This window comes from Collinsella sp. LCP19S3_A7, from assembly GCF_052121995.1.
Lineage (GTDB): Bacteria > Actinomycetota > Coriobacteriia > Coriobacteriales > Coriobacteriaceae > Collinsella.
Genome location: NZ_JBQKDE010000002.1, coordinates 1 through 172,664 on the forward strand (window position 1 = coordinate 1; position 172,664 = coordinate 172,664).

General features: G+C 59.8%; 150 protein-coding genes and 3 tRNA genes. 113 read left to right on the forward strand and 40 right to left on the reverse strand.

The features are described from left to right. Positions 1-281 precede the first annotated feature (281 nt). The 4 genes from ACTQV3_RS01375 to ACTQV3_RS01390 form a co-directional block, all read right to left on the reverse strand. A tRNA-Gln gene (locus ACTQV3_RS01375) sits at positions 282-356 on the reverse strand. 38 nt (positions 357-394) lie between these two features. After that, the gene (locus ACTQV3_RS01380) at positions 395-1,300 is read right to left on the reverse strand and encodes a peptidoglycan-binding domain-containing protein (RefSeq protein WP_195838517.1); all 906 of its coding nucleotides are present in this window, start codon (positions 1,298-1,300) and stop codon (positions 395-397) included. 138 nt (positions 1,301-1,438) lie between these two features. Beyond that, positions 1,439-2,452, reverse strand: a complete 1,014-nt coding sequence (locus tag ACTQV3_RS01385) for a polyprenyl synthetase family protein (protein ID WP_427728946.1) — start codon at positions 2,450-2,452, stop codon at positions 1,439-1,441. A gap of 128 nt (positions 2,453-2,580) precedes the next feature. Next, entirely contained in the window at positions 2,581-5,034 is a 2,454-nt protein-coding gene (locus ACTQV3_RS01390; RefSeq protein WP_441535978.1) for a PTS transporter subunit EIIC, read from the reverse strand. Positions 5,035-5,258: 224 nt separating this feature from the next. Here ACTQV3_RS01390 and ACTQV3_RS01395 point away from each other — a divergent pair, with 224 nt between their 5' ends. From ACTQV3_RS01395 to ACTQV3_RS01415, 5 genes are all read left to right on the forward strand, one after another. Beyond that, on the forward strand, positions 5,259-5,978 hold the full coding sequence (locus ACTQV3_RS01395; protein WP_441535979.1) for a GntR family transcriptional regulator: 720 nt from the start codon (positions 5,259-5,261) through the stop codon (positions 5,976-5,978). Between the two features lie 276 nt (positions 5,979-6,254). Beyond that, a complete protein-coding gene (locus ACTQV3_RS01400) occupies positions 6,255-7,571 on the forward strand; it encodes an ABC transporter substrate-binding protein (RefSeq protein WP_441535980.1) in 1,317 nt (438 codons plus the stop codon). Positions 7,572-7,658: 87 nt separating this feature from the next. Then, positions 7,659-8,513 carry a carbohydrate ABC transporter permease gene (locus ACTQV3_RS01405; protein WP_441535981.1) on the forward strand — a complete coding sequence of 285 codons (855 nt, stop codon included), beginning with the start codon at positions 7,659-7,661 and terminating at the stop codon, positions 8,511-8,513. Beyond that, positions 8,513-9,352, forward strand: coding sequence for a carbohydrate ABC transporter permease (locus ACTQV3_RS01410; protein ID WP_441535982.1), 840 nt, complete (start codon positions 8,513-8,515; stop codon positions 9,350-9,352). Before ACTQV3_RS01405 ends, ACTQV3_RS01410 begins: the two co-directional genes overlap by 1 nt. Positions 9,353-9,420: 68 nt before the next feature. Beyond that, entirely contained in the window at positions 9,421-10,620 is a 1,200-nt protein-coding gene (locus ACTQV3_RS01415; RefSeq protein WP_441535983.1) for an ABC transporter ATP-binding protein, read from the forward strand. A gap of 616 nt (positions 10,621-11,236) precedes the next feature. Here ACTQV3_RS01415 and glgP read toward each other — a convergent pair. The 3 genes from glgP to galE form a co-directional block, all read right to left on the reverse strand. Further along, positions 11,237-13,504 (reverse strand): glycogen/starch/alpha-glucan family phosphorylase, encoded by a 2,268-nt coding sequence (gene glgP / locus ACTQV3_RS01420; RefSeq protein ID WP_441535984.1) that lies wholly within the window; start codon positions 13,502-13,504, stop codon positions 11,237-11,239. A gap of 128 nt (positions 13,505-13,632) precedes the next feature. After that, on the reverse strand, positions 13,633-15,150 hold the full coding sequence (malQ, locus tag ACTQV3_RS01425; protein WP_441548102.1) for a 4-alpha-glucanotransferase: 1,518 nt from the start codon (positions 15,148-15,150) through the stop codon (positions 13,633-13,635). A gap of 207 nt (positions 15,151-15,357) precedes the next feature. After that, positions 15,358-16,419 carry a UDP-glucose 4-epimerase GalE gene (gene galE, locus ACTQV3_RS01430; protein ID WP_427728932.1) on the reverse strand — a complete coding sequence of 354 codons (1,062 nt, stop codon included), beginning with the start codon at positions 16,417-16,419 and terminating at the stop codon, positions 15,358-15,360. A gap of 266 nt (positions 16,420-16,685) precedes the next feature. On the opposite strand from galE, the gene ACTQV3_RS01435 reads away from it, so the two are divergent. Continuing rightward, the gene (locus tag ACTQV3_RS01435) at positions 16,686-17,891 is read left to right on the forward strand and encodes a PcsB-like coiled-coil domain-containing protein (protein ID WP_441535986.1); all 1,206 of its coding nucleotides are present in this window, start codon (positions 16,686-16,688) and stop codon (positions 17,889-17,891) included. 218 nt (positions 17,892-18,109) lie between these two features. Here ACTQV3_RS01435 and murB read toward each other — a convergent pair whose 3' ends face one another. Further along, positions 18,110-19,072 carry a UDP-N-acetylmuramate dehydrogenase gene (gene murB, locus ACTQV3_RS01440; RefSeq protein WP_441536004.1) on the reverse strand — a complete coding sequence of 321 codons (963 nt, stop codon included), beginning with the start codon at positions 19,070-19,072 and terminating at the stop codon, positions 18,110-18,112. A gap of 183 nt (positions 19,073-19,255) precedes the next feature. Here murB and ACTQV3_RS01445 point away from each other — a divergent pair, with 183 nt between their 5' ends. From ACTQV3_RS01445 to hisE, 26 genes are all read left to right on the forward strand, one after another. Then, complete coding sequence (locus tag ACTQV3_RS01445) at positions 19,256-20,284, forward strand: LacI family DNA-binding transcriptional regulator (RefSeq protein WP_118388843.1); 1,029 nt, start codon at positions 19,256-19,258, stop codon at positions 20,282-20,284. Between the two features lie 204 nt (positions 20,285-20,488). Continuing rightward, a complete protein-coding gene (locus ACTQV3_RS01450; protein ID WP_441535987.1) occupies positions 20,489-23,017 on the forward strand; it encodes a phosphoketolase family protein in 2,529 nt (842 codons plus the stop codon). Between the two features lie 436 nt (positions 23,018-23,453). Next, entirely contained in the window at positions 23,454-23,942 is a 489-nt protein-coding gene (locus ACTQV3_RS01455) for a hypothetical protein (RefSeq protein WP_138374554.1), read from the forward strand. Positions 23,943-23,980: 38 nt separating this feature from the next. Continuing rightward, a complete protein-coding gene (locus ACTQV3_RS01460; protein WP_427719866.1) occupies positions 23,981-24,748 on the forward strand; it encodes a GntR family transcriptional regulator in 768 nt (255 codons plus the stop codon). Beyond that, complete coding sequence (locus tag ACTQV3_RS01465) at positions 24,733-25,446, forward strand: GntR family transcriptional regulator (protein ID WP_441069058.1); 714 nt, start codon at positions 24,733-24,735, stop codon at positions 25,444-25,446. The genes ACTQV3_RS01460 and ACTQV3_RS01465 overlap by 16 nt, the downstream gene beginning before the upstream one ends. A 193-nt stretch (positions 25,447-25,639) precedes the next feature. Next, on the forward strand, positions 25,640-26,755 hold the full coding sequence (locus ACTQV3_RS01470) for an SIS domain-containing protein (RefSeq protein ID WP_441069060.1): 1,116 nt from the start codon (positions 25,640-25,642) through the stop codon (positions 26,753-26,755). Between the two features lie 60 nt (positions 26,756-26,815). Then, the gene (locus ACTQV3_RS01475) at positions 26,816-27,877 is read left to right on the forward strand and encodes an SIS domain-containing protein (RefSeq protein ID WP_441069062.1); all 1,062 of its coding nucleotides are present in this window, start codon (positions 26,816-26,818) and stop codon (positions 27,875-27,877) included. Between the two features lie 46 nt (positions 27,878-27,923). Next, entirely contained in the window at positions 27,924-28,343 is a 420-nt protein-coding gene (locus ACTQV3_RS01480) for a PTS sugar transporter subunit IIA (protein ID WP_441069064.1), read from the forward strand. A gap of 57 nt (positions 28,344-28,400) precedes the next feature. Further along, positions 28,401-28,883 (forward strand): PTS sugar transporter subunit IIB, encoded by a 483-nt coding sequence (locus ACTQV3_RS01485; RefSeq protein ID WP_427719850.1) that lies wholly within the window; start codon positions 28,401-28,403, stop codon positions 28,881-28,883. Between the two features lie 60 nt (positions 28,884-28,943). After that, positions 28,944-29,717: a PTS mannose/fructose/sorbose/N-acetylgalactosamine transporter subunit IIC gene (locus tag ACTQV3_RS01490; protein WP_427794525.1), complete on the forward strand. Its 774-nt coding sequence runs from the start codon at positions 28,944-28,946 to the stop codon at positions 29,715-29,717. Beyond that, positions 29,698-30,531, forward strand: a complete 834-nt coding sequence (locus ACTQV3_RS01495; RefSeq protein ID WP_195622533.1) for a PTS system mannose/fructose/sorbose family transporter subunit IID — start codon at positions 29,698-29,700, stop codon at positions 30,529-30,531. Before ACTQV3_RS01490 ends, ACTQV3_RS01495 begins: the two co-directional genes overlap by 20 nt. An 88-nt stretch (positions 30,532-30,619) precedes the next feature. After that, positions 30,620-31,510 carry a DMT family transporter gene (locus ACTQV3_RS01500; RefSeq protein WP_441069066.1) on the forward strand — a complete coding sequence of 297 codons (891 nt, stop codon included), beginning with the start codon at positions 30,620-30,622 and terminating at the stop codon, positions 31,508-31,510. 225 nt (positions 31,511-31,735) lie between these two features. After that, positions 31,736-32,509, forward strand: a complete 774-nt coding sequence (locus ACTQV3_RS01505) for a PTS mannose/fructose/sorbose/N-acetylgalactosamine transporter subunit IIC (protein ID WP_441069068.1) — start codon at positions 31,736-31,738, stop codon at positions 32,507-32,509. Beyond that, on the forward strand, positions 32,490-33,323 hold the full coding sequence (locus ACTQV3_RS01510) for a PTS system mannose/fructose/sorbose family transporter subunit IID (RefSeq protein WP_195622533.1): 834 nt from the start codon (positions 32,490-32,492) through the stop codon (positions 33,321-33,323). Before ACTQV3_RS01505 ends, ACTQV3_RS01510 begins: the two co-directional genes overlap by 20 nt. A 91-nt stretch (positions 33,324-33,414) precedes the next feature. Next, positions 33,415-34,629, forward strand: coding sequence for an MFS transporter (locus tag ACTQV3_RS01515; RefSeq protein ID WP_441535988.1), 1,215 nt, complete (start codon positions 33,415-33,417; stop codon positions 34,627-34,629). A 170-nt stretch (positions 34,630-34,799) separates the two neighbouring features. Further along, entirely contained in the window at positions 34,800-35,861 is a 1,062-nt protein-coding gene (locus ACTQV3_RS01520; RefSeq protein ID WP_441535989.1) for an SIS domain-containing protein, read from the forward strand. Between the two features lie 73 nt (positions 35,862-35,934). Then, the gene (locus tag ACTQV3_RS01525; protein WP_441062947.1) at positions 35,935-36,771 is read left to right on the forward strand and encodes a sugar phosphate isomerase/epimerase family protein; all 837 of its coding nucleotides are present in this window, start codon (positions 35,935-35,937) and stop codon (positions 36,769-36,771) included. 464 nt (positions 36,772-37,235) lie between these two features. Continuing rightward, the gene (hisG, locus tag ACTQV3_RS01530; protein WP_441535990.1) at positions 37,236-38,951 is read left to right on the forward strand and encodes an ATP phosphoribosyltransferase; all 1,716 of its coding nucleotides are present in this window, start codon (positions 37,236-37,238) and stop codon (positions 38,949-38,951) included. Between the two features lie 105 nt (positions 38,952-39,056). Beyond that, complete coding sequence (gene hisD / locus ACTQV3_RS01535) at positions 39,057-40,493, forward strand: histidinol dehydrogenase (RefSeq protein ID WP_441535991.1); 1,437 nt, start codon at positions 39,057-39,059, stop codon at positions 40,491-40,493. 1 nt (position 40,494) lies between these two features. Beyond that, the gene (gene hisC, locus ACTQV3_RS01540; protein WP_441535992.1) at positions 40,495-41,610 is read left to right on the forward strand and encodes a histidinol-phosphate transaminase; all 1,116 of its coding nucleotides are present in this window, start codon (positions 40,495-40,497) and stop codon (positions 41,608-41,610) included. Further along, entirely contained in the window at positions 41,611-42,198 is a 588-nt protein-coding gene (gene hisB / locus ACTQV3_RS01545) for an imidazoleglycerol-phosphate dehydratase HisB (protein ID WP_441535993.1), read from the forward strand. A 137-nt stretch (positions 42,199-42,335) separates the two neighbouring features. Beyond that, positions 42,336-43,037, forward strand: a complete 702-nt coding sequence (gene hisH, locus ACTQV3_RS01550) for an imidazole glycerol phosphate synthase subunit HisH (RefSeq protein WP_370450549.1) — start codon at positions 42,336-42,338, stop codon at positions 43,035-43,037. Beyond that, entirely contained in the window at positions 43,034-43,777 is a 744-nt protein-coding gene (locus ACTQV3_RS01555; protein ID WP_441535994.1) for a HisA/HisF-related TIM barrel protein, read from the forward strand. Before hisH ends, ACTQV3_RS01555 begins: the two co-directional genes overlap by 4 nt. A 3-nt stretch (positions 43,778-43,780) precedes the next feature. Continuing rightward, positions 43,781-44,563 (forward strand): imidazole glycerol phosphate synthase subunit HisF, encoded by a 783-nt coding sequence (hisF, locus tag ACTQV3_RS01560; RefSeq protein WP_117769949.1) that lies wholly within the window; start codon positions 43,781-43,783, stop codon positions 44,561-44,563. 142 nt (positions 44,564-44,705) lie between these two features. Further along, on the forward strand, positions 44,706-45,035 hold the full coding sequence (gene hisI, locus ACTQV3_RS01565) for a phosphoribosyl-AMP cyclohydrolase (protein ID WP_154515095.1): 330 nt from the start codon (positions 44,706-44,708) through the stop codon (positions 45,033-45,035). Positions 45,036-45,081: 46 nt separating this feature from the next. Then, positions 45,082-45,399, forward strand: coding sequence for a phosphoribosyl-ATP diphosphatase (hisE, locus tag ACTQV3_RS01570; RefSeq protein ID WP_006235893.1), 318 nt, complete (start codon positions 45,082-45,084; stop codon positions 45,397-45,399). Positions 45,400-45,509: 110 nt separating this feature from the next. On the opposite strand, the gene ACTQV3_RS01575 is transcribed toward hisE, so the two are convergent. After that, positions 45,510-46,421 (reverse strand): hypothetical protein, encoded by a 912-nt coding sequence (locus tag ACTQV3_RS01575; RefSeq protein WP_427795452.1) that lies wholly within the window; start codon positions 46,419-46,421, stop codon positions 45,510-45,512. A gap of 338 nt (positions 46,422-46,759) precedes the next feature. Here ACTQV3_RS01575 and larC point away from each other — a divergent pair, with 338 nt between their 5' ends. From larC to ACTQV3_RS01600, 5 genes are all read left to right on the forward strand, one after another. Next, the gene (gene larC, locus ACTQV3_RS01580) at positions 46,760-47,245 is read left to right on the forward strand and encodes a nickel insertion protein (RefSeq protein WP_441054196.1); all 486 of its coding nucleotides are present in this window, start codon (positions 46,760-46,762) and stop codon (positions 47,243-47,245) included. Between the two features lie 59 nt (positions 47,246-47,304). Then, positions 47,305-47,853 (forward strand): phosphodiesterase, encoded by a 549-nt coding sequence (gene yfcE / locus ACTQV3_RS01585; RefSeq protein ID WP_427728491.1) that lies wholly within the window; start codon positions 47,305-47,307, stop codon positions 47,851-47,853. A gap of 2 nt (positions 47,854-47,855) precedes the next feature. Then, positions 47,856-48,716, forward strand: coding sequence for a nucleoside triphosphate pyrophosphohydrolase (gene mazG, locus ACTQV3_RS01590; protein WP_427795453.1), 861 nt, complete (start codon positions 47,856-47,858; stop codon positions 48,714-48,716). A gap of 168 nt (positions 48,717-48,884) precedes the next feature. Continuing rightward, positions 48,885-49,646 carry a hypothetical protein gene (locus ACTQV3_RS01595; protein ID WP_441040906.1) on the forward strand — a complete coding sequence of 254 codons (762 nt, stop codon included), beginning with the start codon at positions 48,885-48,887 and terminating at the stop codon, positions 49,644-49,646. A gap of 19 nt (positions 49,647-49,665) precedes the next feature. Next, the gene (locus ACTQV3_RS01600; protein ID WP_441535995.1) at positions 49,666-50,667 is read left to right on the forward strand and encodes a Ppx/GppA phosphatase family protein; all 1,002 of its coding nucleotides are present in this window, start codon (positions 49,666-49,668) and stop codon (positions 50,665-50,667) included. Positions 50,668-50,816: 149 nt separating this feature from the next. On the opposite strand, the gene ACTQV3_RS01605 is transcribed toward ACTQV3_RS01600, so the two are convergent. Beyond that, positions 50,817-50,901, reverse strand: a tRNA-Leu gene (locus tag ACTQV3_RS01605). Between the two features lie 31 nt (positions 50,902-50,932). Beyond that, positions 50,933-51,556 (reverse strand): hypothetical protein, encoded by a 624-nt coding sequence (locus ACTQV3_RS01610; protein WP_154515083.1) that lies wholly within the window; start codon positions 51,554-51,556, stop codon positions 50,933-50,935. A gap of 163 nt (positions 51,557-51,719) precedes the next feature. Between ACTQV3_RS01610 and ACTQV3_RS01615 the strand changes: the two genes are divergently transcribed. Continuing rightward, complete coding sequence (locus ACTQV3_RS01615; protein ID WP_055252380.1) at positions 51,720-52,007, forward strand: PTS sugar transporter subunit IIB; 288 nt, start codon at positions 51,720-51,722, stop codon at positions 52,005-52,007. A gap of 11 nt (positions 52,008-52,018) precedes the next feature. After that, the gene (locus tag ACTQV3_RS01620; protein WP_427718886.1) at positions 52,019-52,393 is read left to right on the forward strand and encodes a VOC family protein; all 375 of its coding nucleotides are present in this window, start codon (positions 52,019-52,021) and stop codon (positions 52,391-52,393) included. A gap of 294 nt (positions 52,394-52,687) precedes the next feature. Here the strand turns inward: ACTQV3_RS01620 and ACTQV3_RS01625 are convergent, their stop codons facing one another. The 3 genes from ACTQV3_RS01625 to ACTQV3_RS01635 are packed head-to-tail and all read right to left on the reverse strand — an operon-like array spanning position 52,688 to position 55,310. Next, positions 52,688-53,980: a sensor histidine kinase gene (locus tag ACTQV3_RS01625; protein WP_441535996.1), complete on the reverse strand. Its 1,293-nt coding sequence runs from the start codon at positions 53,978-53,980 to the stop codon at positions 52,688-52,690. Continuing rightward, positions 53,964-54,749 (reverse strand): response regulator transcription factor, encoded by a 786-nt coding sequence (locus ACTQV3_RS01630; protein ID WP_441068729.1) that lies wholly within the window; start codon positions 54,747-54,749, stop codon positions 53,964-53,966. The genes ACTQV3_RS01625 and ACTQV3_RS01630 overlap by 17 nt, the downstream gene beginning before the upstream one ends. 18 nt (positions 54,750-54,767) lie before the next feature. Beyond that, positions 54,768-55,310, reverse strand: a complete 543-nt coding sequence (locus tag ACTQV3_RS01635) for a DUF4342 domain-containing protein (RefSeq protein ID WP_441068727.1) — start codon at positions 55,308-55,310, stop codon at positions 54,768-54,770. Positions 55,311-55,864: 554 nt separating this feature from the next. Between ACTQV3_RS01635 and ACTQV3_RS01640 the strand changes: the two genes are divergently transcribed. Beyond that, complete coding sequence (locus tag ACTQV3_RS01640) at positions 55,865-56,104, forward strand: hypothetical protein (RefSeq protein ID WP_427748078.1); 240 nt, start codon at positions 55,865-55,867, stop codon at positions 56,102-56,104. Between the two features lie 85 nt (positions 56,105-56,189). Next, on the forward strand, positions 56,190-56,915 hold the full coding sequence (locus ACTQV3_RS01645) for a metallophosphoesterase (RefSeq protein WP_441068725.1): 726 nt from the start codon (positions 56,190-56,192) through the stop codon (positions 56,913-56,915). Positions 56,916-56,930: 15 nt separating this feature from the next. Here ACTQV3_RS01645 and gluQRS read toward each other — a convergent pair whose 3' ends face one another. Continuing rightward, entirely contained in the window at positions 56,931-57,941 is a 1,011-nt protein-coding gene (gene gluQRS, locus ACTQV3_RS01650) for a tRNA glutamyl-Q(34) synthetase GluQRS (RefSeq protein WP_441068723.1), read from the reverse strand. 525 nt (positions 57,942-58,466) lie between these two features. Between gluQRS and ACTQV3_RS01655 the strand changes: the two genes are divergently transcribed. Further along, entirely contained in the window at positions 58,467-60,410 is a 1,944-nt protein-coding gene (locus tag ACTQV3_RS01655; protein WP_441535997.1) for a DUF2207 family protein, read from the forward strand. Positions 60,411-60,682: 272 nt separating this feature from the next. Here the strand turns inward: ACTQV3_RS01655 and ACTQV3_RS01660 are convergent, their stop codons facing one another. Then, complete coding sequence (locus ACTQV3_RS01660; RefSeq protein WP_441535998.1) at positions 60,683-61,324, reverse strand: GNAT family N-acetyltransferase; 642 nt, start codon at positions 61,322-61,324, stop codon at positions 60,683-60,685. Between the two features lie 277 nt (positions 61,325-61,601). On the opposite strand from ACTQV3_RS01660, the gene purH reads away from it, so the two are divergent. The 4 genes from purH (at position 61,602) to ACTQV3_RS01680 (ending at position 66,097) form a co-directional block, all read left to right on the forward strand. After that, a complete protein-coding gene (purH, locus tag ACTQV3_RS01665; protein ID WP_427794233.1) occupies positions 61,602-63,209 on the forward strand; it encodes a bifunctional phosphoribosylaminoimidazolecarboxamide formyltransferase/IMP cyclohydrolase in 1,608 nt (535 codons plus the stop codon). Positions 63,210-63,487: 278 nt separating this feature from the next. Next, the gene (locus ACTQV3_RS01670; protein ID WP_441535999.1) at positions 63,488-64,195 is read left to right on the forward strand and encodes a hypothetical protein; all 708 of its coding nucleotides are present in this window, start codon (positions 63,488-63,490) and stop codon (positions 64,193-64,195) included. Between the two features lie 177 nt (positions 64,196-64,372). Next, positions 64,373-65,044 (forward strand): response regulator transcription factor, encoded by a 672-nt coding sequence (locus ACTQV3_RS01675; RefSeq protein ID WP_154515056.1) that lies wholly within the window; start codon positions 64,373-64,375, stop codon positions 65,042-65,044. 9 nt (positions 65,045-65,053) lie between these two features. Then, positions 65,054-66,097 (forward strand): sensor histidine kinase, encoded by a 1,044-nt coding sequence (locus ACTQV3_RS01680; RefSeq protein WP_441536000.1) that lies wholly within the window; start codon positions 65,054-65,056, stop codon positions 66,095-66,097. A 273-nt stretch (positions 66,098-66,370) separates the two neighbouring features. Here ACTQV3_RS01680 and ACTQV3_RS01685 read toward each other — a convergent pair whose 3' ends face one another. After that, on the reverse strand, positions 66,371-66,808 hold the full coding sequence (locus tag ACTQV3_RS01685; protein ID WP_154515052.1) for a universal stress protein: 438 nt from the start codon (positions 66,806-66,808) through the stop codon (positions 66,371-66,373). A gap of 242 nt (positions 66,809-67,050) precedes the next feature. Here ACTQV3_RS01685 and ACTQV3_RS01690 point away from each other — a divergent pair, with 242 nt between their 5' ends. After that, positions 67,051-68,031 carry an undecaprenyl-diphosphate phosphatase gene (locus tag ACTQV3_RS01690; RefSeq protein ID WP_441031338.1) on the forward strand — a complete coding sequence of 327 codons (981 nt, stop codon included), beginning with the start codon at positions 67,051-67,053 and terminating at the stop codon, positions 68,029-68,031. Positions 68,032-68,177: 146 nt separating this feature from the next. Then, the gene (locus tag ACTQV3_RS01695; protein ID WP_441536001.1) at positions 68,178-71,081 is read left to right on the forward strand and encodes an ATP-dependent helicase; all 2,904 of its coding nucleotides are present in this window, start codon (positions 68,178-68,180) and stop codon (positions 71,079-71,081) included. 287 nt (positions 71,082-71,368) lie between these two features. Here the strand turns inward: ACTQV3_RS01695 and ACTQV3_RS01700 are convergent, their stop codons facing one another. Then, positions 71,369-72,301 (reverse strand): type I phosphomannose isomerase catalytic subunit, encoded by a 933-nt coding sequence (locus tag ACTQV3_RS01700; RefSeq protein ID WP_441536002.1) that lies wholly within the window; start codon positions 72,299-72,301, stop codon positions 71,369-71,371. 72 nt (positions 72,302-72,373) lie between these two features. Continuing rightward, positions 72,374-73,093, reverse strand: a complete 720-nt coding sequence (locus tag ACTQV3_RS01705) for a GntR family transcriptional regulator (protein WP_154515044.1) — start codon at positions 73,091-73,093, stop codon at positions 72,374-72,376. A gap of 340 nt (positions 73,094-73,433) precedes the next feature. On the opposite strand from ACTQV3_RS01705, the gene ACTQV3_RS01710 reads away from it, so the two are divergent. The 3 genes from ACTQV3_RS01710 to nhaA all read left to right on the forward strand — a co-directional run bounded on the left by ACTQV3_RS01710 (position 73,434) and on the right by nhaA (position 77,099). Next, a complete protein-coding gene (locus tag ACTQV3_RS01710) occupies positions 73,434-74,387 on the forward strand; it encodes an ROK family protein (RefSeq protein ID WP_441536003.1) in 954 nt (317 codons plus the stop codon). 166 nt (positions 74,388-74,553) lie between these two features. After that, entirely contained in the window at positions 74,554-75,477 is a 924-nt protein-coding gene (locus ACTQV3_RS01715; RefSeq protein WP_441016085.1) for a manganese-dependent inorganic pyrophosphatase, read from the forward strand. Between the two features lie 263 nt (positions 75,478-75,740). After that, positions 75,741-77,099 carry a Na+/H+ antiporter NhaA gene (gene nhaA / locus ACTQV3_RS01720; protein ID WP_154515038.1) on the forward strand — a complete coding sequence of 453 codons (1,359 nt, stop codon included), beginning with the start codon at positions 75,741-75,743 and terminating at the stop codon, positions 77,097-77,099. Positions 77,100-77,199: 100 nt separating this feature from the next. Here the strand turns inward: nhaA and ACTQV3_RS01725 are convergent, their stop codons facing one another. Further along, positions 77,200-77,454: a hypothetical protein gene (locus ACTQV3_RS01725; protein ID WP_154515036.1), complete on the reverse strand. Its 255-nt coding sequence runs from the start codon at positions 77,452-77,454 to the stop codon at positions 77,200-77,202. Positions 77,455-77,612: 158 nt separating this feature from the next. On the opposite strand from ACTQV3_RS01725, the gene ACTQV3_RS01730 reads away from it, so the two are divergent. The 7 genes from ACTQV3_RS01730 to ACTQV3_RS01760 all read left to right on the forward strand — a co-directional run bounded on the left by ACTQV3_RS01730 (position 77,613) and on the right by ACTQV3_RS01760 (position 84,568). After that, positions 77,613-78,917, forward strand: a complete 1,305-nt coding sequence (locus tag ACTQV3_RS01730; protein ID WP_427718927.1) for an aminotransferase class I/II-fold pyridoxal phosphate-dependent enzyme — start codon at positions 77,613-77,615, stop codon at positions 78,915-78,917. Positions 78,918-78,983: 66 nt separating this feature from the next. Next, entirely contained in the window at positions 78,984-79,298 is a 315-nt protein-coding gene (locus ACTQV3_RS01735; protein WP_154515032.1) for an STAS domain-containing protein, read from the forward strand. Positions 79,299-79,451: 153 nt separating this feature from the next. After that, positions 79,452-80,024, forward strand: a complete 573-nt coding sequence (locus ACTQV3_RS01740) for a twin-arginine translocase TatA/TatE family subunit (RefSeq protein WP_427718929.1) — start codon at positions 79,452-79,454, stop codon at positions 80,022-80,024. After that, a complete protein-coding gene (gene tatC / locus ACTQV3_RS01745) occupies positions 80,024-80,821 on the forward strand; it encodes a twin-arginine translocase subunit TatC (protein WP_427718932.1) in 798 nt (265 codons plus the stop codon). The genes ACTQV3_RS01740 and tatC overlap by 1 nt, the downstream gene beginning before the upstream one ends. 6 nt (positions 80,822-80,827) lie before the next feature. Continuing rightward, positions 80,828-81,184, forward strand: coding sequence for a hydrogenase maturation nickel metallochaperone HypA (hypA, locus tag ACTQV3_RS01750; protein ID WP_152068469.1), 357 nt, complete (start codon positions 80,828-80,830; stop codon positions 81,182-81,184). A 54-nt stretch (positions 81,185-81,238) separates the two neighbouring features. Continuing rightward, complete coding sequence (gene hypB, locus ACTQV3_RS01755) at positions 81,239-81,922, forward strand: hydrogenase nickel incorporation protein HypB (RefSeq protein WP_152068470.1); 684 nt, start codon at positions 81,239-81,241, stop codon at positions 81,920-81,922. A 54-nt stretch (positions 81,923-81,976) separates the two neighbouring features. Next, a complete protein-coding gene (locus ACTQV3_RS01760; protein ID WP_441068696.1) occupies positions 81,977-84,568 on the forward strand; it encodes a DNA topoisomerase I in 2,592 nt (863 codons plus the stop codon). A 151-nt stretch (positions 84,569-84,719) separates the two neighbouring features. On the opposite strand, the gene ACTQV3_RS01765 is transcribed toward ACTQV3_RS01760, so the two are convergent. Further along, complete coding sequence (locus tag ACTQV3_RS01765) at positions 84,720-85,706, reverse strand: zinc-ribbon domain-containing protein (protein WP_427794015.1); 987 nt, start codon at positions 85,704-85,706, stop codon at positions 84,720-84,722. A gap of 219 nt (positions 85,707-85,925) precedes the next feature. Between ACTQV3_RS01765 and ACTQV3_RS01770 the strand changes: the two genes are divergently transcribed. The 22 genes from ACTQV3_RS01770 (at position 85,926) to nagA (ending at position 108,825) form a co-directional block, all read left to right on the forward strand. Continuing rightward, complete coding sequence (locus tag ACTQV3_RS01770) at positions 85,926-87,218, forward strand: IS30 family transposase (protein WP_441562907.1); 1,293 nt, start codon at positions 85,926-85,928, stop codon at positions 87,216-87,218. Positions 87,219-87,652: 434 nt separating this feature from the next. Next, complete coding sequence (gene tmk, locus ACTQV3_RS01775; protein ID WP_441068404.1) at positions 87,653-88,336, forward strand: dTMP kinase; 684 nt, start codon at positions 87,653-87,655, stop codon at positions 88,334-88,336. A 1-nt stretch (position 88,337) separates the two neighbouring features. Then, on the forward strand, positions 88,338-89,465 hold the full coding sequence (locus tag ACTQV3_RS01780; RefSeq protein WP_441068406.1) for a DNA polymerase III subunit: 1,128 nt from the start codon (positions 88,338-88,340) through the stop codon (positions 89,463-89,465). After that, a complete protein-coding gene (locus tag ACTQV3_RS01785) occupies positions 89,456-91,150 on the forward strand; it encodes a PSP1 domain-containing protein (RefSeq protein WP_441031314.1) in 1,695 nt (564 codons plus the stop codon). The genes ACTQV3_RS01780 and ACTQV3_RS01785 overlap by 10 nt, the downstream gene beginning before the upstream one ends. A gap of 150 nt (positions 91,151-91,300) precedes the next feature. Then, the gene (locus ACTQV3_RS01790; RefSeq protein WP_441068407.1) at positions 91,301-92,059 is read left to right on the forward strand and encodes a ComF family protein; all 759 of its coding nucleotides are present in this window, start codon (positions 91,301-91,303) and stop codon (positions 92,057-92,059) included. Between the two features lie 11 nt (positions 92,060-92,070). After that, positions 92,071-93,180 carry a hypothetical protein gene (locus tag ACTQV3_RS01795; RefSeq protein WP_441068409.1) on the forward strand — a complete coding sequence of 370 codons (1,110 nt, stop codon included), beginning with the start codon at positions 92,071-92,073 and terminating at the stop codon, positions 93,178-93,180. Positions 93,181-93,929: 749 nt separating this feature from the next. Continuing rightward, the gene (locus ACTQV3_RS01800) at positions 93,930-94,922 is read left to right on the forward strand and encodes a substrate-binding periplasmic protein (RefSeq protein WP_441068467.1); all 993 of its coding nucleotides are present in this window, start codon (positions 93,930-93,932) and stop codon (positions 94,920-94,922) included. Positions 94,923-95,239: 317 nt separating this feature from the next. Further along, complete coding sequence (hpf, locus tag ACTQV3_RS01805) at positions 95,240-95,824, forward strand: ribosome hibernation-promoting factor, HPF/YfiA family (RefSeq protein WP_055285508.1); 585 nt, start codon at positions 95,240-95,242, stop codon at positions 95,822-95,824. Positions 95,825-95,903: 79 nt separating this feature from the next. Next, the gene (locus tag ACTQV3_RS01810) at positions 95,904-96,857 is read left to right on the forward strand and encodes a DegV family protein (RefSeq protein WP_427718953.1); all 954 of its coding nucleotides are present in this window, start codon (positions 95,904-95,906) and stop codon (positions 96,855-96,857) included. Between the two features lie 98 nt (positions 96,858-96,955). Further along, on the forward strand, positions 96,956-98,035 hold the full coding sequence (locus ACTQV3_RS01815) for an NAD(P)-binding domain-containing protein (RefSeq protein WP_441054140.1): 1,080 nt from the start codon (positions 96,956-96,958) through the stop codon (positions 98,033-98,035). A gap of 5 nt (positions 98,036-98,040) precedes the next feature. Further along, positions 98,041-98,469 (forward strand): hypothetical protein, encoded by a 429-nt coding sequence (locus tag ACTQV3_RS01820; protein ID WP_427728604.1) that lies wholly within the window; start codon positions 98,041-98,043, stop codon positions 98,467-98,469. Positions 98,470-98,484: 15 nt separating this feature from the next. Next, the gene (locus ACTQV3_RS01825) at positions 98,485-99,183 is read left to right on the forward strand and encodes a hypothetical protein (RefSeq protein WP_427718960.1); all 699 of its coding nucleotides are present in this window, start codon (positions 98,485-98,487) and stop codon (positions 99,181-99,183) included. Between the two features lie 6 nt (positions 99,184-99,189). Then, on the forward strand, positions 99,190-100,275 hold the full coding sequence (locus tag ACTQV3_RS01830) for an isocitrate/isopropylmalate dehydrogenase family protein (RefSeq protein WP_441068411.1): 1,086 nt from the start codon (positions 99,190-99,192) through the stop codon (positions 100,273-100,275). A 127-nt stretch (positions 100,276-100,402) separates the two neighbouring features. Then, positions 100,403-101,488 carry a hypothetical protein gene (locus ACTQV3_RS01835; RefSeq protein WP_441068413.1) on the forward strand — a complete coding sequence of 362 codons (1,086 nt, stop codon included), beginning with the start codon at positions 100,403-100,405 and terminating at the stop codon, positions 101,486-101,488. A gap of 646 nt (positions 101,489-102,134) precedes the next feature. Then, positions 102,135-102,578 (forward strand): PTS fructose transporter subunit IIA, encoded by a 444-nt coding sequence (locus ACTQV3_RS01840; RefSeq protein WP_117743271.1) that lies wholly within the window; start codon positions 102,135-102,137, stop codon positions 102,576-102,578. Continuing rightward, a complete protein-coding gene (yajC, locus tag ACTQV3_RS01845; protein WP_022094612.1) occupies positions 102,578-102,859 on the forward strand; it encodes a preprotein translocase subunit YajC in 282 nt (93 codons plus the stop codon). The genes ACTQV3_RS01840 and yajC overlap by 1 nt, the downstream gene beginning before the upstream one ends. Positions 102,860-102,895: 36 nt before the next feature. Next, complete coding sequence (gene agaV / locus ACTQV3_RS01850) at positions 102,896-103,378, forward strand: PTS N-acetylgalactosamine transporter subunit IIB (RefSeq protein ID WP_154514998.1); 483 nt, start codon at positions 102,896-102,898, stop codon at positions 103,376-103,378. Between the two features lie 90 nt (positions 103,379-103,468). Continuing rightward, positions 103,469-104,269, forward strand: coding sequence for a PTS mannose/fructose/sorbose/N-acetylgalactosamine transporter subunit IIC (locus ACTQV3_RS01855; protein ID WP_154514996.1), 801 nt, complete (start codon positions 103,469-103,471; stop codon positions 104,267-104,269). Continuing rightward, positions 104,259-105,341, forward strand: coding sequence for a PTS system mannose/fructose/sorbose family transporter subunit IID (locus tag ACTQV3_RS01860; protein WP_138374505.1), 1,083 nt, complete (start codon positions 104,259-104,261; stop codon positions 105,339-105,341). The genes ACTQV3_RS01855 and ACTQV3_RS01860 overlap by 11 nt, the downstream gene beginning before the upstream one ends. A gap of 184 nt (positions 105,342-105,525) precedes the next feature. Then, a complete protein-coding gene (locus tag ACTQV3_RS01865; RefSeq protein ID WP_154514994.1) occupies positions 105,526-106,257 on the forward strand; it encodes a GntR family transcriptional regulator in 732 nt (243 codons plus the stop codon). Positions 106,258-106,371: 114 nt separating this feature from the next. Then, positions 106,372-107,538: an SIS domain-containing protein gene (agaS, locus tag ACTQV3_RS01870; protein ID WP_441048695.1), complete on the forward strand. Its 1,167-nt coding sequence runs from the start codon at positions 106,372-106,374 to the stop codon at positions 107,536-107,538. Between the two features lie 117 nt (positions 107,539-107,655). Next, positions 107,656-108,825: an N-acetylglucosamine-6-phosphate deacetylase gene (gene nagA / locus ACTQV3_RS01875; RefSeq protein ID WP_154514990.1), complete on the forward strand. Its 1,170-nt coding sequence runs from the start codon at positions 107,656-107,658 to the stop codon at positions 108,823-108,825. A gap of 75 nt (positions 108,826-108,900) precedes the next feature. On the opposite strand, the gene ACTQV3_RS01880 is transcribed toward nagA, so the two are convergent. Beyond that, positions 108,901-109,485, reverse strand: coding sequence for a flavodoxin domain-containing protein (locus ACTQV3_RS01880; protein ID WP_229770598.1), 585 nt, complete (start codon positions 109,483-109,485; stop codon positions 108,901-108,903). A gap of 155 nt (positions 109,486-109,640) precedes the next feature. Between ACTQV3_RS01880 and ACTQV3_RS01885 the strand changes: the two genes are divergently transcribed. The 5 genes from ACTQV3_RS01885 to ACTQV3_RS01905 all read left to right on the forward strand — a co-directional run bounded on the left by ACTQV3_RS01885 (position 109,641) and on the right by ACTQV3_RS01905 (position 114,250). Continuing rightward, the gene (locus ACTQV3_RS01885; RefSeq protein ID WP_441536009.1) at positions 109,641-110,522 is read left to right on the forward strand and encodes an aldose 1-epimerase family protein; all 882 of its coding nucleotides are present in this window, start codon (positions 109,641-109,643) and stop codon (positions 110,520-110,522) included. Between the two features lie 57 nt (positions 110,523-110,579). After that, positions 110,580-111,515 (forward strand): hexose kinase, encoded by a 936-nt coding sequence (locus tag ACTQV3_RS01890; RefSeq protein ID WP_441068417.1) that lies wholly within the window; start codon positions 110,580-110,582, stop codon positions 111,513-111,515. Positions 111,516-111,719: 204 nt separating this feature from the next. After that, positions 111,720-112,193: a YhcH/YjgK/YiaL family protein gene (locus ACTQV3_RS01895; protein ID WP_117654927.1), complete on the forward strand. Its 474-nt coding sequence runs from the start codon at positions 111,720-111,722 to the stop codon at positions 112,191-112,193. Between the two features lie 247 nt (positions 112,194-112,440). Beyond that, the gene (locus tag ACTQV3_RS01900) at positions 112,441-113,016 is read left to right on the forward strand and encodes a DUF5067 domain-containing protein (protein ID WP_441068419.1); all 576 of its coding nucleotides are present in this window, start codon (positions 112,441-112,443) and stop codon (positions 113,014-113,016) included. 166 nt (positions 113,017-113,182) lie between these two features. After that, entirely contained in the window at positions 113,183-114,250 is a 1,068-nt protein-coding gene (locus ACTQV3_RS01905; protein WP_441536007.1) for a hypothetical protein, read from the forward strand. A 192-nt stretch (positions 114,251-114,442) separates the two neighbouring features. On the opposite strand, the gene ACTQV3_RS01910 is transcribed toward ACTQV3_RS01905, so the two are convergent. Then, positions 114,443-114,518: transfer RNA gene (locus tag ACTQV3_RS01910), tRNA-Thr, on the reverse strand. Positions 114,519-114,724: 206 nt separating this feature from the next. Continuing rightward, positions 114,725-115,777 (reverse strand): aldose epimerase family protein, encoded by a 1,053-nt coding sequence (locus ACTQV3_RS01915; RefSeq protein WP_427795498.1) that lies wholly within the window; start codon positions 115,775-115,777, stop codon positions 114,725-114,727. Positions 115,778-115,983: 206 nt separating this feature from the next. Between ACTQV3_RS01915 and ACTQV3_RS01920 the strand changes: the two genes are divergently transcribed. Next, positions 115,984-116,748: a DeoR/GlpR family DNA-binding transcription regulator gene (locus ACTQV3_RS01920; protein WP_441068423.1), complete on the forward strand. Its 765-nt coding sequence runs from the start codon at positions 115,984-115,986 to the stop codon at positions 116,746-116,748. Between the two features lie 274 nt (positions 116,749-117,022). On the opposite strand, the gene ACTQV3_RS01925 is transcribed toward ACTQV3_RS01920, so the two are convergent. Together ACTQV3_RS01925 and ACTQV3_RS01930 are read right to left on the reverse strand one after the other, a co-directional pair. Beyond that, the gene (locus ACTQV3_RS01925) at positions 117,023-117,760 is read right to left on the reverse strand and encodes a GntR family transcriptional regulator (protein WP_250787243.1); all 738 of its coding nucleotides are present in this window, start codon (positions 117,758-117,760) and stop codon (positions 117,023-117,025) included. A 54-nt stretch (positions 117,761-117,814) separates the two neighbouring features. Then, positions 117,815-118,714: a DUF7916 family protein gene (locus ACTQV3_RS01930; protein ID WP_006234814.1), complete on the reverse strand. Its 900-nt coding sequence runs from the start codon at positions 118,712-118,714 to the stop codon at positions 117,815-117,817. Between the two features lie 377 nt (positions 118,715-119,091). Here ACTQV3_RS01930 and ACTQV3_RS01935 point away from each other — a divergent pair, with 377 nt between their 5' ends. Both ACTQV3_RS01935 and ACTQV3_RS01940 read left to right on the forward strand, forming a co-directional pair. Further along, positions 119,092-120,786, forward strand: a complete 1,695-nt coding sequence (locus ACTQV3_RS01935) for a PTS lactose transporter subunit IIBC (protein WP_195503282.1) — start codon at positions 119,092-119,094, stop codon at positions 120,784-120,786. 162 nt (positions 120,787-120,948) lie between these two features. Further along, on the forward strand, positions 120,949-121,344 hold the full coding sequence (locus ACTQV3_RS01940; RefSeq protein ID WP_441068426.1) for a hypothetical protein: 396 nt from the start codon (positions 120,949-120,951) through the stop codon (positions 121,342-121,344). Between the two features lie 511 nt (positions 121,345-121,855). On the opposite strand, the gene lacG (ACTQV3_RS01945) is transcribed toward ACTQV3_RS01940, so the two are convergent. Next, on the reverse strand, positions 121,856-123,277 hold the full coding sequence (lacG, locus tag ACTQV3_RS01945) for a 6-phospho-beta-galactosidase (RefSeq protein WP_441068428.1): 1,422 nt from the start codon (positions 123,275-123,277) through the stop codon (positions 121,856-121,858). A 75-nt stretch (positions 123,278-123,352) separates the two neighbouring features. Continuing rightward, a complete protein-coding gene (locus tag ACTQV3_RS01950) occupies positions 123,353-125,131 on the reverse strand; it encodes a PTS lactose transporter subunit IIBC (RefSeq protein ID WP_441068430.1) in 1,779 nt (592 codons plus the stop codon). Positions 125,132-125,415: 284 nt separating this feature from the next. Between ACTQV3_RS01950 and ACTQV3_RS01955 the strand changes: the two genes are divergently transcribed. Then, positions 125,416-126,417, forward strand: a complete 1,002-nt coding sequence (locus ACTQV3_RS01955; protein ID WP_441536011.1) for a LacI family DNA-binding transcriptional regulator — start codon at positions 125,416-125,418, stop codon at positions 126,415-126,417. Positions 126,418-126,613: 196 nt separating this feature from the next. On the opposite strand, the gene lacG (ACTQV3_RS01960) is transcribed toward ACTQV3_RS01955, so the two are convergent. Together lacG (ACTQV3_RS01960) and ACTQV3_RS01965 are read right to left on the reverse strand one after the other, a co-directional pair. Next, a complete protein-coding gene (lacG, locus tag ACTQV3_RS01960) occupies positions 126,614-128,053 on the reverse strand; it encodes a 6-phospho-beta-galactosidase (protein WP_154514977.1) in 1,440 nt (479 codons plus the stop codon). A 66-nt stretch (positions 128,054-128,119) separates the two neighbouring features. Continuing rightward, positions 128,120-129,895: a PTS lactose transporter subunit IIBC gene (locus tag ACTQV3_RS01965; RefSeq protein WP_427718986.1), complete on the reverse strand. Its 1,776-nt coding sequence runs from the start codon at positions 129,893-129,895 to the stop codon at positions 128,120-128,122. 357 nt (positions 129,896-130,252) lie between these two features. Between ACTQV3_RS01965 and ACTQV3_RS01970 the strand changes: the two genes are divergently transcribed. From ACTQV3_RS01970 to ACTQV3_RS01995, 6 genes are all read left to right on the forward strand, one after another. Beyond that, positions 130,253-131,257 carry a LacI family DNA-binding transcriptional regulator gene (locus tag ACTQV3_RS01970; protein ID WP_441068434.1) on the forward strand — a complete coding sequence of 335 codons (1,005 nt, stop codon included), beginning with the start codon at positions 130,253-130,255 and terminating at the stop codon, positions 131,255-131,257. A 214-nt stretch (positions 131,258-131,471) separates the two neighbouring features. After that, positions 131,472-131,810 carry a PTS lactose/cellobiose transporter subunit IIA gene (locus ACTQV3_RS01975; protein WP_055252615.1) on the forward strand — a complete coding sequence of 113 codons (339 nt, stop codon included), beginning with the start codon at positions 131,472-131,474 and terminating at the stop codon, positions 131,808-131,810. Between the two features lie 411 nt (positions 131,811-132,221). After that, a complete protein-coding gene (locus tag ACTQV3_RS01980; protein WP_441068436.1) occupies positions 132,222-133,232 on the forward strand; it encodes a hypothetical protein in 1,011 nt (336 codons plus the stop codon). Between the two features lie 310 nt (positions 133,233-133,542). After that, on the forward strand, positions 133,543-133,971 hold the full coding sequence (gene lacA / locus ACTQV3_RS01985; RefSeq protein ID WP_006234830.1) for a galactose-6-phosphate isomerase subunit LacA: 429 nt from the start codon (positions 133,543-133,545) through the stop codon (positions 133,969-133,971). Between the two features lie 63 nt (positions 133,972-134,034). Continuing rightward, complete coding sequence (gene lacB, locus ACTQV3_RS01990; RefSeq protein ID WP_006234831.1) at positions 134,035-134,559, forward strand: galactose-6-phosphate isomerase subunit LacB; 525 nt, start codon at positions 134,035-134,037, stop codon at positions 134,557-134,559. A 341-nt stretch (positions 134,560-134,900) separates the two neighbouring features. Further along, positions 134,901-135,836, forward strand: a complete 936-nt coding sequence (locus ACTQV3_RS01995) for a hexose kinase (RefSeq protein WP_441068438.1) — start codon at positions 134,901-134,903, stop codon at positions 135,834-135,836. Positions 135,837-136,105: 269 nt separating this feature from the next. Here ACTQV3_RS01995 and ACTQV3_RS02000 read toward each other — a convergent pair whose 3' ends face one another. Both ACTQV3_RS02000 and ACTQV3_RS02005 read right to left on the reverse strand, forming a co-directional pair. After that, on the reverse strand, positions 136,106-137,734 hold the full coding sequence (locus tag ACTQV3_RS02000) for a UDP-glucose--hexose-1-phosphate uridylyltransferase (protein WP_441068440.1): 1,629 nt from the start codon (positions 137,732-137,734) through the stop codon (positions 136,106-136,108). Beyond that, entirely contained in the window at positions 137,725-138,930 is a 1,206-nt protein-coding gene (locus ACTQV3_RS02005) for a galactokinase (RefSeq protein ID WP_441068442.1), read from the reverse strand. The genes ACTQV3_RS02000 and ACTQV3_RS02005 overlap by 10 nt, the downstream gene beginning before the upstream one ends. A 383-nt stretch (positions 138,931-139,313) precedes the next feature. On the opposite strand from ACTQV3_RS02005, the gene ACTQV3_RS02010 reads away from it, so the two are divergent. Together ACTQV3_RS02010 and ACTQV3_RS02015 are read left to right on the forward strand one after the other, a co-directional pair. Next, positions 139,314-140,300 carry a LacI family DNA-binding transcriptional regulator gene (locus tag ACTQV3_RS02010; protein ID WP_154515200.1) on the forward strand — a complete coding sequence of 329 codons (987 nt, stop codon included), beginning with the start codon at positions 139,314-139,316 and terminating at the stop codon, positions 140,298-140,300. Positions 140,301-140,429: 129 nt separating this feature from the next. Continuing rightward, the gene (locus ACTQV3_RS02015; protein WP_441068444.1) at positions 140,430-141,590 is read left to right on the forward strand and encodes an FprA family A-type flavoprotein; all 1,161 of its coding nucleotides are present in this window, start codon (positions 140,430-140,432) and stop codon (positions 141,588-141,590) included. 64 nt (positions 141,591-141,654) lie between these two features. On the opposite strand, the gene ACTQV3_RS02020 is transcribed toward ACTQV3_RS02015, so the two are convergent. Further along, positions 141,655-142,458 carry a DeoR/GlpR family DNA-binding transcription regulator gene (locus ACTQV3_RS02020; protein WP_427728567.1) on the reverse strand — a complete coding sequence of 268 codons (804 nt, stop codon included), beginning with the start codon at positions 142,456-142,458 and terminating at the stop codon, positions 141,655-141,657. Between the two features lie 334 nt (positions 142,459-142,792). On the opposite strand from ACTQV3_RS02020, the gene ACTQV3_RS02025 reads away from it, so the two are divergent. Beyond that, entirely contained in the window at positions 142,793-143,650 is an 858-nt protein-coding gene (locus tag ACTQV3_RS02025) for a class II fructose-bisphosphate aldolase (protein ID WP_022095149.1), read from the forward strand. Positions 143,651-144,349: 699 nt separating this feature from the next. Here the strand turns inward: ACTQV3_RS02025 and vsr are convergent. After that, positions 144,350-145,339 (reverse strand): DNA mismatch endonuclease Vsr, encoded by a 990-nt coding sequence (gene vsr / locus ACTQV3_RS02030; protein WP_441068446.1) that lies wholly within the window; start codon positions 145,337-145,339, stop codon positions 144,350-144,352. 262 nt (positions 145,340-145,601) lie between these two features. On the opposite strand from vsr, the gene ACTQV3_RS02035 reads away from it, so the two are divergent. Together ACTQV3_RS02035 and ACTQV3_RS02040 are read left to right on the forward strand one after the other, a co-directional pair. Beyond that, positions 145,602-146,387 carry an ABC transporter ATP-binding protein gene (locus ACTQV3_RS02035; RefSeq protein WP_441068448.1) on the forward strand — a complete coding sequence of 262 codons (786 nt, stop codon included), beginning with the start codon at positions 145,602-145,604 and terminating at the stop codon, positions 146,385-146,387. Further along, on the forward strand, positions 146,377-148,578 hold the full coding sequence (locus ACTQV3_RS02040) for an FtsX-like permease family protein (RefSeq protein ID WP_441068450.1): 2,202 nt from the start codon (positions 146,377-146,379) through the stop codon (positions 148,576-148,578). The genes ACTQV3_RS02035 and ACTQV3_RS02040 overlap by 11 nt, the downstream gene beginning before the upstream one ends. A gap of 526 nt (positions 148,579-149,104) precedes the next feature. Here the strand turns inward: ACTQV3_RS02040 and ACTQV3_RS02045 are convergent. From ACTQV3_RS02045 to ACTQV3_RS02060, 4 genes are all read right to left on the reverse strand, one after another. Continuing rightward, the gene (locus tag ACTQV3_RS02045; RefSeq protein WP_441017227.1) at positions 149,105-150,136 is read right to left on the reverse strand and encodes a 3-deoxy-7-phosphoheptulonate synthase; all 1,032 of its coding nucleotides are present in this window, start codon (positions 150,134-150,136) and stop codon (positions 149,105-149,107) included. A 305-nt stretch (positions 150,137-150,441) separates the two neighbouring features. Beyond that, entirely contained in the window at positions 150,442-152,298 is a 1,857-nt protein-coding gene (locus ACTQV3_RS02050; protein WP_427718168.1) for an ABC transporter ATP-binding protein, read from the reverse strand. Beyond that, positions 152,298-154,664, reverse strand: coding sequence for an ABC transporter ATP-binding protein (locus tag ACTQV3_RS02055; protein ID WP_441068453.1), 2,367 nt, complete (start codon positions 154,662-154,664; stop codon positions 152,298-152,300). The genes ACTQV3_RS02050 and ACTQV3_RS02055 overlap by 1 nt, the downstream gene beginning before the upstream one ends. Further along, positions 154,661-155,110, reverse strand: a complete 450-nt coding sequence (locus ACTQV3_RS02060; RefSeq protein ID WP_154514934.1) for a MarR family winged helix-turn-helix transcriptional regulator — start codon at positions 155,108-155,110, stop codon at positions 154,661-154,663. The genes ACTQV3_RS02055 and ACTQV3_RS02060 overlap by 4 nt, the downstream gene beginning before the upstream one ends. Before the next feature lie 250 nt (positions 155,111-155,360). Between ACTQV3_RS02060 and ACTQV3_RS02065 the strand changes: the two genes are divergently transcribed. The 11 genes from ACTQV3_RS02065 to ACTQV3_RS02115 all read left to right on the forward strand — a co-directional run bounded on the left by ACTQV3_RS02065 (position 155,361) and on the right by ACTQV3_RS02115 (position 166,753). Next, positions 155,361-156,110 (forward strand): SDR family NAD(P)-dependent oxidoreductase, encoded by a 750-nt coding sequence (locus ACTQV3_RS02065; protein WP_427728112.1) that lies wholly within the window; start codon positions 155,361-155,363, stop codon positions 156,108-156,110. A 108-nt stretch (positions 156,111-156,218) separates the two neighbouring features. Continuing rightward, positions 156,219-157,241 (forward strand): 2-keto-3-deoxygluconate permease, encoded by a 1,023-nt coding sequence (locus ACTQV3_RS02070; protein WP_441068455.1) that lies wholly within the window; start codon positions 156,219-156,221, stop codon positions 157,239-157,241. 469 nt (positions 157,242-157,710) lie between these two features. Then, positions 157,711-159,762 carry a formate C-acetyltransferase gene (pflB, locus tag ACTQV3_RS02075; protein ID WP_427795522.1) on the forward strand — a complete coding sequence of 684 codons (2,052 nt, stop codon included), beginning with the start codon at positions 157,711-157,713 and terminating at the stop codon, positions 159,760-159,762. An 85-nt stretch (positions 159,763-159,847) separates the two neighbouring features. Then, positions 159,848-160,099, forward strand: coding sequence for an autonomous glycyl radical cofactor GrcA3 (gene grcA3, locus ACTQV3_RS02080; protein ID WP_055252439.1), 252 nt, complete (start codon positions 159,848-159,850; stop codon positions 160,097-160,099). Positions 160,100-160,649: 550 nt separating this feature from the next. After that, a complete protein-coding gene (locus ACTQV3_RS02085; protein ID WP_154514928.1) occupies positions 160,650-161,504 on the forward strand; it encodes a DegV family protein in 855 nt (284 codons plus the stop codon). A 185-nt stretch (positions 161,505-161,689) separates the two neighbouring features. Next, a complete protein-coding gene (gene pflA, locus ACTQV3_RS02090; protein ID WP_441068457.1) occupies positions 161,690-162,508 on the forward strand; it encodes a pyruvate formate-lyase-activating protein in 819 nt (272 codons plus the stop codon). Positions 162,509-162,735: 227 nt separating this feature from the next. Next, positions 162,736-163,854 (forward strand): serine hydrolase, encoded by a 1,119-nt coding sequence (locus tag ACTQV3_RS02095; RefSeq protein ID WP_441549800.1) that lies wholly within the window; start codon positions 162,736-162,738, stop codon positions 163,852-163,854. A gap of 79 nt (positions 163,855-163,933) precedes the next feature. Beyond that, positions 163,934-164,671 carry a 5'-methylthioadenosine/S-adenosylhomocysteine nucleosidase gene (gene mtnN, locus ACTQV3_RS02100; RefSeq protein WP_441536005.1) on the forward strand — a complete coding sequence of 246 codons (738 nt, stop codon included), beginning with the start codon at positions 163,934-163,936 and terminating at the stop codon, positions 164,669-164,671. 42 nt (positions 164,672-164,713) lie between these two features. Further along, entirely contained in the window at positions 164,714-165,304 is a 591-nt protein-coding gene (gene yihA / locus ACTQV3_RS02105) for a ribosome biogenesis GTP-binding protein YihA/YsxC (protein ID WP_441068461.1), read from the forward strand. Between the two features lie 101 nt (positions 165,305-165,405). Next, positions 165,406-165,654, forward strand: coding sequence for a DUF3990 domain-containing protein (locus ACTQV3_RS02110; protein ID WP_441068463.1), 249 nt, complete (start codon positions 165,406-165,408; stop codon positions 165,652-165,654). Positions 165,655-166,120: 466 nt separating this feature from the next. Continuing rightward, a complete protein-coding gene (locus ACTQV3_RS02115) occupies positions 166,121-166,753 on the forward strand; it encodes a helix-turn-helix transcriptional regulator (RefSeq protein WP_441057876.1) in 633 nt (210 codons plus the stop codon). 395 nt (positions 166,754-167,148) lie between these two features. On the opposite strand, the gene thrB is transcribed toward ACTQV3_RS02115, so the two are convergent. Then, positions 167,149-168,030 carry a homoserine kinase gene (gene thrB, locus ACTQV3_RS02120; RefSeq protein WP_154514914.1) on the reverse strand — a complete coding sequence of 294 codons (882 nt, stop codon included), beginning with the start codon at positions 168,028-168,030 and terminating at the stop codon, positions 167,149-167,151. A gap of 203 nt (positions 168,031-168,233) precedes the next feature. Beyond that, a complete protein-coding gene (thrC, locus tag ACTQV3_RS02125) occupies positions 168,234-169,751 on the reverse strand; it encodes a threonine synthase (RefSeq protein WP_441068465.1) in 1,518 nt (505 codons plus the stop codon). A gap of 103 nt (positions 169,752-169,854) precedes the next feature. On the opposite strand from thrC, the gene ACTQV3_RS02130 reads away from it, so the two are divergent. Both ACTQV3_RS02130 and ACTQV3_RS02135 read left to right on the forward strand, forming a co-directional pair. Then, positions 169,855-171,243 carry an aspartate kinase gene (locus ACTQV3_RS02130; RefSeq protein ID WP_154514910.1) on the forward strand — a complete coding sequence of 463 codons (1,389 nt, stop codon included), beginning with the start codon at positions 169,855-169,857 and terminating at the stop codon, positions 171,241-171,243. Between the two features lie 220 nt (positions 171,244-171,463). Further along, on the forward strand, positions 171,464-172,489 hold the full coding sequence (locus tag ACTQV3_RS02135; RefSeq protein WP_154514908.1) for an aspartate-semialdehyde dehydrogenase: 1,026 nt from the start codon (positions 171,464-171,466) through the stop codon (positions 172,487-172,489). Positions 172,490-172,664 lie beyond the last annotated feature (175 nt).

The window sequence follows — 172,664 nt, forward strand, 5'->3', positions numbered from 1 at the left end:
CTCAGCTCCGCACCCTTGCGGGTTCGAATCCCTCCGCATGCCCACAAGAAAGCGCCCCGGGCTGATGAAAGCCCGGGGCGCTCAGTTACCTTGGCTGGGACGGAGGGATTCCGCGTCCGCCTTCCGGCGGCCGCGCCCCGCTGCGTCGCTCCGCTCCTTGCGTGCTGCGCTGGAAAACGCTTCGCGTTTCCTCAGCTCCGCACCCTTGCGGGTTCGAATCCCTCCGCATGCCCACAAGAAAGCGCCCCGGGCTGATGAAAGCCCGGGGCGCTCAGTTACCTTGGCTGGGACGGAGGGATTCGAACCCCCAACAGCCGGCACCAAAAACCGGAGTTCTACCGTTGAACTACGTCCCAATGTGTGGTGCTGCCCAAAAGCAGCTCGTCTAGTTTACCTAATCTGCGAGGGCATCGCAAACGCCATCGAGCAGGCGTACGGCGAGTGTCTGGGCATCGCTTGCGGTGAAGGTTCCGTTGTAGCGCGTCATGCCCGTGAGCTCAATGCGGATACGTGCAGGCTTTTGTTGCGCGGCGATATTGGCAGTGCGGATGCGCTGCGCCAGGTTGTGACATTCGGCAAGGGCAATCGTGGCGCGCGGCGCTGCATCTGCGGGCAGCTCATCGCTTGCGATCTCGAGTACCAGGTCCACGTCGGTCGGAACCTCGGAATCGCAAAGCATCATGCCGCTGTTGTCGGTCGTCGCCGTGGCGATGTTCCACATGCGCGATGCAACGCTGCGTGCGATGGGGTCCTCACCGATGACGGCAATCTGGAAGCGCTCGAGCACGTTGGCGGCGCGGGCAAAGCCGATGCGCGACTCGGCCTCGGTAACCGAGGGTTTGCCCTCCCACACGTGATGCAGACGGTTGATATAGGCGTAGGTATCCTGGAATGCCATGCCGTCGGCAAACAGGCCGACATTTTCTTGGAACTGCTGCAAGGCCGCCTCGGTGTGCGGGCCAAAGTAGCCGTCGTCCTCACCGCAGGCAAAACCCAAAACGTTGAGTGCCCTCTGCAGGGCCCGAACGTCGGCACCATGGAAATTGGGCATGCGCAGATAAAGCGTGCGGTCGCCCAGCTTATACGAGGCGTCTACCAGGGCGCTCCAACAGGGGATATCGACGGCGTAGCCAGCGGCAAGGCCGCTGTCGAGCCTAAAGGTGCCAACAGCCTGCTCGGTGGTGGTGCCAAAGCGCTTGTCGGCGACCTCGGCGTCATCGATTGTATAGCCGAGCTGCAGAAGGCGGGACTGGACGTCCTCGACGGCTGCTCCCTGCATGCCCGTTGTGATAGGTTCCATGAACGAACCCCTTTCGGCGTACCATTCGTACTATTTGAGCGTGTGTCGGATAGACAACGCAAAGGGTTGCATAAACATGCACTCAACAGTGTAGCAAGTTGTACCCAAATGCGCTGCTGACAGATTTTATAACCCCCGCTAGTTAAGGCGCTCCACAAAGAAATCTGCCATGGAGTCGAACAGCTCGCGTGCATGCGGGTCGAGCTCGACACCTTCGATAGCGGCCTTGGCCTTGGCAGTCAGGTTGAGTGCGTAAGTGTGGGCGAAATCGACAGAGCCGGTCTGCTGGAAGATCTCCACGGCGCGTGCGAGTTGCGCGGGGTCCTCGGTGCCCGAGGAAAGGATTGCCTCGACTTCGTCGTGATAACGCTCGTCTGACAGGGCATGCACGGCGACGAGCGTGCGCTTGCCCTCTGTGATATCGGTGCGGAAGTCCTTGTTGGCGGCCTCCTTGGTGCCAATAAGGTTGAGCAGATCATCTTGGATCTGAAAGGCAAGGCCCGTGTGCAGGCCAAAGGCACGCAGCGCCTCAATCTGGTCTTCGCTGCCGCCACCGATAATGGCTCCGGCGGCAAGTGGCGTGGCTCCGCTGTAGTACGCGGTCTTGTGCGTCGCCATGTCCAGATAATCGTCGACCGAGATGTCAAAGCGCCCATCGCGGACCCAGCCCAGGTCGAGCGCCTGACCCTCGATGGTGCGAACGATCATCTCGGTGAGCTCGTGGAGCACGCGGAGCTTCACGTCTGCCTCGAGCGTGGGGTCGTCGAGAACCGTCTTGGTAACCATGGTGAGCGCTAGGTCGCCGCAGTTGATGGCAAGTCCCGTACCCTCGGTAAGGTGCATACAGGGCTTGCCGCGGCGCAGCTGGCCGTTGTCGGCGATGTCGTCATGGATAAGTGCTCCCGACTGAAAGTGCTCGATGGCCGCCGCCGCGCTTCGGGCGCTCTCAAAGCTGCCGCCTACCGCGGTGGCGGCGAGCATGCAGATGAGCGGGCGGTGGCGCTTGCCGGCATTGGCCGTAAATGCCGAGAGCGGCGCGTACAGGTAGCGCTCGATATCGGCAGAGGTCGCCTGTCCGTCAAAGAATGTGGCCAGATAGTCGTTAATCTGGTCAAAATGCTGGGCTAAAAAGCTGGTAAACGGACTGGACACGGGTTCTCGCATTCTTTCTTAGGTTGCATCGTTGCGTTATGCAGACAACATATTGCCACATTAGGGCATCGAGCGCGGCGGTTGAAGACGATTGAGCCATGTTGTCGCAAATGCGGCAAGAGGCGCGGCTAGATAAGTCCAAAGTGCTCGAGCGCGGTGACGACGCCGTCGTGGTCGAAGCTGTCGGTGACGTAGTCGGCCTTTTCCTTGAGGAAGTCCGGCGCGTTGCCCATGGCGACGCCAACATCGACCGCCTCCATGAGGGCGATGTCGTTGCTTGCGTCGCCGATGCCGTACACAGTGCCGTGATCTGGCCCCAGGGCGTCAAGCACGGCCTTGATTCCGGCCCGTTTGGTGCACTCGCGAGGCGAGATTTCCGTGACCTCGAGTTCGAGCTCGTTGAGGCAGAGCAGAGGCCCAAGCTCTTCATCTTGGGCGATGCGGTTGGCGAGCGGTGTGGACATAAGAATTTTATAAGCGTTGTAGTGCTTGAGTTGCGTGACGGCGTCGCCCACGGTGCGCGCGTATCCGTACGTCTCGGGGGCATCTGCGCTCATGCGCACGACGCGATCGATGCCCTCAAAGCGAATGACCTCACCCGATTGTTCGAGATAGGGGGCGAGGCGCTGTAGCAGACCGGGGTTTATGGCCGCATTTCGCACGATGCGTCCCTCGAGTTCGGCGTAGCCGCCCGCGAGACATACGATGCCCGCCCACGGCAGCTCGAGCAGCTTGGGATGGATGCAGCTGAGGGTGCGCCCCGTGCAGATAAAGGCTTTGTTGCCGTTGGCGACAAACGTGCGAATTGCCTGTGCAACCGTTTCGTTGGGATAGGGGGAAAGGTCTCGCTCGCCCTCGGGGAGCTCTTGGGCAAGTTTGGGATCTTGCCAGGCAAGCGTACCGTCGATGTCGAAGAAGCAGATATTGCCATGCTTTTTGGCGTCATCGGCGGCATGAGAAAGCGGGGTGGCAAATGCAAAACCCGATTCGAGTCCCATAATCTGATCAAAGTGCTCTTTGACGCGGGGGACCGAGACGCCGATGATTACCTGGGCGGTCTTGCCGGTGACGATGAGGCCTTTGGCGCCCGCTGCGACAAAGGTTGCGTTGTCCGCGACGATAGAAGGGTCCGCAACTTCGACGCGCAGCCGCGTGGCGCAGTTGGTTGCGCCCACAATGTTGGAGACGCCGCCCAGAAGCGCCACAACCTGCTCGGCGAGCAGACGATCTTGTGATGCCTGGCAGTCGGAAGCGCCGGCTTCGGATAAGCGCTTTTCGTCAACGTCGTTTCCCGTCAAGCGCGAGAGCGCCGTGTTGCCGGCAATGTAGTCCTCGCGTCCCGGGGTTTTAAGGTCAAAGGTCAGGATAAGACCTCGAAAGCTCAGAAAGAAGATGACGCTAAAGACGAGTCCGATTCCGAGTGCCAAAAGGTAGGAGCCGGCATGCGTCCGCATGAGCGGGATAAAGTTGAAGGCAGCCATCTCCATAAGGCCACCCGAGAAGATGCCGACGACGCCAAAGAAGTTCATGGCCATGGCAAGGCAGGAGGATAGGACGGCGTAGAGCAAAAAGAGTCCGGGATAGGTGAACATAAAGAGAAACTCGAGCGGCTCGGTGACGCCGCAGACCATCGAGGCGACGATGGCGGGCAGAAGGATGGTCTTGAGGCTGGCACGGCGTTCGGGCTTGGCCGTGGTGTAGAACGCTACGGCGATGGCGGGAAGACCAAAGAGCTTAACCCAACCGGTGGCGGTGAAACCAGCCCAGGGCGCTAGCTCGTTGAGGGGGCGCGTGCTGTGCGAGAGGATGGGAAGCAAGTTGGTCCACGTGGCGTAGATGCCATCGGTAATAACCAGATTGTCGTAGTAGATTGGCATGTAGAGCAGGTGATGCAGCCCCACGGGCTCGAGTGCTCGCTCTAAAAACACGAAGGCGCCCACGCCGAAGGGACCGACGCCCGTAAGTGCATGGCGCAGTGTTTCGGTCATTGCGTATACGATGGGCACGATGGCGGCCGAGATAGCGGCAAGGGCGAATACGGCAAAAAAGCTAATGAGGTAGACCAACGAGGAGCCCGAGAAAGTACCGAGCCAATCGGGAACCTTGGCATCGTAGAAGCGGTCATGGATGGCGACGACGGTGGCCGATACCGCCAGCGGGCCGATAATGCCGGTGTCGAGCGTCTTGATGCCGTCGATGACGGTGATGCCGCTGGCGGAGGTCAAAGACGACGGGTACTTAAGTCCAAGGTTGTCGCCGCTCAGCTTAATGATCTCGCTCAAAAAGAAGCAATAGGCAAAATAGGCCACGAGTGCCTCGAAGCAGCAGCGCGCCGGTTGCTTTTGAGCAAGGCCGATGGGCAGCGCTACGGCAAAAAGCAGTGGGAGGCGTTTAAAGACCGTCCACGAGCCGCGCTGGATGATAGCCCAAAAAACATACCAAGGGGTTCCGTATACGGCGAGGTCGCCGACGATGTCCGCAGACGTTGCGAGGGCGGAGACGCCGACCATAAGGCCCGATATGGAAAACAGCATGGCGGGCGCGAACATTGCCCCGCCAAAGCGTTGGATTTTCTGCAGCATAATATGCCTTCCGGATGCAACATGCTGTGCGAGCAAGAACGTTTAAACAATGAACTCATTGTAGAGGACTGGCTGCCTGCCGCATTGACGGTTTTGATTCGGTCCGATTTGGGTGCCGGGGGAACCGTCGACGGTAAATAATCCGTGCTTTGCCGATAGACGGTTTAAACAACCCCAAGAAATGCTATCGTGCCTAGCCATACATATTCATTAGAGGTGAAGCCATGCCAAAAGCGATTTACGAAGGAATCTACCGCGAGATCCGTTCGCGCATCATTAACGGGACCTATGCGTTTCAGGAGATGCTGCCAACCGAAGCCGAGCTGACCGCAGAGTTCGACTGCACGCGCAATACCGTCCGCCGCGCCTTGAGCATGCTGGCCGACGAGATGTTTGTGCAGCCCATACACGGCAAGGGCGTGCGCGTTATTTGGCTCAAGGGCGAAACCGACATGCTGGGCGCGCTCGAGGAAGTCGAGTCGTTTGGCGAATTTGCAAAGCGCAACAATGCCGTTGCATCGACGGACGTTAAGTCCTTTGAACATCTGGTCTGCACCGAGCAGCTCTCTCGTCGCCTGGGCTTTAAGATGGGCGAGGAGCTGATTCGCGTAGTGCGTGTCCGAAGCCTCAACGGCAGCGCGCGCCAAGTGGACCATGGCTACTTTTTGGAGTCGATCGCCAAGGGTCTGACCCCCGAGATCGCGGCAGAATCTATCTACGACTATCTGGAGCACAAGCGCGGCATCAAAGTGATGGCAAGTCGCCGTACGGTGAGTGTCGAGCTCGCCAACGATGAAGACTGCAGCTATCTTGACCTCGGCAAATACAACTGCGTCGCCGTCATGGAGAGTCAGTCGTACACCTCGGACGGCATCTTGTTCGAGGTGACGCATGCTCGCACACACCCCGAGATCTTCCATTACCGCATCAATTCCAAGCGATAGGTAACAGACGCATAAGCTTGCGTTTCGATATGAAGCGCCCCATGCGGTCGATGGGATATCGGCCGCACGGGGCGCTTTAATTGTTTAGACAATATTTGTCAAGTACGAATGTATCAAGAACCGTTCACCGAAGTTTTTCTACCGCTCTAGTAATACTTGTTCAAACAACTGGCCAAATAGCGTATTGTACAAATCAGAAAAAGGGGCAAAGTCCTCGAGCCAATCTCCGAAGGCGGCGGCAAAGGGTGCCGCCACGGTGTGAAAGGGTGGATTGTAATGAAGAACGAAATGAGCAGAAGGCAGTTCCTGGGCTTCGCTGGCTCCGCGGCCACGGTCTTTGGCCTGGGTCTCGTGGGCTGCGGTGGCTCCGCCGGCTCCGGCTCCTCTGCTTCTGGTGACGCTGCCGAGGTCTACTTCCTCCAATTCAAGCCCGAGGTCGACAAGGAGTGGAAGGAGATCGCCAAGGCGTACAAGGAGGAGAAGGGCGTCGAGGTCAAGATCGTGACTGCCGCCTCCAACACCTACGAGGAGAAGCTCAAGTCCGAGATGTCCAAGAGCTCCGCTCCGACCTTGTTCCAGGTCAACGGCCCCACCGGTCTTAAGAACTGGAAGGACTACTGCGCCGACCTGTCCGATACCAAGGTCCGCGGTGAGCTCGTCGACGACTCCCTGGCTCTGCAGTCCGACGGCAAGGATCTAGGTATCGACTGGGTCCAGGAGAGCTACGGCATCATTTACAACAAGGAGCTCCTCGAGAAGGCTGGCTACAAGGCCGAGGACATCAACTCCTTCGACAAGCTGAAGGCTTGCGCCGATGACATTCAGGCCCGCAAGGACGAGCTTGGCGTTGACGGTGCCTTCACTTCCGCCGGCATGGATGACTCCTCCAGCTGGCGCTACACCACCCACCTCGCCAACCTCCCGCTCTACTACGAGTTCGAGAAGGAGCACAACCAGGAGGATGACGAGATTAAGGGCGAGTATCTCGACAACTTTAAGCAGATCTTCGACCTGTACATCACCGACTCCACCTGCGATCCTTCGCAGCTTGCCTCCAAGACCGGCGACGACGCCACCAACGAGTTCGCAACCGGCAAGGCCGTCTTCTATCAGAACGGCTCTTGGGCCTACGCCGACCTCATCAAGGCCGGTATGACCGACGATCAGATTGGCATGATGCCCATCTACATCGGTGTCGACGGCGAGGAGAACCAGGGCCTGTGCTCCGGCGGCGAGAACTACTGGTGCGTGAGCTCCCAGGCCTCCGAGGATGCCCAGAAGGCTACCGAGGACTTCATGTATTGGTGCGTCACTTCTGAGACTGCCACCAGCATCATCGCTGACAAGATGGGTCTGACTGCCCCGTTCAAGAGCGCCAAGGACACCACCAACGTCTTCTCGCAGCAGGCTGTTGCCATGGCTAAGGACGGCAAGAAGACCGTCGCTTGGGACTTCGTTTACATCCCCTCTGAGGAGTGGAAGAAGAACCTCAAGCAGGCTCTGATTGCCTATGCTGCCGATAACACCAAGTGGGACGGCGTCAAGAACGCCTTCGTCGATGGCTGGAAGACCGAGAAGGCTGCTTCCGAGTAAGCAGTTGCTGCCCAAGCTATCTGACTAGCGACAGGGGGCGGGCAGACGTCGGTTTGCCCGCCCCCTGCATATTGAAAGGACCCTTCTATGGGCAAAGCACTCAAGCGCTGGTGGCCGCTCTTTATGCTGCCCACGTGCCTGGCGTTTATGATCGGGTTCGTGATCCCCTTTATCCAGGGTTTCTATCTCTCGTTCTGCCAGTTTATTACCATTAACAACACGCACTTCGTCGGTATCGAGAACTACGTGCGTGCACTGTCCGATCCGCAGTTTGCCACGTCGTTCTTCTTTACGGTGGCGTTTGCCTTCCTGTCGACGGTGCTCATCAACGTGATCGCCCTCGCCATCGCGCAGGCGCTCACCCGCAAGGCACTCAAGGGCACCAACATCTTCCGTACGATTTTCTTTATGCCTAACCTGATCGGCGGCATCGTGCTGGGCTACATTTGGCAGATTCTGATCAACTGCCTGCTCTCCAACATCGGCGCCGACCTTATCGCCCTTAACTCTGCTGCTGGCTTCTGGGGCCTTATCATCCTGACCCTGTGGCAGCAGGTCGGCTACATGATGATCATCTACATCGCCGGTCTGCAGTCCATTCCGTCCGACTACATCGAGGCCGCCAAGGTCGACGGCGCTACGGCATGGCAGACGTTTTGGAAGGTTAAGATCCCCAACCTGATGCCGACGATCACCATCTGCCTGTTTCTGTCCATCACCAACGGCTTTAAGCTGTTCGACCAGAACCTCGCCCTTACCGGTGGCGCCCCGGCGCACTCCACCGAGATGCTCGCCCTGAACATCTACAACACGTTCTATTCGCGTGCCGGTATCGCATGGCAGGGCATCGGTCAGGCCAAGGCGGTTATCTTCTGCATCCTGGTCGTAGCAATCTCCATGATCCAGCTTAAGGCCACGAAGTCCAAGGAGGTGCAGCAGTAATGAAACGCGATAAGGTTATCAACCGTGCGCTCTCGATTTTCTTTACGATCCTGTCGCTCGCATGGATTTACCCCGTGTTCATGATTGCGCTCAATTCCTTTAAGAAAGGGACCGCAATCAGCACCACCACGGCATTCGATCTGCTCACGCCCGAGACGTTCAACGGCCTTGCAAACTACGTGCACGCCCTTAACGAGCAGGGCTTTGCCTCGGCGTTTATGTACTCGCTCATCATCACGGTCACGTCGGTCGTGCTGATCTTGGTGTGCTGCTCCATGTGCGCTTGGTATGTGGTGCGCGTCAACAGCAAGATCTCGAACTTCTTCTATTACCTGTTCGTGTTCTCGATGGTCGTACCGTTCCAGATGCTCATGTTCACGCTGTCCAATTTGGCGGACCGCATCGGCTTCAACACGCCGTTCAACATCTGCTTTATCTACCTTGGATTTGGCGCGGGCCTAGCGGTCTTTATGTTCGCCGGCTTTGTAAAGAACATCCCGCTCGAGATCGAAGAGGCGGCCATGATCGATGGCTGCAACCCGGTCCAGGTGTTCTTTAAGATTGTCCTTCCCATCATGAAGCCCACCTATCTTTCGGTCGGCATTCTCGAGACCATGTGGGTCTGGAACGACTATCTGCTGCCCTACCTCACCCTCGACTCCACCAAGTACAAGACCATTCCTATCTTGATCCAGTACTTCCGCGGCGGCTACGGTCACGTCGAGCTCGGCCCCATGATGGCCTGCATCATGATGGTCGTTGTCCCCATCGTCCTCATGTACATCCTCTGCCAGAAGTACATCATCGACGGTGTGGTGGCAGGTGCCGTCAAGGGCTGATGCCGTAACCGTTTTGCAAGTTTCTGCGGCGCCCCTCAGCGTGGCGCCGCGTATCGAAAGGTAGAGACATGGCCGAGATCGTTCTCAAGCATGTTCAGAAGGTGTATCCCAACAACGAGTCCAAAAAGAAGGGCTTCTTTGGCAAAAGGAAGAAGACCGAGGAGAAGAAGCACAACCTCAAGGTTACCGAGGATGGCGTGCTCGCTGTAGAGGACTTCAACCTCACTGTTCACGACCAGGAGTTTATCGTCCTCGTTGGTCCCTCTGGCTGCGGTAAGTCCACGACGATGCGCATGGTTGCCGGCCTGGAGGACATTACCTCGGGCGACGTGCTCATCGACGGCAAGCGCGTCAACGATGTGGCACCCAAGGACCGTGACATTGCCATGGTGTTCCAGAGCTACGCTCTGTACCCCAACATGACGGTGTACGAGAACATGGCGTTTACGCTTGAGCTCAAGAAGGTCCCCAAAGACGAGATTGACCGCAAGGTTCGCTCCGCTGCCGAGATTTTGGGTATCACCGAGTACCTCGACCGTAAGCCTAAGGCGCTTTCGGGCGGCCAGCGTCAGCGCGTCGCCATCGGCCGCGCCATCGTGCGTGACCCCAAGGTATTCCTGATGGACGAGCCGCTGTCCAATCTGGACGCCAAGCTTCGTAACCAGATGCGTGCCGAGCTCATTAAGCTTCGCCACGAGATCAAAGGCACATTCATCTATGTTACCCACGACCAGACCGAGGCTATGACCCTCGGCGACCGCATCGTGGTCATGAAGGACGGCGTTGTTCAGCAGATCGCCACGCCGCAGGAGGTCTTCAACCATCCCGCGAACATCTTTGTCGCCGGCTTCATCGGCGTGCCGCAGATGAACTTCTTCGATGCCCAGCTGGTGCGCTCGGGCGAGGGCTTTACCGTCAAGACCGACGACATGAATGTCGCGCTGGCCCCCGAGACCTGCGCTCAGCTTGCGCTTAACTGGGACGGCGGGGATATGAAGGAGATCACGGCCGGCGTGCGTCCCGAGCAGATTCTGCTTGCCGACAAGGGCGAGGAGGGTGCGCTTCAGGGCACCATCGAGGTCACCGAGCTCATGGGTTCGACCGAGCACGTTCATGTGACGTCTCCCGACGGCCAGTTTGTCCTGATCATCCCTGTCGTCGACCTCGAGGCCAGGGGTTCGCTCAAGGCCGGCGACCCCATCTGGTTCAAGTTCGAGAAGAATGCGACCCACCTTTTCGATAAGGTCTCTGGCAAGAACCTTATCTAGGCCCGATTCAATCAGGCCCTCCTTTTGGGCGACTGCGGCTTTGCCATCCTTTTGCCGCAGTCACATATAAGGCTCCCCTCTCGTCCGCTGAGCGAGAGGGGAGCCTTTCTTTGTGCTGGGGCTGTCTGGCCGGTCGTTTGTCTCGATCTGTAACAGGTAGGGCCGATTCCGGACGTTAGATGTTACAGATCGAGACGGTTCCACTGAGCTAACCATTTCATCTAAATCTGTAACACCAGAGGCGAATTTCAGCTGCTAGATGTTACAGATTGAGATATTGCTGCAGGACGATTCCGTTTGTCTCAATCTGTAACATCTGGAAGGTCAATCAGGGTCTAACTGTTACAGGTTGAGACAAACCCCCGTGGGAGGTCCGGTATGTCTTGATCTGTAACAGGAAGAGCCAATTTTGGATGCCAGATGTTACAGATCGAGACAGTTCATCGGGACAATTCTGCTTGTCTTGATCTGTAACAGATAGACCCAGTTTTGCCGTCTAGGTGTTACAGGCCGAGATTATTTGGTCGAGACAAATCACAGGCCGGCGTATCGGCACAAAAAACGGAGCCGTGTTGCCACGACTCCGCTTTCAAGAGGATGGGTAAAGGAAACGAAATTAGCTCAGGTGCCAGATCTCGTCGTTGTACTGGGAGATCGTGCGGTCGGACGAGAAGGTGCCGGCGTTGGCGATGTTGATTAGCGCCTTGCGCATCCAGGTGTCCCGGTCCTCGTAGTCTGTTAGCACGCGCTCCTTGGTCTGGATGTACTCCTCAATGTCGAGCAGGGCCATAAACCAGTCCTTGCCCTTAATGTCGTCGTGCAGACGCTGCAAACGCTCGGCATTGCCCGTTGCCATAAAGGCGGGGTTGGTGATAAAGTCCACCAGCAGCTTAATACCGGGCTTGCGGTAGAGCGCGCCGGCGTTATAGCTGCCGTCGGCGTAGAGCTGCTCGACCTGTTTGGACGAGGCGCCAAAGGTGTAGATGTTCTCGTCGCCCACGAGTTCGGCGATCTCGACATTGGCGCCGTCGAGCGTGCACAGGGTCAAAGCACCGTTGAGCATGAACTTCATGTTGGAGGTGCCGCTCGCCTCCTTGGAGGCCAGGCTGATCTGCTCGGAGATGTCGGCGGCGGGAATCACGCGCTCGGCAGCGGTGACGTTATAGTTCTCGATCATGACAACTTGCAGGTAGGGAGCCACGTCGGGATCGTTTGCGATCCACTGCGACAACGTCAGGATCAGATGGATGATGTCCTGCGCGATAGTGTAGGCAGGTGCTGCCTTGCCGCCAAAGATGATGGTGACGGGGTGCTTAGGTCTATTGCCGTTCTTGATGTCGAGGTACTTCCAGATGATGTAGAGCGCGAGCATCTGCTGGCGCTTGTACTCGTGGATACGCTTGACCTGAACATCGATGATCGCGTTGGAGGGAATGGTCACGCCCTGCTCGAGCGCCATGAACTGGCGCATGATGGCCTTGGCCTCGACCTTGGTGGCGGCCAGGCGCTCAAGAACGTCCTTGTCGTCGGCGAATTCGGCGAGCTTGCTCAGGTCGCCGGTGCTGCGCCAATCGGTACCGATTACATCGTCGAGCAGGCTGGCAAGTGCGGGGTTGGCTCCCTGGATCCAGCGGCGGAAGGTGATGCCGTTGGTCTTGTTGGAGAACTTTTCGGGATAGATCTCGTAGAACGGGCGAAGCTCGGTGTCCTCCAGGATCTTGGTGTGGAGGGCGGCGACGCCGTTGATGGAGAAGCCAAAGTGGATGTCCATGTGGGCCATGTGTACGGTGTCGTATTCGTCGATGATGGCGACGCGTGGGTCGCCATGCTCGGCCTTGGCAATCTCATCGAGCTTGACGATGATGTCGGCGATGGCAGGGGAGACCTTCTGCAGGCTGGTGAGCGGCCATTTCTCGAGCGCCTCGGCAAGGATCGTGTGGTTGGTGTAGGCGACCATGGATCGCACGATGGTAACGGCTTCGTCAAACTCGATGTCGTGCTCGGTGGTGAGTAGGCGGATGAGCTCGGGAATGACCATGGTGGGGTGCGTATCGTTGATCTGGACCACGGCGTAGTCGGCCAGATCGTGCAGGTTGCTGCCGCGTTCTACGGCCTCGTCGATCAGGAGCTGGGCGGCATTGCTCACCATGAAGTACTCCTGGTAGATGCGAAGCAGGCGGCCCTGCTCATCGGAATCATCCGGATAGAGGAACAGGGTGAGGTTCTTGGCGATCTTGGTCTTGTCGAAGTCGATGGAGCTGCCGGGGACCAGGCCCTCGTCGACACTTGCCAGGTCAAACAGGCGCAGGCGGTTCTTGGTGGGCTGGCCATAACCGGGCACATCGATGTTGACGAGCTTGGAGGTGACGGCAAAATCACCGAACTCGACGGTGTAGGAGCGGTTGTCATCGATCAGGATGTCCTGCTCGCCGAGCCACTCGTCAGGGACGGCCTTCTGCTGGTTGTCGGCAAAGCGCTGGCGGAACAGGCCGTAATGGTAGTTGAGGCCCACGCCGTCGCCGGTAAGGCCCAGCGTGGCAATGGAATCCAGGAAGCATGCGGCCAGGCGGCCCAGGCCGCCGTTGCCGAGCGAAGGCTCGACCTCAAACTCCTCGATCTTGTTGAGGTCGTGGCCGGCGGCGACGAGCTGGTCCTTAACCTCGTCATAGATGCCGAGGTCGATCATATTGTTGATGAGCAGCTTGCCGATCAAAAACTCGGCAGAGATGTAGTAGAGCTTTTTCTTGCCGTTGTTGAGCGGACAGGCGGCAGAGCGCTCCTGCACGAGCTTGACCAGCAGCTTATAAATACGACGGTCATCGAGCTGCTCGAGCGAGGTGCCAAAGGACTGCTCGGCGAGTTCTGCGAGGCTTATACGGGGCATGTTTCCTCCTGTGGTGAGTCGACTACATGTCAGAAATTCAAAAGAAGCCCGCGCGAGGGATTGGGATGGCCTCGCGCGGGAAAAGCGGTCGCGTCCACACGGTGGGGTGGGGTCGGGCGCGGTGGCTCCTATTGGGGAAGCTCGATTTCGGCTTCCGACGGGATGCGGAAGTAGGTCTCGGTCCAGTCGGTGAGCTTGCGCTCGAGTTCGCGGGTGATGGCGCCATCAAGCATGCGCCACGTCCAGTTACCGCCCAGGGTGGCGGGGGTGTTAATGCGCGCCTCGTTGCCCAGATTGAGCAGGTCCTGCATGGTGTAGATACAGGTGTCACTCACGCTGGCGGCGATGGTGCGGTTGAGCGCGTCGGCCATGGACTCGCCTGCCTGCTGGTGGGTATACAGGGCCGCCTGCTCGCGCTGACGCGGGGTGGCCGTTCCCTCATACCAGCCGCGTGCCGTTTCGTTGTCATGCGTTCCGACGTAGGCGACGGTGTTGGCAATGTAGTTGTGCGGCAGATAGTAGGAGTTGCTGCCCTCAAAGGCAAACTGCAGGATCTTCATGCCGGGGAAGCCCGTGGTGTCGCGCATGTCGATGACGCCGGGGGTAAGAAAGCCCAGGTCTTCGGCAATGATGGGAAGCGTGCCGAGCTTTTCCTTGAGCACCTTGAAGAGCTTGAGGCCGGGTCCCTGCGTCCATGAACCATATGACGAATCGGGAGAGGAGAACGGCACCTCCCAAAAGGCTTCAAAGCCGCGGAAGTGGTCCAGACGGATGATGTCGTACATGTCGAGGGCGGCTCGGACGCGGTCTTCCCACCAGGAGAAGCCGTCTGCTTCCATAGCATCCCAGTCATAGATGGGGTTGCCCCAGTACTGGCCGGTGGCCGAGAACTGATCAGGCGGCGTTCCCGCGACGCTGACGGGATTGCCGGCGGCGTCGATCTTAAAGAGCTCGGGCATGGCCCACATCTCGACGGAGTCGCGCGAGACATAGATGGGCAGGTCGCCGATGATCAGGATGTCGTGCTCGTTGGCATAGGCCTTGAGGCGGCTCCACTGGCGATCGAAGAAATACTGCGTCATCTGGTGGTAGAGCATGCGCTCGGGATGGGTGGCGCAGACCTTGCTGGATGCCTCGCCGCGGCGGCGGAGCTCCTCGGGCCACTCCCAAAAGGCTTTGAGTCCGCACTCCTCCTTCACGGTCATAAACTCGCAGTAGGGAAGGAGCCAGTCCTCGTTTGCCTGGATAAAGTCGTCGAAATCGGCCGGCTTGTCGGCAGCAAAGCGCTCAGCGGCTCGATCGAGAATCTGACGGCGGCCAACAAAGATGGCGCCGTAGTCGACGTTGCTGGGGTCGGAACCAAGGAAGACGCCGTCGATGTCACGCTGCTCCAGATAGCCGGCTTCGATAAGCTCGGCAAAGTCGATCAAGTTGGGGTTGCCTGCGCGGGCCGAGAACGACTGATAGGGCGAATCGCCATAGCTGGTCGTCGTAAGGGGCAGGATTTGCCAGTAATGTTGTTTGCACGAGGCGAGAAAATCGACGAAGTCGTAGGCATTCCAGCCAAAGCCGCCGATTCCGTATGGTCCGGGCAGAGATGAGACGGGCATGAGGACGCCGCTTGCACGCTCCATGAATGCGCTCACCAACCTTCTTGTTGTGGGGTCGGCCTGCCGATGGGTGTGCAGTCCGCCTCCGATGTTCTGATTCGATACACCTATTGTATACATGTTGTTTAAACATGTATACGCAAGATAAAAAAGTTGGTCGATTTTCGGCGAATGGTTACATGCCATGAAAAAGCCCCGGTCTCACATCGTGAGATCGGGGCAAGAACGGTATGTAGGTTTTTGCTACTCGGCGTCGGCGAAGCCGTTGGGGTTGTGGCTCTGCCAGTTCCAGCTGTCGCGGCACATGTCCGCGATGTCGTACTGTGCCTTCCAACCCATCATGCGCTCGGCCTTGGAAGCGTCGCACCAGTTGGCGGCGATATCGCCGGCGCGGCGCTCGCGAATCACGTAGGGCAGCTCCTTGCCGCAGGCCTTGGAGAAGGCGGCGACGACCTCGAGCACCGAGGTGCCGGTGCCGGTGCCCAGGTTGAAGATCTCAACGCCGGTCTTGCCGTTCATCCAGTTGAGGGCGGCCACATGGCCCGATGCCAGGTCGCACACATGGATGTAATCGCGCACGCCGGTGCCGTCGGGGGTGGGGTAGTCGTTGCCAAAGACCTGAACGGCCTCGAGCTTGCCCACGGCAACCTGCGCGACATAGGGCACCAGGTTGTTGGGGATGCCCTTGGGGTCCTCGCCGATCAGGCCCGACGGATGGGCGCCGATGGGATTGAAGTAGCGGAGCAGCACAACGTCCCACTCGGGATCGGCGGTGTGAACGTCCATAAGGATCTGCTCAATCATCCACTTGGTCCAGCCATAGGGGTTGGTCGCAGGCTTCTTGGGGTCTTCCTCGGTGACGGGCGGGTTATCCGGATCGCCGTAGACGGTCGAGGAGCTCGAGAAGATGATGGACTTGCAGCCATGGTTGCGCATAACGTCGACGAGCACCAGGGTGTTCTCGATGTTGTTGTGATAGTATTCGACGGGCTTGCTCACCGACTCGCCGACGGCCTTAAAGCCGGCGAAGTGGATGACGCGGTCGATCTGATGGGTATCGAAGATCTTGTTCATGGCATCGCGGTCGAGCACGTTGGCCTCGTAGAAGGTGAGGTTCTTGGCGGCCTTGTCGCCCACGATGGTCTTGACACGGTCGACGGCGACGGCGCTGGAGTTGGAGAGGTCGTCGACGATGACGACCTGGTAGCCACCCTCGAGCAGCTGAACGACGGTGTGCGAGCCGATAAAGCCGGCGCCACCGGTTACGAGGACGCAGGTGTCTTTGGGGTCGAGTGCTTTGGACATGTAGTCTCCTATCGAATCAGGAACACTTCCTGAGGGAGTATAGCGCAGGCAGGGGCACCCAAAACGTGCAGGGCAGGAAAAGCAGACGAACATGCTAACGTACTCATGGAAATGTTTGGCGTGGGCATAACCTTGACTTTGACGTTTGCATACGAGCCGCCGACCATGGGGTTTGCTGCCGTTCGTGGAAATCGTTGGGACGAGCGCGATGTACGCTAATATGTATGAGTTGAGCGACATATAAATAAACATGTAACGGAGTAGATATGTCACCAAACAGCGATTCCATCCTTTCCCAGGAGCTTTCGCGTCGCACTGCCCTCAAGGCCTTGTTCGGCGCCGCTTCTGCAGCCGTTCTTTTTGGTCTGCCCGCTCGCGCCCATGCTGCGGAGGCCACCAAGGAAACCACCGACAAGCTCAATGCGGCCCAGGCTCAGCTTGACGAGGTCCAGGCCCAGCTCGACAGCATCGCAAATGAATACGCGGCGCTGGCCAACAAGAACGCCCAGACCCTCAACGATATCGAGAGCGTACAGGGCCAGATTGACAGCACGCAGGCGCAGATTGACGAAAAGAAGGCCGAGCTCAAAAAGAAGCGCGGCGATCTTTCCGATCGCGTTTCCGCCAGCTATAAGTCGGGCGGCACCAACATCCTGTCGCTGCTGCTCGCCTCGGGCTCGTTTGAGGAGCTCGTCGCCAATGCGCACTATGTTGAGAAGATCAACAAGAGCGACCGCGACGCCATCGAGGATATCCAGACCATCCAGAAAGAGCTCGATACGCAGAAGTCCGAGCTCGAGTCGCAAAAAGCCGACTTGGAGAGGCTCAAGGACCAGCAGACTGCCCAGATGCAGGACATGCAGGCCAAGCAGCAAGAGGTCCAGACGGTTCTGAACGGCCTCTCCGACGATGTCAAGGAGCTCATGGCTCAGCGCGATTCCGAGATTCTCGCTGCCGCCCAGGCTGAGGAGGCTGCCAAGAAGGCTGCCGCCGCTGCGGCTGCCGCAAACAAGAACAATTCCTACTCGGGTGGTTCAAACTCGGGTGGCGGATCGTATGCGCCCGGAAATCCGCAACAGAATGCCGGCTCGGGCAAGCAGCAGGCTGTCGTCAACGCATGCTACTCCACGCCTTCGCCTGGCCTAAACTGGTGCGCCGCCTGGGTCACCAACGTCTTCCGCAACGCCGGCGTGGGCTACTTTGGCGGCAACGCGTGCGACATGTTTAACGCCTGGTGCTACAGCTCCGATCGTTCGGCGCTGCAGGTGGGCATGATCGTGGCCGACTCGTCGCACAGTGGCACCGGTATGCCGGGTCTGCTGTACGGACACGTGGGCATCTATGTTGGCGGCGGCATCGTTATGAGTAACGAGGGCGCTATCACGTCGAGGTCGCTTGACTCGTTCATTGGGTTCTACGGCACTGGCTCTGGCGTGCGCTGGGGCTGGCTTGGCGGTATTGCGCTGTCGTAGCTGCGGCTTGGTCCGGGACAGTCCGAGAGGCATAAGGTTGCCTGCTCGGGCAGTCCTGCGCAAGACGAAGGCCACATTAAGTGGCCTTCTTTGCGTGCGGAACTCGCGATCAACCTTATGCCCCGCCCACAGTCCCGGACCTTCCGGGCTCAAGGCGCGACACACCGGACTGGTTGTCTGAATTAAAGAAAGTGAAGGCCCCTTTTGGGGCCTTCTTTTTATAAAAATTCGCCTACTCGGTGGACTTCGGGTTCTAGGTCTACACCGAATTGGTCTTTGACGGTTGCTTGGATGTGGCGGATGAGTTCGTCGACGTCGGCGGCGGTGGCGTGGTCGGCGTTGACGATGAAGCCGCAGTGTTTTTCGCTCACCTGGGCGCCGCCGACAGCATGGCCGCGCAGCCCGGCGTCCATGATGAGCTTGCCGGCAAAGTGGCCCTCGGGGCGCTTGAAAGTGGAGCCGGCGCTCGGTATGTCGAGCGGCTGCTTGTCCTCGCGGCGTTGGCGGTAGTCGTCCATGTCGGCCTTGATCAGCGCGGCGTTGCCCGGGGCGAGATTGAAGGTGGCCGAAAGCACGATGAAGCCGTCGTCGGCGATGCGGCTCTTGCGATAGCCCAGATTGAGCTCGTCGACATCGAACTCGATGACGCTGCCGCTACCGCGGGTGCCGTCGTCGAGCATGCGGGCGGGCTTGTAGACGCGTACAGACTCCAGCACGTCGGCCATGCAGGCACCGTAGGCGCCGGCGTTCATGTAGCAGGCGCCGCCGACCGATCCGGGGATGCCCGAGATGGGCTCCATGCCGGTGAGACCGGCCTCGGCTGCCGCGGCCGCAACATCCGAAAGCAGCGCACCGGCTGCTGCCGTAACGTGCGTGCCGTCGACGGTAATGGCGGAGAGGCCCTCGCCTAGCGCTACGACGACGCCGCGTATGCCCTTGTCGCCGACGAGTAGGTCGGAGCCGTTGCCCACGATGGTGAGTGGCAGATCGCAGCGATAGCAGGTATCGAGCGTGGCGACGAGGCCCTGCTCGGTGTCGGGCGTGACAAAGACGTCGGCCGGGCCGCCAATCTTAAACGTGGTGTGCTCGCGCATGGGCTCGCTCATCAACACGTTGTCCTCGCCGGCAACGCCAGCGAGCGCGCACAACAGGTCCTCGTTAAAAAAGTCGTTCTCGTGCATCCGAATATCCGCCTTTTGGTGGTCGTTGTCATCAATCGATTGCAATATACCCCACCTGGACGTATTTGGTGCGCTGGCGGCGATAAAACAGCCGTCTACCGGATTGGTAAAGTGTTTATCATCGAGGTAGAGGGGCAGTCGCTATACTTTCAAGAGATTGCGCGTAAACCCGGAAGGAGCGAGATGGCCAACAAAGTCACCCTCAAGCAGATCGCCCAGGAGGTGGGGCTTTCCCCCTCGTCGGTCTCGCTTGTTCTCAACAATCGGCCTTGTCGCATCTCGGAAGAAAACCGCAAGCTCATCAAGGAGGTCGCGGCGCGCAACCACTATGTTCCCAACCAGATTGCGCGCAGCCTGGTCATGCGCGAGTCACGCACCCTGGGCCTTATCGTCCCCAACATCGAGAGCCGATTTTTTGCCTCACTTGCCGGTAGCTTGGAAAAGCGCTGCCGCGAGGACGGCTATGCGCTCTTTATTACCAGCTCGGGCGGAAGCGCCGACGATGACTTGGAACTGCTGCGCCAGCTGGTGACGCGCGGCGTCGATGGTGTCTTCCTGGTGGTAGGCGACGAGTTCTCGGACGACCGTGCCCTGCGCGAAGAGGTCAGCCATCTACCCATCCCTGCCGTGATGGTCGACCGCGCCATTGAGGGGCTCGAGTGCGACAAGGTGATGTTCGACCACGAGATGGGTGGCTATATGGCTACCCGCTATCTGATCGAGCAGGGCCACCGTCGCATTGCCTGCTTGGTTAATGCGCGTCGTTCCAATACGGGTCGCAAGCGACTTGCCGGCTATGAGCGCGCGCTGCGCGAGGTTGGCCTGCCTATCGACGCGCGTTTGGAGTTTGAGAGCGAGTACTACATTCCGAGCGCCTACGAGGCCTCGGAGGCGGTGCTCGCAACCGATGCCACTGCCGTATTCGCGAGCTCGGACAACATTGCCCTCGGTTTGCTCAAACGTTTGCACGAGATGGGGAAGAGCATCCCGGGCGATATTTCGGTGGTGAGCTATGACAACTCGGCGGCCGACGTTCTCTTTGAGCCGGCGCTGACCGCCATTGAGCAGGATCCTGGTGTCCTCGCGGAACATGCTTTTGGCTGCATGTCCAAGCGTCTTGCCGGTAGGGGCGGTAGGCGTGCCGAAGAGGTCGTCCTGGAGCCGGCGCTTATCGTTAAGGGCAGCGTGCTCGAGCTTACTAAACATAACTAAACACGTTTATCAATTTGCAGAGACCGAATGTGGAGCACCTGTGGCAGACAATGCCGCAGGTGAATGTTGCGTTTTGTTGATCGATGTGATTGATAAGGGTGATAAAACGTTTTTTCACCCTGATAAAACGTTTTAGCAAATATACTAGTCCCAACGAATGGTTGCCGTATTGGAGGGCGACCGCACAGCGGAGGGACATAAACAATGGCTAAAACACTGGGGACGCCGTGGCAAAAGCTGGGCCACGAGGTGCCGGCTTCCGAGCTCGAGGGCGTCGACCTGTATTGGCGTGCATCGAATTATCTGTCCGTCGGTCAGATCTACCTTCGCTCTAACCCGCTCATGCGCCCCGACTTTGTCGATGAGAAAACCGGCGAGGTGCGCGACTTTGGTCGCCCGGACGTTAAGCACCGCCTGGTCGGTCACTGGGGCACCACGCCCGGCATCAACTTCCTGTTCGGTCATGTCAACCGCCTCATCGCCGATCACAACCAGAACGCGATCTTCTTGATGGGCCCGGGTCACGGTGGTCCCGCTGGCACCGCCCAGTCGTTGCTCGATGGTACCTACCGCGAGATTCGCCCCGACATTACCAATGACGAGGCCGGCCTGCAGAAGTTCTTCCGCCAGTTTTCCTACCCCGGCGGTATTCCGAGCCATTTTGCGCCCGAGACGCCTGGCTCCATCCACGAGGGCGGCGAGCTCGGCTACACGCTCAGCCACGCCTACGGTGCCGTCATGGATAACCCGAGCCTGCTGGCCGTGGCTGTGGTGGGCGACGGCGAGTCCGAGACCGGTCCGCTCGCGACCTCTTGGCAGTCTAACAAGCTCGTGAACCCGGCAACCGATGGTATCGTCCTGCCGATCCTGCACCTCAACGGCTACAAGATCGCCAACCCCACCATTCTTGCCCGCGTGTCCGACGAGGAGCTCGCCAAGTTCTTTGAGGGCATGGGCTATAAGCCGCATTTCTTTGTCGCCGGCTTTGACGACGAGAGCCACGCGAGCATTCATGCGCGTTTTGCCGCCCTGTTTGAGCAGGTCTTCGATGAGATCTGCGACATCAAGGCCACCGCTATGGCTCAGGCCACTGCGGGCGAGACCGTGGTCCGTCCAGCCTATCCCATGATCGTGTTCCGCACGCCCAAGGGTTGGACCTGCCCCAAGCAGATTGATGGCAAGAAGACCGAGGACTCCTGGCGCGCCCATCAGGTGCCGCTCGCGAGCGCCAAAGATACCCACGAGCACTTCCGCGTGCTGCGCGAGTGGCTGCGCTCCTACAAGCCCGAGGAGCTCTTTACGCCCGAGGGCCAGGTGCGCCCCGAGGTGACGGCCTTTATGCCGACCGGCGAGCTGCGTATCGGCGCCAATCCCAACGCGAACGGCGGCAAGGTACGCCGCGAGCTCGAGCTTCCCGATATTCACGCTCACGAGATCCCCGTCGCAAGTAAGGGCCACGGCTGGGGCTCCACCGAGGCCGCCCGCGTCTTTGGTGAGTACACTGCCGATGTTCTGGCCAAGAACATGGATGATTTCCGCATCTTCGGTCCCGACGAGACCGCGTCCAACCGCCTGCAGGCTGCCTATAAGGTGACCAAGAAGCAGTGGGATGCCGGTTTCTACGAGGACGATGCCAACGACGAGCTACTGGCCGGTTCCGGTAAGGTTGTCGAGCAGCTGTCCGAGCACCAGTGCGAGGGCTTCCTCGAGGCCTACGTGCTCACCGGCCGCTCCGGTGTGTGGAGCTCCTACGAGAGCTTTGTTCACGTGGTCGATTCCATGGTCAACCAGCACTGCAAATGGCTCGAAGCAACCAAGCGCGAGATTCCGTGGCGTGCTCCTATCAGCGGCCTCAACATTTTGCTGTCGAGCCATGTCTGGCGCCAGGACCACAACGGCTTTTCGCACCAGGACCCCGGCTTTATCGACCTGCTGCTCAACAAGGCCAACGACACGCATGTCGTGAATGCTTATTATCCGGCCGATGCCAATATGGCCCTTGCTGTGGCCGAGCGCGTCTACCAGTCCACCGACTGCGTCAATGCCATCTTCTGTGGCAAGCAGCCCGCCCCCACCTTCCAGACGGTCGACGAGGCCAAGTCTGAGCTCGCCGAGGGCGTAGCGACTTGGGAGTGGGCATCGACTGCCGACTCGCTCGCCGAGGCCGACGTCGTGGTCGCTACTTGCGGTGACGTGCCGACGCTCGAGGCACTGGCCGCAACCGATATGCTGCGCGGGCTGGGCATCAAGGTCTGGTTTGTCAACGTAGTCGATCTGCTCAAGATCCAGAACGTCTGCGAGAACGACCAAGCCATCAGCGATGAGCGCTGGGCTGAGTTGTTTGGCCGCGGCGAGAAGCCCGTGCTCTTCGCATTCCACGCTTATGCCGGCACGATTCGCCGCCTGATCTGGAACCGTCCCGGCCACGATGCCTTCCGCGTTCACGGCTACGAGGAGAAGGGCTCCACGACCACGCCGTTTGACATGCTGCGCCTGAACAACATGGACCGCTGGGCCCTGGCCGCCGACGTGCTGCGCATGGTCGACGCCGATAAGTTTGCCGAGCAGATTGATGAGTGGGAGGCCTTCCGCACCGAGGCCTTTGAGTTCGCGTGCGACGAGGGCTTCGATCACCCGGCCTTTACCGACTGGGTCTGGCCCGACGCCGCAGCCGCAACCGCTGCTGACGGCGTACTCTCCGCAACGCAGTTAACTGCCGGCGACAACGAATAGCATCCGGGACGGTCTCGCGCTGGGGCCGCCTCCGGGCGGGTGCCTTCCTCTGAGAAGTGGGCTTCGCGAACTTCTCAGAGGAAGGCACCCGCCCGGAGGCGGCCCTCTCGACCGTTTCGATATGCGGGGGCTGATTCTTTTTTATGTAATGGGGACCTTGCTTATGCTGCCTTAGAAGCCGTGCATCTAACTATGGTCAGCCAAGATTGCATTGCCGGGGCGGGGGGGGGGGGGGGGGGGGGGGGGGGGGGGGGGGGGGGGGGGGGGGCGGGGCCCCCCCCGCCCCCCCCCCCCCCCCCCCCCCCCCCCCCGTCCTCGTCCGTGAACTTTTCCGCTGGGCGAGCCATAGACACCACGCACCGATGCAGTAAAGCGGCGGCTTGAAATTGGTGCTATATTCAACTTGAGTTGTTTAATACTAGTACGGGAGGCTGATATGGGGCTGTTCAAGAAGAAAAACCCGCAGGATGCCTTTGATCCCGATGTGTTTACCATCACGGATACGATTTTGGACCCGCCGCGGTTTACGTTTTTGCCGGCTATCTACCAGGATGCCACGCGTCGCAAGTGGGCCGTGCATCAGCGCGGCGGCGAGCCGAAGATTTTTGACTATGCGGACGTTTTGCAGTGCGAAGTGGCCGAGGCGGGCGATCCGGAGGCCGAGGAAGTGGTCTCAAAACAGGAATTTGCCCAGCGTATCCTGGCAAATCCTGCCAAGGCGGCGAAAATAAACGCTGCCAAGCGTAATATGTGTCTTGGTATGGGCGTTGTTGTGGCGGTTCAGACGGGAAAAGACGAGGTTTCGAAATTAGAGATTCCCGTTATGACCGACGAAGTCAAACGCGATTCAAGTCTATATAAGTCGTATCGGAATGTTGCCGAGAAGATCAAGGCCGAATTTGATGCCATGGGAGGGCTGGTCTAATTTTGGCGGCATACGTTTCTGAATGAGGAGTCTGTGCAATGGCAGGCGAATCTTATGCAATTCCCCCCAAAGATCGTGCTGTTGAGGGAATTCTTTGGTATATCCAGCACCACCAGCTTGCCGGCGGCGATCGCCTGCCGGCCGAGCGCGTGCTGTGCGAAGAGATCGGCGTTTCGCGTACAGCGTTGCGCGCCGGTATCACGCGGCTCATCTCTTGTGGAACGCTCGAGAGCCGTCGCGGATCGGGTACGTATGTGTGTCCTCCCAAGCCGCTGAACATCTTCCAGGAAACGTATAACTTCTCCGATGCTGTGCGGACTGCCGGCCTGCACCCCTCTTCTCGTCTGGTTTCCACCGGGACTATCGAGGCGGATGAGGCGCTTGCCGACAAGCTTGGGGTGTCTGTAGGCGCTCCTTTGCTCCGCATGCAGCGCGTTCGACTTATTGAGGGCGAGCCGGCGTCAATCGAGACTGCTCACGTTAACCTGTCCCTGTGCCCATCGCTTACCGAGCACGATTTTGAGTGCGAGAGCCTTTACGATGTCTTGCTCAAAGAAGGCGGCGTGCGTGTTGAGCATGGACGTGAGCATATCTCCATCTCGCGTTTGAACGCCGAAGAGGCCGAGCTGCTCCAGCAAGAAGAGGGAACGCCGGTGTTCTATGAGAGCACGATCGAATTTGATAAGGACATGCGTTTTGTGGAGCATTGCAAATCGGTGATTTTGCCCACAAAGTTCCGCTTTGCCGATAACGGCGAAAAGAACGGCATGAGGAGCGTGGCAGGTGAACAATGGCTGAAACAGTAGATGCCACCCCGGTTTATATGCGCATTCGACGCCGCATCGAGGAGCGTATCGAGCGCGGTATATATCCCACGGGTTCCATGATTCCGTCCGAAAAAGACCTCGCCGAGGAATTTGGTACGACACGCTTGACCATCCGAAGCGCTGTCGATGAGCTGGTTCGGCGCGGGCAGATTCGCCGTGTTCGGGGAAAAGGTGCCTTTGTGGCGCAGAAAGTACCTGCTTTTTTTGAACGCACGGGCGGTTTCCGTGAATCGGTCCGTGCTTCGGGCGGCGAGCCGTCCGTCCGTATCCTCGCGCGTTCCAAGCGTTATGCGGGCCCATATTATGCCAACCTGTTTGGCATTGCCGAGGACGATTTGTTGTATTCGATTCGGCGTTTGAACTGCGTCAACGGCGATCCCGTATCGATTGAGATGGCGTTCATCCCGTGCCGGCTGTTTCCCACAATCGAAGATATTGACGTGTCGGTCTTCAGCTTGTACGAGACCTATGAGATGCTAGGCCGAAAGCCGGTCATGGCTCAGGAGAAGCTCGATATCGAGGCGGTGGGCGCACGCGACGCGGGCTTGCTCGGCTTGGAACAAGGGGATCTTGTTTTGCTTTTGGAATGTGTGAGCTATGACGCGAGCGGTCAGGCTATCGAGTACGTAAAGTCCTTCAATCGTGGCGATGCGGGCGGCTACACCTATACGTACTAGCTGGTGCTTTGCATCACGCGCGGTATCAGCCGGTCTGTTTGGGCAATTTGACCGACTGTATATACAACCTTACAGGGCTCAAAATCGACCGTTCGCCGATGGGGATAAATTAATCGACAAAGAGGTATCAAAAAGCCGTAACCTGTAACTGTGATTGGTATCAAATACTAATGATTTGTTACGAGGTGAGACGATGAAGATGCTCGATTACGTTCAGCTTGCCCATGTGCGTATGGGAGAGAACCTCGAGCGTTCGTCTGAGCTGGTAGCGCAGCTCGTTGATATTTTCCAGTCCGGTTCTTTTGACGCGCTGCGCATCGTTGCTTCGGGTTCGTCGCGCCATGCTGCGGATTGCGCCCGCGATTACCTGCAAGATGCGCTGCAGATGCAGGTGTCCGTTGTGACGCCCGAGGCCTTCGTCGATTTTGAACACACCTATCCACAGCATGCGCTTAACATTGCCGTCTCGCAGAGCGGCTATTCAACCAATACGATTGCGGCGCTCGATTACATGCGCGCACACGATATGGCTGCAGTTGCGCTCACGGCAAACGTCGAGGCACCCATCAAGGAATACGCTGACATCGTTCTTGACTACGGTGTGGGCGTCGAGTCGGTGGACTTTGTGACTCTGGGCGTCGAGGTTCTCGTTGAGTACCTGGTGCTCTTTGGTATTTACGGCGGTCAGGCGCGCGGAACGATTGACGCCAAGGGCGTTGCCCAGCGTCTTGACGACCTGCGCGAGGCTATCCAGGCCAATGCCGTGATGTGCAAGACCGCCGAGGCATATGTCCAAGACCACATGCTCGAGCTTTCTGAGCACACGCCCGCTATGGTCGTCGGCAACGGCCCCAACTACGGTGTTGCCGAGGAGGCAGCGCTCAAGCTGAGCGAGACCATCAAGATTCCTGCCATGCATCACGAAGGCGAGGAGTTCGTCCACGGTCCCGAGATGCAAATCGTTCCGGGCTATCTGGTGTTTATCGTCGACGATCCGCAGGGGTCGGAGCGTCTTGCGGATATCGCCGATGCGCTATCGAACGTTACGGCAAAAACGGTGCTGCTCACGGCCCATCCCAAGGGTAGGGCTCACGAGGTTGCGGTGCCTCAGGTGGCTCCGCTGCTCAGCGCAATTCCCAATCTTGTGTTCTTCCAGACGGTTGCGGCCATGATCGCCGAGCGTCTGAAGTCATGGGACGTGCACCCGTATCTCGATGCCGTCTCCAAGCAAATGGAGGTCAAGGCAGAGGGCTACGAAGAGTCAGTCAATGCGCTTAAGGCCAAAGCGGCTGAGTGTTACGGAATGTAAGCGGGTTTTGATGCCCGTTGGCATGGGGGATGTGGAAACAACCCCAGAAAGGAGAGACAAATGAAGGAAACCGAGAAGATCGAGATCATGCATTTCGACCAGGAGGGCTATCTCGAGGACGGTAAGGCGCTCTACGAGACCGGCAAGAAGATGACCGCGCTCGCCGACAAGGTCGCCGACGAGGGCTACGACGCCGTGTTCCTGATGGGCGTCGGCGGCACCTGGGACGAGCTCATGCAGCTCGAGTACCTCATGAACAAGTTCGGCGACCGCGACCTCGAGGTCTACCTGATCCACGCCGCCGAGTGGAACGTCTCCGGCCACAAGCGCATGACCGAGAAGTCCGTCGTGCTCACCGCCTCCGAGTCCGGCACCACCCCCGAGGTCCTCGAGGCCGTCAAGAAGATGAAGGGCATGGGCGTGCGCGTCTACGCCATGACCAAGCCCGAGGGCCCGATCGGCCAGGCCGTCGGCGCCGAGAACTGCGTCGCCATGGCTTCCGACCATGGTTCGGGCGGCTGCGAGAAGGGCTACTACCTCGCCGACTGCTTCGGCCTGCGCCTGCTCAACCGCCGCGGCTGCTTCCCCAAGTTCGACCTGTTCATCGAGCAGACCAAGGACATCTGGAAGGACATGCTCGATATCCGCAAGCGCTTCGAGCCGCGCGCCGAGGAGCTCGCCAAGAAGTACGCCCTGGCCCCCTACACCATGTTCATCGGCTCCGGCGCCCTGTGGGGCGAGACGATCCTGTTCTCGATGTGCATCCTCGAGGAGATGCAGTGGAAGCGCACCCGCTACATCACCTCGGCCGACTTCTTCCACGGCACCCTCGAGCTCGTGGAGCCCGGCGTCCCGGTGTTCCTGTTCATGGGCGAGGACGAGAACCGCAAGCTCGACGAGCGCGTCCGCGCCTTCCTGACCCGCGGCGTGACCGGCGACACCGACATCAACATCATCGACACCGCCGAGTTCGCGATCCCCGGCCTTGACGACGAGTTCCGCGTCATCGTGTCCCCGTGGATTCTGACGGTGCTCGTTACCGACCGCCTGGCTCGCTACTACGAGACGGTCACCAAGCACAATCTCAAGTATCGCCGCTACTATCACCAGTTCGACTACTAAAGAAAACGGGTGCGGGAACGCGCCGGGCTATTGAGAGGAACACAGAATGAGACAGTACATCATCGCCAGCCATGCGCACTTCGCTACCGGCATCAAGGAGAGCATCGAGCTGCTCTCGGGCGCTCGCGACAACGTCCACGATCTTTCGATGTTCGTCGATGACCGCATGGACGTGGCCGAGGAGGCCCAAAAACTGCTGGCAGGCATGTCTGCCGACGATGATGTCGTCGTGTGCACCGACCTCTTTGGCGGCAGCGTCAACAACGAGTTCACCAAGATCGTCCAGACGCGTCCCCGCACGTACCTCGTTACCAACATGAACCTTCCTCTGCTCATTCAGCTGCTGTTCTCTGACGAGTCGGCGCCGGTTGAAGAGACGATTCGCACCATCGTCGCTGCGGACGATACGCGCGTGAAGTTTGTCAACGATCTTTTGGTCGATGACGACGAGGAAGAAGAGTTCTAATCCGCAGCACCTACTGACACGCCGTAAGACGGCACAAGACCTTTGGGGGGTCACATTATGATTCAGCTACTTCGCGTCGACCATCGCCTGCTTCATGGCCAGGTCGCGGTCTCTTGGGTTCAGGGCCTCGGCTCCAACTGCATCTTCTGCGTGGGCGATAAGGTCGCTAACGACCCGGTGTGGAAGACGACGCTCAAGATGGGCAAGCCTGCCGGCTGCAAGCTCGTCATCAAGGATATGGCGAATGCCATCGAGGCCATTAACTCGGGTGTGACTGACAAATACAAGATGATTATCTGCGTCGCCACCATCGCTGAGGCAAAGCAGCTTGTTGAGGGCTGCCCGCAGATCAAGTCGGTCAACCTGGGCAACACCAAGCCCAAGGACGAGAAGCGCCCCGATGCTCGTCAGGTCTCTCGTCAGATCTTCCTGACTGCGGCCGAGGAAGCCGATGTGCGCGAGATGCTGAGCCGCGGCGTCGAGGTCGAGATTCGTCCTCTGGCCGACGACCCCAAGGTCGACTGCGCAAGCGTGCTCTAGGCGTTTAATTTCGAAGAGCCTGCGGGTTCTTCGTAGTGTCCTATTAGGAAAGGGGGATGTATGCTTACCCAAGCAATCCTCATCGGACTTATCGCCGCGTTTGGTAAGTTCGACTACCAGCTCGGTACGCTCTATGCGTTCCGCCCCATCGTCCTGTGCCCGCTCGTGGGCCTGGTGCTGGGGGACCTGCAGTCCGGCCTCGCGATCGGTGCGAGCCTGGAGCTGCTGTTCATGGGCTCAATCTCCATCGGTGCCTACGTGCCGCCCGATGAGACGATCGGCGGCGTGCTCGCCTGTGCCTTCGCTATCCAGCTGGGCCAGAGCACCGAGGCAGCCATCGCGCTCGCCATGCCCATCGCCACGCTGTGCCTTGCCATCAAGAACATCCTCAACGCCGCCCTGCCGATTTTGGTTGACCGCGCCGATGTTTTCTCTGCCCGGGGCAACCTTAAGGGCGTCTATGCGATGCACTTCCTGATCGGTTCCACCGGTATCATCATGGCGTTCCTGTTGTGCTCGCTGTCGTTCTATCTGGGTGCTGACGCTATCCAGGGCGTGCTCGACTTTATCCCCGACTTTGTCCTTGCTGGCTTTGGCGTTGCCGCCAACATCCTGCCTGCCATGGGCTTCGCCATGCTCGGCCGCCTTGTGCTCACCAAGCAGCTCGTGCCCTTCTACTTCCTGGGCTTCCTGCTGTGCTCTTACGCCAACGTGCCCGTTCTGGGCGTCGCCCTGATCGCCATCATCATCGGCATCGACAAGTTCGACCTGCTCGGCCTGGGCGGAGCCCAGCCCCAGCTCTCCGCGGAAGGGGATGAGGACGATGACTTCTAGTCCCGAGAACAAGATCACGCGCTCCGACCTCGTCAAGAGCGCCGTCAACGTCGGCGCCCTGGGCATGGAGTTCTCCTGGACCTACTACAAGCAGATGAACATCGCCTTCTGCCTGATGGTCGCCAACATGCTCAAGAAGATCTACGCCGGCCGCCCCGACGACTACGCCGAGGCCCTGCACCGCCACTGCGCGTTCTTCAACATCACCGTCCAGTTCGCCCCGTTCGTCGGCGGCATCGCGATGGCCATGGAGGAGAAGGTCGCCCGCGGCGAGATCGAGCCCGAGAGCGTCAACGACGTCAAGGCCGCCCTCATGGGCCCGCTGTCCGGCATCGGCGACTCCATCTTCCTGTCGACGCTGCGCGTGGTCGCCGCCGCGGTGGGCATCAGCCTGTGCCAGGCCGGCAACCCCTTCGGCCCCATCGCCTTCCTGCTCATCTACAACGTCCCCGGCTTCGCGCTGCGCGTCTGGGGCGCCGTCAAGGGCTACGAGCTGGGCGTGGGCTTCCTGGACGAGGCCCAGAGGACCGGCCTCATGCAGAAGATCATGACCTGCGTGGGAATCGTGGGCGTCATGGTCGTGGGCGCCATGTGCAAGGACATGTTCTGGGCCAGCATCCCGGTGGCCATCGGCTCGGGCGAGGACGCCCAGACCCTCCAGGACATCCTGGACGGCATCATGCCCGGCATGCTCGGCATGATCGCCTTCTGGCTGTACTACTGGCTGCTGTCCAAGAAGATCAACCCCATGGTGCTGATCGTGGCCACCATGGTCGTGGGCATCATCGGCGCGTTCTTCGGCGTGCTGGCGTAAGGGCCCGGCCTATTATCTGCCCCCAAGGGAAACGGCGACCCGTTGTGGTCGCCGTTTTTTATTACCGAAAGCTAGCTGGAGGTGCTTCGTGATTCGATCTGACAATCCACCCGATAATGGCGTGAGCGGGGCGATGTATCTATTTGGTACGGCGCTCTTGTGGAGTTTTATCGGCATCCTCGTTCGCGCCAATTCGCAGTCAGCTCTTTTGATCGGTGCCGTCACGGCAATATTTATGGCGCTCTTTATCCTGCTCGTCGGCAGGCCCGTCTTCCGCGTCAGCCGCCTTATTGTCCTTGTGGCCGTCTGCAACTTCGTGACGGGCACCACGTTTAACTTTGCCAACCAGCTCACGACGGTCGGCAACGCGATCGTCCTGCAGTACACCTCGATGATTTTCGTTATCGTGTATCAGTCGCTCGCAACTCGCACGTTGCCCTCGCCTGCGAAGATTGCCTCCGTGGTGGTTGCTTTTACGGGTATGGGACTGTTCTTTTTAGGCGATTTGAGTGCCGAGGGCATGCTCGGCAACCTGCTTGCCGTCATTTCGGGCGCCACCTTTGGGCTGTGTTTCTTTTTGAACTCTCGCCCCGATGCGTCGCCCATGGTGTCCTCGCTCATCTCCTGCGGTATCTCGATGCTGCCGATCGTCTATTTTGCCGGCGCCCTAGACTCCGTAAGACCATTTGAGTGGGGGCTCATGCTGGTGCATGGCCTTTTTTGCAGTGGCCTTGCGAGCGTGCTGTATGCCAAGGGAATCGCGCGCACCAATGCGTTTGCGGCCAACTTGGTCTGTATGAGCGAGGTTGTGCTCGCTCCCTGCTGGTCGGCGCTCCTCTTTGGCGAGGTCTTTCACTGGAACGAGTTTTTGGGCGCGGCGATTATCGTTTTGGTGATTGTAGGCAACTTGGCATCTGATGCCTTTGGCGATGGCTTTCTGGTGGCGCTTGTCCCCCATCGAAACAAAGAGCGTGCCTGATGGGATACGTCTGCCGTTTACGGTAAAAAACACCCCGCTGAGCGAGTGGTATTAAATAGTAAAAACCTGCATACCTATAATTGGTATTAAATCATTTGTATCTGGCATAGGTGTTAGCAGCACACCAGGTACGCTTCGAGCCGTGTAATCGAACTCCCGGAATTGATATCAACAACGCGCGCGACGGGAGTGACGACGGTTCGAGATTCTTTATTGGGAGGAATTATGCTTGTCCAAGCAATCCTCGTCGGCTTAGTCGGAGCGTTTGGATGCCTCGACTACCAGCTCGGCACCCTCTACGCGTTCCGACCCATCGTCCTGTGCCCGCTCGTGGGCCTGGTGCTGGGGGACATGCAGACCGGCCTTGCCGTTGGCGCCAGCTTGGAGCTGCTGTTCATGGGCTCGATATCCATCGGCGCTTACGTGCCGCCTAACGAAACCGTCGGCGGCGTGCTCGCCTGCGCGTTTGCCATTCAGCTCGGTCAGGGTACCGAGACGGCCATCGCGCTCGCCATGCCCATCGCCGTCCTTTCGCTGACGATCGGCAACATTACGGATGCTGGATTCTCGATCATTGTTGACATTGCTGACAAGTGCGCTGCCAAGGGCAACCTCAAGGGTATCTACGCGGCACATTGGAGCATGGGCCTCTTTGGCTGCTTTGAGTACTTCCTGCTGTGCGGCGGCGCATTCTACCTGGGTTCCGACGCCATCCAGGGCCTGCTCGACTTCATCCCGACCTTTGTGATCGATGGCTTTGGCGTTGCAGCCAACATCCTGCCTGCCATGGGCTTCGCCATGCTCGGCCGCCTGGTGCTCACCAAGCAGCTCGTGCCCTTCTACTTCCTGGGCTTCCTGCTGTGCTCCTACGCCAACGTGCCCGTCCTGGGCGTCGCCCTGATCGCCATCATCATCGGCATCGACAAGTTCGACCTGCTCGGCCTGGGCGGAGCCCAGCCCCAGCTCTCCGCGGAAGGGGATGAGGACGATGACTTCTAGTCCCGAGAACAAGATCACGCGCTCCGACCTCGTCAAGAGCGCCGTCAACGTCGGCGCCCTGGGCATGGAGTTCTCCTGGACCTACTACAAGCAGATGAACATCGCCTTCTGCCTGATGGTCGCCAACATGCTCAAGAAGATCTACGCCGGCCGCCCCGACGACTACGCCGAGGCCCTGCACCGCCACTGCGCGTTCTTCAACATCACCGTCCAGTTCGCCCCGTTCGTCGGCGGCATCGCGATGGCCATGGAGGAGAAGGTCGCCCGCGGCGAGATCGAGCCCGAGAGCGTCAACGACGTCAAGGCCGCCCTCATGGGCCCGCTGTCCGGCATCGGCGACTCCATCTTCCTGTCGACGCTGCGCGTGGTCGCCGCCGCGGTGGGCATCAGCCTGTGCCAGGCCGGCAACCCCTTCGGCCCCATCGCCTTCCTGCTCATCTACAACGTCCCCGGCTTCGCGCTGCGCGTCTGGGGCGCCGTCAAGGGCTACGAGCTGGGCGTGGGCTTCCTGGACGAGGCCCAGAGGACCGGCCTCATGCAGAAGATCATGACCTGCGTGGGAATCGTGGGCGTCATGGTCGTGGGCGCCATGTGCAAGGACATGTTCTGGGCCAGCATCCCGGTGGCCATCGGCTCGGGCGAGGACGCCCAGACCCTCCAGGACATCCTGGACGGCATCATGCCCGGCATGCTCGGCATGATCGCCTTCTGGCTGTACTACTGGCTGCTGTCCAAGAAGATCAACCCCATGGTGCTGATCGTGGCCACCATGGTCGTGGGCATCATCGGCGCGTTCTTCGGCGTGCTGGCGTAAGGGCCCGGCTGCATAGATTTTCGTTGCAACCTGGAAAGGGGATGGAGCAGGCCTATGCCCTCCATCCCCTTTTTGTATAGAAGGAGTTCGTATGTTCGCGAAGGATCGCGAAGCAATGCGCCTGACGCCGGCAGAGGTCAGGCTGATTCTTATTGAGTCCCTGCAGTGGTGCGCCAACAACGCGGTCTACTTTTTGGGGCTTATCGGTGCGGCCACGTATGATCTGGCCGGCACGGCCTTTTTGGTTGCCGCCATTACGCTCGTGCGTAATCTTATGACGTCGGCAGGCAATATGGTGTCGGGCTCGGTCATCGATCGCTTTGGACCGCGCCGGACGTCGTTTGTGACGTGCGTGATTACGGCAGTGCTATCGCTTGGCGTGGGGTTGGCGCCGTTGTCTGTCCCCGGGCTTGTGTTTGCCGCGTGCGTCTTGGGACTTGCGGGCGGCTTTATCAACACCTGCACGCATGCGTTTCCGGGATACCTGGAGTCGACCACCGAGGGCCGTACCCGCGTGAACGGCCTCATGGTGTTCTACAGCAATATCGCCTATACCGCTGGCCCGCTGCTCGGCGGTGCCATCGTGAGCTGTTTTGCCACGCAATCGGTCTATCTGCTCATGGCGGGCATGATGGGTGTGGCGGCCGTGCTCTCCTTGGGCTGTCACGAGTGTGTTGCTCCCGCAAAAGGGGAGAAGCCGAAGGGCGGTATTCTGGGCGGCATGGCCGAGGGCGCGCGACTTACGTTTCGCGACCACGACCTGCGTCTCATCTTTATCTCGGGCTTTTTGGGTTTCTTTGCGTTTGGCGCGTTCGATTCGCTGGAGTCGTTGTTCTACCGCGATGTGCTCAACGTGGATATCGTCTGGCTGGGCTGGCTGTCCTCGGTCGTGGGCCTCACTTCCTCGGTGGGCGCGTTCATCCTGACCAAGCTTTCTGCTCGCCATGTCAACCTGCGATTGTTGCTCGGCGCGCTCATGGCCGTGGGCATTGGGTCCATGGTGTACGTGGGCACCGATATGCTGGGGGTCGCGATTATCGGTCAGGCGATTAACGGTCTGGCCTGGGGATTCCTGGAACCGCTGCAGATGATCTTGATTCAGGAGCGCGCCGACATCAAATACCTGGGGCGCATTACCGGCTTTGTGCGTTTTGGCCTGATGAGCGCCGGCGTGCTGCCGCTGCTGGCGGCTCCTTTTTTGGCGGAGGCTTTGGGCGTCCAAGCGGTGCTATTTGGGGCATCGACCATTATTGCGCTGGTAGGAACGCTGTTCTTTGTCACACAAGGGAGGCGCCAGAGGCGTTAGCTATACATTCAATTCTAATTTAATACCACTCATCAGAGAATTTCGACCGTTCACCGATGATTGGAACAGATTGATAAGTGGTATTAAAAACACGTTAGGTGTATGTCTATAATTGGTATCGAAAATAAACGCGATATATAGAGTTGCGTGCAGGACAGAAAGGAAAAGCCATGAAGGAAACCGAGAAGATCGAGATCATGCATTTCGACCAGGAGGGCTACCTCGAGGACGGCAAGGCGCTCTACGAGACCGGCAAGAAGATGACCGCGCTCGCCGACAAGGTCGCCGACGAGGGCTACGACGCCGTGTTCCTGATGGGCGTCGGCGGCACCTGGGACGAGCTCATGCAGCTCGAGTACCTCATGAACAAGTTCGGCGACCGCGACCTCGAGGTCTACCTGATCCACGCCGCCGAGTGGAACGTCTCCGGCCACAAGCGCATGACCGAGAAGTCCGTCGTGCTCACCGCCTCCGAGTCCGGCACCACCCCCGAGGTCCTCGAGGCCGTCAAGAAGATGAAGGACATGGGCGTGCGCGTCTACGCCATGACCAAGCCCGAGGGCCCCATCGGCCAGGCCGTCGGCGCCGAGAACTGCGTCGCCATGGCTTCCGATCATGGTAACGGCGGCTGCGAGATGGGCTACTACCTCGCCGACTGCTTCGGCCTGCGCCTGCTCAACCGCCGCGGCTGCTTCCCCAAGTTCGACCTGTTCATCGAGCAGACCAAGGACATCTGGAAGGACATGCTCGACATCCGCAAGAGCTTCGAGCCGCGCGCCGAGGAGCTCGCCAAGAAGTACGCCCTGGCCCCCTACACCATGTTCATCGGCTCCGGCGCCCTGTGGGGCGAGACCATCCTCTTCTCGATGTGCATCCTCGAGGAGATGCAGTGGAAACGCACCCGCTACATCACCTCGGCCGACTTCTTCCACGGCACCCTCGAGCTCGTGGAGCCCGGCGTCCCGGTCTTCCTGTTCATGGGCGAGGACGAGAACCGCAAGCTCGACGAGCGCGTCCGCGCCTTCCTGACCCGCGGCGTGACCGGCGACACCGACATCAACGTCATCGACACCGCCGAGTTCGCGATCCCCGGCCTTGACGACGAGTTCCGCGTCATCGTGTCTCCGTGGATCCTCTCCTCGCTGATCACCGATCGCCTTGCCGCTTACTACGAGACGGTCACCAAGCACAACCTCAACTACCGTCGCTACTATCACCAGTTCGACTACTAAGAGCAAATAACGTTTGTGTAATTGGGCCTCGCTCCTATATGGAACGGGGCCTCGCTTGGGTTGGAGAGTAATTATGAGCTATCCCCAGCTTGCCGCCATGAATATCAGCCATCGTTATTTTGACCTTGAGGAGTTCTTTTCTTCGGCAGCGGCCTCGGGCTACACGTGTTGCGAGCTTTGGACCGGGGCGATGCATCTGTATGTCGATTGCCATGGATACGATTCGCTCGAGCAGGTGCGGGAGCTATCACAGCGGTATGGGGTTCGGATTGTGGGGCTTTGTCCCGAACAGAACAACCCCAAGCCGTGGAATATCGCGGCGCGCGGGAATGAGGCGCGCGCCCGCACGCTCGCGTACTTTAAGAACGTTGTGGATATCGCGACGGAACTTGGAGCCGAGCAGGTCATGGTCTCGAGCGGCTGGGCATTTTTGAACGAGCCGATCGAGGACGCGTGGGGTCGCAGCGCCTCGATGCTGCGTGCGATTGGCGAGCATGCGGGAGAGCGCGGCGTGCGACTGGTGCTCGAGGCCCTACAGCCGGTTGAGTCGATGATCGTGAACTCGGCGGCCGACACGAAGCGCATGATCGAGGCAGTTGATCATCCGGCACTTAAGGCGTGTCTGGATTTGGGCGCTATGGCGGTGGCAGGGGATACCATCGACGATTATTTCGATCTGCTTGGCGATGATGTCGCCCACGTGCATTTTGTCGATGTTGCGGCAGACGGCACGACGCATCTTGCCTGGGGTGACGGCGACCGCGATATGCGCGCCGACCTGGATAGGCTGGTGGCGCGCGGCTATCGCGGAGTTGTTTCGGCCGAGACCTATGACTGGCGCTATTTTGCCGACCCCGCAGCTGCCGATGCGCAGGTAATGGCAGAGTATCGTCGTGCGATTGGCGCCTAAGTGGGACAGGGCGCCGAGCTGGCGTTTGGCGAATTTTAGTTTGGCGCTCTCTGAGAAATGGGACAGGCTTTCCGCTTGAAGCCCAACCGGAAAGCCTGTCCCGGAATGAGCCTCCAGAATGGGATGTACTTTCCGTATGCGGTCCTATCCGGAAAGTACATCCCATTCCAAGCCCAAATTCCGGGACGCACTTTCCGCTGAAGACCTCAACCGGAAACCGCATCCCGTTCTGGACTGTAATTTCGGGGCGCAGTTTCCGCCAGAAGTCTCAACCGGAAACCGCATCCCAGTTTTTGGCCGGCGGGCGGGATGTGCCTCCTCCATTGTTTCCAAATGAATACGCTGTGAGCCGAGGGGGACGGTTCTCCCCGCAAGCACTCTAGTATGCTAAAGTACCCAGAAGACCGGCGGAGCTATGCCGGTCTTCTGTTCTATAAGAAACACAGCATGAGGAGGCTCACCAGATGACGGCCACACCGTGGGGATTCCGGGACATATTGCCCGAGGAGGCTCAGGCACGCGAGGAGATCGCGTATACGGTGAAGGGCTGCTTAAGGGAGCATCATTACCTTCCGGTCGAGACGCCGCTGCTCGAGGACAAGGGTTCGCTCGAGGAGGGCGGCCGCATTGCGGACACGCCGTTTAAGCTCTTTGATGACGACGGTCGCCTGCTGGTGGTCCGTCCCGACAACACGCTGCCGATCGTGCGCCTGGTTTCGACCCGCATGCGTGCGGCCGATCTGCCCCTGCGCCTTCGCTACGAGGCGCCGGTGGTTCGCGAGTGCCAGCGCAATGCCGGTGGCTCGCGTCAGTTTACGCAGCTGGGCTTTGAGCTTATCGGTGCGGGCGATACCGCGGGCGATGTAGAGATTGTTTCGCTGGTGGCCGAGGCCGTGCGTAAGCTGGCGCTTCCCGATGCTCGTATTATCGCAGGTAGCGTGCGTCCTTTTAAGGAGCTGCTCGCGGCGTGCGAGGATCGCGAGCTGGCAGCCGAGGCCCTGCGCTGCGTGCATGCCAACGACTTTGTGGGTCTCGATTCCCGCGTGGCTGCCAGCACCGAGTCTGATGCCGTCAAGGCCGCCATTAGCGAGCTGCCGCGCCTGCACGGTGGTGCCGAGGTGCTCGACCGCGTGGACGCGCTGTTGGAGGCCGCCGGTATCGCCGCGCCGCCGACGCGCGAGCTGCGTGCCCTGGTCGAGGGCTTGGCTCCCGAGGACGCCCAGGTGCTGTCGTTCGATTTCTCCATCATGAACTCTTTCGATTACTACACGGGCCTGGTCTTTAAGGCCTATGCCGGTGGCTTGCCCGATCCGGTCGGTTCGGGCGGACGCTACGACTCCATCTTTACCGGTGCATTTGGCGACGGCATCGAGGTGCCGGCGGCGGGCTTCGCCTTTTCGCTCGAGCGTCTGGAGGCCGCGCGTACCTCGGCAGAGGACGCTGCTTCCGACGGCGATCACGCCGCGGGCCGTGGTGCCGAGGGTCCGCTGCGCATTGCCGTGCCCAAGGGCTCGCTTAAGGCTGACACGCTCGACGTGCTCGAGGCCGCGGGCCTGGACGTCTCTGAGTTGCGTGACCCCGGCCGTCACCTGATTGTGCGCGGTCGCGACACGCGTGCCGGTGAGGGCACGGTCGGCGATATCGAGTTTGTTATCGTGCGACCCAGCGATGCGCCCGCCTTTGTGGGCTGCGGTGGCGCCGATTGCGGCATCTGCGGCTGGGACTCGCTCATCGAGGCCGACCTCAACCTGCTGCAGCTGGTCGATCTGGGCTATGGCCTGTGCACCTTTATCGAGGCAGAGCCCGCGTGGCGCGCCGGTCAGGCCGAGCGCAACTATGCTCGCCGCGGGTCGCTTCGCGTGGCTACCAAATATCCGCGCATCGCGAGTGCCTGGTATGCCGAGCGCGGTGTGAACGCCGATATCGTCTCGCTGCACGGTAACATCGAGCTGGGCCCCATCGTCGGCATGACCGACCGTATCGTGGATATTACCGCCACGGGTGCCACGCTGCGCGACAACGATTTGGTCATCACCGGCCGCATTATGGACTGCACGGCGCGCTTTTTTGTCAACCCGGGTGCCGCTCGCTTAGATCCGCGCGTACGCAATCTGGCAGATCGCTTGGCGGCGGCCGTTAAGGACAAGCATTTTGAGCCCGTTGCGGGCTCGGCACAATAGCGCGAGCACGCACGGGCGCCCCAACGTCTGAGCTGCGGGCCGATGGGCGCCGCCGCCCGGCCTCTCGTTTTTCGAACACAACCTCGACCGATAGGGGATACCGATATGAAGACTATCAAGCTTGCTCCCGGTGAGCGTCTCGTTACCAACCAGCTCAACCGCAAGGGCGTGCTGCCGCAAAACATCGTCGACGCCGCCCACGATATCGTGGCCAACGTGCGCGCCAACGGCGATGCCGCGGTGCGCGACTGCTGTCAGCGTTTTGACGGTGTTGAGCTGCAGAGCTTCCGTCTGCCGCAAGAGCAGATCGATGCCGCGCTCGAAGGCCTCGACCCGGCCTTTGTCGCGGCGCTCGAGAAGGCTGCGCGCCAGATTCGCGAGTTCCACCAGCGCGAGGTCGAGCAGAGCTGGTTTACCACGCGTGCAGATGGCACCATGCTCGGCGTTAAGGTGACCCCGCTTGCGGCGGCCGGCATCTACGTGCCGGGCGGTCGCGCGCAGTATCCCTCCACGGTGCTCATGAATGCCATTCCCGCCAAGGTGGCCGGCGTTGAGCGCGTGGTCATGGTGACCCCGCCGCAAAAAGATGGCCTGATCAGCCCCTACACGCTCGCCGCGGCAAAGCTCGGCGGCGTGGACGAGATCTATATGGTGGGCGGCGCTCAGGCCGTGGCCGCGCTGGCATACGGTACCGAGACCATTCCGCGCGTCGACAAAATCACCGGTCCGGGCAACGCCTTTGTTGCCGCGGCCAAGCAGATTGTCTCGGGCGACGTGGGTATCGATATGGTCGCCGGTCCCTCCGAGGTCTGCGTGCTGGCAGATGCCACGGCCAAACCCATGGTGGTCGCGGCCGACCTGATGGCCCAGGCCGAGCACGATCCGCTAGCAGCCTGCTATCTGGTGACCTGCGACGAGCAGTTTGCGCGCGAGGTCGAGGCGGGTATCGACATTTTGGTGGCACAGTCCCCGCGTGCCGAGATCACGCGCGCCTCGCTCGACAACGAGGGCACCATCGTGGTGGCCGCCGATATGGCTGCTGCCGTCGAGGCGGTGAACACCGTGGCGCCCGAGCACCTAGAGCTGCACTGCAAGGATGCGATGGGCCTGCTCGGCGGCATTCGCAACGCCGGCGCCATCTTTGTGGGCGCTTGGAGCTCCGAGCCGCTTGGCGATTATGTTGCCGGCCCCAACCACACGCTGCCGACCGGCGGCACGGCCATGTTCTCCAACCCGCTTTCGGTCGAAGAATTCGTCAAGCGCTCGAGCGTCATTTGCTATACGCCCGAGGGCCTGCTCTCGGACGCTCCCGCGACGCAGCGTTTGGCCGAGGCCGAGGGCCTGTGGGCGCACGCGCTTTCCGCCGCGCTGCGTCGCCGTGTGCTGGAGCAGGGCGAGGGTGCCGTGAGTGCTGAGTCTCTGGCCGCGGCCGACCTGACCAAGGTCGCCTGGCCGGGCGACGCCGTGGCGACGGTCGCCGAGGGTGTGGACCTAGCGGCTGCAAGCGCGGATGGCGCTGGCGCGACCGGCGAGGAGGCCTAAAATGGCCGAGCTGACGTCTCGCATGAAGGAGCTCGTCCAGCCCTACTTGGCTGGCATTGAGCCCTACAATCCCAACTTTACGCCCACGCGCATCAACCTTTCGGCCAACGAGAACACCTATCCCGTGCCGGCTGGCGTGCGCGAGGCGGTCGACGCCGCCCTGGCTGCCACGTCGCTCAACCGCTACCCCGATCCCATGTCGAACGACCTGCGCGACGAGCTTGCTGCCTGGCATGGTGTGGCGCGCGAGAATGTCTGCGTGGGCAACGGCGGCGACGAGCTGCTCTATAACTACCTGCTGGCATTTGGCGGTGCGGGGCGGACCCTGCTCAACTGCCCGCCGTGTTTTAGCGAGTATGCGTTCTTTGCGTCGCTCTGCCAGACCGAGGTGCGCGACGTGTGGCGCGACCCGGCGACCTTTGAGCTCGACCAGGCTGCCGTGCTCGCGGCGGCGCCCGAGTGCAACCTGGCCATAGTGACCTCGCCCAATAACCCCACGGGTGACGTGGCACCGCTCGACTTTGTCGCGGCCCTGTGCGATGCGTGCCCCGGCATGGTGATGGTCGACGAGGCCTACGTTGAGTTCGCCGACGCTTCGTTTGGCGCGGCCACCACAGCGCAGGGACTTATCGCCGAGCATCCCAACCTGGTGATCCTGCATACGCTGTCCAAGGCGTTTGGCGCCGCCGGCACGCGTCTGGGCTATGTGATTGCGGCGCCCGAGGTCATCGACGTGTTCGCGGCGATTCGCCAGATCTATTCGGTCAACGTGCTGAGCCAGGCGGCGGCGCTTGCCTGCGTGCGCGCCCGCGATGCGTATGCGCCCGTGGTGGCACAGGTCGCATCCGAGCGCGAGCGCGAACTGTGTGCCCTGCGCGCAATGGCTGCCGGGGGTCTGCCCGTGGAGGCATGGCCGAGTGCGGCGAACTTTGTGCTCGTGCGCACGCCGCATGCTACGCGCGTGCGTGAGCGCCTGCGCGACGAGTATTCGATTTTGGTGCGCGACTTTAGCTACGCGCCGGGGCTTGCGGACTGTCTGCGCATTACCGTGGGCACCCCGCAGGAAAACGATGAGGTGCTGGCTGCGTTTGCCGCGCTGGTGAAGGAGGAGATGTAGATGAGCCGTTATGCCGAGGTGACCCGCAAGACGGGGGAGACCGACATTGTTGTCAAACTCGACCTGGACGGATGCGGCGTGTGCGATATCTCGACGGGCGTACCGTTTTTCGACCACATGCTCAACGCCTTTGGCCGCCATGGCCTGTTTAATTTGACGGTGCATGCAGTAGGCGACGCGGAGGTCGACGCGCACCATACCGTCGAGGACACGGGCATTGTGCTGGGTGAGGCGTTTTGCCAAGCGCTGGGCGACAAGGCGGGTATTACGCGCTTTGCAGACGCGGCGATTGCCATGGACGAGACGCTCGTGATGGCCGCCGTGGACATTTCGGGTCGAGGCCAGGCCTACTGCGAGCTGCCCGTGCCGACCGAACGTGTGGGCAGCTTCGATACCGAGCTGGCCGTCGAGTTCTTCTATGCCTTTGCGCGCGATGCCAAGCTCACGCTGCACGTGCGCGAGCTCGCAGGCGGCAACTCGCATCACATTATCGAGGCCGCCTTTAAGGCCGTGGGCCGCACGATGCGCCACGCCTGCGAGCTCGATCCCCGCGTGCAGGGCATCCCCAGCACCAAGGGCTCGCTGTAACCTACCAAAAAGGGACAGGTTTATTTTGGCAGGTTTTATCTGCGGAAATGCTGTCTCATACGGTGGGTGAACGTTTAACCGACCAAAATAAACCTGTCCCTTTTTGGCAGGTTTTGAATGGGAAAAAGGAGGGTCGCGTGGGCGAACCGAAGATCGTGGTGGTCGACTACCACAAGGGCAACTTGTCGAGCGTCGTGCGCGGGCTTGTGCGCGCCGGTGCCGCCGCCTGCACGTCGGACGATCCGGAGCAGATCCGCCGCGCCGACGGCCTGGTCATCCCGGGCGTGGGTGCGTTCTATGACGCGATCGCCTTTATGCGCCAGAGTGGCGAGGAGGCGGCCGTGTTCGACGCCGTCGCCGCCGGAACCCCGCTGTTCGGCATCTGCCTGGGCCTTCAGCTATTTTTTGAGCGCGGCAACGAGGGCGTGCCTGCGGACGAGGGCGCGGTCGCCGACGGCAGCGCCCCCGAGCAGGCTGGCGGTCCCTGGGTCGATGGCCTGGGCATTATGCGCGGTTCGTGCACGCGCTTGGAGTCGAGCCGCCTGAAGGTGCCGCACGTGGGCTGGGACCAGGTGCACATGACGCCCACCGGTGCGGCCGATCCGCTGCTTGCCGGTTTTGCCGAGGGTGCCAACATGTACTTCACCCACAGCTACGCGGTGGCTGACGACGCCGATGCCGCCGATGTGCTGGCGTGCACACACTATACGCGGAGCTTCCCGTGCATCGTGCGCCATGGCAACGTGTGGGGCTGCCAGTTCCATCCCGAGAAATCCTCCGCGCTGGGTCAGCGCATCCTTAAGAACTTTGTGAGCATCGTCGAGGAGGTTGGCCGATGATCCTGTTTCCCGCAATCGATCTGATCGGTGGCAAGGTCGTGCGCCTGGAGCGCGGTGACCGCAGCCGCTGCAAGGTATATTCCGACGATCCCGTGGCCGTTGCCCGCACGTTTGCCGAACAGGGCGCGAGCTGGGTGCACGTCGTCGACCTGTCCGCTGCCTTTGGCGAGGACGAGGGCGCACGCGCTGCCAACTCGGCGGCGATTAAGGCCATCTGCGGCGTCGACGGTCTGTCCGTGGACGTGGGCGGCGGCGTCCGCTCGCTTGCGCGCATCGACGAGTTGGCAGGCTACGGCGCATGCCGTATCGCGCTGGGCACCGTGCTGGTGACCGAGCCGGGTTTTGCCGAAGTGGCAGCCCAAGGCTTTGGCGAGTTGCTGGTGGCAGACATCGCCGCGCGCGACGGTCAGGTCAAGGTGAACGGCTGGCGAGACGGCGCAGGCGTGGCGCTCGACGATGCCGTCGCGCAGCTTTCCGAGCTGGGCTTTAAGCATCTGGTGTATACCGACATCGCGCGCGATGGCATGCAGACGGGTATCGATGTGGCGGCGTATCGCCATGTGGCCGAGGTCGCGGGCTTTCCCGTCGTGGCTTCGGGCGGCATCTCGACGCTCGACGATATCCGCGCACTGGCCGCGGTGGGTGAGGGCGCGATTGAAGGCACCATTACCGGCCGTGCGCTCTACGAGGGCAACTTTACGCTGGCCCAGGCGCTGGCCGCCGCCCGAGGGGAGGAGTAGCCCATGCTTACCAAGCGCGTAATTCCCTGTCTGGACGTCAAGGACGGCCGCGTGGTCAAGGGAGTTAACTTTGTGAGCTTGCGCGATGCGGGCGATCCGGTGGAACTGGCCCGCGCCTACGACCGCGAGGGTGCGGACGAGGTCGTCTTCCTGGACATTACCGCCACGAGCGACAACCGTGCGACGACCATCGAGATGGCGGCGCATGCGGCCGAGGAGCTCGCCATTCCTTATACCGTGGGCGGCGGCTTTCGCGACCTGGCGGGCATGCGCACCATGGTTGCCGCCGGTGCCGACAAGGTGTCGCTCAACTCGGCGGCTGTGCGCGATCCGTCGCTGATTAGCCAGGCCGCCGCGGCGTTTGGCAGCCAGGCCGTGGTCGTGGCGATCGATGCCAAGCGCGTCGGTTTGCCCGGCGCATCCGGTGCCGACAAGTGGGAAGTCTTCACGGCGGGCGGTCGCAACGCCACGGGCATCGACGCGGTGGCGTGGGCCGAGGAGGCGGCTCGTCGCGGTGCCGGCGAGATCTTGCTTACCAGCATGGACCGCGACGGCACCAAGGCCGGTTTTGATTTGGCGCTCACCCGCGCCGTGGCCCGCGCGGTGCCAATCCCCGTCATCGCGAGCGGCGGCGTGGGCACGCTCGAGCATTTTGCCGAGGGCGTGATCGAGGGCGAGGCCGACGCCGTGCTGGCGGCGAGCGTCTTTCACTTTGGAACCTTCAGCATTCGCCAGGTGAAGGAGTATATGGCCTCTCAAGGCATCCCTGTCAGGTTGGACTTCTAGCGCTGCGGCTTGCCCAGGTACCCGACCTTCCGGCTCCAACCCTCCTCGCGTACTTAAGTACGCGTCGTCGGGCTTGTCGCTCGGAATCTCGGGCACCTGGACAACCCTCGCCGACCTGCGAAGTTTGAATTTGGGGAGAGAAATGGAAGAGATAACCGATCCTTCAAAGCTTGCGTACGACGCCCGCGGGCTGATTCCTTGTGTGGTTCAGCAGTATGACACCGGCGAGGTGCTCATGGTTGCCTGGATGAACGAGGAGTCGGTGGGGCTGACGCTCAAGACCGGCACCACGTGGTTCTGGAGCCGCAGTCGCCAGGAGCTCTGGAACAAGGGCGCGACGAGTGGCAACATGCAGGAGGTTCGTGAACTCTGGGCCGACTGCGATAGCGATACGCTGCTGGTCAAGGTCGACTCGCCGGGTCCGGCCTGCCATACCGGCAACCGTACCTGCTTCTTTAAGAAACTCGCGTAGGGCGGGCGCTCGACCAGGCGCTTGGCCGACCAGAAAGGATTGAACCATGGGTGTGCGTACCGCAAATGTTCAGGATGGAAATATCGGCGAGACGCTAACGGGGCTGGCCGAGGTGATTCACGGTCGTCGCGATGCGTCGCCGCAGGAAAGCTATACCGCTCGACTGCTGACCGATGTGGAGGACGAGCTGCTCAAGAAGCTTGCCGAGGAGGCGAGTGAGGTGATCATGGCCTGCAAGGATAACGACCACGATCACATTCGCTACGAGGCTGGCGACCTGGTCTACCACCTGCTCGTGACGCTTGAGCGCTACGGCATTACCCTCGACGAGCTGGCCGGCGAGCTCAACGCCCGCCGCCACTAGTCGTTAAAGAACGTCCCCGATGACCATAGAAGTTGCGGTGGAATAGTTCTTGTTTGACGGTCTTGGGGCTATAAACAGGAACTATTTCACCGCAACTTATGAAGGGATGGCTAGGCGAGGGGTATGGACTCCCATTCGCCGGTGGGGTGGGGGATGTCGAAGGTTCGGTAGCCGCAGTCGTAGGCATGGGCTTGGGCCTCGCGGATATTCCAGCAAATATCACAGGCGCGGTGCGCATCCGAGCCAAAGGTAATGGGCGCCTCAGCATGGGCAAAGCAGCGCAAAAGGCCGGTCGCGGGATAGTAGTCGTCGAGCCCCTTGCGCGGTGCGGCGGTCGAGACCTCAACGCGGCGGCCCGTATCGTGCGCACACTCGGCCATCTGCTGCCAAAACGGTGCAGGGTCAAAATCGGGCGCAAAGCCTTCCTTCGAAAAGCGCATGACCAGGTCGGGGTGAGCCATCACATCAAAATTGAGCGAGCTTTCGCAGGCGCGGCACCAGTCATCGACATAGCACTCCCACACGCCGCGCACACCTAAGTTTTCCCAAACGTGCAGGTTGGTGTCGTCGTCGATCCAGCCGCAGCGTGAGTCGGGCGTATCGGGGCGTGCGACGCCCTCTGTCCCCGTCGTGCCCGCAGCGCCTGCCATGATATTGCCCGGGTTACCAATCCAATGCACGCTGCCCAGGCGTACGACGGCGCCCCGGGACCAGCGCTCAACCAAAGGCTCGCAGCCTTCGTACCAATCGCACTCAAAGCCATAGACAAGCTCGAGCTCCGGCGCAATCTGCGCGGCAAGCTTGCGGGCATCCTCAAAAGCCAGACGATGCGCCGGCAGGTCGCCCTCGACAACCTGTACCTCGCAGGTGGCATCCATGCTGGCAGGCAGGGTAAGGTGATCGGCCGAGACCATGGTGCGGCAACCGGCCGCAGCAGCGGCGCGGACGTTGTCTTCAAACGAGGCGTGTCCGTCCGAAAACGAGGTGTGAGTATGGCAATCGACCAGCGGGCAAGCAGGCATGGCGGCTCCTTTACGTCAAGCGAATCTGCTCCATTGTAACGGCGCGGCCCCCAGTGCGATGTGCGCGCCGGGGGCCGAAATCGACTGGAAAGGACGGGCGGCGCATAAGGGCGGGCTCGCGACATCGGCCTTGCTTCGAATCATGTACCTTAGCCTCCAAAACCGACAAAAAATGACATGTTTGGAGGCTGATGTACATGTTTGGCCGAGGCGGTGGAGTGTCGGTTCTTGCAGACAAGGAAAATCGCGCTCATCGCGCGCCGCCACACTTGCGCCGCTCGCGATGTGCTAGCGTTTGGGTGAATAAAACGAGCCCGTGCGGAAAGGAGCCGGACCGTATGCAACGTGGAACTACATCTCCGCTGTCCCGCGAGACCGATGCGCCCGAAACCATCGTCAAGCTGGAGTGCGACATCGACGACGCGTCGCCCGAGGTGCTCGCCTACGCCGCCGACCGCCTGCGCGAGGCCGGCGCGCGCGAGGTGCACTGGCTGCCCCTCTATTGCAAGAAAGGCCGTCCTGGCTGGCAGTTGCAGGTAATCTGCACCCACGAGGATATCGAGCGCCTGCAGACGATCATCTTTTTGGAAACCACGACCAATGGCATTCGCCGCCAGGTTATGGAGCGCGTTTGCCTGCCGCGCTACTTTGAGCGCGTAACGACGCCGTGGGGCGAGGTGTCCGTCAAGGTGGCCACCTTGCCCGACGGCAGTGAGCGTGCGGCGCCCGAGTACGAAGACTGCGCCCGCCTTGCCCGTGAGCACAATGTGCCGCTCCAACGCGTGATGCAGGCGGCCCAGAGCGCGGCACTGCGATTTGAATAACGCGGCTGGTGGCGACATTCCGCGCCCGGCCACGTCAACCCCACCCCGAAAGGACCTCCATGAAATACCTCATCGCTTCTGACATCCACGGCTCGGCATATTGGACCGAGCGCCTCTGCGCCGCCATCGAAGCCGAGCAGCCCGACCGCATCGTCCTGCTGGGCGACCTGCTTTATCATGGTCCGCGCAACGACCTGCCGCGCGACTACGCTCCCAAGCGCGTGATTCCGCTGCTCAACGCCCTGGCCGACCGCATTATCGCGGTGCGCGGCAACTGCGACGCCGAGGTCGACCAGATGGTTCTCGACTTTCCCGTCATGGCCGACTACTCCGCACTGTTCGACGAGGTCGGCCGCGAGCTGTTCCTGACGCACGGCCACGTCTTTGGCGCCGGCATGCACAACAGCGTCGACCACGCGCCCGCGCTGCCCGAGGGCTCCGCGCTCGTCTACGGCCACACGCACGTCAAGGTCAACGAGGAAAGCACCGCGCACCCGGGTCTGTGGCTCTTCAATCCCGGCAGCGTGAGCATCCCCAAGGACGGCACGCACAGCTATGGTATCTACGAGGGCGGCGCGTTCCGCCATGTGATCATGGAGGAGGACTAACCATGGCCGAGCACATGGCTCAGCAAAATGCCGAAGGTTCGCGCGACCTGTCCACGCTGGTCGATGCATCGGCCGAGTTACAACATCTGGTACAGACTATCTGGCGCCTGCGTCAGCCCGACGGCTGCCCGTGGGACCGCGAGCAGACGCACCAGAGCATTGGCAAGAACATGATCGAGGAGGCCTACGAGGCGCTCGACTGCATCGAGGCGGATGACGCGGCCCATCTTCGCGAGGAGCTGGGCGATGTGCTCATGCAAGTCGTGCTGCATGCACAGATTGCGGCGGACGCCGGCGAGTTTACGCTGGCCGACGTGGCGCGCGATATCGACGCCAAGCTCATTCGCCGCCATCCGCACGTGTTTGGCGATGTGGATGCCGACAACTCCGACGAGGTGCTCAAGATTTGGGACGAGGTCAAGCTTGCCGAGAAGGCCGCCAAGGACCAGGCCGTGGCGGCGGGCGATGCTGCGCCCGAGGGCCTGCTCGACGGCGTGCCCACGCATCTGCCGGCGCTGATGCAGGCTCAGAAGGTTTCGCGCAAGGCGGCTGCCGTGGGCTTTGAGTGGGAGACCGTCCAAGATGTGTGGGACGAGGTCGCCGAGGAACGTGCCGAGTTTGAGGCCGAGGAGCCCGGCTCGCCCGAGCGCGAGATGGAGTTTGGCGACCTGCTCTTTGCCCTGGTCAACGTTGCGCGCAAGGAGGGCATCGACGCCGAGAGCGCCCTTCGTGCCAGCACGGCAAAGTTCCGCCGCCGTTGGGCCGCAATGGAGCAGATGGCGGCCGATGCCCATGTTGATCTTGCCGAGCTTTCGACCCACGGGCTCAACGACCTGTGGGATGCCGCAAAGGCAGAGGAGTAGGACACGGTGTTGGTCGGCGGGGCGTAAGGGCGGCGTCCCGTCGACTTGCCCGTTGGCGACCACGCGCGCTCGAGTAATGGATTTGTCCTACGGCTCGTCCGGCTGGTCCGCCCGCGTGCTATAACTAAAGGACTTAGCGCAAACAAACCTCAACCGCACAAGGCGCACATGGATCAGATTTACGACAACAGGCACTATTCCGCCGGTTCGCGCGAACCGTCACCTCGCCGTGCGCATTCGGTGCAGCTTGGCGGGTCTGGTTATCCTGGCGCTGATCGCTCCAGGTATAGCTCGCCGGCGACTTCGCATCCCAATGCTCAGCCAAATAGTTCCTCGGACAGTCCGGTGCGCCCATCGCGTTCCAAGCATGCGTCGCGCCCTTCGACCCAGGCGTCCGACAAGCCGCGCCGTCCCTCAAGCCGTCTTTCGGGTTCGGACTTTATGCACTACGCCAACGATAACGCGGTGGTCAAGGCAATCTATGATTTTACCCACGGTCCCCAGCGAGGGCTGTTTGTTGGCATTGTCGTCGCCCTGGCGCTCGTGAGCCTGTACTTCCCCGTGCGCGACCTGTATGTGGCAAAACGCTCGAGCGACATCTTGGCCAAGCAGGTCGAGATTCGCGAGCAATATAATGACGACCTGCAAAAAAGCGTCGACAAGCTGCTCTCGGAGGAGGGCATTAAGGACGCGGCGACCGAGGACCTGGGTCTGGTTATGCCCGGCGAGAAGAGGATTGAAGTGCAGGGCCTGGACGACGATTCCGATACCTCGTCGAGCCAGAAGTCGTCGAACGCCAAGAAGGCCAGCGAAGTTGCCAAGGAAATCGAAGAGGTCGGCAAGGACGCGCCGTGGTACATCCAGACGCTCGACATGCTGTTTGGATTTAACGGCGTCGAGGGCCAGGCAGTCGTGTCCAATGGCGAGTAGCGCCCGGAGGGGGGCCGCAATGACGAATTGCAAACGATATAAGGTGGCGGCGATTGACCTGGGAACGGTGTCGTCGCGACTGGTGCTGGCCCAGGTCGAGGACGGGGCGATCGTGGAATCGTCCAAGCATACCGAGATTACCGACTTGGGCGAGGGCGTGGACGCAACGGGGCGCTTTTGCGAGGCAGCCGTTGGGCGCGTGCTCGCTGCGTGCCGAATGTTTGTGGACGAGGCCCGTGCCTTTGGGGCCGCGTGCATCTGCACCACGTGCACGAGCGCCGCGCGCGATGCGTCCAATGCCGCGCTGCTGCTGGACGGCCTGCGCGAGCTGGGGCTCGAGCCGCAGGTGATTCCGGGCGAGGTCGAGGCGCGCCTGACGTTTTTTGGCGTGGCGCACGACTTTACCGGCGAGCGCATCATTGTTACCGATTCGGGTGGCGGATCCACGGAGCTCGCGACGGGCGTCTATGCGCCGGAGCGTGGGGTCTTTGCGCTGGAGGGAACGCGTTCGCTGGACATCGGCTGTCGCCGCGTGACGGAGCGGTTTTTCTCGGCGCTGCCGCCAACGGGCAGCGAGCTTGCCGCCGCTGGCGCGTGGGCAAACGAGCAGTTTGCGGGCTACTTTAAGAGCTTGCCTATCGACTTTGAGCGAGCCGAGCGCCTGGTCGCGGTGGGTGGCACCGTCACCACGCTCGTTGCGCTCGTTCACGAGCTGGAGCCGTATGATTCGAGTTTTGTGCACCTGCGCGAGCTTTCGCTGGACCAGGTTTCGGCCGCTATTGAGCGCATGTCCTCGCTGGATGTCGCGGGCATCGCCGCGTTGCCAGGCGTGCAACCCAAGCGTGCGGGCGTGATCCTGGCTGGTGCTGTGGTGATTCGCGAGCTCATGCGAGCCGGCGGCTACGACGCGCTCACTGTAAGCGAGAACAGTCTGCTCGCCGGAATGGCCGCCACCATCAACGAGGTTCTCGACGGCGCGACCCCCACCATCGCCTGGACCCCCAGCCTCAGCGTCCTTTAACCATCCCCTCATAAGTTGCGGTGAAATAGTTCCTAAATGGGCTGATAAACTGCCAAAACAGGAACTATTCCACCGCAACTTAGAGGCTTGACGGTGTCCAAAAGAAACGAGCCCGCATTCCAAAGGGACACGGGCTCGTAAACAATACGTGGTAGGGGCGGTGGGACTCGAACCCACAATCCTTGCGGCGAGAGATTTTAAGTCTCCTGCGTATGCCAATTCCGCCACGCCCCCGTAAGATTAGAAGTCTAGCACAAGCCGTCCGTTACGCGTTGACGGCCATCGAGTGTTGGCCCGACTTCTCGAGGAACTCTTGGAACTTTGCCTCGTCGCCCTTGTTTTGGTACTGCAGGGCCAGCAGGTACTCCAGTCGGCAGCGCTTGACCGGGTCGTTGCCGACATCCTCGAGCATGCGCTCCAGCTCGGGAATGTCGTTGTGGCGCTTGAGGATCATCGTGTCGTACATCAGCTGGCATTCGTGCGCGACTGCCTCGGCTTGGCCACCCTCAAAGCCCTTGATCTCGTGCAGCAGCTCCTTGGACTTTTTGCGGTCCTCCTGGCCAACGTAGTAGTTAAAGGCCTTGATCACCAGATCGACGCGCTGCATCTTGGGCAGGTTGAGCCCCAGCAGCAGGTCAAACATCTCGTCGGCGCGCTCGTGGTCCTCGCGCAGCAGATAGGAGTTCAGGCGCAGGTAGTCGCGGTTGTAGCGCGGGTACAGCATGCTGGTGAGTTTGCCGTCGAGCAAACGATCGAACTCGTCCCACTGTTTGGCGGCCATGAGCCGCTGCAGGCGTTTAAACGTGGTGCGTTTTTTGATGCTAAAGAGCAGCGACACGACGATACAGATGACAACGACGACGGTCCAGAGTGTGCGGGAATCGGGCATATTGAGCTCCTCGGTCGCTCGTAAAACAAGCGGTATGACAAAACGTACTAGATGTATTATACGCAGCGTGCAAGCAAACTGGCACAAAAGTGCATCGAGGCCGAGCGCCATCGCTCGCTGCGGTACACTTACCTAAAGTAAACCATGAAGGGAGACATTACCTATGAAGAAGATCGTTTTGGCTTGCGGTGCTGGCGCTGCTACTTCCACGCTCGTTGCCCAGAAGGTCGCCACCATGCTCGACGCCAACGGTTACGCCGGCAAGTATGAGATCGTGCAGTGCGCCATTTCCGAGGCCAAGGACGCTTGCGACGAGGGCGCCGACCTGCTGATCGCCACCACCGTTGCCCCCGAGGGCCTCACCTGCCCGTACGTGAGCGGCGTGCCCTTTATGACCGGCATGAACCGCGTCGCTGCCGAGAAGGCCGTTCTCGACGTCATGGCTCAGTAGACGCTGCCTGTATGAACGAGCAGAACGCCAACCCGGTCGAGCTCTTTGGCATGCGCGTTGCCCATGTGGGCATTAACGCCACCGACCCGGCAGACGCCCTGGAGATCGCGGAGCTGTTCTCGACGATGATGGGCCTGCCCGTCAGCGAGACCCCGATTTCGTACTTTAACGACTCGCTGGTCGAGATCATGAAGCAGAACGGTCGTGGCGCCAAGGGCCACATAGGCTTTGCCGTCAACGACATCGATGCTGCCGAGAAGTGGTTTGCCGAGCACGGGCTCGAGGTCAACGAGGAGTCGCGCGTGCTGCTGCCCGACGGCGGCACCAAGCTTGTGTACTTTAAGCGCGAGTTCGCCGGCTTCGCCGTGCACCTGTGTCGCGAGTAGCGCACAAGCTGCTATAACGAAAAAAGGGATAGGGCCGCATGGCCCTATCCCTTTTTTATGCCGAGGGGTCGACCTTTTGAGGGGACATGAAATCGGGGTCTAATACTTTTCCCGAGAAGTGAACGAGCAGAATTGGACCCCCGAAGCATCGACACTTTGAGGGTACCGTTTCCTGCGGTTTTGATGCTGGAATCCTGCGATTATCCCGTCGAAAAATGTGGATGCTTCAGGGGTCCAAATACGCTCGTTCACTTCTCTGGAAAAGTATTAGACCTCGATTCACGAGGGGGCTTCCTACCGTGGCAGGCGAATCGTAAAGCGGCTACCGACGCCCTCGACCGAGGTCACGCCAATGGCGCCGCCATGGCTATCGACAATCCACTTAGCAATGGCAAGCCCCAGGCCCGAGCCCTGCGCGCCGGCATCGCGTGCGTTGTCGGCGCGGTAGAACCGTTCAAATGCGTGAGCTGCGGACTCCTGGTTCATACCGATACCCTCGTCCTCAACACTTATGTCGATCGCGCCCGTGCCCGTATCGGGAGTTATGGCAAACGTGACGGTCGTTCCCGCGTTCGAATACTTGGCGGCGTTCTGCACGATCACGCGCAGAGCCTGCTTCACAAGCGCCACGTCGACAGGTGCGTCGCAGCGCGGATCGTTGGCAAATGCAGTGTCAAAAGCCAGCCGATACGTGTGCGCGGCGTCGATCATCTGCGATTCCTCGCACACCTCGCCGACCAGTGCGGCCAGGTTGGTATGCGCACGCCGCAGGACCGTGCGCCCGGCATCGCCGCGTGCCAAAAACAGCAGCTGCTCCACGAGCTCCTGCATATGCTCGCTTTCGGCCTTGAGGGACGCGATGGATTCCGCCAGCACGTCCGGGTCGTCTTTGCCCCAGCGGTCGAGCATGTTTACGTAGCCCTGAATCACCGCGATGGGCGTGCGCAGCTCGTGGCTTGCATCGTTGACAAAGCGCATCTGCTGCAGCTTGGCCTCTTGCATCTGGCGCAGCAGCCGGTTGAGCGCGACCTCGATGCTTGCCAGGTCGGCGTCGCCGGTGGTGACGCTCGGCGAGTCGACACTCGCGCGCTCGATGGCCTGCTCCAGTGTTTCCATCTTGCCGCCGGAGAGTTGCATGCGGCCGAGTTCGTCCACGCGCAGGGCCAAGTCGTTGAGCGGTGCCATGGTGCGACGCACGTGCCTTGCGCCGCCGAGCATGTTGAGCACGCTGATGACCTGCCAACCCACAACGACAAGGTAGAGAGGCCATAGCGCGACGAGGTCCTGCGCGAGAGGGAAAGTCTTGGTGGTAGCAAGTTCGACGGTATAGGTGAGCGTTGTCAGGTCCCAGTCGCGCGCGGGCTTCAGCGACATGCCGTGAACGGCGGCGCTGGGGATCCATCCTGCGGTAAACGCGCCTTCGGGCAGCGTCTGGTTGTATCCATAGACGAGGATCGCCGCTGCAATCACCATCAGCAGCAGATCGAGCCAGACGTAGCTCATCAGGCGGCGCCATATATAGCTCCAGTTGATGGCGCGGGCGATGGAGGTGACACGCTTGGCCTCGGCGTTACGCACGGCAGACATAGCCCACCCCGCGCACGGTCTGGATGATGCGGGCGCCGCCGGCGTCCTCGATCTTGGCACGCAGGTGCGCGATGTGCACGTCGACGTTGTTGGTGTCGCCCACGTATTCGTAGCCCAGCGCCTCGTGCGCGATGCGCTCGCGTGTGAGCACGGTTTCGGCATGTGTCATAAGCAGGGCGAGAACGTCGAACTCGCGGGCCGTGAGCGCGATGGGCGAGCCGCCGACCGTGACTTCGCGGCGGTCGGGGTCGAGCACGACCGAACCCACGGTGAGCGCGGCGGGGGAGGGCGCGACGGAAGCCTTGGTCGACTCACTGACCGGGGGCACCGCAGCGGCGTCGCCGCCCGCGCCGCCCGCCATGCCCGCCCCAGCGCCGGCGCCGCCAACGCCCGAAGCCGCCCGCACGGCCTCCGCGCGCTTCAGCGCCACGCGAATCCGTGCGAACAGCTCCTCAATCGCAAACGGCTTGGTCAGGTAATCGTCGGCACCGGCATCGAGCCCGGCCACCTTGTCCATCACGGCATCGCGCGCGGTGACCATAATCACCGGCACATCCTTGTGCTTGCGGACACGCCGCAAGACCTCCATGCCGTTGAGCTGCGGCAACAGCACATCGAGCAGAATCAGATCGTAGTCGTGCTCCAGCGCCAGGTCCACGGCGGTGCGGCCGTCGGCGGCGTGCTCCACCTGGTAGCCCTCGTGCTCCAGCTCGAGCGTCACAAAGCGGGCGATTTTCTCCTCGTCCTCTACGATCAGAATCCGTGCCATGTGTGTCCCCGTCTGCGATTACTTGTCGTCGTTCAGGTTTTGCTTGATGTCGTCCGCGGCGTCGGCGGCGTGATTCATAAGGTTGTTGATGCTGCCGGGCACGTCGCCGTCGCTATCGATGCGGTAGCGCATGCCAAAGAACAGGCCAATCAGCATGAGCCATATCGTGGCGCCCCAGGCAAACAGGGCGACGATGGGGATCAGAATGGGAATGTTGAGGATGATGGCGTCGCGGCGCGTGGCGATAAACTTGGTGTCCAGGCTCAGGCGGAAGAGCTTTTTGAGGTACTCCCACACGCTGTCCATCTTCTTGGAAAAGTCAGTCTTTTCGCTCGACTTCTCGTAGGCTGCCTGCGCGGCGACCATCTCGGCCGAGGGTTCATCGACCGGCTCGGATTCGGTGGCGGCATGCGCCGATGTGGCCTGGGTCTTGCCTTGCGACTCGAGCCAAATGATGGCGTCCAAAACGTTGCCATCGGCGGCGTCGAGCGCGGCCTTGGCATCGGTGTAGCTCACGTTGCACTTGGTGCGGATGGTTTCAACTTTTTCGAGGTCGTCCATGACCTGTCCTTTCGTTCGATGGGCGCGACGTCGGGCGATCTGCCCGGGCGCGAGCGTTGCGTTCGCGATCTGCGTTGCGCGGCGCCGCCCCGCCCTTGGTCGAACTTTATAGTGCAGGTTATAGATTAAGCGATTCTTGAGCCAAGATTAATGTTGGATGAGTTTTTGGGTGCTGTGGGGAAGGAAGAGGTGCCCTTCTGGGTAGCTAGCAGCGAGGTCTAATACTTTTCCGAGAAGTGAACGAGCTAAAACTGACCCCCGAAGCATCGACACTTTAGAGGTGCCGTTTCCTGGGGTTTCGGTGCTGGAATCCTGCGATTTTGCCGACGAAAAATGTGGATGCTTCAGGGGTCCTAAAACAGACGTTCACTTCGCGGAAAAGTATTAGACCTCGATAGCGGGGGATGGGGTGCCGGTGCAAAACGGCGTTAAGGGTTGGTCGATCAGGTGGTTTCTCCATTGATGTCCGCACGGCATGTGACACTTACCCTGCCGCCCTGTTCTGCCGCGGCGGCATGTACCCAAACAACGGCCCTCTAAGGAGTCCGATATTGATGAGTGATAACACCAAGCATCTCGCAAAGAAGTGCGTCAAGGACGCGGGGCCGTGCCTCGCGCTGTGCGTGGTCGGCGCAGCGGTCGCGCTGTTGGCTGTTCTGGGACCATTCGACGTGCTCCGAAGTGCCGGTTCTCTGCGCGTTTGCATGGCCCTTGCCGGCGCTATGATGACCGGCGGCGTGCTCGATCTGATTTTTTGGGTGCTTGATCCGTTTGGATGGAAGAACGAGGGGTAAGCCCTAAGGGATGGAAGGGCTGGAACGGTTGGCTTAGTGATCGTGCAGAATGCGGTCTAGCGACTTACAGGGAAGCGGTGATCCGATGACGGTCTATGTGACGGGCGATATTCACGGCGGCCTCGACATGCAAAAGCTGCGCGACTGGGATCTTGGGGATAGTCTGACGAGCGACGACCATCTGATTGTCGCGGGCGACTTTGGCTTTCCGTGGGATTTCTCTGCCGAGGAATGCATCGACATCGCCTGGCTGGAATCGCGTCCCTATACCGTGCTGTTCGTCGACGGCAACCACGAGCGTTTCGATCACTGGGCGGAGCGTCCCATGGAGCTGTGGCACGGTGGGCTAACGCAACGCCTGTCGGATACCTCTCCCATACGGCGCCTGACGCGCGGCGAGGTTTTTGAGCTCGACGGCTCAACGATCTTTACCATGGGCGGCGCTACGAGCGTGGATAAGGAATACCGCATTCCCTATTCCAGCTGGTGGCCACAGGAGCTGCCGGACGAGCGCAACTTTGAGGAGGCGCGGACAAAGCTCGACAGCGTGGGCTGGAAGGTTGACTACGTGGTCACCCACACCTGCTCTACGCGCATGCTTTCGCCCACGCTCTATCCTGCGCCTGGCTGGAATTACCCCGCCGTTGATCGGCTTACGGCATTTTTCGATGAGCTGGAAGACCGCTTGGATTACAAGCGTTGGTACTACGGGCATTTTCATCGGGATGCCAACCCTGCCGAGCGCCATACCGTGCTCTACGACTGCATCGTTCGCTTGGGCGACGAACTCCAGCCCTGGGACGTTGCGTAGGGGCGAGGTATTTGGCTACTCGGCCGTTACAGTGATGTTCTCGCGGTGCGTGCGGATGACATTCCAGCTAAAGTGCTCGACCAACTGCTCGGCAGAGCGCGGCGTGGTGTCCGGCGCGATGCCCGTTTGCCCGGCGAGCCATCCCAGCAGTGCCTCGGGCGTGCCAAAGCGTGCGCGTAGCTCGCCCAGGTCCAGATCGCGGTCGCGCTTGGAAAGGCGGCGGCCGTCCGGCGACATGAGCAGCGGAATGTGCGCGTAGTGCGGCGTGGGAAGTCCCAGCAGATGCTGCAGATAGATTTGGCGGGGCGTAGAGCCCAGCAGGTCGCATCCGCGCACGACCTCGGTGACGCCCATGGCAGCGTCGTCGACCACCACGGCTAGCTGGTAGGCAAAAACGCCGTCGCTGCGGCGCACCAAAAAGTCACCGCACTCGGTGGCGAGTGCCTCGCATTGGGCTCCGTACGTGCGGTCAACGAATTCGATCACGTCGCCGGCGAGGTCGTCGACGGCGGGCACGCGCAGGCGCGTGGCGGGAGCGCGCAGGGCACTGCGGCGGGCAACCTCCTCGGCAGAAAGGCCTCGACAGGCGCCGCGGTAGATGGGCGTGCCGTCGCTGGCATGCGGCGCGCTCGCGGCGTGGAGTTCGGCACGCGTACAAAAGCAGGGATAGGTGAGGTCGGCGTCATTCAGCCGGCGCAAGGCGCTTTCGTACAGGTCCAGACGATCGTGCTGGTAGTAGGGGCCTTCGTCCCACTCAAGCCCTAGCCAGGCCAGGTCGTCAATCAATTGAGCGGCAAGTTCCGGGCGCTTGCAGCGATCGTCCAGATCCTCAATGCGTAACACGATGCTGCCGCCTTGGCTGCGGGCCGAAAGCCACGAGCACAGGCAGCTGAACACGTTGCCCAGGTGCATGCGGCCCGAGGGCGACGGGGCAAAACGGCCTACGACAGGTACGGGAACGGAGGCGGGCGGCGTTGTTGGCGCGTTCGCGGCGGGTGTTGCTATGTTGCGTGCGTTGATATCCATGCGGACGAGTATAGCGCGGGGCGCGATGGGGAGGCGTCACTGTGGTCCGCAAGTTGTCGAGGCCCCGCATTGCGTATGGTGGGCCGCAGGCTCGGTGCTTTGATTCCTGTCGATCAACTCAGTACCTTAGACAACAGAAACCCCGGCAGCTCTTCGCAACTGCCGGGGTTTCCGCGGAAAAGGGGGACATGATCCTCGAGCGAACGGCAAAGGGGCAAACCAGTTTCGCTCAACTGCTTTATGCCCCTCGGCTGGCGGCTCAATCAGCGCGTGCCGCGCCCACACAAAGCTGCTACACCTGTGACGGAGCTGTGAAGTGGTATCTATTGCTGGCGCGGGCCATGCCAAGGGTGTCCCTCATGACTAGTCATTTAAGAACGTCCCCAATGACTACCCAATGATTAGCTGCTGGCGGCAGGCATGACTTTCATCCCGTTTGGCGCTCCGGTCGCCTAGATGTTCGTCATGTGTACCCGCAAACGTGGGACAATGGCGCTGTTGGTTTTACAGACAAAGGATGTGCCTATGAACGCCCCCGTTGCCAATGCTTGTCGGCAGCGCTGCCCGTTTGCGCGATTTGCTTCCATTTGCGCACTCGTCGCGTGCGTGCTGCTGCTGTTGCCCGTCGTTGCACGTGCCGACGGGTATTCCATGACCCAAACCTATATCGGTGCCACGGTTGAGGCCGATGGGTCGCTGACCGTTGTCGAGGGACGCCAGTTTGATTTCGACGACGACATCAACGGCGTGTATTGGGATATCAATACGGGCACCAACCAGCAGGGTAGTACGGCGGGTGTCGATGTGCTGAGCGTCGAGGAAGATGATGCCGCGTTTAGCAGGGTTGACTATGCAAACAAAGGCGACAACGGCGTCTATACGGTTGAGCAGTCCGACGGCGGCGTAAAGATCAAGGTGTTCAGCCCCCACGAGAGCGGCGACAGCGCGATCTATTACGTGAGCTACACCATGACCGGTGCGGTTATGAACTGGTCCGATACCGCCGAGCTCTACTGGAAGTTTGTGGGCGACGGCTGGTCTGCGGACTCCGATGACGTCGAGATGGAAGTTTACTTCGCAAATGCCGCTGCCGGAACGGCGGCCGTCAAGGGCGATAACTTCCGTGCATGGGGCCACGGTCCGCTCACGGGCGACGTGTCGCTCGACGCGGACGAGCCCATGGTCACCTATACCATACCCTGCGTGCATCAGGGTGAATTCGCCGAGGCGCGCATCGCCTTCCCCAGCGATTGGGTGCCGCAGCTCGCCGCCTCGGGCAAGGAACGCATGTCGACAATTCTGGGCGAGGAGAAGGCGTGGGCCGAGGAGGCCAACGCCCGCCGCGCTCACGCCCGCATGATCGCCAATGCACTTGCCGTGGTTAGCGTTGTCGCGGCGGTGGCCTTTACCGGCACAATCGTCGTGCTCAAGTTGCGCAAGCGCAAGCCCAAACCGCTGTTCCAGGACGAATACTTCCGCGACGTGCCCTCGGCCGACCATCCCGCCGTGCTTTCGGCCCTCATGAGCTGGAACGAGGTGCCCGATCAGGCATATATCGCCACGCTCATGAAGCTCACCGACGATCGCGTGATCAAGTTAGAGGAGGCAATCGCGACCAAGGGCAAGAAGGGCCTGCTCCGTCGCGAAAAAGAGGAGCAGACGTATCGTGTGACGGTGAGCGATGCGGGTTGGAAGTCGGCCAAGGGCATTGACCGCATGGTGCTCAAGGTCTTCTTTGCCGGTGCTAAGCCCGACGAGAACGGCGATCGCTCGCGCACGTTTGACGAGCTGCAACACTATGTTAAGCAGCACGCTACGCCCGTGGGCGACAAGCTCAAGGACTATCAGAGCACCGTTAAGGGCAAACTGGCCGATAGCGAGTACGTTGCCTCGGACGGCATTGTCGCAATGGTGTTTTGCCTGGTTCTTGGTACTCTGATCGCCTTTGTTCCCGTGGGATCCATCTTCTTTACCGACGGCGCACAGGTGAACATTGTCGCCGCGGTTATCTCGGTGCCGATTGTGCTGGTGGGTATTGGCGTGGGCCTTACGTTCCGCCGCCTTACGCCGGAGGGCGCCGAGGTGGCGGCTCGCTGCAAGGCGCTCAAGCATTGGCTCGAGGACTTCACGCGTCTAAAGGAAGCCGTCCCCGGCGATCTGGTGCTGTGGAATAAACTTCTGGTGATGGGTGCGGCGCTGGGCGTTTCCAAGGAAGTTCTGCGTCAGCTTGCCGAGGCCGTGCCGCCCGAGGTGCGCGAGGCCGACGGCTTCTACGACAATTACCCCTGCTACTGGTGGTACTACCATCACTACGGAAACCAGTCTCCGCTCGATTCGTTCGATGGCGTGTATCACGAGAGCATCCGTGAGCTGGCTTCGAGTTCCGATAGCTCGAGCGGCGGCGGCGGTGGTGGCTTCTCGGGCGGCGGGGGCGGCGGCGTCGGCGGAGGCGGCGGCGGAACGTTCTAGCGGTCCTAAATTATGGGATGGGCTTTTCTCGGCAGCCGTCGGGGAAAGCCCATCCCCTTTTTATGCGCCAAAATGCGCCGATCTTTTACTTTTGCCCACCGCTATTTGCAGAATCCTCTATAGGGTGATGCCAGCGAGGGTTTCGGTGACCTTTTGTTCAAGACTGTCCCCGGCGACTAGTCATTTAAGAACGTCCCCAACGACTAGGTGTGGTTGCTGCCAAGGAGTGTCCCGGGGTGCCAGCACAAAGGGGACGTCCCTAACTGCCAGGTTTAAGCTGTCAGGTCGAGTTCGTAGAGGAAGCTTTCGCGCGGCATGTTGTGGCGGCGCTCTTCGCGGTTGGCGCGGTGCGTGGCCGTGCGCTTAAAGCCGTGCAGCTCGTAGAACTTCCACGAGCAGTTGGAGTCGGTATACAGGTGCGCTCTCGACGCTCCGCGCGAGGACAGGTGCGAGACCGCGGCATCGAGCAGAACCGAGCCAACGCCCAGGCCGTGGACATCGCGATCCACGGCAAGCAACGTGACCTCGTTGTCATGCGGCAGCGGGCTGCTCTCGAGCAGGCGGTTGTTGGTCCGAATGGTGGCGCGCACAAACGAGAGATACTCGGCACAGGCATCGGGCTCCAGCTCACGCATCTGCGACAGCAATGCGCGTTCGGTATCCATCCAATGCTCCTTAACGGTGGCGCCGCTGCTTTGCCCCGCACGTGCGAGTGCAATGCCGCGCGCCTGGCCGTCGATTACGGCGACCTGCGAAAACGTCGAGGAAGAAAGGCAATAGGCGAGGTCGCACGCGGCCTCAAGGCGGTTGTACTCTTCGTTATCCGAATTGTTATGCCAAAGCTGCTGCAAGATCAGCGCGATGGCGTCGAAGTCTTCGGTATCAAACGGTCGGTAGAGAACCCGCGAGACCATAGTGCCTCTTTCTATTGCGGATGCATATCGAGCACAGTTCTACCACGCCATTGGCATCTAATTATGGTGCCCCTGTGTTCCATCAACTCACCGTGCCTAGTGGCGCTCCTGCAACCCCCGCTCGCAAGCTTTTTCTGCACATGCGCCCGTTACGGGGTGCATCGATGCGCTCGATGCGCTACATTGAATCAGTATTTTCAATGCCGCTGCGCGAGCGCTGCAGATCGACGTATCACCGACTCACAGAGCACGGCGGCGTACCAGACAGGAGGACTGCATGGGATCTGATGTGAAGATCGCACGCGCGTTGATCTCGGTTACCGATAAGACGGGCGTCGTCGATTTCGCACGGACGCTGGTTGACGACTTTGGCGTCGAGATCATCTCTACGGGCGGCACGGCTCGTGCCATCGAGGACGCGGGCGTTCCCGTAACCCCCATCGAGGAGTTCACGGGCTATCCCGAGATGATGGACGGCCGCGTCAAGACGCTGCACCCCAAGGTTCACGGCGCGCTGCTGGCTCGCCGCGATTCCGAGCAGCACATGCAGGAGGCAGCTCAGCACGGCATTAAGCTGATCGACCTGGTCGTCGTCAACCTGTACGAGTTCGAGAAGACCGTCGCCAACCCCGAGGTCACCTTCGCGGATGCCATCGAGCACATCGATATCGGTGGCCCCTCCATGCTTCGCTCTGCCGCCAAGAACGCCGCGAGCGTTACCGTCATCTCCGACCCGGCCGACTATGATGCCGTCCTGGCCGAGATGCGCGAGACTGGTGGCTGCACCACGCTTTCCACCCGTCGTCGCCTGCAGGTGAAGGTCTACCAGACCACCGCCGCCTACGACACGGCTATCTCCCGTTGGCTTGCTGCCCAGGCAAGCGACGTGGCGGACACCTCTGCCAAACTCGAGGTCTCGCTGGAGAAGGTCGACGACCTGCGCTATGGCGAGAATCCTCAGCAGAAGGCTACGGTCTACCGCTTTGCCGATGGCTGCGAGAACTCCGCGAGCTCGCAGTTCCCGCTCGTGGGCTCCGAGCAGATTCAGGGCAAGCCGCTCAGCTACAACAACTATTTGGACGCCGATGCCGCTTGGAACCTGGTTCGCGAGTTCGACGAGCCTGCCTGCGTGATCCTCAAGCATCAGAACCCCTGCGGCTCCGCCGTTGCCGAGGACATCACGGCTGCCTACGACCGCGCCTTTGCCTGCGATCCCAAGAGCGCTTTCGGCGGCATCATCGCCTGCAACCGCGAGGTTCCCTTTGAGCTGGTTGAGCACTTTGCCGATCAGAACAAGCAGTTCGTCGAGGTCATCATCGCCCCGAGCTACACCGCCGAGGCGCTCGAGCGCATGGCCAAGCGCCCCAACCTGCGCGTGCTGGCTACCGGCGGCGTGGACCACGGCGCCAAGGTGGAGCTGCGCTCCATCGACGGCGGCATGCTGGTGCAGGAGGTCGACCACGTGATCGAGGATCCCGCGACCTTTACGTTCCCCACCGACCGCAAGCCCACCGATGCCGAGATGGCCGAGCTTGAGTTTGCCTGGAAGGTCTGCAAGGGCGTCAAGTCCAACGCCATCCTGGTCTCCAAGGGTAAGGCCGGCATTGGCATGGGCCCGGGCCAGCCCAACCGCGTTGACTCCGCACTGCTTGCCTGCGAGCGCGCCGAGGACTTCTGCGAGCGCGAGGGCGTGGAGAAGGGCGGCTTTGCCTGCGCAAGCGACGCGTTCTTCCCGTTCCGCGACAACGTCGACGTGCTTGCTGAGCACGGCGTGACCTGCATCATCCAGCCCGGCGGCTCCAAGCGCGACGACGAGAGCATCCAGGCCTGCAACGAGCATGGCATCGCAATGGTCTTCACGGGCGCCCGCCACTTCCGCCACTAATGATCGTTACGCGGTTTTACCAAACCGCGTAACTGCTCGACGCTGCGCCGGCCCCAAGCACCTCATCTCGCCGCTCAAACCGTCGCTCGCGTACAGAAGTACGCGTCGCTCCTCTTTCGCGGCGACCTGAGGCACTTGGGTCCGGCTCGCTGGCTTGTGCTCCACCAGCGGTATTGGCTCGCCCCGAACTAAAGCTATCTATTGCCGCCTGTGCCGGTTGGTGCAGGCGGCTTTTTTGGGTATAACGGTGCGGTGTATGTTTTTGAGAAAGGTTGGATATGGCCGTTGTGGATGATGCCGAGCTGTTTGGCAATGCCGAGGACCAGCGTGCGTACGAGGACTTTTGCGCCAATCAGGAGGCGGTCGAGAAGTTTACGCTCGACAAGCCCGCGCTTGTCTGCCGTTGGCGCATGTCCAACAAAAAGGTGCCCATGCTCAACCGTCACATTCGTGCGCTGTCCGAGCGCCTGGTGCAGGGCGAGCCGCTCACCCATAATATGCTCAGCTGGGCCAAGCAGCACGTTGAGTGGTCGCTTGCCGAGGGCGATTACACCGCGCGCGACGGCGTGCTCATGCTGGTGATCGACGTTAACGGCAATGCCGCCATGACGGTGGGGGAGTACGAGCCGCTGGCCGATACTTCGGCCAAGGCGCTGCGTGCCCGCTCCGCCGAGGCCCGCTCCGAGGCCGACGAAACCGGCGTGGCGCCCGAGCTGCTCGCCGCCGTCAACAACGGCGAGCTGGTCTTTGTGGCACCGGAGGACGAGTGCCTGTGTGGCACGGCGACGCTTATCGAGCAGCTGGCCCAGACCAAGGGCATCCCGGTCACGCGCGTGGACATTCCCGCGCAGCTCAAGGGCGCGCTGTTCCTGGTGAGTGACGAGCACGGCGTGGTCCCTGCCGCCGAGACGGACGCCGTCGAGTCCGACGCCGCTACGGTTGCCTTCTTTGCCGAAGGCTACGAAAAGCTCCGTGCCCACCGCTAAATGATTTTCCTGGGACGGGGATTTAATAATCATTTGATCCTCGCTCCCGTTGCGAGCGAGGGGCGAGCCAAACGCTTTCGTTCGCGAACAGTTCTGTCACCTTGGTGCCTCGCGAGGCACGCACCTGCGGCTCCGCGGTCATAATGGGGCAAGACAACCAAGAGGGGAGCGGAATCCATGGCGCTGATCTATGTCGTTGAGGACGACGAGCGCATTCGTCGTGAGCTTGTCGACATCCTTGCCCGCGCCGGGTTTGAAATCGAGGCCTGCGAATCGTTTGAGCATGTCTCGCGCGATATCCTTGCCGCCGCGCCCGACTTGGTGTTGCTTGACCTCACGCTTCCCGTCAAGGACGGCCAACATATCTGCCACGAGGTTCGCCACGAATCCGAGGTTCCTATCATCGTCCTCACGTCGCGCACGACCGAGATCGACGAGGTCATGGCCATGACGCTTGGCGCGGACGACTTTGTTCCCAAGCCTTACAGCGCCCGTGTGCTCGTGGCGCACATCAATGCGTTGCTGCGCCGCACCGCGGCGGCGGGCGATCGCAGCACGCTCGTCCACAAGGGGCTGGAGCTCGACCTCGCCCGCTCCATGGTCACCAATACGGCAACCGGCGACAGTACCGAGCTCACCAAAAACGAGCTGCGTATCCTCTCGCTGCTCTTGGGCCGCGCGGGCAAGATTGTCTCGCGCTCGGCTATCATGCAGGACCTGTGGGACTCCGACGCCTTCGTGGACGACAATACGCTCACCGTCAATATCAACCGCCTGCGCACCACGCTCGAAAAAATCGGCATCAAGGGGTATTTGACGACGCATCGCGGCCAAGGCTATTCGGTCTAGGAGCCGGTTATGTCGTTTGCCAAGTTCTTTAAAGATGCACTGCTTCCCATTGCCGTGTGGACCTGCGGCGTGCTGCTGAGCTGTTTTGTACTGACGGTCGCCGGCGCCCCGGCATCCATCGTGGTCGTGGCGGTCGGTGTGTCCTTTATCTTTGGCATGCTGGGCATCGTGATCGAGTACGTGCGCCGTCGTCGTTTTCTGTGCCAGCTGGAGCGCGCGGCAGAGGAGCTGGGGAGCCCCGCTTGGGTGCAGGAGATGGTGCAATGCCCGACCTATGCCGAGGGCGAGCTCGAATATGAGGTCTTGCGCCGGGTGGGCAAAGCCGCTTGCGACGAGGTGGCGGAAGGCCGGCGCCAGACCGATGACTACCGCGACTATATCGAGAGCTGGGTCCACGAGGCCAAGCTGCCCCTGGCGGCGGCTCATCTGATTTTAGAAAACCTGGACGGCAGCGAAGACGACCTGTCGCGCGTGGATGACCTGGGTCGCGAGCTGGCTCGCGTGGAGCGCTATATCGATCAGGCGCTGTACTATGCGCGCTCGGAAGTCGTAGAGCGCGACTACCTGATTCGCCGCTGGGGTCTCAAGAGCTTGGTGACGGGCGCGATTAAAGCCAACGCGCGCGAGCTCATTGCGGCGCACGTGGCTCCGGTGTGCGAGAACCTCGACTTTGAGGTGTTCACCGACGAGAAATGGCTCGAGTTTATTCTGGGCCAGCTCATTCAGAACAGCATTAAATATGCGCGTGAGGACGGCGCGAAGATTGTGTTTTCGGGTGCGTTGCTGGACGAGGGCCTGGCAAACGAGCGCATCGAGCTTACCGTCGCGGACAACGGCTGCGGCGTGAGCGCGGCTGACCTGCCGCGCGTGTTCGAGAAGAGCTTTACCGGCGATAACGGCCGCACCACCAAACGCGCAACGGGCATCGGCCTCTACCTGGTGGCGCGCCTGTGCTCCAAGATGGGCATCGACGTCACCGCGGCATCCGACTTCGGCGAAGGCTTTGTCGTAACATTCGCCTTCTCGACCAACAAGTTCCAATACTTCGAGTAGTCGGGCCGTCTTGTGATACGGATAGCCATGTTCCCGAACGTGACCATGGCTATGAGGCTCTAAAAAATCACCCAAACAAAACGTGCCACCCCGAACAAAACGTGCCGCCCCGTTTGGGGCGGCACGCCATTTTTTATCAGCCAACTCGTTGAAGTAAGGCTGCGAAGGCCGCGGGGCCGGGAGGGGTTTCCTAAGGGCACATCCCGCAGCCGCAACGCGGCGAGGACGTGCCCTTAGGAAACCCCGCAGGCCCCGCGGCCGGTGGGAGCAACGCTACTTCACGACCAGAATGTCGCAGTCGGTGTTGCGCAGCAGGAATGTCGAAATCGAACCCAGGAGCGCATACTTGATCGAGGAAAGGCCACGAGCGCCGCAGAGCACCAGATCGGGCTTGACCACGTCGAGCATCTCGTCCTTGAGCGTCTCACGAATACGGCCGGCGCGAATCATGACTTCGACCTCGGGAATGTTGGGATTAGCCTTGGCCTCTTCGAGCTGCTTGGCGATGGAGTTCTTAAAGGCCTCCTCCAGGCCGTTGACCAGATCGACCGGATAGGAACCGGCGCTCTCGAGCGCCGTGGAATCGATGACGTGACCGATAATCAGCTTGGCGCCATTGTTTGCGGCGACCTTGATAGCGCGTGTGAGCACAAAATCCTGCTGCTCAGTACCGTCGAGTGAAACAAATACCTTGGTATAGCCCTCGTTCATGGTTTCCTCCTTGGTCTATCGCACGGGCGCGGGGCTCGTGCATCGGACGACGTGTTGGCCGCCGGACACTTTAGCTTGTTGCAGTTATACCCAAGGATTTCGGTTTGACCGCTCGCAATTCTGTGAACGGGCGAGATTTTTGGTAAGGGTGGGCGCGGCCGCGGCCGAACGGTTGATAATGGGACATCGCCCGCAACCGTCCGCAGAACAACTATCGGCGGGTGACAAACGAGGGGGTCCCTTTGGATATCATCGAGCTTCTAAAATCTGCCTTCATGGGCCTGGTCGAGGGCATCACCGAATGGCTGCCCGTTTCGTCGACGGGCCACATGATCTTGGTGGACGAGTTCGTCAAGATGAATGTGAGCGAGACATTCTGGAATATGTTCCTGGTCGTGATTCAGCTTGGCGCCATTTTGGCCGTTTGCGTTCTGTTCTTCTACGACTTAAATCCGTTCTCGCCCAGCAAGGGCAAGGAGGGTCGTCGCGACACCTGGGTGCTGTGGGGCAAGATTGTGCTTGGCTGTATTCCCGCCGCGGCGATCGGTCTGCCGCTCAACGACTGGATGGAGGAGCATTTCTATAACGCTCCCGTCGTGGCGCTGGCGCTCATCGTGTACGGCGTGTTGTTTATCGTGATTGAGAACTGGCGTGCGAGTAAGCGCGAGAACGCCGCTCTTGCCGATTCGTTTGGTTCGCGTGCTGTGGTGGCGGGCGGGCGTCCCGCCGGTGCACACTTCGCGGCGCCTGCGGCGGATATTACCGAAGACAATGACGATGACGAGGATTTGGATTTTGGATCCATCGCCACGCTCGAGGACCTGAGCTGGAAGACCGCATTGGGTATCGGTTGCTTCCAGGTGCTTTCGTTGATTCCGGGCACATCACGTTCCGGCTCCACCATCATCGGCGGCCTGCTGCTGGGCTGCACGCGCTCGGTGGCGTCCAAGTTCACGTTTTTCCTGGCCATTCCCGTTATGTTTGGCGCGAGCGCGCTCAAGCTGGTCAAGTACTTCGTTAAGGGCGGTACGTTTGGCACCAACGAGATTGCCATTCTGGGCGTGGGCTGCGTCGTGGCCTTTGTGGTTTCGCTTATTGCCATCAAGTGGCTCATGGGCTTCGTTCGCCGTCACGACTTTAAGTGCTTTGGCGTCTACCGCATTATTCTGGGCATCGTGGTGCTCGCGTACTTCTTTGTTCTGGAGCCTATGCTCGGTCTGTAACTTGGTTGACGCTGCGCGGCGGCCAGAGCGCGGCGCACGGAGTCGTGGTGTGATTTGCATCGGTGCCCGCGCGGCTCGGTATACTGGTACGGCTCAAACTATGGCGCCGCCCGCAGGCGCGCCGTCCGTCAGATGAGGAGTCGCCCATGACCCAGCCCTTGCCCTGGGAAAAGAACGCCGCGGTACCCGTGCCGCCCGCGCCGGAACCCGTGCCGCTCGATGCATACACCGCCCCCGCTGCGCCGGAGCCCGAGCTCGTTCCGCTCGACATCTACGACGCTCCCGCGCCGGCACCCAAGCCCGTCAAGCCGCTCGTCGACATCGACAGCCTTAATCCCGCCCAGCGCGAGGCCGTCCTGACCACCGAGGGCCCGTTGCTGGTCCTCGCCGGCGCAGGCTCGGGCAAGACTCGCGTCCTGACCTTCCGCATCGCGCATATGCTCGGCGACCTGGGTGTTAAGCCTTGGCAGGTTCTTGCCATCACGTTTACCAACAAAGCCGCGGCCGAGATGCGCGAGCGTCTGACGGCGCTCATTCCCAGCGGTACCCGCGGCATGTGGGTGTGCACCTTCCACGCCATGTGCGTGCGCATGCTGCGCGAGGACGCCGACCTGCTGGGTTACACCGGTCAGTTCACCATCTACGATGACGATGACTCAAAGCGCATGGTGCGTGACATTATGCAGGCGCTCGGCATCGAGCAAAAGCAGTTCCCCATCAACATGATTCGCAGCAAGATCAGTTCGGCCAAAAACGCCATGATCGGCCCCGAGGACATGCTCAAATCCGCCGATAGCCCCAACGACAAAAAGGCCGCGCAGGTCTACCTGGAGCTGGAGCGCCGCCTGCGCGCCGCCAACGCGATGGACTTCGACGATTTGCTCGTGCGCACACTCGAACTGCTGCGTACCCGCCCCGAGGTGCTCGACAAGTACCAGGAACGCTTCCGCTACATTAGCGTCGACGAGTATCAGGACACCAACCACGTCCAGTACGAAATCGCCAACCTTCTGGCCGCCAAGTACCAAAACCTCATGGTTGTGGGCGACGATGACCAGTCCATTTACAGCTGGCGTGGCGCCGACATCACCAACATCTTGGACTTTGAGCAGGACTTTAAAAACTGCAAGACTGTTAAGCTCGAGCAGAACTACCGCTCTACGGGCCATATCCTAAACGCCGCCAACGCCGTGGTGCGTCACAACTCGCAGCGCAAGGACAAGCGCCTGTTTACGGCCGAGGGCGATGGCGAGAAGATTCAGGCCTTCCAGGCGAGCGACGAGCGCGACGAGGGCCGCTGGATTGCCGGTGAGATCGAGAAACTGCATGCCAAAGGCACGAGCTACGACGACATCGCCGTGTTTTATCGCACCAACGCCCAGTCGCGTATTCTCGAAGATATGTTTCTGCGCGCGGGCGTGCCCTATAAGATCGTGGGCGGCACTCGATTCTTCGACCGTGCCGAGATTCGCGACGTCATGGCCTACCTCAAGATGATCGTGAACCCGGCCGACGAGATGAGCGTCAAGCGCGTCATCAACACACCGCGCCGCGGCATTGGCTCCACCTCAATCCAAAAGATCGAGCAGCTGGCACGCGACAACCGTTGCTCGTTCTTCCAGGCTTGCGAGATCGCGTGCGCCGAAACCGGCATGTTTAGCGCCAAGGTGCGCAACGGCCTGTCGAGCTTTGTCTCGCTGGTGCGCGAGGGCCGCCGCATGGACGGCGAGCTCAAGGACGTTGTCGAGATGATCGTCGATAAGACGGGCCTTCTGCAGGCGTTTCGCGCCGAGGGCACCATGGAATCTGAGAGCCGCGCCGAGAACATCCAGGAATTTCTGGGCGTTGCGGCGGAATTTGAGGAGACGCACGAGGATATCGAGGGTACGCTCGAGAGCCTAGAAGAGCTGCGCGCAGCCGGTGTTGCCGACGTGCCTGCCGGCGCCGAGCCCGAGCCCGTCGTGGTGAGCGTGTCTGCGCCCGAACCGGGGCCATCTGTCCCGGCATCCTCGTTTGAGGCGCTCGTCGGCGCCCGTGACGCCGCGGGCTCCAATCCGCTCGATGGCTTGGCCGCTCCGGCGCTGTCTCCGCAGGATGCCCTGGCCGCCGCCATCGCAGGCAACGCGTATGCCGCGCCGACGGAGCTGTCGGCGGGTGCCGTGCATGCCGGCGAGATCGAGCGTACCTACGGTCCGCTCACCTGCAAGGCGCTGCCGGCACTCATGGAGTGGCTGGCCTTGCGCTCCGACTTGGATTCCCTGGCCGGCGAGACGCATGCCATTACCATGATGACCATCCACTCCGCCAAGGGCCTGGAGTTTCCGGCGGTGTTCGTGGCCGGCATGGAGGAGGGTATCTTTCCGCACGTGCACGACTTTGGCGGCAGCGATGATCCGGGCAAGCTCGAGGAGGAGCGTCGCCTGGCCTACGTCGCCATCACGCGTGCCCGCAAGCGCCTGTTCTTGACCTATGCGGCCACGCGTCGCACCTACGGTTCGACCTCCGCCAACCCGCGTTCGCGCTTTCTCAACGAGATTCCGTTTGAGGATATCGAGTTTAGCGGTATCGGTTCTGCCGGTTTTGAGGGCACGGGCTGGGAGAAGCGCGGCGACCGTCGCGGCACCTTTGGCTCGGGCACGGGTTCGGATATGTATGGCGGCAAGGTGTTTGGTTCGCATACGCGCTCGACCGGCGGTTCCGGTTCGCGCGGCGGATCGAGCTTCGACGATTTCTTTGGCGGCAGCAGCTACGGGACCGAGCGCCATCGTGGGGTCTCGCCCGACGCCGGCCGCGTTGCCTCGACCTTTGGCTCGGGCGCACCGCGAGCCAAAAAGCCGTCGTCCAAGGTGTCCCCAACAGTGGAGCGCAAGGTCGATCGCGCCAGCGCGTCGCAGGACTTTGCCGCGGGCGATACCGTGAGTCATAAGACCTTTGGCACGGGTACCGTGATCTCGGTCGCTGGAGACATGATCGAGGTCCAATTCGAAAAGACCGGCCAGACCAAAAAGCTTATGAAGGGCTTCGCTCCGATTGTTAAGCTGAATGCCTAACTGCGAGGTTGGCCGGGCGCGCTGGGGGCTTTGGTCGCCTGCTCGGACAGTCCTGCTCGCACGGAGAGCACATTAAGTGCTCTCCGGCTCGTGCGGAACTCGCGATCGACCAAAGCCCCCGACGCGCCCTCTTCCTTGTGGCGTTTTGGCCTGCAGCTTTCGAACCTCGCTCTGCTCGTTCGCTTTTTGATCTGGAGAGCCGGGTGGGCTGATAGATAGATACGAGTAGGGGCTCTTCCGTACATGGTCGGGAGAGCCCCTTGTTGCGTTTTGGTTGTTGGCGCGACCTAGAGGTGGCTGATAATCAGTTCCATCTGGCCTTCGAGATCAATGGAGCTGACGGTGCTGGGTGCCAGCAGATGGCTTCCCTTGTGGACGGGGTCGCCGCAGACGGTACCTTCGCCGTCGATGACCGACAGGCACATGAAGGGCCAGCGCTGCTCCAAGGTCTTGCTGCCGTCGACGCGCACGCGATCGACGGTGTAGCAGGAGTTAGACTCGAGCCCGGTTACGCCGTTCACCTCGGGCGCGGCCACCGTGCCGTCGGTCGGAGCCTGAGCATCAAAGTCGATGCAGTCGAGGCTCTGCTCAATGTGCAGGGGACGCAGCTTGCCGTCGGTGCCGGGACGGTCGTAGTCGTACAGGCGATATGTCACGTCGCTTGACTGTTGCGTCTCCAAAATGAGCGTGCCGGTCTTGATGGCGTGTACGGTACCGGAATCAATCTGGAAAAAGTCGCCCTTGTGGATCGGCAGCACGTTGAGCATGTCGTCCCAACGGCCCCCCTCGATCATCTGCGCGGCCTCGGCGCGGTCATGCGCGCGCTGGCCGACGATGATCGTGGCGCCGGGCTCGCAGTCCAGCACATACCAGCACTCGGTTTTGCCCAGGCTGCCGTTCTCGTGCTTGGCGGCGTACTCGTCGTTGGGATGAATCTGGATCGAAAGGTCGTCCTTGGCGTCCAGAATCTTAACGAGCAGCGGGAACTCCTTGCCCTCGCACCTGCCAAAGAGCTCGCGGTGCTCGGCCCACAGCCACGACAGCGTGTGGCCGGCATACGGGCCCTCCGCAATCTGGCAGTCGCCGTTGGGGTGGGCCGAGATGGCCCAACACTCACCGATGGGTCCATCGGGAATGTCGTAGCCAAATACGGTTTCGAGCTGGCGGCCGCCCCAGATCTTCTCGTGGAAGATCGGCGTCAGTTTAATCAAATCGGACATATTCATACCCCATTGTGTTGCGCGGGCGTTGCACAAACAGCTCAAAACGAGCGCCCGCATGACTACAAAAACCTATGCCAACGTTACGTTGTGCAACTCAAAGCGGTCGCCAACGTTGCGCGAGACCGAATACTCAAAGGCCGCGCCGCTGTCCAAAAAGCCAATCTGGTTGAGCTCGAGCAGGGGAGAGCCAGGTTTGGTGTCCAGGCGCTCGGCTTCTTCCTCGGTTGCTGCCACGGCGCGAATGGTACGGTGGAAGCTCGAGATCTTCAGCCCACATTGCTCGCGGACAAAGCGGTAGACCGATCCGTACAGGTCCTTCTTTTTAAGGCCCGGAATCAGCTCGAGGGGCATGTAGGTGTACTCGATAACGATGGGCTTCTCATCGGCCTGACGCACGCGCACGATGTGATAGGCAAAGTCATCCTCGGCAATTCCCAGCTGGGCTGCGATGTCCGCTGGTGGATTAACAATCGAGAAATCGTAGACCACCGAGGTCACCTTCTCCCCGCGGTGCTCATACGAAAAGCCCTGGGCACGGTCGTTTTTGCCCTGGAAAAACGCTTGGCCGGGAAGCCCCGCCGTGTCCTTAACGTAGGTACCCGATCCACGACGGCTGGTAACAAGACCTTCCTCGGTGATTTGCTCGATAGCTCGTTTGACAGTGATTTTGGAAACGCTATAGAGCTCGCAGAACTCAACGACGGTGGGAAGCTTGTCGCCTGGTTTAAGAGCGCCATCCTCAATACTTCGACGAATATCTGCAGCTATCGCCTCGTATTTGGGAATCATGGAACCTCCTTTCCAACTTGATTGAGTATAAAAGAAAGTATACTCAACACCTAAGTATCCCTATTGAGTCATTGAAAAGTTCGATAGATATATTACTAAAAGTCGCTTTGCGCTAAAAATAAAAGCGCTCTAAATAAATATACATTCGAATAATGTCGTGTTGAGAAATCTAATCGGTCCGAGGACGGGGCCGAACCGATTTAGCACCCAGCGAACCGAATCCTGCATTCTGCATTTCCTCAGATAAAACCTACCAAAACAAACCTGTCCCTTTTTGGTAGGTTTTTGCCTTGGGAGCGGTACCATACAGACAATGTTTAAACGAGAAAGGCGGGCCCCTATGGAACCTAAGCAGTACTACATCGGCATCGACGTCGGCGGCACTTCGGTTAAGGAGGGCCTGTTCGACAGGGATGGTAACCTGCTTGCGAAGGTCAGCGTGCCCACGCCTCCCATCGTTGACGCTGCGGGCTTTGCCGCGGTGACCGAGGCTATCGACCAGGTGGTCGCCAAGGCACAGATTCCGCGCGCCTTTGTGGCGGGCATTGGCCTTGCTGTTCCGTGCCCCATTCCGGCAGCGGGCGATGCCAAGGTCAAGGCCAACATTGCCATTAACCTGCCCGAGTTGAAGATCGCCATTCAGGAGCACTGCCCCGATGCGGTCGTTAAGTACGAGAACGATGCCAACGCCGCTGCCATGGGCGAGGCTTGGCTCGGTTCTGCCAAGGACGTGCAGAATGTGGTGATGGTCACCATCGGTACCGGCGTGGGCGGCGGCGTTATCGTCAACGGCGATGTGGTGTCGGGTGTTGTGGGCGCCGGCGGCGAGATTGGCCATATGTGCCTGAATCCGGCTGAGGAGCGCACTTGCGGCTGCGGCGGCCATGGCCACCTGGAGCAGTATTCCAGCGCCACCGGCGTGGTGAGCAACTACCTTGCCGAGTGCAAGAAGGCGGGCGTCGAGCCCATCGAGCTCACCGGCCCCTCCGATTCCAAGGACGTGTTCCAAGCCTGCCGCGAGGGTGATAAGCTCGCGCTGGCCGCGGCCGATACCATGGCCGACTATCTCGGCCGCGCCCTGGCGCTTATTGCCAACGTGGTCGATCCCGAGATGTTCCTAATCGGCGGCGGCGCCTCCGCCTCGGCCGATGTCTACCTCGATAAGGTTCGCGAGTACTTCCAGCGCTACGCGCTTTCCGCCTCGCGCGAGACGCCCATTAAGGTTGCCTCGCTCGGAAACGACGCCGGCATCATCGGTTCTGCCTACGTAGCCCTGCGCGCTGCCGGTAAATAGCTGGTGCAAGGGGGCCAGGTTACTTTGCACCAACATGGTGCAAAAGGGACAGCCTTGGCCCCCATACCTGCCACAAAATATGCCGTGGCCCTTCCGTCCCCAAAGGCCAGCTGCCAGCGTGCTACCATAGCTACGTCTAAGTACACATACCAAGTGGAGGATACCCATGGCAAACGTTCTTGTCTTTGGTCACCAGAACCCCGATAACGACGCCATCATGAGCGCCGTCGTTCTGTCTCAGCTGCTCAATCAGGTTGAGTATGCCGGCAACACCTATGAGGTCTGCGCTCTTGGTCAGCTTCCGGCAGAGTCCGCCAAGCTGCTCGCAGACGCCGGCATTGCCGAGCCCCGCATGATTGAGTCCGTCGAGGCCGGCCAGCTTGTCGTTCTCACCGACCACAACGAGTCCGCCCAGTCCGTCGCCGGCCTTAAGGACGCCACGGTCTTTGGCGTCGTTGACCATCACCGCATCGGCGACTTTGAGAGCGCCGGCCCGCTGCACTACATCTGCCTGCCCTGGGGTTCCAGCTGCACCATCGTCACTAAGCTCGCCGGCGTGCTCGGCGTTGAGCTTTCCGACGTTCAGGCCAAGCTGCTGCTCTCGGCCATGATGACCGACACGCTCATGCTCAAGAGCCCCACCACCACCGATGTCGACCGCGCCGTCGCCGCCAAGCTCGGCGAGCAGGTGGGCGTCGACCCGGTCAAGTTTGGCATGGAGGTCTTCCTCACCCGTCCGTCCGGCTCCTTCACCGCAGCCGAGATGGTCGGCAACGACATCAAGATGTTCGAGCCCGCCGGCAAGAAGCTGCTCATCGGCCAGTACGAGACCGTCGACAAGAGCCGTGCGCTCGGCATGATCGACGAGATCCGCGAGGCCATGCGCGCCTACGCCGCCGAGAAGGGTGCCGACGGCATCGTCCTGTGCATCACCGACATCATGGAGGAGGGCTCGCAGGTCCTGCTCGAGGGCGAGACCGAGGCCGCTCAGAAGGGCCTGGGCATTGCCGACGAGCACGACGGCGTCTGGATGCCGGGCGTCCTCTCCCGTAAGAAGCAGGTCGCTGCCCCCATCATGGCCGCCTGCTAGGTTTTGTAGCCTGCTACGACCGGACCGCGGACGCCCCGCGCTCCGGTCGTTTTTTGTGCGCGGGACCGCGTCCCCTATTGGACAGGGGCGCCCGTACCGTTGGGCAAATAATGTTCAACCTGTGGTTCCGCTTTTCGGCCACGCCTGCGTGCTTGTCGTGCAGGGTAGGCTAGATGCAAGCGTAATACGTTGGAGCGCGGTGCCGCCACTTGGGCGGGCCGTGCTTTTTTAAGACGGGAGCTTTCCCGTGAAAGGAGCCGCCCATGGCAGCAACTGAGCAGCTGTTCAACGTTCGTGAGCGCAAGCGCTTTGAACGTCATGACATCTGGGAGCGCATCGCCGAGAACGGCACGATTTCCGCCGCCGTCATGGTCATCGCCGCCATCGCCGCCGTTATCTGCGCCAACACCGATGTCTACGAGGCTATCCATCACTTTTTGGAGACCCCGCTGTATGTGGGTCTGGGCAACCTTACGGCTGGCCTCACCGTCGAGCTTTTCGTCAACGACTTTCTCATGGCGATCTTCTTTTTGTTGGTGGGCATTGAGCTTAAGTACGAGATGACGGTCGGCGAGCTCAAGAATCCGCGTCAGGCCATGCTTCCCATGCTGGCAGCCGTGGGCGGCGTCGTCGTTCCCGCCTGCATCTACCTGATCTTTAACCATGCCGGCGCCCGCAACGGTTGGGCCATCCCCATGGCAACCGATATTGCCTTTGCGCTGGGCGTGCTGTCGCTTTTGGGCAATCGCGTGCCCAACGGCGTGCGCGTGTTCTTCTCGACGCTTGCCATCGCCGACGACCTCATCTCCATCGCCGCCATCGCCATTTTCTACGGCCAGAGCCCCAGTCCGTTTTGGCTGGGTGCCGCTGCAGTTGTGACCTGCGCACTTGTGTGGCTCAACAAAACTCAGCATTATCGCCTTGCCCCGTACTCGGTGCTTGGTCTACTGCTGTGGTTTTGCATGTTTAAGAGCGGCGTGCACGCCACGCTTGCCGGTGTCATCCTGGCCTTCACCATCCCGGCCAAGTGCGGTGTTAAGCTCGATAGCCTTACCGATTGGCTTGGCGAGTACCTGCCGTTGCTCGACGACCGTTACGACGACGAGGCGCACATCCTGGGCCAGCACGACTTTACCCTTTCGACTACCAAGGTCGAGCGTGTCATGCACCGTGTGACCCCGCCGCTCATCCGCATGGAGCGCCTGATCTCCACGCCGGTCAACTTTGTGATCCTGCCGATCTTTGCGTTTGTCAACGCGCAGGTTCGCCTTGTGGGCGTGGACATGAGCGTGCTGCTTACCGACCCGGTGACCCTCGGCGTGTACTTTGGCATGCTGCTGGGTAAGCCGATCGGTATCTTTGGCGTGACGTTTGCCCTGGTCAAGCTTAAGGCTTGCGAGCTGCCTCATAACGTTAACTGGCATATGATCGCCGGCGTGGGCATTTTGGGTGGCATCGGCTTTACCATGTCGATCCTCATCAGCGGCCTCGCCTTCCCGACGGCCCAGTTCGAGGTTCTGGCCGCCAAGGCCGCCATTCTTGCCGGTTCTGTTACCGCGGCCGTGCTGGGCATGATCTACATGAGCGTGGTCTGCAAGCACCCTTCGCCCAAGGACGAGTAGGAGCGCGAAAACCGGGGCCGGACATGCCCCGGATGCCCTCGTGTGAAAAAACGCCGTTTGTGAGCACTGTCACAAACGGCGTTTCATTTATTTGCCATTTTTATTCCACGGTGCCGTAGACGGCGCCCCAGCCGTGGGCGGCAAGGGCCGAGTTAAGCTGGTCGCAAAGCGATTGGCGGTCGTAGTGGCCGGGCGGCAAAAGATTCACGATTTCCATGAGATCGGGCGCCAGGTCCAAGATCTCCGCCTGAACGATTAGATCCAGGCGGTCAATGGCCTTACGGTCATAAAACAAGCCGTCGACCAGACGCTGCAGGTCTCCGAACTCCTCGGCTTGAAAAGAGCCGTATTCCATACTGCCTCCTTGGATGTGCCATGCGGCTATACGGGTCATACGGTGGATATCGTAATTCATTGCGATGGACTTAATCTATCACGGCTTCATACCGTTGCGGCGGTAGCGGTCTATACTTAGACAAACTGCAACGTCCCGCTTTGCGAAAGGTCGCACCCATGCAGACGATCTACCAGAAGATGGAAACCACCGAACTCGATGCCGCCATCGAGGCTCTCAAAGCCGAGGTTGCCGAGGTCAAGGCCAAGGGCCTGGCGCTCGACATGGCGCGCGGCAAGCCGTCGCCCTCCCAGGTGGACATCTCGCGCCCCATGCTCGATATCCTCAATGCCGACGCCGATCTGCACGACGGTAACGTCGACTGCTCCAACTACGGCTGCTTTGAGGGCATCCCCTCGGCACGCAAGCTGGCGGGGGAGTTCCTGGGTTGCCCCGCCGATCAGACGCTCGTACTGGGTTCGTCGAGCCTTTTGATCGAGCACGATATCGCCGGTATGTTCTGGCGCTGCGGCTCGTGCGGCAGCGAGCCTTGGGAGGCTTATGAGGCCGCGCACGACGGTAAGAAGGTCAAGTTCCTGTGCCCGGTTCCTGGCTACGACCGTCATTTTGGCATCACCGCCGACCTGGGTATCGAGAACGTCCCCGTCGCGATGACCGGCAGCGGCCCCGACATGGACGAGGTAGAGCGCCTGGTTGCCGCCGACGACTCCATCAAGGGCATCTGGTGCGTGCCCAAGTATTCCAACCCCACGGGCATCACCTTTAGCGAGGACACCGTGCGCCGCTTGGTCGAGATGCCCACGGCCGCGCCCGATTTTCGCATCTTTTGGGACAACGCCTACTGCGTGCACGACCTGTACGACGAGACCGACGAGCTCGCCAACATCTTCGATCTTGCCCGCGCGGCGGGTACCGAGGACCGCGTGGTGGCATTCGCCTCGACGTCCAAGATTACCTTCCCGGGCGCGGGCATCGGCTTTATCGGTGCGAGTCCCGCGGTCATCGCGGAGTTCTCTAAGCGCCTGAAGGCCGGTCTTATCAGCGCCGACAAGCTCAACCAGCTACGCCACGTGCGCTTCCTTCCCACCATCGAGGCGGTCAAGGAGCACATGAAAAAGCATGCCGAGTTCTTGCGTCCGCGCTTTGAGGCCGTCGAGCGCAAGCTCACTGAGGGCCTGGGCGATACGGGTTGCGCTACTTGGACGCATCCCCGCGGCGGCTACTTTGTGAGCTTTGATGGCCCCGAGGGCTCGGCCCAAAAGGTCGCAGCGCTTTGCGCCGACCTGGGTGTCAAGCTCACGCCGGCAGGTGCCACCTGGCCTTATGGCAAGGATCCGCGCGACACCAACATCCGCATCGCGCCGAGTTATCCCACGGTCGAGGACCTGGAGGCCGCACTCGACGTGCTGGTGCTGGCCGTCAAGCTTGTCGCTGCCGAGCTTGCTCGTGCCGAGCGCGCCTAACGCGTAGGGCCCCGCAAATCCGCGTCCAGTACCATCCGCACTCTCGATACGCAAAGGAGCGTATATATGGATTTGGGTATTTCCACCAACCCCACGCCGGAGCTCTACACCATCAGGGTGACCGGTGAGATTGATATCTCTAACGCCGACAGCTTGCGTAACGCCATCGACTTGGCGCTCGAGCAGCCCACCGAGGCCGTTGAGCTCGACTTTGCCCAGGTGAGCTATATCGACTCGACAGGTATTGGCGTACTTGTGGGCGCCGCGCACCACGCAGCCGATCACGACAAGCGGTTTGGCTGCGTCAACGTGCAGCCCCCGGTGATGCGCGTGGTTCAGTTGCTGGGTGTCGACCAGGAGATTTCAATTACGGCGGCATAAGCCCTGCCCCAAAAAGGGCGTGCCGTTTGGTATATGTTTGTGATGCGCTCGGATGTTTTGGCGTCCGGGCGCTATACTTGACCGAATGAATAGACGAGTTCCGGCCGAATGGCGCGGTGCGGGCTCGACTCACATCGAGCCTTGGAGGTATGTGTGTTTGGTATTGGAGAGGGTGAGCTCGCGATCATCGTGGTCTTCGGCTTTTTGCTGTTTGGCCCGGATAAGCTCCCGCAGATGGGCCGCACGATCGGCCGTGCCATCCGTCAGTTCCGCGAGACGCAGGAAAAGATGACGGCTGTTGTTCAGTCCGAGATTATCGATCCGGTAAGCGAGGCCGCTTCGGCTCCGGTCAAGCCCAAGAAGGCTGCCGTCGATGACGATTCCGATGCGGACGAGGATGCCGTCGAGACGGCCGCGCCCGCAAAGAAGGAGACCTTTGCCGAGCGCCGTGCCCGCCTTGCCGCCGAGAAGGCCGCGAGTGAGGGTGCTGCCGAGGACGAAGGTGCTGCTGGCGAGGCTGAGGGCCCCGAGTCTGCCGCTGCCGCCGTCGAGCCCGAGCCTGCTGCAGAGCCGGAGCCCGAGCCCGAGCCGGCAGAGCCCACGACGGCTGACCTCTACGCCCGTCGTCCCCGCAAGCGCAAGGCCGTCGTCGACCAGCTCGCTCGCGAGCTCGAGGCCGAGGACGACGCCGCTGCCGCCCATGCCCCGAAGGGAGGCGATGAGTAATGCCTATCGGACCTGCGCGCATGCCGCTCTTCGATCATCTGGGTGAGCTCCGTCGTCGCCTGACCATCGTGGTCGTGTCAGTCTTTGCCGCCGCCATCGTGCTGTATTTCGCCACGCCCGTGGTGCTCGACATCCTGGAAGACCCCATCCGCTCCTTTGTGCCGGACGGTAAGTTCTACATCACCACCACGCTCGGCGGCTTTGGTCTGCGCTTTTCGCTGGCTCTCAAGATGGCCGTTGTCATGTGCACGCCTATGATCATTTGGCAGATTCTGGCGTTTTTCCTGCCGGCGCTTCGCCCCAACGAGCGCAAATGGGTTGTGCCCACGGTGCTCGCCTCGACGGTGCTGTTCTTCCTGGGCGCAATCTTTTGCTACTTCATCATCATCCCTGCGGGCTTTGAGTGGCTCATCGGCGAAACCTCGGCCGTCGCTACGGCGCTGCCCGATCTGGAGAACTACGTCAACATGGAGCTGCTCTTTATGATCGGCTTTGGTGTGGCGTTTGAGCTGCCGCTCATCATCTTCTACCTGTCTGTCTTCCATATCGTGTCCTATGCGGCCTTCCGCGGTGCCTGGCGTTACGTATACGTTGGCCTGCTTGCGGGCTCGGCTGTGATTACGCCCGACGGCTCGCCCGTTACACTGGGTCTCATGTATGGCGCCCTGCTCTCGCTCTACGAGATTTCGCTCGCCATCGCCCGCGTGGTCATTACCGCGCGCGATGGCAAGGAAGGCTTGTTTGTGAGCCGTCTGGATCTGTTCTCGAACGACGACGAGGACGACGACGAGGAGTAAATCCGTATGCACGAGGTTGGCATTGTCAACGGCATACTCGATACAGTGATTCGCGCGGCGCGTGGGGCGGGGGCCTCGCGCGCTGTTTTGGTAACGCTGCGCATTGGGGATATGACCGAAGTTGTGCGTGAGGCGCTCGACTTTGCGTGGGAGACGTTTCGCGACGAGGACATGCTCACGCGCGGCTGCGAGCTTGCCGTGGAGGAAGTCCATCCACAAAGCGAGTGCCTGGACTGCCGCGAGGTCTTTGAACACGACCGCTTCCATTGCCGCTGTCCTCAGTGTGGCGGCACCAACGTGCGCCTGCTGCACGGCCGCGAGCTCGACATCGCCAGCATCGAGATCGAAACCCCCGACAATTAACCAGCCTGCCATTTGGGGACGGGGTATAAATGGTAGAAGTAAGGAGTGCCGAGTATGGCCGAGAAAACTATTGATATCGCATCGCCAATTCTGTCGCGCAATGAGCGCCTGGCAGATCAGCTGCGTCAGCGATTCAAAGAGACAGGCACCTATGTGATCAATGTGCTGTCGAGTCCCGGCTCTGGTAAGACCACCACGATTCTGGGCACCAACGAGCGCCTGCGCGACAAAGCCGGCCTGCGCTGTGCCGTCATCGAGGGCGATATCGCCTCGGATGTCGACGCCATCACCATGAAGGAAGCCGGCATGCCCGCCATTCAGATCAACACGGGCGGTCTTTGCCACCTCGAGGGCAACATGATCATGGAGGCCGTTGATGCGTTTGACCAGGCAGTGGGCCTTCAAAACATCGATGTTATCTTTATCGAAAACGTGGGCAATCTGGTCTGTCCGGTCGACTTTGACCTGGGCGAGAACCTGTCCATCATGATTCTCTCGGTGCCCGAGGGCGACGACAAGCCCATTAAGTACCCGGGCATCTTCCAGCACGCTGGCGCACAGCTGCTCAACAAGGTCGATGTGGCCCCGGCTTTCGATTTTGACATGGATAGGTATACTAAGACACTCGATGACCTCAATCCGCAGGCGCCGCGGTTTGCCGTGAGCGCACGCAAGGGCGAGGGCATGGATGCCTGGTGCGATTGGCTCATCGGGCAGATCGAACAAACAAGGGCGTAAGTCGGCCGTCGTACGTGCGGGCGCAGCCGCAGACACACGAGATAGGAGCCTCTTTTGAAGCTCATCATCGCCGAGAAAAACGACGCCGCGCGCCAGATTGCCGAGCGTCTTTCCACGGGTAAGCCCAAAAAGGACAAGGTGTACAACACCCCCATCTACCGTTTTGAGTGGAAGGGCGAGGAGTGCGTGACAATCGGCCTTGCCGGTCACATCCTTGCGCCCGATTTTTGCGACAGCGTGCTGTTCGATAAAAAGCTGGGTTGGTATTCGGTCACCGAGGACGGCGAGATGCTGCCGGCCGACATACCCGATGGCCTGGCGCGTCCGCCCTATGACACCAAGCGCAAACCGTTCCTTGCCGACGGTATCTCCATCAAAGGCTGGAAGCTCGAGAGCCTGCCCTACCTTACCTGGGCGCCCGTTATCAAGCTGCCGGCCGAGAAAGAACTCATTCGCTCGCTCAAGAACCTTGCCAAGAAGTCCGACAGCGTCATCATCGCCACGGACTTCGATCGCGAGGGCGAGCTGATTGGTTCGGACGCCCTCAACAAGGTGCGCGAGGTTGCGCCCGACTTACCGGTTGCCCGCGCCCAGTATTCTTCGTTTACCAAGGCCGAGATCACGCAGGCCTTTGATAACCTCGTCTCGCTCGACCAGAACCTGGCCGATGCCGGCGAGAGTCGTCAGCACATCGACCTCATTTGGGGTGCGGTGCTCACGCGCTACCTGACGCTCGCCAAGTTTGGCGGCTTTGGCAACGTGCGTTCTGCCGGCCGCGTGCAGACCCCGACGCTCGCCTTGGTGGTCGAGCGCGAGCGCGAGCGCATGGCGTTTGTGCCCGAGGACTACTGGCAGATTCGCGGCATGGCTGCCGCGCAGGCTGCTGCCGAGGACGACCGCTTTAAGATCGCGCACAAGACGGCGCGCTTTACCGACAAGGATGCTGCCGAGATGGCGTACGACCATGTCGACGGCGTTGCGACGGCAACCGTTGCCGCGGTGACCAAGCGCTCGCGCAAGCAGCAGCCGCCCACGCCGTTTGCGACCACCTCGCTGCAGGCTGCCGCTGCGGCCGAGGGCATCTCGCCCGCACGCACCATGCGCATCGCCGAGTCCCTCTACATGGCGGGTCTTATCAGCTATCCGCGTGTCGACAACACCGTGTACCCCGCGACGCTCGATCTGGGCGCCGTGGTGAGTGACCTGGCAAAGATCAACCCGGCGCTGGCGCCCGTATGCAAAAAGGTGCTCGCCGGTCCCATGAAGCCCACGCGCGGCAAGGTCGAGACCACCGACCACCCGCCTATCTACCCCACGGGCGAGGGCGATCCGTCCACGCTCGACGGTGGCCAGCGCAAGCTCTACGACCTCATCGCTCGTCGCTTCCTGGCGACGCTTATGGGCCCCGCCACCATCGAGAACACCAAGCTCGAGCTCGACGTGAACGGCGAGCCGTTCGTGGCTTCGGGCGATGTGCTCGTGACCCCGGGTTTCCGCGAGGTATACCCGTACGGACTCAAGCGCGACGAGCAGATGCCGCCGCTGGAGCAGGGCGACATGGTCGACGTATTCGACATTAAGCTCGAGGCCAAGCAGACCGAGCCGCCCGCACGCTACAGCCAGGGCAAGCTTGTGCAGGAGATGGAAAAGCGCGGCCTGGGCACCAAGTCCACGCGCGCGAGCATCATCGAGCGTCTGTACGCCGTGCGCTACCTCAAAAACGATCCCGTGGAGCCGAGTCAGCTGGGTATCGCCATCATCGATGCACTGTCGCAGTTTGCCCCGCGCATCACGAGCCCCGATATGACCAGCGAGCTCGACGGCGACATGACCCGCGTGGAGCGCGGCGAAGATACCGAAGAGCATGTCGTGACGCACTCGCGCGCACTGCTGGCCGGCGTGCTCGATGAGCTGCTCAAGCATACGCAGGAGCTGGGCGACGCCATCAGCGATGCCGTCACGGCCGATGCGCGCGTGGGCGCCTGCCCCAAGTGCGGCAAGGATCTGGTCATGAAGACGAGCGCCAAGACCCGCGGCAGCTTTATCGGCTGCATGGGCTGGCCCGACTGCGACGTGACCTATCCGGTGCCGAGCGGTGTCAAGGTGAGCCCGCTCGAGGGCGAGGCGGCCGTGTGTCCCGAATGCGGCGCACCGCGCATTAAGTGCCAGCCGTTCCGCCAGAAGGCTTTCGAGATCTGCGTGAACCCCACGTGTCCCACCAATTACGAGCCCGACCTTAAGGTGGGCGAGTGCAAGGTGTGCGCCGAGGCCGGACGCCATGGCGATCTGATTGCGCACAAGAGCGAGAAGAGCGGCAAGCGCTTTATCCGCTGCACCAACTATGACGATTGCGGCGTGAGCTATCCGCTGCCGGCGCGTGGCAAACTCGAGGCGACGGGCGAGACCTGTCCCGAGTGCGGCGCTCCCATCGTGGTGGTCAACACGGCGCGCGGTCCGTGGCGTATCTGCGTCAACATGGACTGCCCGACCAAGGAGAAGAAGCCCGCCCGCGGCCGCAAGACGACGACCAAGGCGAGTACGGCGAAGAAGACCACAGCGAAAAAGAAGACCACGGCGAAAAAGACGACTGCCAAGAAGGCTGCCGCGAAAAAGACGACCACAAAGAAGGCGGCCGCCAGCAAGTAGCGCGCAGCCGAAACATTGCCCAAAACAAAAACGGGCGAGGGTCCCATGGTCCTCGCCCGTTTTTTGTTCGGCAGTTCGGCAGTTGGGGACGTTCCTTTTCTACCGGCAGTGTAGGAACGTCCCTAACTGCCAGCTCGGGAACGACAAAAAGCTAGTTCACCTCGACGGGTTTGGCGCTGGGATAGCGGTCCTCAAAGTCCAAGCGATACTTGTTGCTGCTGGTTCCCGGCTCGTTGTCGCGTGCCAGCGGCGCCACGATTTCGTCCTTATGGTCCGAGGGCTTTGCGTACTTTAGACTGATCTCCCAGGCATCGCAGATCGCGTCGATGCGGTGATCCAGGTCGTCATACAGGGCAATGATGTCTTTCCAGGAGTGGTAGTTCTTGGAGCTCATGGGGACGTCCAGGTCCTCGACGATATCGTAATACTGCTCGATGGTCTCCTCCGTGCGCTCGGCGACGTCGGCGAGATTTTGACGGGTGGTGCGATCTTCTTCCAGATAGCTACCATTGAAGGCCTGCGCGCAGGCGCGGACCTGGCTATCGAGGTCCTCGAGCAGGTCGTAGTATTCGCTCAGGCGACGGTAGAGGTTCTGCTCGGAGAGGGTTGCTTCGCCGCCAGCCTCGTCCTCGTCGTCATCGTCATCGTCGTAAAGGCTATTGGGGTCGCCGAGAGGCTTGAGGTCATCATCGTCAACATCGTGGTGCAGCTTGGTAACCTCGGCAGTCGTCTGCGTGGCGGAGTTGTCGAACGGTTTGATCACAAAGAAGATGACCAGGGCGATGATGATTGCCACCAGCGCAACGATAACGGCGACAAGCGCCCCGGTGCCGCTCTTTTTGGGAGCGGGGGTCTGTGGCGAAGCAGGCGCGTATGCGGGAGCCGGCTGCTGTTGGGGCGAGCCGCTCGCGACGGGTATGCACTGCGTGGTCTCGACGGCCGCGGGGCTTGCGGCGGGGTCGGGGCGATAAGCGAGGGGATCGTCCGCCTTGGCTTGCGGCGTATCAAGGGGCCCGGTCTGCTCAAAAGCGGGCTGGCTATCGCTCGCGGCTGTTTGCTCAACGGGTGCACCGCACGAGGTGCAGAACTTGGCATTATCTGCAAGAAGCTTGCCGCACGAGGCGCAATACCGAGACATTGCCACTCCTTTCGCCACATTTCAATGCCATACGACGATTATACCAAGCATCCAAAATTCCCCATCATAAGTTGCGGTGAAATAGGGACTGTTTGGCGGTCCCTTGAGTATCAACTTTATCCGAACACCTCCCACATTCATCCGTACATGTGCGGATGAATGTGGGAACCCGATACCCTGAGGGCCGGATCGGCCGGCCCCGGGAGATCGGAGGACGGCATGTCCGGAAAGAAGAAGAGCGGCTCCGCAAGGGCGGTCCCGAGGGCCTACGGAAGGCTCACGAGGCACGAGCGGGACACGGTCCAGAGGATGCTGGAGCGCAGGGCGTCGTGCAGGGAGATCGCGAGGGAGCTGGGCAGGTCGCCCTCGACGGTGAGCGCCGAGGTGGCGTCGCACAGGTTCGTGACGGCGCCGAAGGCCAGGCGCGGCGAGCGCGTGGACGCCTCCGCCGACCTGTCGGCGGCCTGCCCGCGCCTGGCGGCGTGGCCGCGATGCTGCAACGGCTGCGGCCGGTACCGCGCAATCGGCTGCAAGCGCCGCCCCCACGTCTTCTACGAGGCCCGGGCCGCGCAGCTGTGCGCCGACTCGGTCCTCGTCTCGTCCAGGCGCGGGATAGACGCCGACGAGCCCGCCGCGGCGGCCAGGCTGGAGGCGATAAGGGACTGCCTGCGCCGGGGGCTGTCGCCCGAGCAGATGGCGGCGCGCAACGGCGGCCCGGTGGACCTGTCGCCGTCGACCATCTACCGCTGGGTCTCGGCGGGCTACGACGGCATGACCAACATGGAGCTCAGGCGCAAGGTCGGCTACAGGCCGAGGAAGCGCGCCGCGGGCCGGGCGGCGACCCGCCACTCCGCCCGCAGGTCGCATGCCGCGTTCCTCGCCCTCGGGGAGGACGCGTGCGCCGCGGCCTGGGAGATGGACACCGTCGAGGGGGCCCGGGGGGACTCCGCCTGCCTGCTCACGCTGCTGCACCGCCCCAGCAGGCTCCAGCTCGCGCTGCCGCTGGAGGAGAAGACCGCCGGGTGCGTCGCGGGCGCCCTGGAGGGCGTCCGGGCCATCCTCGGCGCCGACGGGACGCGCCGCGTGTTCCGCGCCGTCCTCACCGACAACGGCGCCGAGTTCTCCGACGAGGCGGCGGTCGCGGCGCTGCTCGGCGAGGGGCCGGGCGAGACGAGGCTGTTCTACTGCGACCCCAGGCGCAGCGACCAGAAGGGCGCCTGCGAGCGCAACCACGTCGAGATCAGGAAGCTGCTGCCCAAGGGCGCCGGAATCAGGTTCGACCGGCTCGTCCCGGCCGACCTGGCGCTGGCCATGTCGCACGTGAACTCCGAGCCCCGCGGCGCGCTCGGCTTCGCGACGCCCGCGCGCGCCTTCAGGGCGATGCTCGGGGAGGACGCGGCGGCGCTGCTGGACGCCTACGGCGTGGAGGACGTGCCGCTCGGCGACCTCGACCTGACGCCGGGGCTCATCGAGAGGGCGCGCGCAGAGAGGGGCGATGCCCCGCTGGCCTAGCCTAGGAGAAAAACGGAATAGACGGACCGACCGTCCGGCTGAGTCTGGGAAGAGGTGCCGGGCGGCGGGCGGGGCATGGCCACCGGACCCATCGAAACACATCTCCACCATTCCTTCAACTGGGAAAATGGCGCCCCCGGGGCCCGAGAGGGGCCGCGGGGGCGTTCGGTTAACTGCGGGAGCGAGCCATCAGCTCAATGTGTTCGGCTGAGATCGGAAATCAACCCTGTTTGGCGGTCTTAGAGCTTCAATCAGTCCCTATTTCACCGCAACTTTGGAAAGGCACCTTTAGTCATTGGGGACGTTCTTAAACGACCAGTCATTTAAGAACGTCCCCAATGACTAGGTTGGATTTGGGGTGCGCCTGCCCCTGGGGTATCATGATTTGGTTGATATATCTGCATTTACGCGCCTTGTAGGAAGGGACTGCGCCCATGGCTTTTGAGCCCGCTCAACATAGCTTTATCACGCTCGAGGGCGTCGACGGCGCCGGCAAGTCTACGCAAGCGCGTCTGCTTGCCCGTGCGCTCGATCTTGCCGGCTACCAGGTGGTGAGTCTGCGCGAGCCGGGCGGTACCGCCATTAGTGAAAAGATCCGTGCCCTGCTGCTCGACCCCGCAAATACGGCGATGGGGGATACCTGCGAGCTGCTGCTCTACGAGGCCGCACGCGCCCAGCTGGTGCACGAGGCCATAGCTCCCGCCCTTGCGGCCGGCAAAGTGGTCCTGTGTGACCGCTTCTATGATTCCACGACCTGCTACCAGGCGTTTGCCGACGGCCTCGATCGCCAGATGGTACGCGACGCCAACAACCTTGCTGTCGCGGGGACGCACCCGGCACTCACGCTCGTCTATCACATCACGCCCGAGCAGGCGGCGCTGCGCATGTCCGCCCGTGGTGCGGTCGACCGCATGGAGGCCAAGGGCATGGCGTTCCAGGAGCGCGTTTACCAGGGATTTAGTGCCATTGCCGCCGAGGAGCCAGATCGCGTGAAGCTCATCGACGCCACCGCTTCCATCGAGGACGTCTTCGCGCGTACGGTCGAGCAGGTTCGCGCGTACGGTCTCGACATTTCCCAGGACGCCGTCACCGCCACGCTTGCCCAGGAGGCCGAGTAACATGGCCCCCGCTCAGGCAAGCCTGCTGGCCAAGCTCGACACCCAAGAGCGCGTACGCGATTTTTTGACCAACGCCGTCGCCAGCGGCCGCGCATCGCACGCCTACCTGTTTTTGGGCGCTCCCGGTGCCGGCAAGCTCGATGCCGCCTGGGCGCTCGCCCAAGCCTTCCTGTGCGAGCAGGACGGCTGCGGCTCATGCGATAGCTGTGTGCGTGTCGCCCGCCATACGCACCCCGACGTGCACTATTACACGCCCGAGAGCGCCACGGGCTACCTCATCGCCCAGACCCGCGAGCTGCTCGACGACGTGCCGCTGGCGCCCATCCGTGCCAAGGCCAAGGTCTACATCATCGACCGTGCCGAGCAGCTGCGCGCCAACACCGCCAACGCACTGCTCAAGACGCTCGAGGAGCCGCCCGGGGGCGTTATGTTTATCTTGCTGGGCACCTCGGCAGACGCGATGTTGCCCACCATCGTGAGCCGCTGCCAGTGCGTGCCGTTTCGGCTGGTGTCGCCCGCCGTGGCCACGAAGGCCGTGAGCCGCGCGACGGGCCAGGATCTCGCACGCTGTCGCATGGCGGTCGCCGTGGCGGGGAGCCCCACGCGCGGCATCGAGTTCCTTAAGAGCGCCGAGCGTCAGGATGCTCGCCGCCAGATGATCCGCGCCATCGATTCGCTCATCGCCGCCGACGAGGCCGATGTACTCAGCCGCGCCAAGTCGCTCATCGTCGCCGTTAAGGCTCCGCTCGCCGAGGTCAAGTCCACGCAGGAAAAGGTGCTCGAGCAAAACGCCGATTATCTGTCGCGTGGAGCATTGAAGCAGCTTGAGGACCGCAACAAGCGCGAACTCAATGCGCGCGAGCGTTCGGGTATCATGGAAGCGCTGGCGAGCGCGCGGACGCTCATGCGCGACGTGCTGCTGACGCTTCAGGATGAGGCGGCAGACATTGTGAACGAGGACGTGCGCGACACAATCGGGCGGCTTGCCGCCGCGACGAATGTTGCGGGTGCCACCCGGGCGCTCGAGGCGGTCGCGACCGCCGAGCGCAACATTGCCAGAAACGTTACTCCCCAGCTGGCCATCGAGGTCATGCTGTTCGATATCAGGAAGGCACTGAAATGCCGTTAGTCGTACCCGTTAAGTTTACCTACGCCTCGCGCGACCTGTGGTTTGACCCGCAGGATCTGGATATCCTCGAGGCCGATTATGCCATTTGCTCCACCGAGCGCGGAACCGAGATCGGCCTGGTCACGGCCGATCCCTTCGAGGTGCCGCAAGACGAGATCGGTCAGCCGCTCAAGCCCGTGCTGCGTGTGGCGAGCGATATCGACCTGCAGCTTGCCGACGACCTGGCCATCCAGGGCGATGAGGCCATGGTCGATTTCCGCCGTCTGGTCAAAGATCTCGACCTCGAGATGAAGCCGGTGGGTGTCGAATACCTGTTTGGCGGCGAGAAAGCCGTATTCTACTTTGCGGCCGAGGAGCGCGTCGATTTTCGTCAGCTCGTCAAGGACCTGTCCTCGACGCTGCACATTCGCGTTGACATGCGCCAGATTGGCGTGCGTGACGAGACTCGCTTGGTGGGCGGCTATGCCCAATGCGGACAGGAGCTCTGCTGCACGCGCTTTGGCGGACAGTTTGAGCCCGTCTCGATTCGCATGGCAAAAGAGCAGGACCTGCCGCTCAATTCGTCTAAGATCAGCGGCGTGTGCGGCCGCCTGATGTGCTGCCTGCGCTATGAGTTCGAGGCGTACAAGGACTTTAAGAGCCGCGCGCCCAAAAAGAAGACGCTCATCGATACGCCGCTCGGCAAGGCGCGTATCCAGGAATATGACACGCCGCGTGAGCAGCTGGTGCTGCGCCTGGAGAACGGTAAAGTCTTTAAGGTCAACCTGGCCGATATGACGTGCTCGGAGGGCTGCAAAAAGAAGGCCGCCGAGCAGGGCTGCAGCTGCCGCCCCGACTGCGTGACGCGCGATGTGCTCGAGCGCATCGAGTCGCCCGAGATGCGCCTGGCGCTCATGGAGCTCGATCGCGAGAACGGCGTCGACGTGGGCGATGGCCTGTCGAGTGCCGACCGTCTGGCCGGCACGTCGATGCCCAAGCGCCGTCGTCGCGATGCCGAATCCGATGCTTGTGCCGGTCAGGGTCAGGGCGAGGGTCGTGGCCGCGGAAAGGGCCGCGGCAAGGCCGAGGCTTCCGAGGCCGAGGAGGCGGCCGGCGGCCGTCGTCGCCGCAAGCGCGCGGCGTCCGTCGACAACGGCGAGACCGCGGGCAAGAACGCCTCTCGCGAGCGCGAGGCTCAGCAGCCCCAGCAGCAAAACCGCGGCGGCGGCATGAACCCCACGCGCCGTCGTCGCCGCCACCTGTCGAGCGAGGAGCGCGAGGACGCCTTCCGCGCCGCAGCCGCTCGCGAGGCCGGTGCCGCTCCCAAGGGCGTCTCGGCCTCCGACGCGCCTGCCGACAAGGCTGGCAGGCCACGTGGCGAGGAGGAGCGCGCGCCGCGTCCGCGCCGTCGCCATTCCTCGGGCACGCAGCAGAAACCCTCGGTTCCTTCTGTGGCCGATCAGGTTTCGGATGGTGAAGTCAAGGTCACGCGCCGTCGCCCCGGCGATGGCGGAGGAGCTGCCGCCAAGGCTTCGCGCGGCGGTGCTCGCGACGAGCGCGAACCGCGTGAGGATCGCAGTGGCGAGGGCTCGGCCGACCAGAGTCAGAAGCGCCGCCGCCGTCGCCGTTCCCGCAAGCCGCGCCAGGATGGTGGCGAAGGCTCGACCCACACCTCGTCCGCACCGCAACCGCCTGCCGGCGAATAGCGCCCGCAAGCGGATTCGACTTGTCTGACCCCAAGTGCAACGGGGTATCATGGCACTGAATCGACAGCCCTCCCTTCGCCCAAGCGTAGGGAGGGTTTTGTCATAAATAACTATCTGAATGGTTTGAGCCGCTTACGGAGTGCCGGCATCTTGCCGTTAGCGGATGAATTGCTACCGTTTGCCGAGCGCGCGGCGCATGAGGCACTCGAGGTTCTTTCGCCCACGCGATGCGCCGGCTGCGAGCGTGCCGGTGCGCTTATTTGTCATGAGTGCCTGGCGTCGCTCACGCTTGTCGATCCGCGCCACAGCTGCACGAGGTGCGGCGCTCCGTTTGGAGACCTGCTGTGTACCGAGTGCTCGGTCGAGGGTGCGTCTTCGGCAGCGGCTAAGGCCCTCGATCGCTGCCTGGCGTGCGCTGTCTATGCACATCCGTTGCCGCGCATCATCAAGGCATACAAGGATGCGGGCGAGCGCCGTCTGGCACCGTATCTGGCGGAGCTGCTCTACGACACCGCCTTGCATGCCCAGGCAGCAGCCCCCGACCGTTACGGCGGCGTGCTGTCCGGTGCCGACGCGGTGGTATTTGTGTCCGCGACTGCGGCGGCGTTTCGGCGGCGTGGTTTTGATCACATGGAAGCAATCGCGCGCTCGTTTTGCGATCTTTCGGGCGTGCCATTGCTGGACGCCTTGGTCAAATACGGTCATGGCGACCAGCGCGAACTCGGTCGCGCCGAGCGCCGGGAACATGCCCGGGACATGTACGAGACGGTCGAGGATGTACGTGGCTGTCGTCTGCTGCTCATCGACGATGTCATTACCACGGGCGCAACAATGGCAGCGGCCTCGGCGGAGCTTAAGCGCGCCGGCGCCAAAGCCGTCGATGGCCTCGCTATCGCACGCGTTTGGTAGGGGTGATTCGTGTGGCGGTAACAATCAGGCAGCGCAATAAACCGACAAAAGAGCAGCTAGCGGCTTCCGTGATTCTGGCGGGCGCCTCGGCGTTGCGCTTGATTCGAGCCGAGCGCCGGCAGATGGGCTACATCGGCTGGAAGGACCTCAATCCCGATGAAGAGCGCCGCGTGCTGTGTACGTCATCGCCTTCGACCGAGGATATCTATCTTCCCGACCTGGTGCGAATTGGAGCCAAAAGCGGCGAAGTGCAAGAAGATCTGTGCTTGCTGGTGGGATCTGCGGCGCAGCGCCGCCGCATGCCTGGCGTGGGCTGGTCCGTGTGCTCCAGGTTGCCTGCCGGCTCGATTCTAGAGGTGGAACCGGGGGTGTACAGCCTATCTCCCGAGGCCCTTTGTGTTGCCGTCGCCCGCGAGGTCGGCTGTACCCAGGCGTTTGCCCTGGCCCAGGAACTGTGTTCCAAGATTTCACTAAGCGATCGCGGGAAGTATCTACCTCCTTATACCTCGCCTGTTGCGAATAGACTTGCAAAGGACAAGGACCAACCGGCAGACGTGGGCTACTTTGAAGTCGAGCCGGTGCTGACGCCCGATCGCCTGGCAGATTACCTTGCGACATGCAAGGGGAGTGCGGCCAAACAACTGCGGCGGCTGTGTCCCTATCTGTCGGAAAACCTGCGCTCACCCATGGAGTGCATCATGCTTGCCATGTTTTCACTTCCGTTTTCCTATGGTGGATTTGCCTGCGGTCCTTTTAAGACCGACTACAAGATTGAGTTCGATGACCGCGCGCAGGCAATCTCGGGGATGCCGCATGCAGTTTGCGATGCGTATCAGGAAGCAGCCCGGTTTGACCTGGAATACAACGGTGAGCTGGGCCATTCCTCCCGGAGGGGACGTATCCATGATGAAAAACGCAACACGGGCTTGATTACTATGGGAATCGAGGTCGCGACGGTCAACAACGAAATGCTTTGCGACATGGAGGCAATGGAGGCACTCGCATGGCGCATCCACCAGCGTATGCGAAAGCGGTACCGGAATCGTGTCGATGCCCGCAGGAAGAAGCAAGAGGCGTTGCTTAACACGCTGCGGGCGTGTTTTGGGCTTAAACCGATATAATTCGCGTCGAAAATAGGGGGTTAATCATATGCCCTGGCCAAAAAATGGCAAATATGAGTACTGTCACTAAATCAGTAACAGCAAAATCAAGGAATTTAGGACTCGGAGGCATCGTAAAGTAAAAAGATAATAAACAAATGTAGAATAACTAAGCATCAGGTTGGCGACACTGAGCGCAAAATCTGTCCGAGAGGCCAAAATTGCCTGTTACAAAATTGGTAACAGTACTCATATTTGCCATTTTTTGGCCACGGCACCCCGAGGCGGGCGCCCCGGAGCTCCCCGTAGGGGAGCTCCGGGCTTCATGGGAACACGCACGGTCCGCTCCGACCTGCAAAATCTGTGCTCACGGTGCGAATGACGACCTAACCTTAAACTTTAGCTTGAACTTAGCTATAATGCGCTACGTTCCCGCCAGGCTGTGGTTGCGGACGGGCAATGCGCCCATCCAAGTCCAAGACAGACGCGGTCAAAGGGATCCACGTAAGCGACCGCGTGCGCGCGGCGCGATCATGGCGCGTCCTAGATGTAAGCCGCACCGTCCGTTCTACTTTCTTTGGGGCAATACCGCCTCGCGGGCGAGCGGGCCAGTCGTGAAGGTGGCTGCGGCCTCCCGAGCAAACGCCCCGGTGCGCAAGTGTGGGGTCAAATACCAGGTCAGCTGGTGGGAACAACCCGATATTCCGTGCAGGGCACGGATCGTATACGACACAGAAGGCAGGGTAGCGGACATGGTGAGGGGCAGCTTGATGCATGCAGCTCGGTTGGGTGCTGGGACCGCGGCGGTCATTGCCGTTTTGGGCCTGAGTGGATGCGCGTTCAATCCACTGTCCACGTTCACGACGCCCACGATCGACCAGATTGAGCGCGAGACCGTTACCCCCACGGTATCGGACGATGCCCTGGTCACGCCGGGAACCCTGACGGTCGCCCTCGATACTTCCGATGCCCCGCAAGCCATGCAGGATGCCGACGGAAACCTGACGGGCTATGCGGTCGATGCCGCTCGTGCCCTCGCATGCCGCATGGGTCTCAAGGTCGCCTTTGTCGATGCGTCCTCGGCCGATTCCGCGCTCAGCGATAAAAAGGCCGATATCTTCATTGGCGACGTCAGCTCTACGGACGGCGATATCAGCTCGCTTGGCACCTGTCTGTACGACGCCCCCGCCGTATTCGGCAAGAGCAGTGACGGCGAGTCGTTGAGCGTTTCCACCGAAACGCTTAACACCGCTACCCTGGGCGTTCAGACCTTCTCGGCCTCGCAGGAAGCGCTCGCCAAGCAGGGCATCACGGCCAACCAAAAGACCTTCTCCAACATCAACGAGTGCTTCGAGGCACTCGAGTCGGGCGAGGTCGATTACGTGATCTGTGATTCCACGGCCGGTGGTTACCTCGCGCGCCTGATGAGCCAGATCTCCTGTGTCGGCACGCTCGAGACGCCCTCCACGCTTGGCGTCGCAGGCCTTAGCTCTAACGATGAGCTGTGCCGTGCCGTGGGCGATGCCCTCGACGACATCACGGTCGACGGCACGCTCGAGGCGGTCCACTGCGTCTGGTACGGCCAAATGCCCTATGACCTTACCGCCAAGACTGTTTCGGGGGCCAATGTGCAGGCATCCGAATCCACGTCCAACGAGACCGAGTCCTCCGATGGCGACACCTCCGATAACAACGGCGACAGCCCGTCGTCTAGTCAGGAGGGCGCCATCACCGACGATGACATCAACAAGCTCAATAGCTAGTTATTGGTAGGGGTGGCGCCTGCCATACATTGAACAAGGTGCTTCTTCACGGTTTCAACACGCATGGCCGGGTCTCCCCAATAGGGGAGCCCGGCTTTTCAATTTTGATAAAACCAGCAGCTCAAGGGCAATTTCCAGGAGAAAAACCAACTCCGCCGACGCCCTCATATAGCGCACTTTGCCGCGGAAAAGTGCGAGACTTCGGTATGCGGTATCAAGCAGTCGTTATTCGGGCCTTTGGGAATTCGGGTGATTAAATGCACGGCAATGGGTACATAGCCAGTACAGTAAGTCCCCGAGGCAGATTGGAGCCACGTATGGATATCAAGGTTTCTGGACGCAAGACGACGGTAACCGATGCTCTGCGTGCGCATGTGGACGAGAAGATCGGCGAGGCGCTCAAGGTTTTCGATATCGAGCCCATGACAGTCGACGTCGTGCTTCGTTATGAGAAGAACCCCTCGAATCCCAACCCGGCAATCGTCGAGGTCACGGTTCGTGCCCGCGGCTCTGTGATTCGCGTCGCCGAGCACGGCGCAGATATGTATGCCGCCATCGATCTCTCCGCCGATAAGGTCACCCGCCAGCTGCGCAAGTTCAAGACCAAGGTTGTGGACAACCGCCAGGGCGGTGCCAGCGCCGCTGATGTCGCACCGGTCGAGCGCGTCGAGGATCTGGCCGACCTGCTGCTGCCCGAGGAGGACGACGACCTGCTCGTCCGCGAGAAGGTCATCGATGTCACCCCGATGACTGAGGAGCAGGCGCTGGTGCAGACCGATCTGCTCGGCCACGACTTCTACGTGTTCGAGAACGCGACGACTGGCCTCATCAATGTGGTGTATCACCGTAAGAATGGTGGATATGGCATCATCAAGCCCCGCATCGAAACACTTGACGAGTAAAATACGTTAACTTGCATGAGTTAACGGTTGGCGGCCATCCCATGCGGGTGGCCGCCTTTTTACGTAAGGAGTCGCTTTGATGGACAAGGCCGCATCCGCCGGTCATTCGGACCGTTGCCGTATCGTCGTCGATACCTGCTGCGACTTTAACCCCGAGGTCGCCGCGAACCTCGATGTCGATATCTTGGGCTTCCCTTTCATTATCGATGGCGAGGAGCGCACGGACGACATCTGGTCGAGCATGAGCCCTAAGGAGTTCTACGACCGTATGCGCGCCGGTGCCCGCGTGTCCACCTCGGCTGTGTCGCTCGGTCGCTATATCGAGTTCTTTACCGAGTGCGCCAAAGAGGGCACGCCCACGGTTTACCTGTGCTTTACCTCGGCGCTGTCGTCGAGCTACAACTCCGCGTGCCAGGCGGCAGATGCCGTGCGCGCCGAGTATCCCAACTTTGAGCTCTACGTGGTCGACAACGCTCTGCCCTGCGCGACCGGCGAGCTCCTGGCGCTTGAGGCCGTGCGCCAGCGTTCGGCGGGACTGACTGCCAAGCAGCTGGTCGATTGGGCAAACGAGGCCAAGACCTACGTGCACGGCTACTTTACGCTCGAGAGCTTCGATGCACTGGCTGCCGGCGGCCGCATTCCGCCCGCGGCGGCGCAGCTCACGGCAAAGCTCGACGTCAAGCCCGAGCTCTCCTACGACCTTGCCGGCTCGCTGTCGCTGATCGGCGTCAACCGCGGCCGCAAGAAGGCGCTCAAGTCCATCCTCAAGTCGTTCCGCGAGAATTACGTGCCCGATCGCACCATGCCCATCGCCATCATGACGGCCGATGCCGAAAAGGACGGTGACTGGCTCGAAGCCGCCATCCGCAAGGAGGAGGGCTGCGCCGACGTCACGATCATTCGCAGCTCCGTGGGCCCCACCATCGGCTCGCACGTGGGCCCCGGCATGGTGGCCTGCGCGTTTTGGGGCAAGAACCGCACCGACAAGGCGTCGCTTTCCGACCGCATCGCCCGCCGCGTGCGCGGCCAGTAGGCAAGCGCTGCGTCCGTAATCGCCCTCGACTCACAGCCCAAACGCTGGCAACGAGTATTCAACCTGGTAATAACACCCAACCCAAAAGGAAAGGTTTCATGGCAAACAAGCTCTCTGTCGCATTTATCGGCACCGGAATCATGGGTGCCCCTATCGCCGGCCACATTCTGGACGCTGGCTATCCCGTCACGGTCAACAACCGCACCAAGTCCAAGGCTGCAGCGCTTGTTGAGCGCGGTGCCGTCTGGGCCGATACGCCGGCAGATGCCGCGGCGAACGCCGACGTCGTCTTTACCATGGTGGGCTATCCCTCCGAGGTCGAGGAGCTCTACCTGGCGGGCGACGGTCTGCTCGCGTGTACTAAGCCCGGTGCGGTCCTAATCGACCTCACCACGAGCTCGCCCGAGCTGGCGCGCGACATTGCCGAGGCCGCCCAGGTTTCCGGCCGCATGGCGTTTGACTGCCCCGTCACCGGCGGCGAGTCGGGTGCTATCGCCGGCACGCTTACGGCTATCGTGGGCGCTACCGAGAACGACATTGCCCCGGTCCGCGATATCCTTTCCACCTTTGCGGCAACCATCTGCTGCTTCGATGGCGCCGGCAAGGGCCAGGCTGCCAAGCTCGCCAACCAGGTGTCGCTGGGCGCCTGCATGGTTGGCATGGCCGATGCGCTGGCGTTTGCCGAGCTGAGCGGCCTTGATATGGAGAAGACCCGTCAGATGATCCTGGGCGGCACCGGCAAGTCCGGTGCCATGGAGAGCTTGGCGCCCAAGGCGCTCGACGGCGACTACAAGCCCGGTTTTATGGTGGAGCACTTCATCAAGGACCTGCGCTTGGCGCTCGCCTATGCCGACGACCGCGAGCTTGCGCTGCCCGGCGCCGACGTGGCCTTTACGCTCTATGACATGCTCGACGCCATCGGTGGCGCCAAGCTGGGTACCCAGGCCATCAATGTCCTCTATAAGGAGGAGGCCGACGCCATTGCCGCCGGTCTGGACTGGTCGCAGTATCGTCCCGAGGAGCATGGTGCTCACGAGGAAGGCTGTGGTTGCGGCGAGCATGGCGACGACCACGAGTGCGGTTGTGGCCACCACTATGGCGAGGGCCACGAGTGCTGCGGCGGCCACGGCCATGACGACGGCCACGAGTGCTGCTGCGGCCACCATCACGAGGAGTAGCGCCCATGAGCTGGACGTTCGTGGTGCTTGCACTAGTGCTCTTTCTCTTTGCGATCTACATTGGCTTTTTGTGCGGCCAGTGGGCGTGCGAAAAGCGCGTCGTCACCAAGCGCGACTACTGGATTGCCAACTTTGCAGGAGCGGCGGCAGTCGTCCTGCTGACCTGGGTGTTCTCGCTGTTCCCGCTGGTGCAGTTTGCGCCGATCGGCTGGCTTGGCGGCTTTATCGCCGGCCTTAAGATGAGCTTTGGCGAGTCCGTTGGTCCGTGGCGCAAGCACGATGAGGTCTTTAACGTCAACCAGGCTCATCGCGCCGCCGCCGACGCAGGAGACGCCGAGGAGCGCCGCCGCGCGCGTCGCAATGGCGCGGCTGACCGACAGCTCATCTCGGTCACCGATGACAGCAAGGGTGCTGGCAGGCACACTAAGAAATAGTAAGAAGAGGTAACTATGGCAGAAAACAAAGACGAACAGCTCACCGACGAGGAGCTGGCACAGCTTCAGCTGGCAGAGGAGAACGAGAACACCGTCGACCGCTTGGTCCAGGAGCTCGGCTGCCCCACGCGCCGTATCCGCCAGTTTGCCGCCCGCGTGCTGCACCTGCTTGCCGAGCGCGATCCGCAGCGCGTCGTGCCCTGCGTGCCCGCGCTGATCGAGGCGCTCGACCGGCCCGAGGCTCAGACTCGCTGGGAGGCCCTCGATGCCCTGGCGGCGCTCGCCACCACCTGCCCCGACCAGCTGGGCGATGCCTTTGAGGGCGCCGAGACCGCACTGTTTGACGAGATTTCCTCCACGCTGCGCTATGCCGCCTTCCGCCTGCTGTGCGTGTGGGGTGCCACGAGCGTCGAGCGTTCGCGCGAGGCTTGGCCCATCCTGGACGAGGCCATCCAGTGCTACCACGGTGACCTCGAGTATCGCGATATGCTCGGCTGCCTGTACGAGTTTGGCAAAGGCGAGATCGATGCCGAGATCGCCGAGAAGCTTGCGCTGCGCCTTAAGTTCGATGCCGAGAACGGCAAGGGCAGCTATCTCAAGGCCCGTTCGAGCGAGATTTGCGAAATGCTTGTTAAACGTTTTGGCCTGGATCTCTCCAAAAAGAAGAAGCGTGCTAGCGTTAAAAAATCTGACGACGCCGAAGACGAGGAGTAACAGATTATGGCGCACGATGTAGTCCTGATTCCCGGTGACGGGATCGGTCCCGAGATTACGCAGGCCATGCGCCGCGTGGTCGAGGCCGCCGGTGTCCAGATCAATTGGAACGTCCAGGAGGCCGGTGCCGGCGTCATGGACGAGTTTGGCACGCCGCTGCCCCAGCATGTGCTCGATGCCGTCGCCCAGACCAAAGTTGCCATCAAGGGCCCCATCACCACGCCGGTCGGTACGGGGTTCCGCAGCGTCAACGTTGCCCTGCGTAAGTACTTCGATCTGTACGCCTGCGTGCGCCCCTGCCTGTCGCAACCGGGCGATGGCTCGCGCTTCCGCGATGTCGACCTGGTTATCGTGCGCGAGAACACCGAGGACCTCTACGCTGGTATTGAGTTCGACGAAGGCGCTGCCGAGGTCGAGGAGCTTTCACAGCTTGTCGAGCGCTCGGGTCAGAAAACCTTCGCCGCGGATTCCGCCATCTCGATCAAGCCCATCTCCATCGCCAAGAGCCGCCGTATTGTGGAGTACGCCTTTGAGTATGCTCGCCGCTGCGGCCGCAAAAAGGTGACGGCCGTGCATAAGGCCAACATCATGAAGGCGACTGACGGCCTGTTCCTGCGCGTGGCTCGCGAGGTGGCTGCCAACTATCCCGATATCGAGTTCAACGACAAGATCGTCGACGCCACCTGCATGGGTCTGGTTCAGAACCCCAACGACTTCGATGTTCTGGTCCTGCCCAATTTGTATGGCGATATCGTCAGCGACTTGTGCGCCGGTCTTGTAGGCGGCCTTGGCATGGCCCCCGGCTCCAATATCGGAGCCGACTGTGCCATCTTTGAGGCCACGCATGGCTCCGCGCCCGATATCGCTGGTCAGGATATCGCTAACCCCACGGCCGAGATTCTGTCTGCGGCTATGATGCTCGATCATCTGGGCGAGAACAACGCTGCCAATCGCATTCGCGCCGCCGTATCTGCCACGCTCGACGAGGGCGAGCAGGTTACCGGTGACGTGCGTCGTGCCCAGACCGGCTCCATTGAGGGCGCCGTGGGCACGCAGGCCTTTGCCGATGCCGTTATCGCGCATCTTGCCTAAGGGGATACGGCTTTCAAACGCCTAAGCGGTACTTATACGTTTGCGGATAACCTGAGAATGAATACGCCCGGCGCTCTGTCGGGCGTATTCTATTGAGGACTATGTTTCTTAACAAGGAGTAACTGATATGGGTCTGATTCAAAAGAAGGACGAGAAGGACGAGATCGACGGCATCCAGATCATCGAGCGCGGCGAAGGCCCCGACGGTGACGAGGACGAGAAGATCGATCTGGTCGCAGATACGTCTGCCGAGCACATTGCTGCCGGCACGACCGCCGAGGAGGAGGACGCCCGCCTGGAGGCTCAGATTGCCGCGGATGCCGCCGACGAGAACCTCATGCCTGAGGAGCAGGACGAGGACGATGACTCCGACGTGGACGACAGCGCATCCAAGCACAAGAAGACGATGATTGCCGCCTTTGTGGTCGCCATCGTGATCGCTGCCGTGGTCGGCTTCTTTATCGGCAACGGTGGTTTTGGCGGCAAGGGCGTCGGCTCGGCGACCCTCACCGAGGACCAGCTCGATTCGACCGTGGCAAGCTACAGCTACAACGGCAAGAAGAGCGACATCACCGCGCGCGAGGCCATCGAGAGCCAGTACAGCCTTGATACCGTCAAGGATAGCGATGGCAACTACACCGCTCCCTCTGCCGACGTTATCCTGTCCTACGTGCGCAACAAGATTCTGCTCGACGCCGCCGAGGACGAGGGCATCACCGTCTCTTCTAAGGAGATGAAGAAGTACGCCGAGGATTCTATCGGCACTTCGGACTACAAGACCATGGCCACGCAGTATGGCGTGTCCAAGGACCAGGCCAAGCAGATCGTCCGTCAGTCCGCGACGTTGCAGAAGCTCTACAAGAAGAAGGTGGGCGATAGCTCCGCAAGTATGCCGATCGCTCCGACCGAGCCTTCTGACGGCAACGAGGACACCGCGAGCAAGGACTACGCCGATTACATCATCAACCTTGCCGGTGACGAGTGGGATAGCAAGAAGGGCACCTGGAAGGACGCCGATAGCACCTACGCTAAGGCCTTCGCCGACGATGCCTTTACGGCCGATAGCGCTACCTATAAGCAGGCCATGACCGCCTATTACACCGCCTACCAGCAGTACTCTTCGCAGGCTTCGAGCGCCAGCTCCAAGTGGACCGAGTACGCCAACGGCCTCTACGCCAAGGCCAATATCAGCATCTACGGCCTGTTTGCGTAAAGATTACCTGAGCCTTCGAGTACGAAGCCGAAATATCTGATGAAGCCCCCTAGAACGGACATCGTTCTAGGGGGCTTTTTGCGTTGGAGGGCTATCTATTGAGACGGAAAGGGCAGATTGAATGATCACGCACGTGCTTCATCGGGTCTCCCTAATTCATCTGGGAAAACAACTGCAAACGATTGCAAGTAACCGGTGAACGGTCGAAAACGACCGTTCGCCGATAATCTCAAAACTGGTTCAGACTGGTATTAAGTCAAAAAGACCAATTCACATATCTTCACAATGACCTGCAATTTTTCTACACGCTATTTTTAGCCGCCCTGCGTTGTTTAGACACGGGAAAAGATCCGATCTTTTGCCAAAGCATTTCGAAACGGTTTCAAAACCGCAGGTAGATGTGTTAACGACCGGTAAACGGTCGAAATATCACCGTGAGCGGTGCAAAAACGTTTTACTGTATGAATCAACGAAAGCGACCTCTTCTGGGGTGATATAGTGACAACAACACGTCACGTGGTTACTACCAGTTGAGAAACCACTGGTCTTCAAAGAACGCTTTCCAAGAAGCTTTAAGGGCGAGCGCCCGCTGGCTTCCGAAAATCATCGGACTCAGATCGTACACACCTTCGGAAGGGAAATTTGAATGGTTGGCTTTATTCTTACCGGTCATGGACAGTTCGCACCCGGTCTCGCAAGCGCTATCGCTATGGTTGCCGGTGACCAGCCCGCTTTTACCGTCGTTCCTTTCGAGGGCGACCAGGCTGCTTCCTACGGTGAGGATCTCCGCGCCGCTATTACTGCCATGCGCGAGGAGTGCGATGGCGTGCTCGTCTTTACCGATCTGCTTGGCGGCACCCCGTTTAACCAGTCGATGATGATTGCCCAGGATGTCGACAACGTCGAAGTTCTGACCGGCACTAACCTCCCCATGGTTATTGAGCTTCTGTTCCTCCGCGGCAATGCCACGCTCGCCGAGCTTGGCGAGCAGGCAGTGACCGTTGGCCAGACGGGCATCACCGCCCAGACGGTCGCATCCGTTGCCGGCTCCGACGAAGAGGATATCTTTGGCGACGAGGATGGCATCTAATGGCCGATTTCGGAGCCAACGTCCTGAGCTCCTCGGTCGCCCTTTTAGGCCTGCTTGTCATCATGGGCTTGATTTACACCATCTGGTCGCAAATCAACATGAAGAAGAAGCAGAAGTACTTCAAGGAGCTGCACACCGAGCTCAAGCCGGGTCAGGAGGTTCTTTTCGCCGGCGGTATCTACGGAACCGTCAAGGGCATCGAAGGCGAGAAGGTCCAGATCAAAGTCCGATCCGGAGCCGTCGTAGATGTTTCGCGTTACGCGATTCAGGAGATCAAGTAACTGTCGTCAGCAAATAGCGAAAGGAAGCTGATCAACATGGCAGAACCCAACATTCTTCTTACCCGCATCGATAACCGACTGATTCATGGTCAGGTTGCCACCCAGTGGAACTCCACTCTGGGCTCCAACCTCATCCTCGTCGCCAACGACGACGTGTCAACCAATACCATGCGCCAGAACCTCATGAAGATGGCCGCTCCCGCCGGCGTCGCTACGCGTTTCTTCTCCCTGCAGAAGACCATCGACGTCATCGGCAAGGCGAGCCCGCGCCAGAAGATCTTCATCGTGGCCGAAACACCGGAAGACGTGCTTACGCTCGTCAAGGGCGGTGTGCCTATAAAGAAGGTAAACATCGGCAACATGCACATGTCGGAAGGAAAGCGCCAAGTCGCCACCTCCGTCGCAGTTAACGACGAGGATGTCGCTGCGTTTAAAGAGCTGCAGGAATTGGGGGTGGAGCTGGAGATCAGGCGCGTTCCGAGCACGCCTGTTGAGGACACGAGCAAGCTCTTCTCGTAATCCTCGTGATCCACATTGTCAGGAGTGAAACCCTGACGTTCTGTACGTGATATCAAAAGTGCGTACATGCATTTTGAAAGGAGGAGCAAGATGGAATACTCGATCATCCAGGTCGCTCTGGTCTTCATCGTCACGTTCGTCGCGGCAATCGACCAGTTCAACTTCCTCGAGTCTCTCTATCAGCCCATCGTCACCGGCGCCGTCATCGGTCTTATCCTTGGCGACCTCAACACCGGTCTTCTCGTGGGTGGTACCTATCAGCTCATGACGATCGGCAACATGCCGATCGGAGGCGCTCAGCCGCCTAACGCCGTCATCGGCGGCATCATGGCAGCCATTCTCGCAATCGCCACGGGCCTCGAGCCTAACGCGGCAGTCGGCCTTGCCATTCCGTTCGCTCTGCTTGGTCAGCTCGGCGTTACCCTGGTCTTCACGCTTATGTCGCCGCTCATGTCCTCCGCGGACAACATGGCTCACAACGCTGACACCAAGGGTATCGAGCGTCTGAACTACTTCGCCATGGCTCTGCTCGGCCTGATCTTCGCTATCGTCGTCACCCTGTTCTTCATCGCTGGCGCTACCATCGGTCAGACCATCGCTTCCGCCATCCCGGCTTGGCTGCAGACCGGTCTCTCCGCTGCAGGCGGCATGATGCGCTTCGTCGGCTTCGCCGTCCTGCTCAAGGTTATGATGAACCGCGACATGTGGGGCTTCTTCCTCATGGGCTTTGGCCTCGCGATCATCACCGTTGCCAACGATTCTCTGGCAACTCCTGCCCTGCTCATCCTCGCTCTCATCGGCTTCGGCATCGCTTTCTGGGACTTCCAGCAGCAGACCGAGCTGAAGGGTGCAGCTGTTTCTGACGGAGGTGACTTCGAAGATGGCATCTAATGAGTATGTGATCCCGGAGCACTACGAGGATCTCACTCCTGCTCCGCAGCTCGACCAGAAGACCCTCAACAAGATGGCTTGGCGCTCCTGCTTCCTGCAGGCCTCGTTCAACTACGAGCGTATGCAGGCCGCTGGCTGGCTCTACTCCATCATCCCCGGTCTGGAGAAGATCCACACCAACAAGAACGACCTCGCGGCTTCCATGAGCCACAACCTGGAGTTCTTCAACACTCACCCGTTCCTCGTCACCTTTGTTATGGGCATCGTGCTTTCGCTCGAGCAGAACAAGGTTGACATCCCCACGATTCGCGCCGTCCGCGTCGCCGCAATGGGCCCGCTCGGTGGTATCGGTGACGCCCTGTTCTGGCTGACGCTCGTGCCTATCACGGCTGGCATCACCTCCAACATGGCCATCAACGGCAACGCCGCTGCGCCGATCATCTTCCTGGTGATCTTCAACGCCGTCCAGTTCGCACTGCGCTTCTGGCTCATGAACTGGTCCTACAAGCTTGGCACCAGCGCTATTGACGCTCTGACCGCCAACATGCAGGCCTTCACGCGCGCCGCTTCCATCATGGGCGTCTTCGTCGTCGGTTGCCTGGTCGTCACCATGGGTGGCACCCAGATCAACCTCCAGATTCCCAACGGCACCACCCGTGGCCTCTCCGCTACTACCGTGATCGTCTCCGAGAAGGAGGCCGAGAACTTCACCGGTATGGAGGGCATCGATACCGAGACCGCTGAGGCCGGTACCATCGCCATGACCGATAAGGACGGCAACGCCCTCACCGCTTCCGATGCCGACGGCAACGCTGTCGAGTGCGGCGTCACCGATCTGGGCAACGGCATGGAGTCCGTGACCTACGGCACCGTTACCGAGGATCCGGTCAACTTCTCTGTTGCCGACACCCTCAACACCATCGTCCCGAAGCTCGTCCCGCTTATGCTTACGCTGCTGCTTTACTACATGTTCGCTAAGCACAGCTGGACCCCGACCAAGGGCATTCTGCTGCTCTTCGTCCTGGGCATCCTGGGCGCTGGCCCGCTTGGTCTCTGGCCGAGCATCTGGTAAGGCTCTAGCTTGAGGGGTGTGTCCCTACGCGGCTCACACCCCGACCCCTTAAGCCATGTGTATGTTAAAAGCCGCGTGCTCGAAAGAGCGCGCGGCTTTTGTTTTCTTGATGATTCGGATGTGGCAGACAGATAATGTTAACCACCCAAGGTAGTAGCCGAGTTTGAGAAAATGGGAGGATAGGATGGCGATCGGGGCGCGTAAGCAACCGCTGTACGATCAGCTGGTCGATATTCTGACCGAAAAGATTGACCATGAATATCGCGCCGGTGACATGATTCCTTCCGAGCGCGAACTTTCGGAGCGCTATGGTCTCTCGCGCACCACGGTACGCCTGGCTCTGCAGGAACTGGAGCGTTTAGGACTGGTGGTTCGGCAGCACGGTCGCGGTACCTTTGTGACCGACCGTTCGGCAAAGGCAACCAATCTTATGCAGTCCTACAGCTTTACCGAACAGATGCGCGCGATGGGTCGCGACCCCGAGACCACGATTCTCGAGTTTTGCGAGATGGAGGCCGATAAGAATCTGGCAGAGCATATGGGATTGCATATCGGTGATCGCGTTTTTAAGCTCAAGCGCCTTCGTTCTGCCGACAACATGCCCATGATGGTCGAACGCAGCTATCTGCCGGTTCGTCAATTTCTGTCCCTAAAGCGACCACTGCTGGAGAGTAAGCCGCTTTACGATGTGATTGAGCAGGACTTTCAGCAAAAGATTCGCGTGGCCGAAGAGGAGTTCTATGCGAGCATAGCCCGTCCCACCGATGCCCACCTTTTGGCAATTGTCGAGGGGTCGCCTGTGCTCGATTTGGTCAGGACTACGTATAACGAGTCAAACGAGGTTGTGGAGTATACGCTCTCGGTTGCTCGTGCCGATCAGTTTAAATACAAGGTTTACCACCAGCGTAGCAACTAGTGTTCGCATCGTTTCCATATGGTGATTCCTTGCATTTAACTGGTTACTACCAGATAACCAACCGAAGTGTATAATTGCACGTCAGAGGATTACTTCTAGAGAGAGGTATTAGAAATGTTCGAGAAGAGTGTCGAGGAGCTCACCGAGCTCGGCGCCCAGATCACCACGGCCGAGATTGCTCAGCAGCCCGAGCTTTGGCGTGATACGCTCAACATCTATCGTGAGAACAAGGAGGCCATCGAGGCCTTTCTGGCCGAGGCTCGCGCTATGGGCGAGGGCCGTCTGTCCGTTGTCTTCACCGGTGCCGGTACGTCTGACTACGTTGGCGATACCTGCGCCCCGTACCTGCGTCACGCTGGCAACACTGATCTCTACGACTTTAAGCCCATTGCCACGACCGACATCGTGAGCGCCCCGCGCGACTTCCTGCGTGCCGAGGATCCCACGCTCGTGGTTTCCTTTGCCCGCTCTGGCAACAGCCCCGAGAGCCTTGCCGCCGTTGCCGTTGCCAAGGAGCTCGTCCACAACGTCAAATTCCTCAACATCACCTGCGCTCCCGAGGGCAAGCTCGCCGTCGAGTCTGCCGATGATCCCAACGCGCTGACGCTGCTCATTCCGCGTGCCAACGACAAGGGCTTCGCCATGACCGGTTCTTATTCCTGCATGACCCTGCTCGCCACCCTTATTTTCGACACTGCCTCTGACGAGCAGAAGGCCGAGTGGGTCGAGACCATCGCCAAGATGGGCGAGGAGGTCATCTCCCGTGAGCCCGAGATCGCCGATTACCTCGCTGGAGACTTCAACCGCGTGACCTACTTGGGTTCTGGCTCCTTCGGTGGCCTTGCCCAGGAGAGCCAGCTCAAGATCCTCGAGCTCGCTCACGGTCTGGTTGCCACTTCTTACGACACTTCCATGGGCTATCGTCACGGACCCAAGTCCTTCGTCGACGACAAGACCCTCGTGTTCGTGTTCGTCAACAACGACGCCTACACCCGTCAGTACGACATCGACATCCTCAATGAGATCGGTGGCGACGATATTGCTCAGCACACCGTTGCCGTTCAGCAGGATGGCGCTACTGTCTACGAGGGTGAGTCCTTCACCTTTAAGGGCTACGAGGCACTTCCCGAGGGCTACCTTGCTCTGCCGTTCGTGATGTTTGCTCAGGCTATCAGCCTGCTTAACTCCGTGCGCGTGGGCAACACGCCCGACACGCCGAGCCCCACCGGCACGGTCAACCGCGTGGTCAAGGGCGTGACGATTCACCCCTTCACCGCTTAATCGCGTCCCCCTGTAAGGGCGCCCGTCCGCTCATAACGGCGGGCGGGCGCTTTTTGTTTTACGTGAGCTGGGTATAAACATCACCACAGTTAACTGCTTTAGAAGTAAGGAGTACATATGAGCACGTACGCAATTAAGGCTGACAAGTTCTTCTTGCCGGCAGGCCCGCAACTGGGCGGCTATCTTATGGTCGAGGACGGCGTCTTTGGCGCTTGGCAGGCCGACGAGCCCTCCTGCGAGATCAAGGACTACACGGGATCGTGGATCGCGCCGGGCATGGTCGACACCCACATCCATGGCTTCTATAACCATTCGACTACCGATAACGATCCCGAGGGCATCGATATCAGCTCGACCGAGCTCGCCCGTCGCGGTACCACCAGCTGGCTGCCCACGACGTTCACCGATGGCGTCGAGCAGATCAAGGACGCCTGCGCCGCCATCGCTCAGGCGGACGAGGGCCGTGGCCCCGACTTCTGCGGTGCTCGCATTCAGGGCATCTACCTGGAGGGCCCTTTCTTTACCATGAAGCACGTGGGCGCGCAGAACCCCGCTTATCTTATCGATCCCTCCGAGGAGGTCTTCGATCAGTGGCAGGAGGCTGCGGGTGGTCGCATCGTTAAGAGCGCCATGGCGGCCGAGCACGACGGTGCCGCTGCTTATGCGGCTGCTCTTAACGCCAAGGGTGTGGTGACCAGCATCGGTCACTCCGACGCCACCTACGATGAGTGCATCGCCGCCATCAACGCCGGTGCCAGCTGCTTTACGCATACCTATAACGGCCAGCGCGGACTGCATCACCGTGAGCCCGGTGTTGTGGGTGCTGCCATGTCCACGCCCGAGACCTACGCCGAGATCATCTGTGACGGCAAGCACGTAAACCCTGGCGCTATCAAGGCGCTGCTGCAGGCAAAGGGCTGGCAGCATACGGTGCTCATCACCGACTGCCTGGGTTGCGGCGGCATGCCCGAGGGCAGCTACACCAGTGGCGGCATGGACGTCATCATGAAGGACAACCTGTGCTGGCTCGCCGACGGCAAGAGCATTGCCGGCTCGGTGCTCACGCTTGCCCAGGGCGTCAAGAACATCGTCGACTGGGGCATCGCCAGTGCCGATATCGCCATTCGCATGGCAACCGAGGTGCCGGCACGCTCCGTGCACATCGAGGATAAGTGCGGCAGCATCATGCCGGGTCGCGACGCCGACTTTGTCGTGTTCGACCATGAGCTCACCCTCGTCGAGACGTATGTTGGCGGTCAGAGCGTCGGTAACGCCTTTACCGAGTAACGATAGAAAAAGACGGCGGGCCCGAATCTGCTCGGACCCGCCGCATGGGTTAAACGCTCAAAAGTACCTTCACAGTTACAGCTTGTTAGCGATCTTCTTTACCGTGCGCTTAACGCCGGCCACCAGGCCTCCTGCAGGATGCTCCTTCTCGTATGCTAGGCGCTTCTCGCGCTTGGCGTACTCTTCGACGATGATGTCGCCATACTCGTCTTCGATCTTGTCGAAGAAGTCGACGGCGCCCTTAATTTCCTCAGCGGTCGGGTGTCCCTTTTGGACACCGCCGGTGAGTTTGAACGGCCCCCACGTATCAAAGCCGGGGCAGCCGTAGACACCCATAAAGATGGCCTGCCTCATGCGGCAGATGCCATCGATATCCTTGCCGTACCACTTGTTTTTGCCACCGTAGGTCATAAGGCCAAACACCTTGTCCTGCGGCTGCAGCACGTTGGTGAGCACGCGTGCCATGTCCTTGTCGATCTCGGAGTAATAGATGCCCGTGGCGACACCGATCAGATGATATTCGTGCAGATTGGGATACTCGTTTTTGCCGAGCGCCTTGACGTCGAGGGTATCGATCTCGGGGTGTGCCTCGACGATGGCGTCCACGAGCTTTTTCGTATTGCCGTGATGGCGCGAGGCGTAGAGGATGATGGTTCGCATAAGAAGGCCTTCCAGCTGTAATTGCATCAATGTCTGTATGGTACCCCGTTGCATGGCTGGGATACCGGACACATCGTTGAGCGTGCGGGTTTGTCCTTTGGTCAGGGCCGAGACGGATACTTGCGAGCAAAAGCAGTTGTTCGAAAGGATGGGCAATGGAATACGCTCTCTCCAACGATTCGATTTCTATTAAGGTGTCCACGGCTGGTGGTTCGTTTACCTCGATTGAGGCTGGAGGCCGCGAGTACTTGTGGCAGGGCGATCCAGCCGTGTGGTCCGGCCAGGCACCGATTTGCTTCCCGATTTGCGGAGGCCTGCGCGATGGCAGCGCCATGACGTTTGCCGGGCATCATGTAAAGCTCGCTCGCCACGGGTTTGCGCGCAAACAGGAGTGGAAGCTGCTGAGCCAAAGCGCAAACGAGCTGGCTATGTGCCTGGCTTCGGAGGATAACGCCGCGCTGCTGAGAGATTATCCCTACCCGTTTAAGCTTGTCGCTCGTTATACGCTCGAGGACGCTGCCGTGCGCGTTTCCTATGAGGTGACCAACGAGGGCACCGAGGACATGCCGTTCTTTATCGGTGGACACCCCGGCTTTAGGTGCCCGCTCGACGAGGGCGAGGCCTATACGGACTACGAGTTGCGCTTCGAGAAAGACGAGGATGCGGAGCTTTGCACCGCCGTCCCTTCGACTGGCTTGATTGATGTTGCTAACCGTTCAAAGAACCCCATGGTGGGAAAGACGCTGCCCCTGTCGCATGAGCTCTTCGATTTTGCGGAGACCATCTTTGACGTGCTCGAGAGTCGTCAGGTCACGCTTTCCAAGAAGGGCGAGGACAAGGGCGTTCGCTTGAGTTTTGAGGGTTTCCCGTACCTCATCGTGTGGAGTAAGCCCGAGGGCGATTTTGTGGCAGTTGAGCCCTGGGGCGGCCTCTCGACCTGCTCCGATGAGGACGACGTACTTGAGCATAAGCGCGGCTGCCTTGTCGCCAAGCCCAAGGAGACCGTCGTTCGCTCGTTCACGATTGAGATTCTGTAATTCCGTTTTTCGACTCGTATCGCGAGGCATAAGGAGCCTGCGAGATAAGGAGCTAAAATGATCCTCACCGTTACGATGAACCCGTCCGTCGATACGCGCTATCAGCTCGATGAGCTCATTATCGACGACGTCAACCGTGTGACGCCCGAAAAGACCGCCGGCGGCAAGGGTCTCAACGTGGCCCGTGTGCTGGGCCAGCTGGGCGACGACGTTGTGGCAACCGGTCTGCTCGGTGGCCATATGGGCGCCTATATGGCAGAGCTTATGGATGCCAACGGTATTAACAACGACTTTGTGCCCATCAAGGGCGAGACTCGCATTTGCCTCAACATCCTCCACGCCGGCAACCAGACCGAGCTGCTCGAGAGCGGTCCGACGATTGCCCCCGAGGAGCTGGATGCCTTTACCGCCAAGTTTACCGAGCTTGCGAGCAAGGCCGACGTCGTCACTATTTCGGGTTCGCTGCCCCGCGGTGTCGAGGCAGGCTACTATGCCAAGATTACGGGCATTGCCGAGAACGCCGGCGCCAAGGTGCTGCTCGATACCTCGGGCGCTTCGCTTGAGGCTGCCCTCAAGTCCGAGGTCAAGCCCGAGCTGGTCAAGCCTAACCTAACCGAGATCAACGGCTTGTTGGGCACGAGCTTTACCACCGACGATGTGGACGAGCTCCGTGCTGCGCTCGCCTCTGACGCCCGCTTCTCCGATATCCCCTGGGTCGTCGTGTCCATGGGCGCTGCCGGCTCCGTGGGCTTCCACAACGGACGTGCGTTCCGTGCCAAGACCCCCGATATTCCTGCCGTTAACGCTACGGGTTCCGGCGACTCCACTATCGCCGGTTTCGCGCATGCCATCGCTGCCGGCGCGGACGACGAGACGGTGCTGCGGACCGCCAACACCTGCGGCAAGCTCAATGCCATGGATCCCATGACCGGTCATCTGGTCATGGACCGTTGGGACGAGGTTTACAACGGCGTTGTCGTGACCGAGCTGTAAGAGATTGGACGTCGGCTCCGGCATCGGTTGTTTGCTAGTGGTTAGAGCCAACGACAAGTGCGGTAGCATTATGCCGGGGCGCGACGCCGATACTGTCGTGTTCATTCCCGACCTTACCCTGGTCGAGACGTATGCGTGTGGCAACAGCTTTGGTAACGCGTTTGCCGAGTAACCGCCAAAGAAACGATCCGAGAGGGGATTTAGATGATTTACGGTGCATTGGGCGATATCGAGGAGTATCGCGGAATGCTCAAGGGCCTCGACGTGCTGATCGACTGGCTCGAGGAGAACGACCCGGCGCAGCTCGAGGTCGGCAGCCATCCGATTCTGGGCGACAAGGTCTTTGCGAACGTCATGGCTCCCACGACGCGTCCCGAGGCCGAGGCTCACTATGAGACGCATCAGCGCTATCACGACCTGCAGATCGACGTCGAGGGTCGCGAGGCCTTTAAGGTCGCCACGGGCAGCCTGACGCTGGTCCAGGAGTTTGACGAGAAGGACGACTACGATCTGGTCGATTCCGACGCCTCGATCGCCGGCGATCTTGCCGACGACAAGTTTGCGCTGTTTGTTGCCGGCGAGCCGCACATGCCCACGCTCGAGTTCCCGGGCGATGGCGCACAGCCGGTCAAGAAGATCTGCTTTAAGCTGCTTGCAGACGCTTACTGGGAGGAGTAGCGAACTGCCCGACTGAGCTGTTCGTCTGATGGCGTGATTCCATTGAGGAGCGCGCTTGGGCCCCGCTGATTGCGGTTCCTTTGGGGATTGCGGTTGGCGGGGCTTTTTGTTATTTGAGCAGGGTTCATTGGAGCGGTCAAATTAGGCTGAACGACGCAGTTATTGAGACGCAATTGACGCTAAATGGATTGAAGAATAATTAAAATAGCTGTGGATACGAGAAATAGCTAATGGATGGGAGCTCTTTATGGGACTCAGCACAACCGCTTTAATTCCTAGGCGCGCTTTCTTGGCGTTGGGGCTCACAGCTGCTTCCGCTTGCCTCACCGCATGCTCCGGGAAGGGGAGCTATGATGATGGCTACGCTGCGGGCTATGCTGCTGCTCAGGCAGACGCTGCCGGAAAAGAAAAGGATGGCAGCGGCGGGGACGGCGATATCCCCGTATCGGGTATTGTGTACACCATCACGGGGGCGCAGCGCGGAGTAGAAAGCTATAGTGACGGTAAGCCACTGTTGATTTTGAATGTGACTGCAAAAAATGTGTCGGAAGACCTTCAGACTGTTATGTTTTCCGGTAATGAGATATTGGCTTTTCAGGACGGAAAGGGGCTTAATCCGAGTATGTTGGTGGAAGGCCTTGATCTTCCTGAGTCGCGTCAGATACAACCTGGCACAGTTCTTGAGGGTTGGCTTGGTTACGAGCTGATCGACGAAACAACGCCAGTTGAATGTGAGGCTGGCGGCCAAATTGCTTCTTCCGATAATAATGAAGCCATCTATGGGCTGACTAATCCGCAGATTATCGATCTGAGTACTCTTTAATCATTACTCGTACGTTTAAAAAGCTGTCCAGACCTTTGATTTGGGTTAAGGGACCCCCCTAATCAAAGAGCCCAAATTTAGGACGGGAGCAGGTACGGTTTAGTCGTTGATCTAAGATTGAGCTGTTACGACGTTGTGGGAACTCAATCGGCAAGAAGCCGTTAATATGCCGGCAGACGATCGATTGGAAGGCTGTATGGACGTCAGGCTGCTTGGAAAGAAAAACGAGGGCGAGGGTCTTGAGGTCGCCGTTCCCGTTGATTCGGCTTTTGCAGAGCTAAAAGACAAGAGCGATGAGCAGCTGGCAGAGGCCCAGAGATTTTTGATTGACTTTATGAAGAAAGTTGCGCGGTTAAAGGGAGTGAGAATTGATCGGCCCCATTTCCTCCGCTCGGAGCTGAGGAGGAAGGGTATCCATAAAGATGTCGTCGAGTTTGCCGTGGAAACGACTCCCGTCACTGCCGGAATCGACGTGGGCCTGATCGATAGAATTGCTAGAGAAGTAATTGATTTTGAGACAAAGAAGTCAACTGCCCTTTCCTTTGCAGCAGGTCTTCCCGGAGGTGTTGCGATGGCGGGCACCATTCCTGCTGATATTACGCAATACTACGTGCACGCATTCAGGATTATGCAGAAACTGGCATACCTGTATGGCTGGCAGACCTTTTTTGAAGAATGTGACGACGTTGATGACGAGACTCTCTACGAAATGGCAGTGTTGCTCGGTGTGATGATGGGTGTAGGCAGCGCGAATTCGATGCTAACCGTAATCGCCAAAAACGCCCAAGAGGCGGTCGCGAAAAAGGTCGCTCGCCAGTCTCTAACCAAGACCAGTTGGTATCCGATCCTCAAGAAGCTCTTGAGCTTCATGGGTATCAAGATAACAAAGCAGACGGTGGGGGATGCCGCTGGCAAGGTTGTTGTGGGTGTCGGTGGCGTAATCTCTGGTGTTATCACCTATACGGGTCTTTCAAAGGGATCGGCACGCTTGCGTAGGCAGCTTAAGTGCTTGCCGCAGGCAAGCGAGCGGATTCCTGGCACTGGGTACTATGAAAAAGATGAGACCGCGGTTGCCAAGAGGAGGGTTGGCGTAGCGGAACCCCTCTTTATCGAAAAGTTCGGATTTACTCCCATGTTCTACGGCTCTATTGTTGAATATGCTGACCGGCTGGAGGAGTCACTGGCGACTGGAGAAGCGAAGCTGGATGCATATAATCCGGACGTTCTTCTCTGATACTCAGCGGAATTTGGCTATGTGCAACAGGATTGTTGTTCGATCTAATGTGAACGTTGGATGATGCTAGCTATTTATGGAAAACGGTTAAAAAAGATTTTCACCCCTTTTTCACTCCTCGGAGAAGGAGGAAAGAGACGCGAAAACAAAAAAGCTCAGAAGCAACTATGCTTCTGAGCTGCACTAATGCAATGGAGCCAGCGACCGGGCTCGAACCGGTGACCCCCGCTTTACGAGAGCGGTGCTCTACCAACTGAGCTACGCTGGCGGCCATGTGGTGACGCAGCTGAGGCGTCAACGGCTGTCTATGATACGGGACATCGCAAATCCGCGCAAGTGTTCTGACGGCTTTTCTCACGTTAAATGCACTAATCACTCAAGCCGGGATGTGCCTGGTTGCCTACAACTAGGTAGAAAAACGCCCGTCGGCGGTGTGCCGGCGGGCGCTGCTGTGCGATATGTTGCGTTATGAGCTTAGTGCCTCATAAAGTGGTATTCGATCACATTGCTGTAGGGATGACCCGGGCCCACAATGCCCTGGGGGAACAGCGGGCGGTGCGGCGTGTCGGGGTACATCTCGGCCTCGAGGGCAAAGCCGGCGCCCCAGCCGTAGTTGGCATCGTCCTTGGCGTGCTCGTCGCCTAGCCAGTTGCCGGTGTAGAGCTGCACGCCCGGGGCGGTGGTGTAGTAGTCCAGCTCACGGCCGGTCCACATCTCCTCGACGTGCAGGGCACGGCGCAGATTGCGGCCGTACTGATAGCCGCCAATGCACAGGCAGTGATCGTAGCCGCGTGCCTGCTTAATCTGCGGATGGTCGGCCTCCATGCCAGGCGCGACGGGGCGTAACTCGCGAAAATCAAACGGTGTTCCCTCGACCGGAGCAATCTCGCCAGTAGGAATGTTCTGGTCGTCGATGGGCAGGTAGTGAGCAGCGTTAGCAACAAAGAAGTGCTCGCAGTCCATGCCGGCATTATGACCGGCGAGGTTAAAGTACGTGTGGTTGGTCATGGACACGTACGTGGCGCGGTCGCTCTCGCAGCCATATTCGATACGGAAGCGGCCGGTGTGCGTCACGGTAAACACGGCCGTAAAGGTGCGGTTGCCGGGCAGGCCCAACTCGCCATCCTCAAGTGAGGTGGTCATGCGCACGGCGTTGTGGGCCTCGTCGAGCTCAACATCCCACACGCGCTTGTGCAGGCCGTGCTCAAGATCGCTGTGCAGGTTGTTGGCGCCCTCGTTGGCGGGCATATGCCAGTCCGTACCGTCGATGGTGATCGTGGCGCCCGCGGTGCGGTTTGCCACGGGGCCGATGGTCGCGCCAAAGCAGGCGGGGTTGTCAAAGTAATCCTCGAGCTTATCGAAGCCCAGCACCACATCGCGCACGTTGCCGGGAATGTCGGGCACATCGATACCCAGCACGGTGGCGCCATAGTCCATAATGCGAACGCAGATCTCGGGCCCGTTGAGGGTGTAACGATGAACGGGGGTACCGCACGGCGCGGTGCCGAAAAGCTCAGAAGTGATCATTTGGTTCCTAACATCGAGGTATTTCCGACAAACTGTAGCGCGAACAGGAGAGATTATCACTACATCCCACTAAAGCAGGGGGTATTTTTCTCAAAAAAGTGATGATTGGAGCCGTGCGGGCGTTCATTTTTGACGCGCGCGAGTCTGATACAATTTGTTCGTTACTGTTTGAATGATATGCGCGCAAAGAACGGCGAGGATTCATCGTGATTAAAGCGGAGCGACAGGATAAGGTTCGTCAGCTGCTCGAGGAGCAGGGCACGGTCTCGGTCAAGGAGATTTCGGATGCACTGGGCGTCTCGGATATGACGATCCGCCGTGATCTTGAGGAGCTTGCGAGCCTGGGCGAGATCGAGCGCGTGCACGGCGGTGCCCGCAGTGCGCAGGGTCGTCCCCACGCTATGTTGCGCCACGAGTACTCGCACAGCGAAAAGCGCACCAAGCATGCCGAGGAAAAGCTGCAGATTGCGCGCCGCGCCGTGGAGCTTATCGAGGAAGGTTCGACCATCTTTTTGGGTACGGGCACTACGGTTGAGCAGATGGCCTCGATGCTGCCGGCGTGCCGCCTGCGCATTGTGACCAATTCGCTTTCGGTGTTTAACCTGCTCGAGGCGCGCGAAGACTGCGAACTGTGCCTGGTGGGCGGCGTGTACCGCCGCCGCACTGCCGCCTTTGTGGGCCCCACGGCCGAGGATACCTTGCGCGCACTGGGGATCGATGCAGCCTTTATCGGCGCAAACGGCATTTTGGACGGCGACGTGTCCACATCTAACATGGAAGAGGGTCGTATCCAGCAGCTCGCCTTTAGCAAGGCCGACTCGCGCTATCTGATCGCCGACTCCAGCAAGATCGGCAAGCGCGACTTCTACACCTTCTGCCGCCTGGACAGCCTGGATGCCGTGGTGTGCGAGCCGGGTATTACCGCCGAGGATCGTGCCGCCATCGAGGAGCATACGCAGATCATCTGCTAGCTAGCGCTGCAGGATTGCTAGTAAGCGCTGTGTGAGGACTTTTGCCCCCCTGTCATTGTGGGGAATCGGCGCGTCAGCGCTATGCGATATAACGCGCAAATGGGGACTTCGCTATCAAATTGTCTCAACCTGTAACATCTAGACGTCCAAAACCGGTCTTAGTGTTACAGATTGAGACAATTCGGCGTGGTCTACCTTGTTTGTCTCGATCTGTAACGGTTAGGACTTAAAAACTCGGCTACGTGTTACAGATCGAGACAAAAGAAAAAGAACATTAGGACTTGAAAATAAAGTTTTGATAAGGGACCCGCCCAGTTAAGACGGTGCGGCAGACAATTGAGATTAGTTTGCCTCCGGAGTCGTAAGCATAATGAGTCAGTTCGATGACCGGAAGTTTTGCAACACCATAATTACTGGCTTCGGAATCGCTAAGCTGACGTGCTCTATAGCTTTCCCTAACAGATTGGATAGACTTGGACAAGTCGTCCATGATTCTGCTAAATGCCTGAAAATCTAACTGGTTATTCGGAACGCGCGACTTTGAAATGAAGAACGTATCAGCGCCTATGAAGCTGCCTTCAAGTTCGTAGGTCAATTCAAGACGCTGAATTTCATCGCGACTTTGACATCCAAATTGTTGGAGCATCATTACGGAAATTGGACGACCTGATGTGAGGCCGCCGAAATGTTTGGTGATGGCATCCGGATCAACGCCATCGCAATGGCTTGCAAAGTCAAAGTCTAAAAGTGAATTGAGCTCGCTAACGCGTTTCGGTGCAACAAACGATCCCTTACCTTGGATTCGATAGATACTTCCACGACGCTCCAGCTCACTCATGGCAAGTCGGACGGTTGTTCTGCTTACGGCGTATTCGTCGCAGAGTTCCATTTCTGTCGGAAGTTTATCATCTGCTTGATATTCATCGACGATCTGCTTGAGCAGTGCGTCGGTGAGCTGTAAATAGAGTGGCCGTTTTTCGTGTGTATCGAGCATTAGAGCCTCAGTTTGCATGTTGGTTATACCTGATGGTTGCCTCAGCCGGGATGTAACGTGGGCAAGGTAACCTTAACGTATCACAGAGCGGCTCAGCATGACGATCTGATGCCTGTATCCACGAAGGGCTTGTCCGAGCGTGAAGATATTCTGGGGCAGGCAAATACCGTTCATGGAGTCCCCGATATGTTGGAGGTCAGCGCCGGCTGCTTTTGCTGCAAGGCCTATTTTCTTAATGGTCTCGCTGTCGCAGGAGTCTTGACTCGTCCCGTTCGCCGCCATGACGAGAACCTTCTCTTCAATTGACTTGCCTACGTTGTGGGATCGTACAAAGTCTACGATGGCGCGCAGGTCTGCTTCTTGGAAGCAAGGGACAGTGTAGGGGGCTGGCACGAGAAGGATATCGACGCCGAGATCAACAAACTTGCGCGCTATTTCGAGTGTCATGACAGGTTCCGCAACGCCCGCTCCATGCATTTTTCCGGCTATGACCAGGCCATTGAAATGCTCTTTGGAGAGTTTGATTGAATGGGCGATTGCATCGTTGGAGACGCCGGTTCCAGGGTTGCCCGTCAGACAGATAAAATCAAATCCGAGTTCGTTAGCCTTTTCTAAGGTCTTGGGAGAGACGCGACGACCCATGGGGATTTCCGTTCGGGATTCAGACATCTCTGCCTCGTTATCAACTGGCTCCAGATTGACGCCAATGGGCCTTCCGCATGCTCGCTTCACCCAAGTGACCGGGTTTTCATTGAGATCATCTGGAATACCGGCAATAACTGGATCGAACACATCGAGCGCGTTAAACAGAAGCAGGTCGGCACCTGCGGCACGTTCGATTTCTGCATTAGTAACGCCGCCGAGAAATTGGGAAGAGGGTACGTTTTCCGCCATGATGGTACGTCCCTCGGAAGCCAGAATTGCCTGCTTTAGATCCATGGGTGACGTGGCGGCAAAATCGGATGCGGACATGTTCAGTAATCGTTTGGGCATTGTTACTTCCTTTGACTAGAACGACAGGCTTGTGACATTGTCTCTAATATTGTTACAACAATATATTCAAAATGTTATATCCAATCGGTGAACGGTTGTAAGCTTATTGTACTGCTCGGAAAAAATAGCCTTTAGCTGGGAAAATCTTATATTAATCAACTACCGTTCACCGAATAAGTATTTGAATTCTTGACATACCGACAAAGCGGAAAAAGAATTGGTTATGACAAATCGCGCAAATGATATTACATTTCGCACGAGAACGTATTCATTTACATAAGTGGATACAAACGGGGACGACGACGGTTGAGTCCGGATAAATCGTTACGTGCCCGGGAATCATGAAAGGATGTGTTATGGACGCTATCGTCAAATTCCTTGAAAAACACCAGCCCCTCTTCGACAAAATCTCGAGGAACATTTATCTGGTGGCGATCAAGGATGGCTTTCTCTCGAATATGCCAATTGTGCTGTTCTCGAGCCTGTTCCTTCTTCTTTCGACGCTCCCTGCCTATGTAGGCATCACGCTTCCGCCTGAGGTGCTGGATTTCTTCAATAAAATCTATGCATATACCATGGGGCTTCTTGGCATTATGGTGGCCGGCACCACGGCGAGCTCACTTGCCATGTCGATGAACCGTCGCATGCCTTCGGGCAAATCTCTCAACCCCACCTCGTGCATGGTTTGTGCCATGTGCGGCATGCTCTTGCTATCGGTGACGAACGATGTTGTCTCGATTGGCGGAGCAGATACATCTGTTTTTGAAACCGGCTATATGGGAACCAAGGGTTTTCTCGCTGCGTTCGTAGCCGCATTTTTGACCGTTAATATCTATAAGGTGTGCATTAGCCATAATGTGACGATCAAGCTCCCCAAAGAGGTCCCTGGCTCTATTGCGCAGAGTTTTCGCGATATCTTTGCATTTGGGTTTTCGATCCTTGCGTGCGCTTTTATCGATCTTGCGAGCCGCAAGCTGCTTGCTGTGCCGTTCGCCAATTTGGTATCCGCTCTCATCTCGCCGCTGTTCTCCGCGGTCGACACCTATCCTGGCATGGCGCTTATCGAAGGCGCGGTCGCACTTTTCCAATTTATGGGTATCCACGGTGCTTCGGTTGTCATGAGTCCGATCAATGCTGCGCTCTACGGCAATACCGTTACCAATCTTGAGGTTTTCCAAGCAGGTGGACACCCGTCAATTGCTCTCACGCAGGACTTTACAAGCTTCATCGGCGGTCTGGGCGGTTCTGGCTGCACGTTCATCGTTCCTATTATCCTGATCATGTTTATGCGCTCCAAGCAGCTTAAAGCCATGGGTAAGGCATCGATTATCCCGGTGATTTTTGGAGTTAACGAGCCTGTTATCTTCGGTATGCCGATTGTTCTCAATCCCTATATGTTCGTGCCCTTCCTAGTGGCTCCTATGGTCAACGCCATTATCGGTAAGTTCTTCATTGACGTCATTGGAATGAACGCCCCCATGTATACCATGCCGTGGGCGCTTCCCGGCCCAATCGGTGCATTCCTCACCACGGGTCTCGATCTGCGTTCTCTCGTATTGATGGCAGTGCTGTTGGTCGTTGACTTTGTGATTTACTATCCGTTCTGCAAGGCGTATGACCATCAGCTTTGTTTGGAAGAGTCTGCAAAGGAGACTGCAGGAACCTCGGATGCAGATGCTATAGCCGCACAGGAAAATGTCGCAAAAGCTCTCGAGGCGGTAAAGGACAAGGCGGAGCAGATCCGCGTGCTTGTGCTTTGCCAGGGTGCCGGCACTTCGACTCTCTTGGCAAATGCTCTTCGCGAAGGTGCCGCTGCTAAGGGTATCGATCTGGTTTCTCAGTCCGGTGCGTACGGAAGCCACTATGAGACGATGGATCAGTACAACGTGATTGTTCTGGCGCCCCAGGCACGCATGTACTATGACGCTATGAAGGCCGATACCGATCGCCTTGGAATTAAACTGCTCACCACAAGGGGCAAGGAGTATATCGACCTTACCAACGATCCCGAAGGTGCAATTGACTGGATCGTTCAGGAGCTGGCCAAATAGTGGATGCACTTCGTCGTTGATTCGTCGGTGTATGGTACGGCCCCGCAGCTTATTGAGCTGCGGGGCCGTATTTCGTTGAGTATCTAATTGAGACAATGAGCGCAACCGTCGTGAGATCGCATTGGCGCTTTCCGAGTCACCGACAAGCTGCCTTCCATCTATGTGACCAATTCGCTTTCGGTCTTTAACCTGCTCGAGGCGCGCGAGGATTGCGAGCCGTGCCTGGTGGGCGGCATGCACCGCCGCCGCACCGCCGCCTTTGTGGGGCCCCCGGCCGAGGATACCCTGCGCGCGCTGGGAATCGACGCAGCCTATATCGGCGCAAACGGCATTTTGGACGGCGACGTGTCCACGTCCAACATGGACGAGGGCCGCATCCAGCAGCTCGCCTTTAGCAAGGTCGATACGCGCTACCTCATCGCCGACTCCAGCAAGATCGGCAGGCGCGACTTCTACACTTTCTGCCGCCTGGACAGCCTGGACGCCGTGGTATGTGAGCCGGGTATCTCGGTCGAGGACCGCGCCGCCATCGAGGAACACACGCAGGTCATTTGCTAGCTAGCGCTACGAGATTGCCAACAGGCGATGCGGGAGGACTTTTACCTCCTGTCATTGTGGGAACCAGTGCGTCAGCGCTACGCGATATGACGCGCAAATGAGGACTCCACTATCAAATTGCCTCAACCTGTAACAGGTAGGGGTGAAGTCGCCAACCAGATGTTACAGATTGAGATTGAGAGGATTGTCCTGTGTATTTGTCTCAATCTGTAACAGCTAGGACCCAAAAACTCGACTAGGTGTTACAGATCGAGATTTTGTCTATCCAGCCATCACCTTTGTCTTGATCTGTAACAGTTAGACGGTTAAAAGCGAGTTAGATGTTACAGATTGAGATATTTCTGCTCGAGCGTTCTGTTTGTCTCGATTTGTAACAGCTAGGGCCGAAATATTCGGCTAGATGTTACAAATCGAGACAAACGACCTGCTCGGGCCGAGCCAAAACAAAAGAGGCCGCATACGAACCCGTGGAGGGATTCGCATGCGGCCGACAGGGGGTATGCGGCGGAAACTAGGCCATGAGCAGGCCGGTCTCCGCGACGTTCTTGTACCAGTACGCGCTCGCCTTGGGATAGCGCTTCTGGGTCTCAAAGTCGATGTAGAACAGGCCGTAACGCTTGTTGTAGCCGTTGGTCCAGGAGAACTGGTCCTGCAGCGACCACACAAAGTAACCGTCGACGTTTACGCCGCCGTCGATCGCCTTGAGGATCCATGCGAGATGCTGACGCATATAGTCGATACGAGGGGCGTCATCGATAAAGCCGTCCTCAAAGTCGTCCTTATAGCCCATGCCGTTCTCGGTGATGTAGATCTTCTTGTAGTTGGGGTAATCGTTCTTAATGCGCAGCAGCAGGTCGTACAGGCCCTCGGGATAGATGATCCAGTCCCAATCGGTGGTGGGAACGCCTTCGCGCACGCACGACTCGCCCACGCCCTTGAGGAACCAGCGCGAGGAGCCCTTGTCGCCGGTGCCATTGTGGTTGATGTCGTTTTCGCCCTCGGCAGCACGCAGGAACTGGCACTTGTAGGTGTTGACGCCCAGGCAATCGTTGTAGGGGAGCGCGGCGGTCAGCGCGGCGATGTCCTCGTCGCGGACGTCGAGCTCGCCGCCGGCGATATGGGCCAGCTTGGTCGCAGCCTCCATGGTGTCGGCGGCATAGTGGCCGCGGAAGGTGGCGTCGAGTACCCAGCGGTTGTTGATGACGTCGGCCATGCGAGCTGCCTCGCAGTCGGCAGCGTTGTTGGGGTCGAGGGGATACTTGGGCTCCAGGTTCTGGACAATGCCGATCTCGCCCTCAAAGCCGCCATCATGGAAGGCGACGACAGCCTTGGCGTGGGCCACCATCATGTTGTGCATGAGCTGGAAGGCCTTGTCCAGTCGGTACTTCTCGCCGTGCGGCCAGTTGCCGACGATAAAGCTGCCCTCGGCGGTCGCGGGAATCTCGTTAAAGGTGAACCAGTGCTTGACCTCGGTGAACTCGGCAAAGCAGAACTTGGCGTACTCGACAAAGGCGTCGATCGTCGTGCGCGTCAGGAAGCCCTCGCCGCCGTCCTGGTAAAAGGCCTCGGGCGTATCAAAGTGATCGAGCGTGACATAGGGGATAACGCCGGCATTGTTGCAGGTGGCAAAGAGCTCGTGATAGAAAGCGACACCCTCGGGGTTGATCTCGCCAGTGCCGTTGGGGAAGATGCGGCTCCAAGCGATGGAGACGCGGATACCGTTGATGCCGAAGCGCTGGCACAGGTCGATATCGACCGGGTACTTGTTGTAGAAGTCGCTTGCGGGGTCGGGGGAGAAGCGACCCTGAGCTGCCAGGAAATCGTCCCAGGGCACTTTACCCTTGCCGTGCGTGCGGGTCTCGCCCTCAACTTGGTAAGCGGCAGTGGCGCCGCCAAACACAAAGCCGTCGGGGAACTGCATGGGGTTGTTCATGAGGCATCCTTTCTGTGGGATACGAATAGGGAGAGGTGCCCGAACTGGGGATCCGGGCACCAACAGAGGGAGGAGCTAGTCGAGGTTCTCGCGGAGCCACTTGATGGCGCCAGCGGGGTCGCGGGTAAGGTCGATATATTCCTTGCCGCGCGGGGCGAGCAGCTTAATGCCCAGACGATCGGTGTCGGCCTTCATGTCGTTGTAGTAGCTACGAACCTGCGGGGCAAGCACGATAACGTCGTACTGATCCATGATGGCAGTGTGCTGGCCATAGGCGCCCGCGGAGGAAGCGATGTTCTCTCCGGTCTGCGCGGCACCTTCCTTGATGGCGTTGGCAAGCATGGCAGAGGTGCCAGCGCCGGCGCACAGGACGAGGACTTTCAGGCCATCGACATCCTTCTTGGCGGATGCATCGGCGGCGGGCTCGGGCTGATCGGCGACAGGCTTGCTGTCGGCGGCGGCAACGGTCGTCTCGACGGAAGCGGTAGCCTGCTCGACAGCGGGCGCGGAGGTGCTGGCGGCGATGGTGGCAGCACCGTCGGACTCGAGACCCAGCTCGGCGGCGCGCTCGGCCTCCTGGTCGCAGAGCAGCTTATCGTATGCCTTCAAGAACGGCAGGTAGATGATGGCGTCCAGCAAGATGATGATCGCGACAAATACCAGGGCGATGAGCTGGAAGTTCGTGGTGATGAAAATGCCGATGGGGGCGGGGGTAGCCCAAGGCACCACGAAGGAGAAGCCGTTCATGCCCACGTTATCGATAAAGAACTTGGCAACACTCACGTTGACGCAGCCGGCGGCAACAAAGGGGATGAGCATGTAGGGGTTAAGGATCATCGGCGCGCCAAAGAGCAGCGGTTCGTTGACGGCGAAGGCAACAGGAACAATCGAAGCCTTACCGACGGCTTTGAGCTGCTTGGACTTCATAAAGAGAATCAGCAGAAGCGGCACGATGAACGTGGCGCCGGTGCCGCCGAACTCACCCACGAGCGACATGTTAAAGGTGAGGGAGTGGGCGGGGTGGCCGCCTGCCAGCAGGACCTGCAGGTTCTCGGCCTGGTTGGCAAGACGGATGGGGTCGATACCCGGCTGGACAATCGAAGGACCGTGGACGCCGATGAACCAGAAGAACGCGGTGGCTGCCTGGATAAGGATGAGACCGGGGTAGGTCTCTGCCGCAGTGAAGAGCGGGGAGAGCAGCTTGATGAGCAGCTCGGAGAACGGAACGCCCATGAGGTTGCGCACGACGACATCGATGATGCCGCAGATGATGACAGCGCCGCCAAAGGGGATAATGTCGCGGAAGTTCTGAGCGATGGCGCCCGGGACCTCCTTGGGCAGCTTAATGGTCAGATCGCGCGAGACGCAGAACTTATAGACCCACACGGTAATGAACGCGGCGATATAGGCCGAGAACAGACCGCGCGTGCCCATGCTGGTGCAGTCGAAGACCGAAAGTTCGGAGCCGTTGAGCTTGGTGGTGAACTGCGTAACGGCGAGCAAAAGCATGCTGCACTGGGCGGCCACCATGGTGGAGCCGTCGTTGAGCACCTTGCCGGCGGGCATGCGACGGTTCATGGAAGCCGTAAAGTTCTTGGCGGTGGTGCCGGCAACCATGATGCCCATAACGCCCATGGTGAAGTTGTACAGCTTGTTGCACCAGTCGATGAGCGGCTGGGGCAGCGTGATGCCAACTACGCCAGGAAGGGTGGCGATCAACAGGAAGATCGAAGAGGTGAGGACAATGGGCATGCACCCAAGGAATCCGTCCTTGATGGCCTGGAGGTAGATGTTCCTCGAGATCTTCTCAAAGAACGGCTGATGCTTTTCGAGCATCTTTACGATGGCGTCCATAGAGCTCCTTTGCTACTTGATGCGCGATGCATGTGGATGGAACTGGTCGTCGATGGATGGTCAGGACTGCCCGGAAACCTTCCCGCTTAAGGAAGGCATTGCGAAATGACAACGTTGTCATTTCGCTAATGACAACGTAAGACATTTTTGGAAGAGCAACAAGGATTTACAGGTGAACGGTCGATATCGTCCGATAAACGGCTGATTTATCAGTCGGGCAGGTAGTGTATGCTAGAACGCAAAAAACAAGCGATAGAGAACCGAGTGGAGAAGCAGTGGCAACGATGGACAAGAAAAACGTCTCGATGAACGATGTGGCGATTGCCGCGGGTGTTTCTCTCAAGACGGTGTCGCGCGTGATCAACGAGCCCGATAGCGTACGAAAGTCGACACGCGATAAGGTCCATGCTGCCATGGAGGCGCTTGGGTTTCGAACCAACTTTGCCGCGCGTTCGCTCAAGCTGGGCCGTTACGGGTGCATCGGCGTGGTGCTGTTCCACTTGTCGGGCGGCGCCGTGGACATGATTGACGGTATCGCCGATGCCGCCGAAGAGCGAGGCTTTGCTCTCACGATGATCAAAAAGCGGGCGGGGGAGAAGATGACCCTTGCCGAAGCGGCGCGCAGGATGTCGCAGCTTCCCGTCGACGGCATGATCTTCAATCTGCGCCAGATGGTCGATGACTTTGATACCTTTGAGGCGCCGAAGGACCTCAAGACGGTGATTATCACACCGATGGAGCATCCTACCTGCTCTACCGTTAGTGACGACCAAGAGGGCGGCGCGCGCATGGCGTGCGAGTACTTCTTAAATCGTGGACACAAGAACGTATATTTCGTCTCTGGTAAGAAAGAGGCGCTGTCGAGCCAGTGTCGTATGAAAGGTTGGCGTGCGGCACTCGAGGCGCGTGGCATTGAGCCGCCCGAGCCTCTGCAAGGCGATTGGAATGCGGATAGTGGCTATGCCGCGGGCCTTGTGCTTGCCGATAAGCCCGATTGCACGGCGGTCCTCGCCGCTAACGACTGCATGGCAAACGGCGTGATGATGGCTCTACGTGACAAAGGGCTCAGTGTGCCCAATGATGTGTCCGTGATCGGCTTCGACGATGAGCTCTACAAGACGATTCCCAACTCGATTCTGACGTCGGTGAAGTTTCGCCACCGCGAGCTGGGCATCCGTGCGCTTAACGAGGTCGTCGCAGGTCTTGAGGCTCCGAGCTCCAGAAGCCGCACGCTTGTGTCGGGCGTGCTGATCGAGCGTTCCAGCGTGAAAGACCTGCGGGCGTAGACGTGCTCAACTCGTTCATCTCAATCTGTAACAGTTAGGACCGAAATACTCGGCTAGATGTTACAGATCGAGACAAACGGCCCCCCAGCCGAACAAAAACAAAAGGCCGGGGGCGGCGCGCCGTGTGACGTGCCACCCCCGGCTGAGAAATGGGGACAGGTTATGTGAGCGGGGCAATTCCGCTGGTCGCCAGCCGCTAGTCCAGACGACGGGTCTGCGCCACGTGCTTGTACCAGTAGGCGCTTGCCTTGGGCGTGCGCTTCTGGGTTTCAAAGTCAACGTAGAAGAAGCCATAGCGCTTGTTGTAACCATTGGTCCAGGAGAACTGATCCTGCAGACTCCACAGGAAGTAGCCGCCCACGTTGACGCCCACCTCCATGGCCTTGAGCAGCCAGCGCAAGTGCTGCTCGATGTAGTCGATGCGCGGCTGGTCGTCCACAAAACCGTCCTTGTAGGGATCCTTGTAGCCCATGCCGTTTTCTGTAATGAAGATCTGCTTGTAGTTGGGGTAGCGCTGCTTAATGTAGACGAGCAGATCGAACAGGCCCTCGGGATAGATGATCCAGTCCCAGTCGGTGGTGGGGATGCCAGGCTTGTTCACGTGCTCGCCAATACCCTTAACGCGCCAGCGGCCGGTGCCCTTCTCGCCCGTACCGTTGTGGTGCAGGTCGTTCTCGCCGTCGTAAGCCTTCAAGAAGCGGCACTGGTAGTTGTTGACGCCCAGGTAGTCGTTGTAGAGCGCGGCCTCGCGCATAATCTCGAGGTCCTCGTCCAGGATCTCGATGGTGCCGCCCGAGACGGCAGCCAGACGGTTAGCGCACTCGAGGGTGTCGGGCGCGTAGTCGCCGCGGAAGGTGGCGTCGAGCAAGAACTGGTTCTGCAACACGTGCTCGTTGTTGGCGGCTTTGATGTCGGCGGGGTCGTTCTCGTTGAGCGGATACTTAAACTCCAACGACTGAATGACGCCGATCTTGCCCTTAAAACCGCCGTTGTGGAAGGCCAGTACGGCCTTGGCGTGGGCGAGCATCATGTTGTGCTCGCACTGGAAAGCCTCGGCCAGATGCGCCTTGACGCCGCCGGGGAAGGTGCCCTCGATGTAGGTGTTGGAGGCATCGGCCCAAATCTCGTTAAAGGTGAACCAGTAGGTCACCTGGTCGGCGTACTCCTTAAAGCAGAAGGTGGCAAAGTCCACAAAGGCATCGATGGTCTCGCGGTTGAGGAAGTCGCCCTTCTCAAAGAGGGCAAGCGGCGTGTCGAAGTGATGCAGCGTGACAAACGGCTCAACGTGGTGCTTGTGGCACTCGGCGAAGAGATCGTGGTAGAACTGCACGCCCTCGGGGTTGATCTCGCCGGTGCCGTTGGGGAAGATACGGCTCCAGGCAATGGAGAGGCGAATGCCGTTGATGCCGAACTCCTCGCACAGCTCCAGATCGACGGGGTACTGGTTGTAGAAGTCCGAAGCGGGATCGGGGGAAAAGCGCCCCTGGGCCTCCAGGAAGTCGTCCCAGGCAACCTTGCCTTTACCGTGGGTGCGGGTCTCGCCCTCTACCTGGTAGGCAGCAGTGGCGCCGCCAAAGACAAAGTCCTCGGGAAACTGCGCAGGCGGGTTGGTGACGCTAGCAGGGTTAACGGACATGATGATCCAATCGTCTAAATCGAAGGGCCAGCCGGTCTTGGATGGTCGGCTGGCCCTGTGCGTTACTTACTTCGAGAGTTGCTCGCTTACGAAGGCGAGAGACTTATCGCCGTTCTGGGAAAGCTCAATGTACTGCTTACCGCGGCAGGCGACGCACTTGTTGCCCACGCGCTCGCAGTCCTTCTGCAGGTCGGCCAGGTAGCTTGCGGCTTGCGGGGCCAGGACGACCAGATCGAAGTCGGGGAGCATGTCCACGTGGTTGCCATAGGCCTCGGCAGCGGTTTCAAGATTGATGCCGCGCTCCTTGGCGGCCTTGGCCAGCGCGTTGGCGAGCAGGCCCGAGGTACCGCCACCCTGGCAGAGCACGAGCACGCGTTTGCCGTTGAGGTCGCTGGTGGCCGTTGCCTCGGCAGCGGGTGCTGCGGAAGCGGCGGGAGCGCCGGCTTCCACGGCCTCGGCAGCAGCGCCGGCGGCAACGCTCTTGGCGTCGGCCTTGCCCTGGAAGGCATCGTTGAGCTTGGCGGCCTTCTCGGCGTTCTTGGCGGCGAGCTCTTCCTGGGAAATCTCGGCCTCCTCGGCGCACTTCTGGGCGTCATAGGCACGGAAGAACGGATAGTACAGAACGAAGTCGACGACCAGGATAAGGGCGAGCATCACAAAGGCGAGCGGCTGGAAGCCCAGGCCCATGATGGTGCCGATGGGGCCGGGGACGGTCCAAGGCAGGGTGTACATAAAGCCGTTCATGCCCAAGAAGTCGATAAAGATCTTGAGGATCCAGATGTTGGCGATCGGGGCAAAGACAAACGGGACAAAGAAGACGGGGTTGAGCACGATAGGCGCGGCGAACAGCAGCGGCTCGTTGACGGCAAAGCACACGGGGACGATGGCGGCCTTACCGACAGCGCGCATCTCCTGGGACTTGGCCAGGAAGCAGAACATAAAGACCAGGACGAGCGTGGCGCCGGTGCCGCCCATGCAGACGACGAAGTACTGGGCACCCTGGGTCAGGACAGCGGAAGCGTGCTGGCCGGCCTGGAACGCAGCCAGGTTGTCGGTCATGTTGGAAACGAGGGCGGCGGCGATGGCGGGCTCGACGATCGAGGGGCCGTGGACGCCCACGAACCAGAACAGGCTCATGGCGCCGTAAATCACAGCAAGGCCGATGTAGCCGTCGGCAGCGGTGAACAGGGGCTGGAACACCTGGATGACGCCCTGGGCAAAGCAGAAGCCAAAGGCAGCGCGGAAGACGATGTCAAAGACCCAAAAGACGGTGATGCAGACGGAGAAGGGGATGATGTCCTTAAAGGTCTGCGAGATGTTGGGCGGAACCTGCTCGGGCATCTTGACGGTGATGTTGCGCTTGATAAAGAACTTGTAGATGATGCCGGTCACAAACGCAGCGATGAAGGCGGTCAGTAGGCCCTTGGAACCAAGGTAGGTGGTGTTGAAGCCACTGGCGGCATCCGTGGCGATGGTGTCGCTCGAAAGGAGCAAGAAGCCGATGATGGCCGCGCACATGCACGAGATAAAGTTGATCTGGTTATTCTTGGGCAGATCGCGGTTCTGGGCGTCGGCGAAATGCTTGGCCGTGGTAGCGGCGCAGGCGATGGCCAGGATGCCCATGGAGTAGTTGTAGCACTTCCACAGGGCGTTGTTGATGTCATCGGGCCAGTAGAAACCCCAGATGTTGGGGACCGAGGCTACCAGGCAGAAGATGGACGAGAAGATGATGATGGGGATGACGGAGATAAAACCGTCGCGGATCGCCTTGAGGTACTTGTTGCGGGCGATCGCGTTGAAAAAGGGCTGGCCCTTTTCGATGGTGGCGATGAGTTGCTCCATGCAAAGCTCCTAAGAGTCGGTGGGTTAGCAACGATGGTAGCTTTTGACGTTTGGTTGCCAAAATGTTGACGTTGCCATTTTGTGACACAAAATAAGATGCGAACCGATGGCCCCTGTGCCTGCGGACCGACGATTTCTTGCGCGTAAACGTTTGAGCCGCCCGGTGGCTCTGTGTTTGCACAATGGCAACGTTAACATTTGGGCGATAAAAGCCGTTCGGGGAAGCAAAAATGTCGGTGAACGGTAGGTTTTGGGTGGTGAGCGTATGGTGGGGGAGGCGTTAGATATACTTGAAGACGTTTCATTTGACTGCGTAGGGTGCCACCAATGGCATCGTTGACATAGAAAGATCGACCTATGACCGCTGTTAAAAAATCGGTTTCCGTTAAGGATGTGGCGCGCCTCGCGGGCGTCTCAGAACAGACGGTCTCGCGCACCGTCCGCGATTCGCCCAGCGTGCGCCCCGAGACCAAGGAGCGCGTGCGTGCCGCCATGCGCGAGCTGGGGTATCGCCCCAATTTTGCCGGTCGATCGCTGCGCCGCGGCAAGTTTAAGACCGTCGGCGTCGCCATGTTCAACATTACCGGTACCGGCAACCTCGACCGTATGGAGGGCTTTGCCGCCGCCGCCGATAAGCACGGCTACGCCATTACCCTCACTAAAGTAGATGGACATCCGTATACCCTCGAGAGCGCATCGTCGCGCATGAGCGCACTGCCGGTGGATGGCATGGTTGTGATCATGAATCGCATGCCGGCGGACTTTGGCACCTTTGAGCCGCTGCCTGGTATGCAGACGGTGCTCGTTACCATGCTGGAGCACCCGCTGTGCTCGACGGTCGATAACGATCAGTTCGATTGCTCGCGCCAGGTTGTCGAGTACTTGCTGGGGCAGGGGCACAAGACCGTGCACTTTATCTCGTGTCCCGAACGCTCGCTTTCGGGCATGCAGCGCGAGGAGGGCTGGCGCGAGACATTGCGCGCGCATGGTATTGAGCTGCCGCGACTCATCCGTGGCGACTGGACGGCGCGGAGTGGATATGCCGCAGGCCAGGCTCTGGCGGACGATCCGACCTGTACTGCCATCTATGCCTCCAATGACGCCATGGCCTACGGCTGCATTCGCGGACTCGAGTCGCGCGGAAGGCGTGTGCCCGAGGACGTGAGCGTGGTGGGGGTTGATGATAGTCTGGGCGACATCGTGCCCGATCGTCGCCTGACCACCGTGCGCTTTGACAACAAGCGTGTCGGCATGTGGGCAGTCGACAAGATCGCCGGCGCCGAGGGAGTTGCGTCTGGCGTGGAGCACATGCTGATCCCCGGCGTGCTCGTAGAGGGCGATACGGTGCGCGATTTGCGTTAGGGCGCGGTCCTGTTTGGGTTTCCGTTAATCATGTTTGATATTGTTCGAAATGGTTTGGAAACCGTTCGCGGGTTAAAAGTGACCGTTCATAGCTCGAAATTACGTTTTGTATTGTTCTTTATTGTTTGAATGTTAATGTTTCTGTCATACACAGCGCAGCGCGGATGCCCGGACGCGATGCTCTCCATTGGTTCATATGTGAAAGGAACGCAATATGGCAACCAAAGAAGAAATCTCGATGGTTGGATTCGAGATTGTCGCATACGCAGGTGACGCCCAGACCGATCTGCTTGCAGCGCTCGATGCTGCTCGCGAGGGTGACTTTGAGAAGGCCGAACAGCTGCACAAGGATGCCAGCGATGCACTTATCGGCGCCCACGACACGCAGACCAAGCTGCTTTCGCAGGAGGCCGGCGGCGGCGAGATGGAGATGACCTTCATCATGGCTCACGCTCAGGACACTCTCATGACCACTATGATCTTGGAGAAGCAGGCCCGCTTTACCATCGATGCCTACAAGCGCATCGCCGAGCTCGAGGCCAAGCTCGCCTAACGAGCCCTCACAACCAAGCCCCTTCCAAAAGTCCTGCCGCCACCCGCAGCAGGGCTTTTTCTGTTCTCCTCCAAGTTGCGGTGAAATAGGGGCTGACGGCCCAAAATGATCCGTTCTCCTCCGTCCCCAGGGGATCGGTTGGCAGCGTCGCCACGAAACTGGACCATCTACTACGTTTAACCCGGTGCCCCCGAACACACCTGCGTTTCATGAAAAACTGCAGGTGTTCTACCTGTGGTTTTGTTTTTACGCCACGGGGCATGGTCGGGGATGGGCAGTTAAACGTAGTAGATGGGCCCATTTCATGGCGGGCAGGTCATGCAGCAGTCTGTTGCGCCTCTTGCCGTTCGGTTTTTCGCTGGGTGGGTATACTTCCATCCGCAATACAGGCCGGAATGAGGAGGTATCCAAATGCCGGACAACGGATCGATTCAAAAGAGAGACGCGAGCGAGATGGCTCATGGGCGTCCTGTCCAGATAACCGAGCAAACAACGGTGACCGAGCTGCAGCCCAGCCTATCCGATGTCGTGTGCGCAAACAAAAAACTGCAGATTGGCCTCATCGTTGCGCTCGTGGCACTGGCGCTGCTGTCGGGGTTTGTGGCTCGTCCGCATTTTGCCGATACCAAGACTTGGAACTCTACCATCGAGGTCATCGATCAAAAGAAGGGCAATGTATTGGCGCTCACGACCTCGTGCGTCGCCCTATCTGCGGGTATCACTGCGCTGCCGGGCGATACGGGAACGCCGGTTGCCGAGCAGCTCGCACAGCTTTCGGGTAATCTTGGTATCGTGCTTGCCGTGCTATACCTAGAGAAATATTTACTCACGATTTTGTGGTCGGTTGGCCTGGGCATCCTGATCCCGTTTGCGCTGGTGCTCTTTGCAGCGTCGCTTGGCATTCACGGACGCTGGAGCACGAGCACGGTCATTCGTCGCGTGGCAACGCGTGTGCTGGTGGTCGCCATCATTAGCATGGTGTTGGTGCCCGCGAGCGTATGGGTGTCGCAGAAGGTTGATGAAACGTATCGAGTGAGCATCGAGGCGGCCGAGCAAAAGGCGACTGACGCTGCGAGTGCGACAGATAGCGATAGCTCCAAAGCAAACAAGAAAAAGACTGAGTCCGCAGAGTCCAAGAACGTGCTTGAACAGCTTGCCGACGGTGCCTCGGGTCTCGTCACGACGGTGACCAGCGGCGCCAAGCAGATGACCGATGAGATTGTGCAGCAGGTGACCGATCTGATCGAAGGCGTCATTGTGATGATAGTGACCTCGTGCGTTATCCCATTGCTGGTGCTCGCGGCGTTTTTGTGGCTGGGGCACACACTGCTGGGGATTGATATTTCCGGGCCGACGAATTATTTGACGGGCCGCTTTCTGGGCACTCCGTCCAAGCATGCCAAGAAGGGCGGCCAGTCCTAGTAGCTAAAACAGCTGTATATACCGGGGCATACCGCCGAAGGGCGGCCGAGACACGTTCTCGGCCGCCCTTTTGTTTGTTGAACACATGGTCGCTACGCCCGCGTCCGGTCCAAACGGTCAGCAATCATCCGTGAACGGTATTTGTTCAAAAAAGAACAAAGATAAACAAATAGTTGTTGCAGTTACTGTTCGAATGTGTTCAAATAAACATGAACAGTGAAGAATCGCACATTCAGATGCCCGGACCTGAACGAGATTCAACACTTCCAAACAGAAACTACGCACCTGCGTATCTCTCAAGGAGGATGTCATGAGGGTTGTAATCGCTTCCGATGCCGACGGCATGTCGATGAAGGAATCCATCAAGGAGATGCTCATCGCCGATGGTCACGAGGTCGTCGACTATTCCGAGACCCCTGCCGCGGACTTTGTCGATTCCGCTACCGCCGTTGCCAAGGACCTGCTGGAGCACAAGGATTCCCAGGGCTTCGCATTCGATAAATACGGTGTCGGCTCCTATATGGCCGCCGTCAAGATCAAGGGCATGGTCGTCGCTAACATTTCCGACGAGCGTTCCGCCTACATGACCCGCGAGCACAACGGCTCGCGCATGGTCACCATGGGCCCGGGCGTTGTGGGCACCGAGGTCGCCAAGAAGATCGCCCGCGAGTTCCTGCGTGCACAGTACGCCGGCGGCCGTCACCAGATCCGTGTCGACATGCTCAACAAGATGGCCTAACGAGAGCCACCGAGAACTCGAACTTCTACCTCAACTTGTGAATTCAGACGAAAGGACGTTCTGATGAAGAAGACCATCGCAATCGGTTGCGACCATATCGTTACGGACGAGAAGATCTATCTGGCCGACCGCCTGGAGCAGGCTGGCTACAAGGTGCTCGACTGCGGCACCTACAGCCACACCCGTACGCACTATCCCATCTACGGCAAGGCCGTGGGCGAGGCTGTTGCCAGCGGCAAGGCCGACTTTGGCGTGGCCCTGTGCGGCACCGGCATCGGCATCACCAACGCCGTCAACAAGGTTCCCGGCGCCCGCTGCGCCCTGGTTCGCGACATGACCTCTGCCCTGTATGCCCGTCGTGAGCTCAACGCCAACATCGTGGGCTTTGGTGGCAAGATCACCGGCGAGTTCCTGATGGCCGACATCATGCTTGCCTTCCTGGAGGAGCCTTACGAGAAGACCCCCGAGCACGATGCCCTGATCGCCAAGATCGATGCCTGCAATAAGGCCGACGCCGAGGCTCAGGCTGACCCACACTTCTTTGACGAGTTCCTCGAGAAGTGGGACCGCGGCGAATACCACGACTAAGGAGATTCCGGCGTTCTGCCGAACGCCGGACCGGCCGACGCTGCGAAGCCATCTGGCGGGCAATCTGCCGTTCAGCTTCGACGGCATGACCAGAAGGTCAATGCCGCCTCGCTTCACGGCACCTTGCCTCGCCAGCTGGCTTCTCGCTGACGTTGGGGGTACCTGCGGGGTTGCTCCTGTTGTTGCGAAGCTTTCTGGTTCGGTAAGCTGCTCCGATAACACGTTTGCTTGCTGAGCTTGTGTGCTTTGATTTTGACGGACCCGGCATTCTGCAGCTTTTTAATTGACGGCTCGCGTTTCTGTGATGGGGCGCGGGCCGGTTTTCTAAACAGGAGTTCAATATGATTCTGACTGTTACCATGAACCCGTCGATTGATACGCGCTATCAGCTCGATAAGCTGGTCATCGACGATGTTAACCGGGTGACGCCCGAAAAGACCGCTGGCGGCAAGGGCCTCAACGTGAGCCGCGTGCTGCTGCAGCTGGGCGACGACGTGCTCGCGACTGGCCTGCTTGGCGGTCACATGGGTGCCTATATGGCCGAGCTCATGGATGCCGACGGCGTCAAGAACGACTTTGTACCCATTGCCGGCGAGACGCGCATTTGCCTGAATATTCTGCACGAGGGTAATCAGACCGAGCTGCTGGAGAGCGGCCCGCAGATCGCCCCGACCGAGCTCGAGGCCTTTACGGCCAAGTTCGCCGAGCTTGCAGCGAAGGCGGACGTTGTGACGCTTTCGGGCTCGCTGCCGCGCGGCGTCGATGCCGGCTACTATGCCGAGCTCGTCAAGATCGCCGAAGGGGCGGGCGCCAAGGTGCTACTCGACACCTCGGGTGCATCGCTGGAGGCCGCGCTGGAGTCCGACGCTAAGCCTGAGCTCGTAAAGCCCAACCTGACCGAGATTAACGGCCTGCTGGGTACGTCCTTTACGACTGATGATGTCGATGCCCTGCGCGAAGCGCTCGCCGCCGATGACCGTTTTGCCGGTATTCCCTGGGTCGTCGTTTCGATGGGCGCTGCCGGTTCGGTAGGATTCCATGAGGGCCGCGCGTTCCGCGCCAAGACGCCCGCGATTGCGGCTGTAAACGCGACGGGTTCCGGCGACTCGACCATCGCCGGTTTTGCGCATGCCATTGCTGCTGGCGCCGACGACGTCACGGTGCTCAAGACCGCCAATACCTGCGGCAAGCTCAACGCCATGGATCCCAAGACCGGCCACCTGGTCATGGACCGCTGGGACGAGGTCTACAACAGCGTAGAGGTAACCGAACTTTAGAGTTACGGCGTACCGAACAAAACGAGAGTGGATAATCTCCCATTTTGGGCTCGCAAGCGGGCTTAGAGTGGGAGATTTTCCACTCTCATGAGAGGCAGCTAATTTGGGACGGGGCTATTTTGACTACTTCTAGATGCAATGTAGTCAAAATAGCCCCGTCCCAAATTAGCTGCCCTTGCACCAAAAACGGCGCCCGCCGGCGATGTTGCCGGCGGGCGCCGTTGTCTTGAAGACGAAATGATCCGTTTTCCTCCGTCCCCAAGGGATCATTACAGCGAGTCAATGAAGCGCTGCTGGGCGGCGCGACCGGCTTCGTCCCATTTAAAGACGCCGGCGTTGTCGAGCACGTGGCCAAACACCATGCCGACCTCCTCGTGCAGGATGTCGATGGCGCTATCCGCCGTAAGCTCGTCGGCGCGGCGGGCAAAGACGTCCTCGGCCCATGCGGCGTGGCTGCGGCAAAGGTCGTCGCCCTCGAGCGCGCCGGCAAGATCGTAGCTGGCATCGACCTTGGCCGCCAGCAGGTGCTCGCGGACAGCGCCGAGCTCGGGAACCAGGCGCGGCGGCAAAATGGCCAGGCCCATGACCTCGATCAGGCCGATGTTCTCCTTCTTAATATGGTGGTACTCGGCATGCGGGTGAAATACGCCCAGCGGATGCTCGTCGGTTGTGATGTTGCAGCGAAGCGCCAGGTAGGCCTCGTAGATCTCGCCGCCGGCATTGCCGCGAGAGTCGACGCGGCGGATGACGGGCGTCACAGTGTTATGCGCCACGCCGTCGGCTGTGTGCGCGATGACGCCCACAGACTCATCGGTCCACTCGCGCCAGGCGAGGATAATCTTCTCGGCGGCGTCGAGCAGCTGGGCGCGGTCGTGCGAGCGCAGTCTCAGCACCGAGAGCGGCCACTGCAACACGGTGCCGCTGACCTGGTCAAAGCCGGGCACGTTAAACTGCGAGACCTCGGCGGCATGCATCATGGGGAACTCGTGCGCGCCGCCCTGGAAGTGGTCGTGCGACAGAATCGAGCCGCCCACGATGGGCAGGTCGGCGTTGGAGCCAATAAAGTAGTGCGGGAACAGGTCCACAAAATCGAACAGGCAGGTCAGTCCCTTACGGTCGACGTGCATCGGGCGATGCTCGGAGCTCATAGCAATGCAGTGCTCGTTAAAGTACGCGTACGGACTGTACTGGAAGCCCCAGCGCTCGCCGTTGAGCTGGATGGGGATAACGCGCAGGTTCTGGCGAGCGGGATGGGCGCCGCCGTCGGCTGCGGCGGAGCGTCCAGGGTAGCCCTCGTTCTCGATGCACAGTTGACAGGCGGGATACTTCTCGCCCGTGTTCTTTGCGGCGCCGGCCGCGGCAATGTCGCGCGGGTCCTTCTCGGGCTTCGACAGGTTAATGGTGATTTCCAGGTCGCCCCAGTTGGTGGGGGTGCTCCATTTGATATTGCGCGCGATGGCGGCGCGGCGCACGTAACCGGCGTCACAGCACAGACCATAGAACCAGTCGGTCGCGGCGCGGGGCTCGTTGACGCCCATGCGTCCGTTGAACTCCTCGTTTACAACCGAAGGCCTCGGCATGAGCGCGCCCATGATGCGCATGGCGATGCGGTCGCGGCCCGACGCCGTGTCCTCGGCAGCGCCGTTGGCAACGGCGTCCTCGGAAAGCGCGGCAAGCGTGCCCTCCAGGTCAAAATTGGGGAGCGTATCGGGGTGCAAGAGCGAGAGCTTCTCGTTCTGCATCGCCCAAGCCATGTCGAGCGCAGGACCCGAGGCGCCGATGCACTCGAGAATGGTGTTGTAGGCCCAGATGCGGTCATCCTGTCCGATCATGGATCGATGGATGGCATACTCAATCAGGCCCTGCGCGGCCTCGCGCGCATCAGTCATTACAGCCATGCCGCGTAAGCCCCCTTGTCAGAAATTGCGTAGTGGCGGGCAGAGCCCTCGCCCAGCCAGCCGTTCATCTTGATGATGAAGGTGTCGACAAGATCGAGTGGCACAAAGGCCTGGATAGTGCCACCAAAGCCGCCGCCGTGGATACGGACGGCGCCGCGGCCGTCGAGCACATGCTCGGCCAGCGCCAAGGCATACATGGAAGGTTGCTCGGAGCCCAGTTTGGCGACGACATTCTGCAGGTACATGGCGGAGCTGGCACCGGACTCGCGCGTCAGGACTAGGAACTGGTCGATGTCGCCGGCGCTAAGGGCTGCCCAGCGCTTATCGACCAGGCCGTTCTCATACCAGTAGTGAACGGAGCGCAGGCAGGCACGGTCGCCCAGCTTGGCGCGTAGCTCAGGGAGCTTGGCGTCAAAATCCGCCACGTTTACCTCGCACAGGCGTGTCTTGCCAAACTCGGCGGCGACGTCCTGCATCTCGCGCGGAACGGCGGCGTAGTCGTCGGTAGCTGCCACATGGTCGGCGCCAACCTTAACGAGCACGAGCGCATAGCCGTGATCCTCAAAGTTGAGTTCGAGCTTCTGGGTTTTAGGCTGAGCCTGGTCCTCAAAGTCCATGTAGGCGAGGCCGCCCAAGCAAACGGCGGCCTGGTCCATAAGACCGCAGGGCTTGCCATAGTAGTTGTTCTCGGTGCGCTGGCTCATCTGGGCGAGCGCGACGGGCTCGATGGCGGGTGCGCCCCAGAGCGCCTCCATGGCACGACCGTACGCCGCCTCGACAGCAGCGGAGCTCGAAAGACCGCCGCCCGAGGGAACGGAGCAGGTGAAGGCGAAGTCGAAGCCCTGGGGCTCAACACCCAGAGCAGCGATTTCGTGGGCCATACCGCGGACGAGGCTCGCGGACGTGCCCTTCTCGGACTCCTGAACATCTAGCGTATCGAGCGTGATCTCAAAGGTAGGATAGCCCTCGTCGGCGACGCGGATCTTGTTGGAGTCGGTTGCCACGGCGATACCGTCAACGGCGACATCGAGCGAGCCGGCGATAACATGGCCGCCCTCGTGATCGGTGTGATTGCCGCTGATCTCAGAACGGCCGGGTGCGTGCACGTAGAGCACCTGGCGGTCGCCGATGGGTCCAAACTCCTCCTCAAACAGTCTGGTGAGCATGGTGAGTGTCTTTTCGTCGGGGGTGGTCATGGGAGTCCTTTCCTTGGCGCGCACGGGTGAGTTTTGCGTCGCTATGAGTACGTTAACAACTTGAAGCGGCATGAACCAAGTGTTCACGATGCCGCACGTTACGGGCTATGTTAACGTACTCATAACACAACGCTTGCCACTTTTTGAGAATCCGGTAGTCGGTAGAATTACAGCCGTGAACGGTACCGCCGTATGGACTTATAAAGCAGAAGAGATGCAGATAGAAAAAGTAGAGTACGTTAACATGCGTCCGACGATAGCGGGCTTCGGCGCGGGGTGTGTTTCTGCCTGGGTCGGCATGCACGCTATTCAGATCTCGCAAGGGTGAAGGTGATTCTGTGGCAAGGCACTCGTCCAACGATACAGGTACGCGTCCGGTCTCCATGGCCGACGTCGCCCGCGCTGCCGGTGTTTCGCAGCAGACGGTTTCGCGCGTCGCCAACGGCTTGCCCAACGTTAACGAGCAGACGCGCCAGCGCGTGCAGGCCGCTATGCAAGAGCTCGGTTTTCGTCCGAGTTATGCCGGACGCTCGCTGCGCGACGGCCGTTACCATTCGGTCGGTCTGTGCGTCAACGATATCACCAAGTTTGGCAACCTCTCAATGATCGACGGCATCGCCAGCGCTGCTCGCGAGCATAATTGCGCCATCACGCTGGTCGAGATGTCCAAGACCGAGGAGTTTTCGCTTGCCGAGGCCACGCGTCGTATGGCTGCGCTGCCGGTGGACGGCATCATCATCGGCATGAGCCGCATGGCGCCCGATTTTGAGACGTTTGATCCGCTGCCGGGCATTGGCACGGTTATTGTTACCATGTACGCGCACCCGCGGGTGACCACGGTCGATTCCGACCATTACGGCTGCTCGCTCTTGCTTATGGATCATCTGTTTGAGCTGGGGCACGAGCAAATTCGCTATATTGGCGGCCCGTCGTTCTCGGTCGACGAGCAATTTCGTCGCGCCGGCTGGCAGGATGCGCTCGAGCATAAGCACATTAAGCCGCAGGCGCCGCTCGAGGGCGACTGGTCTGCCAACAGCGGCTACGAGGCCGGCAGGTACCTGGCCGAGCACGATCGCACCATGACGGCGATTTATGCGGCAAACGATCAGATGGCAAATGGCGCGATTGCCGCGCTGCGTGATAGCGGCCTGCGCGTGCCCGAGGACGTAAGCGTGGTGGGCGTCGACGATTCGCTCGACGACTTTGTCGCGCATAACGAGCTCACGACCGTTCGGTTCGATTTACATCAGCGTGGACGCGAGGTGTTTGAGCACGCGGTTCCCGAGGCGGGTACGGCGGGCAAAACCGTTGCTATCCGTATTCCCGGCCAGCTCATTATTCGACATAGCACGGCGATGCCACGCTCATAGTTTGCGCAGGTAAACGACGATTTATCGTATTTCAATAACAATCGGTAAGGATGCCGGCAGATAACAGTTGGAATGCTGCCAAGTGCTATGATAGACAAGTTATTTTGTCTATCTAGGAGGCTTTGCCTGATGGAGATCACCAAGGATATCCGCTATATCGGCGTCGACGATCACGACATTGACCTGTTCGAGGGCCAGTACGACGTGTCCGAGAACGGTATGGCATATAACAGCTACGTTATCTTGGGCGATAAAATCGCTGTCGCCGATTCGGTCGACGGTGGTTTTGTCGACGAGTGGCTCGGCAACCTCGAGGCCGCGCTCGATGGCCGTACGCCCGACTACCTGGTCATCCATCATATGGAGCCTGATCACTCCGCCGGTATCGCCGCCTTTATGGAGCGCTATCCCCAGGCGCAGATTGTGGCCAGCATGGGTGCTTTCCGCATGATGGTCAACTACTTTGGCACCGACTTCCCCGAGCGCAAAATGGTTGTCAAAGAGGGCGATGTGCTCGACCTGGGCGGCCACAGCCTGACCTTTATCGGCGCCCCCAATGTTCACTGGCCCGAGGTACTCTTCTCCTATGAGGCCACCGACAAGGTGCTTTTTAGCGCCGACGGCTTTGGCAAGTTTGGCGCCAACGACATCGAGGATCCCGAGGGCTGGGCTTGCGAGGCTCGCCGCTACTACTTTGGCATCGTCGGTAAGTTCGGCAAGTTTGTGCAGGCTGTGCTCAAAAAGGCTGCCGATCTGGATATTCAGATCATCTGCCCGCTCCACGGTCCTGTCCTTACCGAGAATCTGGGCTATTACCTCGACACCTACAACACCTGGTCGAGCTATCAGCCCGAGGACGAGGGCATCACGATTGCCTATGCGAGTGTGTATGGACATCTGAAGGCTGCCGTCGAGGAGCTCGCCGCAGCGCTCGAGGCTCGCGGCCAGAAGGTTTCCGTCTTTGACCTGGCTCGCGACGACATGGCCGAGGCCGTTGAGGATGCGTTCCGCTATGACCGCCTGGTGCTCGCCTCCATCACCTATCAGGGCGAGATCTTCCCGTTCATGAGCACCTTTATCCACACGCTCGCCGAGCATGCCTACCAGAACCGCACCGTGGCGCTCGTCGAGGCCGGTTCCTGGGCGCCCACCGCTGCCAAGGTTATGACCAAGGAGCTCGAGGGCATGAAGGACATCACCCTGGCGCAGAACAAGGTGACCGTGCTGGGATCGCTCAACGACACATCGCGCACCCAGATCGAGGCCCTCGCCGACGAGCTTTCCAAGTAGCGATATTTCGCTTTTAACGGGCAAAACCACCACAAAGGGACAGGCCCTTTGTGGTGGTTTTTGTTTAAGCGCCGGCGATGATGAGGGCTGGACGTGCGCTGTCGGCGGCCTCGGCGATTGAGGTGGCGACGGCGGCGTCGGGGTCGCTGTCCATCACGATGATGTCGACGTCGGCAAGCTCGGCAAAACGGTACATGCCGCGTCCGTTGACCTTACTGGCGTCCATGAGGGCGACGCTTTGACGGGCGGCACCGACCATAGCCGCTTTGGTCTCGGCCATCTGCGGAAAGTCGGTCGTAAAGCCGCAGCCGGGAACAAAAGCGCCAGGACACATGACGGCAAGGTCGGCGTGGACCATTTGGAGCGCCTGCATGGTAAGTGGGCCGTACAGATAGCGATGACCTTTGCGCAGTGCCCCGCCCAGCATAACGACATCGACCGAGGGCATGCTCTCGTCGATATAATCGGCGATGGTAATGTCGGCCGTGATAACGGTGATGCCATCGCGCTGATCGAGGAGCCGGACGAATTCGAGCGCCGTGGTGCCCGAGTCGACGAGCAGCGTGTCGCCGTCATTAACGAGCTCGATGGCGCTTTGCGCGATGGCCTGCTTGGCGGCGACGTTGACATTGATGCGGCGATCCTGCGTGGAGACGGTCAGGCGTTTGTGGAGCGATACGGCACCACCATGTGTGCGACGCAGCTTGCCTGCTTCGGCGAGCGCGTCCAGGTCGGCGCGGGCGGTGACGGAGGACACGCCAAAGGTCTGGGCGATTTCTGCTACCTGCACCGAGGCGTTATGCTCGAGTATTTCCATAATGGCGGTACGGCGCTCGTCAGCAAAAGCACGGTTGGTAGCTTGGGCCATGTTTGCTCCATTCTCGGCTAAATTTGCAGGAATTGTGTTGACTCTATTTTCGTTCATTTTCTTTTTGAGTAAGAAAACACCTTTCGATTACTTATCTTTTCTATAAAAGAAAGACGCTAAACGCTCAAAATTCAATATCGAACACGCCCACTCGGTTCCGATTCCTTCCGTTTACTTTTCAAAAACGACTGTATTGGCCTGCATGGACTCAATATCTCGCACGTGCAAAGCCGCTGAATTTCATACAATGAGCGCAGTAAAACGCAAGGTAAAACGCCTTGTGAACAACTACGCCCGATGTCCAGATGCGGGCGAGGGAGAGGAGCAAACGCTCATGGCACTTGTTACCACCGAAAAGATGCTCAAGGACGCTCAGGCCGGCCACTACGCCGTCGGCGCGTTCAACGTCGAGAACCTCGAGTTTGTTATGGCCGTTCTGGCCGCTGCCGAGGAGACCAAGTCCCCCGTCATCATGCAGACCACCCCGGGCACCATCAAGACCGCTGGTCTGGACTACTTCTACGGCATGGTGAAGGCCGCTGCCGAGCGCGCTTCCGTGCCCGTCGCACTGCACCTCGATCACGGCGATGGCTATGACCGCTGCATGCAGGCTTTCCGCACGGGCTACACCTCCGTCATGATCGACGGCTCGCACGAGTCCTTCGAGGACAACATTGCCCTGACCAAGTCCGTCGCCGACGCTGGCCGCGCCATGGGCGTGCCCGTCGAGGCCGAGCTCGGCAAGGTTGGCGGCAAGGAGGACGACGGTCCCGCGGTTGAGGGCGAGAGCCCCTACACCGATCCTGCCGAGGCCAAGGAGTTCGTCGAGCGCACCGGCTGCACCTCGCTGGCCATTGGCGTTGGCACCAGCCACGGCGTGTACACGAGCGATCCGCACATCGAGCAGTCCGTGGTCAAGGCCATCCGCGACGCCGTCGACGTGCCGCTGGTTCTGCACGGCACTTCCGGTGTGCCCGATGAGCAGGTTGCCGAGGCTGTGAAGAACGGCATCTGCAAGGTTAACTACGCTACCGAGCTGCGTCAGGCCTACACCAAGGGCTTCATGGCCTACATGGCCGAGAACCCCGCCTGCTTCGATCCCAAGAAGCCGGCCAAGGAGGGCATGCGTGAGATCACCGAGCTGGTAAAGATCCGCATGACCAACCTCAACTCTGTGGGCAAAGCAGAGTAACAGCAAGGGTACTCTGATCCCACCGGGCCGTCTGGAAACGGAAAAGGGCCTATCTCTCAGAACGTCCTCGGACATGTCGGAAGCCCCGCTGCGCGCTACGCGCTGCGGGGCTTCCTCCGTCCTGCGGAATGTTCTGAGAGATAGGCCCTTTTCCGTTTACGGACGGCCCTGCTCGATCGCCCTTGTGGCGTTGGGGCTGAAGGGGTGGGGAGCGAGGGGCGCTTTGTTGGTGGGGGTTAGTATGCCCGGGCTTGGTTGGGGAATGACTTGTTTAGGGATGCTTGGAGCTTATCGAAGGATATTCGCAAGTTGAGATTCTGATCGGTTGAGCGTTTGGCTTTTGTGGTGGGGGAGTCGAGGAGGCCGTTTCTCTGTGTCGGGGGGAAGGAGAAAAAGTCTGCATGTTTTAGGGATGGCTGCTGTGCTGCGTCATTGGAAGAATGCATGCTTATGCGGCCTCCTCGATGTCCACCAAAAGGTTGCGCACGGGGTGTGCTGCTAGGTCCCGTGCGTTGGCAGTATTATGCCGCGGCTGCTGCAAAGAAGCGCTAAAGAAAGGCTTAATCAGGTTTGATATAACAATGAAACTGCAGGTCAAAGGTATCGAATAACACTCTTGAAAGGTTTTGAGCTTAAGGGCTTTCTAAGGTTTGCGGCTCGGATGTGGCGCGGACGTGCGGAGCGTGTGACTGATCGCTGTTAGCGCTGCGGTGCGGCGGCGCGTACCTGTTCGATGACCTTTTCCATGGTGGCGTCGATGCGGTCTTTCTTGAGTTCACATTCCCAGACGGTGATGGGCGTCCAGCCCATTTGGGTAAGCGCGTCGATGGCGGCTCGGTCGCGCTCGACGTTGCGGCGAAACTTTGCCTCCCAAAACTCAACATTGCGCTTGGGCTGGCTCGGATTGCACTTAGGGCAGCGATGCCAAAAGCAGCCGTTGACGAAAATGGCGATCTTGCGCCCGGGAAAGGCGATGTCGGGCTTGCCGGGCACCTTCCATTCCAGACGGTATCCCGTAAGGCCCGCTGCCCGCAGGCGCTGGCGAACGAGCATCTCGGGTTTGGTGTTGGCGCGCTTGTTGCCCTTCATGGACTTTTTTATAGCGGCGCGACGGCGCACCAGTTCGCGCTCGTCAGCGGAGAGGTCCGAGGTATCGATGCCGTCGAGCAGACCTGGCTTGGGACGCTTTTTGCTGCGGCGCTTAGGTGCGCGCTTGGGCTTGGTGGCGGGTTTGTCGGCCGTGTTGGGCGTGGCGTCATCGGCGGCGCCGTTGGCCTCAAGCCGATCTTCCTTCAACTCAATCAGAGCATCGATAAGCCCCTTGTCGGCGGGCATCCATTCCACCGTGGCAAGCGAGGTGCGCGGAATCCAGCGGATATCGAGCTGGCGGTCGTGCTTCTGGGGCTCATCGGATTCATCGGCGAGCGAGCAGTAGTAGCACTCCATGGAGAGATGAAAATCGGGGTAGTCGTACTCAACGGTATAGAAATCGCGCAGGTTGGTGACTTTGACCTGCAGCTCTTCCATGAGCTCGCGGCGTACGGCGTCCTCGGGCGTCTCGCCGCGCATGAGCTTGCCACCGGGGAACTCCCAAAGTCCCCGCATGTCGCCGTAGCCGCGCTGCACGGCAAGCAGCTCGTCAGATCCTTCCTTGCGAATGATCCCAGCGGCAACATGAACAGTCTTCAACAGGAGTCCTCTCTCAGCATCAACACATGACAAGGCAGCTCATTTGGGTAGTCTTTTTGGGACGGGGCTTTTTTAGCTGCCCTATGTCAAATGCGGCCTCATGCTTCGAAGGCTACGGATAGGGTAGCTAAAAAAGCCCCGTCCCAAAAAGACTACCCCTACCTTACGCAACGGTAAGGCAAGCGTAAGCGATATCGATGGTAGCCGACTCGGCTTCTTGCGACTATAGATGCCGTAGACTAATCGCAAGAAAGGACTCGGTATGCAAACCACGCACATGGCGACCCCGGTACTGGAAGTCGTGCATCTCGAAAAGGTATACGGAGCGCTGGGCAACGTGACCCGCGCGCTCAACGACGTCAGCTTTACCGTCAACCGCGGCGAATTCGTTGGCATCATGGGCGCTTCGGGCTCGGGCAAGTCGACGTTGCTCAACTGCGTGTCGACCATCGATAGTGCCACAAGTGGCACGATCCGCATCAACGGCCAGGATGTGACGCGCATGAAGCAGGCTAAGCTTTCGCAGTTCCGCCGCGAGGAGCTTGGCTTTATCTTCCAGGACTCCAACCTGCTCGATACGCTCACCGCACGCGAGAACATCGCCCTGCCGCTCACCATCGCCCGCACAAACTCGGCAGAGATCTCGGCCCGCGTGCAGGATGTGGCAGCGCGCCTGTCCATCAGTCAGGTGCTCGACAAGTATCCCTACCAGATGTCCGGCGGTCAGCAGCAGCGCGTTGCCGCGGCTCGCGCGCTCGTCACCGGCCCCACCATGATCATGGCCGACGAGCCCACCGGCGCCCTCGATTCCAAGAGCGCTCGCCTGCTGCTCGAGAGCCTGGAGGCCCTTAACCGCCGCCTGCGCGCCACCGTGCTCATGGTCACGCACGACAGCTTTGCCGCCAGCTACACGAGCCGTGTGCTGTTTATTCGCGACGGCAAGATCTTCACCGAGCTGCGCCGCGGAGACACCGACCGCCGCGAGTTCTTCGACCGCATTATGGAGGTCGTTGCCATGATGGGCGGTGAGGGCTCCGATGCTCTGTAAACTCGCTTGGGGCAACGTCCGCCGCGCCGGCCGCGACTACCTCGTCTACCTTTTGACGCTCACCCTGGGCGTCACGGTCTTCTATGCCTTTAACACCATCTCGATGCAGGTCGACATCGCCGGAATCGATGAAGAGGGCTTGGCGCAGGTTATGGGCAGCATGCTCGGCTACCTGACGTACTTTTTGGCCGGTGTCATGGCTTTTTTGATGGTGTATGCCAATAACTTCATCATGAAACGCCGCAAGAAGGAGTTTGGCCTGTACCAGGTGCTCGGTATGGGGCGCGGGCGCGTCGCCACGATCATGGCGCTCGAGACCGTGATAGTATCGGTTGTGGCCTTTGTCGCCGGCATTGTGCTGGGTGTGGGACTCTCCCAGCTCATGACGTTCTTTACGGCCTCGCTCTTTAAGACACAGATCGCCAATTTCCACTTCTTTTTCTCGGTGCATGCGTTCAACCTGACCCTTGCCTGCATGCTCGTAATGTTTGTGCTCACGCTACTGCTGAACCTTCGCGCCGTACGTCGTACCAAACTCATCGAGCTTATGGGTGCCGAGCGTCGCAACGAGAGCATCAAGACACGCAACCCCTGGATCGCGATTACCATCTTTGCCGTGGGCGTGGTGCTGGTGGGCGTGGCCTATTACCGTCTGCTACGTGATGGGTTCCCGCTAACCGCGACGGACAGCAAGCTGCAAGAGGCCATGAACCAGTTTGGCATTACGACCGCTATGGTTACCGTGGGCACCTTTGCCCTGTTCTGGGGACTCTCGGGCATGCTTATCAAGCTGCTGCAGAGCCTGCGCGGCGTGTATTGGCGCGGCCTCAACATGTTTATCGTGCGCCAGCTTGCGGCCAAGGTCAACACGGTGTGCTTTTCGATGGGCGTCACCGCGATGATTCTGTTCCTTGCCATTACTTCTGTGACTTGCGGCATGTCGATTGCCAGCGTGATGAACGAGAACCTGGAGCGCTATGCGCCGGCCGATATGTCGCAGACGTATGTCTATTACACGCCCGATACGCTCGACTACTACAAAGAGTATGTCAATCCGTCTGAGGCCGATCGCATGGTGCTGGCCGATAGTACGGTCGATTTGTACCCCGCATGGCACGGTAAGGACAAGTCGGCGGACAACAACGACGAGACCGGCAAGAAGGTCAATATCGCCGATGTTGCCGGTGAGCATGTGCAGATCGATTCGTATCTAAGTTACCCGTTTGGCGGTTCGAGCCCTTCGGTGTCTGCGGGTGAGATGTGCAAGACCATGGGCGAAAAGCTTCCCAAGGCGTTCGGGGGTAGCAAGGCCGATGCGATGGGTCTGTTTGTGACGCCGGCGAGCCAGTACAACAAGCTGCGTCAGATGATGGGCGAGGAGCCGGTGAGCATTGGCCGCGACCAGTACTTGCTTACGTGTGATATGGGCGGTGAGCTGATCGACCTGTACACCAAGTATATGGCTGGCGGCCATGCCCTTACCTTGGGCGGGCATACGCTCAAACCCGCAACCGATAAGTCGGACGAAGATACGGCGGCCATCGCCAACTCGGCGATGGGCAGTAATCCGGGTACCGTCGTCGTTGCCGACGAACTGTTGTCCCAACTTAATCTGCAGCCGTATTCCAGTAGCCTGCTCGTTAACTACAAACAGGGGATGGATACGACCGAGGCAGACGAGAGCATTAAATACACTCTGCTCGACAATCTGCTCGTTGACGGCAAGGAGCCGGGATCGTGGGGAATCTTCATCACACGCTCCGAGATGTACACGCAAGCAGCGCAAATGAACGGTCTTATTAGCTACCTAGCCATCTACATCGGCTTTGTATTGGTCGTTGCATGCGCGGCGATTCTGTCGATCCAGCAACTCTCCAACGTGGCCGACGGCAGCCGCAGCTATCGTGTGCTGGCGCAGATCGGCTGCGACGACCGCCAGATTCGCCATTCGGTGATGGCGCAGCAGGCGGTATTCTTCCTGTTCCCGCTGGCAGTGGGCCTGGCGCACTCCTTTGTGGCACTTAAGGTGATTATCGAGCTGGTGAGCATATTCGGAAATATGAGCATCGGCGGCACCGTGGGCCTCACCTGCGCGATCTTCCTGGCAGCGTACGGTGGCTACTTCCTGGTGACCTACCTCATGAGTGCCGAAATGGTGCGAGCTGCCATAGCCACCCGCTACAGCGAGTAACAAGCGGGCAAAATCGTCGCAAAATCAGAGGCGTATGACCGCCGCGAAGGGGCCAGGGGCCCTTTCGCGGCGGTTTTTTCCAACCTGGTGCGTCTCAGATACAAGTGAGTAGACTTTTTTGAACCTGACGAGCACATCGCGACAAATGCTCAATAAAACCGCAGGTCAGAGCTGTGGCGTTTTGGGGCGTGCTTGGCCTCCTGCAAAAAGCCTACTCACTTGGTTTTTCTGCTAGAAGACCGCCGCGAGGGAAGGCAACTCCCCCGGGTAGTCGTTGGGGACGTTCTTAAACGACTAGTCAAACAAGAGCGTCCCCAACGACCACCCCAAAAGGAGCGTCCCCAAGTGCTAGCTTTGGCAACGACGCTGGTAGAAAAACGTCAGCGAAAACCCGTACACGCGAGCAAGGTGCCTTGAAGCGAGGCGGCATTGACCTTTTGGTCATGCCGTCGAAGCTGAAAGGCAGATTGCCGTTCTGGCGGGTTTGCAGCGTCGAGTAGTTACGCGGTTTGGTAAAACCGCGTAACTAAACCCGCTCTGCGATCTCGTGGATGAGGTAGTCGGTCTTTTCCCAGCCCAGGCACGGGTCGGTGATGGACTTGCCAAAGACGCCGCCGTCGACAGACTGGTTACCGTCCTCCAGGTAGGATTCGATCATAAAGCCCTTGACCAGCTTGGAGATGGACTCGTTGCGGCGGCAGCTGTCGAGCACCTCCTTGCAGATGCGGTGCTGCTCCAGCGGGCGCTTGCCCGAGTTGTCGTGGTTGCAGTCGATGATCGCCGCCGGGTTGGCGTAGCCGGCATGCTCGGTGTAGCGCTCAGCCAGACGCTCCAGATGCTCGTAGTGGTAATTGGGGTAGGTACGACCGTCGAGACCAATGTAGCCACGCATGACGGCGTGCGCGAGCGGATTGCCGTCGCACTCGACCTCCCAGTTGCGGAAGATGAAGCTTTGATGTGCCTGGGCGGCGTAGATGGAGTTGAGCATGACGGTGGTGGAACCGGCGGTGGGGTTCTTCATGCCCACAGGCACCGAAATGCCGCTCGACACCAGACGATGCTCCTGGTTCTCGACCGAGCGCGCGCCCACGGCGACGTAGCTCAGCAGGTCGACGAGGTACTGGTAGTTGGACGGGTAGAGCATCTCATCGGCGGTAAAGAAACCGGTCTCCTCGATGACGCGCAGGTGCATATGGCGGATGGCTTTAACGCCTTCGAGCAGGTCATCGGGCGCCTCGGGATCGGGGTTGTGCAGCAGGCCCTTGTAGCCAGTGCCCTTGGTGCGCGGCTTGTTGGTATAGACGCGCGGAATGATGATGAGCTTGTCCTTGACCTCTTCGGCGACCTTGGTCAGTCGGCTCATGTACTCAAGCACCGAGTCCTCGCGGTCGGCAGAGCACGGGCCGATGATGAGCACCTTGCGCGCGTCCTCGCCGGTAAAGACCTTGGCGACCTCGGCGTCGAATGCCTGTTTTTTGGCGGTAAGATCGGCGGAAAGCGGCATTTCCTCGCGGATTTCCATGGGGATCGGCAGCCTGCGCTTGAATTCCATGGCCATACGGGGCCTCCTCAATCAAATAAGACAAAGTGTGCATTGTCGAATGCTCGGCATTATCCGCTGTCGCACGCTAAAGTGCAAGCCCTCGTTACCCCAAAACCTGCCAAAAAGGGACAGGTTTATTTTGGCAGGTTTTATCTGGTCAAACGTCAACTGGCCCTGGAATGGAATGATGCCACGCGGCTTGGAAGAGGCCGTCGATTTGGCCCCAGGGGAGGCGGTTTGAGGGTCGCAGAACAAAAAACGGGAGCGCAGGTTGTCCTGCGCCCCCGTTCTCGGGTGTTATTCGTTCCCTGCGGCAGAATTTACGCCGCTTCGTCGAACTGCGAGTTGTACAGGTCGGCGTAGAAGCCGCCTTGGGCGAGCAGCTCGTCGTGCGTGCCCTTCTCGACGATGTCGCCGTCGCGAATTACCAAGATCACGTCGGCGTTGCGGATCGTGGACAGGCGGTGTGCGATAACAAAGCTGGTGCGGCCCTGCATCAGCGCATCCGTGGCGCGCTGAATAAGCTCCTCGGTGCGGGTATCGACGTTGGATGTCGCCTCGTCCAAAATAAGCGCCGGGCGGTCGGCCAAAATGGCGCGGGCAATGGTCACGAGCTGGCGTTGGCCCTGCGAAAGGTTGGTGCCTTCCTCGTTGATCATAAAGTTGTAACCGCCGGCGAGCGTATGGATAAAGTGGTCGCAGCGTGCAGCGCGTGCAGCGGCCTCGACCTCGGCATCGCTTGCATCGGGGCGTCCGTAGCGGATGTTCTCGCGGATGGTGCCGTTAAACAGCCACGTATCCTGCAGCACCATGGCAAACTCGCCGCGCAGTGCCGCGCGGTCCCAATCGCGTACGTCGACGCCATCGACGCGCAGCGAGCCGCCGTCCACGTCGTAGAAGCGCTGTAGCAGCTTAATGAGCGTGGTCTTGCCCGCGCCGGTGGGACCGACGATGGCGATGGTCTGGCCGGGCTGTGCCTCGCAGCTAAAGTTGTGGATGATGGTCTTGTCGGGCGTGTAGCCAAACTTGACGTGGTCAAACTCCACATGGCCAGGGCGCTTTTCGGGAATCTGCGCGTCGGCCTTCTGCTCCTCCTCGGGCGCGGCCAGGAACTCAAAGACGCGCTCGGTGGCAGCGGCCATAGACTGCATCGTGTTGCTCACGTTGCCCAGCTGCTGCACGGGCTGCGTAAAGTTGCGAACGTACTGGATAAAGCTCTGGATGTCGCCGGGCGTGGCATTGCCGGTCAGCGCGAGCTGTGCGCCCACCACGACGACGCCCACGTAGCCCATGTTGCCCACCAAGCTCATAAGCGGCATCATCAGGCCCGACAGGAACTGCGAGCGCCAGCCACTAATAAAGAGGCGGTCGTTTTGACGGTCGAACTCTTCGATTGAGGCCTCGGCGCGGTCGAACACCTGAATGACGTTCTGGCCGGCAAAGTCCTCCTCGATAATGCCGTTGACGGTGCCCAGGACCTGCTGCTGCTCGCGGAAGTACGGCTGCGAGAAATGAATCATCACGGTCAGGATAATCGCGGCGGCCGGCAGTGTGAGCACGGTGACGCCGGTAAGCGGCAGGCTGATCGACAGCATCATGACGAGCACGCCGATAATCTGCGTCACCGACGTGATGAGCTGCGTCACGCTCTGGTTGAGCGACTGACCCAGCGTATCGACGTCGTTGGTGATGCGGCTGAGCACATCGCCCTTGCTGTGTCCGTTAAAGTAGCTCATCGGCACGACAGCGATCTTGGCGGCGATTTCCTTGCGCATGCGGTAGCAAATCTTTTGCGTGACGCCGGTCATGAGCCAGCCCTGGATGAGGCTGCAAACAGAGCTTGCCAGATACAGGCAGAGCAAAAAGCCGAGCGTCTTGGCGATCCAGGCAAAGTCGACATCGCCGGTACCGTTGACCTTGGCGACCAGGCCTTCGAACAGCTTGGTCGTAACCTGGCCGAGCACCTTGGGTCCCACAATGTTAAAGACGACCGAGCACACGGCAAAGGCGACGGCGGCAAGCACGGCAACCTTGTGTTGACCGATATAGCCGAGCAACTGCCGCATGGCGCCCTTAAAGTCCTTGGCCTTCTCGCCGCGGCCCATGCCACCCATGCGGCCCATGGGACCGCGCTGGCGGGTGGGCTTGGGAATCTGAGTCTTGGTCTCGTCTGCCATTAGTGCTCGCCTCCCTCCATAACGGCTGCAATTTCTTCTTGAGTGAGCCCCAGCTCCTCGGCGGAAAGCTGCGACTGTGCGATCTCCAGGTACGCCGGGCAGCTGTGCAGCAGCTCCTCGTGCGTACCAGTGCCCACCACGTGACCGTCGTCGAGCACGATGATCTGGTCGGCGTGCATGATGGTCGCGATGCGCTGGGCTACGACAACGAGCGCGGCGTCGGTAACGTTTTTGGCAAGCTCTTCGCGCAGGCGCGCGTCGGTCTTGTAGTCGAGGGCGCTAAACGAGTCATCGAACACCAGGACCTCGGGCTTTTTTGCCAACGCGCGGGCGATGCCCAGACGCTGGCGCTGACCGCCCGAGACATTGGAGCCGCCCTGGCTGATGGGGGAGTCGTAGCCGCCCTCGCGCTCGGCGATAAAGTCCTCGGCTTGGGCGATGCGCGCGGCCTCGTGCATGTTCTCGTCGCTTACCATGTCGCCGGCAAACTTAAGGTTGCTCTCCACGGTACCCGAGAACAGACGCCCCTGCTGCGGGATGTAACCAATGCGGCGGCGAAGCTCGGAAAGGGCCATATCGCGCACGTCGATACCGTCGAGCGAAATGCTGCCGCCCGTGACGTCGTATAAGCGCGGAATCAGCTGTACGAGCGTGGACTTGCCCGAGCCCGTGGAACCAATGATGCCGAGCATCTGACCGGCATGCGTGGTGAAGTTCACGCCGCTAATGACGTCGGCGCGGGCATCGGGATACTGGAAGCTCACGTCGCGGAAGGTGAGCTCACCGCGCGGTGCGCTGGCCGCGGGCAGTTTGGGCGAGGAGGGGTCGTTGATGCTCGTGGGGCAGGTGATGACCTCTTCCACGCGCTCGGCTGCGACCTCGGCGCGGGGCAGGATGACCGAAACCATGGTGAGGATCATAAACGCCATGACGATCTGCATGGTATAGGAGATAAACGCCATCATGTTGCCGACCTGCATCACGCCATCGGACACGCCCTGCGCGCCAAACCAGACGATAAGCACGGTGATGCAGTTCATGACGAGCATCATGAGCGGCATCATAAAGCTCATGGCACGATTGGTGTAGAGCTGCGTGGTCATTAGGTCGAGCGAAGCCTTGTCAAAACGCTCGAGCTCATGCTCCTCGCGGTTGAACGAGCGGATGGGCATAAGGCCGTCGAGCAGCTCGCGGGCGGTGAGGTTCACGCGGTCCACAAAGCTCTGCATCTTTTTGAACTTGGGCATGGTGAGGCCCATAAGCACGCCGACGACGGCCGAGACCGCGATGATGGCCACAGCGATGGTCCATTCCAGGCCGGTGTGGTTGGCCAGGACGCGCATGACGGCGACGATGCCCATGACGGGGGCCATCAGGCACATGCGGATAAACAGGGTTGCGGCCATCTGAATCTGCTGAATGTCGTTGGTGCAGCGGGTGATGAGTGAGGCCTGGCTAAACTTGCCCACCTCGGCCGGCGAGAAGTGCATAACCTTGTTGAAGGTCTCGCGGCGCAGGTCGCGTGCGATGGAACAGGCGGTGCGCGAGGCCACGGCGCCGGTCAGGATGGTGGCGATGAGCGAGATCAGGCACAGACCAAACATCGTGGTTGCCATGCGGCCCAGATAGGCGTTCTGCACGTCGGCGGGGTCGATGCCCTGCGCCTTGTACTCGTCTTGTACATAGCTCACGGCGCGTTGGGTCACGATGGAACCCGACATGGAGCCCATTTTGTCCGCCATATCGTTGGCACCCTCGACGAGCTTGCCCTGGTCGATTAGGCCGCCTTCAACGCCTAGGCGCAGGCTCTTCATGGTGATCTTACCGCCGTCGGTATCAATCTGCTTTTGCATGTTCTGCGCCGCCGCGGCCTTCTGCTGCATCTCGGCGAGCTGCTCGGGCGTCATTGCCGCCATCTGCTCGGGGGTGGGCATGGCCTGGGCGGCGTTGTTGTTATTCTCGCTGGACGAACCCATCATGTCATCCATGGAGTTGGCGTCAATGCCCTGGTTGAACGAAAGGACGACGGTCTCGGGCAGGCTCACGATGTCGGCAATCTTTCCGCCGTCGGCGCGCTCTTCCTCGGTGCCCTTGTACGTTCGAATGCCGTTATTATCCGCCTTGCTAAACACGGCCTCCACAGCTTTGGCGTCCTTATCGCTCATAAAGAGTTCGAGGTCGTCGAGCGATTCGGTGCGAATGGTGTCAGGTACGGGCGAGGCGATACCGCCTTGCTGCACGCCCACGTCGACGATGTCGCTCATATACGTAGGCAGCGCTAGATCGGCGTTGCAGCTGATTACGATAAGTACGATAGCTGCGAACAGTGCCAGGACATGCTTTTTAAAGAGCTTGAGAATCCTCACTCGGCATCTCTCCTTTCTTGATTGCGGTCGATAATTTCGTTGGCACGCCTAAGAAGGCGCACCATCTCTTGGGTATCTGTTTCGCCGAGCTGCTCGAGGAAGGCCGCGGTGCGGTCCTCGAATTCCCGATGCTTGATTTCGAGATCATGGAATCCCTTGTCGGTCACCGTGACGTGTACGCGACGACGGTCGGTCTTTGAGTGCTCGCGCTCGACCCAGCCTTTGGCTTCGAGAGCGCGCAGGATATTGGCGATGCGGGCGCTCGAGACCCAGGCACGATCGGCGAGTTCGCTTGGCGTGAGCGAACCGCCAGCGAGCATGAGGGCGCGCATGACGGCCATCTCGCCACTGAGGGCTTTGTCCGCAAAGCGCGAAATGCGCTGATGCATGCTGCCGAACTCGGTAAGGAGCTGACGCCCAAGTTCACGGAAATCGGTATCTTTCACCGAAAACCCCTAACACTAGAAACTATTTTTGGTAGAAGATGATACCCCCATATGCGGGCCTCATGCAGTGGGCAATATTAAGAGCGCATAAAGACTTAAAATAATTCAATTGCTGAAGCGTTTCAAAGAACTATCATGCCCGCGGTTAGGCGAGGGGTTGTCACCACCATGACGACTGGGACTCATTTATCGCCATGTGCGATGCTCCAACTTCCCGCAAGGAGACACCTGAATCAAGGGGGTTGGAGTCATGGCATTTGACTTCACGGGTAAAACCGCGATCGTTACCGGTGGCACTCAGGGCATTGGCCTCGAGATTGCCAAGGGTATCGTTGCGGGCGGCGGACACGTCGCGCTCATCGCAAGGAACGCTGCCAAGGGCGAGGCGGCTGTGGCCGAGCTTGGCGAGGGCAACAAGTTCTATCAGCTCGATGTCGCCGATGCGCCCAAGGCGCGCGAGACCGTCGAGCAGATTTTTACGGACCTGCCGCAAACCAACATCCTGATCAACTGCGCCGGTGTCATCAGCACCAAGAAGTTTGACGAGATCGACGACACCGAGTGGCGTCGCACCATCGACATCAACCTCAACGGCACCTTTACCATGATGAATGCCGTGTACCCGCACTTTAAGGCGGCACATGCCGGCACTATCGTCAACGTGAGCTCCGTTGCTGGCAAGATCGGCGGCGGCCTGCTCGGCACCGCGGCCTACGCGAGCTCCAAGGCCGGTGTCAACGGCCTTACCAAGGCGGTCGCCAAGGAGGGCGGTAAGTTCGGCATCCGCTGCAACGCTGTGTGCCCGTCGCTCACGCTTACCGACATGACGTCGATCCTTTCTGACGAGAACTCTCAGCGCATCATCAACGGTATTCCTCTGGGTCGCGCCGCCCAGGCCAGCGAGCCTGCGCAGATGGTGCTGTTCTTCGCTTCCGACCTCGCCAGCTTCGTGAACGGCGAGATCGGTGACTGCGACGGCGGCATCGTCCTGGACGGGTAATACCCCGCGGTAATCGTTTGGCGGCGACCCTGGCGACTCGGGGTTGTCGCTTTCTTTCTGACATAGGCGCGTGCGGCTACGATTCGCATGCATCCAAAGGAGATATATATGAGTGAATCGACTGCGGTGGAGGCGCCGGCTGCAAAGGAGCCGTTCTTTAAGATGTCCTCCATCCCGGGCGCCAATATTTTGGTGCCGCTTTTGCTGGGCTGCTTGCTCAACACGCTATTCCCCGACCTGTTCAAAACGCTCGGCAGCTTTACGCTTGGCATGACCCAGCAGGGTGCAAGCCCGCTCGTGGGTGCTTTTTTGCTCATCGTCGGTACGACGATTTCGTTTAAAAGTGCTCCTGCCGCCGCTGCACGCGGCGCCATCATCATCGCTGTCAAGCAGATCGTGGTCGTTGCCGTGTCGCTGCTCATCCTTTATGTATTCAACGACAACCTGTTTGGCATCTCTGCCATGGTGATGCTGGCGGCTTGCACCGGCGCCAACAACGCTATGTACGCTGGTCTGATGGGCACCATGGGCAACGAGGCCGAACGTGGCGCCGTCGCCATCACCACACTCGTTGTCGGCCCTCCGGTCACAATGATCGTGCTCGGCGCTGCTGGCCAGGCTCCGATCGGCTGGTCGCTCGTGGGCGCCATCCTGCCGATCGTTGTCGGCATTATTCTGGGTAACCTCTTCCCGAGCTTTAAGAAGATGATGGCTCCGGCACTTTCCGCCATCATCGTGCTCGTCTTCTTTGCCATGGGCTCGACCATGACCTTTGGCCAGCTCATCAACGGCGGTCTTCCCGGCATCCTGCTCGGCGTGATCTGCTCGGTGGTCTTTGCAATTCCCGTCATCGCGGTCGATAAGTTCACGGGCGGTACGGGTGTCGCAGGTGCGGCCATTTCGAGCTGCGCCGGAGCCAATGTGGCCACGCCTGCCGCCATGGCAAGCGTCAACGAGGCCATGTACGGTGGTGCCGTGCTCGCGACGGCTACGGCGCAGGTTGCAGCGTGCGCCATCGTGACGGCCATTTTGACCCCGCTGGTCACCAGCTGGTGCTACCAGCATTTTGAGGGCCAGGGTCACGGCGACAGCAAAAAGGCCGCGGCCGACAAGGTCGCCGCAGCCGCTTAATGCCAAGCGGCAATCAAAGCTAAATAACTAGCCACGCCACAGGGCGGCCCCGGGGGAAATCCCGTGGCCGCCCTGCAGTTTCTGTGGGTCTCTGGGGCACTTTACCCTGCTAAAGCTGGCATAACAGCTAGAGTGAACGTCGTACAAAGGCAAGGAAAAATACCAAACAAATCGGTGAACGGTAGTTGTTCGCGCTCGCATTTCCTGCGGATTTGTTAAAAACGCCCTAATGGTATAAAAAAAGAAACATATAACAGCCCTGATGAAGGGGGTAGCTATGTTATCCTTCTCAAACGGGTGAAATCTTGGGTTTTGGGTTGCAGTTCCAAGGTGGACAAACGTTTTTTCCTATACCAACGTGTGGTGAAGAACGGAAGAAGCCGGTAGTGCAAGTCGAACATTCAAGAATTCAATAAGCAGCGGTGTGAGAGAGCGCCGCATTATACGTAACTAGGAGCGTGGTTACACAATGCAGGAGGCATGGGAAGGCTTCAAGGAAGGCATCTGGACGGGAGAGGTTGACGTCCGAGACTTCATCCAGAAGAACTACACCCCCTACGAGGGCGACGAATCGTTCCTCGCCGGTCCGACCGAGCGTACCAAGGAGCTGTGGGGCGAGGTTCTCGACCTGCTGCTCAAGGAGCGCGAGCAGGGCGGCGTCCTCGATATGGACACCAAGACTGTCACGGGTATCGTGAGCCACCCCGCTGGCTACATCGATAACGCCCACCGCGAGAAGGAGACCATTGTTGGCCTCCAGACTGACAAGCCGCTCAAGCGCGCTCTGCACGTCAACGGTGGTATCCGCATCGCTTGCCAGGCTGCCAGCCAGCACGGCTACAAGGTCGACGAGAACGTTGTCGAGCGCTACACCTTCGAGCGCAAGACCCACAACGCCGGCGTCTTCGATGTCTACACCCCCGAGATGCGTGCTTGCCGCTCGGCTCACATCATCACCGGTCTGCCCGATGGCTATGGCCGCGGCCGCATCATCGGTGACTACCGTCGTGTCGCCCTGTACGGTGTCGACTACCTGATCAAGGACAAGGAGGCCCAGAAGGCTTCCACCCCTACGGTCATGACCGCCGACAACATCCGCGACCGCGAGGAGCTGCAGGAGCAGATCCGCGCCCTCGGCGAGCTCAAGATGATGGCCGAGACCTATGGTTTCGATATTTCCAAACCTGCTACCAACACGCAGGAGGCCATCCAGTGGATGTACTTCGCCTACCTCGCTGCCGTCAAGGAGCAGAACGGCGCCGCTATGTCCATCGGCCGTACCTCTACGTTCATCGACATCTACGCTGAGCGCGACCTTGCCAACGGCACCTTCACCGAGGAGCAGATCCAGGAGTTCGTGGATCACTTCATCATGAAGCTCCGCATGGTCAAGTTTGCCCGTACCCCCGAGTACCAGGCCCTGTTTACCGGCGATCCGCAGTGGGTCACCGAGTCCATCGGCGGCATGGGTGTTGACGGCCGTACGCTCGTTACCAAGATGAGCTTCCGCTACCTGCACACGCTCGAGAACATGGGCACCAGCCCCGAGCCCAACATGACCGTTCTGTGGTCGACCCGTCTTCCCGAGAACTTCAAGAAGTTCTGCGCCAAGACTTCTGTCGCCAGCTCCTCGGTCCAGTACGAGAACGACGACCTCATGCGTGTTTACCACGGCGACGACTACGGCATCGCCTGCTGCGTGTCCTCCATGCGCATTGGCAAGGAGATGCAGTTCTTCGGCGCTCGTGCTAACCTGGCCAAGTGCCTGCTGTACGCACTCAACGGCGGTGTTGACGAGGTCTCCAAGAAGCAGGTCGGTCCCAAGTATCGCGCCGTCGAGGGCGACACGCTCGATTACGATGACGTTATGGCCAAGTACAACGACATGATGAAGTGGCTCGCTGGCGTGTACGTCAACTCGCTGAACATCATTCACTACATGCACGACAAGTATTGCTACGAGCGCATCCAGATGGCTCTGCACGACAAGCACGTGCACCGCTGGTTCGCTACGGGCATCGCTGGCCTTTCCGTCGTGGCTGACTCCCTGTCCGCTATCAAGTACGCCAAGGTCCACCCCGTCCGTGACGAGAACGGCATCATCGTCGACTTCGAGACCGAGGGCGAGTTCCCCAAGTACGGTAACGACGACGACCGCGTCGACCAGATTGCTCACGACGTTGTGCACCAGTTCATGGAGTACATCCGCATGAACGACACCTACCGCAACTCCGTGCCCACGACCTCGGTTCTGACCATTACCTCCAACGTCGTGTACGGTAAGAAGACCGGCTCCACGCCCGATGGCCGCAAGGCTGGCCAGCCGTTCGCCCCGGGTGCTAACCCCATGCACAAGCGCGATAGCCACGGCGCCATCGCTTCGCTGTCTTCGGTTTCCAAGCTCCCGTTCCGCGATGCCCAGGACGGCATCTCCAACACCTTCTCCATCATCCCGGGCGCGCTCGGCAAGGAGGACCAAGTGTTCTTTGGTGATATCGACCTTGATCAGCTGGGCGAGTAACTATTGTTAGTGCTATACTAACAATAACGATTACTGATTAGTGCGCCGGTTTCGGCCGGCGCCTATCGATTGAAGGAGACACATTATGAAGGTTTCTGAAGTTTCCGAGACTCAGGCCGACAACCTGGTTCACATGCTCGACGCTTACGCCGAGAAGGGTGGCCACCACCTGAACATCAACGTCTTCAACCGTGAGACGCTGCTCGACGCTCAGGCTCACCCCGAGAAGTACCCGCAGCTGACCATCCGCGTTTCCGGCTATGCCGTGAACTTCCACACGCTCACCAAGGAGCAGCAGGACGAGGTCATTTCGCGTACCTTCCACAACAAGTTCTAAAGGGGTTTAACTCCCACCGGAGACCCGGTAAGGCCTACGCACTTTGCCTCTCAAACGTCCTCGCCGCTTCGCGGCTGCGGAATGTTTGCGAGGCAAAGTGCTCCCGGCCTTGCCGGGTCTCCTGCGTTATCGCACTTTAGGGAACCACGCTAAATTAAATTGGTGTCCTCGGACATGCAAGAAGCCCTCGCTGCGCACTTCGTGCGGCGAGGGCTTCTTGCGTCCTGCGGAATGTTTTGGGAGGTAGCCCAAACAGCCCCGGCGGGGGTCCTGTGTAGTCACCCTTTAGGCGGAACTCTCCTAATGGGTTGAGCGTTCTGGATACTTACTTGCTACCGTTTATCGCGTATAGCTACCGTTTGCGGAGTAAGTAACACTTAGTAATAAACCGTGTAAAATCTCAGTTAAGAACGGAGTTTTCCAGGGAGACGCTGTCCTTTGTTTTGTGCAAGGGACGGCGTCTCTTTGGCGCTTGGAGGCCGTTTTGTAGCAGGACGGTGGACGTGCGTCACATATTAAAAAGTCAACGTCGAGATGGGTCGTGATAAGAATGGGCAAGTACGTAATCGTGGTTGAATCTGGTTCGGATGTGACGCCAGAGCTCTGCGAACGCTACGGCATCGTGCGTGTGCCCATGCATGTCACGATTGGTGACGAGACCGTCGAGGACGGCTCGATCGATCCGCTCGAGATCTATTCGCGCTGCAACGAGTTTGGCGTGATGCCCAAGACCAGCGGCTGCGCGCCGGCAGATTTCTCTCGCGTGTACGACCGCATTCACGCCGAACAGCCCGACGCGACCATTTTGCATCTTGCGTATTCCGAGGCCACGACCTGTTCGCATCAGTCCTCGAAGATCGCGGCAGAGGGGCGCGACTACGTGTTCTCCATGGACACGCGTTTTGTCTCGGTGGGCCAGTCGCTTGTTGTCGTCGAGACCGCCAAATACATCGAGGCTCATCCCGATGCCACCGTCGACGAGATCTTCGCCTTCGCGAGCTCCGTTATGGACCGCGTGTTGCTGGGCTTTGTTCCTACCGACCTTGCCTTCCTTAAGGCGGGCGGTCGCTTGTCCAACGTCGCGTTCCTAGGCGCCCATCTGCTCAAGATTAAGCCCTGCATTGAGGTAACGGGTGGCAAGTTCGTGGCGACCAAGAAGTTCCGCGGCTCTATGCTCAAGTGCGCCCGCGCCTTTATTGACCACATGGTTGCGAAGGGCGAAATTGACTACTCGCACATTGGCCTGGCGTATTCGGTAGGCCTTTCCGAGGAGCTGCGCGACGACATGGAAGTCTATGCGCACGACCTGGGCTTTAGGGACGTTACCTGGACTCAGGTCGGCGGCGTCATCTCGAGCCATTGCGGCCCGACCGCCTTCGGCGCGGTGCTCACGCTCAAGGCGTAACGCCTGGCGTCTATCGATTTCTATTGCCTCGGCGGCGGGCGGGTTGCGACAACCTTCCCGCCGCTTTTGCATGGGGCCGAATAGGACAATCCAATTGACCGCTAAACCGTTTCGCCATCAAGCATATAGGCTAGAATGACTCTGGCATTTATGTAGCTAAAACCAATGAGAGGCAGGTAGCGGGAATGGCTGAGATGAAGCTCGAGGGTATGGACGCTCGTCCTGAGGACTCCGCGTTTGCCCTGGGCCGCGTGCATTCGATCGAGACGATGGGAACGGTCGATGGACCTGGCATCCGCTTTGTGGTGTTTGTTCAGGGCTGCCCCATGCGCTGTGCGTATTGCCACAACCCCGATACCTGGTCGGTTAACGGCGGCACCATGGTGACCGTCGAGCACCTGATAGACGAGTTCCAGAGCAACCATGAGTTTTACCGCAGCGGTGGTATTACGGTATCCGGCGGCGAGCCGCTCCTGCAGCCTGAGTTCTTGGCCGACCTGTTCCGCGCAATGCACAACAACCCCGATGGTCGCGTACATACCTGCTTGGATAGTTGCGGCTATGCGTTCGACCCCGCGCATCCCGAGAAGTTCGATGCCGTACTCAACGAGACCGATATGGTGCTGCTCGACATTAAACACGCCGATCCCGTCGAGCATAAAAAGCTGACCGGTTGCGATCCTGCGCGCATTCTGGCGTTTGGCGATGAGCTGGCGCGTCGCAGGATCAAGGTCGTTATCCGTCACGTGGTAGTACCGGGCATTACCGACACGGCAGAGGAGTGCGAGGCACTCGGTCGTCTGATTGCCCCGTGGCATAACGTGGTGGGCCTGGAAATGCTGCCGTATCACACGATGGGCGTCGTCAAGTATGAACAGTTGGGGATTCCCTATAAGCTCGAGGGCGTTCCACAGATGGATGCCGCGCGCATCCCCGAGCTGCGCAACGCCGTCATGACGGGCATGAAAAAGCGCCGCGCGGAACTCAAAAACGCCATCGGCTAGGGGTAGCTCATTTGGGGCCGGTAGGGTGGAGAAGTAGCTAAAAGAGCCCCGTCCTAAAAAGACTGCTCTCTGGGTTGCGGTGAGATGCGCAACAGAATCGTGCCATTTGGATAAATACGCTTGTGGTTTCTTTAAAGACACCTTAAACGCTTCTGAATATCTTTGGAAAGAAATGCCTGCTCGGTATTATGCTGCTCGTATATGAACGGGAGCAATCAGGAGACCACGTGCGAAACAACGCATCGCGGGACGAGCATGTGCCGCAGCATAGCAGCAGATATGAGACGAAGGGCACGTCTTCGCGTGGCCTTTCCGACGCTCGCATCCGCGTGACGAAGATTGCCGCCATTGGGATGCTAACGTTGGCGGTTATTATCCTCGGAATTACCGCTAAAACCTACGCGTCGGAGCGAATGGCACACTCAGATGCGTCAACGGTACAGACGCAAAACAAAAAGGTCTCTAAATCTAAAGCCACCGCAAATCAAACCCTGTCGACAGCGAGCCTCAAGACGAGGCTTTCGAAGGCGGACTTTAACGATATTCCCTCAGGCGATACCGTGCAGACCTTCTCACTGGTTGATGACCAGATCCCCGTCCTGGAGGATGAGAGCCTCGCCGCGCTCCAAGATACCCTTGATCAGGCCCAGGAATTGGGCGACGTGGGCGTGGTGTTTTACGATCTTTCGAGCGGCAAGGGCGTGACGTATAACGCGGACGCCGAGGTGTACGGTGCGAGCAGCTACAAGGCGCTCTATGTACTCTACGTCTGCGAGTTACTGGTCGAGACAGGGCAAGTATCGCTCGATGATGCTCTGGGCACCTATGGCGGCTACAGTATGGGCTGGCTGACGGTTCGCGACCTGATCGAGACCTCGGTCGTCAACTCGGATAACGACTCGTTTGTCGCGTTGCGTGCAACGTTTGATCAAGATGGCTACGAGGATTGGATTGCCGCACTCGGCGTCGAAGACGAGGTCGCGCTCGATCCAATGAGCGATTTCCCCACCTATTGCCCGCGCACCTCGGCCAAGTTGTGGCGCGAGATGAGCGAGTATTTGAGCCGCGAGAGCGAGACGTCGCAATGGCTGTCGGGCCTTCTGGCCTCTACGACCCGGTCCTTTATCCGTGACGGCATTGCGGACGACCATGCCATGGTGCGTAACAAAGCCGGCTGGATCAGCGAGGCAGGTTGCAATGCGACGTGCGATGCTGGCCTCATCGATGTCGATGGCGACACCTACATTATGAGCATCATGACGTCGATGCCGTGGAGTGACCGTTCGAGTGAGGCCGTGGCCGCCATCGCCAAGGCGCTCTACGATACCCGCGCTGCGCTGGCCTAACGGCTTCGTATTGCGCGGTTGAGTCAAAATGCTGATACCATACCGTGGATAAACAGTTTTCACAGGTTTGGGGGATGGTATGCCTACCATCGCAATCATCGGTGCACTCGAAAAAGAGGTTGCGCAGATTAAAGAAGAACTGAACGGCGCCCGTGTGTCGCAAGAGGCGGGCTTGAGCGTTGTAAGCGGCGAGCTCAACGGTCTGTCAGTGGTCGCCACGACCGCTGGCATGGGAACCGTAAACGCCGCTGGTGCAACACAGCATCTCATCAGCAGATATGCTCCGCAGGCCGTTGTGTTTTCGGGCATTGCGGGTGGCTTAAACTCCAAACTCCATATCAATGACGTGGTTATTGGCAAGTGCCTGCGCTATCTGGATACCGACACGGCGCTCATCGCCGAGTCGACGCCGGAGCTTGAGGAGTTTGCCTCGACACCGGCTCTGGTTGACATCGCCACCACCGTGCTTACCGAACATGGGTTTATCGATGCTTATGCTTCTGATTCCGCTGCGGAGAAGGACCCTAAACAGTTCCTGGTTGGCACTATCGCTACAGGCGACCGCTTTGTAACGGGCGACGCCATGCGCACCGCCGCCATCGAGGCGACGCATGCCGATTGCGTTGAGATGGAAGGTGCTGCGATTGCCCATATTGCAGCCAAGAACGGTGTCGATTGTCTGGTGCTGCGTGCTATCAGCGATAATTGTGACGAGGCATATGACGCGTTTTGCGAGCGAGAGTTCGATTTGGACGAGTACGCCCGCACCGCGAGCGGCATCACACTCGATATCGTCCGCTGCATCGCCGCTGCGTAATCGTGCATCCCTATTGTAAGAACCTACGACCAAGGAGCATCCATGGCCGATTCCATTAACTACCAGCTTGCCAAGTTCGTCGCCAGCTACGGCAAGGTTTCGCAGATCCCCGAGTCCACCTGTCCCGAGGTGAGCTTTGTGGGCCGCTCCAATGTGGGCAAGTCGTCCATCATGAACAAGCTCTTTGGCCGCAAGAACCTGGTCAAGGTTTCGAGCACGCCGGGCAAGACGAGCAATATCAATTTCTTCGAGGCCGACGACGTGCACTTTGTGGACCTGCCGGGCTACGGTTTCGCCCGTCGTTCCAAGGCCGAGCGCGACCGCTGGGCCGAGCTCATCGGCGACTTCTTCGACTCCGATCGCAGCTTTAACCTGGTTTTGTCGCTGGTGGACATTCGCCATGACCCCAGCAAGCTCGACCATGACATGATCGACTACCTGCAGGGCAACGAGTTCAACTTTATCGTCTGCCTCACCAAGGCCGACAAACTCAGCCGCACCCAGCAGGCACGCCAAGCGGCAGCCATCAAAAAGCAACTCAACGTCCCGGCCGAAAACGTAATCATCACAAGCTCCCAGACCGGCACCGGCATCGACGAGCTCAAGCGACGCATTGCCGAGGCCTGCCTCTAGTAGGGGCTCTTGGCAGACAATAGTTTGCATCTATCTATATCACCCCAGTGATAGTTGTTGGTACACTATCACTGGGGTGATATTTTTGTTCGGAGGTCGATATGGAGCTTTGGCACGGGTCGGAGGTTGTTGTCGAACGTCCGTCGTTGGATAAATGCAGACAATTCAATGACTATGGGCGCGGGTTTTATTGCACGTCACATGAGGAAATGGCGATGGAATGGGCATGCCGGACCGAGTCTGATGGCGTTGCCAATCGATATGAGCTTGATTTAGATGGCCTTTCGGTCTTGGATTTGGAGTCTGGGGAGTTTTTCAATCCTCAATTGGCTTGCAATTCTGGCGAATAACAGAGAGTTCAATGTTTCGACGCCATTGGCGCGTGAAGGGCTTCGCTATCTACTTGATAACTGCTTAATTGATACATCTCCTTATGACGTTATTCGAGGCTATCGTGCTGACGACTCCTATTTTCGTTTGCAAGACAGTTTGTCAGCGGCATGATATCGCTCAGACAGCTGCAACGTATCATGTGCTTGGGTGATTTGGGTATCCAATATGCCCTTATGAGCGAGCGCGCATTTTCGATGATTAGATTCTGCGATTGGAAGCGGGCTTCGGGGTCTGAGTTTTATCCCAAGCGTTTTGAGCGAGAGCAGAACGCTCGACGCAAATACTTGGATACGGTCAATGGCTTCGATTCCGAAGGTATCGACATTAGGGATTTAATGGCAGGGAGGGTTGATTTAAATGATCCAAGAGTTAACAGATCGTGGGCCGAGTAGGACATATCCCGTCTACTACCTCGAGGACGCAATGAACAACCTCGGCGACTGCTTCGACTATGCCGTCAATGACTATGGAGCAGAAGGATCTGAAGTTGCTGAACTCTTTTGCCTGAGCGGGGTTGCTCGCGAGTTTGAACGCGGCAACGCATGGGTAGTGTCGGGAAAATCGGGTGTTGAGCTGTTCGCGCTTATCGCTGAAAGGTCGGGCTATCAAAACAGGCCTATACCGGACTGCACCTATCGATTTGAGAAGACGCCGGAATATTGGGCGGGTTGGATGCTGGCATACCTGCAGTGGCGCCTAGGAGAGTCTTTCGAAGATTTGCTGCATGTCGTTCCATTTGATGTGCTGCGAAGTCTGTATTACCCCTGGCACGAAGCATCGGAGGAACGAGTGGCTCGCCTCGTCTGCGATATGGCGAAAAAAGCGTCCAGGCAAACCAAACTTGCGTTAGCAAGAAAGAAGCTTAAGAAAACCCAACAAGACCTAGCATACGAATCGGGTGTGTCACTCCGCTCAATCCAAATGTACGAGCAGCGCCAGAGAAACATCAATGAAGCTTCGGTAACAAGCGTAAGAGCCATAGCAAAAGCCCTCCACTGCAACATCGAAGACCTCCTAGAACCAGTCTTCGAATACAAGGAACCCAGTGCGGCGTAAACCAAGCACATAGTCGAAGCCTGTTGCTGGTAAGTGCTCCAGCCTAGCAAGAGCCCCTATCAATAAAGGGCCATAATTTCAGCCCGGCGCCCCTTCAAAGCGTGGGTCCCTATAGACATCGCTAGCCACGTTGCCATAGGGCCACCCGGGGGCATCCCCTTAAAAACATTCCGCAGCACGAGGCCCGCTTATCCGCAGCTCCGAAGGAGCGCAATATTAAATCAGCGAATGCGATTATCCTGTCGAGGTCGCGTAGGTCTCCTTGGGGCTTCCCCTGAAAACAATCCGCAGATCGAATTGCCCCGTCGCGCGAAGCGCCCGACGGGGCCATTCATGATCGAGGACGTTCTCACGGGAAGCCCCAACGAGACCCGTGAGAGCAATGAGACAGGGCGCTACAGGTACTCGATTTGAGCGCCCTCGGTGTCGCACGTTAGAATATGCGTCTCACACTTGGGGAACTGCTCACGCAGCTTGACCTGCAGGAATTTTGCCACGATGGTGTCGTCGGTCACAGCCATAAGGGTAGAGCCCGAGCCGCTGATCCAGATGGTCTTGGCGCCGCCGTTAAGGCAGGTGTCGCGCACAGCGTTGTAGTCGGGAATCAGGCGACGACGATAGGGCTCCTGGATGCGGTCGTCATTGGCGGCAGCAATCAGGTCGAGGTCGCCGGCCTCCAGGCCTCGCGTCATGCCAGCAATACGGCCCATTTGCCATACGGCGGTGGAGAGCGGAATCTCCTGCGGCACGACCTTGCGCGCCTCGCTCGTGTGAACCTCGTAGGGCGGAATCACGGTAATAAAACGCAAGCGATCGCTCACCTCGTAGCGCAGGCACTGGGGGAGCGAATCGGTCGGCGTAAAGGAGCAGACGGCGCCGCCCAGGATGGCGGGAGCGACGTTATCGGGATGGCCCTCGACCTCGGTGGCAATGCGGACGAGCTCAGCGCGGTCGACGGTGTGGCCTGTCAGTGCGGCGGCGGCCATAATGCCAGCGACGACGCAAGTGGAGCTGGAACCCAGGCCGCGAGCGACGGGTACATCGGTTTGAATGTCGATGGCAACGGGAAAAGCCGGCTCGCCCCATGCGGCCAGCGCATCGACAAAGCTGACGTAGACCAGGTTGTTCTCGTTTTGGAACTCCTCGGGGCAGCCCGTGATGGTGAGCTTGTCAGCGCGCTCGAAGGTGAAGTGCGAGTAGAGGCTGACGGCCATGCCGAGGGTGTCGTAGCCGATGCCCAAGTTGGCGCTGGTTGCTGGGACGGTGATCTTGATCATGTGGGTCCTCCTGGCGTGCCTGGCTGTTTAGTTCGCTGCTCGGGCAGTCCTGCGCAAGACGGAAAGCACATTAAGTGCTTTCCTTTGCGTGCGGAACTCGCGACGAACTAAACAGCCAGGCACGCTGTGCGCGTTCGTCATCATCCCGGGGGTTATCTGATAAAAGAAGGTGCGCCGGCTTTCGCCGGCGCCTAATGAGGGGTTTAGTTGGTAGCCATCTTTTTTGCTGCAGACTCGACGTAGCTTGCCATCTCATCGACGTCGCAGACGTCTTCGAAGCGGACGGGTTTGGACTCGAGCTCGGCGAGCTGTGCCGGTGCGGCCGTATTGGTGGCCTGCTCGAGCACGCGCATGGCCTCAAAGTCGTCCTCGGGAACGTTGAGACCCAGAGCATCGCAGCAGGCACGCGGGAACTTGTAGGGGCTGGCGGTCGAAAGCAGCACACGGGCCTTGGCGCCCTCGGCGGGAGCGACATTTTCAAAGACGTGATAGCCGCAAGCGGTGTGCGGGTCGATCACGTAGCCGTTCGCATCCCAGCAGCTCTTGATGGCAGCGCGCACCTCGTCCTCGCTGGCCCAGCCGCAGCCAAAGACGCTCTGAATCTTTGCCAGCAGGTCGGCGGGAACCTCATAGTGACCAGTCTTTGCCAGCTGCTCCATAAGGCCGGCAACAAGCTCGCAGTCGCCATCGGACAGGAAGTAGAGCATGCGTTCCAGGTTGGAGCTGATGAGGATGTCCATCGACGGCGAGATGGTCGTGAAGAACGGACGGTTGCGGTCGTAGACGCCGGTGGTCAGGAAGTCAGCCAGCACGTTGTTCTTGTCGCTCGCGACAATGAGCTTGGCGACGGGCAAACCCATGCGCTTGGCATAGTAGCCGGCCAGGATATCGCCAAAGTTGCCGGTCGGTACGCAGAACTCCACAGCGTCGCCGGCCTCGATGGCGCCGGCGCGCAGCAGCTGCGCATAGGCGGCAAAGTAGTAGACGACCTGCGGCACCAGACGGCCGACGTTGATGGAGTTGGCACTCGAAAGCACCGTTCCGGCGGCCTCCAAGCGCTCGGCAAGCTCCTTATCGGCAAAGATGCGCTTGACGGCACTCTGGGCATCGTCGAAGTTGCCGCGAATGCCGCAGACGGCGACGTTATCGCCTTCCTGTGTGGACATCTGCAGATTCTGCACGCGGCTGACTTTGCCTTCGGGATAAAAGACGGTGATGCCCGTGCCCGGAGCGTCGGCAAAACCGGCGAGTGCGGCCTTGCCGGTGTCGCCCGACGTGGCGGTGACGATCATGATGCGTTCGGCGCCGCCGTCCTTGGCGGAAGTGCGGGCCATGAGGCGGGGGAGCATCTGCAGGGCGACGTCCTTAAAGGCACTCGTGGGGCCGCCAAAGAGCTCCATCACATAGGTCTGAGGGGCGTCAGCGCCCGGCGCAGCGTCGAGTTTGACGAGCGGTGTAACCTCTTCACTCGCGAACGTGCCGCGATATGCCTCATTCACACAGGCCGAAATTTCTTCGCCCGTGTAATCATTCAGTAACATTCCCAACACATCTTGAGCGATTTCAAAGTACGATTTATCTGCAAGCGAGCTGATATCGACCTGCTGGGTGCCGAGCTCGTCCGAGACAAACAAACCCCCGTCGGGAGCGATGCCGGTGCGGATTGCCACCTTACTTGAGCACGATAAAGTGCGTCCTCGTGTACTATGATAAGTTCCCATATAACACTGCTCCTCGGATGCCTTGGTCCCAATCGGTGAAACTATGGTATCAGAGCGCGCAAAACAGGTTCGCAGAGGCTTTTAGAAAGGTAACCTCCAGCCCATGATTAAGATTGCCAAGTTTGGCGGCTCGTCGGTCGCCGACGCCGAACACTTTAAGAAGATCAAGGCCATCGTCGATGCCGACCCGGCCCGCCGTTTTGTGGTGGTTTCCGCTTGCGGTCGCCGCTTTAAGGGCGACACCAAGGTGACCGACCTGCTCTACCTGGTTAACGCGCACGTTAAGTATCACGTGTCGTGTGAGGAGCTGCTCGAGGACATTGGCCAGCGCTATTTTGATATCGCTGACGAGCTGGAGCTCACCTATCCCATCCGTGAGGAGTTCGCGGCCTTTGCCGAGCGCGCCCGCTCGGGCGGCTACTCCACCGAGGAGCTTGTGAGCCGCGGCGAGTACTTCACCGCTCGCCTGATGGCCGAGTACCTGGGCCTGCCGTTCCTGGACGCCGCGACGGTTGTGGCGTTCCATCACGACGGTACGCTCAGCATGAACCGCACCTCCGAGCTGGTGCAGGAGTACGGTCAGCAGGGCGGCTTTGTTATGCCCGGTTTCTACGGCGCGACGCGTGAGGGCCAGATTAAGCTGCTCGATCGTGGCGGCGGCGATATCTCGGGCTCGATCCTGGCCAAGTGTCTGGACGCCGACCTTTACGAGAACTGGACCGACGTCTCGGGCTTCTACTCTGCCGATCCGCGTATTGTTCCCGAGGCTCAGCCCATTGCGCGCGTTACCTACGAGGAGCTGCGCGAGCTTTCGTACATGGGCGCAAGCGTCCTGCACGAGGAGGCCGTGTTCCCCGTGCGCGAGGCGGGTATTCCGCTGGTCATCAAGAACACCAATGCGCCGCAGGACCCCGGCACCATCATTAGCGAGACGGCTGATGAGGGCGAGGCGGAGCCCATCATTACCGGCGTGACCGGCAAGCGCGGTTTTGTCGCCATCAACGTGGCCCGCGATCGCACCAAGCCCCGCGTCGGCTTTATGCGCCGTGCGCTTTCGGTGTTCGAGCGCTATGACGTTTCCGTCGAGCACATGCCCACCGGCGTCGACCGCTTTGGCGCCGTGGTGCAGGAGCAGGATGTGCACGATTCGCTGTACTCGCTCGTGGGCGACATCCAGCAGGAGGTTGAGCCGCTCGAGATTGAGGTTGTCGAGGGCCTGGCGCTCATCGCGACCGTCGGTCGTAACCTGCGCGGCCGCGCAGGTATTTCCGGCCACCTGTTTGGCATGCTCGGCCAGGCTGGCGTGAGCGTGCGCATGATTTCGCAGAGCTGCGACGAGATCAACATCATTATCGGTGTCGAGGATAAGGACTTCGACCTGGCGATTCAGACCATTTACCGTGCCTTCTCCGACGAGAACGGCATTGTGAAGGTCTCCGATCTGGAGGCTCCTGCACCGATTGAACCCGCCCTGGCTGCCCTCCACAAATAGCGACCATTCCGGTAGATTTTTGGGATATGTCTAGAAATCTACCTTTTGGCGCATGAGTGGGTTTTGAGGCATGTTCCAAAAAATCTAGCGCGGGGCGTTTCGTTTCGGTTTCTTTTCGACGGGGTGGGTTTCGTGTCCGCCCCGTTCTTGTATACACTGGGCAAGAATATCCTGCCTGCTCGGCGTGCGGGCAAAAGCCACAACCTTCAAAGGGGGAAGCATGAAACAGTACACGGTTGCTATTTTGGGCGCGACGGGGGCCGTGGGCACCCAGATGCTCGAGTGCCTCAACGAGCAGGAGTTTCCGGTTGGCAAGCTCAAGCTGCTGGCGAGCGCGCGCTCTGCGGGCAAGACCGTCGAGTTCCGCGGCGAGCAGGTTGTTATTGAGGAGGCTTGCCCCGAGGCCTTTGAGGGCTGCGACATCGTACTCGGCGCTGCCGGCGACGATATCGCCAAGGAGCTGCTGCCCGAGGCCGTCAAGCGTGGCGCCGTCGTGGTCGACAACAGCCACGCCTTCCGCATGGATCCCGAGGTGCCGCTCGTCGTGCCCGAGATCAATGCCGACGACATCAAGTGGCATCACGGCCTTATCGCTAACCCTAACTGCGCAACCATCATCGGCCTGGTTCCCACCTGGCCGCTGCACAAGCTCGCCGGCGTGAAGCGCATGATCGTCTCGACGTACCAGGCGGCTTCGGGCGCTGGTGCTCCCGGTATGGCCGAGCTCGAGGCCCAGCTGGCCGCCCTGGGTCGTGGCGAGGAGATTCCCGAGCCGCGCGCATTTGCCGCCCAGTTGGCGAGCAACCTGATTCCGCAGATTGGCGGCGTCAAGGAGGAGGGCTTTACCTCCGAGGAGATGAAGTTGCAAAACGAGGGTCGCAAGATTATGCACCTGCCCGAGCTGCGCGTGAACTGCACTTGTGTGCGCGTGCCTGTGCTGCGCTCGCACTCCGAGAGCATTACGCTCGAGTTTGAGCGCGACATTACGGTCGAGGAGGCCCGTGCTGCGCTGGCTTCTGCCCCGGGTGTCAAGCTGGTCGACGACTTGGGCGCCGAGGATGCGCACGACCGATTCCCCATGCCGATGGACACCTCCGACCAGGACCTGATTTGGGTCGGTCGCGTGCGCCGCGACATCTCGAACCCCGAGGCCGCGCGTGGCATCACCTTCTGGTGCTGTGGCGACCAAATCCGTAAGGGCGCGGCAACCAACGCCGTCCAGATCGCCAAACTGCTCTGCGAGTAGCGGTGGAACTGTCCGGCGGGGCCGGGCTTAGCTTTCAGAACGTCCTCGATCATGTGCGGCGGGGGGGGGGGGTGGGGGGGGGGGGGGGGGGGGGGGGGGGGGGGGGGGGGGGGGGGGGGGGGGTGGGTTGGGGCGGGCCCCCGCGCGGGGTGTGGGGGGGGGGGGGGGGGGGGGG

Excerpts from the sequence above, each read along its gene's own strand:
- ACTQV3_RS01380 (WP_195838517.1), bottom strand. The coding sequence starts at position 1,300 with ATGGAACCTATCACAACGGGCATGCAGGGAGCAGCCGTCGAGGACGTC.
- ACTQV3_RS01390 (WP_441535978.1), bottom strand. The coding sequence starts at position 5,034 with ATGCTGCAGAAAATCCAACGCTTTGGCGGGGCAATGTTCGCGCCCGCC.
- ACTQV3_RS01395 (WP_441535979.1), top strand. The coding sequence starts at position 5,259 with ATGCCAAAAGCGATTTACGAAGGAATCTACCGCGAGATCCGTTCGCGC.
- ACTQV3_RS01400 (WP_441535980.1), top strand. The coding sequence starts at position 6,255 with ATGAAGAACGAAATGAGCAGAAGGCAGTTCCTGGGCTTCGCTGGCTCC.
- ACTQV3_RS01405 (WP_441535981.1), top strand. The coding sequence starts at position 7,659 with ATGGGCAAAGCACTCAAGCGCTGGTGGCCGCTCTTTATGCTGCCCACG.
- ACTQV3_RS01410 (WP_441535982.1), top strand. The coding sequence starts at position 8,513 with ATGAAACGCGATAAGGTTATCAACCGTGCGCTCTCGATTTTCTTTACG.
- ACTQV3_RS01415 (WP_441535983.1), top strand. The coding sequence starts at position 9,421 with ATGGCCGAGATCGTTCTCAAGCATGTTCAGAAGGTGTATCCCAACAAC.
- glgP (WP_441535984.1), bottom strand. The coding sequence starts at position 13,504 with ATGCCCCGTATAAGCCTCGCAGAACTCGCCGAGCAGTCCTTTGGCACC.
- galE (WP_427728932.1), bottom strand. The coding sequence starts at position 16,419 with ATGTCCAAAGCACTCGACCCCAAAGACACCTGCGTCCTCGTAACCGGT.
- ACTQV3_RS01435 (WP_441535986.1), top strand. The coding sequence starts at position 16,686 with ATGTCACCAAACAGCGATTCCATCCTTTCCCAGGAGCTTTCGCGTCGC.
- murB (WP_441536004.1), bottom strand. The coding sequence starts at position 19,072 with ATGCACGAGAACGACTTTTTTAACGAGGACCTGTTGTGCGCGCTCGCT.
- ACTQV3_RS01445 (WP_118388843.1), top strand. The coding sequence starts at position 19,256 with ATGGCCAACAAAGTCACCCTCAAGCAGATCGCCCAGGAGGTGGGGCTT.
- ACTQV3_RS01450 (WP_441535987.1), top strand. The coding sequence starts at position 20,489 with ATGGCTAAAACACTGGGGACGCCGTGGCAAAAGCTGGGCCACGAGGTG.
- ACTQV3_RS01455 (WP_138374554.1), top strand. The coding sequence starts at position 23,454 with ATGGGGCTGTTCAAGAAGAAAAACCCGCAGGATGCCTTTGATCCCGAT.
- ACTQV3_RS01460 (WP_427719866.1), top strand. The coding sequence starts at position 23,981 with ATGGCAGGCGAATCTTATGCAATTCCCCCCAAAGATCGTGCTGTTGAG.
- ACTQV3_RS01465 (WP_441069058.1), top strand. The coding sequence starts at position 24,733 with ATGGCTGAAACAGTAGATGCCACCCCGGTTTATATGCGCATTCGACGC.
- ACTQV3_RS01470 (WP_441069060.1), top strand. The coding sequence starts at position 25,640 with ATGAAGATGCTCGATTACGTTCAGCTTGCCCATGTGCGTATGGGAGAG.
- ACTQV3_RS01475 (WP_441069062.1), top strand. The coding sequence starts at position 26,816 with ATGAAGGAAACCGAGAAGATCGAGATCATGCATTTCGACCAGGAGGGC.
- ACTQV3_RS01480 (WP_441069064.1), top strand. The coding sequence starts at position 27,924 with ATGAGACAGTACATCATCGCCAGCCATGCGCACTTCGCTACCGGCATC.
- ACTQV3_RS01485 (WP_427719850.1), top strand. The coding sequence starts at position 28,401 with ATGATTCAGCTACTTCGCGTCGACCATCGCCTGCTTCATGGCCAGGTC.
- ACTQV3_RS01490 (WP_427794525.1), top strand. The coding sequence starts at position 28,944 with ATGCTTACCCAAGCAATCCTCATCGGACTTATCGCCGCGTTTGGTAAG.
- ACTQV3_RS01495 (WP_195622533.1), top strand. The coding sequence starts at position 29,698 with ATGAGGACGATGACTTCTAGTCCCGAGAACAAGATCACGCGCTCCGAC.
- ACTQV3_RS01505 (WP_441069068.1), top strand. The coding sequence starts at position 31,736 with ATGCTTGTCCAAGCAATCCTCGTCGGCTTAGTCGGAGCGTTTGGATGC.
- ACTQV3_RS01510 (WP_195622533.1), top strand. The coding sequence starts at position 32,490 with ATGAGGACGATGACTTCTAGTCCCGAGAACAAGATCACGCGCTCCGAC.
- ACTQV3_RS01515 (WP_441535988.1), top strand. The coding sequence starts at position 33,415 with ATGTTCGCGAAGGATCGCGAAGCAATGCGCCTGACGCCGGCAGAGGTC.
- ACTQV3_RS01520 (WP_441535989.1), top strand. The coding sequence starts at position 34,800 with ATGAAGGAAACCGAGAAGATCGAGATCATGCATTTCGACCAGGAGGGC.
- ACTQV3_RS01525 (WP_441062947.1), top strand. The coding sequence starts at position 35,935 with ATGAGCTATCCCCAGCTTGCCGCCATGAATATCAGCCATCGTTATTTT.
- hisG (WP_441535990.1), top strand. The coding sequence starts at position 37,236 with ATGACGGCCACACCGTGGGGATTCCGGGACATATTGCCCGAGGAGGCT.
- hisD (WP_441535991.1), top strand. The coding sequence starts at position 39,057 with ATGAAGACTATCAAGCTTGCTCCCGGTGAGCGTCTCGTTACCAACCAG.
- hisC (WP_441535992.1), top strand. The coding sequence starts at position 40,495 with ATGGCCGAGCTGACGTCTCGCATGAAGGAGCTCGTCCAGCCCTACTTG.
- hisB (WP_441535993.1), top strand. The coding sequence starts at position 41,611 with ATGAGCCGTTATGCCGAGGTGACCCGCAAGACGGGGGAGACCGACATT.
- ACTQV3_RS01555 (WP_441535994.1), top strand. The coding sequence starts at position 43,034 with ATGATCCTGTTTCCCGCAATCGATCTGATCGGTGGCAAGGTCGTGCGC.
- hisF (WP_117769949.1), top strand. The coding sequence starts at position 43,781 with ATGCTTACCAAGCGCGTAATTCCCTGTCTGGACGTCAAGGACGGCCGC.
- hisI (WP_154515095.1), top strand. The coding sequence starts at position 44,706 with ATGGAAGAGATAACCGATCCTTCAAAGCTTGCGTACGACGCCCGCGGG.
- hisE (WP_006235893.1), top strand. The coding sequence starts at position 45,082 with ATGGGTGTGCGTACCGCAAATGTTCAGGATGGAAATATCGGCGAGACG.
- ACTQV3_RS01575 (WP_427795452.1), bottom strand. The coding sequence starts at position 46,421 with ATGCCTGCTTGCCCGCTGGTCGATTGCCATACTCACACCTCGTTTTCG.
- larC (WP_441054196.1), top strand. The coding sequence starts at position 46,760 with ATGCAACGTGGAACTACATCTCCGCTGTCCCGCGAGACCGATGCGCCC.
- yfcE (WP_427728491.1), top strand. The coding sequence starts at position 47,305 with ATGAAATACCTCATCGCTTCTGACATCCACGGCTCGGCATATTGGACC.
- mazG (WP_427795453.1), top strand. The coding sequence starts at position 47,856 with ATGGCCGAGCACATGGCTCAGCAAAATGCCGAAGGTTCGCGCGACCTG.
- ACTQV3_RS01595 (WP_441040906.1), top strand. The coding sequence starts at position 48,885 with ATGGATCAGATTTACGACAACAGGCACTATTCCGCCGGTTCGCGCGAA.
- ACTQV3_RS01600 (WP_441535995.1), top strand. The coding sequence starts at position 49,666 with ATGACGAATTGCAAACGATATAAGGTGGCGGCGATTGACCTGGGAACG.
- ACTQV3_RS01610 (WP_154515083.1), bottom strand. The coding sequence starts at position 51,556 with ATGCCCGATTCCCGCACACTCTGGACCGTCGTCGTTGTCATCTGTATC.
- ACTQV3_RS01615 (WP_055252380.1), top strand. The coding sequence starts at position 51,720 with ATGAAGAAGATCGTTTTGGCTTGCGGTGCTGGCGCTGCTACTTCCACG.
- ACTQV3_RS01620 (WP_427718886.1), top strand. The coding sequence starts at position 52,019 with ATGAACGAGCAGAACGCCAACCCGGTCGAGCTCTTTGGCATGCGCGTT.
- ACTQV3_RS01625 (WP_441535996.1), bottom strand. The coding sequence starts at position 53,980 with ATGTCTGCCGTGCGTAACGCCGAGGCCAAGCGTGTCACCTCCATCGCC.
- ACTQV3_RS01630 (WP_441068729.1), bottom strand. The coding sequence starts at position 54,749 with ATGGCACGGATTCTGATCGTAGAGGACGAGGAGAAAATCGCCCGCTTT.
- ACTQV3_RS01635 (WP_441068727.1), bottom strand. The coding sequence starts at position 55,310 with ATGGACGACCTCGAAAAAGTTGAAACCATCCGCACCAAGTGCAACGTG.
- ACTQV3_RS01640 (WP_427748078.1), top strand. The coding sequence starts at position 55,865 with ATGAGTGATAACACCAAGCATCTCGCAAAGAAGTGCGTCAAGGACGCG.
- ACTQV3_RS01645 (WP_441068725.1), top strand. The coding sequence starts at position 56,190 with ATGACGGTCTATGTGACGGGCGATATTCACGGCGGCCTCGACATGCAA.
- gluQRS (WP_441068723.1), bottom strand. The coding sequence starts at position 57,941 with ATGGATATCAACGCACGCAACATAGCAACACCCGCCGCGAACGCGCCA.
- ACTQV3_RS01655 (WP_441535997.1), top strand. The coding sequence starts at position 58,467 with ATGAACGCCCCCGTTGCCAATGCTTGTCGGCAGCGCTGCCCGTTTGCG.
- ACTQV3_RS01660 (WP_441535998.1), bottom strand. The coding sequence starts at position 61,324 with ATGGTCTCGCGGGTTCTCTACCGACCGTTTGATACCGAAGACTTCGAC.
- purH (WP_427794233.1), top strand. The coding sequence starts at position 61,602 with ATGGGATCTGATGTGAAGATCGCACGCGCGTTGATCTCGGTTACCGAT.
- ACTQV3_RS01670 (WP_441535999.1), top strand. The coding sequence starts at position 63,488 with ATGGCCGTTGTGGATGATGCCGAGCTGTTTGGCAATGCCGAGGACCAG.
- ACTQV3_RS01675 (WP_154515056.1), top strand. The coding sequence starts at position 64,373 with ATGGCGCTGATCTATGTCGTTGAGGACGACGAGCGCATTCGTCGTGAG.
- ACTQV3_RS01680 (WP_441536000.1), top strand. The coding sequence starts at position 65,054 with ATGTCGTTTGCCAAGTTCTTTAAAGATGCACTGCTTCCCATTGCCGTG.
- ACTQV3_RS01685 (WP_154515052.1), bottom strand. The coding sequence starts at position 66,808 with ATGAACGAGGGCTATACCAAGGTATTTGTTTCACTCGACGGTACTGAG.
- ACTQV3_RS01695 (WP_441536001.1), top strand. The coding sequence starts at position 68,178 with ATGACCCAGCCCTTGCCCTGGGAAAAGAACGCCGCGGTACCCGTGCCG.
- ACTQV3_RS01700 (WP_441536002.1), bottom strand. The coding sequence starts at position 72,301 with ATGTCCGATTTGATTAAACTGACGCCGATCTTCCACGAGAAGATCTGG.
- ACTQV3_RS01705 (WP_154515044.1), bottom strand. The coding sequence starts at position 73,093 with ATGATTCCCAAATACGAGGCGATAGCTGCAGATATTCGTCGAAGTATT.
- ACTQV3_RS01710 (WP_441536003.1), top strand. The coding sequence starts at position 73,434 with ATGGAACCTAAGCAGTACTACATCGGCATCGACGTCGGCGGCACTTCG.
- ACTQV3_RS01715 (WP_441016085.1), top strand. The coding sequence starts at position 74,554 with ATGGCAAACGTTCTTGTCTTTGGTCACCAGAACCCCGATAACGACGCC.
- nhaA (WP_154515038.1), top strand. The coding sequence starts at position 75,741 with ATGGCAGCAACTGAGCAGCTGTTCAACGTTCGTGAGCGCAAGCGCTTT.
- ACTQV3_RS01725 (WP_154515036.1), bottom strand. The coding sequence starts at position 77,454 with ATGGAATACGGCTCTTTTCAAGCCGAGGAGTTCGGAGACCTGCAGCGT.
- ACTQV3_RS01730 (WP_427718927.1), top strand. The coding sequence starts at position 77,613 with ATGCAGACGATCTACCAGAAGATGGAAACCACCGAACTCGATGCCGCC.
- ACTQV3_RS01735 (WP_154515032.1), top strand. The coding sequence starts at position 78,984 with ATGGATTTGGGTATTTCCACCAACCCCACGCCGGAGCTCTACACCATC.
- tatC (WP_427718932.1), top strand. The coding sequence starts at position 80,024 with ATGCCTATCGGACCTGCGCGCATGCCGCTCTTCGATCATCTGGGTGAG.
- hypA (WP_152068469.1), top strand. The coding sequence starts at position 80,828 with ATGCACGAGGTTGGCATTGTCAACGGCATACTCGATACAGTGATTCGC.
- hypB (WP_152068470.1), top strand. The coding sequence starts at position 81,239 with ATGGCCGAGAAAACTATTGATATCGCATCGCCAATTCTGTCGCGCAAT.
- ACTQV3_RS01765 (WP_427794015.1), bottom strand. The coding sequence starts at position 85,706 with ATGTCTCGGTATTGCGCCTCGTGCGGCAAGCTTCTTGCAGATAATGCC.
- ACTQV3_RS01770 (WP_441562907.1), top strand. The coding sequence starts at position 85,926 with ATGTCCGGAAAGAAGAAGAGCGGCTCCGCAAGGGCGGTCCCGAGGGCC.
- tmk (WP_441068404.1), top strand. The coding sequence starts at position 87,653 with ATGGCTTTTGAGCCCGCTCAACATAGCTTTATCACGCTCGAGGGCGTC.
- ACTQV3_RS01780 (WP_441068406.1), top strand. The coding sequence starts at position 88,338 with ATGGCCCCCGCTCAGGCAAGCCTGCTGGCCAAGCTCGACACCCAAGAG.
- ACTQV3_RS01785 (WP_441031314.1), top strand. The coding sequence starts at position 89,456 with ATGCCGTTAGTCGTACCCGTTAAGTTTACCTACGCCTCGCGCGACCTG.
- ACTQV3_RS01800 (WP_441068467.1), top strand. The coding sequence starts at position 93,930 with ATGCATGCAGCTCGGTTGGGTGCTGGGACCGCGGCGGTCATTGCCGTT.
- hpf (WP_055285508.1), top strand. The coding sequence starts at position 95,240 with ATGGATATCAAGGTTTCTGGACGCAAGACGACGGTAACCGATGCTCTG.
- ACTQV3_RS01810 (WP_427718953.1), top strand. The coding sequence starts at position 95,904 with ATGGACAAGGCCGCATCCGCCGGTCATTCGGACCGTTGCCGTATCGTC.
- ACTQV3_RS01815 (WP_441054140.1), top strand. The coding sequence starts at position 96,956 with ATGGCAAACAAGCTCTCTGTCGCATTTATCGGCACCGGAATCATGGGT.
- ACTQV3_RS01820 (WP_427728604.1), top strand. The coding sequence starts at position 98,041 with ATGAGCTGGACGTTCGTGGTGCTTGCACTAGTGCTCTTTCTCTTTGCG.
- ACTQV3_RS01825 (WP_427718960.1), top strand. The coding sequence starts at position 98,485 with ATGGCAGAAAACAAAGACGAACAGCTCACCGACGAGGAGCTGGCACAG.
- ACTQV3_RS01830 (WP_441068411.1), top strand. The coding sequence starts at position 99,190 with ATGGCGCACGATGTAGTCCTGATTCCCGGTGACGGGATCGGTCCCGAG.
- ACTQV3_RS01835 (WP_441068413.1), top strand. The coding sequence starts at position 100,403 with ATGGGTCTGATTCAAAAGAAGGACGAGAAGGACGAGATCGACGGCATC.
- ACTQV3_RS01840 (WP_117743271.1), top strand. The coding sequence starts at position 102,135 with ATGGTTGGCTTTATTCTTACCGGTCATGGACAGTTCGCACCCGGTCTC.
- yajC (WP_022094612.1), top strand. The coding sequence starts at position 102,578 with ATGGCCGATTTCGGAGCCAACGTCCTGAGCTCCTCGGTCGCCCTTTTA.
- agaV (WP_154514998.1), top strand. The coding sequence starts at position 102,896 with ATGGCAGAACCCAACATTCTTCTTACCCGCATCGATAACCGACTGATT.
- ACTQV3_RS01855 (WP_154514996.1), top strand. The coding sequence starts at position 103,469 with ATGGAATACTCGATCATCCAGGTCGCTCTGGTCTTCATCGTCACGTTC.
- ACTQV3_RS01860 (WP_138374505.1), top strand. The coding sequence starts at position 104,259 with ATGGCATCTAATGAGTATGTGATCCCGGAGCACTACGAGGATCTCACT.
- ACTQV3_RS01865 (WP_154514994.1), top strand. The coding sequence starts at position 105,526 with ATGGCGATCGGGGCGCGTAAGCAACCGCTGTACGATCAGCTGGTCGAT.
- agaS (WP_441048695.1), top strand. The coding sequence starts at position 106,372 with ATGTTCGAGAAGAGTGTCGAGGAGCTCACCGAGCTCGGCGCCCAGATC.
- nagA (WP_154514990.1), top strand. The coding sequence starts at position 107,656 with ATGAGCACGTACGCAATTAAGGCTGACAAGTTCTTCTTGCCGGCAGGC.
- ACTQV3_RS01880 (WP_229770598.1), bottom strand. The coding sequence starts at position 109,485 with ATGCGAACCATCATCCTCTACGCCTCGCGCCATCACGGCAATACGAAA.
- ACTQV3_RS01885 (WP_441536009.1), top strand. The coding sequence starts at position 109,641 with ATGGAATACGCTCTCTCCAACGATTCGATTTCTATTAAGGTGTCCACG.
- ACTQV3_RS01890 (WP_441068417.1), top strand. The coding sequence starts at position 110,580 with ATGATCCTCACCGTTACGATGAACCCGTCCGTCGATACGCGCTATCAG.
- ACTQV3_RS01895 (WP_117654927.1), top strand. The coding sequence starts at position 111,720 with ATGATTTACGGTGCATTGGGCGATATCGAGGAGTATCGCGGAATGCTC.
- ACTQV3_RS01900 (WP_441068419.1), top strand. The coding sequence starts at position 112,441 with ATGGGACTCAGCACAACCGCTTTAATTCCTAGGCGCGCTTTCTTGGCG.
- ACTQV3_RS01905 (WP_441536007.1), top strand. The coding sequence starts at position 113,183 with ATGCCGGCAGACGATCGATTGGAAGGCTGTATGGACGTCAGGCTGCTT.
- ACTQV3_RS01915 (WP_427795498.1), bottom strand. The coding sequence starts at position 115,777 with ATGATCACTTCTGAGCTTTTCGGCACCGCGCCGTGCGGTACCCCCGTT.
- ACTQV3_RS01925 (WP_250787243.1), bottom strand. The coding sequence starts at position 117,760 with ATGCAAACTGAGGCTCTAATGCTCGATACACACGAAAAACGGCCACTC.
- ACTQV3_RS01930 (WP_006234814.1), bottom strand. The coding sequence starts at position 118,714 with ATGTCCGCATCCGATTTTGCCGCCACGTCACCCATGGATCTAAAGCAG.
- ACTQV3_RS01935 (WP_195503282.1), top strand. The coding sequence starts at position 119,092 with ATGGACGCTATCGTCAAATTCCTTGAAAAACACCAGCCCCTCTTCGAC.
- lacG (WP_441068428.1), bottom strand. The coding sequence starts at position 123,277 with ATGAACAACCCCATGCAGTTCCCCGACGGCTTTGTGTTTGGCGGCGCC.
- ACTQV3_RS01950 (WP_441068430.1), bottom strand. The coding sequence starts at position 125,131 with ATGGACGCCATCGTAAAGATGCTCGAAAAGCATCAGCCGTTCTTTGAG.
- ACTQV3_RS01955 (WP_441536011.1), top strand. The coding sequence starts at position 125,416 with ATGGACAAGAAAAACGTCTCGATGAACGATGTGGCGATTGCCGCGGGT.
- lacG (WP_154514977.1), bottom strand. The coding sequence starts at position 128,053 with ATGTCCGTTAACCCTGCTAGCGTCACCAACCCGCCTGCGCAGTTTCCC.
- ACTQV3_RS01965 (WP_427718986.1), bottom strand. The coding sequence starts at position 129,895 with ATGGAGCAACTCATCGCCACCATCGAAAAGGGCCAGCCCTTTTTCAAC.
- ACTQV3_RS01970 (WP_441068434.1), top strand. The coding sequence starts at position 130,253 with ATGACCGCTGTTAAAAAATCGGTTTCCGTTAAGGATGTGGCGCGCCTC.
- ACTQV3_RS01975 (WP_055252615.1), top strand. The coding sequence starts at position 131,472 with ATGGCAACCAAAGAAGAAATCTCGATGGTTGGATTCGAGATTGTCGCA.
- ACTQV3_RS01980 (WP_441068436.1), top strand. The coding sequence starts at position 132,222 with ATGCCGGACAACGGATCGATTCAAAAGAGAGACGCGAGCGAGATGGCT.
- lacA (WP_006234830.1), top strand. The coding sequence starts at position 133,543 with ATGAGGGTTGTAATCGCTTCCGATGCCGACGGCATGTCGATGAAGGAA.
- lacB (WP_006234831.1), top strand. The coding sequence starts at position 134,035 with ATGAAGAAGACCATCGCAATCGGTTGCGACCATATCGTTACGGACGAG.
- ACTQV3_RS01995 (WP_441068438.1), top strand. The coding sequence starts at position 134,901 with ATGATTCTGACTGTTACCATGAACCCGTCGATTGATACGCGCTATCAG.
- ACTQV3_RS02000 (WP_441068440.1), bottom strand. The coding sequence starts at position 137,734 with ATGGCTGTAATGACTGATGCGCGCGAGGCCGCGCAGGGCCTGATTGAG.
- ACTQV3_RS02005 (WP_441068442.1), bottom strand. The coding sequence starts at position 138,930 with ATGACCACCCCCGACGAAAAGACACTCACCATGCTCACCAGACTGTTT.
- ACTQV3_RS02010 (WP_154515200.1), top strand. The coding sequence starts at position 139,314 with ATGGCCGACGTCGCCCGCGCTGCCGGTGTTTCGCAGCAGACGGTTTCG.
- ACTQV3_RS02015 (WP_441068444.1), top strand. The coding sequence starts at position 140,430 with ATGGAGATCACCAAGGATATCCGCTATATCGGCGTCGACGATCACGAC.
- ACTQV3_RS02020 (WP_427728567.1), bottom strand. The coding sequence starts at position 142,458 with ATGGCCCAAGCTACCAACCGTGCTTTTGCTGACGAGCGCCGTACCGCC.
- ACTQV3_RS02025 (WP_022095149.1), top strand. The coding sequence starts at position 142,793 with ATGGCACTTGTTACCACCGAAAAGATGCTCAAGGACGCTCAGGCCGGC.
- ACTQV3_RS02035 (WP_441068448.1), top strand. The coding sequence starts at position 145,602 with ATGCAAACCACGCACATGGCGACCCCGGTACTGGAAGTCGTGCATCTC.
- ACTQV3_RS02040 (WP_441068450.1), top strand. The coding sequence starts at position 146,377 with ATGCTCTGTAAACTCGCTTGGGGCAACGTCCGCCGCGCCGGCCGCGAC.
- ACTQV3_RS02045 (WP_441017227.1), bottom strand. The coding sequence starts at position 150,136 with ATGGCCATGGAATTCAAGCGCAGGCTGCCGATCCCCATGGAAATCCGC.
- ACTQV3_RS02050 (WP_427718168.1), bottom strand. The coding sequence starts at position 152,298 with ATGGCAGACGAGACCAAGACTCAGATTCCCAAGCCCACCCGCCAGCGC.
- ACTQV3_RS02065 (WP_427728112.1), top strand. The coding sequence starts at position 155,361 with ATGGCATTTGACTTCACGGGTAAAACCGCGATCGTTACCGGTGGCACT.
- ACTQV3_RS02070 (WP_441068455.1), top strand. The coding sequence starts at position 156,219 with ATGAGTGAATCGACTGCGGTGGAGGCGCCGGCTGCAAAGGAGCCGTTC.
- pflB (WP_427795522.1), top strand. The coding sequence starts at position 157,711 with ATGCAGGAGGCATGGGAAGGCTTCAAGGAAGGCATCTGGACGGGAGAG.
- grcA3 (WP_055252439.1), top strand. The coding sequence starts at position 159,848 with ATGAAGGTTTCTGAAGTTTCCGAGACTCAGGCCGACAACCTGGTTCAC.
- ACTQV3_RS02085 (WP_154514928.1), top strand. The coding sequence starts at position 160,650 with ATGGGCAAGTACGTAATCGTGGTTGAATCTGGTTCGGATGTGACGCCA.
- pflA (WP_441068457.1), top strand. The coding sequence starts at position 161,690 with ATGGCTGAGATGAAGCTCGAGGGTATGGACGCTCGTCCTGAGGACTCC.
- mtnN (WP_441536005.1), top strand. The coding sequence starts at position 163,934 with ATGCCTACCATCGCAATCATCGGTGCACTCGAAAAAGAGGTTGCGCAG.
- yihA (WP_441068461.1), top strand. The coding sequence starts at position 164,714 with ATGGCCGATTCCATTAACTACCAGCTTGCCAAGTTCGTCGCCAGCTAC.
- ACTQV3_RS02110 (WP_441068463.1), top strand. The coding sequence starts at position 165,406 with ATGGAGCTTTGGCACGGGTCGGAGGTTGTTGTCGAACGTCCGTCGTTG.
- ACTQV3_RS02115 (WP_441057876.1), top strand. The coding sequence starts at position 166,121 with ATGAACAACCTCGGCGACTGCTTCGACTATGCCGTCAATGACTATGGA.
- thrB (WP_154514914.1), bottom strand. The coding sequence starts at position 168,030 with ATGATCAAGATCACCGTCCCAGCAACCAGCGCCAACTTGGGCATCGGC.
- thrC (WP_441068465.1), bottom strand. The coding sequence starts at position 169,751 with ATGGGAACTTATCATAGTACACGAGGACGCACTTTATCGTGCTCAAGT.
- ACTQV3_RS02130 (WP_154514910.1), top strand. The coding sequence starts at position 169,855 with ATGATTAAGATTGCCAAGTTTGGCGGCTCGTCGGTCGCCGACGCCGAA.
- ACTQV3_RS02135 (WP_154514908.1), top strand. The coding sequence starts at position 171,464 with ATGAAACAGTACACGGTTGCTATTTTGGGCGCGACGGGGGCCGTGGGC.